Raw genomic sequence first — 226,872 nt, 5'->3', positions numbered from 1 at the left:
CGTAGAAGATCTACAGATCGGCGACACGGCGGTCACCGCCTCCGGCCGGCACCGCCCGATCACGTGGATCGGCCAGCGCCAGCTCGGCAGCGACAGCCGGCCGATGCCCGCCGATCAGGCACCCGTCCAGATCCGGGCCGGTGCGTTCGGACCCGGCCTGCCCGCGCGCGACCTCTTCCTCTCGCCCGGTCATCCGGTGCTCGTGGGAGCCGATGCCGACGGCCAGGGCGGCGTACTCGTGCCGGTCATGTGTCTGATCAACGGCACCTCCATCGCCCGCACCGATGCGACGAGCGTCGTCTACTGGCACGTCGAACTGGATGCGCACGACATCCTGCTCGCCGAGGGCCTTCACGCCGAAAGCTTCCTCGACTTCGGCTGCCGGCCGTTTTTCGAGGGTGCCTCCGACCACGCCCTGCACAACCCGGACTTCGTACCTCCCGGCCTCGCAGGCCGCTGCCGGCCCGTCGCCGTCGACGGCCCCCTCGTCAAGGCCGAGCGCGCCCGCCTCGACGCCCTCTTCGTCCAGGCGCTGACCGATCATTGCGCTTGGGCCGAGGGCGTCATCCCGACCGCCGCTTAGAACCGACGACAGCTCAAAGGCCACCGAGCTCCTGGAACCGGTCCGCTTCCAAGTGTGCGTCGATCCTTCCTCCGTATCGACGCAAGACGGCATCGACTGAATCAACCGATAAACGGGGCAAACTATGGCATCGACACCTGCACCGACCCAATCTTTCTCCCGACTCTATTCTTTGAGTTCGACGTCCGGTGGCTCCGGTGCCGATCAGATCGCCTCCGCAAGCCCCTCTGGAGGAACTTCAGGCACATTCACCCTGACGGATCTGCCGGCAGCAAGCGGATCCGACAGCCTCAATGTGCTCGGCGACACTCCGAACGACAACATGCAGGTCGTTCAAGACATAAACGGCAGGCAAACGACTTTTACCAATAGGGAATATGTCGGGCAGATTGCGGATGGCAGCGGCGTCGTGGCGCGGGCCTTCTCGACAGCCAGGGGCGAATACATATACTTTATGTATTCCGATGAGTCTTATGAGCCCGATACACCGATTACATACTCAACTGAGGCCTTCGCTCTCTGCTTCGTATCGAGTACACGCATCCTGACGACGCGCGGGGCGATCGCCGTAGAAGATCTGCAGATCGGCGACACAGCGGTCACCGCCTCCGGCCGGCACCGTCCGATCACGTGGATCGGCCAGCGCCAGCTCGGCAGCGACAGCCGGCCGATGCCCGCCGATCAGGCGCCCGTCCAGATCCGGGCCGGTGCGTTCGGACCCGGCCTGCCCGCGCGCGACCTCTTCCTCTCGCCCGGTCATCCGGTGCTCGTGGGAGCCGATGCCGACGGCCAGGGCGGCGTACTCGTGCCGGTCATGTGTCTGATCAACGGCACCTCCATCGCCCGCACCGATGCGACGAGCGTCGTCTACTGGCACGTCGAACTGGATGCGCACGACATCCTGCTCGCCGAGGGCCTTCCCGCCGAGAGTTTCCTCGACTTCGGCTGCCGGCCGTTTTTCGAGGGTGCCTCCGACCACGCCCTGCACAACCCGGACTTCGTACCTCCCGGCCTCGCAGGCCGCTGCCGGCCCGTCGCCGTCGACGGCCCCCTCGTCAAGGCCGAGCGCGCCCGCCTCGACGCCCTCTTCGTCCAGGCGCTGACCGATCATTGCGCTTGGGCCGAGGGAGCCGAGAACAACAGCTTCGCCTGAGCACGCGGGAGTAAGGCCCCGCGTTCGAGCCGGCGCGCGTCGCCGGCTTCCATCGATGTGATCACCGCCCCCCCAGCGCATCGCCCCGGATTTCGGATCGGGGGCGATGCGCTGGGGGCTCGTTTTCGGGACGCTGCTCCGAGCACGCCGCGCGGCACGATGTCGATGATCGCTCCCGCCTCGCCGGTTCGACAAGGGGCGTAGGCATTCCGACCTTTCATCCGCGCGATCCGAAAAAACGAGTCGATGCCGTGTCAGTTTGCCGGCCTCGTTGCACAGAGCCTTCGAAACCCGACGGTCACCGCAACGAAGGTGGAAGCGCGATGACAGCAACGAAAGACTTGCAAAGGTCGATGTCAATTCCGGGTCTCGGATGGCGTTTAGCTCGGACCGTGGCGGCGGGGATCCTCCTCGGCGCCCTCGCCGTCTCAGCGCCCGCTGCGGCGCAAGAGGCACAGCCGGCGCCGCCCGCGGCCACCGCGACCGGACCTGCTGAACCCGTCACCGATTCCACCCCGGTCGCTGCGGCGCCTGCGGAGATTCCGGCCGCCCCCCGGAAGCCGGTTGTCTCGCACGACCTTTCGCCGATGGGCATGTTCCTGAACGCCGATCCCGTCGTGCAGGCCGTGATGATCGTCCTCGCCGCCGCTTCGGTGGTGACCTGGACCATCTTGCTGGGGAAGATCTTGAGTCTCGCCATGGCCAAGCGGGGAATGCGGGCCAACCTCAAGGAGATCCGGGCGTCCGCTACCCTGGCGGAAGCCGGACAGAGGGTTCGCCGCGGCGTCGGCGCCCTCCTCCTGGTCGAGGCCGAGGAGGAACTCACCCTGTCCCGGGGGCTGCCGAGCGACGGCGTGAAGGAGCGCGCGGCGATCGCGCTGGGCCGGATCGAGGCGATGGTCAGCAAGCGCATGGCCTCTGGCACCGGCATCCTGGCCACCATCGGCTCGATCGGCCCCTTCGTCGGCCTGTTCGGCACGGTCTGGGGCATCATGGGCAGCTTCATCGGCATCGCCAACTCCAACACCACCAACCTCGCCGTCGTGGCACCGGGCATCGCCGAGGCGCTGCTGGCCACCGGAATCGGTCTCGTCGCGGCGATCCCCGCCGTCGTGATCTACAACGCGCTGACCCGCTCCATCACCGGCTACCGTGCCATGACGGGCGACGCTGTCGCCCTGATCATGCGCCACCTCTCGCGCGACCTCGACCGCCGCGAGATCGCCACTTACGGCGCCAAGTCCGGCATTCGCGTCGCGGCGGAGTAGGCGCATGGCGGTCAATCTCGGATCCAACGACGGCGGCGATCTGACGGAGAACGCCGACATCAACATCACGCCGTTCATCGACGTGATCCTGGTGCTGCTGATCATCTTCATGGTGGCTGCCCCCCTCTCGACCGTCGACGTGCCGGTCGAGTTGCCGGTCTCCGCCGCGCCGCAGCAGCCGCGCCCCGAGAAGCCGATCTTCGTCAGCGTGAAAGCCGATCTCGGCGTCGCGCTGGGTGAGGACGCCGTGGCGCGTCCGGCCCTGGGCGCCGCCCTCGACGCGGCCACCAAGGGCAATAAGGACGAGCGCATCTTCCTGCGCGCCGACAAGGGCGTGCCCTACGGCGAGCTGATGGCGGTGATGAACCTGTTGCGCGCCGCCGGCTACCTCAAGGTCGGCCTCGTCGGCCTCGAAGACGTCTCCGGCGGAGGTCAGCCATGATCCATCCGCCGCCCGAAGCCTTCGTGCGGGCCACCGAGTTGGAACGTACGCATCTGGAGAGCCGTGAATCCTCGCCGGCGCTCCGGATCCTGGCCTGGGCGGCGGCGGGCCTGCTGACGCTGGGCGTCCATGTCGGCCTCTACCTCGCCCTGACTCGTCAGGCCGAGGTACCGCCCACACCATCGGAACTGCCGGCGGCGGTGATGATCGACATGTCGCCCGAGCCCACCGTGGCGAAGTCCGAGACGGACAACGCGGCGGAGGGACCGCCGGCCGCGGATTCCGAAGCAACGCCCGAGTCGGAACCGGTCGAAGAAGCCCCGCCGCCGCCGGACGTGGAGCCGGTCGTCGAAGCGCCGCCTCCGCCTCCCGAGGTGAAGCCGCAGGCCGTGCTGCCGCCGACTCCGCCCAAGCCGGACAAGAAGCCCAATCCGAAGCCGCCCGAGAAGAAGCTGGAAAAGAAGCCGGTCGAGAAGAAGCCCGAGAAAACCGTCGAGAAGAAGGAACAGTCGAAGCCAGCCTTCCGCAGAGGCGGCGGCCCACGCTCAGACCAGCAGAACGCGGACCGGACCGCCGCTTCCGCCGCCGGTTCGGCGGTCAGTCAGGCCTCGCGGGCAACCTGGCAGAACGACATGCGGGCCCGCATCGTGCGCGCCAAGCGGTTCCCGCCCGGAGCGATGAGGGCAACCGGCGTGGCGGTCGTCAGCGCGACGTTCACGGGCACCGGCAGCGTGACGGGCGTACGCCTCGTCGTCTCATCCGGCAACGCGGCCCTCGATAGCGAGGCGGTCGCGGTGGTCTACCGCGCCGCGCCCTACCCTCCGCCGCCCGGCGGCCAAGCGCTGATGCAGACGATCCCGGTGGACTTCAACCGACGCTGAGACGACGAAGGCCTCCCGGTGCCGGGAGGCCGCAACTGGCAAGAAACCGAGACCGATGCTTCCGAATTCGTCCCCCTCCTCGAGCGCGCGCGCGGCCTCCGTGGCGGCCGTGCCCGCCTCGGCCTTCCGGCTCGACAACGGGATGCAGGTTGTCGTCATCCCGGACCGCCGCAGCCCGATCGTCACGCACATGGTCTGGTACCGCAACGGTTCGGCCGACGATCCGCCGGGCAAGTCGGGCATCGCCCACTTCCTCGAACACCTGATGTTCAAGGGCACCGAAGCGCATCCGGCCGGTACGTTCAGCACCCTGCTGGCCTCCGTGGGCGGCGAGGAGAATGCGTTCACGGGCTGGGACTTCACCGCCTACCATCAGCGCGTGCCCCGGGAGCACCTGCCCACCTGCATGGCGTACGAGGCTGACCGGATGCGCGGCCTCGTGCTCGATGAGGCCGTGGTGGCGACCGAGCGTGCCGTTGTGCTGGAAGAGCGCTCCATGGTCGCCGACGCCAACCCGGCCGGGCTCCTCGGAGAGGCCCTGGCGGCCGCCGCGATCCCCTCTCACCCGGCCGGACGGCCCATCATCGGCTGGCGCCACGAGATCGAGGGACTGACCCGAGCGGACGCCCTCGCCTATTATCGGCGCTTCTACACGCCCGAGAACGCCCTCCTCCTCGTCGCCGGCGATGCCGAGCCGCAGGCGGTGCTGGAACTTGCCGCGAAGATCTACGGGTCGATCCCCGCCTCGGGTTCGCCCCTCGCGCGGAGCCATCCCCAGGATCCGCCGACCCGTGCCCACCGCCAGGTGACGCTGGCGGACGCGACCGTGAGCGAGCCGCAACTGATGCGGCTCCACACCGTGCCCTCGCCCCGCACGGCGGCGGCCGGCGAGGCCGAGGCGCTGGAACTGCTCGCCTTCCTGCTCGGCGGCGACGATACGTCGTTCCTGCATACGCGGCTCGTCGTCGAGCGCGCGTGCGCCACCCGCATGCAGGCGGCCTATTGGAGTCCCTACTTCGCCGGCCGCTCGCGCTTCTACATCCACGGCCTGCCCGTTCCCGGCACCACGCCCGAGTATCTCGACCGCGCGGTCGATGCGGCGCTGGGCGAGCTGCGCCGGACCGGCTTCGAGGCCGGGGCCATCGAGCGCGCCAAGACGCAGCTCGTGGCCGAGGCGCTCTACACCCGGGACAGCCAAGTCAGTCTCGCCAACTGGTACGGCATGGCCCTGTGCTGCGGCCTGAGTCTCGACCATCTGGCGACATGGCAGGCCCGCATCGAAGCCGTCACGCCCGAGGCGCTGACCGCGGCCCTGTCCCTGCTGGATCGGCCGGGCGGCGTCTCCGGTCATCTCGTCCGCCCCGAAGCGGCCTGAAAGGAGGCGCCCGCCATGACGATCCACGTCGCCCCTCCCTCCGTTGCCTTCGCCGATCGGGTGCAGCGCCTGCGCAGCCCCGGCGGCATCGAGGCTTGGCTGATCGAGGACCACGCGCTGCCGATCCTGTCGGCGCAGTTCGGGTTCCGCGGCGGTCCCGTCCTCGATCCGGCGGATCGGGCCGGCGCGGCGCGGATGCTCGCCGACCTGCTGAGCGAAGGCGCCGGCCCGCTGGAGGGTGGCGCCTTCCGGCGTGCGCTCGGCGATCGGGCGATCCGGCTGTCCTTCTCGATCTGGAGCGACAGCCTTCGCGGTGAACTCAAGACCCTGTCGCGCAACGCCGAGCAGGCCTTCGACCTCCTTGGTCACGCGGTGCAGGCCCCGCTCCTGTCGCCGGATAACGTAGCCCGCATCCGGGGAGCGATCGCCTCCGAGCTGCGCGCCGGCCTCAGCCGGCCGGAGATCGTGGCGGGCCGGGCCTTCGCCGCCCGCGGCTTTTCCGGGCATCCCTATGCCCGCCCACCCAACGGCGACCTCGCCAGCCTCGAACGCATCGGACGCGAGGATCTCGTCGCGCTGCAGGCGCGTATGCTGAGCCGCGGCAACCTTCGCGTCGCCGTCGTCGGCGCGATCGGGCCGGAGGCGCTTGGTGCCGCCCTCGACCGCGCCTTCGCAGCACTTCCGGCCGAGGCCGTGGCACCGACGCCCCCCACGGTCCTCGGCGGCCTCGGCGAGCGGGTGGTGACGCGGCTCGACCTGCCGCAATCCACGATCCGGTTCGGACGGCCCGGCATCGCCCGCACGGACCGGGACTTCGCCCCCGCGATGGTGGTGAACCAGTGCCTCGGCGGCAGCGACCTCTCCTCGCGCCTGTTCCGCGAGGTCCGGGAGAAGCGGGGTCTCTGCTATGCCGTCCGCTCGACGCTCCAACTGGCGGACGGTGCCTGTACCCTGGTTGGCACCACCGCGACGGGCAACGACCGCGCCGCCGAGGCGCTGGGCGTGATCGAGGACGAGATCCGCCGGGTCTCCCGCGAGGGCCTCGGTGCGGACGAGGTCGATCGGGCCAAGGGCTACCTGCTCGGATCGCACAAGCTGCGCCTCGACACCTCTCCGGCGCTCGCCGCCCTGCTGCTCGGGCTGCAACTCGACGGTCGCGATCCGGGCTGGTTCGACGAGCGCAACCGGCGGATCGCGGCGGTGACGCCGGAAGACGCCGCGCGCGCGGCCGAGCGCCTGCTCGGCGACGGCCGGCTGCTCGTCGCGGCGGCCGGCGATCCGGCGGGACTGTGAGGCGAAGACAAGGTGACGGGATCGATCCCGCGCACCGCGCGGCACAGGGTCGGCCCTGGCGCGAACGAGAACACCGGAGGGATCAGAGCATGAGACCGATCGTCGTGATGAGCCTGGGACTGATCCTTGCCTTGCCGGGCGCCGCCCTGGCGCAACCCGCATCGCAGGGAGCGGGCTCGACCGCCGCGCCCGGCTTGCCCGCGGAGGGTGCGAACTCGCGGCGAGCGTCGGAGGGCGGGGCGTCGGCGGAGGCGCGCGGCGCCCTCCTGGGGGCCGGAGCGGCTCCCTCCGCCGGTGTCACTCCACCGGCCGAGCGGCCCCCGCGGCCGGCGAAGGCGATCGGACCGGATATCGCCTCCGCCATCTTCGCGCCGATCGGCGTGATCGTCGCTCCGATCACCGAGGGGCTGCACGCCTTCGACGCCGCCATTGCCCCGATCAACGAAGCGCTCCAACCCCTCACCGGGCCCTACGGTGCCGCGCTGGTGGTGGGGCCGGACGGCGCGCCGCTCGCTCCCGAGGGCGCGGCGGCCGCTCCCGTGACGGCCCCACCCGAACCGGCCCCGGTCGAGTCGCCGCGGACCGTGCGCGGTCCGCGCAAGTAAGCGTCCCTCACGAAACGTCCCTCCGCACGTCCCTCGCCGGAGCGAGGACGGCTCGCGACCGGGTGTTTCGTGAGCGCTCACCGTCGTCCCCGACAACTCATCGCCGTCAGCTCGGATACCGCACGCCCCGACTGAGGGACCGGCCGACGATCGTTCCGCCCCGCCGCGATCCGGCGCAGGCCCGCAAAAGGTTCACGCTGATGTCCCATTCGGAACTGCTGGTCGGTGACCCGGCGCCGGCGATCGAGGTCGAGACCTTCCTGAAGGGCGAGCCGATCGCCGCCTTCGCTCCGGGCACGGTCCACGTCATCGAGTTCTGGGCGACGTGGTGCGGCCCCTGCAAGGCCAGCATCCCGCACCTCACGGACCTCCAGAATCGCCACCGAGCGGTTCCGATCATCGGCGTCGCGGTGGGATGGACGGATCTCGACGAGGTGCGGGCCTTCGTCCACGAGCGGGACGAGGCAATCAGCTACCGGATCGCCGTCGATCGGGCGCCGGCCGAGGGCACGCGGCGGACCTGGATGCGCGCCGCGTGGTGCGATGCCGCCTACGAGCAGGGCGTACCGACCGCCTTCATCGTCGACGGCGAGAACCGGATTGCCTGGATCGGCCACCCGATGGAAATCGACGAGCCGCTCGCAGCGGTGGTCGAGGGGCGCTGGGACCTGCCTGCCATGGCCGAAGCGCACCGCCGGCAACTCGTGCAGAACAAGGTTCGCGAAGCCAGAGCCCTGGAGAGGGCGGTCAAAGCCTGTTTCGACGCGGGCGACCGGGAGGGGATGATCCGGGCCTACGACGCGGCCTTCGCGGCCGAACCCGCCCTCGAACGGACCCATGGCTTCGGCAAGTTCAAGCAGCTCGCGCCCGAGAGCGACGCGGCGCTGGACTACGGACTGCACTTGATCACGCAGGCTGCGTCCGACGACCTCAACACGCTGTTCAAGCTAGGGACGAGCCTGATGGATCGAATCGGGACCCTGGAAGGCTCCCCGCGGCGGCGCACCGCGGCTCTGAGCGTCGAGGCGCTGGAGCGGGTACGGCTGCTGATCGGCCCTGAGGCGAGTCCCGGCCTCGTCATGCGCGTCTCGCACAGTCTTGCGGGGGCCCTGCTTGCCTCGGGTCGATCGAGCGCGGCGGCGTTCCGCGCCGCCGAGGCACGGCAGGCCGGCCTCGAAGCCGGGGCAACTCCGGAGGCGTTGGCCGAGATCGACGCCCTGATGGATCGCTGCGTGACCGCCGCCCCGCCGCTGCCTCTGCCTCCGACGGTGATCTGTGAGGGCGATAGCTGCCGCCTCGCCGACGCGTGAGGGCCCGCGCAACTTAAAAATGTTATCTTCCGCGCTTTTTGAAAAAAATGCGCGGAAGGCGTGTGAATTCCGGCATCTCGTCCCACAGAAGGGCGAGATCGCAGCGCCGGCGGGCGAGACCCGGCCCCCGGCGATCCGTTGTCAACGCGGGGATGCCGTCCCGCGGTGAGCCCCGCTCCGGCCCGATCCGAATTTCCTCAGATGACCGTCCACACCTGGCTCGCCTTCGTGGCGACCTCCTGCATCGTGCTCGCGATGCCGGGGCCGACATCCTTTCTCATCCTGCGCTACGCGACCCAGCGCGCCCCGGGCACGCTTCCGCGCGTCGTCGCGGGTGCGGTGCTGGGTGACGCCGTCGCCCTCGCCATCTGCAATTTCGGCCTCGGCGCGCTGCTCGCGGCTTCCGCGGGCCTGCTGCTGATCCTCAAGACCGCGGCAGCGATCTATCTGATCGGGCTCGGCCTCACGGCCCTGTTCGGCCGGGCCTCGGCCTCGCAAGCCCCAGGGCAGGCCTGCGGCGGGCGGCCCTTCGTCGGCGTCTTCCTCGTGACCGCGCTCAACCCGAAGGGCATCGCCTTCTTCTGCGCGCTGCTGCCCCAGTTCGTCGACGAGGCGGAGCCCATCCTGCCCCAACTCGCCCTCCTCCAGGCCACGTTCTGCGTCCTCTCCCTGGTTTCGGCGATGACCTGGGCCCTGGCCGGCACACTTCTGCGCCGCACCGGCGGACGCCTGTTCCGGCGTGCCACGGGCCTTCTCCTCATCGGTGCCGGGGTCGCGCAGGCGACCGGGAGGCTCGCGTGACCGGTCATTCCGACCCGAAGGATACCGCGCGGGCGCGCCGCTGGATTACCGAGGCGGTCGAGACAATCGAGGCCGACTTCAACCGCTCGGCCGACACCCACCTCCTGCGGGTGCCGCTGCCGGCCCATCTCGGCATCGACCTCTACCTCAAGGACGAATCGACCCATCCCACCGGCAGCCTCAAGCATCGGCTGGCGCGCTCGCTGTTCCTCTACGGCCTGTGCAGCGGGCGGATCGGGCCGGATACCACGGTGGTCGAGGCTTCGAGCGGCTCCACTGCGGTGAGCGAGGCCTACTTCGCGCAGCTTCTGGGTCTGCCCTTCGTCGCGGTGATGCCGCGGGCGACCTCCGCCGAGAAGGTCGTGCAGATCACCCGCTACGGCGGGCGCTGCCACTTCGTCGAGACGCCGTGCGCGGTCTATGCCGAGGCCGAGCGGCTCGCGGCCACCCTCGGCGGCCATTACATGGACCAGTTCACCTTCGCCGAGCGAGCGACGGACTGGCGCGGCAACAACAACATCGCCGAGTCGACCTTCGCGCAGATGGCCCGCGAGGCGCACCCGGTCCCCGCCTGGGTCGTCGTCGGTGCCGGAACCGGCGGCACCTCCGCCACGATCGGCCGCTTCATCCGCTACCAGCGGCTGACGACGCGGCTCTGCCTCGCCGATCCGCAGGCCTCGGTCTTCCACCGCCACTTGGCCGACCGCTCGGTGCGCACCGCCGACGGGCAGTCCTCGATCATCGAGGGGATCGGCCGTGGGCGCTGCGAGCCGTCCTTCCTGCCCGAACTGATCGACCGGGCTGAGGCGGTGCCGGACATGGCCAGCCTCGCCGCGGCACGGGTGCTGTCGGAGCGGCTCGGACGATCCTGCGGCGGGTCGACCGGCACCAATCTCTGGGCCGCCGCCCGGATCATCGCCGGGATGGCTGCGGCCGGAGACACCGGGTCGGTGGTGACGCTGCTGTGCGATTCCGGCGAGCGTTACCGCAGCACCCATCTCGATCCGCACTGGCTGGCCGAGCGCGGCCTCGTGCTCGATCCCTACATCGCGGCCATGGAAGCCTTCTTCGAGAGCGGCGTCTTGCCCGACGCGCGTCTCGCGGCCTGACCCGTCCGTCAGCCGCCCCCATCGCGCTCCGAATCCGGATCGCCGCCGGATCCGGAGCGCGGCTTCATGGCGGCGTCTGCCCCGCACAACGATCGTCGGAGCGCGGCCAGGCGCGGCGTCCGTCTTTTTTCAAGCTCGACCGTGGGGATTTGGCGGCCGGCTCAGACAAGGAGGGGAGAGCCAGATTCAAGAGGCCGCGATGTTCAGAGTTTGGGGGCAATCAGCTGGTATGGCCGGACTTCCGGTCATCGTAGCTTTGGTGGCAAGCGTCGGCCCGGCACAAGCCGGCCTCGATACGCAGATCGACTTCAACATGCCCGCCGGAGACCTTGCCCGTACGCTGGTCGCCATCTCGCGGCAGGGCGGCATCATGATCTCCTTCCCGCCCGAGATCGCTGCGGGACGCCGAGCCATCGCCGTTCAAGGTCGCCTGACGGTGCGCGAGGCGCTGGCCGTCGTCCTGGCTGGCACGGGTCTGCGCATGGTGCCGGGCTCGGGTGGCGGCGTCACCGTCATTGCCGATACCGGCACCTCCCCCTCCGCCGCAGCGGCAGGTCTCGGCGACATCGCCGCCATCGACGTGACCGACGAGGGCACGCTGTCCCGCTTCGGCGATACCGGGTTTCAGGCGGGCACCGCGGGCGACACGGTGCGCTTGGCGGGCGCCGAGGCCAAGGAAATTCCAATCAAGATCGATGCGGTGACCTCGAACGTTATCCGCTCGCAGGTTGTAACAAGCACGCTGGATGCGGCGCAGAACATCTCGGGCGTTACGCTCGGCGCATCGGATCCGACCAACCCAACTTTCACCATTCGTGGCTTCCAAGGCGGCGCCGTGACCGTCAACGGAATGGGCGCGGCCGGATACGGCAATACGGGCACCGCTGCCGTGCCGATCGACGATGTCGAGCGTGTGGAGGTTTTGAAAGGCCCGACTTCCATTCTGACCGGGGCGACAGCGAACGGCGGCGTCATCAACATCGCAGCCAAGCAGCCAACGAGCCGCGAGATACGCGATGTGGTGGTCCGATACGGCTCTTTCAACTTCAAGACGCTTGCCGTCGATCTCGGCGGGCCGCTCGCAGGTACGGAAGGGCTGACGTATCGCTTCAACCTTGCCGGCACTCATGCCGACTCGAACTATGCCGGCTATCGTGATCGCTACGAAACCTTGATTTCTCCTGTCGTCCGCTGGGAGGGCGCTGATACTTCGATCCTGGCAGGGCTGCGCCACGTCGAACTCAGACGGCTGACGCCCCAGTTTACGTTCTTAGACTTCGCCGGCAGCCCCCTCCGGCCTGCCGTACGAATCCCGAGAGGCACGCCATATATAAATCGAGATTTGGGCGCTCGGAACACAAATACAACAGTTTATTCAGATTTCACCCATCGCTTTGGCGATATTCTGGGCTTTGACACAACGATAAACAACAAATTTAACTACGATGTATTTTCTGATGATGTAAACACATTCACATGGCTAAGACGTCGGGAACCCACCGGATCCCGAACAAATTACGCAGCTAGACAGATTTTCAATAGCTTTGCAGGAACGCGCCTCATCAATAGATCTGACATAACATTGACCTATGATGCCGGTTTTGCCAAGCAAACCTCAACATTTGGACTCGACTATCAATCAACTGAATTCAAATCATCAAACAACGTGAGTCCAATCATCGGGATAAACCCAAATAACGGACTTCCCCAGCAAGGCTTGTTTAGAGAATATCCGCTCTCTCCAGGAAATTACACAAACAACGAATCAAAACAAGTTGGATATTACTATCTTGAGAAATTCGATACACTCGACAATCGACTTCATATCTTTGGACAAGTGCGTTACGATCAAGCTCGGTACGATTCCTGGTTTGGTCTTTCAGGCCGCAGGGACGTCGATGTCAGTCGTATCGAAGGCCTGTCGTGGGTATCCGGTGCTGCATTCGACGTCACCCCCTACTTCACCGTTTGGGGAAACCGCTCGAACGGGTTCCGGCCGCAACTTGGTCAACTTGGCACGACCGGGCAAGCGGCCCCTCCTGAGGACCGCGATCAGTGGGAAGTCGGCGGACGATTCTTTCTGTTTGATAAGAAGCTGAGCGTCACAACTTCATATTCTGACATCGCCGCGACAAATGTCGCGCGCTGCGATCCCGTGCGGGGGTGTAATTTTGTCGAACTCATCAGTGGGCAAAATTCACGAGCATTTGAGCTGGATGTTCAGGGCGAGATATTTCCTGGCCTCAACTTGATAGGCTCGTTTTCGTCGGTCATTTCCAAATCTCCAAACAATTCCGGGTTCTTGATTCAGCTGGATGGAGTCCCTCAATACACCGGAAGCGTCTGGGGAACCTACGCTTTCCAAGGCGGGCTATTTCAGGGCCTGACAGTCGGCCTCGGTGGACGCGGGAATTCGAACAGCCTCGTCTATCTCTCGGGGATCGGCGGCCCGTCGTTCGAGGTTCCGGGATACGTCACAGCGAATGCGCTGATCGGATATGACTTCGATCGCTGGTCCGTTCAACTTCGCGCCAACAACATATTCGACAAATACCATTATCTTACGAGCTATTCCGCCAACTTTGTTGGCATCGGAGAAGGCAGAACGTTCACTCTCCAAGCTAGATACTCATTCGAATGAAAGTCCCTCAATTCAGCAACCGTCTATGACCGCGTTCCGGCCATAAATCGTTCCGGCTGAACTTGCCGTTCCGCCACCATTGGACCGCAATGGCAGCTGGTCAGATCATGGCCGACCATCACATCAACGCCCGCCTTTTCCGCCGCATCGCGCGGCTGACATGGCCGTTCTGGCGCCGGCCGCAATCGTGGCCGGCGTGGATCGGGCTCGCGGTGCTGCTGAGCCAGGGCGTGCTGCTGTCCTATCTGGTCGTGCGCTCGGCGGCCCTGCTGAAGGACGCCACGAATGCCCTGCTGGGCCGTGACGGCGCCGCGTTCGAGGCGGCGCTGACCGCCTACCTGCTGGTCTATGCCGCCAAGATGCTGGTGCCGCAGGCACGCTTCATCGTCGATGCCTTCGTCGAGGCGGCGTGGTGCCGGTGGCTGAGCCGGCACGTGATCGATCAGTATCTGGCCCGGCGCGCCTACTACGACGTCAGTCTTCAGGGCGGCCTCGACAATCCCGACCAGCGCATCGCCGACAGTGTCCGCCCCTTCATCGAGCACTTGATCCAGATGCTGCAATGGACGGTCGGCGTCATCGCCCGGCTCGGCGGGGCGATCGCCGTATTCATCTCCATCGACCCGCGCTTCCTCGTCGTGGTCCCCCTGCTCGGGCTCGTGCAGGTCGGCGCCACCGCCCTCACCATCCCGCCGATCGTCCGGCGCCAAGTCGCCGTGCAGGTGGCGGAGGGCGACCTGCGCCGAGACCTCGTCCATATCCGCGACCATGCCGAGGCGATCGCCTTCTACGGCGGCGAGGCGGTGGAGAAGCGGGCGGTGATGGACCGCACCGGGGCAGCGGCCGACCGGCGCTTCCGGCTCGACCGGTTCCAGGCGCTCGTGTTCCTGACGGTGCACGCCGCCCTCGTCTTCGCCTGGATGGCCCTGCCCTACCTCGTCCTCGGCGGACGGGTGGCGGGCGGCGAGATGAGCTACGGCGATCTCGCCCAGGCCACGGCGATCACCCTGATGATGCGCGGCGTCATCGACACGCTGTCGCTGATCGTGTCCTCGTGCGGCGAACTCGCCGTCCGGGTCGCCCGGCTCGCACCGCTCCAGGAACGGTTCGACGCGATGGCCCGCGAGCGGGCGCAGTCCGGCGTGCCGCGGATCGCGATGCGCCGCGACAGTGACCGGGTAGCGGTCGAGAACCTCTCGCTGGAGACGCCCGACGGGGTGCGCCGCCTCGTGCAGAGCCTGAACCTCACGGTCGGGCGGGGGGAAAGCCTCGTGATCGTCGGTGAGACGGGGGTCGGCAAGAGTTCGCTCCTGCGCGCCATGGCGGGCCTGTGGAGCCGGGGCCGGGGCGACATCGCCATGCCGCCGGCCGGCGATACCCTGTTCCTGCCCCAGCGCCCCTACTTCACCGGCGGGACGCTGCGTGCGCAACTGCTCTACCCGCACGGGGGCGAGATGTCCGACGACGCGCTGCTCGACATCCTCGAAGCGGTGCGCCTGCCCAACCTCGCCGCGACCCATGGCGGCCTCTCGGCGGTGCGGGACTGGTCCCAGACCCTTTCGGGGGGCGAGCAGCAGCGGGTTGCCTTCGCCCGCGCCCTGGTCGCCCGGCCCGGCTTCGTCTTCCTCGACGAGGCCACGAGCGCCCTCGATCCGGCGACGGAGGAGCAGCTCTACGCACTGATGGCACGGAGCGGGGCGAGCTACATCAGCGTCGGACACCGGCTCGGCATCGTCGCACACCACACCCACATCCTCACGCTCAAGCCCGGTGGGCACTGGACGCTGTCGCCGGTGGCGGTGCGTTCGGCCGAGCCGGCGGAGGCGCCATGAGCGAGGACACTCCGCACTTCGACCCATCGGTGTCGTCCTCCGCCCGGAAGGCGGACCTTGGGATCGACCTCCTGCTCCTGCGGCGCATCGCACGCTTCTTCGTGCCGTTCTGGACGCGCCGGGACGCCTGGCCCTACTGGATCGGCATGGCCGCGATCCTCGGCCAGACGGCGCTGGTCACGGCGCTGAGCCTGGGCTCGTCCTATGTCCTGAAGGACATGACCAACGCGCTGACGGGCCGCGACTGGGACACGTTCCGGTGGAAGTTTCTCGTCTACGCGGCGTTCTTCCTCGGCGAGATCCTGGTAGCCGGGCTCGCGATGATCGTCACCGCCTGGATCACCAAGGGCTGGCGGATCTGGCTGACCGATTGGATCGCGGGGCGCTACCTTGCGGGGCGCGTCTACTACGACATCGCCCAGCGCGGTGGGCTCGACAACCCGGACCAGCGCATCCAGGAGAGTCTCGCGACGGTCGTGTTCCTGTTCTTCGGCCTTCCCATGCAGGTCGTCGGCTCGGTCGGCGCTCTGGTCGCGGGCAGCGCGGTGCTCGGCTCGATCGACGGCCGACTGGCGCTGGTCGTCGTCGCGGTCAGCCTGGCGCAGAGCGTGGCGACCTATCTCGGCTACGTGCCCCTCGTGCGCCTGCGCTACGCGGCGGCGATGGCCGCCGGCAACCTCCGCTACGGCCTCGCCCATGTTCACGCCAATGCCGAGGCGATCGCCTTCTACGAGGGCGAGCCGGCCGAGAGGGGCCGGCTGCACGGGCAGGTGGATGCCGTGGTGCGCCGGGAGATCATCGTTACGCTGTTCCGGCGGGCGGTGACCGATATGGCGCCGCTGTTGTTCGGTATCGTCTGGGTGGCGATCCCCTACCTCGTCCTGGCGCCCCGGCTGTTCGCCGGCGAGATCGACTTCGGCACCTTGACACAGGGCATCGCGGTCTCGACCTCGGTCGCCGCCACGGCGGTCGCGCTGCTCGGCATCCTCGCGCCCCTCTCCGGGGTCGCCCCGCACGCTGTACGAATCGCGCAGATCGTCGAGCGCTTCGACGCGGTCGAGGCGGAGCAGGCGGCGGGCGCGGGCCGGCGGATCGTGATCGAGCGTCGCGCCGACACCGTCGCACTCGACGATGTCAGCCTCGAAACGCCGGGGGGCGAGCAACGGCTCGTGCAGGCCCTGAACCTGACGATGACGCCGGGCGAGAACCTCGTCATCGTCGGGCGGACCGGGGTCGGGAAGAGTTCGCTGCTGCGCGTCATGGCGGGGCTGTGGACCCGGGGCGCCGGTCGCGTGGTGATGCCGCCCGCCGCAGATTGCCTATTTTTGCCGCAACGGCCCTACGTGACGCTGGCGGACCTACGGACGCAACTGCTCTACCCGCACGGGGGCGACGTGCCCGATGCCGTGCTGCTCGAGGCGCTGACGGCCGTGCGCCTGCCCGATCTTGCGGCAATCCATGGCGGCCTCTCGACGGTCAAGGATTGGGGGCAGATCCTGTCGCTGGGCGAGCAGCAGCGGCTCGCCTTCGCGCGCGTGCTGATCGCAAGGCCGCGTTTCGTCCTCCTCGACGAGGCCACGAGCGCGGTGGACGGCGCGACCGAGGCGCATCTCTACGCCACCCTGGCCGCGACGGGCGCACGCTTCGTGAGCGTCGGGCACCGCGCAGGCATCCTGAAGCACCATGCCCGGATGCTGACCCTGAAGCCCGGCGGCGATTGGGCGCTGACGCCGGTGCCGACCGCGTCCCGCCAGCGATAAGTCCGGCACCGACCCGGCTGCAAGGGCGGCTGCAGCCCCTCCTGCCGATGCCTGCCCGATCTAAGATCGGGAGGCGTCGCCGGTTTTGCGTGCGACGGCAACTTAGTCTTCAGGTGCAGCCCGAGTAATTCCCTTCGGCGCAGGCCGCGTTGTTTCGCCAACGCGGCCTCATCTGCGATCGGCCGACATGTTCGGACAAAAATGCCTTGGATTTCTCCGGCATCGATTGTGAAAAATGACAATCATGTCATATGTTGGCACGCGGGCTGCATGGAGCCTGGGGAAGCATCTCATCATGCAGTCGGGATGCCAGGAAGGGGTGATCGTCTGTGCTGGCGCCAATCGCAGAAAGGAAAGCCTATGCGAGCGGTGTTCTTTGGCAAGTTTAAACGTGAAATAAAGTATAAATCCGAACCGAGCTGACTCACGAACCAAGAACCAATCTGCTTCCGCATAGCGCATGCGGGCAGCTTAAAACAGAATGTCGGTTCGCCTTCGCCCTTGCGGCGCGGGACGGACTTCAAGCGCGGGGGCGTTGGATGGCAAGCGTTGCTGTTGGTCGGGACTCCAAACTGATCGAGACCTTGTTTCGGGAGCATTCTTCCTGGCTCGGATCTTGGTTGTCGCGCCAGCCCTGGACGGTCCATGCCCCTGAAGATATCGTCTCGGACGTCTTCCTGTCGCTTTTGACGCTGCCGAACGTGGCCAGTGTGCGCGAACCCCGCGCCATGATGACCACGATCGCCAAGCGGATCATTTTCGATGCCCGCCGTCGCAAGAAGCTTCAGAATGCCTACGAGGATGCGCTCATGGCGATCCCGGAGGCCGTGGATGTCTCCCCGGAGGATCGCCTCATCATCATTCAGGCGCTTCAGAAGATCGATCTGGTGCTCGCCAAGCTGTCGCCCCGCGCACGGTCCGCGTTCCTGATGAGCCAGATCGATGGTATGGCGAACAAGGACATCGCCCGGGAACTCAATGTTTCGCTCAGCGCCGTGAGCAAGTACATGACCCAGGGATTTTCCGCCGTCTATTTGGCAAAAATGGAAAGCTGACGGAATGGCGAAAGCCAGGCGGCAGGACGACATCGACGATCCCCGGATCGACGATAGCGGGCGCTCGGCCATCAAGTGGATGGTCGCCGTGAGTTCCGGACACATGACCGAGCGTCAGCTTCGCGAATTCGACCGCTGGCGCAATGCCAGTCCCGCCAACGCCGAAGCCTGGAACCGCATGTCGGGCGGCCTTCAGCCCTTCGACATCCTGGCCCGCTCGGGGCTTCCCCGCGGCACGGTCTCCCAGATCCATGGCCAGACGGCACAGCGCGACCGCAGGTCGGTCCTGGGCGGTTTGGTCGGCCTCATCGCGGCAGGTGGCATCGGCGCGGCTTCGCTGCAACGTTTCGTACCGCTGCAGGATCTCTTCAGCGATCGATACACCCGCACGGCGGAGCACGACCGCTTCGAACTCGCCGACGGCAGCAAGGTCGTGTTGGCACCGCGCTCCTCGATCAACGTCGCACTGTCGCCGGAGGAGCGGCGGCTCGAATTCTTCAACGGCCGGATGATGCTCGATGTGTCCGAGCGCGACAGCCGCCCGTTCGTGGTCGATCTGGGCGCGTTCCACCTCGATGCGTCGGCCGGCAGCTTCGTTCTCGACCGGCGCGACGGGCGCTTGGCCGTCACCGGCCTGAAAGGCAGCGGCACCCTCCAGGGGGAAGGGCAGCGGCTCAAGATCTGGACGAGCGAGCGCCTCACCCTCGATGGCGCCGGGCTTTCCCGCAGCAAGGTCGATGCCGAGGCGGAAGCTTCGTGGACGACCGGACTCGCCGTCATCGACGACGAGTCCGTCGCCAACATCGTCGAACAGATCCGTCCCTACTACGCCGGCTTCATCAGGCTGAGTCCGGAGGTGAGGGACCGGCGCGCGACCGGCGTGTTCAATTTCTTCGACCCCGTCGCCGCCCTGGACACGCTGGCTCGCTCGATCGGTTCGAAGATGACGCAGACCGCCGGCATCTGGATAACGATCGAGTCCTCGACCTGAGAAGGACGGCCTTCGACGAAGGTCGATCGAAGCGCTGCCGGCCGGCTCTCCCGAACGCAGGTCTCGAACCCATGCCGCGGGCGGCCCGGAGGAGGCCCACCGGATCGATCACGCGTCCGCCGCCCATCGAAAGACGCCGGCCGGGACTGCCAACTTTTCCGTCTCGTCACACAGAAGGAGCACGAACCTCGACTGCGGCTGGGCGTCGGGGCGTTCTAGAAAAGGGCCGGGGCTGCGATGGCGACGCTGACGGACGAGCAACGGACAGCTGTGACTTACCTCGCGGGTGTCGATGAGAATGGGGCCATCGCCTCGTTCGCCTGGCGGAATTGGCGTCGGAACGATCCGCCGACCTATTGGACCGACCGCAGCTTCGTCAACAAATGGAACAACGACTCCGACGGCAACACCCTCAGCGCCAGCAGCAAGGCGGGGACGCCCGGCGGTGTCGTCACCTACTCGTTCGAGCCGGGCGTGTCTGCCTCGGCCCAGGCAGCCTATCGCGACGGACTCAATCTCTGGGCCGATATCGCTGACATCAGCTTCAAGGAAGTCCCGCTTTCATCCAACACCAATCTGGTGCTGGATACCGATGCGGCCAGAGGCGCTGTCACCACATCTCCGGGCTCGCTGCGGACGACCCCGGGCACGACCGACATTCCCTCGGTCCTCACCCCGGCCACGAACCAGTTGGGCTATTCGGCGAACGTCAACATTCCGAACGACAACCAGGGCTTCGGTGTTCTCGGTGACTTCACGACGCGCGGCGTCAGCACGGTCACGCATGAACTCGGCCATATGCTGGGATTGGGCCATGCGGGCCCCTACAATGCGGGCGTAGAAGCGGCCAATCAACTCAATGCCTTCGACAGCCAGCAATGGTCTGTCATGTCATACTTCACCGCCGACAACACCAGCACGCCTTTTTATTCGCAAAACCCCGTCACGGGCAGCAACTGGAGCGAAGCTCAAACGCCGATGATGCTGGATATCGCGGCGATGCAGCGGCTCTACGGCGCATCCAAGACGTCGACCTTTTCCGGAGGCCAAACATATGGCTTCAATACGAATATCACCGGAACATCAAAGGACTATTACGATTTTTCCTACAACACCACGCCCTTCGTTACGATTTACAATGCGGGGGCCGGAAATACTTTAGATCTTTCCGGGTATGGGTCCGATTCGACGATCAACCTCAACGCCGGAACCTTCAGTTCCGCAGGCGGCTTCGTCAACAACATCGGCATCGCCCACAACACGCAGATCGATACGGCGATCGGCGGCGCGGGCAACGACACCATCTACAGCAACGCCAACAGCAACCGGATCGACGGCGGCGGCGGCACCAACACGGTCGTCTTTGCCGGGGCCGAGACCGACTACACCGTCGTCCGGACGACGGCGAACGCCGCAATCGTCACGGATCGGGTGACAGGTGCCGTCGATACCCTAACGAACGTTCAGAACATCGCGTTCGCCACCCCCGTCTGCTTCACGACCGGGACGCGGTTCCGCGTGGTTCGTGACGCCCACGAGCTGGAGGTTCCGGTCGAGGCGCTGCGGGTCGGCGAAGTGGCGGTGACGGCGACGGGCGGGCGCCGCCCGATCCGTTGGATCGGCCGGCGAGAGATCGTGCCGGCCGAATGCGCCGCGCCGTCGGAGCAGTGGCCGGTGCGCATACGGGCCGGCGCCTTCGGCCCTGGCCGTGGCGGGCGCTCCCTGCCCGTGCGCGACCTGACGCTCTCACCGGGCCATCCGGTGCTGATCGGGGCGGACGGTGACCATTGCGGCGGCGTGCTCGTCCCGGTGATGTGCCTGATCAATGGCACGTCGATCACCCGCGTTCCGACCGAACGGATCACCTACTGGCACGTCGAACTCGACGCTCACGACATCCTCCTCGCCGAAGGTCTGCCGGCCGAAAGCTACATCGATCTCGGGACGCGCCCCTGGTTCTCGGGCGAGGATTCTGCGCTGCTCGATCCGGATTTCAACACGCCGGAAATGAAGGGCCGCTGCCGCCCGGTGATGGTGGGCGGCCCGGCCGTCGAAGCGGAGCGGTTGCGCCTCGCGGCCGTCTTCGCCAGCAGCTTGAACACCCAGTGCGGTTGGGATGAGGCATACCCCTGGATCGCCATGTAAGAGCCCCGTGCCAGTCCGCTTCGAGCAGTCGCACAGCATCGCCGGCTGAGCTGCAGCACGCCGGCCAGGATCGCGCGCACCACAGCGAGGATACTGAGGACGGACAGGAGGACGAAGCCGGCCTCCTTGTCCGGGCCGGGCTGTGTGCGGCGGGCGCGCGGGGACGGACACCCTGGGTTCATCGCCGATTGCCGAGAGCGATGACGAGCGGATCCCCGCGCCGCGGGTCACGGGGGCGAAGTCGCTCCGGATCTCGACGAGGCCGGGCACCAAAGGAAGAGCTCGCAACGAGCCCGTTCTGACAGAGGGTCGCGTTCAAGCTAAGCGACGTGAAGGCCTTCCCGGTTGCGACGGGCAAGCCGCCGCACCGGGGAAGGCCAGAATCGGTTCCGGCCGGAAGCAACGCCCCTTACTTGCCGCATAGCGGACATCCGGACGGGTTTCGTGGCGCGTGCGGGGGGACCGATGACGGCACATACCGATGGAGAACCATCACATCTCAATGCCCGATGAGGCGGCGGCATTCGACACGCTCGCGCGCCCCGTACAGACGCGGTTCGATGCAGCCCTCGCGGCGGGCGACGGCCGTACCGCATCCGCTCCTGCCGTCTCGCCCACAAGAGACGTCCTGGCCGGAGTGCCGCTGGTTTCACGAAGTGCGAGCGGTCGTCCCCGGTCTGCGAAGCGGATGCCGCGTCACCCTACGGCGCGAGCAGCCTGTCGTAGAGAGCGATCAGATCCTCACCTTGATCCGCGGCCGTCCGGGACGGGTGCGCCGGTTGCGGTGGGCTCGCACGGAACCGCTCGGGATCGGCATCGATCCGCTGGAACACCGCGCGCAGCCCGTCCGGAGATCCGACATCGACCCGGAAGCCGTTGACGCCTTCGTCGATATCCTCGCCGATCGCGCCCAGATCGCTTGCCACGACCCACAGCCCCGCGGCCCGCGCCTCCCGCGTCACCAGCCCGAAACTCTCGGGCCAGAGTGAAGGAGCGAGCAGCACATCCATGTCGGCATAGAGTTCGCCGATCTGCTCCTGCGGCACCTTGCCGACGATCCGGACGGAGGTCACGCCCCAGGTCTCCTCGCTGACGTAGTCGGTCGCCAGGGCGTGATCGACGAGGGTCAGGCTGAGGTTCTCGAACCGGCCCGACCGCAAGATCGCCTCGATCAGGATCGCGCCCTTATGCGCGGTGCGGCCACCGATATGACCGAGGCGCACGCGGCCCGACGAGTTCTCGCGCCGTGCGCTCGGCGTCAACGGCGAGACGCCGTTCGGGATCGCGATCGTCTGGGGGAAGCCGGCCTTGCGATAGATGTCGGCAAAGGATTCCGACACCGCGGCGATGGCCGCCGCCGCGTCGAGCACCCGCGCCAGCCCGCGGCGGCGCGCGATGGAGCCGGTCGGGGTGACGGAGCGGCTCGTCGCATCGGCGAGAAGGTCGGGCGACGGCATCTGCACCAGCCCGTCCTCGTCGATGAGGAACTGGAAGTCGGAGATCCACCACGCGTCGTGGACGGTGACGACGTAAGGAATTCCTCTGGCGCGCACCGCCTCGACCACGCTGGCGGTCAATTGCTGCACGCAGTGGACATGGACGAGATCGGGCTCGAAGCGGTCGAGCAATGCCTCGAATTCCAGGCGGACGCTCGGGTTGAACGGGCGCCAGTCCATGTTCCGCTCGCGCGGCGTGGCGATGCGGAAGACGGGGATGCCGCGGTAGGCATCGATGCGGGTCCGGTAGGGAGGCTCGACTTCCATATCAGAGGCCGCCACCGCGAGTTCGAACCGGTCCGCGGCATGATCGAGGATGTGGTCGATGTTGTCGCGCACGACCCGGGTGGCGCCCCCGACGGTCTGAGGCGGGAAGAAGACGTTGACCACTAGGATGCGCGGCCGTCCCTCGCGGCGCTTTCGCATCACGGATCGCGCAGCGGCAGCCGACGGACCCGCATCCCCGGCAGCAAGATCAGCCCATGCCTCGGCGGAGGTTTCGCGGGCATCCGACGCCGTATCGGCCGACCGTCGAACCCTCTGAGGTGGAGCAGGGAGGATTCCTCCGAGGACCTCGGCGGCTGCATCGAGGCCATAGGACGCCAACGCCTTGTCTCGCGCCCGATCCCCGATCTTTCGGCGCAAGGCCGGATCGTCGATCAGCGTGGCGAGCGCTTTCGTCCAATCCTGAACCGTTTCGGCCAGAAGGACGTCCTGCCGATCGATCAGGATCTCCCGGTAGGTGCGCGTCGCGCTGACGATCGAGGGGATGCCGCACATGGCGGCCTCCAGCCACTTGATCTCGCTCTTGGCATCCGCAAACGGGCCGGGCGCGAGAACCGCGAGGTTGATATCCGCCCCCGAGAGCGCCTCCCAATAGGCAGAAACGTCGTCGGTGAAGCCGAGCTGTCGCACACGATGAGCGAACCGCCGGAAGCCCGGACCAAGGCGCAGATAGCCGGCGATCACGAGCCGGACATGCGGATGCCGCTCCATCATGGCGAGAAGCGCAGGCGCGGCGAAGTCGTTGAAATCCTTGTTATGCGCCCGCGTGCCCGATCCGTAGAAGATCGTCAGCGCCGCGGTCGAAACGGGCGCGTGGGGGCGCCGCAGGAAGGGAAGGTTTCGCGTGTCGAGGCCGTTGCGCAGGACGTGGCAGACCCCTGAGCGGACGAGCGGGCGCATCCGCTCGGCCAGCGCCGGCGTGGAGGCGAGGCCGATGTCGCAGGCCTGCATGGCGTAGCGGAACAGCGGCACGCCGTATTGCAGATCGACATATTGCTTGGGCGTGATCTGCCCCTCGAAGCTCTCCAGGGGATCCGGGAACAGGGCCGCATCGAAGACGATGTCGTCGATCTCATAGATCGTCGGCAGGCCGAGGCCGCGCGCGTAGAGGATCGCGTGCAGGACGCCGGGAAAGGCTGCCACGCGGTAGAAGATTACCGCCGATGCCCTGTCGAGGGCCGGCCGACAATCGGCGGCCTCATCCTGTTTGAAGACCTCGACCGTCCAGCCGCCATGCTCGAGCTGCTGGATCTTCTGCACGACGCGATAATGATCGCATTGCGGAAGGTCGCGGTTGGCGACGATGACGATATGTCCGTTCGCCGGAACGGCAAGCGGTGCCGGCAGCGGATCGACCGCCGCGATCAGGCTCTCGATCTGGTCGAGGCAGGCTGTGAGGCGATCGTCCGCTTCCTTCCGCCGGCCGGCGGCGTAGTCGGCCCTCGCCTCCTCGCTGACGCGGGCGAAGGATGCCACCATGGCGCGGTGCGCGGCAGCGCGCCAATGCGGATTGGCATGCCAATCCGCGGCCGAGCGCCGGACGCGGTCGAGCGCCTCCGGTACGTTGTCCGGCCGCGCGAGCAGGCCGTCGATGGCGTGGATGTGGCTCCACACGACGGCGCCCGGCACGTCCGCCGCATTCACGAAGGCGCGCGCAGCATCGGTGGTGCGGTTGAGCCTGAGAAGCGTGTCGCCGCGCCGATGATGGAGGCGGCCGGAGACGAGGCCGGCCTTGAGCGCCCGATCGAACGCCTCTTTGGCCGCGATCGCGTTGCCACGGGAAAGATGGTACTCGCCGATCCGCTCGAGCAGTTGGGCCGAGCAGGCTTGCCGCACGGCTTCCAGCTCCCAGAGCTGAAAGCCCGTATCGATGAAATGCCGCAGGGCATTCAGCCGCCCGGCCGGCGGCGGCGCAACCCCCTCGGTCAACAGAGAGCGGTAGGCCGTCTCGTCGAAGCTCTCGGGAAAGCGTTCCTCCCCGATGAGCTGGACCAGCGCCGCGGCCTCGCTCGCAGGCTCGCCCTTCCGGATACCCTTGCCGAGCCAGTGACGGTAAAGATCTGCATCGCTGGTGCCGGTCGAAGCATCCGGGTTGTTCGAGCGGTAGAAATTGGGATCGAAGCGCAGGCGCATCGAAATCGGGACGAGCCGCTCCACCCCCTCCGTGAGGAAGGCGACCAGCCCTTCCATGCGGGAGGCGGGCGGGTGCGTCAGCCACCCCTCGTTCAGCAAGGCGAATTCATGGAGCACGAAGAGGTCGAGCCACGCTCCCGGCAAAACCCGGGCGGCGACCAGAAGATGGACGAAGCTTTCGGCGGGGCGGCGCCCGTTCAAGGCCGTGCCGGCAGCGAGCATGCGCTCGTATTCCTGCTCGAAGGCCGATAGATCGGCCCCGTGAGCACGCCCCTCGAACCGTCCGAAGCGTAGATAATGCTCGCTGAGCTGCCACGGTTCGGTCAGGCCGGCCAGATCGTCGTAGAGTGCACGGTAATGCTCGGGGACGAAATCGCCCGGTAACGCTCCCCATTCGGCTTCGAGAGCGGCGACCAGAGCGGCGGCGTTCGGGGAGCGGCCTTCGGCCCGACCATGCTTGAGGTAGTGCTGCTTGAGAACTTTGCTCTCATCCCCGAGGATCGCGAGGTCGGGATAGTACCGGCGGTAGAAGACGTGATCGAAGCCTCCTCCCTTCCCTGCCTCGGACATCCGTAGGTCGAATTGCCGGGAAATCGCCCTGGCTCCGACCTGCTTCGAGAGCATTTGCAAGCTACGCTTGAACAATGTCAGCAACCTCGTGCACGGCTCAGTCGGAACGTCTCGGGTGATCGTGGACGGATCCTCCGTCTCAGGCACAGCCTCAGCATCTGCGGGCCGGCATCAATTCAATCGCCCAAGACGGAATGGCGATTCGGCTGCAAAACCGGCCTCTGGCAGTGCAGCGGCGCAGAGGCAAAAACCTGGCGATCAGATCGATTGCGGCGTCATTCGAGACTGCAGGCAAGGATGCAGGGCCGCCCACCGGAGAGGAGTTCGGCGCTTGGCCCATACCGCTCTGCATGACGTCCACGTCGGATTGCCGGGCCCCGCATGCTGCCTCACGCACTGCACCAAACGCAGCAGTAGCCGGAGGGTCGAGCATGAGCAATCCTCTCCTCGCATCCCAGGTCCGCCACCCGGTACCGACGGATACGGCGTGGACAGCCCCCCCTTGTTTCCACCGATGAGGCAGGCTGCCGAAACCCGCAGCAACTCTATCTTGCCTCGAGCGGCTCGCGTAGATCTTCAACCGCGCGCACGGCCTGCCACCGGGAGACGAGATTGGGCATCCAGGCTCGCGATGCCCTTCATCAAATGATTGCACATGCGTCGGCGTGGCGGGTAACGTCGGGCCGTTCCATCGATTGAAAGGCGAGGCGTCCACGGCATGCATTCCGGTTCCCTGTCGCTGGACGCGTTCCTAAGCCATCGTTCCATGGACCGGCGCCTCGCCCGCCTCACGCACGACGTTCCGCTGCCCGAGGCACGGGGCATCGAGTTCGGACCGGCGAACAATCCGACGGCGCTCCCCACGGGCATCCGCGTCGCGTACGTCGATCACGCCACCGACGCCCAGGCCGAGCTGCCGGATGCCGTTCCGATCGACTATGCCTGGGCAGGCTCGGGCTCACTGGTAGAAGCAATCGGGCAGGAGGGGCTCGACTTCGCCATCGCCGCGCAGGTCGCGCAGTACGTACCGAACCTGCTCGGGTGGTTTCGTGGCATCCACGCCGTTTTGAGGCCGGGCGGGGTTCTCAACCTTTCCCTGCCCGATCGGCGCTTCATGTTCGATGCAGGCCGCGCCAACAGCACTGTCGCCGAGCTGATTGAGGCGGATCTGCTGGGCTACATACGGCCGAGTCTTCGCCAAATCTTCGCCCACACCTACGAGGCACGCGCCGTCGAACCCGGCGAAATCTGGGCGGGCGAGGACCCGACGCGGGCGTCGCGGCTGTGCGGCGAAGCTGCGCTGGCGTTGGCCTACAAGCAGGCCGGCGAAGCCCTTGCGTCAGGCCGCTATCAGACGTGTCATTGCTGGGTGTTCACGCCCTTCTCCTTCCTCGACGCCATCGAGGCGGCAGCGCGCCTCGGTCTGTTCCCCTTTGTGCTGAATCAGATCGCCGCGACGGAGCCGGGCGGGTTCGAATTCTACGTCTCGATGCGCCGCGATGCCGAGTCGGATCCGGAGAGGTTACGCGGCATGCAGGAGGGCGCCATCGCTCATCTGCGCGGAGTCCTGAGGCGACAGCAGCGCACGGCAAGGCTGCTCGCAACCACCTGAACGCCTTATCGCCGACCCATCGCGCCTGGGACAGGCATCAGCGCGATCACCAAGCCGGTCGTGCGGCGAACGCTGCACCGGAACACTCCCGGCGATCGATTGGGGTCACAGCACCAGCGGCCGGCCTCTCACGCGGGAGGAGGCTCGCCTCGGGGGCATGGGCCAGCCCCCCCCCAATGCGGCTGCCACAGCCAAAAGAAAGCCGAGTGTCTCGGCCTGGATCAATCCAAGACGGAACACTCGGCGCTGATTCTAAGGTCGCTCGCCATCGAGGAACTCGACGGCCGCGTTCGGGCAGTCCCTACTTCCGAATCGTGGCAAGACGTGCCGCGGCAGCGTGCAGGGCCGGGTTGTCGTGCGATCCGCTCAGGGCGTAGGCCGTGCCGCCGGTCCGCCAGTAGGCGGTCGTTCCGTCGCTCGAGCGTGCAACCGGCTCCGTCCCTTCGGATAGGGGCGCTCCGCTGCTGTGCTTGGCGAACAGGGCGAGTTCGCCGATCTCGGCCGACTGGATCGAGACCTCGATTCCGGTCCCGTTCCGGCTCGGGAAGATCTGCACGTCACGAACGGTCCAGCCTTTCGGCAGGGGCGGCAGGTCGACACCGGTCGCAGCTTCGAGGTCGGCCGGGTCGTAGGCCGAGACCATGGGCTGGCTGGTCGTGCGGGCGCGGATCTGCACGGCCTCGCGGGCCTGCTTCGCCTCTTCGGCCAGGGACGGATCGATCGGCGAGGCGAAGGAGCCGGGAACGCCGAAGCTGCCGCTCTCGGTATGGGCGAGCCAGCCCGCACCGACCAGGACCACGACCGCCGCCGCCCGGCGCAGGCGGGAACGAACCCGCTGCCACGCGAAGGCGCGGTCGATCCGGCGAGCGCTGGAGCGCAGCCGCTCCGGCGGCAAGCTCGGCACCGGCAGGAAGGCTTCGCGCAGGGCGTCGCGGTCGCGCAGGTCGGCCATGACCTGCAGCGCATCCTGGGGATTGCGCGCGAGATGTGCCTCGACCTCGACGCGACGCATCGGCTCGAGTTCGCCATCGACATACGCGATGAGTTCGGCTTCCGTAACCGGATCAACCATCAGCCCACTCCGACTGCCCTGCTTGCCCACCGTCGAACCTCTTCGTTTCCCGGTGTCGTTGTTGTTAACGGCTCAACAGGGTCATCAATTCCCACCGACGACGCGCAGATGTGCGCGTCCACGGTCTGGGCCATCGTCGGAGGAGCCGGCGGTGGCCTTGCCCTTGCGGCCGCCTTCCTCGAAGGCGCGCAGGGCTGCTCGGCCGCGGCCGAGCCGCGACATCAGGGTGCCGATCGGGATACCGAGCACGGCTGCTGCGTCGGCGTAGGCCATGCCTTCGAGGGTCACGAGATGGAGCGCGGCGCGCTGCTCTTCGGGAAGTCCCTCGAACGCCTTGCGGATCTGCATGAGTCGCACCTGCCCCTCTTGGGCCGGCGGGGCCACGTCGTCGGAGAGCTGCACCAGCACATCGGCGTGGCGGGCCTCGACGCGCTTGCGGCGCTGCTCGTCGATGAAGACGTTGTGCAGCACCGTCATCATCCAGGTGCGCAGGTTGGTATCCGGTCTCAAGTTCGCGCGCGATTCGAGGGCGCGAACCATGGTATCGTGGACGAGGTCATCCGCCTTCAGCGAATCCCGCGTGAGCGACCGGGCGTAGCGCCGCAAGGGCACCAGCAGGTCGACGATTTCGGAGCGTTTCGAGCGCATTCTGTCGGCCACCATAACCTGCTGACGACTGGCGCACGCCTTTAATCCGGCGCGTCGTTCTTTTTTTGAAAAATTTCGCGCGACCTGGAAGCCGGGTGGTTTTCGGGGCACGGAGCCTCGCGGCGAGAGCTCCACCCGCCGCCTCGAAACGCGAACAGCCCGGACCGGATGCGAGATCCGGTCCGGGCTGTTCGCGTTCGCTCACACCAAATCCGGTTGATCCCTTCGGGATAGCGGATTTGGACGTCGCACAGGCGCCGCGCGGGCTTGCTGACACGGCCCCCACTTGAATCAAGCGGAAACCGTATCAGAAATCGAGTTGAACGAGCGGAGGCTCAGTTCTCCTCGTCGCCCGGCTCGTACACCTCGGGCCGGGTCGAGGCGGCGCTGGCAACCGGCGTCGGTGCCTCGATGGTGGAGGGCACATTCACGCCGTCACGCTTGTAGATGTCGTCGCGGAACTGCACCGTGCCGTCCGGGGTCGCCCAGGCGGTGATGTATGTCCAGTAGACCGGCACGGGCTGAGTCAGCGTCGCATCGATGCGCTGGCCGCTTTCCACCGCCTGCTCGACGCGGGTCCGGTCCCAGCCGGGCGTGTCCTTCAAGAGCCACGTGATGTACTCGCGCACGTTCTGCACGCGCACGCAGCCCGAGGAGATGAAACGGAAGTCGTCGCCGAACACGCCACGGGAATTGGTGTCGTGCATGAACACGCCGTGCGCGTTCGGAATGTTGATGCGCACCACGCCCATGGAGTTGAAGTCGGCGCCGGAATCCTGGCGGTAGGTGTAGCGGGTGCCCTCGTCCGAGTTCCAGTTCACGGAGCGCGGCGAGATCTCCTGCCCCCCCGAGAGGATGCGGATCTTGTTGTCCGTGAGGTAGTTCGGATCCTTCTGCATCTTCGGGATCAGGTCCTTCCTCACGATTGAGGCCGGGACCGTCCAGGTCGGGTTGAAATTGATCTGCGTCGCCTTGGTGTTCATGATCGGCGACTGGCGGTCGATCTTGCCGACGCCGGCGGCGTGCAGCGTCACGACCTGGCCGTTCTCCACCGTCTGCACCAGGGCGGCGGGGATGTTGGTGATGACGAAGCGCCGGCCGAGATCGCCCGAATAGGAGCGCAGGCGGATCACGTTGGTCTCGAGCTGGCGCAGGCGCACCTCGGCGGGCACGTTCATCGCGGCCTGGGTCGCCGGGCTCATCTGGCCGGTCTGCGACAGGCCGTGCCGGGCCTGGAAACGCTTCACGCCGGCCGCGACGTAGGAATCGTAGACGCCTGCACCGCCGGCCGTGGCGTCGAGGTCGCCGGTGACGATCAGGCGCTGGCGCACCGCCGCCACCGCCGGCCCCCGGGAGCCGACGCGAAGACCGGCCGCGCCGGTCACGTTCTGCCAGCTGCCGCGGGAGACGATGGCGCGGTACTTCTCGGCCATCGCCTCGGTCGCCGCGATGGTGTCGGGCGAGAGGATCGGCGTCGAGGACCGATGCACCTGCATGGTCGTGGGCGAGGAATAGTCCTGCGCCCACTCGGCCTGGGCGAAGCCGCCCTCGCGGGCGAGCGCCGGGCCGGCGAGCACCGTTGCCGCCACGAGGGCGGCAGCGAGGGGGCGGGAGTGGGGGTGGCGCGCGCTCTGCAGCATCGATCCGGGCTCTGGATGAAGGTGCGGTCGGTGGATCCGGCCGGGAGTCAGGGTTCGAACGCGAGGCGTCGAAGAACCAAGTCTCGGCCAAGTCCTCGTGCCGCGGTTGTTGCGGTCTCGTGGTTAAGAAGCCATGCCGTTCCGGGCCATATTGTGGCGTCCGGGTGTGAGGGCGCACGCAGTGCGTCCAGCGCCGCTCGCCGGGCGGCCTCGCCGGGGCGCGGCGGCATGGCGCCGACCCGGCCCCTACCGGAGCGGCGCGAAGCGGCGTAAGGCTCGTGCCCATGCCGAGCCCACGCCGCGACCGGACCGGAGGAGCGCCGCGCGTCCTGCGCGGGCTGACCGCCGTGGCCGCCCTCTACGCGCTGGTGCTCCAGGCCCTGCTCGGCGGCATCGCGGCCCTTCCCGTCGCGGGGGCCCCCGCCGTCCTCTGCCAACCGATCGCGGACGGAACCGTCTCCGCCGAGGCGGCGAAGGACGGGCTTCCGGCCCCGGATTCGCGCTACGCCGGCTGCTGCACCGCCGCGCATCACGCGCCGGCCGCCACGCTCCCGCCTCCCGTCTCCGCCGAGGCCGCGCGGCCCGAGCGGGACGCTGCCCGCGCAGGCTGGTCCGGGGTCCAGCGCCGGGCCGCCCGTCCGCCGCCCTTCACCCTCGCCCACGCCCGAGCCCCGCCGGCTGCCTGACCCGCCCGATCCCCGCGATCCTTCGATGTCAGACAATCGGAACCGTCCCATGCCCCGCTTCTGCCTCAGCGCCCCTCTTCGCGCCGCCCTGCCGCTCGTCCTGATCGGCCCAGGCGCCGTCCTTGGCCTCGTCTCGCCCGCCTCGGCCCACGCCGTGCTGGAGCGCAAGGAGGCCACGCCCAACGCCGCCTATCGCGGTGTCGTCCAGATCATGCACGGCTGCGACGGCCGGCCGACCACCCGCGTCAGCGTCACCATCCCCGAGGGTGTGACCGGGGCCAAGCCGATGCCGAAGCCCGGCTGGACGATCGAAACCGTCAAGTCGGCCTATGCCCGGTCCTACCCGTCCTTCCACGGGCAGGTCTCGGAGGGCGTGACCCGGATCACGTGGAGCGGCGGCAGCCTGCCGGACGAGCAGATCGACGAGTTCACGTTCTTTGCCCGGATTTCCGACGCCTTCGCCCCGGGTGCGACGATCACCTTCCCCGTCGAGCAGGACTGCACCGAGGGCAGCTACCGCTGGAGCGAGGTCCCGGCCGAGAACGGGAGCGCGCAAGCCCTCAAGGCACCGGCCCCGACGGTGCGGATCGTCGCTGCCCGAGGCACGGCGGCCCAGGGAACGGCCGCCCAGGCAACGGCGGCGCAGGCTCCGGCTACCGCCGCCGCGAAGGCCGGAGCGATCGCGATCGAGACCCCTTGGCTGCGGGCAACGCCGGGCGGCGCGCGGGTCGCCGGCGGCTACGTGACCCTGCGCAACACCGGCACCGAGCCCGACCGGCTGACCGGCGCCGCCATCCCCCAGGCGGGCCGGGCGGAGATCCACTCGATGACGACGGAGGGCGGCGTGATGAAGATGGCCCCCGTCGAGGGCGGCCTCGCCCTCGCACCGGGGGCCGGCGTCGCGCTCAAGCCCGGCGGCTACCACCTGATGTTCCTCGACCTGAAGGACGGGCTGAAGGCGGGTGAGACCGTCGCGGGCACGCTGACCTTCGAACGGGCCGGGACGGTGCCGGTTACCTTCACCGTGGCACCGATCGGCGCGCAAGGACCAGGCGCGCAAGGACCCGGCGGCGCCGCACCCGAGGCCGACGGCCACAAGCACCACCACTGACCGGCGACACCGCCGCGCGGGCAAGAGCCTTACGGGAGAATCGCCGCCACATGCGGCGTTCGAGGCTCGAGGCCCGCGCCCTCCCCCTTTCCGCTCCGAACGGAGACACGATCATGCGCCTTCACGCTGTCCCGGCCGCCCTCCTTGCTCTCGGCCTCGCTGCAACGAACCCGGTCCACGCCCACGACTACAAAGCCGGCCCGCTCAAGATCGGCCATCCCTGGTCACGGGCGACGCCCGGCGGCGCGCGGGTCGCGGCCGGCTATCTCACGGTCACGAATACCGGCACCGAGCCCGACCGGCTCACCGGCGGCGCGGTCGAGACGGCCGGGCGCGGGGAGCTGCACACGATGTCGATGGAGGGCGGTGTGATGAAGATGGCGCCGCTCGCCGACGGCTTGGCGATCCCGCCCGGCCAGACGGTGACGCTCGCCCCCAGCGGCCATCACCTGATGTTCCTCGACCTGAAGACGCCGCTGAAGAAGGGCGAGCGTGTGAAGGGGACCCTGCGCTTCGAGCGGGCCGGCAGCGTTCCGGTCGAGTTCGCCGTGGAGAGCCTTGCTGCCAAGGCGCCAGAGAAAGGATCCGAGAAGGGGCCCGAGGCGCACGACCACGCGGGACATGACCATGGCCACTGAACCCCGGCCCAAGCCCCGCACGGCTTCCCCCGCCTCGCAGCGGGGGAGCACACTGATCCTCGCCGCCTTCGCGCTCGCCCTCGTCGGCATCGTGGGGGCGACGGTGGCCTTCCTGCCGCGGGGGGACAGGCCCTCCGCCCTGTCGGTGGTCGGCGGCCCGTTCCGGCTCGAATCCTCGAAGGGCGGCACCGTCGATTCGCAGGCGCTGAAGGGCAAGCCCTTCCTCGTCTTCTTCGGCTTCACCCAATGCCCGAACGTCTGCCCGACGACGCTGGCCGACCTCGGCACGCTACTCGACGCGTTCGGCGCCCAGGGCGGTGACATCCAGGCCTATTACATCACCCTCGACCCCGAGCGGGACACGCAGGCGGTGATGCGCGAATACATGGCCTCTTTCACCGACCGGATCACGGGATTGACCGGCACGCCGCAGCAGATCGAGCGGGTGGCGCGCGACTACCGGGCCTCCATGAAGCGGGTGCCGCTGCCGGGGGGCGACTACACCCTGGAGCACACGCTGATGGTCTACATGATGGACCGCGACGGGGGCTTTGCCGGACCGCTCGATCTGAACGCGGGGCACGCCCTCGCCCTCAAGCAGTTGCGAAAGCTGGTCTCCGACGGCCGCGACACCTGAGTATTTCGACTGGCGGGGGCCGATCTTCCGTTCTGCGGCCGCCGCAGCAGAAAACAGGGCTCTCCCGATCGCGCCTCCGTTGACGTCCGGGTAAGCTTGGCCATAGCTGGCGCCATGCGAGGGCGCTTGCCGGGATGGTCCGTGTGCCGCGCGGTCATCGCCGTGGCCGCGCTCTACGCGTTCGCCCTGCAGGTCGTCTTGGGCGGAGCCGCGCTTGCCGGCAGCCTCGCCCCGCAGAACGGTTTCGTCCACATCCTCTGCGCCCCCGATGCAGGCGAGGCTGACGGCCCCGTGAAGTCGCATCCGGGGCACGGGCACCTGCCCTGCTGCCAAGCCGCACACACCCTGCCGAGCCTCGACGCGCCGCAACCCGCCCACGCCGTCGTCGCGTGGCCGCGGGAGCGGATCGCCCCGGTCGCGTGGGGCCCCGAGATCGTCGCCCTCCCCCGCGCGCCGCCCGGCACGCGCCCGAGCGCCCGCGCCCCGCCCGTCGTCTGACCGATCGCCTCTTCCGATCCTTCAGACAACGGACGTTTCCTCATGCCTTCCCGTCAACGGGCCGTGCCGCGTGCCGCCCTGTCATCGACCCTGCTCGCCTCCGGCCTCGCGCTTGCCGCTCCGGCCCTCGCCGAAGCCCCGGCCGCGACCGAGGGGGCGGCCACCCTCTCCGAGATCAGCGTCTCCGGCACCGGCACGGCGGCCGGCTCGCTCACCGTGCCGAGCGTCGCCGCGCAACGCGCGGCGGTGAACGCCACCGTCGGCTCGGTCGCCTTCGTCGATGCCGCCACGTTCCAGAACCGCTACGCCAACACCGTGCGCGACGTCTTGAAAGACGTGCCGGGCGTGTTCGTGCAGGAGCGCTACGGCCAGGAGATGCGCCTCTCGATCCGCGGCTCCGGCATCGCCCGCGGCTTCCATGTCCGCGGCATCGAGCTGTTGCAGGACGGGATCCCGCTCAACCTCGCCGACGGCAGCGGCGACTTCTACCAGATCGATCCACTGAGCCTGCGCTCGGTCGAGGTCTACAAGGGCGGCAACGCGCTGACCTTCGGCGCGACCACGCTCGGCGGGGCGGTGAACTTCGTGACGCCGACCGCCTACACGGCGCTCGCACCGAACATCGCCCGAATCGACGGCGGCAGCTTCAACACCCTCCGCGAGCATTTTCAGGTCTCGCGGATCTCAGGGCCGGCCGATGTCCTGATCTCCGGCACCGCGACCAATTCCGACGGCTTCCGCGATCACGAGACCCAGCGCACCCGCAACGTGAACGCCAATGTTGGCTACCAGCTCGCGCCGGGCGTCGAGACGCGGTTCTTCCTCGGCTTCTACGATACCGACCAGAAGCTGCCCGGCTCGCTCTCGCTGTTCAATGCCCTCAACAATCCCCGCATCGCCAACCCGGCGGCGATCACCGGCAACCAATCGCGAAAGGTGACGACGGAGCGCATCGCCAACCGCACCTCGTTCGAACTCGAAGTCGGGCGCCTCGACATCGATTCCTGGGCGATTCACAAGAACCTCTATCACCCGATCTTCCAAGTGATCGACCAGGATGGCTGGACCTACGGCGTGGCGCCGCGCTGGGCCGGCACGTTCGATCTCGGCGGCTTCCGCAACGACCTGATCCTCGGCCTGCGGGCGTTCGCCGGCATCAACGAGGCCCGGCAGTTCGTGAACGTGGCGGGGTTCCGCGGCGCCCAGACGCTCAATGCCCGCCAGAGCGCCTCGAACTACGAGGCCTATGCCGAGAACCGGTTCTGGTTCCGGCCCGACATGGCGCTGATGACCGGTGCCAAGCTGTTCTCCTCGAACCGCACCTTCAGCGACAAGGGCGGCCTGCCGACCAACCCCACCGCGCGCTTTGCCAACATCACCTACGAGGGCGTCAACCCGAAGCTCGGCCTGATGTGGCAGCCGCTGCCGGACATCCAGGTCTTTGCCGACATCACCCGCTCGCGCGACGTGCCGGACTTCTCCGACCTCGTGCAGATGAACGCGTTGCGCACCACCTTCGTGCCGCTGGAGGCTCAGCGCGCCTGGACCTACGAGGCGGGCTCGCGCGGCCGGATCGACCGGCTGGCCTGGGACGTGACGCTCTACCGGGCGGAGCTGCGCGACGCGCTCATCAACTTCACGCCCAACCCCGGCCTCAACATTCCGGCGGCGACCTTCAACGCCCCGCGCACCCGCCACCAAGGCGTCGAGGCCGCCGTGACCCTCGACCTCGCCACGGATCTGACCGGCATCGGCGACCGGCTCGCCGTGACGCAGATCTGGACCCACAACGACTTCCGCTTCGTCGGCGATCCGGTCTTCGGCAATAACCGCATCGCCGGCGTGCCGGTGAACGTGCTGCGCACGGTGCTCGGCTACCGGCACCCGAGCGGATTCCACCTCGCCCCCACCCTCGACTGGGTGCCGCAGGGCGCGTTTGCCGACCACGCCAACACCCTCAAGGTGCCGGGCTACGCCCTGCTCGGCCTCCAGACCGGCATCGACTTTGCCAACGGCGTCTCGCTGTTCGTGGATGCCCGCAACCTTTTGGACGAACGCTACGTCTCCGACATTTCGGTGGTAACCAACGCCGCGACGGTGGCGGGCGGGCCGGTGGCGTTCTTTCCGGGCAACGGCCGCAGCGTGTTCGGAGGCGTGCGGGCCTCGTTCTGAGGGCGACCGTTCGACGCCAGCGCTAGGGGCGGCCGGCACGAAACCCGGCCGTCCCCTCAATACTGAACCGTCGCGCGCAAGCCCAATACGGCGGCGTTGCGCACCCGGCGGCCTTCCGGGTCGCGTGGATTGGCGATGCCGCCGCCGGGATGCAGGATCAGTTGCGCGTCCGGCTGGACGGTGAAGCCCGGCACCACCACCGCCTGATAGGTCGCCTCGATCACCGTCTCGGCCCGCCGCCGCGGCATCGCCGTGCCGGTCAAGACGATGGTGTCGATGTCGGACCGGCGCGCGTCGTCGGAGAGGCGGGCATGCGCGAGGCTGAGGCCCACCGTGTCGTCGTCGCGGCCCGGCAACAGGCCCTTATAGGCGAGGCCGGTGTCGAGATAGGCGGAGACGAGGCTGGAGCGGGTCGGCGACCACGCCGCGCGCACGAAGAAGCCGAGGCCTTCGTCGTCCTTGCCGGATTCCCGGTAGAGAGTCTGGTCCCAGATCGCATAGATCCCGGCATTGCCGCGCAAGGGGCGGCCGATACCGGTGGAGTTCGGGTCGGCGAGCGGCAGGCCGGTCTGGTCGAAGCGCAGGCTCTCGAAGCGCCCGAAATGCTGCCAGCCCCCGAGGGTGATGTCGCCGGGCAGTTCCTTCGAACCTTCCTGCGTGTTGAAGGCGTAGGTCGCCTCCGCCACGACGAGGGCGGGGTCGCGGGTACGAAAATTGGTGCCGGTGCGGTCGAGGCGCTGCCCCTCGGGGTCGTCGCCGGGGCGGCTGGCGCCGGCCGGATCGCCGTCGTAGAGCCCGGCCTGGAGCGAGAAGCCGTTGCCCGGCACGTATTTGGCCCGGATCGCGGGCGACGCGAGCGGGTAGGCCGGGCCGCCGCTCGGCAGGTTGAGCCCCGTGATCGCCGGCCAGCCGAAAGTCGAATTCACGAACAGGGTCGCGGTCTGGCTGACGAAGAATTCGGTGTCGGCCGCCTGCTGGCCGACCCGGATGCCGAGCCTCCCGTCGAAGAGCTGCTGGTCGAGCCACAGCACGTAGAGGCGGGAGGCCGGCAGCGCCTCGATCACGCTCGCCGGGATCAGGTTGCCGACGTAGTAGCGCGACAGGCCGGTGCCGTGGATGAAGTAGGCGTTGGCGTGCATCGTGGCGCCGTCCCAGCCGGCGAGCCGCTGCAGGTCGAGGTTGAGCCGCAGGTTCAGCCGGTCCTCGACGATCGCCCCCTGGCGGATGCCGCCGACGGGATTGCCGAGGGTCTCGGCGATGTAGGTGAGGCTGTACTCGATGCCCCGCTCCTTCAGCAGGGGCCGCAGGCCGAGCGGATCACCGAAGGGCCCGAGCGAGGGCTCGATCGAGCGCACATAGCCGCCGGACGCCTGGCTCGTCGATTCCGGCTGGGACACCGAGATCCGCGGATCGCCGCCCGCGCCCTCGTAGACCGGCCGCCCGGTGGGCTGCGCCAGGGCGGGCGATCCGGCGAGAATCGTCAGGGCCAGCGCGGCGGGAAGGGCGCCTGGAAAGGGGCGGCGGGACACGAAGAACCTCCACGGCGAACCGCGAAGCTTGAACTTACGGCCTCCGCTCCGGCCCGACCAGAGCACTGGACGCGTGCGACCCTTCGGGGCGCTCACGCCGCGCTGTGATCCAGCGCCCGCAGGTTCGCCACTAGTTCCGAAAACCCGTCGCCCTGAATCAGCACGTGGCGGCGGAGCTGATCGGCCGCCGCGGCGCCATCGCTGGCGAGGATCGCGGCGACGACCGCCTCGTGCTCGGTGAGCGACTGCGCCACCCGGTGGCGGGTGCGCAGCTGCAGCCGCCGGTAGGGCGAGAGGCGGCGGTGCAGCGCCAGCGCCTGCCCGCACAGGAAGTCGTTGCGGCAGGCGCGGTAGATCACCGTGTGGAAGACGTAGTTCTCCCCGTAATAGGCTTCCGGATCGCCCGCGGCGGCCGCCCGTGCGCAAGCTGCGAGCGCGCCGGTCAACTCCGCCTCCAGCTCCGGCGTGAGGCGGCGCGCGGCGAGCCGCCCGCAGGCCGCCTCCAGCTCCGCCATCGTCTCGAACATTTCCAGGAGATGGCCCGGCTCGGGCGCGCTCACGACCATGCCGCGGCGCGGCTTGGTCTCGACGAGGCCGGTGGCGGCCAGTTGCAGCAGCGCCTCGCGGATCGGGGTGCGCGAGACGCCGAAGCGCTCGGCGAGCTGCGTCTCATCGAGGCGCGCGCCGAGGGCGAGACGCCCTTCGACGATCTCGTCCTCGATCGTCTGCCTGAGGCGCTGAGTTTGGTTCATGGGTCGAGTCATCGGCGATTTCCTGCCGATCCATATTCACGAGCGTTGACAAAATATGCAAGATGACGCGATCTTGCATTAAATGCTGCGCTGAAACGTATATTTTGCGCTGCACAAAAGTCCGCACGAACGGACGGGCAGGATTCCGCGAAAGCGGTATTGGGAAGGAAACGCCATGACGCTGAACCGCCGCCACCTTCTCGCGGCCGGGCTTGCTGCGCCCGCGCTGCTCAAGCTCGGGAGCGGCCCGGCCCGGGCCGCCACGACCCTGAAGCTCTCGCACCAGTTCCCCGGCGGCACGGTCGACGAGGGCGACTTCCGCGATCGGATGTGCCGGAAGTTCGCCGCCGCCATCAAGGAGCGCTCGAAGGGCGCAATGGAGGTCCAGGTCTATCCCGGCTCCTCCTTGATGAAGACCAACGCTCAGTTCAGCGCCATGCGCAAAGGCGCGCTCGATCTCTCGCTCTACCCCTCGCCCTACGCGGGCGGCGAGGTGCCGGAGATGAATATCGGCCTGATGCCGGCCCTGGTCTCCTCCTATGCCCAGGCGCTCGCCTGGAAGGACGCGCCCGTCGGCCGCAAACTCACCGAAATCCTGGATGCCAAGGGTATCGTGCTCGTCTCCTGGGTCTGGCAGGCCGGCGGCATCGCGAGCCGTGAGCGCCCCCTGCTGACGCCCGACGACGCCAAGGGCATGAAGGTCCGCGGCGGCTCGCGCGAGATGGACCTGATGATGAAGCAGGCCGGCGCGGCCACGCTCTCGCTGCCGTCGAACGAATCCTATGCCGCGATGCAGACCGGCGCCTGCGACGCGGTGCTGACCTCCTCCACCAGCCTGATCTCGTTCCGCCTGGAAGAGATCTCGAAGGCGCTGACCTCGGGCCGCGAGCGCTCCTACTGGTTCATGCTCGAGCCGATCATGATGTCGAAGATCGTGTTCTCGGGCCTGCCCAAGGACCAACAGGATCTCGTCATGGCGGTCGGCGCCGAGCTCGAAAGCTTCGGCCAGGAGGGCGCCAAGGCCGACGACACCCGCGTCGAGGAGGTGTTCGGCAAGGCTGGCGCCAAGGTGGTGCAGCTCGACGAGGCGAATCTCGGCAAGTGGCGCGACATCGCCCGCGACACCGCCTGGAAGGACTTCGCCAACAAGAACGCGAGCTGCGCCGAGTTGCTCAAGCTGGCGGAGAAGGTCGGATGAGCCACGCCTTCGACGCGGCCTCGGCGGCTGCCGAGACACACAAGGCTGCGGAGGTCCGGGTTCCGGGCCTGCTCGGCGTCATCGACCGGACCACGCGCCGGCTCAACCACGTCATCCTGGTCTGCGGCGGGCTGGCACTCGTCGCCGCCTGCCTCGTGCTCAGCTACTCCGTCCTCACCCGCTACGTCTTCCACGAGCCGACCGAGTGGCAGGACGAGACCGCCGTGTTCCTCATCGTCGGCGCCACCTTCCTGTCGGCGGCGGGCGTTCAGGCCAAGCGCGGGCACGTCGCCATCGAGGCGCTCACCGGCCTGCTGCCGCCGGGCGTCAACCGGGTACGGCTGATCTTCGTCGACATCGTCGGGTTGGCCTTCGTCACCTTCTTCGCCTGGAAGAGCTGGAGCTTGTTCCACGAGGCCTGGGAAGACGGCCAGATCTCGCAATCGACCTGGGGACCGCCGCTCTGGATCCCCTACCTGCTGATGTCGGCCGGCATGAGCCTGCTCGCCTTCCAGTTCGTCCTGCAGATCGCGGAAGCGGTCCTCTACGGTCCCCGCGCCGCCGGCTGGGCCAAGCCGAAGATCGGCATGGGCGCCGATCTCAACCGCGACATGCACGACCGCCCGGACGTGACGCCCGAAGGGCCGGACCCCATGGGCCAGACGACGCGCAACCCGGCCCCGGTCCGGCCGATCAAGACGACGGGAGGCAAGGCATGAGCACCGCCGCGATCGGCTTCCTCTATGCCGGGGCAACGCTGGGGGCGATGCTCTCAGGGATTCCCATCGCCTTCGCGCTCGGCTTCGTAGCGCTGGCCTTCATGTACGCGTTCATGCCCGCCGCCTCGCTCGATACGGTGGCGCAGAACGTCTACGAGGAGATGGCCTCGATCACGCTGCTCTCGATCCCGCTCTTCATCCTGAAGGGTGCGGCGATCGGGCGGAGCAAGGCGGGTCAGGATCTCTACTCGGCGATGCACGCCTGGATGCACCGCATCCCCGGCGGGCTCGGCATCGCCAACGTGTTCGCCTGCGCGCTGTTTGCGGCGATGGCCGGCTCCTCGCCCGCCACCTGCTCGGCGATCGGCTCGGCGGGCATTCCGGAGATGCGCCGCCGCGGCTACTCGCCGGGCTTTGCTGCCGGGATCATCGCCGCGGGCGGCACGCTCGGCATCCTGCTGCCGCCCTCGATCACCATGATCCTCTACGCGGTCGCCGCCGAGCAGTCGCTGGGGCGCCTGTTCCTGGCCGGCATCGGGCCGGGCTTCCTGCTGGTCGTGCTGTTCGCGAGCTGGTCGGTGTTCCGCTTCCGCTCCGAGTTCGCGGCGGCCAAGCTCGCCTACGAGCGGACGGGTGCGCAGCATCCGATCCTCAAGGAGGACAGCTACAGCATGCGCGAGCGTTTCTCGACGCTACCGCGGGTGCTGCCCTTCGTGGTGCTGCTCACCGGCGTCATGGTCGCGCTGTACGGCGGCTACGCCACGCCCTCCGAGACCGCCGGCCTCGGCGGCCTGCTGGCGCTGGCGCTGATCGCGGTGATCTACGGCGTGTGGCGCTTCCGCGATCTCGACCCGATCCTCACGGCGACGCTGCGGGAATCGACCATGCTGATGCTCATCATCGGCATGTCGCTCCTCTACGCCTACGTGATGAGCTATCTCCACATCTCTCAGGCGGCGGCTCAGGCCATCGTCGCGATGCAGCTCTCGCCCTGGCTCCTGCTCGCGACCATCCTGGCGCTCGTCATCGCGCTCGGCTTCTTCCTGCCGCCGGTCTCGATCATCCTGATGACGGCGCCGATCATCCTGCCGCCGCTCAAGACCGCCGGGTTCGACCTCGTCTGGTTCGGCGTGGTGATGACGATCACCATGGAGATGGGGCTGATCCACCCGCCGGTGGGTCTCAACATCTTCGTCATCAAGAACATCGCCCCCGACATTCCGCTCAAGGACATTATCTGGGGCACCCTGCCCTTCGTGATCCTGATGGGTATCGCGATCGTCCTGCTCTGCCTCATGCCGGGCATTGCCCTCTGGTTGCCGGACCTGCTCCTGCCCACGACCCGGTAAGAACGGCAGCCGCACTCGGAGCGATGCTTTCGAGGAAGAAGAACCCTCCGTGCCCCGGCACGGAGGGTTAATCGTTTCTTGGTCGCCGCAGTAAAACTCGCCTTAACTTTCCAGCGCGCAGGATCGCCGCCTCACAGCCGCTTCCGGCACCGGACGGGAGACGATCCGTGACGAAGCCCATCGCCGACACGAAACGCGCAGAGGATGCCACGGCCGCGCCGCCGCTGAGCCCGAGCGTGCGCCGCCACCTCGGCAAGAGCCTGCGCAGTCACTACGCCGACAGCCTCACCGAACCGGTCGGCGAACGCCTCGAAGCACTCATCGGCCGCCTGGACACAGCGCAGGACCGGGCGACGCGCGGCTGACGCTCGAAAAACGGACCCGACGAGCCGAAAACCCCGGCCGCGACGGAGCGACCTGGGTTCGTGAACGGTGTGATGCGGGTTTGCGCGGGAGCGCGGTGGTCAAAAGCGCCTTCACGAAACGCCCGGTCGCCGACCGTGCGCCTCCGCCCACGACGACACTGCGGGCGTTGTCTCGGGAGGCCTTCAGTCGAGGGCGACGGCGACCAGGGAAAACAGGCCCGCCAGCAGCAGGTTGCAGGCGATGAGGGCGACGACCGTCATGGATTGGATTCGCGGCTGAGAGGAAACGGGGAAGGCATCGAAGGCGGTGGCTGGAACCGCCGCGAGAGGAACGTCTAGCGGGAGAAGCTTGACGGAGTGCTCATCCTGCGGGATTGCGGCGCCGAAGCGGCTCGGTTCGCCAAAACCGGTGCAGGAAGATCACAGTCCTTGACCTGCGACCACACTGCACCGTCGCGCTTGAACCGGACCTGAACCGAAAGCGCGGGATGGTCGCCCAAAGCGGTCATGCCGGTGCCGTCCAAGCCTCCATCGCCGGAGCCGGCCTCCGCGCTTGCCCCGGATCGAAATTCTGAAAAGCAGGCTCCGCGCGGCGCTCCTCTGCAAGGCGACGGCGATAAACGGGGCTTCGAGCTGCACCCCACACGCGCGGCGTGATTCGCTTCCGCCCTGCCCGCAGCGCTCAGGAGCGATGAAGGCCGACACGCTGTTTTCGGGCTCTCCTCGTCAATATTGCTAAGATTTCGTTAACCGATTAGGCTAGTGGCGTCCCGTTTTCGAGACAGGAGCCGGCCATGATCTCCCTGAACGAGACCTTCCTCACGGCAGCCGGCCTTTTCGGGCTCGGCGCATCCGCGGCAGCGGCCGGAAACCCGGCGGAGCCACAGGACTTCCGGGACTTCGACCGGAGCGAGACCGCGCCCCACGACGAGGGAAGAACGCTGTCGCAGGACGACGCCGAGGCAGATGATCCCTTCTTTACTGCGGTCGCCGACGCCTTGCGGGAGGCCGGCTACCTGGATTCCTGAAAGTCGGCTGATTAAGCCTGCCTGATCCGCCGCCCCGCGCGGGCGCTCAGGAAGGCCGCCGCACCGCATGTCCGCATCCTCCACCGTCTCGCCCGACGTGCTCGCCGCGATCGGCGGCACGCCCCTGATCCGGCTGCGCCGCGCGTCCGAAGAGACCGGCTGCACTATCCTCGGCAAAGCCGAATTCCTCAACCCCGGCCTCTCGGTGAAGGACCGGGCGGCGCTCTCGATCGTGCGGGATGCGGAGGCGCGCGGCCTGATCCGGCCCGGCGGCACCATCGTCGAGGGCACGGCGGGCAATACCGGGATCGGGCTGGCGCTGGTGGCGTCCGTGCGCGGCTACCGCACCGTGATCGTGATTCCGGAGACGCAATCGGCAGAGAAGAAGGAGACGCTGCGGCTCGCCGGCGCCCGGCTCGTCGAGGTGCCCGCCGTCCCCTTCGCTAACCCGAACAACTACGTCCACGCCGCCCGCCGTCTCGCCGAGCGGCTGGCGGAGACGGAAGAGGCCGGCGCCTTCTTCGCCGACCAGTTCGACAACACCGCCAACCGCCGCGCCCATATCGAGGCGACCGGCCCCGAGATCTTCGCGCAGACCGGCGGCGCGGTCGATGGCTTCGTCTGCGCGGCGGGGACCGGTGGCACGCTGGCGGGCGTGGCCGAGGCGCTGCGGGCGGCCAAGCCGGGCGTGAAGATCGCCCTGTCCGACCCGGAGGGCTCGGCGCTGCACGCCTATTACAGCACCGGCACGCTCAAGGCCGAAGGCTCGTCGATCACCGAAGGCATCGGCCAGGGCCGGGTGACGAAGAACCTCGAAGGCTTCACGCCCGATCACGCGTTCCGGATTCCGGATGCGGAAGCGCTCGGCATCATCTTCGCCCTGATGCGCGAGGAGGGCCTATCGCTCGGCGGCTCGTCGGGCATCAACGTGGCGGGCGCGATCCGGCTCGCCCACGAACTCGGGCCCGGCCACACCATCGTGACGATCCTCTGCGACGGGGCGGCGCGCTACGCCTCGAAGCTGTTCAACCCCGCCTTCCTGGGCGAGCGCGGCCTGCCGGTGCCCGCGTGGCTTGCAGAGACCGGGGGCGCCCTGCCGGACTGGCGGGCCTGACGCCCCAACGTCCCTCGGGATAAGTTGCGAGCCGGCTGAACGAAATCGCGTGCACAAGCGTTGCTGTTGGCGCTCAGGCAAAGGGGTCTGGGCGGACCAACGAGGCTTCCGCCGATGACCATCACCACCATCCTCCTGATCCTGCTGATCCTGCTGCTGTTCGGCGGCGGCAACTTCTACGGCGGCGGGCGCTTCCGCGGCCCCGGATTCGGCCTCGGCGGCCTCCTGATCATCATCCTGATCGTGCTGCTCGTCACGCACCGGATCTAGAGCATCATCCCGAAAGCGGGTTGCCGGCTTTCGGAAAAGGCGATGCTCTAAGGCCAGGCGCCGCCCTCACCGCGCGCAGGTGATGGCAACGACGGCATCGAGAGCGGGCGCCGCCGCCCCGCCCAGCGTGGTCGCGGCGCCCTTCGCGGGATCCTTCGCCGCGTCCTTGCCCGCTCCGGCGGTCAGGCCGCTCTCGCTCAGGAAGGCTGCCACGGCCTTCCCCGGCACGACGGCATAGCGCGTCGGCGGCATCACCCCGGCGATCAGGCGGGGTGCGGTGGGAAAGCGGGCGACGAGTCCGACGAGCCGGCCCGATCGGTCGAGCACCGGCGCACCGCCGGCGCCGGGCTGAAGCGGGGCGTCGACGCCTTCGACGGCAGCGGTGGCGGGGGCGACGCTCGGGCGGCCCTTGGTTTGAGCGCCGAGCACGAGCAGGGCCTCGCCCTCGCTCACCGGCTCGGCGCGGAGCGGCGGCGACGCACCGCCCGCGAGCCCCTCGGCGGACAGAAGCGCGAGGCTGCCCGCCGCGTCGCGCCGCTCGATCCGGGCCGCCGCACCGCCGATGCGCGGCGCGGTGCACGCTTCAAGGGCGGAGGCTGCCGTCAGCACCCGCCCGCCGCCCAGCAGCAGGCCGGTCGCGGCAGGACGCGCCTCGGCCTGCGCACCGGGCAGCGGCGGTGCTGCGGGCGCGGCCGCCAAGCCGGAGGCAGGCCCGCGAGGGGCCGGGCCGGTGGCCGCCGTCGGAGCGGTGGGAGGCGGCGCGTCCTCGGGAAACGGTGCGAAATTGTTGGCCACCGCGATGACGAGACGGTCGACCGTGTCCGCCAGCGCCCTGTCGTAGCCGAGGGTGAAGCCGCGGATGCCCTGGGGGCCTTCGGCGTAGCGGATATAGGAGCGCCCGCCCGCGGTCTCGGCGGTGATGACGATGAAATCCGGCTTCTTCAGTTTGTAGGTCACCTTGCGGCCGGGCATCGCGGCGACGGCGCGCTCGAACAGGGCGTCGAGGCTGGTCTCCCCTTGCGGGAACGACTTGGTGTCGAGGGTCACCCGCCCGTCGGCGCTCTGCCAGCGGGTGCCGCCGGGGATCGCGCTCTTCTTCGGCAGCAGCGCCTCCGGCACGCCGACCACCACGCCGCTCGCCGGATCGGGCTGAACCTTGAAGCGCGCCGCCCGCCGGGCCTCCTCCGCCTCGCGCTTGAGCGCCGCGCGCTCCGGCGGGGTGAGCAGGCCGGTCGGGGCGGCGCCCGTGCGGGTCTGGTAGGTCTGGATGCCGTCGAAGCTGCGCTTGCCGAAGGCCCCGGTCGTCACGCCATTATAGTCGCCGGTCCAGACGAGCGAGTCTTGCAGCCCCCGCCGCTCCGTCTCGGGCAGCGCCTCGAAGCCCGCCCGCGCCGCCTCGAAGGCGGGATCGGGGGCGGCCGGAGCCGGGGTGGCGGGTTTCGGCCGGGCCGGCGCGGCCGGTGGAGCAAGCCCTTGCGCGAGCGCCCCCGTTGCGAGTCCGGCAGCGAGCAGGGCCGGCAGGCCGGTGCGAAAAGCTCTCATCCGTCCCGTCATCACCACCGCTCGATTCGAAGTGCGGACGATGATGCCAGCCGGAGCGTGCCCGCCACAAGTCGCTGCGGGGCTCCGTCATCAGGGCCATCGCTCGAAGCCGCATCGGCGGCTTCGCGGCGCGGGCTTTTCAGGACGTCCGTCTTGAAAAGCGTCGAGCGGAGCGAAAGCCTAAGCCCGCGGAGGCGGGCGCCGGCGACTGAGGTCAAACGACAAACCAGGGAAATCGCTTCGAGCGATTGCCCTGGCACCGGCATGCGGGATCGTGATCGTGCCCCGGTGGACGGAGCGGCCCCGGGCGACAGCTTTGGCACGAGAGTTCGAGACAGGCGGAAGGGCGCGGCTTTGCTGCAGATCGGATTGTACGGTGCGGCGGCGCTCGCGGGCGTCGCCTTCGTGGTCCAGCAGGCGGTCAATGCCGGGCTGAGGGGCGAACTCGGCTCCGGTCTCTGGGCCGGATTCGTCAACTTCACGGTCGGCGGCCTCGCCGTCGGCCTCCTGGCGCTGACCTTGCGCGAGCCGTTGCCCTCGCTCGCCGCGGCCGCCCGTGCGCCCTGGTACGCCTGGACCGGCGGACTGCTCGGCGCGATCTACGTCGTCGGGGCGATCTTCCTGATCCCGCGCATCGGCGCCGCCGCGGTCGTCGCCCTCCTCATCGTCGGGCAGATGCTGATGTCGCTCGCCCTCGACCATTTCGGGCTGCTCGGCGTGCCGGTGCACGAAGCGAACCTTCCGCGGCTTGGCGGCGCGCTGCTTCTCCTGGCCGGCGTTGCCCTGATCTGCCTCTACTGAGGTCCCTCGTCGCCGATGGCTCGGCGCAAGCGTTGCGGCCGGCGCGGCAAGTGATAGCGTGCCGGCCGCGGGCGCCCCTGCTTCGGGCGCACCGGTCGGAGGAGACGCGCGCATGTCCCAAGGCAACCGTCTCGGGCACCTCGGAGCAGCCTTCATCGGCGCGATGTGGCTCGGTGTCCCGGCCCTGGCCCAGACGCTGCGCCCGGCCGCCCCCCCAGCCGCACCGCCGAGATCGGCGACCGCCCCTGTTGCGAAAACCTTCGTGCGCGAGGGGCTTGCGAGTGCGGGCGTCCGGCTGGAGACCGCGCTCAAGAGCGAGGCGCCCCCCGGCGCCAAAACGGCGGCACAGTGGCGCCGCGAGGCGGAGACCGCCGCACGGACCGAAGGGGCCGAGCCGGATGCCGAGCTGAACGCCTACGCCGCCGCAGTCGCCGCCGACCCGAACGATGTCCGCAACTGGCTCGACTACGCCAACGCGGCCATTGCCGCCGGCAACGACGAGGAGCGCGCCGACTATTCCGCCCGGTTCAAGCTGAAGGGCCGGGCGAGCGCCGCCGCCTACCAGGGCTATCTCCGCGCAAGGAACCCGGCGGACGAGGCCCGCGCCCTGTCCCGGCTCGGCGAGATCCAGGCGGCCCAGTCCGAGTGGCGGCCCGCGCTGGAAGCCTACCGGGCGAGCCTCGCAATCCGGGACGAGGCGCAGACCCGCGCCGCCTACGAGAAGCTGCGCGCGGATCACGGCTTCCGCATCCTCGACTACAAGGTCGATTCGGATGCCGCCGCACCGCGGGTTTGCTTCACCTTCTCGGAAAGCCTCGTCCCGAAGACCGACTACGCGCCCTACATCGCGGTCTCGGGCGCGACCAACGCCGCCGTCACGGCGGAAGGCTCGCAGGTCTGCGTCGATGGGCTCAAGCATTCCGAGCGCTACGCCTTCGTGGTGCGCCAGGGCCTGCCCTCTTCGGTCGGCGAAAATCTGCTGAAATCGGCCGATTACGAGGTCTACGTTCGCGACCGCTCGCCCCAGGTGCGCTTCACCGGCCGCAACTACGTTCTGCCCCGCACCGGTCAGGCCGGCGTGCCGCTGGTCTCGGTCAACGCGGACAAGCTCGATGTCGAGGTGCTGCGCATCGGCGACCGCGGCCTGTTGCCCGCACTCCGCTCCGAGGACTTCTTGAGCCAACTCAGCGGCTCGACAGCCAAAACCATCGCCGACCAGAAGGGCCAGCGCGTCTGGAAGGGCACGCTCGATACGGCCAAGGCCGAGACCAACCGCGAGGCGGTGACCGCCTTCCCCGTGCTCCAGGCGGTCGGCAAGCTGGAGCCCGGCCTCTACCTGATGCTGGCCAAGCCCACCGGCACCACGGATTCATCCGACGATGAGTATGGCGGCTACGAGACCCAGGCGACGCAGTGGTTCGTCGTCTCCGATCTCGGGCTCACCGCCTTCAAGGGCCGCGACGGCGTGCATGTCTTCGCCCGCTCGCTCGCCAGCGCCAAGACCGTGTCGGGCGCCGAGATCCGGCTCGTCGCCCGCAACAACGACGTGCTCGCGACCGCCAAGACCGACGGCCAGGGCCATGCCGCCTTCCCCGCCGGCCTGGCCCGCGGCGAGGGCGGGCTGGCGCCGGGCCTCGTGGTGGCGCAGGTCGGCGACGATTACGGCTTCCTCGATCTGGCGCTCGGCGCCTTCGATCTCTCCGACCGCGGGGTGAAGGGCCGCCCGGCGCCGGGCGGGGCCGAAGCCTACGTCTTCCCCGAGCGCGGGGTCTACCGCTCCGGCGAGACGGTGCAGCTCACCGCCATCTTGCGCGATCCGCAGGGGGCGGCGGTGGCCGGCCTGCCGCTGACGCTGGTGGTGAAGCGGCCCGACGGCGTCGAGTACCGCCGGGCGGCGGTGGCCGACGAGGGGCTCGGCGGGCGCTCCCTGGCCCTGCCGCTGATGGCCGGCGCCATGCACGGCACGTGGCGGGTCTCCGCCTATACCGATCCGAAGGCGCCGCCCGTCGGCGAGGCGAGCTGGCTCGTCGAGGATTACGTCCCCGAGCGGCTGGAGGTGAGCCTTACCCCGAAGACGCCGAGCCTCACCCGCGGCGAGCCGGCGGTCATCGATGTCGCCGCGCGCTACCTCTACGGCGCGCCGGGCTCGGGGCTCGAGGTCTCGGGCTCGGTCGCGGTGCAGGCCGCCGCCAATCCCGGCATCAAGGGCCTCGACGGCTTCTCCATCGGCCTCGACGACGAGGCGGTGGAGGCGACGACCGCCGAGATCGACGCCAAGGCCACCACCGACGCGCAGGGCAAGACCAGCATCACGGTGCCGGTGCAGGAGGTGGCGGCCCCCCGCGCGCTGGAGGCGAAGATCACCCTCGCCGTCGGCGAGCCGGGCGGCCGGGCGCTGAGCCGCAGCGTCACCCTGCCGATCCTGCCGGGCCAGCCCGTGCTGGCCATTCGGAAAAACTTCGGCGGCGATCTCGCCGAGAACGCGACCGCGACCTTCGACGTCGTCATGGCCGCCCCCGACGGGCGGCGCCTGACGCAGGACGGCGTGACTTGGACGCTCTCGAAGGTCGAGCGGACCTATCAATGGTACCGGGCCGACGGGCGCTGGAGCTTCGAGCCGGTCAAATCCAGCCGTCGCGTCGCCGACGGGCGCGTGGCGATTGCCGCCGACGCACCCGCGCGCATCGCCGTGCCGGTGGGCTTCGGCCAGTACCGTCTGGAAGCGAGCGTTCCCGGCCAGCCGCAGGCAGGGGTCAGCGTCTCCTTCACCGTCGGCTGGGGCGGCTCGGAGACCGCTGACGTGCCCGACCTCCTCGACCTCACCCTCGACAAGCCGGCCTACGCGGCCGGCGAACGGCTGCGCGCCCGGCTCGCGCCGAAATTCGCCGGCACCGCGACGCTCGCTGTCGTCAGCGACCGGGTTCACGAGATCCGCGACGTGACGGTCGCGGAGGGCGGCACCACCGTCGACATCCCGGTCAAGGCGGAATGGGGCGCGGGCGCCTACCTCGTCGCCACCGCCTACCGGCCGCTCGACCAAGCGGCCAAGCGCATGCCGGGCCGGGCGCTCGGGGTGGCATGGTTCTCCGTCGACAAGGAAAAGCGCGGCCTCTCCGTCTCGATCGAGGCGCCGGAGAAGGTGCGCCCCCGCGGCACGCTGACCGTGCCCGTGAAACTCGCCGGCCTCGCTCCCGGCGAGGAGGCGCGGGTGACGCTGGCGGCGGTCGATGTCGGCATCCTCAACCTGACCCGCTACGAGGCGCCGAACCCGTTTGCCTACTTCTTCGGCCAGAAGGCGCTGGGCCCCGAGATCCGCGACCTCTGGGGTTACCTGATCGACGGCATGCAGGGCACGCTCGGCGCGATCCGCTCCGGCGGCGACGGCGGGGCGACCGAACTCGCCGACGCACCGCCGACACAAGCCCCGCTCGCGCTCTATTCCGGCGTCGTCACGGTGGGCGCCGACGGCACGGCCAAGATCCCGCTGGAGTTGCCGGCCTTCAACGGTACCGCTCGGCTGATGGCGACCGCCTGGACCAAGACGAGGGTCGGCCAGGCCCAGGCCGACGTGATCGTCCGCGATCCGGTGGTCCTCACCGGCACCCTGCCGCGCTTCCTCAATGTCGGCGACCGATCGCGCTTCTTCGTCGCCCTCGACAACGTCGAGGGGGCGGCCGGCGACTACACCGTCGACCTCGACCTCACCGGCCCCGTCGTGGTGGCGGGCGAGGCGGTGCGCTCCACCCTGCGCCTGGAGGCCGGCGCCAAGGGGCAACTGGTGATCCCGATCACCGCCGCCGGCCCCGGCACGGCCCGGCTCGACCTGAGCCTCACCGGGCCCGGCATCCAGGGCAGCGCCGGCCAATCCTTCACGCTCGGGATCAATCCCGGCACCGGCGCCCTCGTGCGCCGCAGCGTGCGCCCGCTGGAGCCCGGCGCCGGGCTCGACCTGACACCGGATCTGCTTGCCGACATCCTGCCGGGCACCGGGGCGGTCTCGGTCTCGGCCAACCGCTTGGGGGGCATCGACGTCGCCGCCCTGCTGCAATCGCTCGACCGATACCCCTACGGCTGCTCGGAGCAGATCGTCAGCCGAGCGATGCCGCTGCTCTACGTCAACGCGCTCGCGGCGGGCGAGAAGCTCGGCCTCGACGGGAAACTCGACGAGCGGGTGCGCGGGGCGATCGAGCGGGTGCTGGCGCGCCAGGATTCGAGCGGCGCCTTCGGCGCGTGGTCCACGGAGAATGCCGGCGATACGTGGCTGACCGCCTACGCCACCGACTTCCTCACCCGCGCCCGCGAGCGGGGCTTCGCCGTGCCGCAAACCGCCTTCAACAGCGCGCTCGACCGCCTGCGCAACACGGTGGCCAACACCACCACGATCGAGAACGGCGGCATGGACATCGCCTATGCCGCCTACGTGCTCGCCCGCAACGGCCGCCCGGTGATGGGCGATCTGCGCTACCTCGCCGACACCAAGCTCACCGACTTCGCCACGCCCTTGGGTCGCGGGCAGCTTGCCGCCGCGCTGGCCCTCCTCGGTGATCGCGGCCGGGCGCAAAAGGGCTTCGAGGCGGCGGTGCAGGCCCTCCAGGCCGAGCGCGATCGGGGCACCTACCGCGCCGATTACGGCTCGCGCCTGCGCGACGGCGCCGCCCTGCTGGCGCTCTCCGGCGAGGCCGGGTTCACTCAGGCGACGCTGCAGCCGGTCGCCGCCGTGCTCGGCCAGGAGCGGGCGGACGGCCGCTCCACCAGCACCCAGGAGAACGCATGGATGGTGCTGGCCGCGCAAAGCCTCGCCAAGGATTCCGACAGCCTCGCGCTGACCGTCGACGGCAAGACCGAGACCGGACCGCTCTCGCGGCTCTATCGGGCGCCCGCTCTGGAGGCGCGCCCGGTGCGGATCGTCAATGCCGGCCGCGAGGCGGTGCCGGTCGCGATCGGCGTCCAGGGCAACCCGATCGCCCCGGAGCCGGCGGCCTCCCAGGGCTTCACGGTGGAGCGCAGCGTCTACCGGCTCGACGGCAGCCCGGTGGATCTCGGAAAGCCCCTGCGCCAGAACGACCGCCTCGTCGTGGTGCTGAAGGTGACCGAGGCCAAGGCCAGCGCCGGGCGCCTGCTGCTGGTCGATCGCCTGCCCGCGGGGCTGGAGATCGACAACCCGAAGCTCCTCGATGCCGACGCGCTCTCGGGCCTCAGCTTCGCCAAGTCGGACGTGGCTCCGGTCCACACCGAGTTCCGCGACGACCGCTTCGTGGCCGCCTACGACCGCACCCCGGAGCAATCCGCCTTCTTCTCGGCGGCCTACACCGTGCGCGTGGTCTCGCCCGGCACCTACGTGCATCCGGGCGCGAGCGTCGAGGACATGTACCGCCCCGAACGGTTCGGACGCACCGCGTTCGGATCGGTCGAGGTCACTTCCGCGAAGTAGAGGCATGGCCGCCGACGCAGATCCCCTCTCCCCGCGCGCGGGGAGAGGGCCGAGCCCCCCTCGTCGGGGGCTCGGCAAGGCGGCAGCCGGGGGTGAGGGGGCGGCGCCGCAAGAAGCTCCTCCTGAGGCTCCTCCTCACCGCCGCTCCGGCTCCGCCTCCGCTTCCTGTCTGCACGACAAGGTGCAGACAGGCCTCTCCCCGCGCGCGGGGAGAGGGAGACGGGTCGGCGCTGCTCTCGCTTTCTCCGTTGTCCTCGTCGCTCTGATGACAGGCGCCCTCTGGCGCTACGCCGCCACGCTCCCGCCCCTCGACCTGACCCAGGCGAGCTTGCGCTCCACCGTCATCCTCGACCGGAAGGGCCAGTTGCTGCGCCCCTTCGCCACCGCCGACGGGCGCTGGCGCCTGCCCGTCACCGCGGACGCGATCGATTCGCGGTACCTGGCCATGCTCAAGGCCTACGAGGACCGCCGCTTCGACAGCCATCCCGGCATCGACCCGGCGGCGACGGCTCGCGCTGCGTGGCAATGGCTCGCGCATAGGAAAATCGTGTCGGGCGGCTCGACGCTGTCGATGCAGGTCGCCCGCCTCGTCGAGCCACGCGCGGAGCGCTCGCTGCTGGCCAAGCTCCGGCAGATGGTCCGCGCGGTCGAGCTGGAGCGGACGCTCGGCAAATCCGGCGTGCTCGACCTCTACCTCGCGCTCGCCCCCTATGGCGGCCCGGTCGAGGGGGTGCGGGCGGCAAGCCTTGCCTATTTCGGCCGCGAGCCGGCCCGGCTGTCGTTTGCCGAGAGCGCGCTCCTCGTCGCCCTGCCGCAGGCGCCGGAGGCGCGCCGGCCCGACCGCTTCGCCGCCAACGCCCGGCGCGCCCGCGACCGGGTGCTCGACATCGCCGCCGAGCGCGGCGTGCTGACCGCCGACGAAGCGCAGGCCGCCAAGGCCGAGCCGGTGCCGGCACTCCGCAAACAATTCCCGATGCTCGCGGCCCATGCCGCCGAGCAGGCGCATGCCGCCGACGGGTCAGCGCGGGTGCAGCATCTGACGCTCGACGCGCGCCTTCAGGCGAGCCTCGAGGCACTGGCGACCGAGCGCGCGACTGCCGCCGGCCCGGCGCTCTCCGCCGCGATCCTCGCCCTCGACAACCGCACCGGCGCGGTGCTCGCCCATGTCGGCAGCGCCGGCTACCTCAACGCTGCCCGCGCGGGTGCCGTCGATGCCACGCAGGCAGTGCGCTCGCCGGGCTCGGCCTTGAAGCCGTTCATCTACGCGCTCGCCTTCGAGGACGGGCTCGCCCACCCGGAAACGCTGCTCGACGACCGCCCGGCGCGCTTTGCCGCGAGCTACGCCCCGGAAAACTTCGACATGGGGTATCGCGGCACGGTGACGGCGCGGGTCGCACTCCAGCAATCGCTGAACCTGCCCGCGGTCGAGCTTCTGGAGGCGGTCGGCGCCGCCCGCTTCATCGCGCGGCTGCGGGGCGCCGGCGCGACGATCCTGCTACCGCGCGACACGGCGCCGGGCCTGCCCGTGGCGCTCGGCGGCCTCGGCATCACGCTCACCGACCTCGCCCGGCTCTATGCGGGGCTCGCCCGAGGGGGCAGCGTGCCGGCGCTGGTCCGGCGCCTCGACGGTCCCGCCGCCGCGCCCGAGCCGGAGCGGCGCATCGCCGACCCGGTGGCGGCCTGGTACGTCGCCGACACCCTGCGCGGCGCTCCGCCCCCGGAGAACGCCCTGCCCGGCCGGATCAGCTTCAAGACCGGCACCTCCTACGGCTACCGCGACGCCTGGGCGGTGGGGTTCGATGCCCGCGTGACGATCGCCGTCTGGATCGGCCGCCCGGACGGCGCCTCGGTGCCGGGGCTCGTCGGGCGTGCCCAAGCCGCGCCGATCCTGTTCGATGCCTTCGCCCGGTTCGGCGGCGAGCCGGAGGCCCTCCCCCGGCCCCGCGACGCGCTGGTCGTCGCGACCATGGCCCTGCCCCCGCCCCTGCGCCACATCCGCCGGGATGCCCCAAAAACTTTCGCCGCGACGCTCGGCGTGCCCCTCAAGATCGCCTACCCGCCGGACGGCGCCCGGGTCGATCTTGGTTTGAGTGAGGGCGCGCAGGCCCGCCTCGCCCTCAAAGCCCTGGGCGGCCAGCCGCCGCTGACCTGGATGGTCGATGGCCTGCCGGTCGCGGAGGCGATGCGCCGGCAGTCGGAATGGAGCCCGGAGGGGGCAGGCTTCGCCCGGATTTCGGTGATGGATGCGGCGGGCGCCAGCGACAGCGTGGTGGTACGGCTGGAATAGCGACTGGCGTTTTTTTGGTGCGGCCTCACACGTGACTCTTCCAGCCTCCGCTTTAGGTGAAGCGTCTGCGAGGCAACGTCCTCCCCCATCCAGGGGCCCAAGTCCGGGACGGCCCGGCTCATGCGCCCCATGAGGTTGCCGTGGCCTGGATCGTTCTTGTCGTTGCCGGTTTGCTGGAGGTCGTCTGGGCCTTCTCGATGAAGCAGTCGGAGGGGTTCTCGCGCCTCTGGCCCAGCGTCATCACCCTCGTGACCATGGCCTTGAGCTTCGGTTGCCTCGCCTGGGCGATGCGCAGCCTGCCGCTCGGCACCGCCTACACGATCTGGACAGGCATCGGTGCCGTCGGCGCCTTCATCGTCGGCATCGCCTTTCTCGGCGAGGCGATGAACGCCACCCGCATCGTGGCGGCGCTGCTGATCGTCGGCGGCCTCGTGCTGATGAAGCTATCGAGCACGGCCTGACGCTTCAGGCCGCTCCCTCCCCGCACCCCGGAAACACCGCGAACACATCCTCGCGCACCCGGTCGAGGATGCGCCGGTAGGCCGGCTCGCAGGCCATCCCGGTGGTGATGCGCCCGTACTGCGCACCCTCCGCCAGCGCCCCGCGCTCCGGCACCAGGGCGAGCGGGGCCGCGGCCGGGGTGAGCTGGGTGCCGCGGCCGGAGAACAGGGTCGTCAGGATGCCGAACATCTCGCCCTGGATCGTCGGGCGTCCGAGCACGGCGAGGCGGTACTGCCCCTGGAAGTTGGTGACGAGGTAGATCTGGCCCGATTGGTTCGGCACCGAGACGGTGCCGGATTGCGCGAACGGCGCGTCGAGCCGCTCGGCCTCGCGGAAGACGAGCCGGGCGCTGTCGGCGTCCCAAGCGATCTCGGTGCGGTAGGCGAAGATCGCCCCCGCCTGCCCGAAGGAGGGGCGCAGCGTCAGGTAGCGCCCGGTCAGGAAGGCCACCGCCTCGCGGGTGTAGGAGCCGAACTCCTCCGGCGCGTGGCGCGCCTTCTCCGCAATCGCGAGGGGCAGCACGGTGGTTTGCACCCTTAGGGGAAGGCCCAGCGCCTCCTCCAGGCGCAGCGTGGTCGCCAGGGTGAAGGGCCGGCGGCCCGACAGCGCCTTCTCGAGGGTCGAGATGCTGATGCGGGCCGCGTCCGCGAGCGCCTGCCGGGACATGCGGCGGCGGGCCAGCGCCTCACGCACGGCGTCCGCGATGGCGCGGCTCTGCCCGTCGGGCAGTTCGGTCTCGGGGTGATCGGCCTCGATCAGCGACATGGCGTGCGGTTCCGGACGGATCCGCACAGAACCGCACAGGTGAGGGAGGCGTCAAGGCTCGGTGACCGCATCCGCCTCCACCAGCAAGCGCTCCGGCCCCGGCGTCACCGCGTCGAGCGGCCAGCAGGTGGCGAGCACGAGGCGGCGGCCCGGCGCGGCCGGATCGAGGCCGGATGCGTCCCAGCGCACGACCCGTTTCCCGGTGACGCGGAAGCGGACGCTGACGCGATCGCGGCGCACCACTTCGATGAGATCACCGATGGAGAGCCGTCCGAGACTACGGAACTGGGTGTCGCGGTGGGCGGCATAGACCGCCGTTCCCGGTTCGCCCGCCTCCGGCGTGCTCTCGACATGGCCGGGCCCGAAGGCCAGCGCCTGCCCGCTCGAACCGGCGAGCACCACGTAATGCTCGCCGAGCCGCGGGAAGCCGATGCGGGCGACCGGCACCGTATCGGCCCAGGGCCAGGGAGGGACGGCCACGCCCTCGGCCAGGGTGCGGGCGAAGGCGCGCTCCAGCAGCACCTGCGCCAGGGCGGCCTTGGCCGGAATCCAGGCCGCCTGCGCCAGCAGAACCAAGCCGGCCGCGACGAGCAGGAAGGCCGGAAGGGCGGCGAGGCCCCTCCGGCCCGAGCACCACGGTGCGGCGCCCTGTTGTGCGCACCCGCTCACGCTGCGAGCCGGCGGCGGGAGAGGAGGAGACCGAGCGCCAGCAGCAGCGCCCCGAGCCATGCGCGGATCTCGAAATCCGTGGCGGTCTGCGGCAGCGCCACCGCCTGCGCGGCGGCCATCTGCGTGGCCGAGGCCGCGGCGCGGCGCTGGCGCGGCGGCGGGGGAAGCTGCGGAGCCTCGTCCTGCGTGCCGAACACCGTCTCGAAGTCCCAGCCGGCCGGCAGGTTAAGCGGCAGTTCGGTGCTGGCAAGGCGCATCCCGGCCGGCCGGCGCGGGGTAGCGTCCACCGCCACGAGCGAGGTCAGGCGGGTCGTCAGCCCGTGGTCGAGAGCCAGCCGCAGGATCGCCGCGTCGGCCGCCTCCGGCGAGAGCCCGCCGGTCAGCCGCGCGGTCTCGGCCTCGGCGATCTTCGCACGCGCCCAGAGCTTGCCGATGCCGGTTCCCTCCTGCGCCGCATCGAGGTGCAGAAGCGTCTGCCAGGGTTGGCCGCCGATCCGGCCGGTGAGGGTCAGGGTGCCGCGGGCCTGCCCCATCCGGGCCGAGAGGGTGAGCGGCTCGCCCCGGTACAGGTCGGGCAGGCGGGCCGGCGTCACGTCGATGCCGGGCTCGGAGAAGGTCGCGGTCAGGTCGGTGACGGCGGGACTCTCCAGCTTCACCAACAGGGCGCGCATCCGCTCGGTCACCTGATCGGGCGTGTCGATCTGGGTGAAGCTGCCCTGCCCGAGTTCGGCGGCGTGGCGCATCAGGTAGCCGTTCGGGGCCGAGCCGATGCCGACCATGAACAGCCGCGAGCGCCCGCGCTCCGTCGCGATGGCCGAGAAGATCTGCGCCTCGTTGCCGATGGCGCCGTCGGTGAGGAACACGACCTGGCGCAGGCGCGCCGTCTCCTCCGGCGTCGCGTCCCGCAAGGCGGCCTGGAGCGGCGCCAGCATCTCCGTGCCGCCGCTCGCCTGGAGTCCCGCCACGAAGCTTTTGGCGCGCGCCAGATGGTGCGCGTCGGCGGCCACCAGATCCGGGAACAGCGTGTCGAAGCTGTGATCGAAGCGGATCACGTTGAAGCGGTCATTTGCGCCCAGCCGGTCGAGGCCGATCAGCAGGCCCGCCTTGGCCTGGCGCATCGAGGCGCCGCCCATGGAGCCGGAATTATCGATGACGAACACCACGTCGCGAGGGACGGTTGCGGCCGGGCTCGCGGTCTCCGGCGGGGTCACCACGGCGAGCACCGCCTCAGCCCCCGCGACCCGCTCGCGGAACAGGCCGACCGAGGGCGCCTCGCCGGGGGCGGCGGTCCAGGTCAGCTCGAAATCGCGGTCGGTGGCGGTGGCGCCGTCGGCGAGCGTGATGCGGCGCTCGTTTCCGGACACTTCCTCGACGCGGATTGCGTGGGTCGCGCTGCGCACTTGGCCCAGGGCAAAGCCGGCCTTGAGAGCGATGGTGAGCGTCAGCGGGTTGATCGGCGCGTGGCGGGCCGGGTCGAGCACCGGGGCCGCGATCGTTTCGCGATCCGGAACGGGATCGGCGGCGGGGGCCCGCTCGACGACGGAGGTCACCGCCGGGGGCGCGGGGCTGTAGCGCGGGGCGACGACGGTCGGCAGGCGCAGGGCGTAGGTGCCGGCGGAGGACCGCACCGGCTGCTGGTACTCGATCTGCACCAGCACGGTCTCGCCGGGGCCGATATTGGCGACCGCATTGGTGAATAGGTTGGGACGCTGCTGCTCGGTGAGCGCGGCGGCCTTGCCCTCGGCCTTCGCTGCCTCGTAGACGCGCCGCGCCGCCTCGCGCTCGCGGATGTCGGCGACGATGACCCGGTCGCCGACCACGAGCTTCATCGTATCAACCGCCGCATCCTCCGGCAGCGGGAACAGGTAGGTGCCCTCGACCCATTCAGTGGTCGTGTTGCGGAAGGCCTGGGTGATCGTCGCCCGCGCCGTCGGGCCGCTTACGGTGATCGCGGCATCCGCCTTCAGGCGGGGCGCCTCGACGGGCGCCCCGCCCTCGAAGCGCAGCAACAGCGTGCCGCTGCCGTCCTGTGCCCTCGAATCCTGTGCCCTTGCCGGCGCAATGCCGGCAACGAGCGCGAGCAACAGGGCGATCAGCGGCCCGAGCAGCAGGTTGCGCGTCAGGCCGGGAGCCGGGTGCGCGAGCGGCGAGTGTGGCAGCGGGGAGTGGGGAAGCGAGAGCATGGAAGCCTCCATCGGCGGATGCCGGCGCGGCGGCCGGTTCCTGCCAAGGCTCCTCCAGTGGGTGCCGCGCTGCCACGGGACGCTTCGCCCACCTTCGGCCCCGCTCCGCACCCGGGCGGCGCGCGATGTCCGGAAAGCGGCGCCATTCGCCGCTTACTGTGACGCTTCGTCCGGATCGGTGCGGAAGATCGGGCGCGGCGTCACGGCCGCTTCCCGCGGCGCGGGATCCGCCTACATCGGGGCGATGTCCCGCTCGACCCCGCCCTCCGCCACCCGCATCGTCTGCATCCGCCACGGCGAATCGACCTTCAACGCGCATCACGAGGCGACGGGGCGCGACCCCGGCCACATCGATGCGCGCCTGTCCGAGCGCGGCCACGCGCAGGTTGCCGCGGCCCGGATGGCGCTGCGCGGTATCCCCTTCGAACTCGTCGTCACCTCGCCGCTGACCCGGGCGCTCCAGACCACTGCCGGGATCTTCTCCGATCACCCGGCCGGGCCCGACGTGCTGGTGGAGGTGCTCCACCGCGAATGCCAGGAGAGCAGTTGCGACATCGGCCGGGCGGCCTCGGTGCTGGCGCAGGAATTTCCGGCCTTCCAAGTCGGCCATCTTCCCGAGACGTGGTGGTACGCGGACGGCGAGGCCGGGCCCGAGGGCTGGCACGTCGAGCCGCGGATGCTGTTCGACCAGCGCGTCTCTGGGTTTCGCGACTGGCTGCGGGCGCGGCCGGAGCGGACCATCGCGGTCGTCGGCCACTGCACCTTCTTCTACCACCTGACCGGGCGCTGGCTCGCCAACTGCGAGGCGCTCGACGTCGACCTCACGGCGGAGCCGCGCCCGCGCGCCTACGGCTGAACGCTGGCCCGCGCCGCTTCCAGACGCGCATGCGCGGACATCAGGTCGATTTCCGGCGCCTGCCGGCCGATCCGAAGCGCCGCGTCGAGGAGGCCGAGCGCGGCCCGCCACGTCCCCTCCGCGAAGGGGGCCGCCCCCTCCGCCACCTCGGCGGCGCTGCGCGGGTCGTCGAAGGCGCGCAACGCCGCCGTGGCGGTGCGCGACACGGCGGAGGCGCGCGCACCCACGATCCAGGCGTGGCGGCCGGCGGCGGCGTAAGACAGCGCACCGCCCTGCATCTCGGCGGTGCGGAGCACGACCATGGCCGCCCCCGCATCGGAGGCCGTCTCGCAGCGTGCGGCGAGCGCCGGCAATCCGGCTGCATCAAGGAGCGGCGGCAGGATGCGGCGGGCGCTCTCGAGCGCCAGGAAGGTGGTGCGGGCAGCCTCGACCGCAGGCGCATCCGCCGAGCCGGAGAGCCGCAGCACGAACGCCATCAGCCCCTGCCGCGCGGCCTCCGGCATGGCGTCGTTGAGACCGAGCGCGTAGGCCGCAAGCGGGCGCGAGAAGCACGGCGGACACTGGTCGCTCGCGGTGATCGCCCGGTAGGGCAGCCCCGCCGCGACCATCGCCGCCTCGTTGATGCAGGTGCCCCCGTCCGGTCCGGGGAAGGCGTGCGAGCCCTTCAGGAGCCGCCAGTTGAGGAGGGGCGCGAAGACGTCGAGGGCGTGGTGTTCGCTCAAGCAGGGCTCCTCCCGATCCGGGAGAAGCTTGCACGGCTGCGTGGGCCTTGGCGAGAGGGCTGTCAAAAGCATCGTCTTTTCCCGAAAGCCGGCGGCCACCTTTCGGGACGATGCTTTAGCCACCCAGGCCGGAGGCTACACCCGACAGCATGGCGAGCCCGAGCACCAGCACAAAAGCCCCGGCCAGCAATTCGAGCCCGCCGACCGCCAGCGCGCCAGCCTGCCCACGCCCGCCCGCAAGCCGCAGCGCCAGGGCCTTGGCGAACACCGCAAGGCTTGCGAGCGCTCCGGTGGTGAGCGCGGTGCCGAACGCCATGGCGAAGGTCGCGGCGATGCCGGCGGCGAGCAGGCCTTGCGCAGCGCAGAACACGAGGATCAGCACCGCCCCGGCGCAGGGGCGCGAGCCCGCGGCGAGCACCACGCCGGCCCGTTCGCGCCAGCCGCCGAGCCGGTCGAGGGCGGCGGCATCGGTCAGGTGGGTATGGCCGCAGCCGGGGCCGCACGCCTCGGGCGGCGCATCGGTGGCGAGGCCGGCGAGCCGCCCGGCCTTACGCCACGTCACCGCGGCGCCGAGCGCCGCCACGAGGGCAAAGCTCACGGTCTCGATCAGGGTGCCGGCCCGCGTCATCCCGGCAGCGGTCGTGTTGAGGACGAGGACGCCGACGAGCACGATGGCGATGGCGACACAAGCCTGGAGCAGGGCTGCGGCAGCGCTCAGGGCGAAGCCGCGCCGCAGCGTGCGCTCGCCCGCCACGATGTAGCCGGCGATCACCGCCTTGCCGTGGCCTGGCCCGGCGGCGTGGAACACGCCGTAGGCAAAGCCCATCACGATCAGCGGCATCCAGGGGCCGCCGGCCTTCAGCGCCGTCACGGCCGCGCGAAGGTTGCTGGAGAAATTGGACTGCACCGCGAGCAGCCAGCCGCCGAGCCCGGTCGTCGCGGGCGCGGCTTCGCGGAAGCCGATGCCGAAGGGCGAGCGCGGCGGCGGCGCGGCGACGGGGCCGAGCGCCCAGGCGATACCGGCGAGGAGAGCGCCAGCCGCCACGACCGCCCCGGCAGCGAGTGCCAGCCGCAGCGGCCACCGCCCGCCCGCCAGACCCGCGGGGCGCAGGGCGGCGGTCAGGGACATGCGACGATGGCCCGGTTGGCGAACTGCTCGCCGTAATTCGAGGCGGCGGTCAGTGCCTCGAACATCGCCTCGGTCATCGACTGGCCGGCGGAGGCCACCGTCGGTTCGGTGTTCTTCGCCCGCGTCACGGTCATGCTGCAGCCGGGGGCGGCACCGGCGAGGCGCATCGCGTCGGCCCCGTCGGCGAGGCTGAAGGCGATGAAGTAGGTCGGATCGTAGACCTCGACCGCCGCGACGCCCTTGCCCTGCACGGCGGGAGTCTTCAGCGGCAGCAGGAAGCTCAGGGTGAGCCGGCCGCCCTCCATCGCCATGCGCGCCTCCTGCGGCTCGGCGAAGCCTTGCTCCTTGCCGGCCACCTTGAGCTTCGTGAAGTAGGCGAACTCGGCGAGGTTGCCTGCATGCTCCGTGGCCGAGCCCTGAAGCTCCTCGGGCGAGACCTTGCCATCGCCGTTGGCGTCCAGCCCCTGCGTCAGGAAGGCGGTGTATTCGGGATCGAAGGTCCAGGCATGACGGATGCCGGTGACGCGGCCCGCCTCGTAGGAGAGTTCGGCCTTGGCCGTGATCCAGACATGGGGGTGGGCCCAGGCCGAGCTCACGGTCGCGAGGCTGGCGACGAGGCCGAGCGCGGCGGCGAGGGCGCGATATCGGAGAGAGGCGGCGATCGGCATGGCGCTCGGGGGAGGCTCGCGGCAGGTCGGCGGTGACGACGATGGGCCGGATCCTGCCCGCCCGATCGGGCGAAAGCAGGGCGCCGGGGCGCCTCTGCCGACCCCCTTGCGCTTACGGCCGCTTGAGCAGCGCCTCGACCTCGGCTTCCTCCGCCTTGGACAGACCCGCTACCCGTGTCGGCGGGCGGCGGCGCGACAGACGCCAGATACCGAAGGCGCCGAGACCCACCGCGAGCAGCGGGCTCAGCCACAGCAGCAGCGTATGCCAACCGAAGACGGGGCGCAGCAGCACGAACTCGCCGTAGCGGGCCACGACGTAATCGATGACCTGACCGTTGCTGTCGCCCTCCTTGAGCCGCTCGCGCACCAGCACGCGCAGATCCTTGGCGAGCGGCGCGTCGGAATCGTCGATCGACTGGTTCTGGCAGACGAGGCAGCGCAGGCCCTCCGAGATGTGCCGCGCCCGCGCCTCCATGGCGGGATCCTTCAGCACCTCGTTCGGCTGCACCGCGAGGGCAGGGAGCGCGGCGAGGCTCAAGCCGAGCGCGGCGATCGTGGAGCGGAGGTGGGTCATTCGGCGGGCACCGCGGCGGGCGGCAGCTTGGCGCGCGCCTTGACGGGGGCGCCGACGCGCATGCGCCGGTCGGTGAGCGAGAGGCCGCCGCCGGCCGCCATGATGAGCGAACCGATCCAGATCAGCAGCACCAGCGGCTTGTAGTAGAGACGCATGCCGATCGAGCCGTCGGGCATCACCTCGCCGAGGCTGGCGTAGATCTGGCTGACGCCGACCGTCTTCAGGCCGGATTCGGTCACCGTCATCCGGCGGGACGGGTAGAAGCGCTTTCCGGTCTCGGTCGTGCCCACGTAGTCGCCCGCGCGGTTGCGCAGCGTCAGGAAGGCGGTGGTCTCCTCGTAGTTCTCGCCCTTGGTCGGGCCGACACGGTCGAGGGTGGCGACGTAGGGGCCGGAGGCGACCTGGCCGCCCGGCCGGATCGTGGCCAGCCCCTCCGTCGCCCAACCCTGCCCGGCGATGCCGAGCACGACGACGCCGACGCCGGCATGGGCCAGAGCCGTGCCCCAGGCCGAGCGCGGCAGGCCGATCGCCCGGCGCCAAGTGGTGCCAAGATCGCGCGTCCGGTTGTGGCCATAGCCGCGAGCGCGCGCCCAGATCTCAAGGACCGACCCGATGATGAGGTAGGCGCCGAAGCCCAGGCCGACCGGTGCCATGACCGGGCCGCCCCAGGCCAGAGCCGCCGCGCCGAGCGCGACGACGAGGGCCACCGCGAAGGCGGCGAGCAGGCGCTGCGCGGCGGCGGCGGCATCCCCCCGCTTCCATGCCAGCGCCTGCCCGAACGGCACGATCACGAGGAGCGGCAGCGCTAGCGGGATGAAGGTCCAGTTGAAGAAGGGCGGGCCGACCGAGATCTTCTCGCCCGTCAGCATCTCCAGCAGCAGCGGGTAGAGCGTGCCGACGAACACCGTGGCGCAGGCGGCGACGAGGAACAGGTTGTTCATCACCAGAGCGCCCTCGCGGGAGATCGGCGCGAACAGGCCGCCCTGGCGCAAGCTCGGCGCCCGCCACGCGAACAGGGTCAGCGCGCCGCCGATGAACAGCGCGAGGATCGCGAGGATGAACACGCCGCGGCTCGGATCGGAAGCGAAGCTGTGCACCGAGGTGAGCAGCCCCGAGCGGACGATGAAGGTGCCGACCAGCGAGAGCGAGAAGGTGAGGATGGCGAGCAGGACCGTCCAGACCTTGAGCGCGTCGCGCTTTTCCATGACGACGATGGAGTGCAACAGCGCCGTGCCGGCGATCCAGGGCATCAGCGAGGCGTTCTCGACCGGATCCCAGAACCACCAGCCGCCCCAGCCGAGTTCGTAATAGGCCCAGTACGAGCCCATGGCGATGCCAAGCGTCAGGAAGCTCCAGGCGATCAGGGCCCAGGGCCGCACCGCCCGCGCCCAGACGGCATCGATGCGCCCCTCGATCAAGGCGGCGACGGCGAAGGCGAAGGTCACCGAGAAGCCGACATAGCCGAGATAGAGCAGCGGCGGATGGATCGCGAGGCCGAAATCCTGCAGCAGCGGGTTGAGGTCGTTGCCCTCCAGCGGCGCCGGCGCGACGCGGGCGAAGGGATTCGAGGTCGTGATGATGAACAGCACGAACACGAAGGTAATGCTCGCCTGAACCATCAGCGCGTTGGTGCGCAGCACCGGTGGCACGGAGGTCTTGGCGGTGGCGACCCAGGCGCCGAACAAAGCGAGGATCAGCACCCAGAGGAGCATCGAGCCCTCGTGGTTCCCCCAGACGCCGGAGATCTTGTAGATCAAGGGCTTGGCGGTGTGCGAGTTCTCGACGACGTTCTGGACCGAGAAGTCCGACGTCACGTGCGCGTAGGTCAGCGCGCAGAAGGCGAACAGGATGCAGGCGAAGGTGCCGAGCGCGGCGGGCCCCGCCACCTCGCGCAACGCCCCGTCGCCCGAGCGGGCGGCCCAAGCGGGCATCACCGCCTGCACCAGGGAGAGCGCCAGCGCGAGCGCCAGCGCGTAATGGCCGATTTCGACGATCACCGGCAGTTCCCTCGCGCGGTTTCGGTCCGGACGGTCATGGAATCTTTCACCGCTCGCTGCGCTGGCCCAGGGTGGCGTCGGCCGTCTCGGGCTTCGCCGCGTCCTTGGGGGCTTCCTTGCCCCCGCCTTCCTGCCAGCGTCCCTGCGCCTTCAGGGCGTCGGCGACCTCGCGGGGCATGTAATTCTCGTCGTGCTTGGCCAGCACCGTGTCGGCCCGGAACACGCCGCCGACATCGAGCGTGCCCTCGGCGACGATGCCCTGGCCCTCGCGGAACAGGTCCGGCAGCAGGCCGCGATACTGTACGGGAACCGTGGCGTTGGTGTCCGTCACCGCGAATTCGACGTTCTGATCGGGCCCGCGCTTCACCGAGCCGTCCTTGACGAGGCCGCCGAGGCGGAAGCGGGTGCCCGGCGCCACACCCTGCGCCGCCACATCGGCGGGGGAGCGGAAGAACACGATCGAGCCGCTCATCGCCGACAGGATCAGCCCGAGCGCCAGGGCCAGCACGGCGCCGCAGGCGGCGATGAGGATCAGGCGGCGGCTCTTGCGGGTCACGACGGTTCCGTCCCGGTTCGTCGGCTTCTTCTCGTTCCTTCAGGCTTGAAGGCCTGATGGTGGTCCGACGTCTGCTGAGGATCAAGAGACCGGTTTCGGCCCGCCCGCCCGCGGGGTCAAGGTTGAACGGGCGGGACCGATTGTCAGGGGCGGCCTTCCGCTACGGTTGAGCCGGTGTCAGACCGAGTTCCTTGCCGAGCGCATCGAGGCGTTCCACGGCGTTCGGGTTGGCGGCGAGCGCCATCCTGGCCCGGTCGAGGGCCCGGGCTGCGGCGGCCCGATCGCCGATCACGCCGTAGGAGCGCACGAGCCGCATCCACTCGTCGGCGCTGCCGCCCTTGGCGGCGAGCCGCCGGTCGAGGCTCGCGACCATACCGCGGATCGCCGCCTCGCGCTCGGCCGGCGGCATCGCTCGGATCGCGGTGGCGGCGTCGGGCTCCGCCGCATTCTTCTCGCCGGACTTTTCGCCGTTCTCTGCCTTCGGCGGGGGTGCCCCGGCCCCGGCGAGGCCGAGTTCGTGGGCCTGCGCATCGAAACGCGCCTGCGCCTCCTTATCGTCGGGAAACGCCTTGCGCCCGCGCTCCAGCGCATCGAGCGCCTTGTCGCGCTCGCCGAGCACCGCGTGGGAGCGCACGAGGCGCAGCCACTCGTCGGCGCTGCCGCCCTGCTTGGCCAAGCGCCGCTCCAGCCCCTCGACCATGCCGCGAATCGCGTCGATCCGCTCCGAGGGGGGCAGAGCCTGGATGTTGCCGCCCGGCCCGGCCACCGGCGCCTCGGACATCGCGCCTTCCTTGGCGGCGTCCTTGACGCCCTCCCCGGCTTCTCCTCCGGCCTTCGGCGCGGCCATGGTCTCACCCTTCAGCCGGGCGAGGTTCTCGCGCACCGTCGGCAGCCAGGGTGCGTCCGCGGGGGCGGAGGCCGCCATCGCTTCCAGCCGCCGCACGGCGCCGGCTACGTCGCCGGACTGCTCGTCGCCGCGGGCGAGATAGAACTGGGGCTTGGCCGCCTTCGGGTCGGCGGCGAGCGCCCGGCCCAGCACCTTGCGCGCCTCCGGCGAGACCGTGCCGTCGGCGGCCGCGACCAGGGCCTCGCCCCAATCGGACAGAGCCTGGGCGTCCTCGCCCTTGAGGCGGACCAGCGCCGCGTAGGCGCGGGCCGCGTCGTCGAACCGACCCAGCCGCATGTAGACGGGGCCGAGCACGCTCCAGCCGCGGACGTCGTCCGGGTGGTTGGCGAGCCGTGCCTCGATCTGGCCGATGGCGGTCATCAGATCCTGCGCGCCGGCCCGCGTCGCCTTGCGGTCGGCGTCGGTCTGCGAGGGGAGGTTCGGCGAGCCGTAGAGGCCGTAGACGACGAGCGCGACGAGGGGGATCGTCGAGAGCGCGAAGGCGGAGGCCGCCCGGCGCTGGCGCAGATGCGGCTCGGCGATCGGCGCAGGCCCCGACCCGTCCGCCTGCTCCTCGCGGCTCGCTCGCAGCAACCGGCGTGCGGCCTCGGCGCGCGCTGCCTCGGCCTCCGCCGGGGCGATGAGGCCGCGGCCGAGATCGCGCTCGATCTCGGCGAGTTGATCCTCGTAGAAGCCGGTCTCGGTGGCGAGCCCGTTGCCGCCCTCCGCCTCCGGCCCGACCCCGTGCCGGCGGCGGCGCGACATCGGCCAAAGCAGCGCGAACACGGCTGCGCCGGTCATGGCCGCCAGGATGAACCAGATCGCCGTCATCAGACCCAAAGTTTTTAAGCTCGGCCCCGTGTAGAGCCCGAGCGGGGCCCGCACGACATCGCCCCGAAGTGACACGTCGTCACGCGCGAGCGAAGCAGGGCCATAGCACAGACGTGCCGATGCGTAACCTTCGCGAAGGCCGCCACCACTCAGCGTTGTCCGCCCCCCGCGGGGGCGTCGCCCGGCACCTCGATCACCGCGCGCAGGCCGCCGAGGGAAGCCGCCTCGAGGCGAAAGCGGCCGCGGTAGAGCGTGGCGAGATCCGCCACGATCGACAGGCCGAGGCCGGAGCCCGGCTTGGTCTCGTCGAGGCGGCGGCCGCGCTTGAGCACCGCCGCGCGATCCTCCTCCGGCAAGCCCGGCCCGTCATCCTCCACCGCCACGAGGAGGTGGGGATAGTCGTGCTCGGCCGTCGGCGCGGCGGAGATCGAGACCCGGCCCGTGGCCCATTTCGAGGCGTTGTCGACGAGGTTGCCGATCATCTCCTCGAAATCCTGCTTCTCGCCGCGGAAGCGCAGGCCCGGCGGGACGTGGACCTCGTAGGCGATGTCCTTGTCGCGGTAGATCTTGCCGAAGGTGCGGACCAAGCCGGCCAGCGCCGGCTCGACCTCCGTCGAGGTGCCGAGGGTGCCGGCGAGCGCGGCGGCCCGCGCCCGGTCGAGGTGGTAGTTCACCTGATCGCGCATCACCGCCGCCTGCTCGCGGATCTTTTCCGACAGCTCCGGCGGGGCCTCGCTGCCGCCGGCCTCGTTGACGATGATCGAGAGCGGGGTCTTCAGCGCGTGGGCGAGGTTGCCGACCTGAGTGCGGGCGCGCTCCAGGATCTCGCGGTTGGTCTCGATGAGCAGGTTGATCTCACCCGCCAGCGGGGCGATGTCGCGCGGATACTCGCCGTCGATCCGGTCGGCCTCGCCCCGGCGGATCGAGCCGAGCGCCGTGCGCAGCTTGCGCAACGGCGCGAGGCCGAAGCGGATCTGCAGCAGCGCGGTGGCCGCAAGCGAGAAGCCGAGCAGGCCGAAGGTCATGAACAGCGAGAAGCGGAAGCGCTCGACGTCGTTGACGATCTCATCCGCCGGCCCGGCCACCCGCACGGTGTAGCGCCCGTCGGCGCCGACATCGACGTCGCGCTCGACGATGCGCAGGCTGCGGTCGTCCTGGCCCCGGCCGTAGCCCTGGCGGATCTGCCCGATGGTCGCGGTGCCGGCCTGATCGGGCCCTTTCAGCGGCACGCCGACGAGCGAGCGCGAGGTGCGCAGATCCCGCGGCTTCGCGTCGGGCCGCCCGACCTGCCAGTACCAGCCGGACAGCGGCAGGTCGAAGCGCGGATCGCCGAGCGAGAAGGAGCGTGTCTCGGGGTCACTCGGCGAGACGAGATCGGTGGCGAGGTTGTTGGCGAAGACGAGCAGGCGGCTGTCGAAGGCGCGCTCGGTGTTCTCGCGGTAGAGCGTGGTGAGGATGAAGGCCGCGATGACGAGGATCGCGGTGCTCGACAGGAACGAGGAGACCGCGAGCCGCACCGCAATGGAGCGGCGGCGCAAGGGGAGCCAAGCGAGGCGATCGGTCATGAGTGCTGGCTCGAAGCGCGTCTCGCATGCTGGGACGCGGGCATGGACATCATGCGCGTCGGCTTTCTACACAGAGATGAAGCGAGTTGCCCATGGCCCTGCATATCCGCGACGCGGAGACGGACCGCCTCGTCCGCCTTCTGGCCGAGCGGAAGGGCGTTCCGCTCACCGAGGCCATCAAGGTCGCCGTGCGTAACGAGTTGGAGCGGGACGAGGCCCGGCCTGGCCTATGGGAACGGTTGAGGCCTCTGCACGAACGGGTGACCGCGCGGCCGTCCACGGGCCTTGATGCCGACAAGGCTTTTTCCGACGGATTGAACGACGAATGATGTTCGTCGACGCCTCCGCTCTCATCGCCATCATCACGGAGGAGCCGGAGGGACGCGCCCTCGCCGCTCGCCTCGAAAGGGCGGGACCCACCATCACCTCGCCGATTGCCGTCTACGAGGCAGTCCTCGGCATCGCCCGCAAGAAGCAGGGCGGGCTCAAGGCGGCCCGAGCCGATATCGAGATGCTGCTCGACCTCGCCCGGATCGGTCTTGTCCCGATCACGGCAGAGGATGCGGACCGGGCCCTCGATGCCTTCGAGCGGTACGGCAAGGGAACGGGACATCCGGCCCACGTCAACATGGGCGACTGCTTCGCCTACGCGGTGGCCCGGAGTCACAGAGTGCCTCTCCTCTACAAAGGCGAGGATTTCGCGCTCACCGATCTTGGCAGCCAATGAGGCCTCACCCCCGCGCGGGCGGCTGGTTCGGATCGATCAGGTAGCCCAACCCCCGCACCGTCTGGATCAGGTCCACGGCGAGCTTCTTGCGCAGGCGCCCGACGAACACTTCGATGGTGTTGGAATCGCGGTCGAAATCCTGATCGTAGAGGTGCTCGGTCAGCTCGGCGCGGGAGACGACACGGCCGGTGTGATGCATCAGGTAGGAGAGCAACCGGTACTCGTGGCTCGTCAGCTTGATCGGGGCGCCGTCCACGAAGACGCGGCCCGAGCGGGTGTCGAGGGTGACGGGGCCGCACGCGATCTGGCTGCTGGCGTGACCCGCCGCGCGTCGAAGGATCGCGCGCACCCGGGCCATCAGCTCCTCCATGTGGAAGGGCTTGGTGACGTAGTCGTCGGCACCCGCGTCGAAGCCGTCCACCTTGTCGGACCAGCGGTCGCGGGCGGTGAGGATGATGACGGGGGTCTTCACCCCGGCCCGGCGCCAGTTCTGGAGCACGGTGACGCCATCGGCCTTGGGCAGGCCCATGTCGAGAATGATGGCGTCGTAGGGCTCGTTCTCGCCGAGATAGCCGCCCTCCTCGCCATCGAAAGCCTTGTCGGCGACGTAGCCGGCCTCTTCCAACGCGGCGACGACCTGCCGGTTGATGTCACGGTCATCCTCGACCACGAGCAGACGCACGGTCGGTCACTCCTCATCCCGGCGGCGCACCGCCACGCTTACCACTGCCCGCTCACCTGTCCCGATTGGGCATCGACCATGACGTGCATGAAATGCCCGTCGCGACGCAAGGCCGTCAGCAGATAGACGAGACCCGCTTCGTGCCGGCACAGGCTGGCGCGCTGGATTTCGGCCCGTGGAACGATCTGGCGCGCCGCGCGGATCGCGGCGATGGGCGGCACGACGCGCTTCTCGGCCACCGCCTCCCGCAGGTCCGCGGGCGACAGGCAATCGTCGCCGCGGTTCAGCGGCTCCCTCTGCGCCGGAACGGGCGCGAGGGCCCCGGTCTCCTCGGCGAGAGGGCCGACCGCCCCCGCCGCGAGGACCGCGGCGGTCGAGACGACGATCAACAGGGCGAAAGCTTGGCGCATCGAGAATGACTGTCGCGCCAGCGCACTGAATGCGCCCTGAATGTTTGCGAGCGCAGGCGCACCCGAGGGGGATGCTGCCGTCGTAGATGTCTTGCGGTCGAGGGCCATGTCCGGGTCGGCGATGTTGCCGGGGACAAGGCGGAATCGCCGACGCGGTTCCCTGGGCAGGACTGCGCAGGGCCGGCCGCCTTCACGCCGTCCCCTCCCTACTGGCGTGAAGGCGACGCTCACCACACACGCGCATGGCCAGGCTTGCCAGATCACCGCTGTCGACCGCGTCGAGGGCGGCCCGGCGCAGCGTGATCAGTGATCGCTCGAAACCGTGGCGCGCCGCCTCCAGGCGGCCGGCGGCGGCACGGGACCGGCTTCGGCGGGAGGCCCGCGACTTGGCTCCCTCCGAGCCGGCGGCGCAAGCATGAGCGGAGGAGCGACGGCCGAGCATGGAAGACTCCGTATCGCGTGTCAGAGATTCGGCCGGTGCTGCAACTCGCCGATGCGCCGCAGGAGGTCCTCGAACCGTTCCCGGGCGCGCTCGTCGCTACGCGCGACCGCCCGAGCGGTCTCGCCCGTGAGCCGGACCAGATCCTCCAGCACGCGGGTGCGGCTCTCCAGGGCGGCGGCCACCGCCGCGTTGGTCTGCGAAGCGCGCTCCAGTGCCGCGGCGGTGGCGCCCGTCTCGGCGATGCGCGCTTCCAGCACGCGCAGGCCGTCCCGGTAGAGGTGGAGGCAGGCCAGCCCCAGCAGCACAGCGACGATCCAGCCCGTGCCCCCATCGGCGAAGAGGAGACGCGCGGCTTCGGCTGCGATCTTGTCCATTGCACCGCCTCCCGGATCATCGGCTCCGGTCTTGCGCGATACCGGACGATCAGACGGCCTTGCGGCTCCCCCGCGCGGTCCCTTGCCCCAGGGCGCGTTCCAGAGCGGGTTCGAGGGTGTTGCCGGCGGTCGCCGCCGCCTCCAGGGGCAGGGACCGGAACACCTTCTCCGCGACGCCCTCGCCGCCGCCCGCCGCCCGGATCAGCCAGGCCGGCGCCTGATCGAGCGCCCGCTGCACGGCCCGCGCGATCACCGCCGAGCCGACGGAGACGGTCAGCCTGCGCCCGCGGACGGCGCCGGCCACGGCGTTCAGGGCGTAGTCGGTGGCGTTGCGCACGAGGCGCTCGACCAGCGCGTCGGTGACGAGGAGCCGCAAGGGACCGCCGAAGCGCGCGAGCACCGCCGCGAGCCCGGCGACGAGCATCGGCGTCAGCAGCGCGGACAATCCCTGGACGAGCGCCACGACGGCGTCGCCCCAGGGCAAGACCAGCGTTGCCGCGTCGATGACGGGGAGCGGGGTCGCGTGCGCGGGCGCGCAGCAACAGCCGAGCAGGAGGAGCGGCGGCAGGACGGGTCTGACGAGGAAAACCCGTGCCATTGTTCGGGCAAAGCTTCGAACGAGGACCTTGTTGGATGTCACCTTGGTCGGCGTCATGGGAACGATCCTTTCGGGGCGAAAGAAGGGGTCAGCGGCCGGCGCGCAGCCAGTCCCGCAGGCGCGCGCCCCAGCCGGGCCGAGCGCCGGGCGGTGAGGGCGGGGCTGCGGCGGGAGCGGAGACAGGCCCCGCATCGCCGCGCCGGGCGCGCGGCAGGGCGGTCTCGTAGGGCGTGCGGAACTGGTCGAACTCGCCCTGTCGGCGGGGGATGATCACGGCGGGGCGGTTCCACATCAGGATCGCTTCGCCCGCGCCCGCCCGGTCGCCGGCCCGCAGGCGCCGCAGCACCGTGGAGCGCAGGAAAGCCGCCGGGCCGATGTTGAAGCAGAGCGAGACCAGCGCATCGAAGGCGTGCTGCGGCAGCGGCTCGGGGATCGCCTCGGCGACGGTGCGGACGAAGGCCGCGACGTCGCGGGTGAAGATCGCGTCCGCCTCCCCGGCGCCGATGCGCAGGCCCGCCCGCGGCACGGGCGGCCCGGCGGCGGCGGTGTGGCCGATGCCGATGGTCCAGACACCCACGCTGTCGCGGTAGGCCTGCAGCCGCCGCCCCTCCCGGGCGATCAGCACGGCGCGGCCGACGGCACTGAGGTCCATCGTCAATCTCCGGTTTTGAGGGGATGGGTCGAACGTCAACCTCGGCGGCCGGCGGCCTATTCAAGGCCCTCGAACAGCAGCGAGAACAGGATGTTGGTCGTGGACTGCGCCCCGCTGCTCGCCACGATCTTGAGGCACCAGCGGTCCGCCGCCTCGAAGACCGCGCTGTTGACGAGGTCGGCCGCTTGGTTGGAGCCGGCCCCGGCGATCGTGCAGGTCAGGGCCGTGCCGGTGAACAGGTTCTGGAGCGTGAAGGTCCAGCTCTCGCCGGCGCCGGGCGCGCCCTGCGTCACGACCCGCAGATCCCGGAATCGCCCCCGCCGCCCGGCGGCGGCGTAGACCTCGCTCTGGTGGCCGCCGACGAGGGCGTTGGTGAAGTACCGTGTCCCCCCGGCCGGAAAGGAGCCCGGCCCGCTATTGCCGGCGATCACCTGCGCCGTCAGCACCGGTACGTCCGCAACGGTGATCCGGCCGGGAAAGGCGACCCGGCCCGTCGCGCGCGCGATCCGCAGCGCATCGAACCAGTCGCCACCATTCGGGGAGACTTTTACGCGAAGGTCGTCGTCGCCGGTCAGGCCGATCTCGGCGCGGGCGGAGAACCCGGTCTGCATCAGCAGGGAGAGGGTGTTGCCGGCCGCCTGCTTGTTGAGGGTGTAGCGCAGATCGCCGCTGCCGCCCTCGGCGATCGGCAAAGCGGTCCAGAGCGCCTTGTTGAGCTTGGCCGCGAAGGGATTGTCCGCATCCGCCCCGGTGCCGAGCCCGAGGCGGGTCAGGTTGTGCAAGGCGGAGATGGTCGCGCGGAACGGCATCCAGGCCGAGCCGGTGAAGGTGTAGAGTTCGACCTCGTCGGCGACGTAGGCCGTCCAACCCGCAAGCGGCTTGAGGGACAGCCACGCACCGTCTTGGAAGCGGGCGATGCGCCCGGCCCAGCCGGTCCAGGCCCCGCTCGGGTTGCCCGAGACGATCAGGTAGCGGTCGCCCTCGGCCGGGCTCGCGGGTGGCGCGGCCCGATCCTTGTCGAGGACGGCGAGCTGCACCAGCGCGTCGAGCAACGCCAGGGCCTCGTTGTGGGTGACATGCTTCTGCGCCTGCCCTCCCGCGATCAGCGGCAGGGCGAGGCTCGGGGTCGTATCGGCCATGGGCCACTCCGTCAGCGTGAGATGTCAGACGGTCCGCAGGCTCACCCGTGTCCGGCGGGTGGGGCCGGGGCCTGCGAGCCGATCGATCGACACCAATGCGGCGTCGATCTCGGTGCGGCGCACGCCGAAATCGGCGATCTCGTCGGCGGTGGCGTAGAGCGCGCTCGTCGTGTCGCTGCTCAGGCTGCGCAGAATCCGCCCGTCCTCGGCGAGGATGTCGAGGCGGTAGGCCTCGGTCCCCGCGCCCGGTGGTACGTCGGCCGGCTCCCAGGCATCGGCATCGCGCCGCGCCCGCCGGATCCACTGGAAGCGGATGCCGCCGGCCTCGCGCCGGGCGCGCAGGTGAACCGGGCTCAAGGGAACGAAGGCGGTCAGGTCGGCTGTGGCCGCGAAGCCGACGAAGGCGGGGTCGGCCGGATCGCGCTCCGCCGGGCCGACCCGGTAGAGGAAGCGGCGGCCGACCTCGTCGAGCCGATCCACGAGGGGCCGTACGGCGCCTTCATCGAGGCGCACGATGGAGCTGCCCGCGCTCGCAGATCGGCCGGCGGCGGCCTCGCTACCGGCCAGCCCCCGCAGCAGTCCCGAGAGCCGCCACGTCTCTGCCCCGACCAGTTCGGCTTTCGCCGCGGACAGGATCTCGACCGCCCCGTCCGCGCCGATCACCGCGAACAGGTTTCCGCCGGCCAGCGCGGCGGCCTCGCCGATGGCGCTCAACCCCTCCGCGTGGCGTAGGGTGACGTCGAGGCGGGCGTTGCGGTCGAAGCGCCAGAGCGGGCTCGGGGGCAGCGGGGTCAGCGTGCGACCGAGGCAGGCCGGATGGTCGAGGGTGCGGTGGAACGCGAACGGCGCCCCCTCCCCGGCCGAGCGCCAGACCGCGACGGCGCCGGGCCAGGGATCGGCCGAGACCGCGAGATAGACGAGCGGCACCGGGTCGCCACGTTCCACCGGCAGGACCAGCGGCAGGGCGAAGACCGGCCCCGGCATGGCCGGCGGCCTCCGGCCTGTTCTCGGGGCCGGCGCGGTGAGCGCGGGATCGGGCCGGGGCAGCGGCACCGCGCGGGTCTCGATCCGGCGGCCCGTCGGCGCGTCGTCGATCCGCACGATCCGGTGAAGCGTCCCGCCCCTCTCGTCCGGGAGCGCGACCACATCGCCCGGCTCCAGATCGATCCGGCGCGGGCTCACCCCGAAGGCCGCCGTGTCCCGACCCGCGAGCGCCGCATCGAGGACGGTCTCCGCCAGCGTCTGCACGGCGTCGCGCCGTGTGACGACCGCCGCCTCGACGCGTACTTCCTGCCGCCGCGCTCCGGCCGGGCGTGCGGCCGATACGGTAGCGCGGCGGTAATCCGGGCTCTCGCCGTCGGAAAAACCGATCGCGACGGAGCGCGGCAGCTCGCTCTCCTGCGCCCGCACCCGGCGCAAGGGGGCCGCCTCGCCCTCGCCGAGAACGAGGTCGCCCGCGTCGAGCATGGCGGGCGCGCTCCTGCGCCCATCGCGAACCCGTAGGGTGCCTGCGGAGACCGAGACGTCCAGGTTAAACAGCCGGGTGAGCGGTTCCAGCGCCTCGCGCGCGGAGAGTGGCCTGTCGAGCACGGCGCCGTCGAGGAAGCCGGCGGCATGGATGTCGAGGGGCGCATCGATGCCGAGATCGGCCAGGATCGCCGCGATCAGCCGGTCGAGTTCCACCCCCTCGATCCGGCCGGTGATCCAGTGACCGAGGGCCCAGTTGGCGGCGTCCGACCACACGGTGGTGAAATCGGGGAAGGCCGGAAACGGCCGGGCATCCCAGGCCCAGACGTAGATGTCCTCGGCCGGGATCATCCAGCCGCCATAGAGCGGCGAGACCGGATTGTGAGCCGGCTCAAAACCGTCCGCCTCGGCATCGAAACGCGCCAGGATCGCGTCGAGGCCGCGGGTCTGGATCAGGTCGTCGCGGGTGCCGCGGGAGAAGGGCGGAACCGCGTTCTCGGACGATTTCGGATCGGGAAAGACGTTGGGTCCGTTGGTGCCGCGGTCGACCGCCGGGATGCCGATCTCGGTGAGCCAGATCGGCTTGGCTCCCGGCACCCAGGCCGTCGGCCCGGTCTCGACGCCGCCGCTCCGCTCGACATGCGGGTTCGACCACCACGCGACGAGATCCTTGGCCCGGTAGATCCACGGCTTGTTGTGGGCGCCGTCGGTGATCGGCGTGCGGTGTTGCGCGGCGCGATCCTCGGGGCTGGCATAGTACCAGTCGAACGCCTCGCCCGCGCCGAGGCGGTTCTTGAGATAGGCGCGGTCGTAGAAGCTCGCCGCCTCCGCCGCGTCGCGATGATCAGGCCCGTCACGCCAATCCGAGATCGGCGGGTAGTAGTCGATGCCGACGGCATTGATGGACGGATCGGCAAACAGCGGATCGAGGGGGAAGCGCACGGAGGCGCCGCCTTCGCGGACATGGGCGCCGTACTCGGTCCAGTCGGCGGCGTAGACGAGGCTCACATCGCGGCCGAGGCGGGCGCGGACCTCCGTGGCGAGGCGCCGGAGCCCCTCGACCGCCGGATAGGCGCCGGCCGGCCCGCGCACCCGCGTCAGGCCGACGAACTCGCTGCCGAGGATGAAACCGGCAAGCGGCGACCCGGCCGCCGCCCAACCGGCGGCGAGGCCGGCATAGTGCAGAATCATCGCCCGGTAGCCCTGCGGCCCGTCGAAGAACGCCGCGACCTGATCGGCCGCACCGCCGGTTCCGTCCGGGCTTCCAGCTCGGTCGGGAGCAGGATCGCAGGTGATGCGCCCACGCCAAGGGTAAGCCGGCTGCGTTTCACCGGGCCGGTACGGGTCTGGAAGGGCGTTGCCTGCCGGCACGTCCATCATCACGAAGGGATAGAGCACCACGGCAAGGCCGCGGCGGGTGAGGTCTGCCACCAACCGCCCAAGCCCGGCATCGGACGGCGTACCGCCATAGGCGGCGGTGCCGCCGGAGCGGGAAACGGCCCGCGCCGCGGCGCGGCTCAGCCCGGCGACGGACCAGGGCTCGCCCGTCGTCGCCTTCGCCGTCGCATCGACCCGCGGCGTCACGGTGCAGTGCCCGGCGCGTAAATCGTCGCCGAACCAGCTCGTTACGACCGAAACCCGCTTGAGCCGCGGGCATAAAGCCTGGAGCGCATCAAGGGAGGCGACGACATCGCTCGCGCCCTGGAACTGAAAACGGTTTGCCGGCTTCGTAGAACCGAATCCCGCATCCTCGCTGACGGCGAGCGGATCGAGACCGAACTCGGTAGAGCCGGGAATCAGGCAGACTGCGCGGATCTTGCCCGCCAGCCCGGCGACGGGGCGGATCACTTCGAGAGCGAATTGCGGGATGCGGTTGCCGAAGGCGGCGAGCGGCAGACGCTCGAACACGACGTAGGCGAGGCCGCGATAGGCCGGCGCGTTGTCCGCCCCTTCCTTGGCGACGATGAGGGGGTCGGGCGCCTGCGTCGCCGAGCCGGGATGGACGCGCCAATTGAGCGTCGTCAGGTCGAGTTCGCTGCCATCCGCCCAGATCCGGCGAACCAGGGCGATCTCGCCCGCGCAGAGCCCGACGGCGAGACTGATGAAAGTGCTGTAGGCGGTGCGCACGGTCTTCTGCCCACCCGCCCCGCCCTTCGAGCCGGAGGAGGACCGCTCCACCGTGGTGTTGGCGATCTCGAGCGGGCGCGTCGCCCAGATCAAAGTGCCGCCGACGCGCGCCCGGCCGTAGACGCGGGGCACCGGCGCGCCCTCGGTGGAGGCGAGGCCGCCGAGTTCGGTCAGCCGCGGCCCGTCCACGAAGCGCGGGCTCGTGCCGGCGCCGAACAGCGCGTCGTCGAGCGCCGCGCCCCCGGCCGCACCGGCCACGCGCCCGATCATCCCGCCGATGGGGCCGCCGAGCGCATTGCCGACCGCCTCGCCGGCGGTTTGCAGGACGAGCGTCGTCATGGCGGTGCCTCCGGCAGACGGGTGGTTCAGAGCGGATCGGGAAAGCGGAAGGCGTGGGCGAGGTGGCGCCGCCACCACGGCGTGAGGGCAACCTCGGTCACCGCCGCGCCGTCATGGGCGTGGATCATCGCCGCCGGGCCGGTCGCGATCGCACAGTGTTTTGCCGGCAAATATGCGCGAAACGCGAAGAGCAGGACGTCGCCTGCCTGGGGCTGGTAGGTGCTCAGCGGCCCAGCGATCGGCACGAGATGCCGGCGCGCGGCAGCGAGCAGCGGGTCGCTGCCGGCCGGTGCCGATTCGGCCCAGGTGGCAGCGTAGGGCGGCGCCTCCTCCGGCTCGGGTCCGAGCACCGCCCGCCAAACCCCACGGAGCAGGCCGAGACAGTCGCAACCGACGCGCTTCAGCGAGGCTTGATGCCGGTAGGGCGTTCCGGCCCAGGCGCGGGCCTCCGCCACGATCCGCTCAGGCAGCGGCGACGCATCGACATCCATGGTGGCCTCATCGGAACAGGCTGGAGCCGTCGAGGCGTGCTCCGGCCTCGGGCCCTGCGCGCAGCACGAAGTCGTTGCCGGGCATATGGGGAAAACCCTGGAAGTTGAGGGTGTTGGCGAACTTTTCGCGGCAGGCGGCGAGGCTCTTGTAGCAGCCGGCGACGAGAGTGAAGGCATCGCCGGTCGCGGCCGGACGCGGCGGTGGATCCCACAGGTCGAGGATCGCCGCCGCGCCGTCACGGCGATGGCCGCGCAGATCCGCGGCATGTCCGGCATTGGCGCCCGTATCCCAGGTCAGGCGCCCGCCGGAGAACCATCCCGCGGCGAAGCTCCCCGCCAGCGCGACGCTGAGCCGGCCGGGCTCGGGCGCGGCCCGTACGGTTCCGGTCGCGCGGAAGCGCGGATCGCTCAGATCGACGCGGCAGCGGGCGTCGCCGAGTTCCGCGTCGCAGGCAGCGCGGAAGCTGCGCCCGACGGTGACGTCGAGGCGATGCATCAGCCCGCGCAGTTCGGCGACGAAGGCGCCCCCCTCCCGGCGGATCTCGCCAAGGGTCGCCACATCGAGGAGCAGGCGCGCCTCGGGCTCGGCCCAATCGACCAACCAGGTCTCGACCCCCGCCCCGTCATAGAGCCCTGCCGCGACGTCGGCTTCCGTGAGCCCGGCCGAGGTCAGTGCGCCCGCCACCTCGCCCCCGCCGACGGCAAAGCCCAGTTCCGCACTGGCCTCGGCCGCCTCCAGCCCGCTGCGGGCGGCGTAGGTCACGCCATTGAGGATGAGATCGCGGTCGTGGTCGGTGAAGCCGAGGACGAGGCCGTCGCGGCGGCGCAGGGACCAGCAGCGGCAAAGCGTGGTCGCACCGCCCTCCAAGCGGGTGGCGAGACGGGGCGGAACGGCGCGCATCGGCTTCCCCTCAGGGCAGGATCTCGATCAGCGGGATGTGCGGCACCTCGCCGGCGGTGAAGGCAGCGAGATCGACGGTGAGTTCGTCGGTATCAAAGCGGACCGGCACGTCGAACTCGAAGCCCGCGGTGACGGCGGCACCCACGGGCGGCACCGCGTCGGCGGCGAAGACGACTTGGCCCGTGGCCGGATCGACGGAGAGCTTCGGGGCTGCCACCTCAGCACCGTTCACCGCCACGCGCACGCTGCCGGCCACCGGCTTGGCGATGGTGCGGCGGTAGGCCTCCGGCCCGCTCCCGTAGCTCTTGGCGAGGGCGAAGACGCGGGTCGTGCCGTCGCCGGTGCCGATCCGCTGATCGGTCGGCGCGGGCGCCCGCGAGGGCGGGCCGGAGCGGTGATCGACCCGGTCGCGGTAGCGGAAGCCGTAGAGCCGTCCGCGCCGCTCCTCGAAGAAGCCGAGCACCGCGTGCAGGGCATCGAGGGTGCGGATGCCGAGCCCGGCATCGTAGCGGCGGCGCGAATCCGCCCAGCGGCTGTTGCGATGTTCACGGCCCGACGCCAGCGTGACGATCTCGGTGCGCCGCACCGGGCCGCCGCTGCCGCGCAAGGCGACATCGAGGGGAAAGCGGACCTCGTGGAAGTCTGACGGCATCGCGGTGCTCCTCACAACGCCCTGCGCCCACGGGCGACCGCGCGGGCGAGGCGGGCGGCGACCTGGGCCTCGGAGCGGCGGAAGCCCTCGATGTCAGGTGTGGCGATGTTGACGGTGACCGCGACCGGCCGCTCGGCTCCCCCCGCGGCGACGCCGAGGCGGCCGTCGCTGCCCCGCCTGAGCGGAAGGATCGCCTCCGGCCCGGCCTCGCCCATCAGGCCGGTGCCGCCCTCAGGTCCGGAAAGCGGAAAATAGGTCGGCGCCGCCACGACGCCCCCGGCCGCGAAGGGGCGCACCCGTCCCCCGCCGAGAACGCCGCCGAGGCGGAATGGCACGATCCGCCCATCGGCGACGACGCCCCCCTTGGCGAGCGCCGTGGTGCCGCTGCCTTCGGACGCTGCGCTCAGCAGGCTGTTGACGAGACTCGTCACGCCCGCTTTGACCGGAGCCAGCGCCGCCTTGCCCGCGACGTTGGAGAGCTTGCTCGCCAGCGAGGCCAGCACGCCGTCGAGCTGGCGCCCGGCATTGAGATTGCGGTCGAAGGCGGAGGACAGGCTGTTGCCGAAGCGCTGGGCCAATCGGTCGAGGGTTTCGAGCTGCCTGGCGCGCTCGGCATTGCTGCGGTCGCTGTCGGTCATCACAGGGCTCCCGGATCGGGATGGGCGGCGAGCAGCCGGTCGAGGTCCGCCCGGCTCGGCGCATCGGGCGCCGGGCGGATCAAGCCGGCTGCTGCGGCGAGTTCGCGGGGCGTGGCGGCCCAAAGGTCGCGCGGGCGCCAGCGCAGGGTCGCCAGACCGAGCGCCAGCACCGCATCCCACGGGAAGGCGGAGACGGGCGTCTCCGGCGCGTGTCTTCCCGCAGGGGTCAAGGGTCCGCGAGAGGGGCCTCGCCGAAGGCCGCGACCAGCGCCTCGCCGAGCGCCGCGGTCACGGCCGCCAGCCCACCGGAGAGCGGCAGGCGGGCGACCGCCTCGTCGTCGAGGGCGTGGCCGCCGCCGCGCAAAGCCGCGCCGAGCAGTGCGATCAAGTCCCGCGCGGCGAGCCGCCCGCCGGCAAAGCGCTCGGCAAGGCCGGCGAGGTCGCCCGCACCGAGCGCGTCTTCCAGTTCGGCGAGCGCGCCGAGGGTAAGGCAGAGCGTGTAGCGCTCGGATCCCAAGGTCAGCGGCACCTCGCCGCGTCGGCGGTTGGCCATCGTCATGCCCCCGCGAAGCTCAAGGGGCCGGCGGAATCGAGGGCCATGTCGAAAGTCACTTCGCCCGCATGCTCGCCGCGATATTCGAGGCTCGTAATCTGGAACAGACCCTCGATCGTGCCGAAATCCGGCACCACGATCTGGAACAGGCCGATCACGCCATCGAAGAACATCTGGCGCAGGCGTGCGTCGGAGGCCTCGTCGCGAAACACGCCCGAGCCCGCGACCGCGGCGCGGCGCACGCCCGCCCCCGCCAGCAACTCGCGCCAGCGCCCGGCCGAATCGGCGTTGGTGACGTCCACTGTCTCGGCGTTGAAGGCGAGTTGGCGGGCACGCAGGCCCGCCACCGCGACGAAGCCGCCGGACCCGTTGCTGACTCGGACCAGGAGGTCCCTGCCCCTCTGTGCGCTCATGCTCGCGGCTCCGGCGTTCTCGAGGAATGATCAGGCGGTGACTTCAGTCACCGCTTCGAAGGAAAGGGTCGCGCGCGCCTCGCCTGTGCGCTCGTCGCGGAGAGTGGCGAGGCTCTTGAGGCGCAGGAGGACGACGGTGTGGCCGCTCACAGCGAGGTCGGCCTCGTCGAGGCGGGCGGCGATACGCTCGGCCACGTCCAGGGCCGAGCGGACCGAGCCCGGCTTGGCGAAGACCACCACCGCGAAGGCGTGGCGGTGGCGCTGCGCACCATCGACGGAATCGTCGCTCACTTCGGTCGATCCGAACAGCGCGTAGACCGGGGCGGCGCCCTGCGGCGGCTCGTCGTAGAGCCGCAGGCGGCCGCCCATCAGCGCGGCGAGCGGAGCGTCCCCGGCAAGGTGAGCGAGAAGGCCGGCGCGCAGGGCCAGCAGGGGGCTCGATCGCGTCACGGGGAAGCCTCCTCGATCACCTCTTCCACCTCGCAGACGAGGTCGCGGCGGCGCCCGTCCGGGTCGTCGGCGGCGCGGATCGCGAAGCGGCGGGGTCCGTCGGCGAGGCGCATCGCCGGGGTGACGCCGGGGCGGTAGCGCAGGCCGACGCGGTAGAGGCCGGGCCGGTCGGTGCGCCCGCCACGTGTGGCGGCGCTGCCGAGCGATTCCAGCGAGCCCCACAGCACGGGTCCGGCGACGTAGCGGCGGAGCCGGCCTCCGAACCCGTCGAGCTCGTCCACCGGCAGTTCGAGCACGAGGCGCCGCCGCCGCGCGCCGAGCGGCCTGTGTGTCATGGTTGGTCTCCGTGAATCGGAATCAGAGCCGCATCCGGCGGCAGGCGGCGGCGAGCCCCGCCGCCTCGGGCGGCAGCGGCCGGGGCGCACCCTCGCGGCCCGCATCACCGCGGTTCTCGAACCAGTCGGCGATCGTCAGGCGCAGCGCCTGGACCAGCGGCTCGGGGACAGGCGGCCCCTCGCCGCCGCAGCCGGCAGCGACCTCGACCAGAGCCGAGGCCGTGCCGAGCCGCGGCAGGTCCGGCCCGAACAGGAGGCAGGGCGCCTCCCAGGGATCGGGACCGACGCGGATCGGGCCCGGCTCGATCTCGGTGAGGGTGCCGCGCCCATCGACGAGCCCGGTGCGGAGCACGGCAACGAGCGGGCTCAGCGGCAGCGGCATCAGCCCCAGCCGGGGCCAAGCCGCCAGCACCACCCGGAAGCGGGCGGGCCGCAGCAGCCGGCGCGCGGCCGCCTCGACCGCCGCCCGCGCCGCCGGGATCAGGCGACCGATCAAGGCGTCGTCGGCGGTCTCGTCGGAGGACAGCCGGAGATAGCCTCGCATCTCGGCCACGCTCACCGGCTCGACGCCGGTCTCCTCGACGCGTATCGGGGTCATACCAGCCTCTCCTGAAAGCGTTTTTCGTCACCGATGCGCGCGCCGAACCCATCCGCCGCCCATGCGGAGCGCCGTGCTCTCCGGGCCTCAGCACTCGCGGTCTTGCTTGCCGCATCCCCGGCCCTGGCCATCGTCGGCGGCCGGGAGGGCGCGGCGGTGCCGGGCGCGGCCTCGGCGGTGATGGTGCTGACCTCCGGCGGCGGGGTCTGTTCAGGGATCGTCGTCGCGCCGGATGCGGTGCTCACTGCCGGCCATTGCGTGGCGGGCGTGAGCGAGAACCGCATCCATTACCGTGACGAAGCAGGCCGCCCCGTGCTGGCCGAGACGGCCGCCCGTAGCCTGCATCCGGCCTATGACGGCGATGCCATCCGCGGGCGCACCCGCTCCATCGACCTCGCGCTGCTGCGCACCCGCCAGCCCCTGCCGGCGCGGTTCATGCCGGCCATGTTGAGCACCGCGATGCCGCGGGCGGGCCAGAACCTGACACTCGCCGGGTACGGCGCCACGCGGGGCGGCGACCGACGCTCGATCGGCCGCTATCGCGGCGCAACGCTGGCCGTGGTCGAGCCCTACGGCCCAAGTCGCATCTTGGTTTGGCTGAAGGCGCCGGAGGCGGGCGGCTGCCAGGGCGATTCCGGCGGGCCGATCCTTGAGGGCGCGGCAGTGGTCGCAATCGCCGCATGGGTGAAGGACGCCTGCGGCGGCCTGACCCAAGGCATCCTGCTCGGGCCGCAGCGCGACTGGATCGACCGGACGCTGTCCGGCTGGGGTGCCTTCGCGCGCTGGTAACGTCCTTAACCGATCGTGATCCGCGCGCCGCAGCCGATCAGGAACCGGACCTTGGCCGCCGAATTGCCTTCAGATACGCTTCAACCGGCTCGGGATTCGTTCATGGAATCCGGCGCACCGCGCCCGGGCCCTGGGAGAACAGAAAAGATGGTCGCGAGCCCCCTTCGCGCGTGCCTGCTCGGTGCCTTGCTGGGTCTTGTCCCCCTCTCGGCGCACGCCGTGGTCGAGGGTCGCACCTCTCGCGATCCCGGCGGACTTCGCGCCTCGGTGGTACGCATTGAAAGCACGCAGGGCGAGATCTGCTCGGGCACCCTGATCGCGCAGGACATCGTGCTGACGGCGGCCCACTGCGTGATGCACAAGGCCGGCTACAACGTCGTCGTGGTCGATCCGAACTTCCGCCAGCGCCGCCTGCGGGCGGTCGCCGTCTCGATGCATCCTGAATTCGTCCCCGGCACGACGCCGGAGGAACAGCCCGGCATCGACCTCGCCCTGATCAAGCTGGAACAACCGGTCGGCGCAGGCTTCCGCCCGCTCGATCCGCGTGGCGGTTCGATCACCACCGGCGACAACGTGGACATCGCGGGCTTCGGCGTGCTCGCCGAGAACCGCCGCAACACGGCGCGGACGCTGCGCACGGCGCATCTCGTGTCGATCGGCTCATTGCAAGTCGCCAACCGCGTCACGGTCGTGACCGATTCGCGGCGCATGGCCGAAACCGCCGGCGCCGGTGCTTGCCTGGGTGATTCCGGTGGCCCGATCCTGCGCGGCGGCCAGATGGTCGGTGTGGTGAGCTGGTCGAGCGGTGCCATGCGCCAGGACCGGCGCGCCCGCACCGCCTGCGGCGGCTTCACCGCCGTCACCCCCACCGGCGAGCACGCGAGTTGGATTTCCTCGCGCACCGCCGAGATGGAAGCGATGACCGCCGACATGGCGGCGGCTCAGGCCGGGCGCACCGAGTGGATGGCCCGGCCCGCCCGGCGGCGGATGTATTGAGAACGATCAGGCGGCGAACCGGAGCAGCTTGATCGCGGCGAAATCCTGTACCCCGCCGCCGACACGCTTGGTGGTGTAGAACAGGACGTAGGGCTTGGCGGAGTAGGGATCGCGCAAGGTCCGCAGGCCGACACGGTCCACGACGAGGTAACCGCGCTTGAAGTCGCCGAAGGCGATCGAATGGTTGCCGGCGGCGATGTCGGGCATCGCCTCGGCTTCGACCAGCGGAAAGCCCATCAGCGTCGCGGCCCGGTCGGCGGCGAGCGGCGGTTGCCAGAGGTAGTTGCCGTCCGCGTCCTTGAATTTGCGGATCGCGCTCTGCACCCGCCGGTTCATCACGAAGCTGGCGCCCTGGCGATAGCCGGCGCGGAGCGCGTAGATCAGATCGAACAGCACGTCGCTCGGGTTGCTCGCCGGGAAGGCGCCGGCCGCCCCGGTCGCAACGAAGCCGAGCTTGCCCGACGCCCAGTTCGCATTGGCCACAGTGTCGTAGCTGAGAAAGCCCTTCGGCCGGCCGACGCCGTTGCCGGTGACGAAGGCGACGCTCTCCTGTTCGGCGAACGCCGTCTCGACCTCCTCCGCGAGCCACGCATCGATATCGAGCACCGCGTCGTCGAGCAGTGTCTGGGTCGCCGCCGGCATGGCGTAGAGTTCCATTGCCGGGAAGCTCAACTCGGACAGGCTCGGCGCGTCGGTCTGCGGCCGAGGCGCGGTCTCGGCAACCCAGCCCGCAGCGGGACCGTTGACCGAAACCGCACGCTTGTATTGCCCCCCGGAGACAGCCCGCACCGTGGCGATCGCGCGAATCGGCGAGATCTCGGCGAGCCGACGCAGCACCTCGCGCTCGATCGTCGGCGGCACTAGGTAGCCGCCGTCGGGCCCGGACCCGGCGGAGAGTGCCTTCTCCTCCAGCCGCTTGAGGCCGGCGCTCTCGCCGGCCCGGACATAGAGGTCGAAGGCCGCCTTGTGCTCGGTGGTGGAGGCGTCGCGCGCCGGCTCCGTCCCGCCGAGCGGCGGCCGGGCACGGTCAAGGCTGATCCGGTCGAGGCGGTTCTTCGTCTGATCGAGAGCGGCGTCGATGCGGATGAGCTTCTCCTCCGTCACCACATCCGCTGTGAGCCGTGTCTCGATCTCGGAGAGGCGGACGTCGTTGGCCTCCTTGAATGCCTCGAAGGCGCGGGCGAACTCGTCGAGCACCGCTTCCGCGCCGAAGGTCGCCGCCTTGTTCTCGGGCAGGCAGGTGGGGGCCTTGGTTTCGAAACGCATCTCGGTCATGGCATCCTCGTTGGTGAAGGAAGACGGAGGGCTCAGGCGCGCGCCGCGAGCGGCGGGGCCGCAAGGCGCAGGCGTGGCGGGACGAAGGGGCGGGGTGCTGCGGCGCGGATCACCCGCGCGTCGGGCTGAAGCGGGAAGGTCACCAGCGACACCTCCCAGAGATCGACGGCGAGCAGCCGACGTCCGCCGCGCTCAGGGGACGCTCGCACGACGCGAAAGCCGATGGAGAGGCCATCGAGGGCGCCCTCGCGCATCAGCGCGTCGATCTCGCGGGCGCGCTGAACCGCAAGGTTGAGCCGACCGGCGACGTGCAGGCCCCGTCCATCCTCCTTGAGGGAGAGCCAGGAGCCGATCGGCTCGGCCGGATCGTGCTGCCACAGCATCCGCACCCCGCGCGCGCCCCGCCGGGCGAGGCTCGTGGCAAACGCCCCCGGCGCGACGGTGTCGCGGCCGAGATCGGGCACGCCGAACAGGCTGGCGTAGCCGGTGAAATGGCCATCCATCGAAAGACCTCGAAAAGAGGGGTGAAGAACGGGCTCGCCCCGAATCCCGCCGGGGCCTTAGGCCGAAGAGCCGGTGCCTTGCCCCGCGTCCTGCGCGGGGTAACCGACGGCCTCACGCTTCTCGTCCACCGACAGGAAGTCTGCGCCCTGCACGCGGCGCCAGAGCGACTCGCGCTCGGTCGCGAGAGCCTCGACCGCGTCGAGATCCGGCTCCAACCGCGCCGGGCCGAAGGCCGGTTCCAGCCAGCGGGCGAGCGAATCGGCGGTGCGGCGCACCAGCGGGATCACCGTCTGGCGATAGAAGGCGCGGTTGGCCTCGGCGTAGTTCGCGTGGGTGTTGTCTCCGGGAAGACCGAGCAGCAGCGGCGGGACGCCAAAGGCGAGCGCGATCTCGCGGGCAGCCGCCGCCTTCGCCTCGACGAAGTCCATCTCCTTCGGTGAGAGCGAGAGCGGACGCCAATCGAGCCCACCGTCGAGAAGGAGCGGACGGCCGGCATTGGCGCTGCCCTGATAGCTCGTCTCCAGCTCGGCCTTGAGCCGGGTGAACTGGGTGTCGCTCAACGCCGCACCAGTCGAGGGTGCGAAGACCAAGGCGCCGGAGGGGCGCGCCGCGTTGTCGAGCAGCGCCTTGTTCCAGGCGCCGGCCGCGTTGTGGATGTCGAGCGGCACCGCCGCCGCCTCCATCGGCGAGAGACCGTAATGGTCGTCGAGCGGATTGAACAACGTCAGGTGCAGGATCGGCGGCACGGCGCCGGCCTGCTCGTAACGGATGCGCGGGCCGCCGACGGCGTACTCGTAAGCCGCGGGCCAGCCGTCGGCGCCGGCTACGACCTGCATCCTGTCCGGGCGCAGGGAGAACAGTTCTCGGGGCCGGCCATCGATCTCGACCGCCTCGATATACGCATTCCCGGATACCAAGAGATGTCCGTAGATCCCGTCGAGAAAGCGCATCCCGCCTTCGCGGGGGTTGGGCCGGGCGAGCAAATCGAGCAACGGATGCGCGTCCTCGGCGCCGGCCAGCGTCAGCGGCAGTGAGGCCGCGGCCTCGGCGACGAGCCGGACCGAGCGGTGGACGACGGCGTTGCGCTGGAATCCCTCGCGAGCCAAAGCCGCGTAATCTCGCGCCGTCCAGACCGCTCGGCCTTCGCCGTAGAGGGCAAATGCCGCGCTCGCCTTCGTGCTGGGGACGAATCCAGCCGCCTTGGCGAGCCGCGCGATGAATCCAGGCATGGCACGCCTCCCGCTGGCGATGTTTCACGTGAAATTAACCGGGGCCTTCAGAGCCGGCGGATGCGCGGCTCGACCGATGGCGCGAGCATCAGGTGGGTGAGCGCCCAGACCAGCGCGTCGAGCCGATCCGGCGAGCTGCCGCCGGGCAGACCGCCGGGACCGAAGGCGCACATCTCGTCCTCCAGTGCTGGAAGCGGGCCGACATGGCGGACGCGCCCCTGGGCGTAGAGTAACGAGACCGGCTCGGCCCGCAGCAGCTTGCCGCGAGTCGCCCGCACCGTCGCCACGGGCACGCTCGGGTCGGCTTCCGCCAGCACCGCGACGACCATCTCGCCGCCCTGGTTGACCTCGGCCACCAGCACGTCGGCTGCCAAGCGGTGGTACAGGGCCAACGCAGCCCGCGCCCACACCGCAGGTGCAGCCTGTTCCAGGGTCGCATCGGCCAGCACGTAGGCGGTTCCGTCGGCAGCAAACCCGGCCGCGACGATACCGCAGGCATCGGCGCCAACACGGGAGGAGGCCGGCGGATCGACGGCGACGGCGATGCGCTGCAGCAGCGGCGCCTCGGAGACGCGCCCCCGCTCGATGGAAGCACGGGTCCAGAGCGCGTCGGGCCGATCCTCGATCAGTTCTCCGTCGAGTTCCTGCCGCCCAAGCCGGGTGCCGGCATAGCGGCCGACCACCTCCTCCAAAAAACTCGGCGCAAGGTTCTGCGCGTTGTCGGCGGTGCGCGAGCGCGTCACCACCGTGCGCGGGTCCGTGAGCAGCCGTCGGATCAGCGGCATCGGACGCGGCGTCGTGGTAACGAGACCGCGCGGATGCGTTCCGAGCCGCAGGCCGAACTGAATCATGTCGTAGGTGGCCTCAGCCTCACGCCACTTGGCCACCTCGTCGGACCACACGGCGCCGAATTGCGGGCCGCGCAGGGAATCCGGCTCCTCGGCCGAGAAGGCCAGCGCCACCGCGCCGTTTTCGAACACCACCCGCCGCCGCGATGGCTGCCAGACCGGCGGCGCGCCGCCGAGACGCGGCAGGGCGAGAAGCCCGGACGGGCCTTCGATCATCACGTCGCGCACATCGGCGAAGGTCTCGCCGACAAGCGCGATCCGCTCCACCGGCTCCGGCGAGAAAACAGGATCGCTGAGGGCAAGGCCGCGCACCCATTCGGCGCCGGTCCGGGTCTTGCCGGAGCCGCGCCCGCCGATCACCGCCCAGGTCGTCCAGCTTCCCGCCGGCGGAAGCTGGTCGTGCCGCGCAATGTGAAGCCAATCGGCCTCAAGCAGGCGCAGATGGTCCGGTGAGAGACGGGTCAAGAAGGCCGTCGTCCGGCTCCGTCGCCGCGAATGCAGCATAGCGGCGCGCGATATCCGCGCGCATCGCCACGAGGTCGGAGGCGCGCAGGGGTGGTCGGCCGGCCGCACCATCCGCCCCTCCCTGCCGCGCGGCCCGGTCGGCCGCCTTCATGTCGTCGAGCATGTTCTTCAGGCCGCCGAGATCGCGCAGCACTTTCCCGGAATCGAACCCGGCGGGCGACACTTCGGCATCGAGCGCAGCATCGAAGCGTGCGATCTGCCGCTCGATATGCGCGCGCAATTGCGCCCGCAGCCGCCGGGCATCCGGCGCACGCTTGCGGGCTGACTTGGGACTTGGCTTCGAAGGGACACCCGGCGCGGGCTCACCGCGTGGCTCGGAGGGTTCCGGCATCGCGGTGTCTCCATCCACACTTCTCGAGCGTGCCCTTTACCTACACGAGGAGCGTCGCGCTGTCAATCTATAAATTCCTATTTTTAACGCAAGAGAGGAATTTGGTCTGAAACGGACGACCCTACGGTGTGCGACTGCCATCATTCCGGACAGGGTCTGATATGAATTTTTCCATAGACCAGGAACGCCAACCGAGCCTCATCCGTAGATAAGCTAAGGAGTGCGCATCACCGCCTCCATACCAAGGGAGACAGCACCATGCTTAAAGGTGGACTTCTCTGGCTGATCGGCATCCCGCTACCGATCATTCTTCTGCTGTGGTTCTTCAACGTGTTCTAGAGCCTGGGCCGCGCTGGCATCGAAGGCTCGAATCTTCGGAGCCTCGCATCCCTCGATTGAAGGAACACGCTGCGGAGGTGTCCGCGTCAGAGCGTGACGCTCCGCGGCGTGTAGACGAAGGGCAGGCGCCCGTCCCGCTCGATCAGCCGCGTCGTGGCTGCGCCGATGATGACCATGGTCGCCATGTCGGCCGGCGCGGTGCAGGCCTCGTCCAGCGTCAGCACCCGCAGCGCTTCGTCGGGCCGGGTCACGGCGCGGGCGAAGATGACCGGCGTCGTGGCAGGCAGGATTTCGGCGGCGAGCGCCAGCGCCCGGCCGAGCTGCCATGGCCGCGCCAACGAGATCGGATTGTAGAGGGCGACGCTGAGCCCTGCCCGCAACACCGCCTCCAGCCGGGCGGTCACGACCTCCCAGGGCTTGAGGTTGTCCGACAGCGAAATCGCGCAGAAATCGCCGCCGAGCGGTGCGCCGAGGCGGGCGGCGGCGGCGAGCATCGCGGTGATGCCGGGCTCGACCTGAATATCGAGATCGCGCCAATGCGCCGGTCCGTGCTCGACCGCCTCGAACACGGCGGCTGCCATGGCGAACACGCCGGGATCGCCGCCCGAGACCACCGCGACATGCCGGCCGGCCACGGCGAGTTCCAGAGCATGCCGGGCGCGGTCCACCTCGACCCGGTTGTCGCTGGCGTGACGGATCAGACCCTCGCGCTCCGGCACGCGGGCGACGTAGGGGATGTAGCCGATCAGGTCCTGCGCCCGGTCGAGGGCGTCGCGGGCCGATTCGGTGAGCAGCCGCGGATCGCCCGGCCCGAGGCCGATGATCGTGACGCTCCCCTCACCCTTTACCGGCGCGCTCACGGGCGGCGGCCCTCGCCGGGCACCAGCACCATCGAGAAGTAGGGCGCGACGTCGTCCGCCTTCTCGGCCAGCGGCACCACCCGCTCGCCGGCCATGGTGCCGCGCTCGACATAGACCGCGCGGGCGAGAAAGCCGGTCTCGGCCAGCACGCCGCGCACCTTCGGCAGGTGGCGGCCGAGCTTCATGATGACGGCGGCATCCGTACCCCTCAGCCGCTCCACCAGGGCCTCGCGCGGCAGCGTCGCCGGCAGGATGGTGAGCACGTCGTCGCCCCAGGTGATCGGGGTGCCGGCCCGCGTCCAGCAGCCGGACATGCCGGTGACGCCGGGGATCACCTCGACGGGGAAGCGGTCCTTCAGCCGCCGCCACAGATGCATGAACGAGCCGTAGAAGAAGGGATCGCCCTCCGACAGGATCGCCACATCACGGCCCGCGCCGAGATGGTCGGCGAGCCGTCCCGCCGCTTCGTCGTAGAAGCCGGCCAGGGCCGAGACGTATTCCGGGTGATCGGGGTGAAGCTCGGTGGTGTAGGGATAGGCCAGCGGAAACTCGCGGGTCGGATCACGCATCACCGCGTCGGCGATGGTGCGGGCGTTGCCGCGCTTGCCCCGCTTGCAGAAGTGAACGAGCACGGGGGCGTGCTCCAACACCCGCATCGCCTTCACGGTGAGGAAATCGGGATCGCCCGGCCCCATGCCGACGCCGTAGAGCGTACCGGTTCTGGCCGCGGCGGGGGTCTCGCCCGCGCCCTCCGTGGTCTCGCCCGGCGCGTCGATGCGCACGCTCCCCTCCATCACTCGATCTCATTCGCGAGGGCGTTGACGGCGGCCGCTGTCATTGCGCTGCCGCCGCGGCGGCCGTGGACCACGACGAAGGGCACGCGCCCGTCGCGCGCCAGCGCCTCCTTGGATTCCGCCGCGCCGACGAAGCCGACGGGGATGCCGATCACCGCCGCCGGGGGTGCGACACCCTCGTCCAAGAGTTCGAGCAGGCGGAACAGGGCGGTTGGCGCGTTGCCGACGGCAACGATGCTGCCGGGCAGCTTTTCCCGCCACAGCTCCATCGCCGCGGCCGAGCGGGTGGTGGCCATCTCCGCCGCCAGCCCCGGCACGCGCGGATCGCCGAGCGTGCAGACCACCTCGTTCTTCGCCGGCAGCCGGGTGCGGGTCACGCCGTCGGCGACCATGCGCACGTCGCACAGGATCGGCGCGCCGGCCTTCAAAGCCGCCTCGCCGGCCGCGGCGAAATCGTCCGACATCTCCACGTCGCGCGGCAGGTCGGTCATGCCGCAGGCATGGATCATCCGCACCACCACGCGCTCGGCCGCGCCGGACCAGCGGACGAGATCGGATTCGGCGCGGATCATCGCGAAGGAGCGCGCGTAGATCGCGCCGCCGTCGCGGATGTAGTCGTGGCGGGCACTCATCTCACGTCGTCCTAAAACACGGGGTCCAGCGCCGGAAGCCCGGCGTCTGCGGCCTTCCTTATCCGGTCCAGCGCCGCCTCGAAAGCGAGACGCGTTGCCGGCTCGGCAGAGGGGGGCCCGGCGAGCACCACGTCGTAGGCGCCGTCGCGGCCCACCAGGGTGAGGTCGGCGGGGCCGGGATGGGCGCAGCCCTTGGCGCAGCCCGAGACATGAGCGGTGAGCCCGGCCAGCGGTGCCAGCGCCTGCGCCAGCCGGGCGGCGTGGTCGGGCACCGGCGTCGTGCCGGAGCGGCAGGCCGGAGCGCCGGGGCAGGCGGCGACCCTGCGGCGCGGATCGTCCGGTGTCACGATGAAGCCGGCTCGCGCCAACTCGGCTTGGAGAGCGGCGGGGCGAAGCGTGACGAGGGCGAGGCCGCGCTCGGCGCTCAGCCGCACGTCCTCCGCTCCCGCAAGCACGGCGACCCGCTCCAGCCGGTCGGCGGTGCAGCGCCCGAACGGCGCCTGGACGAGAAGTGCTGCTCTGTCCGCGCTCAAGGCGGCGAGCCCCGGCGCGGCGGGCGCAGGAGCGGGTGCGAGCGGCGTCAGTTCGAACGGGAAGAAACCGGCTGCCGCGGCGATCACGGCCCGCTCGTGGGTGTCGAGGTCGCGTATCCGGCGTCCACCGATCTCGGCGAAGGCGGCGAGCGCAAGGCCGATGGCGCCCGCCGCCCGGCGCTCGGGCAGCACGCCGCAGCGCAAGGGGCCGTCTTCAGTCGCAAGGCCGAAGGCCACTTGCCCCGGCCCTTCGGCAAACAGAAAGAAGTCCGCCTCGACCGTACCGAGGCCGTGGGCGCCGCCGCCGTCGATCGCCACCAGCGTCTTAGGAGGCAGACCTGGCACCGCGAGCCCCGCCGCCTCCACCGCGCGGGCGAGCGCCGACACGTCGATCCGTTCCGTGGGATCGAGGCCGGCGAGCGGCGCCGTCAGCGTCAGGCGCTGCGGGCCGCCATCGTCACGGGTATCGCCGAGGCCGGCTTGCGCCAGGGCGCAGGCGAGCCCTGGCGCGCTCGCCTCGCTGACGCCGCGGATCTGGAGGTTGCCGCGGGCCGTCACGTCGATATGGCCGTTACCGTGGGCGCGCGCGCCCTCCGCAACCGCGCGCAACTGCGTCGGCGTCAGGCGCCCGAGCGGCGGGTGGATGCGGGCGAGCAATCCGTCGCCGGTCGGCATCGGCCGGGCGAGCGAGGGGCACCAGCCGCGGCGGGCGCCCTCCGGCAGCATGCGGCGCGCGCTCATTCGGCGGCCATCATTTCGTCGGCAGGCGCCGCGTTGCGCCGGCTCTGCCACAGGCCGCGGGCGCGCAAGTCGTCGAAGCGCTCGAGGATGGCGCGAACCGCCTCCGGGTTGGCCGCCTTCAGGGCGTCGAACGTCTCCGGATCGGCGATCCAGGCGCCGTAGAGCTGGTCGAGGTCGGCGCTCGACACCGCATCGGTCGCGGCGGCGAGCACGAACACCGCCTCGATCCCTTGCGCGAATTCCTGCGCGCCGCGGTAGCCGTGGCGGAGCTGCGCCGCGATCCAGCGCGGGTGGCCGAGCCGGCCGCGGATCAGCCGGGCGATGTCCTCGCGGGCGGTGCGGGTGCGCGGCGCCTCCGGATTCGAGACATCGAGGCTGTAGAGCGCGGGCGCCCGCCCCTCGCCGGACGCGGCGGCAAAGAACCCACCCATGGCGTCCGCCGCCGCGTCGCCGTCGAGCAGGTCGCGCTCGGCGACATCGAAGGCGTGGACATACGCGTCCGCCGCCGCGACGCGGACGGCGAAATCCGCGTCCGGCGCCTCCGCATCACCGTAGGCGTGGGTGGTGGCGGCGAGATAGGCGGTGCCGAGGTCGCTCCGCCCCTCCCAGGCACCGTCGAGGGCGGTCTCGGCCGTGCCCGCCCCGTAGCGGCCGGGGGCCGCGCCGTAGATGCGGGCGGCGGACTCGCCCCGGCGGCGGGCGGCGGCGAGCGGGTTCTCCTCGTCCTCCTCCTCGCGGGCGGCGACGGCGCGGGCGGCGCGGTCGAGCAGCGCCAGGGTCTCGGGAAAGGTATCGCGGAACGCGCCGGAGACGCGGCAGGTCACGTCGATGCGCGGCCGGTCGAGAAGGGCCAGCGGCAGCACCTCGAAGCCGGTGACGCGGGTAGAGGCATGGTCCCAGACCGGGCGCACGCCCATCAGGGCGAGGGCATGCGCCACGTCCTCGCCGCCGGTGCGGAGCGTCGGCGAGGCCCAGAGATCCATGACGATGCGGGCCGGGTACTCGCCCTCGTCCTGAAGGTAGCGCCGCACCACGGCGTCGGCCGCCTTAGCACCGAGCATCGTCGCGGCGCGGGTCGGCAGGGCGCGCGGGTCGAGCGTCGTCAGGTTGCGGCCGGTCGGCATCACGTCGAGGCGCCCGCGCGAGGGCGAGCCGGCGGGGCCCGGCGCGACGAAGCGGCCGTCCAGCGCCGTGACCAGCGCGGCACGCTCCGCCTCGGCACTGGCGCGAACCGGCTCGGAGGCGTCGGCGGGGGCGCGGCCGAACACGTGCAGGCCATCGCGGAACGGGGTCTCCCCGAGGTCGCACAGATGCGCATCGAGCGCGGTGAGTGCATCCGCCATCGGCGTGTCGCCATCGACGCCGGCCCCTTCGAGCAGGCCGGCGGAGGCCGCCTCGTCGAGGATCGCCGTGGCGATCAGCCCGGCCCGGCGCGGATCGAGCACGCTCGCGGCGGAATACTCTTCGACGAGTTCGCGCAGCGCCGCAGCCTCGGGGGTGAGCCCGGCGGCGTCGATCGTCGGGGTGAGGTGCCCGAGGGCGATGCCGCCGAGCCGGCGCTTCAGCGGCGCGGCCTCGCCGGGATCATCGACGATGAAGGGATAGACCACCGGCAACGCCCCGACGGCGAGCGCCGGCCAGCATGTGCCTGAGAGCGCCACCGCCTTGCCGGGCAGCCACTCGGTGGTGCCGTGGGTGCCGAGATGGATCAACGCGTCGAAGTTTTTGCGCAGGCCGAGATAGAAAGCGAGGTAGGCGTGGGTCGGTGGCTCGTCGGGGTCGTGATAGCCAGCCTTGCGGTCGGTGCTCCGGCCGCGATCGGGCTGGAGGAAGAGAGTCAGTTCTCCGCGCTCGGCTTCACGCGCATCCCCTCTCCCCGCACGCGGGGAGAGGGCTTCGGCAACCCCGTCGTCGCCGAAGCGAGGCGGCAGCCGAGGATGAGGGGGCGGCTCAGAAGGAGGCTCTACTGTAATCGCCCCCTCACCCCCGCTACCGCTCGTCGCGCCGACGACGAGGTCGTCGCGACCCTCTCCCCGCGTGCGGGGAGAGGGGGTGCCGGTTGCGGCAGCACGCACCATCCGGAACCGGAAGGCCCCGTCGGGGCAGACCGGATCGTCCTCCGGCGCGCCCCAGCGCTCGGTGAGTTCCGCCCGGCGCTCATCCGGCAAGCCTTCGAACCACGCTGCGTAATCGGCGAGCGGTACGGCGAAACCCGGCTCATCGGCGGTGAGCGCGTCCATCAGCGCGCCCGCCCCCGGCAATTCGCCCGCGGCAAAGCCCGCTGCGGCGAGGTCGGCGGCGATGGCGCGGGCGCTGTCCGGCGTGTCGAGGCCGACCGCGTAGCCGGCCCGCCCCCCGCGGGCGGGATAATCGGACAGCACCATCGCCAGCCGACGCTGGTCGCGCGGCGTGCGACGCAGGCGGATCCAGGCAGCGGCGCGCTCGGCAAGCGCGGCGATGCCGGCGGGATCGGGCACCGCACGGCGCTCCGAAAAGCCCTCGACCGCCTCCGCTTCCTCCTTGAACGAGACCGGGAAGCCCGAGAGCCGTCCGTCGAATTCCGGCAAAGCCACCTGCATGGCGAGGTCGGAGGCGTTCATGCCGCGGCCGGAGGCGGCCCAGGCCGTGCGCGGGGCGCCGATCGTGTAGGCCTGGAGCACGGGGCAATCGGCGGCGTCGAGCACGAAGCCGGCATCGTCGCGGGCCGAGAAGGCGGTGGCCGCGAGCACGATGTCGGGCCGGCGCAGGGCCAGGGCCGCGCGAAGGACGGCGACGGCCTCCGGGTCCTTCAGGCTCGACACGGCGAGCGTGACGCTGCCGATGCCGCGCTCGGTCAGCGCGGCGGCGAGCCCCACGGCCGGCGCCGTCTCGCCGGAGAGGATCGCCGAGCGATAGACCAGCAGCAGCGCCAGGGGCCCCGGCCCGGCGGCTTGCATCGCCGTCTCGAGGGAGAGCGGCCCGCAGCCGGGGCACCACGCGAAGCCGCGCGGCAGCGCCTGCGGCGGTGCGGCCTCGAAGGCGGCGCCGGCCTCCGCCGCGAGGGTGCGCAGCAGGTTCTTCAGGTTCTCCGGGCCGCCCGCACGAAAGTAGGCGTCGAGACGGATGCAGGTCTCCGGCGGCAGGGTCGAGAAGGCGTCGAGGCGCGGGTCCGGCCGGTCGTCGCCGGGCAAAACCGCGAGCCCCACACCCTGCGCCCGTGCCGCCGCCGCAACGCGCTCGATGCCGTAGCGCCAATAATCGAGCCCGCCGAGGCACCGGATGACGCAGACCTTCGCGCGGGCGATCACCGCATCGACGTAGAGATCGACCGACATCGGGTGGCGCAGTTGCGCCATCTTGGCGAGCCGCAGCGACGGCAGGCCGGGCTCGGCTGCGTGTGCACGGGCGACGGCCGCGAGGTCCGTATCGGTAAATGACAAAAAGACGATCTCGCCGGGGCTCTGGCCGAGATCGACCGCCGCCTCGCCCTCGTCGAGGGAGACCGTATCGAGGCGGATCAGGTGCATGGCGCGAGCGCCCTCACGGCTCCAACGGGACGCGAGCCGGATGGGCCCGCTTGCGCCGGATGCGCCAGACCAGCCGGAGGAGCAAGGCGGCAAAAAGGACAACCGGCAGCCAGGGCAGGCTGGCGACGGTGAAGCGGAGGGCAGAGGCCGCGCTCTCGCCGAGGATCGGGCCGCTGCGGGCCCAGACCTCCTGCACCGGAGCGAAGGCGCCGGCCCGCGCCCGGCTGGTGCGGAAGTCCACCGTGACGATCTCGGTGTCCACGCGCTCGTCGAGCCCGCGGCGCGTCCCTTCCGACTCCTCGATCTGGCTCTGGACCTGCGCCAGCTCGCCGGCGATCTTGATCAGATCCTCGGCCCGGTTGTCCGGCTTCTCGGCGAGCGCGGTCAGGCGGGTGCGGTAGTCGTTGAGCTGGGTCAGCCGCCGGCCGGTATCGGCAATCGAGGCCGTCAGATCCTCGGCGCGGGTCGCCTGCTCGATCAGCACGACGTCGCCCGCCGCCTCGCCCGGCAGCGGACCGGTGACGAAGGCGACGTAGGCGGCGACCGCGGCGTGCGGCAGCCGCACCTCGATCTGCGCCTGCGGCGGGCTCGCGCCGTTGCCGTCCCGGATCGAGGAATTCAGCAGCGTGCAGGTCGCGGTCTCGTCGAGGCAGCGGTCGCGGGCGGCGGCGAAGTGCGGGGCCACCCGGTCCGGCCCGAGGCCGACGGTGAGGTCGTGGCGATAGGCGAGCTTGGCCGCGCTTCCCTCACGCGCGGCGGAGACGAAGGGCGCGGGCGCAGGGGCCTGGGCCATCCGCATCTCCGCGTCCGCCTCGCGCCGGCTGTTGGAGCAGCCGGCGAGAAGGGCGAGGACGGGGACCGCGAGCCAAAGCCCGCGCGGCAGTCGGCCTGCGGCCGCGCCCCGGCTCATCCGCGCAGGGCGGCGGCGACCGCAGCCTGATCGAAGCCTTTGAGGCCGATGACGACGAGGCGTCCGTCGCGCGGCTCCGAACCCTTCCACGGGCGGTCGTAATGAGAGGCGACGCGCCGGCCGACGCCCTGCACCACGAGGCGCATCGGCTTGCCCTTCACCTCGGCAAAGCCCTTGATCCGCAACACGCCCTCGGTCTCGGCGGCCTTCTCCACGCGGGCGGAGAGATCTTCCGGGCTGCCGGCGATGCCGACCGGGATCGCGACGGATTCGAAATCGTCGTGGTCGTGATCCTCGCCCTCGCCGTGATGCGAGGGCCGGGCGTCGAGGTCGTTCTCGGCCGCCGCTGCGATGCCGAGCAGGACCCGCGGGTCGAGCCGGCCGTGCTCGGTCGCGACGATCTCGACGGCGCGCGGCAGATGCGCCTCGATCTCGGCGCGGACTTGTCGGAGGCCGGCCTCGTCGAGCAGGTCGGCCTTGTTGAGCACCACGAGGTCGGCGCAGAGGATCTGGTCCTCGAACACCTCCTCCAGCGGGTTGTCGTGATCGACCGATTGGTCGGCCGCGCGCTGGTTGGCAAGCGCCTCGGGGTCCTCGGCGAACATCCCCGCGGCGACCGCCGGGCCGTCCACCACCGCGACCACGCCGTCCACGGTGACCCGCGAGCGGATCGCCGGCCACTGGAACGCCTGAACCAGGGGCTTGGGCAGGGCGAGGCCGGAGGTCTCGATCAGGATATGCTCCGGCGGCTCGGGCCGGTCGAGAAGCTTGGTCAGCGCCGGCACGAAGTCGTCGGCGACCGTGCAGCAGATGCAGCCGTTGGGCAGCTCCACCACCGAATCCTCGTTGCAGCCCTCGATGCCGCAGGCGGCGAGGAACGAGCCGTCGAAGCCGAGATCGCCGAACTCGTTGACGATGATCGCGAGCCGGCGCCCGCGGGCGTTCTCGACGGTGTGGCGCACGAGCGTCGTCTTGCCAGCCCCGAGGAAGCCGGTGACGATGGTGCAGGGAATCTTTTCGACGAGGCTCATGATGGGGTCTCCCCTCGGGCCGCCTTGAGCGGCGGGATGCGGGCCACGACGCCCTTGCGAAACGCCTCCGGCCGCTCGCGCCAGGGCACGACGCCGTCGGGGGTTTCGAGGTAGCGGCGCAGACCCGCCAGGATGGTACGGGCGGCGGTATCGGGGTCTTCGAGCGCGTCGAAGTCGCCGTAGACGTAGGTCCAGCGGTTCGGTGAGGCGACCGCCACGGTGCAGGGCCGCTTGCAGACCGAGAGGCACTCGGCCCCCTCGATCGTCAGGCCCGGCACGGGCGCGCGCCCGGCCTCCGCATGCAAAGCGGCCAGCAACTTGGCCCCGGCGCGTGGCTCGGAGGCATCGCCCGCCGCGCGGCAGGTGGTGCAGACCGACAGGATGGCGGTGTCCGAATCAGGCATTCGCGCGGGCACCCGCCTCGCGGCCGAACAGGCCCCAGGCCCAGCCATAGGCCAGCCCGATCACCGCCCAGAACACGAAGCCGATGGCGAGCGAGCGCGCGGCGAACTGCGCGGCCGTGGCCGGCGGCACCTGCGAGCCCACGGTGTCGATCGATTGCGGCGCGCCCGCGAGATGCGGCGCGACGATGAGGACGAGGCCGCCCAGGATCGTCAGCGGCACCCGCCGCACGGCGATCAGGTAGAGGCCGAGCCCGGTCGCCACCACCGTCATCAGCCACCACGCCTGGCGCAGCACGAGCGGCGCGGCGCCCATGCCCGGCAGTTCCGGCGGCAGGCCGATGGCGGGTGCCAGCGCCACCGCAAGGAAGCCGGCGATGCCGACGACGAGGCCGCCCTGCGGGGTCGGCTCGCGGCGAAGCGCCAGCATCACCGCCGCCAGAAGCAGCGCGTAGCCGACGCCGCCGACCAGCGTTGCGAGACCGGTGAAGGCCATGCGCTGCAGGCCCGGTGCGGGCTGCCACTCGTCGGCCTTGCCGTGGTCGTGCCCGCCCTCGCCGTGACTGTGCTGGGACGGCGCGTGGGCCGGTACGATCAAGGCGGCGAAGGGGGCGTCGGTTGTCGGTGTGAGGGCGGCATGCGCCCCCTCGCCCTCATAGGTCTCCGCTTGAAGGATCAGCGGGGAGGTCAGCGCGAGCTGAAGGCCCGTCGCGACGACGGACGCGAGGAAGCCGGCGACGAGCGCCGCCGACAGCAATCGGGTGATCATGGAACTGCTTGAAGCCGCTGGAACGCGGATCAGTGGCAGGGGAAGTTCTGCGCGTGGCGGAAATCGTGCGCCGCGTTGTGCAGCACGGTCGCCGGAGCGAAGCCCGCCACGAAGACGAGACCGAGGCCGAGGAAGGCGGCGACGAGAAGCGCGCGGGCGCCCTCGGCGGAGCGGGTGGTGGCCTGGGTCTGAAGGGTCGCAGTCGTCATCGGGTCACGGGCTCCGGCCGCCCCACCGGCGGCGTTCGAGAACAAAACTTCGCGGGACGGCAGGTCTCCTGGCTCGCGGCTGGTGTCGTGCCTGCCGCCTTCCCGGATCACCCGGTGGCTCGTGGCAGGAACTCGCCGCTTACAGTTGCGGGGGCAGCCGCGGAATCGAGGTTCTTGGAGAAACCTCTCACCGCATTCCCTTTTCACCCCGTTGCCGGGGCACCGTCACGGGCCGCTTGTAACGCGGAGCGGCCAGCCTTGCAAAGCGCCATTGCGTGAACGGACGCCCCCGGTGCAAACCGGCGGTCATGACGGAGGCTGCACCCGACCGGATGACCCTGGTGCTCGGCGGCGCGCGCTCGGGCAAGAGCGCCTATGCCGAGCGGCTGATCGAGGCCTGTCCGGCTCCTTGGCTCTACATCGCCACGGCGCAGGCCTGGGACGAGGAGATGCGCGTCCGCATCCATGAGCACCGGGCGCGGCGCTCGGGCTCCTGGCAGACCCTCGACGTGCCGACGGCCCTGCCGGAGGCGGTGGCCGCCGCGACCGGGCCGGTACTGGTCGATTGCCTGACGCTCTGGCTCACCAACCTGCTGCTGGCCGAGGCCGATCTCGAAGCGGCCACCGACGCCCTGGCACGGGCCTGCGCCGCGGCGCCGGGCCCGCTGGTGCTCGTGGCCAACGAAGTCGGCCTCGGCATCGTGCCGGACAACGCGCTCGCCCGCCGCTTCCGCGATGCGGCCGGGCGGCTGCACCAGCGGTTGGCGCGCGACGCCGACCGGGTCGTGCTCACCGTCGCCGGCCTGCCGCTGACGGTCAAACCCTCACGCGAGAATCCTTGATGACCGAAGACGATACCCGCCACCGCGAAAAGATGGCCAAGCGCAAGGCGGTGCAGGACGCCGAGGTCGCCTCGAAGAAGATCGAGAAGGGCCTGCTCATCGTCCATACCGGCCCCGGCAAGGGCAAGACGACCGCCGCGCTCGGCCTCGTGCTGCGCATGCTCGGGCGCGGCCACCGGGTCGGCGTGGTGCAGTTCATCAAGGGCGCCTGGGACACCGGCGAGGCCCGCGCGCTGAAAAACTTCGGCGATCAAATCGCGTGGCACGCGCTGGGCGAGGGCTTCACCTGGGAGACGCAGGACAAGGCCCGCGACATCGCCGCCTGCGCCAACGCCTGGGACACGGCCAAGACGCTGATGGCGGATTCCAGCATCCGCCTGCTCGTCCTCGACGAGTTGAACATCGCCCTGCGCTACGACTACCTCGACCTTGAGGCGGTGCTCGCGGACCTGGCCGCCCGGCGCCCCGACCTCCACGTCGTCGTGACCGGCCGCAACGCCAAGCCGGCGCTCATCGAGGCCGCCGACCTCGTCACCGAGATGGGCAGCGTGAAGCACCATTTTTCCGCAGGCGTGAAGGCGCAGGAGGGGATCGAGTTTTGAGTTCGCGCGTCGTCGCGCGATTCTGGATTCCAAACCCAATCTGATTGACGCGGCAAAGGGCTGCTCAGGGCGGAAAGCAGATGTTGATGCCATGACTGCGAGCGGACACGTCGCATTCATTGCATCGGAAGCGCACGAAACCAACATCGGTCAATTGACCTGGCCGACGGCGTCCGCCTCATGGATCCATGACGCAAGTTTCTGAGCCGTGGATCGGCCGCGAATGTGGGATGTCCGCCTACATCCGTGACCATGACTGGAGCGCGACGCCGCTCGGCCCGGTCGGGCGGTGGACGGAGCGTTTCAAGCTCATGGTCGAGCAAGTGCTCGCCAGCCCCCTCATATCGGGCCTCACCTGCGGACCCGAGCGCATCCTCGTCTATAACGAGGCGGCCGCGCGGCTGTTCGGGGACCGACACCCCGGCGCACTCGGCCGTCCCATGTCCGAAGCGTTCCCCGACACGTGGCCGGTCGTCGCCCCCCTCTACGAGCGTGTGTTCCTAGGGGAGAGCGTGCATGTGCCGGCTCAACCGTTCGACCTGGGCGGGAGCGAGGTGTTCGACACCTACCTGACGCCCATGCGGGACGAAGCCGGCGCGGTGATTGCGGCACACATGGTCGGCTTCGAGATCGGCGGCCGGTTGCGCACCGAGGCGGCGTTGCGGGTGAGCGAGGAGCGGCTCGCGCGCGCATTGGAGGCGGGCGATGTCGGCGTGTGGGAGATCGACCTCGCCACGCTGGACGCTTGGCGCTCACCGCAGCACGACCGCATCTTCGGGTACGAAGCACTCCTGCCCACGTGGACCTACGACACGTTCCTCAATCATATTACGCCGGAGGATCGGGACTCAGTCGACGCCTGCTTCCGAGACGCCATCGCCGCGGGCGGGCAGTGGAACTTCGAGTGTCGAATCCGGCGCGCGGACGGCAAACTCCGGTGGATTGGGGCGCAGGGTCGGATCGATCCCGGCGCGGGACGACACCTCCGGCGCATGAAGGGGACGGTGCGCGACATCACGGAGCGCAAGAGTTCCGAGGCGGCTCTGCGCGAAAGCGAGGAACGGTTCCGCGGGCTCGTCGAGGGCTTCGGCCAGTTCAGCTGGGAGGCGCACCCAGACGGGTCCATCGTCGCCGACAGCCCAGGCTGGCGCGCCTTCACCGGCCAGCGGCTGGACAAGTGGCAAGGCTACGGCTGGCTGGATGCGATCCATGTCGATGACCGGGCAGCGACCGAACAGAAGTGGCGCGCGGCGGTCGCCGCGGGGAGCGCGGTCGATGCCGAGTATCGCTTGTGGCACGCGTCCAGCGCGTCGTGGCGGTGGTCGAACGTTCGCGTCGTGCCGATTACGCGCCCCGACGGCACAATCCGTAAATGGGCGGGAGTCAACATCGACGTCAACGATCGGTGCATGCTGCAGGCACGCCTGGAGGTTCTGGTCAACGAGTTGCAGCACAGGGCGCGCAACCTGCTGGGTGTCGTCGCCGCTATCGCCGACAGGACGGTCAAGCGCGGCGGGTCGGTCGAAGCGTTCGAGGAACGGCTCCAGGCGCTCAGCCGGGCACAGGGCCTGCTCAGCCGAAGCGGCAGCGATACCGTCGAGGTCGGTGCGCTGGTGCGGGCGGAACTCGCTGCACACGTGGACGAGTCATCGGACCGGATTGAGGTCGGCGGGCCGCCGGTGCTCCTGACCGCGCGGCAGGTGCAGAACTTCGCGCTGGCCCTACACGAGATGGCCACCAACGCCGTCAAATACGGCGCACTGAGAAACGATACCGGCCGTCTCGCCGTCACTTGGGATGTGACACGGGATCAGCGCGGACGGCCTCGGTTGGTTTTAAGCTGGATCGAGACCGGTATCCGCGTCGATCCGGGGCAGACCACGCGTCGCGGCTACGGCACCGAGCTCATCCAGCAGGCCCTGCCCTACGCGCTCCAGGCGAGCGTCGGTTATACGCTGGGCGAGAATGGCGTGCGCTGCCAGATCGACATGCCGATCACTTGCCCTGTGTAAGCGACAACACCCTTACGAGGATGGAGGATCGCGGATCGAGCGCTTCCAGAGCCTGCAATGCCCGACCTTGCCCAGCCTCTTGCCGGCCGCTTCATTCTGGTGGTCGAGGACGAGTATCTGATCGCCATGCACCTGAAGCGCTGGCTCGAGGAAGCCGGCGCGACCGTGATCGGACCTGTGCCGAGCGTGGATCGGGCGCTGGACCTGATCGAGGATGTCACCCTCGATGCGGCGGTGCTGGACGTGAATCTCGGCGACGGGGATACGGTGTACCCGGTGGCCGAGACGCTGACGGGTATCGCCGTGCCGTACCTATTCGCCACGGGGCAAACGGAGCGGTCTCATGCGAACAACCGTTGGGAGCAGCCATCTCTGGCGAAGCCCTTCTCGAAGGACGAGTTACTGCGCACACTGACCGGGCTAATGACATCCCCACGACAATCCTCCTGAGGCGCTCTCCGTCGTTTGCCCGGGGGGATGTGGTCCATGATCGGCTGAGATCTTGATGGACTGCTGTGGGTCGAAAGCGGCGACCTCTCATGGTCAAGCGAATTGAGTTCGAACTCGGGAACTTGCCATGGACGTCCGCCCGATCCGCACGGACGCCGACCTGACCGAGGCCTTGCAGGAAATCGACCGGCTCTGGGGCGCCCCTTTGGGAACGCCGGAGAGCGATCCCGTGGAAACCCTTCACTTCGCCATCGGCGAGATGGGGCGCTCGGTGGAAACTGCCGATCGACGCCCTGGCGAGACCGTATCGCTTCGAGCGGGACGCGGCCTGAGCCGCGCCCCTCATCCGCAAAAACTCAGTACTCGACGATGTCTTCCAGCGCGTAGTGCTTCACCGTCTTGCGGTTGGCGATCAGCTCGTCGATCGTCGGCTCGCCCTTCATGGCGCGGGCGATGGCGAGCTTCGTCGCCTCGTAGTTGGTGCGGTAGAGATCCTTGCGGTCGAGATTCTCGTCCTTGCCGCAGCGCTCGTCGAGCCAGATCGTGATGATCATGCACAATTCGTCGAGGCCGTCCTTCGGCAGGATGCCCTCGATCACGCAATCGACGATCGCGTCACCCGTGGCCGCCTGAACCACGCCGCCGAGAAGCTCGGCATACTCGGCGGTGTGGATCGTAACCTTGGTGGTCATGATCGTGGAGGGGCGCACGAGCTGGTTGAGGTCGCGCACCACGAACATGCGGGTATGGCCCTGCACCTGCCCCAGCATGCTCGCGAAGCCGTGGCCCACGGGGCCGCGGGTGGAGCCGATCAGCACCTCCGGCATCGCGTCGGTGAACTGCCCTTCGGCCGCGAGCACGGTCGCCTCGCCGGTGCGGAACCAGATCTCGGACATGTCGGTCATCCCTTGGATTGTCGTACGGCGTCGCGCCCGGCGGGCGTTCGGCGCGCAGACATCATCCCCGGCCCGCCGCGTCAATCGTCTTCGCCGGGGCCCTCTCCGAGCCGCGCCCCTGGTCCGGGCCGGAGAAAGCCTCCATGTGGGGTTCGGCAAGGATCGGAAGGATCGATTCGATGAGCGAGCCCGGGAAGGGCAGTGGGTCAGGCAGCGAGCGTGGCTGGAGCCTGTCCGCCAGGGCGGAGGGCGAGGTCGTTCGCCTGGAACTGGGCCTGCCCGATCTCGGCGGACGCCCCGTCACCGCGATCCTCAGCCTTGACCGGACGGAGGCGCGGGCCTTCGCCCGGGCGCTGCTCGCCGCGGCGGGCGACGCGACCGAGCGGACCTTCGTCGGCCCTCAGGAACCCTGAGCGCGCGCCCGATCAGCGCTGGTTGCGCCGTCCGGGCAACCGCGGAACCGCCGTGCCGCGCGGCTCCACCGGGGCGTCGCAGGCGTAGGCGAACTCGGTTTGCAGATCGCTGAACACCGTCTCGCCAGTGATCTTGCAATCCTCGCGCACGGTCTCGTCGAGATAGGTACGCGCCGCCGTGCGGAAACGCGCGGCCCGAGACTCGGCGGGGGGACGCCCGTCGCCGATCCGGCCCACATCGCAGCCGGTCACCTCGCGCAGGGCGTTCGAGACCACCAGAACCCGGCGGCGCTGGCGATTGTCGTAGACCTCGTAGGGCTCGTTGCAGCCGATCGTGACGACCTGCGGCACCTGGGTGACGTAGGTCTGCGAGATGTAGCCGAAGCCGGTGCAGCCCGAGACGGCGAGGCTGCCGCCCAGCACGAGCGGAAGCGCGAGCCACCGAACCGTCGTCGCCATCTGCCGCCTCATACGGTGCCATCTCTCCCGCGACCGGCAGGAATGGACGCATTGAAACGGTCCAGCTTGCCCGGTCAAGCCGGCCGCGTTCCGGATCGCTCCGACGAGGCCACTCGGTACGGGCTCGTGACGGCTCGCTGCGGAACGGACCGGCGGGGCCGCCGCGTTGCCCGCCGACAGCGGGCGGCGGGACAGGAAGAGGGACGGCAGGGCATGGTGGAAATCCGGCACGACACGGTGACGGCGAACGGCGTACAGTTGCACATCGCCCGGGCGGGAACCGGTAGCCCCCTGCTGCTGCTGCACGGCTGGCCGGAATTCTGGCTGACCTGGGAGCCGGTGATGGCCCGGCTCGCCGACCGCTTCAGCCTGATCGCACCGGACCTGCGCGGCTTCGGTGCCAGCGAGAAGCCCGATCCCGGCCCCTCGGACAAGGCCGGACCGGAGGTCCACGCCGCCGACATCGTCGGCCTTCTCGATGCTCTGGGGCTCGCACGTGCGGGAGTCGTCGGGCACGATGTCGGCGCCTATGTCGGGCAGGCCCTCGGGCGGTCGCATCCGGACCGGCTCACCGGGCTGTTCTTCTTCGATTGCCCCTATCCCGGCATCGGCCCGCGGCTGGCCCGACCGGAGATGCTGGCCGAGATCTGGTACCAGTCCTTCCATCTCAAGCCGTTCGCGGCGGATGTGGTCGGCGCCAGCCGCGAGAGCTGCCGCGCCTATATCGGCCATTTTCTGCGCCACTGGGCCGGCGGGAATCCAGCTGCCTTCGACGCGGTGCTCGACGCCTTCACCGACAACTTCCTGGCGCCCGGCAACCTTCAGGGCGGCTTCAACTGGTATCTGAGCCAGCAGGCGGGGCGGCTCGCCATGCTGCGGGGCGAGACCCCGGCCCTGCCGCCGATCGATGTGCCGACCTGTATCCGATGGGGCACGCAGGACCCGCTCTTCCCCTACGCCTGGACCGACCGGCTCGGCGAGACCTTCTCCGATCTCGACCTCGCCCCGTTCGAGGGCGCAGGACATTTCCCGCACCGGGAACGGCCTGAGGCAGCCGCGGAAGCGATCGCGGGATTCTTCGCGCGGCTGGAGGCTTGAGCGCAACGCGCCCAGGTTTCGAAGAAGCGATGCCCGTCAGCGATGCCCGTCGCCGCGTTCTCGGCCTACCGGGCGCGAGCAGAGCCGGGAATTCCGGGGCCGCCGCTGCACGAGCAAAACGCGCGGTGTATTCCAAAGATTGCTGCGAGAAGGACAACAATGATCGAAACCGGGAGAGGTCCCCGGTCAACCGATCATTCACAAATGTCATTGCTTAGTTGTTCCAACGCCACGTGGCGACAATTCCAAAAAAAGCTGGGGGGCCGATGCGCGTCCGGAGTCTCTTCGTCTCTTGCATCGCCACGCTCAGCCTCGTGACGGCGGGTTCGAGTTCCTTCATCGCCTGGCAGGAATGGCAGCGCTGGTCGCAGGCGGACGAGGCACGTCATCTCGTCGGGGTTCTGGGCGAGATGGCCCGCTTCAACGAGCGCCTCGCGCTCGAGCGCGGCTCCTACAACCAGCTCCTGCTCCTCGATACCGCCGACCAGGCGCCGATCCGGCCCTCGGCCGAAGCGAACCGCAAGGCGACCGAGGCCGTCATCGGGCGGGTCATGGGTGCCGTCGCGACCATGCCGTCCGACAAGCGGACCGTGATCGAGCGCGCACTGCAGCCGGCGATCCGCCAGCTCGAGGACGCGCGCGCGGCGGCCGACAGTGAGATCGCCAAACCGCTCAAGCAGCGCGACGAGCAGGCGGCGAAGAGCTTCCAAAAAGCCATCATCGCAGTCGTCACGCAGAATGCGAAGACGCTCGGGACGGTCGAGATCGATGTGATGCGCAAGAACCCGGACATCGCCCGCGCGGTGCCGGTGATCAGCCTCGCGATGGAGTTGCGCGACGTCGGCGGCAGCCGCTCCGCCTGGTTCAGTCAGTACGCGGGGAGCAAGCAGCGCTTCCCGCCGGCCCTGGTCGTCCAGGTTCACGAGATGGACGGCCGGATCGATCAGGCTTGGCAGCGGCTGCAGCGCAGCGTGCTTCAGGTCGAAACGGAAGGCCCGATCGTCGAGGCGCTCAGGCTGGCAGAGCGCAGCTTCATCGCAGATCCGGGTAAGGTGATGGCCGCGATGTTCGCGGCCGCCCGGGATGGGACCGAGCCGCCGATGGGCCTCCCGGAGTGGCGCCCCTATACCGTCAACGCACTCCAGTCGATCCTGACCATCAGGGATGCCGCCCTGACATCGGCGCTCGCCACGGCCGACGAGACGATCGCCTCGGCGCTGCCGCGCCTCGCCGTAGCGGGTGCGACCCTGCTCTTCGTCATCCTCTGCACCTTCGGCATCGTGGTCTTCTTCACGCGCCGCGTCGTGCAGCCGCTGGCCTCGCTGGCGCGGACCATCACGCAGCTCGTGGAAGGCGCGCGCGACGTCGTGGTGCCCGGCACGGAGCGCCGCGACGAGATCGGCGAGATCGCCCGCGCGGTGGACGTCCTGAAGGCGCACGGCGCCGAGGCGGAGCGGCTGCGGGGCGAGCGCGAGGGCCTGCGGCAATCCGCCGAGGTGGAGCGGCGCCAGAGCCTGGAGCGGACGGCGGACCAGTTCGGAAACTCGGTCGGCGGCATCGTGGGCCAAGTCGCGACGGCGGCGGGTTCGTTCGAGGCCCAGGCCACGACCCTGGCCGGCACCGCCCGGGAGGCCGACCTGCGTTCGGCGGAAGCCGCCCGGCTCTCCCGCTCGGCCTCGCAGAACATCGAGGCCGTGGCCGCGGCCGCGGAGGAGCTGTCCGCTTCGATCGATCAGATCCGCGGGCAGGCGCGGGGGTCGTCCGCGGCCGCATCGGAAGCGGCTCAGCAAGCCTCCGAGACGGAAGCCAAGGTCGCCGACCTCGGCGGCGCCGCCGCGCGGATCAGCGAGGTGCTCGGCCTCATCCGCGGCGTGGCGGAGCAGACGAACCTGCTGGCGCTCAACGCCACGATCGAGGCGGCACGCGCCGGCGCGGCCGGCAAGGGCTTCGCCGTCGTCGCCGCCGAGGTGAAGGCGCTGGCCGGTCAGTCGGCCCGGGCGACCGACGAGATCGCGGCGCATATCGGTTCGGTCCGCGTGGCCACGGAGCAGACGGTGCAGGCCATGGGCAACATCACGCAGGCGATCCGGCGCGCCAACGGCATGGCGGACGCGATCGCCCACGCCATCGACGAGCAATCGACGGCGACCCAGGAGATCGCCCACAACATCTCGGCCGCCTCGCACGGCATGCGCTTGGCCACCGGCGAGATCGAATCCGTCATCGGCGCCTCCAGCGCCACGGGGCGGGCAGCGGACATGGTGCTGCAGGACGCCATCGCGCTGAACGGGCAGTCCGCCCAGCTCCAGAACTCCGTCCAGCACTTCGTCGGCTCGATCCGGGCCTGACGGGGCGGGACTGACGCGGCGGCCGGGTCCGACCCCGGCCTTATCCCCGCGCGATGATCTCGCGGATGCGCAGGCCCAGGGTCTCGACCACGAACGGCTTGGTCAGCACCGCCATGCCGGGCTCCAGATGGCCGTTGCCCACCGCCGCGTTCTCCGCGTAGCCGGTGATGAACAGCACCTTGAGGCCGGGGCGCGAGATGCGGCCCGCATCGGCCATCTGGCGACCGTTCATGCCGCCCGGCAGTCCGACATCCGAGATCAGCAGGTCGATGCGCACGTCCGATTGCAGGACCTTGAGGCCGCTGGCGCTGTCGGCGGCCTCGATCGCGGTGTAGCCGAGATCCTCCAGCACCTCCGTCACCAGCATCCGCACCGTCGGCTCGTCATCGACCACGAGCACCGTCTCGCCCCGCCGAGCCCGGGGCGCATCGACCAGGGGACCGAGCGAATCGGGCTCCTCCGCGTCGCCATGGAAGCGCGGCAGGTAGATGCAGACCGTCGTGCCCTCGCCGACCTCCGAATAGATCCGTACCTGCCCGCCGGTCTGCTTGGCGAAGCCGTAGATCATCGACAGCCCGAGCCCCGTGCCCTGTCCGGTGGGCTTGGTCGTGAAGAAAGGGTCGAACGCCTTGGCCCGCACGTCCGGCGTCATGCCGGTGCCGGTATCGGTCACACAGAGCGAAAGGTACTGGCCGGGCGGAACGTCGTGCTGGTGCGCGGCGTGGGCATCGAGCCACTTGTTGGCGGTCTCGATGGTGATGCGCCCGCCCTCGGGCATCGCGTCGCGGGCGTTGATGCAGAGGTTGAGCAGCGCGTTCTCGAGCTGCGGGGGATCGACGAGGGAGGGCCAGAGCCCGGCCGCCCCCACCACCTCGATGGTGATGGTGGGACCGACCGTGCGCCGGATCAGATCCTCCATCCCCATCACCAGCCGGTTCACGTCGGTGGGCCGCGGGTCGAGAGTCTGACGGCGGGAGAAGGCGAGCAGGCGGTGCGTCAGCGCGGCGGCGCGCTTGGCCGCGCCTTGGGCGGCGCCCATGTAGCGGTCGACATCCTTGAGCCGGCCTTGGGCTATGCGAGTCTGCATCAGCTCCAGGCTGCCGGAGATGCCGGCGAGCAGATTGTTGAAGTCGTGGGCGAGGCCGCCGGTGAGCTGGCCCACCGCCTCCATCTTCTGCGCCTGGCGCAGAGCCTCCTCGGCCTCGGTGAGCGCGCGGGCCTGCGCCTTGATCGCGGTGACGTCGCGCACCGAGGCGTAGATGAGGCCCTGGCGCGGCACGGTGTTCCAGGAGAACCAGCGGTAGCCGCCGTCGCGGGCGCGGTAGCGGTTCTCGAAGCCCAGCTGCATCTCGCCGCGGGCGAGGGCGGCGGCGGCCTCACGCGTCCGCTCCCGGTCGTCGGGGTGGATGAAATCGAGGAAGGGAACGGCCTTCATCTCGGCCTCGCTCCAGCCCAGCGTGGCGCTCCAGGCCGGGTTGAGGCTGACGAAGCGGCCCTCGAAATCGGCCACGGCCAGAAGGTCGCTGGAGGCCTGCCAGATCTGGTCGCGCTCGGCGGTGCGCGCGGCGACCTGCTCCTCCAGCGTCTCGTTGAGCCGGCGCAGAAGCACGATGGCCCGGTCGCGCTCGGCGGCGACGGCGCGGCGCTCCTCCACGTCGATGAGCACGCCGGGGAAGCTGAGCGGCGTGCCGTCGGGCGCGTGATCGACCCGACCGTTGGCCTCGATCCAGTAATAGCACCCGTCCGCCCGCCGCACCCGGTATTGGTGGGCGTAGGCGCCGCCGCGGGCGACGGCCTCGCTGATCGCCTGCGCCAGATCGGCCTTGTCGTCGGGATGCACCGTCTCGACCACCTGGGCGAGGCTCAAGCCCTCGCGGCCGAGCGCCGGATCGAGGCCGAAGGCGCGGGCGAAGGCCTCGTCCACGGTGAAGCGGTCCGTGGGCAGATCCCAGAACCACGTGCCGACAATCGCGCCGGCCGAGAGCGCGAGCTGGACCCGCTCGGCGTTGATACGGGCGAGCACCTCGCTCTCCCGCAGCCGCCGCTCGACCTCGATCCGTTCGGTCACGTCGAGTTCGGCCACCACGCCGCCGACGATGGTGCCCGCCCCGTCACGGATCGGCGCGGCGTTGTTGAGGAACAGCCGCCGCCCGCCGCCGTCGAAACGTTCGATCTCCACGAGTTCGCCGCGCACGGTCTCGCCGTTCAGCAGGGCGCGGGCCATGCCCCATTCCTCGGCGCGCAGGCGTTCGCCCGTCTCGGGCCAGAAGCCGACCCAATCGCCGTAGCCCTCCCAACTCGTGGTTTCCGGCGGGATGCCCCAGATATCGCGGTTGGCGGCGTTGTCGCGCACGATCCGCCCTTCCGCGTCGGCGATGATGACGCCGACCGGCAGCCCCTCCAGGATCGCTGTCAGGAAGGCCTCGCTGCGGCGCAGGGCCGCCTCGCTCTCCCGCTGGAGCGTCTCCGTGCGGATGCGCTTCGTCGTCTCGTTGGTGAAGATGAACAGGCCGGCGATGCGGCCCTCCCCGTCGAGCACCCGCGAGTAGGAGAAGCTCCACCACGTCTGCGCGTCGCCCCGGTCGGTGGCCAGCGTCCAGGGCAGATCCTCGAAGCGGCGGCTTTTCCCCGCGAAGGCGTCGTCGATGATCGGCTTGGCCTGATCCCAGCCGTCGGCCCAGACCCGGTCGAAGCGCTCGCCCATGGCCCAAGACAGACGAGGTCCCAGCAGCGGGAAGTAGGTGTCGTTGAAAAAGAAATGCAGGTCCGGCCCCCAGGCCAGGATCATGCTTTCGGGCGAATTCACGACGAGGCTGAGCGCCGTGCGTAGCGATTCCGGCCAGGTCTGCGGGGGGCCGAGGGGATGATCCGACCAGTCGCGCTCGGCGATCATGCGGGCGGCCTCGCCGCCGCCGGCCAGGAACGGAGGTAAGTCGGTCATGTCCGAACCGACTTACACAGGTCAAGCTCGTTCGGACAGGGCCCTATGTCGGACCGACGTATCGCATGCGCGGTTGCCAAGCGAAGTCCCCGGAAATTTCTTCTTCGACGCTTTTTTCCGCAACAGCGTTACGTTAGCATTATCGGATTAGAGCGATTCGGATCGAAACATAAATAATGATCGAAGGTAAGTATTAATTTTAGATCCTGCGAGCTAAATTTTGATAAAGCTCCCACTCCAGAGCATATGAAGGTTTATTTATAAAATGAAATTGGATAGAGATTTGTATAAATGCACTATCGAGCACATTGTGCTAAAGGGAGATACAGATCTTTTTCCCTATCCATTCGAGATGAATTTTTTAAAAGATGAAAATATCGCCATATGCGACGCCCTCTCGGCACTCGATCTGTCTAATTACCATCCTATTAGCCTTGTAGAGTCTCTAATTCCAAAATCCAAATTCGGATTTCGTGTAGCCCATCAGCCATATTTAATAGATACCATAATATATACCGCCCTTGTTGCAAGTATTTACGATAAAGTCGAGCAAGGCCGCGACTCGATTGCCAATAATCGAGCATTTGCTTATCGAAAAGCGCCCGGCCTAGGTTCCGATTTTTTCATACCTGACCGGCGATTTAGAGAGTGGCTTGATCATATTAGTAATTATGCTTTCGAAGATAATTACGTTTACGCAATTAGAACCGATATATCGGATTTTTATCATCGAATATACCGCCATAGATTAGAAAATATATTAGATAGTCTTTCAGGAGAGACGAAGACGGTCAAAAAGATCGAGAAAATAATCAGCGACTGGAGAAGCAATCAATCATTCGGACTTCCAGTCGGAAGTAGCGCTTCGAGACTTCTGGCAGAAGCTGCCTTAAACGATACTGATATGGCCCTGATTTCGGAGGGATATCAGTTCACCCGCTACGTAGATGACATAATTATTTTTATAAAAAGAGATCAAGATCCGTATGCTGCGCTTGCATTCCTAGCACAGCATTTATCAGCCAACGAAGGACTTTCCCTCAATAACCAGAAGACCAAAATACTAGAGTGGAAAGAATTTATCCAGTCCGTCAGCCAACATGGCGCAGATGACGATTCGTCCAAGGAAGATTTTGCTACAGAAAAATTATTTTGGGCTGCGTACGATCATGGTGGCGAAGATGAAGACGCCCTCAAATCATTGATGATGAAAGACCTTAGCAAAGAGCTAGAAGAGCTTTTATCTGATGCATACTGGGACATTGGCACGATAAAGATCGTCCTACATGCGATGCGGATGGTGAAAAGCCCTGATGTTGCATGGTATATTAGAGAAAATCTTGCGAAATTAATCCCTTTTGCTAAAGATGTTTCACTTCTCATCAAAGAATTTGCCGACGCTGGCATAAGCGGATTTGAAAACATGGGAGACGAACTAGTAGAAATTATACTTTCTTCCAGGATGCGGCCTTTAGATTGCGCGAGAGCTTGGTTTCTTGAGCTTGGCATTCAAAAGGTGGTGAATTTTGATGCATCTGCTATTAGAAAATTAGACACCTTAACAGGAACCCTTGATGTGCGTCAGATTCATCTACTTAGATGGAGAAACAATGATCAAAATTTCTTTAGATCTAGGAAGACTAAGGTAAATGAACTAAATTCTTGGTCGCAGCCAAGCTTTATATTTGGAGCCCGATGCTTGCCAAGAGATGAATACTCGCATTGGATTAGAGGAATAAAGAGTCGCCTTCAATTTCCGCTATCCAAAGAATTCTCGGATTGGTGCCTAAAGACGCATGGCAATGATCTGTTTTAGATTAGACCCCAGATAAGGTCGCACAACCTACACAACGTAGCTATATGAACTTTCCGCGCCGTCCCTCGACCAGCCACATCGCCAGCACGGCGGCGGCGAGCGCCACCAAGGCCCAGAGGCCGATGCCGAGGGGATAGACCTCGACGCCGCGCACCGTGGCGCTGTCGCTCGGGCGGAAGCCGATCCAGTCGGCGCCGCCGAGCCGGCCGCCGCGGGTGATCTGGAGGCGGGGCACCTCGATGCCGCCGCCGGCCGCCGCCACCCGGCGCACCGTGCCGCCGGACCCGTCCGTGACGCCCTTCAGACGCTCGGTGTCGCTGAACACGTCGGCGAGTTCGCGCGGGTTGGCCGGGCCGACGCTGACGAAGGCGACGAGGTTGCCCGAGCGGATGGTGTGGAGGCCGAGGCTCTCCGCCTCGAAGGTCGCGGTGAACAGGCCGGTCTCGGCCTTCGACAGGCCCAACTCGCGCTCCTTGCCGGTCGGCCCGGTGATCGTGACGGGGCCCGCCTCCTCGGCCATGGTCTGGCGCTCGACGCGGACCTCGCGGCCCCGGCCCGTGGTCTGGGCGCGCAGGGCCTCCTCTTCGAGGGCGGGCTCCTTCATCAGCCAGTGGGCGAGGCGCCGCAGCAGATCGAGATAGGGGCCGCCCTGCTGGTAACCGCGGGCCCAGAGCCAAGCCTGATCGGACAGCATCAGGGCGACGCGGCCCTTGTCTTCGCGGGAAAGGGCCAGGAGCGGCAGTCCGTTGGCGCCCGACAGGATCGGCTGCACGCCCGGACGGGTCTGCGCCGACACGATACGAAGCCAATCGCCCCAGGCCGGCGGGTTCGATTCAGAGCCCGGCAGAGCCCGGGTGACGGGGTGGCGGTGGCCGGTCTCGGTGAGCGTCGCCTTGAACGGCTGCTCGACCACCTTCATCGAGGGGTCGCCCGGCAGGATCGAGGCGAGCCGGGTGCGGGCAAGGCTCGCCGGACCGGCGAATTCCGGCCCGGCGGCGATGAGCAGCGCCCCACCCTCGCGGACATAGCGGGCGATGTTGTCGAAATAGGCGGACGGCAGCACGCTCTGGTTGGCGTAGCGGTCGAAGATGATGAGGTCGAAATCCTTGATCTTCTGGACGAACAGCTCGCGGGTCGGGAAGGCGATCAGCGAGAGTTCGGAGATCGGGGTGCCGTCCTGCTTCTCCGGCGGCCGGAGAATCGTGAAGTGGACGAGATCGACGGAGGCGTCCGACTTCAGGAGGTTGCGCCAGGTGCGCTCGCCCTGGTGCGGCTCACCGGAGACGAGCAGCACCCGCAGTTTTTCGCGAATGCCTTCGATCGGGAGCACGGCGCGGTTGTTCACCGTGGTCAGCTCGCCGGGCAGCGGCTCGACCTCGATCTCGACGACGTTCGGGCCGCCATGCTCGATATGCGTGGTGAGCGAGAACGGCACGCCGGTGGCGATGCTCTGCCGGTCGATCTCCTCGCCGTCGCGGCGCACGGTGACGATGGCCGTGCCGGTGCCGCCGCGCTCCATCACCTCGCCGCGCAGGGTCACGTCCCGGCCGACGATGCCGAAGCGGGGCGCTTCCAGCATCTTGATCTGACGGTCGCGCTCGTCCGGGCGTCCGGTGACGAGAACGTGCAGCGGCGCCTTCAGCCCGAGCGCTTCGAGCGAGGCGGGGATGTCGTGTACCACGCCGTCGGTGAGCATCACCACGCCGGCGATCCGCTCCGGCGGCACGTCGGCGAGCGCCTGGGTCAGCGCCGTGAACAGCTTGGTGCCGTCGTCGCCCTCCCCGCCCTGCGCGTCGCCGACCTCGATGAAGCGGGGCTCGATGTTGGCCAGCGCGCCGAAGCGGCGTTCCAGCTCGGCCTTGACCGCGTCGGTCATGGCGGGGCGGTCGCCCAGGCTTTGCGAGCCGGAACGATCGACGACGATGGCCGCCACGTCCTTCACCGGGTCGCGGTCCTCGCGCACGAGCGAGGGGTTGGCGAGCGCGGCGAGGACGAGGCCGAGCGCCACCGCCCGCAACAGCGCCGTGCGCCCGCGGGCAAGGACGGCGACAACGGCGAGGATCACGGCGAAGACGCCGAAGGCCGCGAGCACCGGCCAGGGGACGAGGGGGGTGAAGCTGAGGCTCAGCATGGGCTAGGGCCTCCTGTAGCAATCGCGGAAAACTCCTCTCCCCGCGTGCGGGGAGAGGGGACGCACGGGCGGATCGGCTGGTTAGTTTGATATGTCGCCGAAGCAGAATGAGCGGCCATCACTGTCCCAACCGCTCCAGCAACGCCGGCACATGGACCTGATCGGCCTTGTAGTTCCCGGTCAGGGTGTAGATCACGATATTGATGCCACCGCGGAACGCCATCTCGCGCTGGCGCTGGTCGCCGCCGGTGACGGGGTAGAGCGGCTCGCCGTTGCGGCCGACCGCCCAGGCGGCGGCGAGGTCGTTGCCGGTGATGATGAGCGGGGTGACGCCGTCGCCGGCCCGGGCCGGACGGCGCTCGCCGCCCTCGCCCGCGGGCGGAATCGTCTCGACCCAGGTCTGTCCGGTACTGAGCCGGCCGGGGAAGGAATCCACGAGGTAGAACGCCTTGGTGAGCACGTGGTCGGCCGGCACCGGCTCCAACTCCGGCACTTCGAGGGTGGCGAGCATCTTGCGCAGATACGCCGCCTCAGGGCTCGGCGGGCCGCCGGGGCGGGCGGTCTGGGCATCGCGGGTGTCGAAGATCACCGTGCCGCCGTTGCGCATGAAGGCGTCGATCTTGCGGATCGCCGCCTCGCTCGGCTGCGGACGGCCGGCGACGATGGGCCAGTAGATCAGCGGGTAGAAGGCGAGTTCGTCCTTTTCCGGATTCAGGCCCGCGGGCTCGCCGGGCTCCAGGGCGGTGCGGGCGGCGAGCATCTGGCTCAGACCCGACAGGCCCGCCCGGCTCGCGGTATCGGTCGCGGCGTCGCCCGTGACGATGAAGGCGAGGCGGGTGGCCAGCGCCGACTCGATGCCGGACGGCCGGTTGGCGGGTGGTTCCTGCGCCCGCACCGGGAGCGGGGAGCAGGCCAGCGCAAGGCCGACCAGCGCCGGCAGAAGCAAGGCGGCCGGCGCCGCCTTCCCGTGTGAACCGCGACCGAAACCGCGAAGAAAGCCGCCGAGCCAGAGGCCCGCCAGGGTGTCGAGGGCCAGCAGGGCCAGCGCGAGAGTGAACAGAAGCGCGCGCAGATCCAGCGTCTCGGCGCCCGCAAGCGACCCCGTGCGGGCGCCCTTGAGGCCGGCGAGGTCGAGGGGTTGGAGCCGGTCGCCGGGGGCCAGCGCGTTGACGGCGATGCCGCCCTCCGCCGTGCCGTAGAAGCCGGGCGGGTGTTCGGGGCCGGCGCGGTCGGCGAAGTCGGCCGGCACCGCGGTGGCGCCGGCCGGCGGCGAGCCCAGCGCACCGAAACCGTCGAGGGTCAGGCGCGGCGCCAGCAGCGCGGCCTTCGCCCCCCGCCCGTCGCCCTCGCCGAGCTTGGTGGACGGGCCGGCGAGCCCGACGACCCGGCGCAGCATGTCCACGAACAGGCCCGATAGCGGCAGGTTCGACCACGTCGTGTCGGCGGTCACGTGAAACAGTACCACGAGCCCCTGCCCCCGCTTGCTCGCCGTGACGATCGGCGTGCCGTCCTGAAGCGCCGCCCAGGTCTTGCCCGGCAGGTCGCCGTCGGGCTCGGCGAGGATCTGGCGGCGCACGCCGATATCGGCGGGCGGGTTCAGCCCGGCGAAGGGGCTCTCGGGGGCGAACGCTGCGAGCGTGCGCGGCCGGTCCCAGGAGAGGGTGCCGCCGAGCGAGCGACCGCCCCGGCGCAGACGCACCGGCACGAGCGGGTCGTTGCCGGCTGCGAGCCGGGGGCCGGCAAAGCGCAGCAACAGCCCGCCCTCGTCCACGAACTGCTCGACCCGCGCGAGCGTGCGCTCGTCCAGCGCGCCGACATCGGCGAGCGCCAGCACCGAGACCTGATTGTCGAGCATCTGGCCGATGGATTCCGCCGTGCCCTGGCCGCCGCGGGGCTGCTGCACATCGGCAAAGGGGTTCAACGCCTTGGCGAGGTAGTAGGTCGGCGCGAGCAGCGGCTGGGCCTGATCGAGCGTGCCGCCGAAGACGAGGCCGACCCGGCGGCGCTTGCCGCGCTCGTCCATCAGCACCACGGCGCCGGCCGAGCGCTCGCCCTCGATCTCGAGGCGGGCGATGGCGTTGCGCAGCTCCACCGGCAGGTCGAAGCTGACGCGGGTTTCGCGCGCCTCCGGCTCCAGGGTGAAGCGGCTCTCGGCGAGCGGCAGGCCCTTCTGGTCGAGTGCCCGCACCAGCCCGGCATCGCGGCCGTTGCCTTCCGCACGCAGGACCTGGGCCGAGAGCTTTTCGCCGGGCTGCACGGGGGAGCCTTCGAGCGCCAGCGCCGGGGATCGCTCGGCCTTCAGCACGGTCACGGCGCTGCCGTGGCGGCCCGCCATCTCGCCGAGGGATGCCGCGAAATCGGCCTCGCCGACGCCGCGCACGCCGTCGCTGATCCAGACGATCGAGGCGCGGGGCACCCGCTCCAGGAAGGTGCCGATCGAGGCCAGATGCGTCCCGCGGTCACCGAGATGCGGGCGCGGCTGGATCGCGCGCAAGCGCTCCAAGGCAGCGGCCGGGGCCTTCGCCTCGAACGGCGCGGGGGGCTCGGCGCTGGCGACCAGCGCCACCGGGCGGCCGTCACGGGCGGCGGCCTCGATCTCGTCGGTCGCCGCGCGCAGGCGGTCGCGCCAATCGTGGGCGGCGACGACCCCGTTGTCGAGGATGAGGAGCAGGGGTTCTCGCCCCGCAGCGGCGCCGATACCGCCGGGATTCCACACCGGCCCGGCCACCGCGAGGATGAGGCAGGCGGCGGCCAGAATCCGCAGCATCAGGAGCCAGGGCGGTGTGCGGGCCGGCGTCTCGCGCTTGGGCAGCAGGTCCGCCATCAGCGCCAGCGGCGGGAAGTGGATGCGCTGGGGGCGCGGCGGCGTGACCCGCAGCAGGATCCACAGGGCCGGCAGCGCAACGAGGGCGGCCAGCGCGAGGGGGGCGGCGAAGGTGAGCGGAACTCCGAACAATGCGCTTCGCCTTTCAGCCGAGGCCGCGCGCGGCGGCGACGAGGGTCAGCAGCCGCAGGGCCGCTTCGCTCGCGGGCCGGTCGGTCCGGTGGATCGTCAGCGTCCAGCCCCGCTGCCGGGCGATCTCGGACAGGCCGTCGCGGTGGGCCGCGATGCGGGTGCGATAGGCCTCGCCCCAGGCCGACGCCTCGCCGATATCGAGGCTGAGACCGCCCTCGGGATCGTGCAGCACCGCTTGCCCCGTGAAGGGGAAGGTTTCCTCCACCGGATCGGCCACCAGCACGAGGTGGCCGTGGGTGCCGCGCGCCGAGATCGTCTGCACGGCGCCGCGCACCCGATCCAGCGGCGTGAGGAAATCGCTGATCAGGACCACTTCGTCGAACCGGCCGGGCGTGGCGGCCGGCGGCAGATCCTGGGTCAGGCCGGAGCGGTCGTTGACGAGCGCCTGGGCGAGGCGCTCGACGATGCCGCGCGCAGCGCTGGAACGGGTGAGCCCGAGCAGGCCGACGCGCTCGCCGCCCTCGACGAAGGTGTCGGCCAGCGCCAACCCCAGCACCAGCGCCCGCTCGATCTTCGATGTCTGGGCGAGATCCGAGGCGAAGCCCATGGAGGCGGAGCGGTCGATCCAGATCCAGATGTTGTGGGCGGCCTCCCACTCGCGCTCGCGCACGTAGAGCCGGTCGTCGCGGGCGGAGCGGCGCCAATCGACGCGCGCCGCCGCCTCGCCGGGCACGAAGGGGCGGAACTGCCAGAAGCTCTCGCCCGGCCCGGCGCGGCGGCGCCCGTGCAGGCCGTGCGCCAGGGTGCCGGAGACGCGCCGCGATTCGAGCACGAGCCGCGGCATCACCTCGGCGAGCGCCAGGGCGCTGCCGGCCTCGGGGCCGCCGGGGCGGCGGCTCTCGGCCTCGACAAGCCGGGTGGAGGCCATCCGCGGCGGGCTCAGAGCTTCGCGGCGAGCTGGCCGATCAGGCCGGTCACCGTCTCGCCGTCGGCGCGTGCCGCGAAGGTCACCGCCATGCGGTGCTTGAGCACCGGCTCGGCCAAAGCCTTCACGTCGGCGACGGAGGGAGCGACCCGGCCTTCGATCAGCGCGCGGGCGCGCACGGCCAGCGTCAGCGCCTGGCTCGCACGCGGGCCCGGCCCCCACAGCAGCTTCTTGCCAACCGCCGGATCACCGCCCTCGGGACGGGCCGAGCGCACGAGGTCGAGAATGGCATCGACCACGGCGTCCCCCACCGGCAGGCGCCGCACGAGGCGTTGCGCCGTGAGCAACTGCTCGGTGGTCATCACGGTCTTGGCCCGCGCGTCCTCGACGCCGGTGGTCTCGATCAGGATACGGCGTTCGGCGGCGCGGTCGGGGTAGCCGACATCGATCTCCAGCAGGAAGCGGTCGAGCTGCGCCTCGGGCAGCGGGTAGGTGCCCTCCTGCTCGATCGGGTTCTGCGTCGCCAGAACGTGGAAGGGGCGCGGCAGGTCGTGGCGCTCGCCCGCCACCGAGACGAAATGCTCCTGCATCGCCTGGAGCAGGGCCGATTGCGTGCGCGGGCTGGCGCGGTTGATCTCGTCGGCCATCAGGAGCTGGGTGAAGACCGGCCCCTTCACGAAGCGGAAGGAGCGGCGGCGCTCGGCATCCTCGTCGAGGATTTCGGTACCGAGGATGTCGGAGGGCATCAGGTCCGGCGTGAACTGCACGCGGCGGGCATCCAGCCCGAGCACGGTGCCCAGCGTCTCGACCAGCTTGGTCTTGGCCAGACCCGGCAGGCCGACGAGGAGACCGTGGCCGCCGGCGAGGATCGTGACCAGCGCCAGATCGACGATCTTCTCCTGCCCGAAGATGACCCCGTGGATCGCCTCCCGCGCCTGCTCGATCGCCGCGAGGCAGGTCTCGGCGGTGGCGACGATCCCGTCGTCGAGGCTCGTCGTGCTGGCCGATCCGGCGCCCTGTGCCATGAAGTGAACCTTGCGATGGCCGGGCGCGGAGGCCCGGAAAGTGCGGAGTCTGGCGCCGAACGCGGGCCGAACGCAAGCGCGGCGCTGCCGCGCGGCAGATCGGCACTATATGGGCGCTCCAGAACCGGCGGGCAGGACGCCCGCGACATCGTGCATCGCGGGCGGACAGCGCCCGCCCCGAGGAAGGCGAGACCGGATGACGGACGAGGAGCGCGCGGCCTTTCCCGAGGGGTGGGAGGCTTTCACCGATCCGGGCTTCATCGCCCATGTCGGGCCGGTCTATCACCGGACGGCCGAGGGCACGAAGGCGTTCGCCTTTCAAACCGACGAGCGGCACGGCAACCTCGTCGGCATCGTCCATGGCGGCATGCTGCTCACCTTCGCCGACCGGGCCCTCAGCATCGCGGTGCGCGACGCCTGCGACGGGGCGCGCGCCGTGACCATCGAGATGCAGAGCCAGTTCGTCGGCGCGGCGCAGATCGGCGACCTGATCGAGACGGTGCCGGAGATCGTGCGCAAGACCTCGTCCCTCGTCTTCGTGCGCGGTACTCTCACCAGCGGCGGTCGCCCGCTGGCGGCGGTGACGGGAATCTGGAAGGTTCTGCGGGACAAGCCCGGCGACAAGTCATGACCCAGAGCACACCCGACGATCCGGCTCTCGCCCGCCTCGGCGCCGCCCTCGGCGAAATCGGCCAACGCGGCCTCCCGCCGGTGGAACGCTGGAATCCGGAGCATTGCGGCACGATCGACATCCGCATCGCCGCCGACGGGACGTGGTTCCACGACGGCTCGGCGATCCGGCGCCCGAAGCTGGTCAAGCTCTTCGCCTCGATCCTGCGCAAGGAGCCCGACGGCTCGACCGTGCTCGTCACACCGGCCGAGCGGGTCCGCATCACCGTCGACGACGCGGCGTTCGCGGCCGTGGAGATGGCGGTGGAGGGCGAGGGCGAAGGCCGCCGCATCGCCTTCCGCACCAACGTGGACGACCTCGTGCCGGCCGATGCCGAGCATCGCCTGCGCTTCGAGGACGGGGCGGAGGGCCTCAAGCCCTATCTCCACGTGCGGCGCGATCTCTGGGCTCGGGTGAGCCGCCCCCTAACCTACGATCTCGTCGCGATGGGCGAGGAGCGCGAGATCGACGGGCAGCGGTGGTTCGGGCTCTGGGCCGGCGGCCATTTCCACCACATCGCCCCGGCAGAGGCGGCGTGAGGCTGCCCGAGGTAGCGGCCGGCTCCGCGCCTGCGGAGGATTTCGGTCTCGACGCCTTCCTCGCTCGGGCGGAAACCCGCCTGAGCCCCATGCCGCCGGGGCCGGGCGTGCCGTTGTCGAACCCGCGCGGCGACCACGACCTCCAGCCGGAGGGCTTCGCCCTCGCACCGGCCACGCCGCACCGGCCCGCCGCCGTGCTGGTGCCGGTGATCGACCGGCCGGACGGCGTCACGCTGCTGTTCACGCAGCGGGCGGCACATCTGCGCGATCATTCGGGGCAGGTCGCCTTCCCCGGCGGCAAGGTCGATCCGGAGGACACCTCGCCGGTCGACACGGCTTTGCGCGAGGCCTGGGAGGAGATCGGCCTGGAGAGCGACGCCGTGCGCCCGCTCGGCTATCTCGATCCCTATCTCTCCGGCACTGGCTTCCTCGTGGTGCCCGTGGTCGGCCTCGTGGCGCGCGAGGCCGTGCTGCGGCCGAACCCGGCGGAGGTGGCGGCCGTGTTCGAAGCGCCGCTCGCCTTCCTCATGGACCCGGCGCGGCATCTCGTCCGTTCGGCGGAATGGAAGGGCCGGACGCGCTACTTCTACGCCATCCCCTTCGCCGAGCACCTGATCTGGGGCGTCACGGCGGGGATCGTGCACAACCTCCAAGAACATCTCTATCCCTGACCGTCTTGATCCCTGATCGCCTCGACGCTTGACGGGTGCCCCACGGCCCCTCGCAGATTGCGCCCTCCATGCTCCGCCTCGTCCTTCAGGAAATCCTCCTGTTCTCCCTGCCCTTCCTGGCCTTCGCGGGCTGGCTGCTGTTCGCCCGGCGCTCGCCGCTCGACCATGCCGAGTGGAAGCCGCACTGGACACGGCTGATCCTGGCCGGGCTGTTCATCGTCATCGCCTCCCTCGTCACGGTCGGGCTGACCGGACAGGACATGAAGGACGGCTACGAGCTGCCGCGCCTTGAGAACGGCCGTTTGGTGCCAGGCCATTTCCGGTGATCGCCGGCACGCTGCCCCCGCCGCTCGCCGCCGACGGCCCCGCCCGCCTCCTGGCGCGGCCGGGCGTGCAAGCCTGCCTCGCGGCCCTCGATGCACCGGACGAGGAAACGCGCCTCGTCGGCGGCTGCGTGCGCGACGCGCTGCTGGGCGCCATCGTCGCCGACATCGACCTTGCCACCACGCTCCGGCCCGAGGCCGTGATGGCCTGCGCCCGCGCCGCCGGGATCAAGGCGGTGCCGATGGGGATCGAACACGGTACGGTCACCCTCATCGTCGGCGGCGAGCCGCACGAGGTGACGACCCTGCGCGAGGACGTGGAGACCGACGGGCGCCACGCGGTGGTGCGCTTCGGCCGCGACTTCGTTCGCGATGCCGAGCGGCGCGACTTCACCATCAACGCACTCTCGCTCGATGCGGCGGGACGCCTGCACGACACGACCGGGGGGATCGCCGACCTCGCCGCCGGACGGGTGCGCTTCATCGGCGACGCCGCGACCCGCCTGCGCGAGGACGCCTTGCGGCTCCTGCGCTTCTTCCGCTTTCACGCCCGCTACGGCAGCGGTGCGCCGGATGCGGAAGGGCTCGCTGCCGCCATCGCGGCGCGCGACAGCCTCGACCGGCTCTCACGGGAGCGGGTGCGCGCCGAATTCCTGAAGCTGCTGCTGGCGCCCCGCGCCGTCGTGGCCGTGGCGATCTTGAGCGAGACCGGTCTGCTCCCCCGTATCCTCGGCGGCGTCGGCGAACTCGGCCGCCTCACCCGCAGCGTGGCGGCCGAGCCGCGCCTCGACGCCACAGCCCGCTTCGCCGCGCTCGCCGTGCGCACGAGCGAGGACGCGGACCGGCTCCAGGCAAGCCTTCGCCTGTCGCGGGCCGAGCATGCGCGCCTCTCCGCCTACGCCGCGGCCCTCGCGCCCCTGCACGACCGGCCGGGAATCGAGGCCGATGCGGTGCCGGCTCTCGTCGCCACCCACGGCGCCGGGCCCTTACGTGAACTGCTGATCGCCCTCGACGGCGAGCCGCGCCCGCGTGTGACGCAGGAGGCGCGCGCCGTGCTCGACCGGATGGACGCCGCCGGCACGCGCCCCGTCCTCCCGGTGACGGGCGCCGACCTCGTGGCACGCGGCGTAGCACCGGGCCGGGCGGTCGGCGCGGGGTTGCGGGCGGCCCGGGACCTCTGGCTCGCCAGCGGCTGCCCGGACGATGCCGAGGCACGCGAGCGATTGATCGCTCGGGCGCTGGAGGCGGCGGCCGCTCGGTAGACCGCTCACTCGGCAGCGTCCGCGCACGCAAACCCGCGCAAAAACAAAAAAGGCGCCGGTTTCCCAGCGCCTTCCGAAAGCCGAAGCTCTGACGAAAATCAGCGGTTCAGCGTGTTCTTGGCTTCCTGCATCTGAACGATCTGGGCGTTCAGCGCCTCGCGCTTGTCGTAATCCTGGGTCGCGTCGCGGACCAGTTCCGCCGCCTCGATCTCCTTGTCGATCATGGCGGGGGTGACCTCCTCGATCGGCGCGGCGCGCTCGGCGAGCACCGTCACGCTCTTCGGGCCGATATCGGCGAAGCCGCCCTGCACGTAGATGCGCTTGCCACTGCCGGTCGTCTCCGTGACGGTGATGACGCCGACCTTGAGGGTGGTCAGCACCGGGGCGTGGCCCGGCAGCACGGTCATTTCGCCCTCGGCGCCGGGAAGCTGCACGGCCTCGACTTCGCCGGAATACAGCGTCCGCTCGGGGCCGACGAAATCGAAGTGGAAGGTGGCCATCGTCAATCAGGTCCCGAGGTTTGATGTCAGCGCCGGCTGCGGTCGGCGACGAAGCCTGCTCCGAAGCCGACGACGGCGCCGATCAGGGCGAACAGCCCGACATGCTGGAGCTGGCCGGTGGTCAGCTCCCCGCCGCGGGCGCCCACCGCCGAGTCCTTGTCCTGGATCTCGACGCTGAGCGGGCCGAGCTTGAGCTCGGCGGCCTGCGGCCGGGTCAGGTAGCCGACGAGGCCCCCGACCACGATGCCGACGAGAAGGAGAACGACCTTGGCGTTCATGACCGTTCCCTCGCTCGGGCCTTAGGCGGCCGCGAGTTTCTTGGCCTTTTCCTGGGCGTCCTCGATCGTGCCGACCATGTAGAACGCCGCCTCGGGCAGATCGTCGTACTTGCCTTCGACGAGGCCCTTGAAGCCCTTGATGGTGTCTTCCAGCGGCACCTGGATGCCCGGCGAGCCGGTGAAGATCTCGGCCACCGAGAAGGGCTGCGAGAAGAAGCGCTCGATCTTGCGGGCGCGGGCCACCGTCAGCTTGTCCTCTTCCGACAGCTCGTCCATCCCGAGGATGGCGATGATGTCCTGAAGCGACTTGTAGCGCTGCAGCGTCTGCTGGACCTTACGGGCGACTTCGTAATGCTCTTCGCCGAGGATGGCGGGCGACAGCATGCGCGAGGTCGAGTCGAGCGGATCGACGGCCGGGTAGATGCCCTTCTCGGCGATCGAGCGCGACAGCGTCGTGGTCGCGTCCAAGTGGGCGAAGGAGGCGGCAGGCGCCGGGTCGGTCAGGTCGTCGGCCGGCACGTAGATCGCCTGCACCGAGGTGATCGAGCCCTTGGTCGTGGTGGTGATGCGCTCCTGCAGCGCGCCCATGTCGGTGGAGAGCGTCGGCTGATAGCCCACCGCCGAGGGGATGCGGCCGAGCAGAGCCGAGACCTCGGAACCGGCCTGGGTGAAGCGGAAGATGTTGTCCACGAAGAACAGCACGTCCTGGCCCTGGTCGCGGAAGTCCTCGGCGATGGTGAGGCCGGTGAGCGCGACGCGCGAGCGGGCGCCGGGGGACTCGTTCATCTGGCCGTAGACCAGCGCGCACTTGGAGCCCTCGGCCGAGCCGCCGTTCTCCTTGGGGTTCTTGTTGACGTTGGACTCGATCATCTCGTGGTAGAGATCGTTGCCCTCACGGGTGCGCTCGCCGACGCCGGCGAAGACCGAGTAGCCCGAGTGCACCTTGGCGATGTTGTTGATCAGCTCCATGATCAGCACGGTCTTGCCGACGCCGGCGCCGCCGAACAGGCCGATCTTGCCGCCCTTGGCGTAGGGGGCGAGCAGGTCCACGACCTTGATGCCGGTCACCAGGATCTGCGACTCGGTCGACTGATCGGTGTAGGGCGGGGCGGACTGGTGGATGGCGCGCAGGGTGTCCGACTGGATCGGGCCGGCCTCGTCGATCGGCTCGCCGATGACGTTCATGATGCGGCCGAGGGTGTTGTGGCCGACCGGCACCTTGATCGGCGAGCCGGTGTCGCGGACTTCCTGGCCGCGGACGAGACCCTCGGAGGTGTCCATCGCGATGCAGCGGACGGTGTTCTCACCGAGCTGCTGAGCGACTTCGAGAACGAGGCGGCTGCCCTGGTTCCGGGTCTCGAGCGCGTTCAGGATTTCCGGCAGGTGGTCTTCGAACTGCACGTCCACGACGGGGCCGATGACCTGGGTGATCTTGCCCTTGGCGCCGGTCGTCTGCAGGGGGGAAGCGGTGTTCGCCATTGCGATGATTCCTTTATGCGGCGGTCAGAGCGCTTCCGCGCCCGAAATGATCTCGATGAGTTCCTTGGTGATCATGGCCTGACGCGTCCGGTTGTAGATCAGCGTCTGCTTCTTGATCATCTCGCCCGCGTTGCGGGTCGCCGAATCCATGGCGCTCATGCGTGCGCCCTGCTCGGAGGCGGCGTTCTCGAGCAGCGCCCGGAAGATCTGGACGGTGAGGTTCTTCGGGAGCAGCGTCTCGAGGATCGTCTCCTCGTTCGGCTCGAACTCCATTGCGGCGTCGGAGCCGGGGCCCTTGGCCGCCGCGTCGGTCTGCGGCAGCTCGGCCGGGATGAGCTTCTGCGCCGTCGGGATCTGCGAGATCACCGAACGGAACTCCGAGTAGAACAACGTCGCGACGTCGAACTCGCCAGCCTCGAAGCGGGCGAGGATGTCGTCGGCGATCTCGGCGGCGAAGGGGTAATCGACCGGCTTGTTGCCGCGGATGTCGCGCGAGGCGACGATCTGGTCGCGGAACTGCCGGCGCAGGACGTCGAGGCCCTTCTTGCCGATCGTCATGATCTTGACGGTCTTGCCCTCGGCCATCAGCCGGTTGGCGTGGTCGCGGGCCAGACGGGCGATCGAGGAGTTGAAGGCGCCGGCCAAGCCGCGGTCGCCGGTGCAGACGACGAGCAGGTGCACCCGGTCCTGGCCCGTGCCGGAGAGCAGGCGCGGGGCGCCGACGCCGCCGATCAGGTTGCCGGCGAGGTTGCCGAGCACCTGGGCCATCTTCTCGGCGTAGGGACGCCCGTTCTCGGCAGCATTCTGGGCGCGCCGCAGCTTTGCGGCGGCGACCATCTGCATCGCCTTGGTGATCTTCTGCGTCGCCTTCACCGAGGTGATGCGGTTCCGCAGATCCTTCAAGCTAGCCATCGGTGGGCGTCCGGGTCCGTTCGGAAGGGCCTCTCCTCACCCTGCGGGGAGGAGCCGGAGGTGGGGTGGCTCAAGCGGCGCCGGGCGCTTCGCCCGGCACCGCCCGACCCCTGTCCCCTCCCGCATGCGGGAGGGGGTGTGCGTTCGTCGGGCGAACGGCGTTTATCAGGCGAAGGACTTGGCGGTGGCCTCGACCACGCCCTTGAGCGTGTTGGCGTTGGCGTCCGACAGATCCTTGGAGTCGCGCACCGCGTTCAGCCAATCCTGGTGCTTCGAGCGCAGGGTGCCGAGGAGCTGCTCCTCGAAGGCGCGGACCTTACCCACCGGCAGCTTGTCGAGGTAGCCGTTGACGCCGGCGTAGATCACCGCGACCTGCTCTTCCATCTTCAGCGGCGAGAATTGCGGCTGCTTCAGGAGCTCGGTGAGGCGCGCGCCGCGGTTGAGCAGACGCTGGGTCGAGACGTCGAGATCCGAACCGAACTGCGCGAAGGCCGCCATCTCGCGGTACTGCGCCAGCTCGCCCTTGATCTTGCCGGCGACCTTTTTCATCGCCTTGGTCTGGGCCGAGGAGCCCACGCGCGAGACCGAGAGGCCGACGTTCACCGCCGGGCGGACGCCCTGGTAGAACAGGTCGGTCTCGAGGAAGATCTGGCCGTCGGTGATCGAGATCACGTTGGTCGGGATGTAGGCCGAGACGTCGTTGGCCTGGGTCTCGATCACCGGGAGCGCGGTGAGCGAGCCGTTGCCGGCGGCGTCGCCCATCTTGGCGGCGCGCTCGAGCAGGCGCGAGTGGAGGTAGAACACGTCGCCCGGGTAAGCCTCGCGGCCCGGCGGGCGGCGCAGCAGCAGCGACATCTGGCGGTAGGCCACGGCCTGCTTGGACAGGTCGTCATAGACGATCACGGCGTGCATGCCGTTGTCGCGGAAATACTCGCCCATGGCGCAGCCGGCGAACGGCGCGATGAACTGCATCGGCGCGGCGTCGGAGGCGGTGGCGGCGATGACGATGGAGTATTCCAGGGCGCCCTGGTCCTCCAGCACCTTCACGAACTGGGCCACCGTCGAGCGCTTCTGGCCGATGGCGACGTAGACGCAGTAGAGCTTGGCGTTCTCGTCCGCGCCGGCATGAGCCGACTTCTGGTTGAGGATGGTGTCGAGCGCGATGGCGGTCTTGCCGGTCTGGCGGTCGCCGATGATCAGCTCGCGCTGGCCGCGGCCGACCGGGATCAGGGCGTCGATCGCCTTGAGGCCGGTGGACATCGGCTCGTGCACCGACTTGCGCGGGATGATGCCCGGCGCCTTCACGTCGACGCGGCGGCGCTCGGTCGACTGGATCGGGCCCTTGCCGTCGATCGGGTTGCCGAGGCCGTCGACCACGCGGCCGAGCAGGCCCTTGCCGACCGGCACGTCCACGATGGAGCCGGTGCGCTTGACGGTCTGGCCTTCCTTGATCTCACGGTCGGAGCCGAAGATCACGACGCCGACATTGTCCTGCTCGAGGTTGAGGGCCATGCCGCGCACGCCCGACTCGAACTCGACCATCTCACCGGCCTGGACGTTGTCGAGGCCGTAGACGCGGGCGATGCCGTCGCCGACCGCGAGCACCTGCCCGACTTCCGTGACCTCGGCCTCCTGGCCGAAGTTCTTGATCTGCTCTTTCAGGATCGCGGAGATCTCGGCGGCGCGGATGTCCATCGTCGGGCCTCTTTAAAAGTCTGGGGCTGTCTGTTCGGCTGTCGGGAGGTTCGCGAGGGTCTTGTCAGACCGCTCAGCGGGCTTCCCGCATGGCGAGGCGGATGCTGTTGAGCTTGGTCCGGAGCGAGGCGTCGACCATGCGCGAGCCCATCTTGACGACGATGCCGCCGATCAGGCTCGGGTCGATGTGGAGATCGAGATCGATCTCGCTCTTGGCGACGTCGCGCAGCGAGGCCTTGATGTCCTCGATCACGGCATCGGAGGGTTTCTCGGCGACGCGGACCTCGGCGCGGATGATGCCCTTGGACTCACGCACCTTCTCGCGATAGGCGCGGATCATGCCCGGCAGGGCGAAGAGGCGGCGGTTGGCGGCCGCGAGCTTGATGAAGTTGGCGGCCAGACCCGAGATTTCCGCCCGATCGAGCAGGGCGCCCATGGCAGCCGTCTGCTCCGCTGCCGAGTAGGCCGGGCTCCGCACGAGGCGGCGCAGGTCGTCGCTCTCGCGATAGAGCGCGTCGAACGCATCGAGGTTCTTCGCGACGTCATCGACCTGACCCTGATCGTGAGCCAGTTCGTACAGGGCCAACGCGTAGCGGCCCGCCACACCGGCCAACAGGGGACCCTCGGAACCGTTCTGCGCCACCCGTCGCTCTCTCTTGTCCTTGCCCGCCGGCCCCTCATGCTCGAACTCGCCTTGACGGCGAGAGCGTGAGACCCGTGGGGATTGGAATTGCACCGGGCTCGGAAGGCCTTGATCGGTCTCCCCGCGGCGCGGCTGTCGCCTAGCATGCGTTCCGAGGGGGCGCAAGGCAACGTTAGGGCCATGGTTGAGCGCGTCAGCGGCATGGCGAACCGCCGCGCCGGATCACGACGGACCCTGCGCGGCGTTCGTCGCGCCCGGTCAGATCCAGCCCTGCAATTCCCGGCGCACTACGTTCTCGATCACCCGCATGCCGAGGTCGGAGTCGTTGAGGCAGGGAATGAAGGCGTATTTCTCGCCGCCGTTCTCCTCGAAATAGTGGCGGTTCTCGCCGTCGAGTTCCTCCAGCGTCTCCAGGCAGTCGGCGGTGAAGCCCGGCGCCACGATCGCCATGCGCTTCACGCCGGACTTGGCCAGCGCCTGCACGGTCTCGTCGGTATAGGGCTTGAGCCATTCCTCGTTGCCGAAGCGCGACTGGAAGGTCACCCGCATCCGCTCGGGCGAATAGCCCATCGCTTCCCGGATCAGCCGGCCGGTCTTGAGGCACTGGCAATGGTAGGGGTCGCCCTTGAGCAGGTAGCTCTTGGGCACGCCGTGGAACGAGGTGAGGATCACCTCCGGCTCGAAATCGAGCTTGGCCAGCCCCTCGCGGATCGATTGGGCCATGGCTTCGATATAGACCGGATCGTCGTGGTAGGGCGGGGAGACCCGTACGGTCGGCTGCCAGCGCATTTGCATCAGCGCCTTGAAGGCCTGATCGCAGGCGGTCGCCGAGGTCGCCGCTGCGTATTGCGGATAGAGCGGCACCAGCAGGATGCGGTCGCAGCCCTGGTCGAGCAGCGCCTGGATGCGCAGGGACACCTCCGGCTTGCCGTAGCGCATCGCCCAATCGACCACGACGGAATCGCCCATCGCCGCCTGGAGCTTCTCGCACTGGCCGCGGGTGATCGTCTTGAGCGGACCCTCGTCGCGCTCGTTGTTCCAGATGCTGGCGTAGTCGCGCCCCTTCGGCCCCGGCCGCTTGGTCAGGATGATGAGATTGAGCAACGGCCACCAGATCAGCCGCGGCACCTCGATCACCCGGCGGTCGGAGAGGAACTCCTTGAGATAGCGGCGCATCGGCCAGTAGCTCGTGCCCTCGGGAGTGCCGAGATTCATCAAGAGCACGCCGACGCGGCCGGTCCGCACCGCCGGGTGGTCGGGCGGCAGGGCGGTGGGCGCAACCGGCACGGGATCGCGCAAGAGGGTTTGAGGTTCGACGCGTTCGTTCATCGGGTTTCCGGTCACGGGCTCCCCGCCTCCCTCAATGCGGCAAGCGATCCGGTTGTGCGGACCGGCCGTTCGATCTAGAGCAGGCGGCTTTTCAAGGCCAAGACTCTCCGGAAAGAGAAGTCTCTCGCCGAAGAGCTTGGTCCGTATCTTGGCAAACCCTTTGCCCGAAATCGCTCCGGAGGCCAGCGCGACATGCCGTCCCCCCGCTACTTCCTGAAGCACTTCGTGCCGTTCACCGGCTATCCCTACGAGGGGGCGCCGGCCGCGTGCAACCTGTGCGGATGCCGCGACGCCGTCACCGTGGCCGAGACCGACCGGCGGCTCAAGACGCTGCGCTCGATCGCCTGCACGCAATGCGGCCTGATCCGCACCGACCCGATGCCGACGCCGGACGAGCTGGCCGAATATTATTCGACCGCCTACCGCGCTGATTACCAGCTCGCCTTCGCGGGCGGGCCGCCGCGTCACCACCTGAACCGCTCGGCCCGCGAGGCGACGTTCCGCGCCGACCTGCTGGCGCCGAAGCTTAAAGCCGGCGCGCAGCTGCTCGATTTCGGCTCAGGCTCGGGCGAGTTCCTGGCGGAGGCCAAACGGCGCGGCTGCGAGGTGATCGGCGTCGAGCCCGGCCGCGACTACGCGACCTTTGCCCGGACGCATCACGGCGTCGAGGTGCTCGACGAGGCCGAGGACCCGAACCGCTTCCCCACCGGCCATTTCGACGTGATCTCCACGCACCACGTGCTCGAGCACCTGCGCAACCCGGCCGAGACGATGGAGCGGCTGGCCGGCTGGCTGAAGCCCGACGGTATCCTCTACGCGGCGGTGCCGAACATGGCCGCCACCGGCAAGCCGCCGCACGAGCGCTTCCACTTCGCCCACGTCCACGGCTACGTGCGCGAGACCTTCGATCTCCTGGCCCGCCGCGCCGGCCTCGTGCCGCATACCGAGTACTGGCGCGAGGACACCACGGTGGTCTACCGCAAGACCGATGCGCCCGCCGTGCCGCTGACGAATCCCGGCCTCGCCGACCGGCTCGCTGTTGATCTGAAGCCGATGTCGGCGGGGCTCTACTTCGCCTCGGGTGCCTGGATCTGGCCGGCGCTGCGGCGCAACGCCAAGGCGGTGCGGGACGGGATGGCCAAGGACGGGCTCACCAAGCGCTGAGCCGGTGATGCGCCCGAGCCGCCGCGAGACCGTCGCCGGGCTCGGCGCCGGTCTCCTCGCAGCCGGCACCGGTGCAGCGCTCGCCGGCACGCCGACCTTCACCCTGCTCCTCGTCAACGACATCTACGCGATGGACGAGGCGGAGGGGCGCGGCGGCTTTGCCCGGCTCAACGCGGTGGTGAAGGCCGAGCGCGCCCGCGGCGTGCCGCTGCTCTACGCCCATGCCGGCGACAGCTTCTCGCCTTCGCTGATGTCCGGCTTCGACCGGGGCGCGCATATCGTCGAACTTCTGAACTTGGCGCCGCCCGACGTGTTCGTGCCGGGCAACCACGAGTTCGATTTCGGCCCCGCGGTGTTCGCCGAGCGCCGGAGGGAGGCCCGCTTCCCGTTCCTGGCCGCCAACCTGCGCGGGTCCGAGGGCGAAAAGCTGCCCGGCATCGAGGATACGCGGCTGATCGAACTCGGCGGCGTCCGCCTCGGCCTCGTCGGCATCGCCCTGCAGGCGACGCCGGAAAAGTCGCAATCCGGCAACCTGCGCTTCGGCCCCGAGATCGAGACCCTGGCGCGCGAGGCGGACGCCCTGCGCAAGGCGGGTGCTCAGATGATCGTCGGGATCGCCCACACCGCGCGAGTGACCGACGACGCGATCGTGCGGGCGCGCCTCGTCGATATCCTGCTTTCGGGCCACGACCACGACCTCGTCGTGCGCGACGACGGGCAGGCGGTGATGGTCGAGTCGAGCCACGACGCGCATTACGTCACCGCGGTCGATGTCTTCGTCACGGGGACAGGCGACGGGCCCGTGCGCTGGCGTGCCGCCTTCCGCATCCACGACACCGCCGATGTGACGCCCGATCCGGAAACGCTCGCCGTCGTGCGCCGGCTCGGGGGCGAGCTATCGCGGGAACTCGACGTCGTGATCGGCACGACGCAGGGCGCGCTCGACAGCCGGATCGCCTCGGTGCGGGTGCGGGAGGCGAGCTTCGGCGATCTCGTCGCCGACGCGGTGCGGGCGGGCACCGGCGCCGAGATCGGCCTGATGAACGGCGGCGGCATCCGCGGCGACCGGCTCTACCCGGCCGGCACGGTGCTCACCCGGCGCGACATCCTCAGCGAACTCCCCTTCGGCAACACCACCGTGCTCGTGGCGATCGACGGGGCGACCCTGCGCGAGGCCCTGGAGAACGGGTTTCGCGATCTCGGCCGCGCCTCGGGCCGGTTCCTGCAACTCTCCGGAATGGTGGTGACGCTCGACCCGAATGCGCCGCCCGGCCGACGCGTCGTGGCCGCGATGGTCGACGGCGCACCCCTCGACGACGCCCGCACCTACCGCGTGGCGGCCAACGACTTCATGCTGCGCGGCGGCAACGATTACGGGATGCTGGCCAAGGGCCGCGTCCTGATCGGCGGCACCGACGGCAGGCTCCTCGCCAACGAGGTGATGGCCTATATCCGCGCCCGCGCGCCGCTGCCGGCCGAAACCGGCGGGCGGATTCGGGTGCTCTGAACCCGATCGCCCGGCCCTGCCCGCCCGCTCGTCGTCATCGCGGGGCGAGCCGAAGCGATCGAGGATCGCGGTTCGTCCGGAACGGTCGCGCCGCTGGATGGCTTCGGCTGAAGCCTTTCCCTAACGATGAGCGGAATTTTCCATGGCCGACCTCTTCACGGCAAACGGGATGACCGAAGCTCGCGTGACCGGGCCCGTCGAAGCGGCGCTCGAAGCGTTCCGCGCCAGCGGCTCCCCCTGGCTCGACCTGCCCTTCTTCAAGGAAGGCGCGGCGGACCGGGTCGCGCAAAAGGTCGATGCGCGCGTCGCGGCCGGGGCGACGGTGTTGCCGGAACCCGCCGCGATCTTCCGGGCCCTGACGCTGACGCCCCTTCCCGCGGTGAAGGCGGTGATCCTCGGCCAGGACCCTTATCCGACACCGGGCGACGCCAACGGGCTCGCCTTCTCCTATGTCGGCGGACGCCGCCTGCCGGCCTCGCTCAAGGTGATCCTGGCGGAACTCGCCCCCGAGGGCGCCAAGCCCGACCTCTCCACCGGCGACCTGACACCCTGGGCGGAGCGCGGCGTGCTGCTCCTCAACTCGGCGCTCACCGTGGAAGCGGGCAAGTCCGGTGCGCATCTGCGGCTCGGTTGGGCGCAGCTCACCGACGAGGCGGTGAAAGCCGTCTCGGCCCGCGACGCGCCGGCGGTGTTCCTGCTCTGGGGCGCCCAGGCCCGCGCCCGCGAGGCGCTGATCGACACGCGCCACCACGGCATCATCGCCTCGGGCCACCCCTCCCCGCTCAACCGCGCCCGCGACTTTCCGGGCTCGCGGCCGTTCGACCGGGCGAATGCGTGGCTCGAAGCGCAGGGCCGCGCGCCGATCGACTGGCGGCTGGGTGGGAATTGATATGACTGCGGTCCCCGGCCCCGTCAGGCGTCCGGTCCATGCCTGCGAACCGGTCTGAGGATCCGAGGCGAAGCCCGATCTTCGGAAGGGGCCGCGAGGTTCCTGCAGTCGGCGATCGTCGCCTTCGCCGTGTCGATGGCGATCGAGACCGCGGCCATCGTCCGGTCGTTCGGCTCCCGTTCCCGGGCATAGCGCACCGCCTCCGTGGCGAGCCGGTCGACCTCGACATTGAGCGCCTCGATGGCGGCCGGATCGGTCAGCGCGCGTGCCTGCTCGGTCACCTCCAGCAAGCGGTCGATGATCTCGTCGATCCGCTCGCGGCGCAGGCTGGACAGGCGCTGGCGCAGCCAGGCCAGTGCCGAGAACAGGCCGCCGGCCAGGGCGCCCAGCAGATAGAGCGTGTCGCCGTAGCGATCGACGAAGCCGTGCTGCTCGCGCTCGTAGTAGTCGATCGCGCCGGGATGGATCGGAATGCGTGCGCTCGTCGCTGCCGCCGTCGTGTCGTAGGCCGGTGCCTGCACGTACTCTGCGGCATCCGTCTTCACGGCTGCGGCGGTGCGCTTCTCGAACAGCTGCTGTGTGACATCGGCCGCGATGACACGACCGAGGGAAGCGCGCGCCATCAGCCGGTAGGAGGCCCCCACGGTCTTCACGTCATCGGACGGCAGCTTCGGGTCACCCGCGAACAGGCCGCCGGGGATCGTCACCGCCTGGAGCCGCGGGAAGCGCTCGAGGATCGCCCCGTCATCCTCGACCGCCACGAACTCGACCTTGCCGTTGCGGGCGACCGAGCGCACGGCGCCGACCAGGGCCAGCGCCTTCGGGGCCGAGGACGCGATGATGCTGACGAAGGCGTCGATGCGCTTGTCCCTGAAGGCAGCGGCGACGGCGTCCTGGTCGATCCGGACGAGATGGACCGTGCCCTCGCGCACCGGCCCGCCGGCTGGCTGCGTGTCGAGGGCAAGGCCGTGATAGCCGAGGATGTTGTTCAGGAGGGAGAAGTCGGCATCGCGGTGTGCGGCGATACCGAGCCGCTTTCCGGCGAGCTTCGGGAAGCTCTTGATACCGGATTGGGAGGGCGAGGCGATGATCATCGCCTGGTCCCGCAGGATGGCGAGCGTCAGCCCGTTGGTCGGCAAGAGCACGTCGGGCCGGACCACCGCGAGATCGGCTCGCCCGTCCTGCAAGGCGGCGGCGCTCTCGCGCACATCATCGAACGACACGATCTTCAGGCGGATGTTCTCGTGGCCCGTATCGAGAGCGTCGGCGTAGGCCTTGATGAGTTCCGGCTCGGTGCCGTCACGGGGCGCGACCGCGATTGTGAGCACAGTCGCTTGCAGCAGGTACCAAGCGATACCGAGGCTGGCCCCGATCGCCAGGGTCGCGGCCAGGAGCAGCGTCTCACGGCGCATCAGCCAAGCTGGAACGGCAGGCATGGACGTCGCGCCTTGCGGAAGGAAACGAAAAGCTGCGCCGTCAATTCTCGAGACCGCGAGAAGTGCCACTACGGCGCACCCCAGAGGCAAAAGTCTGGAAGACCGGACGTCCGATCCGCATGCCGGTCGCTCGAAGCCCGACGTGGCGAGAAGAAAATGCGATCACGCGGCCCCTCGGGCGAGCCGGCAAGACGATCGATCAGGGGGGTAGGTCGCCCAAAAAGAAACCGCCCCCGGCCGGACGGCGCGGGGGCGGTTCTGATCGTCCGGAGTGGAAACGCTATCAGGCGGCGATCTTGGTCGCGGTGACAGCGATGTTCTCGTTGGCCAGCCTGACAGCGGCAGCCGGAGTGCGGCCGGGGGCCCGGAGGCTGGTCATTTCGCCGGCGGAGGCATGCGCGCCGCCCTCGGAACCGAAACGCTCGGCCAGCATCACGACGAAGATCACGTTGGCGATGGCAGCGGCGAGAACGACGAGGGCGATCATGGCGGGCAGGTCCGTTGCTGCGTTGCGATAAAGCCTATATCGCACCGCATTCTGGATTCTGGTATACCAGATACCTAAGCTCCGACATGCGGCCGACGCATAACTGCACGCCGGCCTGCTGCTCCTCATGCCCTCAGGGCTTTTTGGTTTCACCCCCGGCAGGAGCGGCGCTGCTGCCGGCGCGCTCGACCTTGGCCGCCTCGCGCAGCTTCACGATCGTGTCCTGCTGCGCCTTGCGGGTGAGGTACTGGTCGATCTGCTCCTTCATCTCGTCGAAGGTCGGCACCGGCTTCGTCCGCTTCTCCTCGACGCGCAGCACATGCCAGCCGAACTGGGTCTTCACCGGATCGGAGATCTGGCCCGGCGTCATCTTGAAAGCGGCGTCGGCAAACGGCTTCACCATCCGCTCCTGGGTGAACCAGCCGAGATCGCCGCCCTCGGTCTTGGAGCCGGGGTCCTTCGAGACCTCGCCCGCGATCTTGGCGAAATCCTCGCCGCCCTTGATGCGCGCGGCGATCTTCTTCGCCTCGTCCTCGCTCTCGACGAGGATGTGGCGGGCCCGCACCTCCTCCTCGGGCTTCATCGACTTCACGGTCTGTTCGTAGAGCGCCTTGGCGGCCTCGGGCGTCACCGCCTTCTTGGCCTCGCGCTCGAGGTAGTCGTCGAGCAGGAGCTTGTCGCGGAAGTAGGCGAGCTTGCGCTTGAACTCCGGCGATTCGCCGACCTTGGCGGCTTCGGCCGCCTGCGCGCCGACCTTGAGATCGACCATGTAATCGACGAGCAGGTTCTGCTTGGCCCCCTCATCGACGCCCGGCAGCGACAGCGCCGGATCCTCGCCCGCGATCGCGAGGTCGGCCGCCGTGACCGGCTGGCCGTTGACCCGCGCCACCACCGTCTCCGGCGGGACCGCCGCCGAGACGGGAGCGGGCGCGCTGGGCGTCTTCTGGCCCGCAGGCGCTGGCTGGGCCGCCGGCGCTTGCGCGAGGGCGGCGCCCGGCAGGGTGAGCATCAGCGCGAGGGCGCTCGCGCGCCGGAGGGAGAACGGAATCGGCATCGGAAGCGTCGTTCCTTGGGCGTCGTCCCCGCCGGGCCGGTCTGTACGCCGTCCGGCTTCGTCCCGCGGGGCTCGTCGGGAATGCGGCAGGTGCCGCGAAGCGCGACACAGGTGGAACCTCTTCCGGGCAAAGGCAAGCGTGGCCGTGATCGTCGCGAGGTCTCGTGACCGCGGGTCGATGAGGCTGTCGCACGAAGAGCGATGGCACCGCCTGTCGGGGGCGAAAAGTACCGCGCGGAGCGGGCTTTTCAGAAATTTGGATCCTGAGCGGAGCGAGAGCTTGAGCCCGCGGCGGCGGGCGCCGACGATGAAGGCCGGCCAAAAAGCCGGACCGGGCGACCTCTTGACTGTCCGGTCCGGCACTACCGGATGCGCCTGCGGATATTTACCTCTATAAGCCCGCCCAACGCAGGCCGGCGGCGCGAAAAATGCCGCTCGCGACGACCTCACGACCGCAGGTTCACGATGCTCGGTGCCCTCGCCAAGAAGATTTTCGGCTCGTCCAACGACCGCCGCGTCAAGGGTTTTCGCCCACGCGTCGCGGCCATCAACGCGCTCGAACCGGAAATCAGCGTTCTCTCCGACGAGCAGCTGCGCGCCCGCACGCAGGAGTTCCGTGACCAGCTCGCCGCCGGCACCCGCCTCGACGACCTCTTGGTGCCCGCCTTCGCCACCGTGCGCGAGGCGGCCAAGCGCGTGCTCGGCCAGCGCCACTTCGACGTGCAGATGATCGGCGGCATGGTGCTGCACGAGTCCGGCATCTCGGAGATGAAGACCGGCGAGGGCAAGACCCTGGTGGCGACGCTGCCGGTCTACCTCAACGCGCTCGAGGGCAAGGGCGTCCACGTCATCACCGTCAACGACTACCTCGCCTCGCGCGACGCGGAGTGGATGGGCCGGGTCTACCGCTTCCTCGGGCTCACCGTCGGCACCATCGTGCACGGGCTCGACGACGGGCAGCGCAAGGAAGCGTATACCTGCGACATCACCTACGGCACCAACAACGAGTTCGGCTTCGACTATCTTCGCGACAACATGAAGTACGAGCTCTCGCAGATGACGCAGCGGGGGCACCACTTCGCCATCGTCGACGAGGTCGATTCGATCCTCATCGACGAGGCGCGCACGCCGCTCATCATCTCCGGCCCGGTGGACGACCGCTCGGAACTCTACGTCGCCGTTGATACGGTGATGCCGCGCCTGACGCCTGAGCATTACGACCTCGACGAGAAGCAGCGGCAGGTCTCGCTCACCGAGGCCGGCAACGAGTTCATCGAGGAGGAGCTGCGCGCCGAGGGCATCCTCAAGGAGGGCGACCTCTACGACGCGCACAACGTCACCATCGTCCACCACGTGAACCAGGCGTTGCGCGCCCACACCCTGTTCACCCTGGACAAGGACTACATCGTCAAGAACGACGAGGTCGTCATCATCGACGAGTTCACCGGCCGCATGATGCAGGGCCGGCGCTACTCGGAAGGCCTGCACCAGGCGCTGGAAGCCAAGGAGCGGGTGACGATCCAGCCCGAGAACCAGACGCTCGCCTCGATCACCTTTCAGAACTACTTCCGCCTCTACAAGAAGCTCGCCGGCATGACCGGCACCGCCTCGACCGAGGCCGACGAGTTCGCCGAGATCTACAAGCTCGACGTGGTCGACATCCCGACCAACAAGGAGGTCGAGCGCGTCGACGAGGACGACGAGGTCTACCGCACCGTCGAGGAGAAGTACGAGGCGATCATCAAGGAGATCGACAAGGCGCATGCCCGCCACCAGCCGATCCTGGTCGGCACCGGCTCGATCGAGAAATCGGAGCTGATCGGCGAACTGCTGAAGAAGGCCGGCTACACCCTGCTCGACTATTCCGACCCGAACGCTCTGACCGACGTCTACAAGGCCGCCCGCGAGAACCGGGTGACCAAGCGCTTCGCCGTGCTCAACGCCCGCTTCCACGAGCAGGAAGCCTACATCGTGGCCGAGGCCGGCGTGCCGGGCGCGATCACCATCGCCACCAACATGGCCGGTCGCGGCACCGACATCAAACTCGGCGGCAACCTCGAGATGCGCATCGAGAAGGAGCTCGGCGGCATGGCGGAGGGGCCTGAGCGCGACGCGGCGATCGCAGCGCTGAAGGCCGAGATCGCCGAGAACCGCACCAAGGTGCTGGCGTCGGGCGAGAAGGCTGACCCGGAAGCGGGCCGGAAGAAGGATCTGCCGGGCGGGCTCTACATCATCGGCACCGAGCGCCACGAATCCCGGCGCATCGACAACCAGCTGCGCGGCCGCTCCGGCCGCCAGGGCGATCCGGGCCGCTCGAAATTCTACCTGTCCCTCAAGGACGACCTGATGCGGATCTTCGGCTCCGACCGCATGGACGGGATGCTGCAGCGGCTCGGCCTGGAGCAGGGCGAGGCGATCATCCACCCCTGGATCAACAAGGCGATCGAGAAGGCGCAGCAGAAGGTCGAAGCGCGCAACTTCGACATGCGCAAGAACGTGCTCAAGTACGACAACGTGATGAACGACCAGCGCAAGGTCGTGTTCGAGCAGCGCCGCGACCTGATGGGCCAGGACAGCGTGCGCGAGACCGTGGACGAGATGCGCCACGGCGTGATCGACGACTTCGTCGCCGTGCACATCCCCGAGAACGCCTATGCCGAGCAGTGGGACGCGGAGGGGCTGAAGCACCGCGCCCTCGACGTGCTCGGCCTCGACCTGCCGGTGGAGGAGTGGGTCCGGGAAGAGGGCATCGCCGACGAGGAGATCCGCGAGCGCCTGCGCAAGGCTTCCGACGAATCCTACGCCGCCCGCGTCGAGCGCAACGGCGTGGAGGTGATGACCTATGTCGAGAAGCAGGTGGTGCTGCAGGTGCTCGACCACCTCTGGCGCGAGCACCTCGTCACCCTCGACCACCTGCGGCAGGTGATCGGCTGGCGCGGCTTCGCTCAGCGCGACCCGCTCAACGAGTACAAGTCCGAGGCGTTCGAGCTGTTCAACGGCCTCGTCACGGCCCTGCGCGAGCAGGTGACCGCCCAGCTCTCGCATGTCGAGATCATGCAGCAGCAGCCGGAGGGCTTCACCGACGGCGGGTTCGAGAGCGCTGGCTTCAGCGAACCGCAATTGCCGCCGATGTTCCCCGAGCACCGCGACCCGGTGACCGGCGAGAACGAGTTCGCCTTCGCCGGCTCGGGCAGCGACGGCGGGGCGGGCGGCGCCTACGGCTTTGCCGCACGCGAACTCTCGACGGACGCCGCCGTGCTGGAGCGCAAGCCCGACGACGCCTCCACCTGGGGCCGGGTCGGCCGCAACGAACCCTGCCCCTGCGGCTCGGGCAAGAAGTACAAGCACTGCCACGGCCGCTTCGCTACCGAGGCGTGAGCCTGCGGTGAGCGGCGCGCTCGTCTACGGGCTGGAGCCGGATCTCGACGCGGAGACCTTTTGGGGTGTCCTCGTCGAATCCGGGCTCGAGCCCTGGCGACCGGACGAAGATCTCGAACGACTCCGGCGGATTCTGAAGGGTTCCGACCTGATCGTCACCGCCCGGCTCGGCGGGCGCCTCGTCGGCGTGGCGCGCACGCTGACCGATTTCGCCTTCTGCGCCTATCTCGCCACCCTCGCGGTTGCCCGCGACTGCCAGGGCCTCGGCATCGGCCGCCGGCTGATTGCGGAAACGCGGGCGGCGGCCGGCCCCGAGGTCTCGCTGCTGCTCACGGCCGCGCCGGGGATCGAGGGCTATTACGAGGCCCTCGGCATGCCGCGCGTGCCGCACGCCTTCCGCACCGACCGGGAGCGGTGACGGGTCAGGGCGCCTCGGCCGCCAACGCCTCCAGTACCGCGTGGGCTGCTGCGATGCGCGCTCGTATGGGAAACGCGCGGTTGGCTAGCATGACGAGGCCGATGCGTTTGGCCGGTACGAAGGCGACGTAGGCGCCAAAACCGTTGGTCGAGCCGGTCTTGTTGAACAGCGTCGCCCCCGTCGGCACCTGTGGCGGATCGAGCGGCGCGGCAGGTTGCGCCTCGAACCGCACCGGATCGGCGTTGCCGGCCTGAAGGCGCTCCAGCGGGATCGGAAAGGGCAACTGCTCCCAGCCGAGCCCCTGCACCATCGCATCGGTCCGGACATAGCCGACATGGGTGCCTTGAACCGCCTGCCGCATCGGCGGGTCGAGGCGGCCGGGATCGATGTTGGCCTCGACGAAGCGGATCATGTCGGCGGCGCTGGATTTGACGCCGTAGGCCTCCCCGTCGAGGACGCCCGGATTGACCCGGATCGGCGTGCCGTCCCGGCCGTAACCCCAGGCGTAGTGCTCGCTCTTGGCGGCGGGCACGCGGATGAAGCTGTGCGTCAGGCCGAGCCCCGGAAACAGCCGGGTTTCCACCAGGCCGGCGAAGTCGCCACCCATGGAAGCGGCGGCGGCGGCTCCGAACAGGCCGAGACTGGGATTGGAATAGAGCCTCTGCGTTCCGGGCGGCGCGGAGGGTTGCCACCGGCGAAAGTAGGCGATCATCGCCGCCTCGTCGGTGACGCTGTCGGGAAATTGCAGCGGCAGGCCGCCCGCGCTGTAGGTGCCGAGGTCGAGCAGGCTGATCCGGTCGAGCGCGCTGCCCCGCAGCGACGGCAGGAACCGGCTCGGCGCATCGTCGAGCGAGAGCCGGCCGAGCCCCTGCGCGTAGGAAACGAGCGTCGCCGTGAAGGTCTTGCTGACCGAGCCGATCTCGAACAGCGTGTCGCGCGTCACCGGCCGCTGCCGCTCCCGGTCGGCGAGCCCGAAGGTGAAGACGGTGGAATGCCCCTCGCGGGTGACGGCGACGGCGAGGCCGGGCACGTCGTACGCCTTCAGGAGCGGGCGATAGGCCTGCTCGACCGCGGCGGCGACCCGCGCGGACGGATCGTCGGCCAGGGCAGATGTCGGGAGATGCGATAAGCAGCTCAGGACGAGGGCGGCCAGCGCGCGCTTTCGCATTGCGGAGATGGCGCATTTCCTTCTTGGCGAGAGCATCATCCCGAAAGGTGGTTGCCGGCTTTCGGAAAAAGATGATGCAAGAACAAGAGCCTAGAGCATCGTCCTGGGTCCGGTTCCAGGACGACGCGAAGGCGAGCGAGGCGAATGGCGGTTATGACGTGTGAGGAAAGCGCCGAAAGCGCGGCAGGTGCGGAGGCCGCCGTCCCGCTGGTGCGGAGCCTGCGCCTCACGCTCGATGCGCCTCGGACCGGCGTGACGCAGGCCGTTCTGGCGCTCGCGAGCGCGCCGCTCGATTGGCTCGACGCTCATCGCGGCGGCTTCCTTCACCCGGACGAAGCCGCGCTGCTCACCGACCGGCTCCATGCCCGCCGCCGCCACGGTCTCTTGATCGGGCGCTACGCGGCGAAATGCGCCCTCGCCGCGCTCAAGCCCGACCTCGACCCGCGGGATCTGGCGATCCGGCCCGGCGTGCTGGAGCAGCCGGTTCTGTCCGGCGCCGGGGTCGAAAACCTCGGCATCAGCCTGTCCCATGCCGGCCCGGTCGCCGTGGCGGTGGTGTTTCCCGAGGCCTGCCCGATGGGGATCGATCTGGAGCGGATTCAGCCGGCCAACGTCGCGCTGCTGACGCGCCAGACCACGGCGGTCGAGCGCCGCCACCTCGCCGCCCGGCTCGACGCGCCGGAGGCCGAGCGGTTGACCCGGCTGTGGTGCCTGAAGGAGGCACTGTCCAAGGCACTGCGCTGCGGTCTCACCGTGCCGCTCGAACTCCTCGCCGTCGGCAGCGTCGTGGCGGAGCCGCCGGGGCTCGGCGTCACCTTCGCCAATTTCGCGCAGTACCGGGGCCTGAGCCTCGGGGCGGGGGATCTCGCCGCCGCCCTCGTTCTGCCGCGCCCTCCGGCGGTGGCGCTTGCGGTCGAAGCGGCGGCCTGGGAGGATCTGCGGGCGGGTTTGGCTGAAGCCGCGACGCGGTGGCGGGCCGAAGAGCGCGCGGCCGAGGCTGAGGACGCCGCAAAGACCCCGCGCGGCGATCGCGAAAGGACCGGAGACCGATGACATCTTGGCGCCCACCGCAAGCGATCCGCGTCAAGGTGATCGGTCTGGCGTGGCGAGGGGACGCGCTGCTGGCGGTCGAAGTCCTCGACGATCGCGGCCGGATCAAGGGCCTGCGCCCGCCCGGCGGCAGCGTCGCCTTCGGCGAGACCCGCGAACAGGCCCTGGACCGGGAATTTCGGGAGGAGCTGGGCTGCGGCGTGGCGATCACGAGCCCCTGGACGGTGTTCGAGAACATCTACCGCCACGAAGGTGCGCTCGGCCACGAGATCGTGTTTTCCGCCGACATCCGCCTTCACGATGCAGCCCTCTACGACCGCGACGTGATCCGCTTCAGCGAGGATGACGGCACGGCCTGCACCGCGCGCTGGTGCCGGCCGGATGCCCTTCCGGACGGCGCCGCCCTCTTCCCCGACGGCCTTGCGGCCGCGCTGGAGCACCGTCGCGAACGGTGAGGACCGGTGTTCGGGACGATGCTCCGGCCTTTCTGTGATGCTTACCCTCGCCCGCCCGTCAGGTTGTGGCTGAGGAAGAAGTCGAGCATCGCGCGGGAGGCGTCCGGCCCGTTCGGGTCGGTGTAGCTGCCTGCCGAACTGCCGCCGCACCACGCGTGGCCCGCGCCCTGCACCGACCATGCCTCGACCTGCACCCGGCCGGCCTCGTCGGCGTAGCGGGTGCGGGTGTAGCTGTGACGGCCGTTGCTGCCTCCCTCCTGCCGCGGCGTCAGGGCGTCGATGCCGGCCTGCGCCAGCACCGCGTCGGCGTTGCGCGGATGGACGGTGCCGTCACCCTCGCCGTGGAAGACGATGGTCGGCACCCGCAGGTTCTGCGTCACCGCGCCGGCGCCGAAGCCGGCCGCACCGCCGGGCTCGGCCGCACCGGGCGCGCCGACGCGCATCGCCGAGAGCGCCGAGGGCAGGTCGCGGGCGCAGCCCGCGGCAAGGCCCGAATGCACGCCGAGGCCCGCGAACAGGTCGGGATAGGCCCGGGCGATGTTGGCCGCCGCCGCCCCGCCCGCCGAGAGCCCGGCGATGTAGATGCGGGAGCGATCGATCGAATGCTCGGCGCAAATCGCGCGGACGAGGCCCGCAACGATGCCGGCCTCGCCCATCTCCCGGCCCTGATCGCCGGGCTCGAACCAGTTCCAGCACTTCTGCGCGTTGGCCCGGCTCGTCTGGCGGGGATAGGCGACGTAGACCCCCTCCTCCTCGGCGAGCGTGTTCATGCGCGTTCCCGCCGCGAAATCCTCCGGCGACTGGCTGCAGCCGTGCAGCATCACGAGCAGCGGACGGGGTCCGTTCCGCGGGCTCGGGATGAACAGCTTGTAGTCCCGCGCCCCGGCGGCATTGGAGAAGCTGCGCTCGACGAACTGGCCGCCCTCCGACGCGACCCCGGCGGGTTCGGTACCGTTGGGTCTGGGCGCCTCCTGGCCACCGCCCGTCAGCCCATTCAGCGACGGCACCAGCGAGCGCAGGCCCTGCATCACATGGTCGATGTTCTCGCGAAGCCGTTCGGGGATCAGCGTCGCGTGATCCGTAGGCTGAGCCGCACCCACCTCCGGATCGAGCCGGGTCGCCGACCCTTCGAGCCGCGGCGTCCCGTTCGGGGCGGGCGACGCATCGGTCGGCCGCACCCCCTCGGCGGAGAGGTTCGCACCGCCGAGGCTGCGCTGGATGAGGGCGGTCGCCTCACCGAGCCGTCCGGCCTGGGTCAGGCGGGTGGCCTCGGCGATATCCGTGAAGAAGGCGTTGTGACGTTCGGTCATGCGGGTCTCGCTTTCCGGGTCGGCGACGAGCGCGCGCGAGCGCAGCGGGTCACGAGGGGGATTTTCCGAGGGTCAGGGCAGGCGGTCGGCCAGCACCCGCTTCACGGCGGGGCTCGCCTGGAGGCTGCCGAGCACTTCGATCGATGCGATCGCGGCGCTGGCGAGGTCGGCGGGAACGTCGTCGGCGATGACGGCGAGGCCGAGGACGCGGATGTCGAGCCGGGTCCCCGCCGCCTGCGCCGCTTCCAGTTCGGCCCGGCCGTAGCGGCGCAGACCGACTTCGATCGGTTTGCGGGCCACCGATTGGCGGGTGATGTCGGCGTGCCGCTCGATCTGGTTGCGGACCGCCGTGCGGATGAAGTCGCTGCGGTTGGCGTAGACGCCCTCCGACACGAGGAGATCGACATGCCCGAGATCGACGAAGCCGAGATTGACCGTGATCTTCTCATGGTCGCCGGGTTTGGCCCCGAGTCTCACGGCGATCGGGGCATCCGGCCGCCGCTCCTGAATCACGTCCATCATCGCGCGACATCCCTGCGCCAGCCACCAGGATGGTATGGAAAGGCTTATGCTGCACCGCAAGATGAAGTTTTTTGCATTGCAGCAAGATGGGACGAGGGGATGGGAGAGGCGCCACTTGCGCCTAGCCGGTCGAAGGACGGGCCATTCGACACCAAAGACTGCGCGCCGAGAAAGACTTAACGGATCGTTGCCTGTGCGGTCACCGCTGCGGGCAACGGCTCACGGCTCCATGTATTCCCGCCAGACGGCGTTTGTTCCGAGGCTCTCGACAAAGCTGTCATGCCTCAGGCGCTCACCCTCGGTGAGCCGGCTGCGGATCGGCCGCGGCCCGACCGGACCCGAATCGGTCAGGGCACCGAGCGCCACGGTCTCGGCCGGTTCGGCGATGCTGAGACCTAGGGTGGTCTGCTTGCCGCCGAGCAACTCGACATAGACCTCGGCCAGGATCTGCGCGTCGAGCAGCGCGCCGTGCTTGACCCGGCGGGTGGTGTCCACCCCGTAGCGGTTGCACAGGGCATCGAGGTTGTTGGCCGCGCCCGGATGCTTGCGGCGGGCGAGCAGCAGGGTATCGACCACGTCCTCCAGCACAATCGGCTTCGGCGCGGCGGGCCCGAGCCGGGCGAATTCCATATTGAGGAAGCCGACGTCGAAGGGCGCGTTGTGGATCACCAGCCGCGAATCGCAGCAGAAGGCGACGAAGGCGTCGACCACCTCGGCGAAGACCGGCTTGTCGGCCAGCATCGCATCCGAGATGCCGTGGACCCCGAACGCCCCCTCGGACACCGCGCGCTGCGGGTTGATGAGCCGGTGGAAGGTCTCGCCGGTCTGGACGTGGTTGATGAGTTCGACGCAGCCGATCTCGATCAGCCGGTCGCCGTTTCGAGCCTCCGTGCCAGTGGTCTCGGTATCGAGGACGATCTCGCGCAGCATTTTTTCCGATCCGATGCAGGAACACAGCCTGCGCGCGGCTGGCGAAGGATGCGTTAACCGGCGACGTCCCTCAGCGGCTTCGGTTGGCCAGCTCCTCGGCGATCCGCTTCACCTCGCCTTCGGCGTGTTCGAACCCGCGGCTCGTGTCGATCACGTAATCCGCCCGCGCCCGCTTCTCGGCATCCGGCATCTGCTTGGCACGGATCGCGTCGAACGCATCCTCGGTCATGCCGGGGCGGGCGAGCACGCGGGCGCGCTGCACCTCCGGCGGAGCGGTGACGACGAGGACGGCGTCGCAGCGGGCGTCGGCCCCGGTCTCGAACAGGAGCGGGATGTCGAGGACGACGAGCGGCGCCCCCGCGTTGCGGGCGAGGAAGGCGCGGCTCTCGTCGCGAACCAGCGGATGCACGATCGCCTCCAGCCGGGCGAGTTTTTCGGCATTGCCGAGCACCGCCGTGCGCAGGGCCGGGCGATCGACCCCGCCCTCCGGCGTCAGGGCGCCGGGAAAGGCGTCCCCGATCGCCCGCGCCGCGGCGCCGCCCGGCCCGTAGAGGGCGTGGACCGCCGCGTCCGAATCATGGACCGGGACGCCGCGGGCGGAAAACATCGCGGCGGTGGCCGACTTTCCCATGCCGATCGAGCCGGTGAGGCCGAGCACCACGGGAGGGCGGGGTTGTTCGGAAGCGCTCATTTCGCGACGAGATCCGCGACGATTCTTTGGCGCAGGGCCGGCGTCACCTCGGGGCGCAGGCCGAACCATGCGGCGAAGCCCGGCACGGCCTGGTGCAGCAGCATGCCGAGCCCATCCACCGCCGCAAGCCCCCGCGCCCGCGCCGCGGCCAGGAGCGGCGTCTCCAGCGGCACGTAGACGATGTCGGCCACCGCCGCGCGGTCCGAGAGCGGGACGAGGTCGAGAGCGAGCGGCGGGTGCCCGGCCATGCCGAGCGAGGTGGTGTTGACGAGAAGCCCGGTGTCGGAAAGTGCGTCCGGCACGGCCTCCCAGGCCAGCGCCTCGACGTGTTCGGGGTCGAGTTCGGCCAGCACACGCGCCCGCTCGGGGCTGCGGTTGGCGACGCGGACCGAGAGCCCCCGCTCCACCAGCCCGACGACGATGGCCCGCGCCGCGCCGCCCGCGCCGAGCACCAGGGCGGACCTGCCGGTCCGCTCGGGCCAGCCCTGCCCGAGGCTGTGGTCGAGATGGGCGATGAAGCCCGGCGCATCGGTGTTGTCGCCGCGCACGCAGCCGTCCTCGACGATCAGCGTGTTCACGGCGCCGATCGTCTTCGCTCGCTCCGTCAGGGAATCGGCCAGCCGAAAGGCCGCCTCCTTGTGCGGGATGGTGACGTTGCCGCCGGCAAAGCCCGAGGCGGGAAGCCCGCGGACGAAGGCCTCGAACGCGTCGGGCGCCACATCGATGCGCTCGTAGCTGCCATCCAACCCGTGCTCGGCGAGCCAGTGCCCGTGGATCAGCGGCGAGCGGGAATGGCGGATCGGATGGCCGACGACGAAGGCCCTGGCTGTCATGGAATCCTGCTTGCGAAGGTCGAGAGACATCACGCGACGCACGCCGCCGGCAGCGTGCAGGCGGTCTGCCCCTCGATCTCGATCTGGAGGGTGGCGTGATGGATGCCGAAGCGCGCCCGCAGTTCGTCCGCCGTCTCCTTGAGGAAGAGCCGGCCGGGCGCTTCGTCGGCGACCACGAGATGGGCGGTGAGGGCGACTTCGGTGGTGCTCATCGGCCAGATGTGGAGGTCGTGCAGCCCGCGCACGCCGGGGCGGGCCGCGAGAGTGGCGCGAACCGCCTCCGGATCGATGCCGGGCGGCACCGCGGCAAGCGACATCGCCACGCTGTCGCGCAGGAGCCCCCAGGTCGCGACGATGATGAGCGCGGCGATGGCGAGGCTCACCAGCGGGTCGATCCAGTCGAAACCAGTGGCGAGGATGACGAGGCCCGCCAGCACCACGCCGGCCGAGACCGCCGCGTCGGCCACCATGTGCAAGTAGGCGCCGCGGATGTTGATGTCGTCCTTGGAACCCGAGGCGAACAGCCACGCGGTAAAGCCGTTGATGAGGATGCCGATGCCGGCCACCACCATCACCGTGGTGCCGGCGACCGGGGCCGGCTCGAGGAAGCGCTGCACCGCCTCGACGATGATGCCGCCGGTAGCCACCAGAAGCACCACCGCGTTGAACAAAGCGGCCAGGATCGAGGAGCCGCGCAGGCCGTAGGTGAAGCGCGCCGACGGCGCCCGCTTCACCAGCACCGCGGCGAGCCAGGCGGCGACGAGGCCGAGCACGTCGGAGAGATTGTGGCCGGCATCGGCCACCAGCGCCATGGAGTTCGAGAGCCAGCCATAGGCCGCCTCGACGCCGACGAAGCCGAGATTCAGCGCGATGCCGATGGCGAAGGCCGGTCCGAAATTCTTCGGGGCGTGGACGTGACCATGGCCCCCGTGACCGTGGGCATGACTGTGCCCGTGCCCGGCATGATCGTGGCCGTGATCCGGATGGGCGTGGTCGTGTCGATGACTCTGCCGATGATCCTGCCCGTGGTCGTCCATCGTCCCTCGCCGTGTCAGAACGCCAGCAGGCCCAGGCCCCGCAGCCGCGCGAGAAGGGGCGTGAGCGGCAGGCCGAGGACCGTCGAGTGGTCGCCCTCGACCCGCTCGAACAGGTGGATGCCGAGGCCTTCGAGTTGGTAGGCGCCGACCGAGGTCGTGACCGCTACTCCCGCGAGCCGCAGATAGGCGTCGATGGCCCCCGCATCGAGGGGGCGCAAAGTCAGCCGCGCGGTTTCGACGAAATCCTCGGCGTGGCCGCCGCGTACGATTGCGACCGCCGAATGAAGCTGGTGGGTCCGGCCCTGGAGCCGGGCAAGATGGGCGTGCGCCGCTGCGAGGTCGGCGGGCTTGTGGAAGATCCGGCCCTCGCATTCGAGCACTTGGTCGGCGCCGATCACGACGCGGCCGGGATGGCGGGCCGCCACCTCCTCCGCCTTGGCCCGAGCCAGCCGCCGCGCCAGTTCGATCGGAGCCAGGGCACTGCCCTCGGCCTCCAAGGCGCGCTCTTCGATCCGCGCGGGCGCCGTCTCCACCGGCAGGCCGGCGCCCGTCAGGAGATCGCGCCGGGTGGCGCTCGCCGAGGCGAGAAGGAGGGGCGCGGGGGCGAGCCAGAGGGCAGAAGCGTTCACGTCGAAAATGATTCCGTCAGCGCAGGCCGCGCCAGTCGAGCCAGTCGAACAGAAAGTCGATATCCTCGGTCGCCACGGAGAAGAACCCCTCCTCCGAGCGCTCCGAGCCGATCACGTAGCCGCTGGCATGGCCCAGCGTATGGTCGATCGAGCTTTGCAGGAAGCCGAGTTCGAGCCCGTTGTCGCGGAGCGCCACCACGGTGGTGCCGGGGGGTGCGAACAGCGAACCGTGCAGCCCCGAACCGTACTCGCCGATGATCGTACCGGCCGAGCGGAACAGGGCGATCTGTTCGGGCACGCTCAGCCGCTCGGGCCGGACGGGGGTGAAGCCGCGGGCCACCGCCGCAGCCTCGAACGCCGCCCGTTCCGCCAGGGTGCGCCGGTTGCGCGTGTCGGCGTTGTCCGAGCGGGAGATCAGGAGTTTTTCGCTCCCCGGTTTCTCGCGCCGACGGCCGGGCGGCCAAGGGAGCCGCCAGCGAGAGCCGGGCGCGGCGCGCTCAAGGAGGAAGCGGCGAGCTTGGCGTATCAGCGGCGAGGCGCGACTGATGAAGCGGAGCGCCGTCGGCACGAGGAGCGAGCGGCAGACGACGAGATCGCCGGTGCGGTCGTAGACGATGAGTCGGTCCTCCCCGATGCCGAGGAGGCCGAGCCAATCTCGCGCGAAACGCGGCGTGTCGGCGGGCAGGAGGTAGCGCAGCCGCGTGATGTCGTGGCCGGCCCGGTCGAGCAGGAACAGCTTCGGCAGGAAATCGACCAGCCAGTGGCCGTACATCTGGTGGCCCATGCCGGTCAGCAGCACGACCGGCTCCTCGACGGTGACCCGCCGCAGGCTCGGAAGCCGCGCGGCGATGGCGCGGAAATGCCCCTCGAAGTTGACGGAGAAGATGTTGAGCTGGGCGGCGTACTGGAACACGCCGTCGAGGAGCACGACGCCCTCCTCCGTTACTTCCGCCCCCGGCAACTCGTAGAGGCTCGTTCCGAGCACGGTGGTCTGCTCGTGATAGACGCGCAGCAGCTTGGGCGTCACCGCGCCGACCAGCAGTTCGGGCGGGGGCGCCCAGTCCCGGTAGGACAGGCTGAGATCGGTGCAGCGCCCGCGCCCGGCCCCAACGGTCTCGCGCAGATCGGCCGCGGGAGGGCCCGCGTCTTCCATCTCCCTGCCTTCAGGTCGCGATGAACTTGAGGCGGTGCTCGCGGTAGAGGTCGAGGATCGCGGCGGCCGTCTCCTCGATCGAGCGGCGGGTCACGTCGATGGTCGGCCAGCGGTACTTGGCGCAGAGCCGGCGCGAGGCGGCGATCTCGTCGGAGACCGATTGCCGATCGACGTAGGAGGAATTGTCGTCGGCCTTGAGACTCAGCAGGCGGTTCTGGCGGATCTGCACGATCCGCTCGGGGCTGGCGATCAGCCCGACGATCAGCGCCTTCTTGACCCGCTCGAAGCTCGGCGGCAGCGGCATCGAGGGGACGAGCGGCAGGTTCGCGGTCTTGAGCCCGCGGTTGGCGAGATAGATCGAGGTCGGCGTCTTCGAGGTGCGGCTGACGCCGACCAGCACCACGTCGGCCTCGTCGAGGTCGGCCGGCAGGTTGCCGTCGTCGTGGGCGAGCGTGAAGTTCATGGCGTCGATGCGCTTGAAGTACTCGGCGTTCAGCATGTGCTGGGCGCCCGGCCGCTCGGTCGAGGTCGCGCCGAGATAGGAGCGCAGCAGCGCGTGCACCGGCTGGAGCACGTTGAGCGTCGGCGAGCCGGTCTCGCGGCAGGCCTCCTCCAGACGCTCGATCAGTTCGTGACCGACCAGCGTATAGAGCACGAGGCCCGGCGCCGCCTTGATCTCGGAGATCACCCGTTCGAGCTGCGCGCCCGAGCGCACCAGCGGGTAGACGTGCTCGATCGCCGAGATGCCCTCGTACTGCACCGCCGCCGCGCGCCCGACATTGATCAGGGTCTCGCCGGTGGAATCCGAGACGAGATGAAGGTGGAAGTAGCTGCGGCTCATCGTCGGCCCGTCTCTGCCGTGACGCTCGGTCCGGGGCGACATACCCGCCCCGAGGGGATGCTTAGAGCATTTTCTCGGGCAAGCGCGATGCCGAATTGCCGTCGTCCGTGGGGGACACCGGCTGCCGTGCGGCCGGACGGTCCGTCATCGCGGCGGCCGGAGCGCGTCGCCCACCCTCGCGGATGACGCCGGGGGCCGGCCCGCGCTGGCATGGAACGACGGAGCCGAACCGTTCCGGCAGGGCGGCGCAGTGGCCGGTACCGCCACCAGCTCGGCAATATTCGATTGTTCTGTCAGTGATTTAGCGTCCCACTACCGCCACGCTGTCCCCAGAGCGCGTCCGGGGAGTCGATAAGTGGGGAAAACCAGGCCCATTTGGAGCGCGACGGCGGGTTGCCCCAAGATCCATCGACTCCGCCCTCAACACCCCGACCCTGCGCACACGGTGGAGTCGCCCGGATGGGAGAATCCGGGACCGAGGCGGCAGTCAGGGCATACCGGCCCACGCAAGCCACTGCTGAGCTTGGCCTATCGTGGACATTAGATCCAATCCGTTAAGAGGCGATTAACGCCGTGGCCGTGGGGAGGGCCTGTGGACGCGCTTGCGGCATCACGATCCAACGTCCAAGAGAAAAAACAGAGATTCTAGAATCTCTCTTTCTTTGAGTAGGGCCGGGGTGGGGATGGCGCGGTCGCGATCCCTTCGGTCTCCCTCGAATGGCAATCAGGCAGGATGCGGACTTCAGGCATGGCGGAGGCAAAGACGGCGGATAGACCGGTGCTGCGGGTGCTGTCGGGAGAGGCGATCTCCCCGCCCCCGGCCTGGATGATGCGCCAAGCCGGCCGCTACCTGCCGGAATACCGGGCGACCCGGGCCGAGGCCGGCTCCTTCCTCGATCTCTGCTACAACCCGGCCTTCGCCACCGAGGTCACGCTCCAGCCGATCCGCCGCTTCGGCTTCGAGGCGTCGATCCTGTTCTCCGACATCCTCGTCATCCCCCACGCGCTCGGCCAGGACGTGCGCTTCGTCGAGGGCGAGGGCCCGCGCCTCGATGCGCTCGAAGGCCGCGCCCAGTTCGACCGCCTGCGCGAGGCGGGCGACCCGGCGATCTTTTCGCACCTCTCACCGGTCTTCGAGGCGGTCGAGCGCATCCGCGGGGCGCTTCCCCACGAGACCACGCTGCTGGGCTTCTGCGGCGCGCCCTGGACCGTGGCGAGCTACATGATCGGTGGCCGCGGCACGGTGGACCTCGCCCCGGCCCGGTCGCTGGCGGCGGCCGACCCCGCGCTGCTCGACGCGCTGCTCGACCGGCTCGTCGCCGTGCAGACCGAATATCTCGTGCGCCAGCTCCGGGCCGGCGCCGACGCGGTGCAGATCTTCGAGTCGCATGCCGGCGTGCTGCCCGAGTCGAGCGACGGCGATGCCCTCAAGCGCTTCTCGCTCGGGCCGATCACGCGGATGGTCCAGGGCGTCCGGGCGCAGGTGCCGGATGCGAAGATCATCGTGTTCGCCAAGGGATCGGGGCTGGAGGGCCATGCCCGTGTCGTGCCCGAGACCGGCGCGAGTGCCGTCGGCGTCGATTGGGGTGTCGATCTCGCGGCCCTGCGAGCCCGTGTGCCGGCCTCGACGGTCACCCAGGGCAACCTCCACCCCGAGACCCTGATCGAGGGCGGGCGGGCCCTGGACGCGGCCGTGGATGCCATCCTGGCGGCGACCGAGGGCCTGCCGCACATCTTCAACCTCGGCCACGGCATCACCCCGCAGACGCCGATCGCCCATGTCGAGCAGATGCTGGCCCGGCTCAGAGGCGGCCGGTGACGCGTATCCGCGTCGCAGCCTTGGCTCTGACGCGCTGGGACGAGACGGGCGAAGCGTTGCTGCTGGTGCGCAAGCGCGGCAGCCTCCGCTTCATGCTCCCAGGCGGCAAGTTCGAGGCGGATGAGACCGACGCCGCCTGTCTTGCCCGCGAACTCCGGGAGGAACTCGCTCTCGCTTTCGACCCCCGCACGGCTGTGCGGCTGGGTCGGTTCGAGGCGCAAGCCGCCAACGAGCCCGGCCACATCGTCGAGGCGACCGTCTATCGGCAGGTCGCAACACCCGGCCTGAACCCTGTCTGCGGTGCCGAGATCGAAGAGATCCGCTGGCTCTCGCTCACCGGCGGAACGGACGAGGCCGCTTGGCCGCTCGCGCCGCTTCTGACCGGCCAATTCCTGGCGCCTGCGCGCCGCATCCCCCACACGGAGTGCCTCACCCGGTGCTTGAGACCCTGTACCCCTGGATCAAGGCCTTCCACGTCATCGCGGTGATCGCCTGGATGGCGGCGATGCTCTACCTGCCGCGCCTGTTCGTCTATCACGCCGCCTTGCCGGCCGGGTCGCGGGTGCAGTCCGAGACCTTCAAGGTCATGGAGCGGCGCCTGCTCAAGGCGATCATGACGCCGGCCCTGATCGTCACTTGGATCCTCGGCCTCTGGCTCGCGTGGCAGAGCGGCTACTACGCCTCGCCCTGGCTGCAGGCGAAGTTCGCCCTGGTGCTGGCGATGAGCGGCGTGCACGGCTTCCTCGCCCGCACGGTCAAGGACTTCGCCGCCGACCGCAACACCCGCAGCCAGGGCTTCTACCGGGTCATCAACGAGGTGCCGACGCTCCTGATGATCGGCATCGTCATCCTGGCGATCGTGAAGCCCTGGGGCTGATTCTTTTGCGACGGGTCCGGCACCGCCGGGCCGGCTCGTGTGTTGGATGGGCAAGCGTGGCCGTTCGCCGCGATGGAGTTTGTCCGATGCGGACCCTGTTCCTTGCCCTCGCCGTGAGCCTCGCCGCGGCCTCGCCCGCGGCGGCGGCGAGTTTTCCCTGCTCCAAGGCCGAGACGCCGGACGAGAAGACGATCTGCGACACCCGCAGCCTCAACGACCTCGATGTCGAGATGGCGGTGCGCTTCGACATCCTCAAAGACCTGCTGCCGATGGGCAACCGCACCAAGATGCAGGACGATCAGGAGGCCTGGCTCAAGGACCGCCGCGCCTGCGGCACCGAGGTCGCCTGCCTGACGGCCGCCTACGAGGGCCGGCTCAAGGTGCTGCGGGGCGTGCTGTCGGAGTTCGCCAAGCAGGGCGGGCAGTAGGGGCACCAGCCGCCCTTCCCACCCATCCCCTCATCCTGAGGCTCCGCTTTGCTCGGTATCAGGTTGATCATTTTGGGATGTGCGGATTACCCCTCTCCCCGCACGCGGGGAGAGGGCTTCGTGCCCCCTTGTCGGGGCATGAAGCAAGGCGGCAGCCGAGGGTGAGGGGGCGCTTCAGGATGAGCCTCTCCCCGCGTGCGGGGAGAGAGGGGAACCCTTGGCGTCCTAAGTCATCAAAAACCGCCGCTCACAGCCGCGCCAGCAGCCGCTCCGCCAGCGGGTTCTCCGCCGCGAAGGCATAGTCGATCCGCCGCACGGTGACGGACCGCGCCCCGGCCTGCACCAGGGCGTCGGAGAGGTCGAACACCGCGTCCACGGGGCACCGCATCACGATCTCGCCGTCCGCGCCCCGCGGGGCGCCGTAGGGCAACTCGGCCTCGTGCAGGCCGGCGATGGTGGCGAGATCGATCGCGCCGGTCTCGGGAAGCGCGGCGCGTACCTCGCGGCTGGTGCGGGCGCGCTCCTCCGCCGCGATGCGGCCGAGCACGGTGCGAAGGCTCGCCCGCGCCGTCTCGCCCCAAGGGGCTTTCAGCGAGGCGACGAGGTTGGCCTCCGAGCGCAGCATGACTCCGTCGTCGAGGATCTTCAGCGCGTTGGCCGCGAGCGTTGTGCCGGTGGTGGTGATGTCGACGATGATCTCCGCCGAGCCTGCCGCCGGGGCGCCCTCGGTGGCCCCCAGGCTCTCGACGATGCGGTAATCGGCGATGCCGGCCTCGGCGAAGAAGCGACGGGTCAGGTTCACGTATTTCGTGGCGATGCGCATCCGCCGGCCCTGGCGCAGTCGCATCTCGCTGGCCACCTCGTCGAGGTCGCTCATGGCGCGCACGTCGATCCAGGCCTGCGGCACCGCGACCACCACGCTGGCATGGCCGAAGCCGAGCGGGGTCAGCAATTCGACGCTGCCGGCGGGGTCGGGCAGCATCTCGCGGATCAGATCCTCGCCGGTCACGCCGAGATGGGCGGCACCGCTGGCGAGCTGGCCGGCGATCTCCGAGGCCGAGAGATAGCGCACCTCGACGCCGGGAAGGCCGGCGAGCGTACCGCGATACTCGCGCGCGCCCGCCTTCTGCACGAGCTTCAAGCCCGCGCGGGAGAAGAAGGCGCTGGCATTCTCCTGAAGCCGGCCCTTCGAGGGGACGGCAAGAACGAGGGGACCATCGGTCACGCGACAACTCCTTCAGCGCTTCCGTCGGTGCAGCGCGACAGCCAGAACGCGCAGCCCACCGCCGGCAGCGGCACCGGGCTGCCGAGCTGCTGCAGGAGCCCGTCGTAGCGCCCGCCGCCGACCAGGGTCGGGCCACCCTGAGGGCCCGTCACCTCGAAGATGAAGCCGGTGTAATAGTCGAGGTTGCGCGCGAACCCGCCGTTGAACCGGAAGCGCTCGACCGGCAGACCCCGCGCCGCCATGAAGCCGGTGCGCTCCTCGAACAGGGCGAGCGCCGCCTCCAGCCCTTCGTGGGTCAGGCCCGCCTCGCGCGCCAGCGCCCGCACCGCGGCCACCGCCGCATCGGGATCGCCGGAGATGGCGCAGTAGCGCTCGATCAGTTCGCGGTTCGCCGTGTTGAGGCCTGCACCCCCATGCGCCTGCGCCGAGGCCTTGGCGAGGAAGCGCTCGGCGATGGCCCCGGCGCTGCGTCCACCCACCTGCGAGATGCCGGCGATCGACAGCACGTCCTCGACGAAGGCGCGCACGGCGCCCGCATCCTGGCCCTGGATCGCGGCGAGCAAGCCGGCATGGCGGTCCTCGGCCTGGACGCTGTTGGCGACCTCGTCGAGGGAGCGCCCGGCGGCGATGGCCCGCAGGGTCCGGCGCTTGGCCACCGGCGGCACGTGAAGCGCGTCGAGGAAGGCGTGGGTGAGGCCCATATCGCCGAGCCGCACCGTGACGTCGGCGCGCCCGAGCAGGGCGAGCCCCTCGAGGGCGAGCCCCAGCACCTCGGCATCCGCCGCCGGGGTATCGGTGCGCCCGATCGACTCGATGCCGCCCTGGACGAATTCGTCGGGCTCGCCCGCCACGAGGCGGAAGACCGGGCCGAGATAGCTGTAATCGGCGCTCTCGCCCGGCTGCGTCGCCTGATGCAGGCGGCAGACGGGAATCGTGAATTCCGGCCGCAGGCACAGCTCGGCCCCGGTCGCGTCCTGCGTCACGAAGATGCGCCGCCGGATGTCCTCGCCCGACAATTCGAGGAACGGCTCCACCGGCTGCAGCACGGGGGGCGACGCGGGCACGTATCCGCAAGCGGAAAAATGCGCCGACAGCCGCACATGGCGCACCGCCTCCGCGCCGCTCGGGCCGCCTGCCTCCGGTCTCGTCATCGTCTCGGATCCAGCTTGATTTTGGCCCCCATAGCAATCGCGCTCCCGATTGGCGACCGGGCCGGGGTATTTCCGCGCGGATCGGACTGCGTAAGAGTCATCGAATTGGCAGGGAGGGGGGCCGGCTTTCCGCTGACCTCCTCGATCACCAGACCAGCCGCTCGATCACCGCGTCGGGCTTCACCTCCTGGCGGCTGAGCCACTCGGCGATGTCGCCGAGGCTGTGGTGCTCGGCCGCGACCCCGAGTTCCTCCGCGTGGATGCCGCGTGCCACCAGGATCGAGGGGATGCCGTAGCCGGCGGCCCCGGCGATGTCGGTGCGGATCGCGTCGCCGACCGCCACGGTGCGGCGCACGTCCGGCGGAGGCAGGCCGTCGAGTTCGCCAGCCATGGCCAAAGCCGTCTCGTAGACCGGCCGGTAGGGCTTGCCCGCATAGACGACCGCGCCGCCGATCGCCTCGTAGGCCTGGGCGATCAGGCCGGCGCAGGGGATCAGCTTCTTGTCGCGCTCGACCACGAGATCGGGGTTGGCGCAGATCATCGGCACGTTGCGCTGGCGGAATTCGGCCAGCGCCTCGCGGTAATCCTCCGCCGTCTCGGTATAGTCATCGAACAGGCCGGTGCAGACGATGCGCTGCGCCTCCTCTGCCGGCACGAGGGTGAGGTCGAGTCCATCGAAGACCGGCGCGTCGCGCTCCGGCCCCAAGTGATACACCCGCTCGCCCGGATGCTCGGCGATCAGCCGCCGGGTCAGGTCGCCGGAGGTGAGGATCGCGTCGTAGGCCTCCCGCGGCACGCCGTAGCCGTCGAGGATTTTTTGGACGCCTTGCCAGGGACGGGGCGCATTCGAGACGAGAATCACGCGACGCGGCCGGGGTCCGGGGAGCCCCCGGAAGCGGATCAACGCCTCGCCGGCGGCGGTGTGGCCGCGCGTGCCGTCATGCAGCACGCCCCAGACGTCGCACAGGATCAGGTCGTAGCGCTCGGCCACTTCCGCGAAGTGGCGCAGCGTCGGGACGGAAGGGTGAGTCATCGAAGGATCCGGTCGGGCGGTGTTGCGGGCTCTATACCCGTCTTCGCGTCTCACTGAAGACCGCCGGCCGATCCCGGTCGCGCACCGCCCTCCCCGCGGGGGGAAAAACCCAAAAATCACCCCAGGAACCGCCCCACCAGCAGCCGGGCGAGATCCCGCGGCGGGTCGGGGGTGAGCACGGCGAGCTTGCGCGAGGTCGAGAGTGAGGCGAGCCCGTGCAGGGCGGCCCAGAGGGCGGCCACCGCCCGGCGGCGCTCGTCGGTATCGGCGATCAGCGGCGCCAGCACCGTATCGACGAGCGCGACCGGCTCGGCCAGGGCCGCGGCGTACCAGTCCGGAAACGGCTGGTCGGGGGCGACGAGATGCTCGAACAGCAGGCTCCAGACCCGCGGGTCGGCGGCGACGAAGACGAGATAGGCGTCGGCCAGGGCCAGTGCGTTGCTCCGCGGTGCCCGATCCGGGTCGATCTCCGCGCTCAGTGCCGTGTGCAGCCGGGCGAGCGTGCGGGCATTGACCCGCAGAACCACCTGATCGAGGTCGCCCACCGCGTTGTAGATCGAGTTCGGCGCGTAGCCGATGGCCGCCGCCAGCCGCCGCATGCCGAGCGCACGGTAGCCCTCGTTGCGCACGAGGCTCTCCGCCGCGCCCGCGACCAGGGCGATGAAGCCCTCGCGGTCGTGCTCGCCCCGCGGTCCGCTCCCCCTTGCCTTGGGCGCCGAGTCCCTTGCCAAATCCGTCTCCGTGCCCGCTTGCCGCCGGTGCTCGTGCCGGTTCGCACGCGGCCTCAGCGTTAGATTGCACGCCGTGCAATATCAAGCTTGCGGCCGGTTCGAACCGCGTTCACTTTGAACATCGTGCAAAACGCGGATTTGACGCCTACGCCGTCGGCAGGCAGTCATGCCCTGAGCCGGGAGAGACCACGATGTTCCGCACACTGATGACGACGCGACGCTTCGCGCCGCTGTTCTGGTGCCAATTCTTCTCCGCCTTCAACGACAATTTCCTCAAGAACGCGCTCGCCCTGCTGATCCTGTTCCAGGTGAGCGCGCGGGGCGAGAGTTCGGGCGGGGTTCTCGTGACGCTGGCGAGCGCCGTGTTCATCGGCCCGTTCTTCATCCTGTCGGGCCTCGGCGGGCAGATGGCCGACCGCTACGACAAGGCGGTTTTGGCCAAGCGGCTGAAATTCGCGGAGATCTTCGCCGCCCTGCTCTCGGTGCTCGGCTTCTGGCTGCACTCGGTGCCGCTGCTGTTCGCGGCGCTGGGCCTGTTCGGGATCATCGCGGCGCTGTTCGGGCCGATCAAGTACGGCATCCTGCCCGATCACCTGAAGCGCGAGGAACTCACCGCCGGCAACGCTCTGGTCGAGGCCGCGACCTTCCTCGCCATCCTGCTCGGCACCATCACCGCGGGTCTCGCCATGGCGATGGGCGGCCATGCGCTGGGCTTAAGCGCCGGGCTGATGGGCATGGCGGTCCTGTGCTGGCTCGCCGCCCGGATGATCCCGGCCACCGGCGAGGGCGCGCCGGATCTCCACGTCGACCGCAACATCGCCCGCTCCACCGCCGAACTCCTGCGCGACCTGTGGTCCGACACGCGGCTGTGGCGCGGCTCGGTGATCGTGAGCTGGTTCTGGCTCGTCGGCGTGGTCATCCTCTCGCTGCTGCCCGTGCTGGTGCGCCAGACCCTCAACGGCACCGAGATCGTCGCCACCACCCTGCTCGCGATCTTCTCCGTCGGCATCGCGGTCGGCTCCGGCCTCGCCTCGTGGCTCGCGAGCGGGCGCATCGTCTTGCTGCCGACGCCGGTCGGCGCGGTGCTGATGGGCCTGTTCGGGCTCGACCTCGCCTGGACGGTTTCTCAGGTGAGCCCTGCCACGGCCGAACCGGTCGGCGCCTGGGACTTCCTCACCGGCGGCTCGGGCCTGCGCATCGCCTGCGACTTCTTCGGCCTGGCCGTCGCGGGCGGGCTCTACGTCGTGCCCTCGTTCGCCGCGGTGCAGGCCTGGACCGAGAAGGCCAAGCGCGCCCGCGTCATCGGTGCGGTCAACGTGCTGACGGCCGCCTTCATGGTCGGCGGGACGCTCGCGCTCGCGGTGCTTCAGGGCGCGGGCCTGTCCACGGCCCAGCTTCTCGGCCTCGTGGCCGTGCTGAACCTGATCGCCGGCGCGGTGATCCTCGTGACCCTGCCCACGAACCCCCTGCGTGATGCCCTGTCGATCCTGTTCCGCGCCTTCTACCGCCTGGAGGTGAAGGGCTTGGAGAACGTGGAGAAGGCGGGCCCGAACGCGATCGTCGCCCTCAACCACGTCTCCTTCCTCGATGCGCCGCTGGCGCTCTCGCTACTCGACCAGGAGCCCGTCTTCGCCATCGACCACGGCATCGCCCAGCGCTGGTGGGTGAAGCCGTTCCTCAAGGTGACGAAGGCGATGCCGCTCGACCCGACGCGCCCGCTCGCCACCCGCACGCTCATCAACGCGGTCAAGAGCGGCGAGACGCTGATCATCTTCCCCGAGGGCCGGCTCACCGTCACGGGCAGCCTGATGAAGGTCTATGACGGCGCGGGCCTGATCGCCGACAAGTCCGGCGCCATGGTCGTGCCGGTGAAGATCGACGGGCCGGAGCGCACGATCTTCTCGCGCCTGAAGCGCGATCAGGTGCGTCGCGCATGGTGGCCGAAGGTCACGGTGACGATCATGCCGCCGGTCCGGCTCCACGTCGATCCCGAGCTCAAGGGCAAGAACCGCCGTCGCGCGGCGGGCGCAGCGCTCTACGACATCATGTCGGACCTCGTCTTCGAGACCGCCGACATCGACCGCGGCGTCTTCTCCGCGCTGGTCGAGGCGGGCCAACTCCACGGCTGGCGGCGCACGGCGCTCGAAGACCCGGTCTCGGGCACGATGAGCTATGCCCGCCTCGTGATGGGCGCCAACATCCTCGGCCGGAAGCTTCAGGCGCTCCTGCCCGACGCGAAAAAGCCGGTCGGGTTGATGCTGCCCAACGCCAACGGCGCCGCGGTGACGTTCTTCGCGCTGGCCAGCGCGGGGCGCGTGCCGGCGATGATCAACTTCTCCGCCGGCCCCACCGCGGTGCTCTCGGCCTGCAAGGCGGCGCAAGTCGACACCATCCTCACCTCGCGCGCCTTCATCGAGAAGGGGCGCCTCGGCACCCTGATCGAGGGCATCCAGGGCAGCGTGCGTCTGATCTATCTCGAGGACGTGCGGGCGGGCGTGACCACGGGCGACAAGATCCGCGGGTTCCTGAGCCCCCGTCGTCCGCTGGTCGCGCGCAAGGGTAGCGATCCGGTCGCGATCCTGTTCACCTCGGGTTCGGAGGGCACGCCGAAGGGCGTGATGCTCGCCAACCGGGCGATGCTCGCCAACACCGCGCAGGTCGCCGCGCGCATCGATTTCGGGCCGCGCGACAAGGTGTTCAACGTGCTGCCCGTCTTCCACGCCTTCGGGCTGACGGCCGGGCTGGTGCTGCCGCTGATCTCGGGCGTGCCGGTCTACCTCTATCCTTCCCCGCTGCACTACCGGATCGTGCCCGAACTGATCTACGGCACGAATGCCACGGTCCTGTTCGGCACCGACACCTTCCTCACCGGCTACGCGAAGATGGCGCATTCCTACGACCTGCGCTCCTTGCGCTACGTCGTGGCCGGAGCGGAGGCCGTGAAGCAATCCACCCGCAAGACCTGGGCGGAGAAGTTCGGCCTGCGCATCCTGGAGGGTTACGGCGTCACCGAGTGCGGGCCTGTGCTCGCGCTCAACACGCCGATGTTCAACCGCTTCGGCACCGTCGGCCGGCTGCTGCCGGGCATCGAATCGCGCCTCGAACCGGTGCCCGGCATCGACGAGGGCGGACGCCTCATGGTGCGCGGCCCCAACATCATGCTCGGCTACCTGCGGGCGGAGAATCCCGGCGTGCTGGAGCCGCCCGCGGACGGCTGGTACGACACCGGCGACATCGTCGCCTTCGATGCCGACGGCTTCGTCACGATCAAGGGCCGGGCCAAGCGCTTCGCCAAGATCGCGGGCGAGATGGTGTCGCTGGCCAGCGTCGAGGCGCTCGCCGCCGAACTCTGGCCCGACGCCCCGAGCGCGGTGGCCGCCGTGCCCGACGCCCGCAAGGGCGAGCGCCTGATCCTGTTCACGCAGGCCAAGGGCGCGACGCGAGCCGCCTACCAGACCCACGCCAAGAGCCGGGGCGCGGCCGACGTCGCCATTCCCGCCGAGGTGGTCGTCGTGGAGGGCCTGCCGATGCTCGGCACCGGCAAGGTCGATCAGGTCAGCGTCACGAAGCTCGCAAGGGAGCGGGCGGCGACGGCGGAAGCGGCGTGAGGATTTTCGGCTTTCGGGCGATCTGGTTCGGAAGCCGTTTTCCGCTGATCATGTCGTATACTGGTTATGCGCGTTCCAGATCGGTCCGTGCAAAAGCCTCACCGACATAAAGCAGACGGCAACCTCTCTCCTTCGCCAGAGCGTAAGCAAAGCAGTCGCCGAAATTCAGGGAAGCGGAATGGGCGCCTTTGCCCCATGTCTCGTAGGCTTGAACGACATTCTGCACGGTGGCAGCTGTCACGCCGATGGTCTCGATGCCGAGGCCGGCGATAAGCTTTTTCATCTCGTCCCCCCGATTCCGTCGCAAAGCAACGATCAAGGCCTCGGCCATCGTGCCGGCCGAGATGAGGATCTTATCCTCGGCTTCCAGAACGTCGGCGCATCGGTCCGCCTCCGCTTCACCGAGGAGGATTGCCATCAAGGCCGAGGTATCGACCACGATCACTCGGGTAACCCATCCTCGCCATAGAGGAAGTCCTGACTCCGCTCCGCACGTGGCCCTGGCGATGGCTTGGCCGCTGCGGACTTCCTGACGGCGTTCAGGACAGCCCGTCGTGCCTGTCGATCCGGCGCCATCCTGACGGGCACGAGGCGAACAGCGGCATGGCCGTGCCGCGTCAGGATGATTTCCTCTCCTGCTTCTGCGCGTCGTACCAAGTCGGTCAACTGTCCCTTGGCGTCTGTCACTGAGACGTGCATCGGCCCATTTCCTCTTCCGACGAGATGGATTCGAATTTGGACTACTCGATAGTCCAATACAAGGTCTCGTGCCGACCACCGGATCGAACCGTCCCGGCCGTCCTGCAGGAAGTCGAACTTAAACCATTCTTGGCCCTATCCTCGGCGGCGTCCCACTGTCCGGTCCGTTGCTGATGCCCCTCTCCCGCCGCCGCTTCCTCGCCTCCTCGCTCGGCCTCGCGATCGCCGGCCCCGCCGCCGCGCAGAGCTATGGCCAGACCTTCAAGGTCGAGAACGACGAGGGCCGGCCGGTGGCCAACATGCGGCTGCCCGGCGAGATCACCGGGCAGATCCAGGAGTTGCGCGGCGTCACCTATGTCGGGCCGCGCGAGGCCGAGGTGACCCTCTACGAGTTCTTCGACTACAACTGCCCCTGGTGCCGCAAGGCCGCCGCCGACGTCACCGCGCTCGCCGCCAGCGACCCGGGCCTCCGCATCGGCCTCGTCCACAACCCGATCCTCTCGCCGATGTCGGCCCAGGCCGCCAAGGTCTCGCTCGCGGTCCAGCGCAAGCTTGGCTCGGCCGCGGCTTTCGCCTTCTACGGCCAGCTTCTCGCCACCAGGGGCCAGATCGACGGACTCAAGGCGCTCGAGATCGGTGCCAAGGCCGGGGTGCCGCGTGCCGAACTCGAAGGGATCGCCGACAGCGACGAGGTGCGCGAGGCGATGCGCGCGCACATGAACGTCGCCGCCAATCTCGGCCTCACCGCGACGCCCTCCTACGTCCTCGGCAACACGGGCGTGCTCGGCCATCCCGGCGTGAAATCGCTGGCGAAGATGATCGGGGCGATGCGGCGCTGCGATCAGATCGCCTGCGGCTAGAGCATCGTCCTGAACATCGGATCCAAGAGGATGCTCTAGCTCATTGCTTTTGCATCATCTTTTTCCAAAAGCCGGAGGCCACCTTTCGGGATGATGCTCGAGCGCTTCAAGCGCCGCCGATGAGGATGCCCGTCGCCAGCACGAGGGCGCCGCCGAGCACGATCTGGAAGGCGGCGCGCAGGAACGGCGTCTCCATGTAGCGGTTCTGGATCCAGACGATGGCCCAGAGTTCGACGAAGACCACGGCGAAGGCGATGCTCGTCGCCAGCCAGAAGTTCGGGATCAGGTAGGGCAGCGCGTGGCCGAGGCCGCCGAGCGCGGTCATCACGCCGGAGGCAAGGCCGCGCTTGAGCGGCGAGCCGCGCCCGGAGATCTTGCCGTCGTCGTGCGCGGCTTCCGTGAAGCCCATCGAGATGCCCGCGCCGATCGAGGCCGAGAGGCCGACGAGGAAGGTCGTCCACGGGTTCTGCGTGGCAAACGCGGTGGCGAAGATCGGGGCGAGCGTCGAGACCGACCCGTCCATGAGTCCGGCAAGCCCCGGCTGGACCCAGGTCAGGATGAACTGGCGATGCGCGGCCGCGTCCTCATCGTCGCGGACGGTCCCGCCGAGATGCGCGTCTCTCAGTGCCTCGGCCGTGCGCTCGTGCGCGCTCTCCGCCGCGGCGAGGTCGCCGAGCAGGGCCCGCGTGTCGGCGTCGGTCGAGCGCCGGGCGGCGGCGAGGTAGAAGTCACGCGCCTGCCGCTCCATCGCGGCGGCCTCCTCGCGGACGCGGTCGAGCCCGAGATGGCGTATCAGCCAGACCGGCTTGCGGGCATAATAGCCGGCGATGTGCTCGCGCCGGATCGGGATGATGAAATCGCCGAAGCGCTCCTTGTAGCGTGCGATCAGCCGGCGCCGGTGCTCGTCCTCGGCCTCCGCCATCGCGTCGAACAGGGCGGCGGAATGGGGATAGTCGGCGCGCAGGCGTGCCGCATAGGCGCGGTAGATCTGGCCGTCCTCCTCCTCGGAGCCGATCGCCAGCGCCAGGATCTCCTGCTCGCCGAGATCGTCGAACCGCTTCCGGCCGCCGAGCGTGAGCATCGAGAGTCGGCTCATCATCGCTGCGTCGATCTCCGGGGATGGCGTGCGGCGGAGCGGATGAGGGCTGCGGGCAGCCTCACCCCTCCTGCTCCTGCAGCAGCCGGTACTCGCGCCCGTGCCGGCAATAGCCCTCGACGATGTGGCTCATCATCGCGCGCTTCGCCGGGTCGAGGGCGCCGAGGATGCGGGCCGGGCGCCCGCCCCAGAGATGGCCGCCCTCCAGCAACTGGCCCGGATCGGTGGTCGAGCCGCCGGCTAGCATCACGTCGTCGGCCACCACCGTGCCCGGCGCCAGCACCGAGCCGATGCCGATGAGGCTGCGGGCGCCGATTCGGCAATCGGCCATGCGCACGTTGTGGCCGATCGTGGTGTCGCGCCCGATCACCACGCCCTCGCCGCGGCTGCGGATCACGGTGTTGTCCTGGATGTTGGTGTCGGCGCCGACCACGATCGGGCCCACTTCCGCGGCGAGTTCGCAGGAGAACAGCACCGTCGATCCGGCGCCGAGCGCGATGCGGCCGGAGAGACGGGCGGTGCGGGCCACGAACACGCTGGCTTCGGTCTCCAGCGGCTCGGCCGGCACGGGCGGGCTCGACGCCTCGCCCGAAGCCTCGCGCAGGCGTTCGGCCCGCTCAGCCAGTTCCTCCGGCGTCACCGGGCGCAGGCGCTTGGCCGGGTTGCCGCCATAGGCGAAGCCGCTCTCGAGCTTCGAGCGGGGGAAGATCGTGGCGCCCGCCTCGATCAGCACGTTGTCGCCGACGGTCGCGCCGTCGAGGATGATCGCGTCGTCCTCGATCACCACATCCGAGCCGACGGTGCAGGCATGCACCACCGCGTTGCGGCCGACCGTGACCCGGTCACCGATCTGCGTCGGCAGCGATTCGGTGGCGATGTGGACGGTGGAGCGGGCGCCGAGCCAGAAGCGCTCGCCCGCGGTGATCGGCTGGCCGTCGCTGCGGATCACGCTGTCGTCGCCGAGCCAAGCCTGGGCCCCGAGGGTGGCGGCGCCGATCACGGTGCTGGCGCGCCCGCACCAGACGGGGCGGCTGGCGAAGACGGGCAGGATGCCGTCATGGGGCAGGATCAGGTCGGGCGTCACGTCGCGGCTCGCTGTTCGTCGAAACGGCGCCGGTGGCGCGGTCCTATTCTTGAGCCATATAGGCTCACGGGCAAACGGGGTAACGGGGCTTTGCGAAAACGCCGGGCCTAACCTGTCGGCGCCGCGTACGCGTTCCCGAAATGTGGGTTACCAGTGGGTCATGACGGTCAGCATCCAGTCCGAGCCCTTCGACACCGCCGCCGAGATCGCCCGGATCGAGGCGGACCTCGCCGGGCGGGCGGGGGCGGTGGTGACCTTCTCCGGCCTGTGCCGCGATGAGGCGGGCCGGCTCGCCGCGCTGGAGCTGGAGCACTACCCCGGCATGGCCGAGGCCGAGATCGCCCGCGTGGTGGAGGAGGCGCAGGCCCGCTGGCCGGTTCAGGCCCTCCGGGTGATCCACCGCCACGGGCTGGTGCGGCCGGGCGAGGGCATCGTCCTCGTCGTCAGCGCCTCGCCCCACCGCAAGGCCGCCTTCGCCGCGGCCGACTTCCTGATGGACTACCTCAAGACCCGCGCCCCGTTCTGGAAGCGCGAACACCTCGCCGACGGCACCATCGGCGGCTGGGTCGCGGCGACGGAAGCCGACGCCGCCGCCGCCCAAGCCTGGGCGTGATACACATTTGATTGTACCGGGGTCCCCTGCGGCCCCGCATGAACTGCGAACGGATCCCCCGAACCATGACGGCTCCCCCTTTCAGCCCGCCGGCCAACCCGCCGGGCGCGCGACGCCTCGCGGCCGCGGGCATCGCGGTCGTAGCCTTTGCCGCCGCCCTCTGGCTCGCCTGGACCGCGGCGGCGACGCTGCTGCTGATCTTTTCCGGCATCCTGTTCGCCGTCTTCCTCGACGGGCTGACGCGGGGCCTCGGCTACGTGCTGCCGATCGGGCGCGGCTGGCGCCTCACGCTCGTCTGCCTCGTCCTCGCCGCCCTCGCCGTCGGCCTCTCGGCCTTCGGCGGCGCCACCGTGGCGAGCCAGGCGCGCGACCTTGGGGCCACGGTGCGCCAGCAATCGGAGACCGTGCGCGACTGGCTGAAGGAGCGCGGCGTCGAGATCGACCTGTCGCAGGGGGCGCCGGCCGGCGCCGGTCAGGGCGGAGAGGGCAAGGACAAGAACGGGAAGGAGGGTGGCCTCGCCGGCCTCGCCTCCGGCGCCCTCAAGAGCCCCGGCTCGCTGCTGTCGGATGCCGGCAGCGTGCTCGGGCCGGCGGCGAGCGTGGTCCTGGCGCTGTTTAACGCCCTCGGCAACGTCCTCGTCATCGTCTTCCTCGGCGTCGCCATCGCTGCCGATCCGGGGAGCTACCGCAACGGCGCCCTGCGGCTCGTGCCCCCGCGCCATCGCGAGACCGGCGCGCGCGTCCTCGACGGGTCGGGCGAGACCCTGCGGCACTGGCTGTTCGGGCAGCTCGTGACCATGGCAGCGATCTTCGTGCTGACCTGGGCGGGCCTGAGCTTCCTCGGGATCGGCGGCGCGCTGATCCTGGGACTCCAGGCGGGCCTGCTCGCCTTCGTGCCGACCGTCGGGCCCCTGATCGCGGGTCTGGTGATCGTGCTGAGCAGCCTCGCCTCGGGGCTGAACGGCCTGCTCGGGGCGCTCGGCGTCTACCTCGCGGTGCAGGCGGCGGAGAGCTACGGGCTCACGCCCTTCATCCAGCGCCGCGCCCTCGACCTGCCGGCGGCGACGATCTTCGCCGGCCAGCTCCTGCTCGGCGTGCTGTTCGGCCTCTGGGGCGTGGCACTCGCGCTGCCGCTGGTCGCCGTGATCAAGGTGCTGCTGGAGGAACTCTACATCGAGGACGGGGCCGAAGCGGAGGCCTGATCCTCCGCTCCGGCCCCGATCGTCTTACGGCGCCATGTCGGGGACCGGCTTGACGGTCCCCATCTCGGCTGCGGGCAGCGGCTGGGCCGGAGCCCCGATCTGCGGCGGCGGGGTGAGCTGCAGGTGCTCGCTGGTATAGGCGAGTTCCTGGTAGACCCGCTGCGGATCGTCGTTCAGCTTGGTCCCGTAGCTCGGCACGATCTGGCGGATCTTCGCCTGCCATTCGGGGCTGGCGACCTTCTTCGCGAAGACCTTCTCCAGCACCGTCAGCATGATCGGCGCGGCGGTGGAGGCGCCCGGCGAGGCGCCGAGCAGGGCGGCGATGCTGCCGTCCTTGGCCGCGACCACCTCGGTGCCGAGCTTCAAGACGCCGCCCTTCTCCGGGTCGCGCTTGATGATCTGCACGCGCTGCCCGGCCTGGACGAGGCGCCACTCGTCCTTCTTCGCGTCGGGGAAGTACTCGCGCAGGGCTTGGTAGCGGTCCTCGTCGGAGAGCATCACCTGGCCGGCGAGGTACTCGATCAGCGGGTACTGCTCGACGCCGACGCGAACCATCGGCCAGACGTTGCTGGTGGTGGTCGAGGTCAAGAGGTCGAAGTAGGAGCCCTCCTTCAGGAACTTGGTCGAGAAGGTCGCGAATGGTCCGAACAGGATCACGCGCTTGCCGTCGAGCATCCGCGTGTCGAGATGCGGCACCGACATCGGCGGCGAGCCGACCGAGGCCTTGCCGTAGGCCTTGGCGAGGTGGCGCAGAGCCACGTCCTGATTCTCGGTGACGAGGAACGAGCCGCCGACGGGGAAGCCGCCGTAATCGTCGGCTTCCGGGATGCCGGAGGCCTGCAGCAGGTGAAGGGCACCGCCGCCGGCGCCGATGAACACGAACCGGGCATCGACCGTGTGGCGGCTGCCGTCCTTCAGGTTCTTCGACGTGACGCGCCAGGTGCCGTCCCCGTTACGCTCGAAGCTCTCGACCTCGGTCGAGAGGCGCAGGTCGAACTTCGGCCCGCTCTTCAGCGAGGCGATGTACTGGCGGGTGACCTCGCCCCACTCGCAATCGGTGCCGAGCGGCGACCACGTGGCGGCGACCTTCTGCTTCGGGTCGCGCCCCTCCATCATCACGGGGACCCACTTCTTGAGCTGCTCGGGGTCGGTCGAGAACTCCATCCCGGCAAACAGCGGGCTCGCCTTCAGCGCCTCGTAGCGCTTGCGCAGGAAGGTGATGTTGTCGTCGCCCCAGACGAAGCTCATGTGGGGCGTGGAGTTGATGAAGGAGCGGGGGTTCTTCAGCACGCCCTTTTGGACCTGCCAAGCCATGAACTGGCGCGTGACCTGGAAGGCCTCGTTGATCTCGACGGCCTTGTTGATCTGGACGTTCCCCTTGGAATCCTCCGGCGTGTAGTTCAGCTCGGCCAGGGCCGAGTGGCCGGTGCCGGCATTGTTCCAGCCGTTGGAGCTTTCCAGCGCCACGCCGTCGAGCCGCTCGACCATCTCTAGCGACCAGTCGGGTTCGAGCTCCCGCAGCCAGACACCGAGCGTCGCGCTCATGATGCCGCCGCCGATCAGCAGGACATCGACCTTGCGGGGCTCGCCCGCGGCGAGCAGGGGCGAAGCCGGCAGGGCGGTGGCCGCAAGACCCGCCAGCGCGCCGCCGAGAACGTGACGCCGGTTCATCGGCATCAGACTATGTTGCAGATTGGCGGAACGAATGTGCAGTTTATCGTCAGAATTCATTTTATTTTTCGTGCCGCTCAAAAATTTATTGGCCCGACCGGTCCGCTACAACACGCTCGGGCGAGCGACAACCCGCCGATTACATGGCTGCCATGCCCTGAAACCTTGAACACGCGCAGCCGATTGTCAGGCCAACCCCAGGTCGCCGATCCGTCCGCGTGACCGGCCCATGGACAAGCCTTCAGCGCGCCGCCGAGCGCTCCACCCGGCGGACGCTCCCCAGCACGGCGCGGGCGGCCTCATAGCGCACCGCGCCGGTCTCGCAGGTCTTGCAGATCGCTCCGAGATAACGGCCGTCGATCACGGTCTCGGCGAACAGCCCTGACTTGAACCGCGGCGCCGCCTCGGTCTCGACGGCGATCCAATCGCGCGGCCCGAATCGCTCGGGCCCGAGCGGGCGGCGGATCGAGGCGCCCAGGCTCGTGCTCTTCAGGACCGCGCGCAGGCGGACGTAGCGGGAGAGCGGCGACGTGTAGAGCCCGGCAAGACGGGCCGCGTCGTCCGCCCCCTCGACCGGCGCGGTTCGCAGGCGCAGGGTGCAGGCCTCCTTGGTGCGGGCGCAGGCGGGTGTCTCGCACACGATCCGCACCACGCGCCGGCCGGAGGCGTCGCCGGGATCTTCGTCGGCCTCCTCCAGCACCCAGCCCGGCGGCAGGTCGAGCGTGAAACCTTGATCGAGGCGCAGCGTCGTCGGGCCCGGCAGGGAATCGGCCCCGTCCGTGCTCGCATCGGGTGCCGGCTCCTCGGTGGAGTCCGGCGCCTCCTCGGCCAGGGCCGGGGTGATCGCGAGCAGGTATGGCAGCAGGCAGGCGGCGAGAAGGGCCGTGTGCAGTCGGGGACGGGCGGACGCGTCGGTCATCGGGCGCGGATCTCCTTCGGAACGTGGCGTTCGGCCAGCGCCTCGAAGCGGGCGCGCGCCTCAGGCTCGAAGATCCGCAGCGGCACGGGCAGCATCTCGTCCCAGCGCATCGGCAGGATCATCAGGTCGCCGACCCGCTCGCGTCGGCGAAACAGCGGCCAGCCGAGATGGGCGTGGGCGCCGTCCTTCGCGGTGGTGATGCCGGCCTCGTCGATCACGATCTCGGCCTCGGCGGGGGACTCCTCGGCGTCGAGCTGTGCGGCGAGATCCCGCGCGAGCCAGCGGCGCGCGAAAGGATGGGCCGCGAGGAACAGGGCAATCACCCCCGCGACGGCGGCGGCGGGCTTCCAGAACGCGTTCGCGACCATTTCGACGAAGAGCGGTAGCGCGTCGGAGAACGGCACCCGGTAGGGATCGACCGCCCAGAGCATCGTCAGCAGGACGGGGTAGAGCAGGGTCAGGCCCACGAGCCACGCGGCGGCGCCGGTGAGCCGGGCGCGGCGGGCTAAAGGATTCTCCAGCGCGCGCAGGATGATCGGCACCCGCTCCCCCGGCGTCAGACGCATCGTGGCGCGCACGGCCTCGGGCCTGGTGGCCGGTTCGGCCGGCGGCGCCGTCGGGGCGGTCCGGCCGGCGCAGGCCTGCATCCAGCGCCGGATGCCGGCGATGGTCTCCGTGCTCAGCGACGCCTTGGGCAGCACGACCGGAACGTCGCCGATCTCCGTCAGCAGGAAGAGATGGTGCCGGTCCTCCGCGAGGTCGCGGATGCGCGGCCAGGGCACGAAGCTCACGAGATCCGGCGCGGTCTGGGTCAGCCCGGCGCCGTCGAGCCGGTAGCGCACCGGCACGGGACTCGGATCGCGGTCTTCACCGCCCGGCGGCCCCATCAGGGCCCGCACCTTGCGGCGGGCGAACCAGGGGTGGAGCGCGTAATGGGCGAGCAGGGCGAGCGCGATCAGGACGAGTGTGGCGGCGAGCGGCAGCGGATCGAAGCTCGGCAGGTCGCGCCAGAGCGCCGAAAGGCTGCGTCGCCCGCCCGACGTCGCCCAGGCCGAGACCGCGCCGAGCAGGGTCAGGAACCACAGCACCGGCAGGCCGAGCGTGAGGATGCGCCGCCGCTGCGCCGCGAGCGGCGCCCTCTGGGCGTAGAGGCTCCCGGTGACCCGATGCTCGAAGGTGAGGGGAGCCTCGAAGGTGAGCGGCGCCTCCGGAACGGGCGGGCGGCCGGAGAGGGAGGGGACGACGGGCAGGAGGAGGCTCCCGGATCAGGGTTTCGGGGACGGCGGCGGCTCAGCCGTCTTGGGCGGCCGGGACCGCGGCAATGCCGGCGCCCGCGGCCCAGGCGTTGAGATCCTGCTTGCGGATCGCTGCCGCCATCATGTCGGGGAAGAGGTCGGGCGTGCAGGCGAAGGCGGGCACGCCGAGTGCGGCGAGCCGCGCGGCCAGCCCGCGGTCGTAGGCCGGCGCGCCCTCGTCGGAGAGGGCGAGCAGCGCCACCACCTGCACGCCGGCCCCGACGAGGCGCTGCGCCTGGGCGAGCAAGCCGGCCTCGACCCCGCCCTCGTAGAGATCGGAGATCAGGACCAGCACCGTGTCCTCGGGCCGGGTGATGCGGGAGGCGCAGTAGCCGACCGCCCGGTTGATGTCGGTGCCGCCACCGAGCTGGACCGAGAACAGCACCTCGACCGGATCGTCCATGGCGTCGGAGAGATCGACCACCTCGGTGTCGAACACCACGAGCCGGGTCGAGACCGCGGGCAGCGAGGCCATCACCGCCCCGAAGATGCTGGAATAGACCACGGAATTGGCCATCGAACCGGATTGATCGATGCACAGGATCACGTCTTTGAGCGATCCGCGGCTTTTGCGCCCGTGGCCGAGGCGGGTCTCGGGGATGATGGTGCGGTACTCCGCCTGATAGTGGCGCAGGTTCGCCCGGATGGTGCGGTTCCAGTCGATCTCGGCGTGGCGCGGGCGGCGGTTGAGGCTGGCGCGGTCGATCGCCCCGCTCACGGCTTGGCGCAGGGGCTCCTCCAGCCGCTTCATCAGTGCGTCCACGACCTTGCGCACCACGAGGCGGGCCGTCTCCTTGGTGCGCCCGCCGAGCAGGCCGCGCATCGAGATCAGGGTCGAGACGAGGGAGACGTCGGGCTGGACCGCCTCCAGCATCTCCGGCTCGGTCAGCATCCGCTTGAGATCGAGCCGCTCGAAGGCGTCGCGCTGCATCACCTGCACCACGGAGGCCGGGAAGTAGTCGCGGATGTCGCCGAGCCAGCGCGGCACGGAAGGGGCGGAGGCGCCCAGCCCCCCCTTGCGGTCGGAATCGTAGAGGGCGCCCATCGCCCGGTCGAGGCGCCCGTCGCGCTCGCTCAAGGTGCAGCCTGTGCCCTCGGCCGCCCCGCCGCCGAGCACGAGGCGCCAGCGGCGCAGGCGTTCCGCGTCGCGCGCGCTCATGCGGCGTCTCCCGTGGCTTCGTCGGCGGTTCGGGCGGGTTCGGGGCCGAGCAGCAGGCGCAGGATCGGCAGCACCTTCGCCGCACGCGCCGCGTCGAAGCCCTGAGCGCCCTCCGCCTCACCGGGGGCCGTGCCGCCCGGCCGGGCCAGCGCCTCGCCCACCGCCCGGCGCTCGGCCGGCGCCAGCGTCGCGAAGGTGCGGCGCACCAGCGGCAGCAGCTCGATGAACAGGGCATCGTCGAGGCCGCAGAGCCAGTCATCGACCACCGCGAGCAGTTCGCGCCCGTGGATCAGCACGGTGCCGCTGTCCTCCAGAAACCCCTCGATCCAGGCGGCGGCCGGGACGGCGCCCGAGGCCCGCGACAGGGCAAGCCGCAGGCGCTCGCCGGCCTCCGCCGCCGCGATGGCGCGGTCATCGAACAGCAGGCGAACGGCGCGGCCGACGACGCGACCGTGGACGTGCTCCTGATCGGCCAGCGCCCGCAGCGCCTCTCCCCACACCGCCTTCAGCTCCGGCTCCTCGATCAGCGCGACCGCGCCGGAGACGGCGACGATGCGCGTCTTCGCGGCGCTCGCGGCATCGTCGTCGAGGCTCTGGCAGGCGGCGACCAGCCCGGCGGCGGCCCTCGGCACGAGGCCTCGCACCACGGCCAGCACCGGTTCGGTGTCGGAGGAGCGCACCGAGCCGTAGCGGGCGAGTTCGGCGAGCGGGGGCAGCGCGTCCATCAGGTCGAACACGTCGGCCGAGACCGCGGCGCGGTCGTTGAGCGCACGGATCACCTCCGCCGTGGCATCGGCGAGGTCGGCGTCGAGCAGGGTGCCGATCAGGCCGGAGAGGTCGGCGACGCGGGTCGCCTCGTGGGCGCGGACCCGCACCCGGCTGGCGGCCGCCTCGGCGATCGTGCCGCCCTCGGCGGAGGCCGCCACCAGCTCCACCACCCATTCCGGCTCCCAGGCGAGGAACCAGCCCTCCTTGAACGTGCCGCGCCCGCGCGCCTCGCGCCGCTCACCCCACGGGATGCCGATCAACTTCAGCCGGTTGAGGAAATGGCTGCGCGCGAGATCGGTCTCCTTGCGCAGGTCGAGGGTGATCTCGCCGGCCGAAGCGCCGGGCTTGAGGCGCAGGCGCTTGCACTGGGCCGCGAAATCCGTCTCGACCGGCGTGCCGGGGCTGTCCGGCGGGGTGGCGCCGAGGCGTTCGCCGATGACGAGTTTGCGCCGGATCAGCCCCATCGGCGCCGGGTCGGCAAAGCAGAGCGTGGCCTGCGCCGCCTCGTCGAGGTCGTCGAGGGAGGGCCGCGACCGGCCGCGGAAGCCCGCCAGCGCCTCGGCGAGCCGGGCCGCCTCGATCACCGAGGCCGGCGAGGCGTCGAGATCGTTCTCGCGCAGCAGCGCGGCGGCCCGCGCGAGCCAGCGGGCGGCGACGCGGCCCTCGTGGTGCCACAGGGTGTCGTACCATTCCGGCGAGAGCACCCCGGCGCGGTAGCCGGAGGCGAAGGCCAGCCGCTCGTAGGACCAGGGCGCCCAGGCGGCGGCGACCTTGGTCTTGGGCAGGTTCTTCAGGGTTGTCGTGTCGGCGGTGGCCTGGCCCTTGGCGTCGTGGCGGGCGAGCGCCGGCACGTGCCACGCGCCGCAGACCACGGCGATGCGCGCGAACCCCTCCTTGGCCGCCTTACGAATCGCCGCGCGCATATGCGCCTCGCGCGTCTCCTCGCGAAACGCGTCGTCGGGGTCGGGCTCGGCGCCCTCGCGCAGCGCCCCCATCGCCTCGCCGATTGCGGCGAACACGTCGCCATCGGCGCCCGCGCGGCTCTCGACCAGCGCGTCCCACCAGCGCTCGCCGTCCGGGTAACCGGCGAGGGCAGCGAGTTCGCCGAGGGGATCACGCCGGATCGCGGCTTTTGCCGGATCGGGCGCGGATGGGGTTTCGGCCGCCTCTGCCACCGGCTCCCCGTCGATCGGCGCGGCCTCAGGCGGGGCTTCCGGCGCGCCGAAGCCGTCGGCGAGTTGGATCGCGTGCGGCAGGTCGATGAAGCGCAGGGTTGCCCCGGCCGCGATTCCATGGCGCATCGCCACCCATTCCGGCGAGAAGGCCGCGAAGGGGAAGAAGGCGCAATCGCGCGGCCGGTCGGGCCGGTAGACGAGGAGCGCGACGGGCGGCGCCATCGCCTCGTGGAGGCTGAGCGGGATCAGTGCATCGGCGTCCGGCGGGCCCTCGATCAGCAGGCAGTCGGGCGCAAAGCCGTCGAGCGCGGCCTTGAGCGAGCGGGCCGAGCCGGGGCCGTGGTGGCGGATGCCGAAAAGGCGGATGTCGGGCATCGCTGGGGTCACGCGCTCGCGCGGGCGGCCTTGTAGAAGTCCTTCCAGTCGGCGCGCTCCTTGACCACCGTCTCGAGGTACTCGCGCCAGACGATGGCGTCCTGCACCGGGTCCTTCACCACGGCCCCACTGATCCCCGAGACGAGGTCGTGCGCCGAGAGGCGGCCGTCGCCGAAATGCGCGGCAAGCGCCAGCCCGCTGCCGACGACGCTGATGGCTTCGGCCGTCGAGAGCGTGCCGGAGGGCTGCTTCACCTTGCTCTTGCCATCCGCCGTCACCCCCTCGCGCAGCTCGCGGAAGATCGTGACGACGCGGCGGATCTGCTCGGCGCCCGGCGGCTCGGCCGGGATCTCGAAGGCGCGGCCGAGCGCGGCGACGCGGGTCTCGACGATGGCGATCTCCGCCTCGATCGTGGCCGGCGGCGGCAGCACCACGGTGTTGAAGCGGCGCTTGAGCGCGCTCGACAATTCGTTGACGCCGCGATCCCGGTTGTTGGCCGTGGCGATGAGGTTGAAGCCTTTCTGCGCCGCCACCTCCTCGTTCAGCTCGGGGATCGGCAGGGTCTTTTCCGAGAGGACGGTGATGAAGCTGTCCTGCGTCTCGGAAGGAATGCGAGTCAGCTCCTCGACGCGGGCGATGCGGCCCTCGTTCATCGCCCGCATGATCGGCGAGGCCACCACCGCCTCGCGGCTCGGGCCCTTGGCCAGCAGCAGCGCGTAGTTCCAGCCGTAGCGGATCGCCTCCTCGCTGGTGCCGGCGGTGCCCTGCACGATCAGGCGCGAGGTGCCGCAGATCGCCGCCGCCAGATGCTCGCTGACCCAGCTCTTGGCGGTGCCCGGCACGCCGAGCAGCAGCAGTGCCCGGTCGGTGGCGAGCGTCGACACCGCGACCTCCATCAGGCGCCGGTCGCCGATATACTTTGGCGTGACCTCGAAGCCGGAGGCGAGCCGGCCGCCGAGCAGGTAGGTGACGACGGCCTGCGGCGACATCTGCCAGTTCGGCGGGCGCGGCCGGTCGTCGGAGTCGCGTAGCGCCGCGATCTCCTCGGCGAAGGCATCCTCGGCGGCCTGGCGCAGCTGCGCGGTCTTGACGGCGTGGGTCGATGTCATCCTTGAGCCGTTCCCCCTGTGGTGGTCTCCGGTCGGAAGTCGCGCCGGATCGCGGCGCGCAATTCCAGCACGCTCGTCAATCCCGTGAGCTGCGTGTGCAGGCGATCGCCCTCCCCCTCCGGCAGGCGCGCCAGGATGGCGGCGGCGGAGGCCGCAGCGTCGTCGCTCGGCCAGAGCCGGTCGCCGAGGCGGGCGATCACCCACGGCTTGGCCAGATCGCGCCGCAGGGCGTCCGACCCGCGGGTGACGAGGGCGAGCCAGTCGAGCAGGGCGGCGCTGAAGGCTTCCGAGAAATGCTCTGGCCCCGAGCCCAGCACGGCCAGCACCACCTCGATCTTGCGGGCGCGGATCAGCGCCGCGACGCGGGCCTCCCACGCGGCGTCGGGCAGGAGGTCGAGCGCCTCCGCCCACATCCCAAGCACCTCGTTGGTGCGGCGGACGCCGGTAACCTTGCCCTCGTAGGCGTCCGCCGTGATGTCGGCCATCGCCTCCGCCCAGGCCGGGTCGAGGGTGCGCTTGGCCGCCGAGAACAGCCCGTGGAAGACCGGGTCGGCCCACTCGCTGCGCAAAGCGAGTTCGATCCAGAGCCGCGGCGGATGCTCGGCGAAGGCGTGGAGTGGGCTGCGCGCCAGGATCGCCCGCAGCAGGCCGGCGCGGGTACCGCCGCCGCGCCGCTCCCAGGCGTTCGCCTCGACGCCGTCGCGGGCGAGGTCCGGGCTCTCCTCCGGCAAGGTGACGACGAGGCTGTGCGTGGTGCCGCCCAGCAGCCTGCGCTTGCTCTCGACGTTCAACGCGGCGCGGGCGCGTGCCGCCATGCGCTGCGCGTAGCGCGAGTCGGGAAGCCCCGGCAGCAGGTGCTGTGCGGCCAGCCGCACGCCGTTAGCCCGGTCGTCGAGGCAGGCCTCGAGGAAGGGCTCGTCGGCCGCCGACAGGCCGGTCGCCAGGGCGTGGACCAGGGCCTCGCGCGCCTCGGCTTTCTCCTTGCGGAAGACCGGTTCCAGGGTGGTGCGCGCGCCTTCCGGATCGCGGGCGCGGAAGGCGGTGAAGGCGGCGCGGCGCTCGGCCACCGTGCCCTCGGTCCAGTCCGAAGCGGGCGCCGCGTCCGCATCTTGGGCCGGGGTCTCGCCGCAGGCGCGGGCGAGCCAGTCGAGTTCGGCACCGATGACGGCAGAGGCACTCGCCGGCAGGCTGTCGCGCTGCTGCATCAGCACTTGGAACAGCCAGACGGGCGGGCGTGCGCCCGTCGCGGCGGCAAGCGCGAACCATTCCTCGACGCGGGTGCGCGCGCGGGTGCCCTCGGTGAGGAGGCCGTAGAGCCGCGTCGCGGCCGCGGGCGGGCATTCGGGTCCGAAGGCGTCGCGCGGCTCGATCGGCGCCAGCGCCTCCGGCCCGATTTCCGTTCCGGCCAGATGGTGGACGCCCTCCGCCGCGAGCCGCGCCAGCAGGGCGGCACCGGGATCGCTCTCCGCGACGAGTGCGGCCAGCGGACCGGGAGCGACCGGCGGGGCGCGCTCGGCCCCGAGGAGCGCGGCGGCGAGCGTCGGCTCCCAGCCATCGGGTGTGTGCTCGGCCGTCTCCATCAGGCGACCTGCAGCAGGACCGGCTGCGCACCCTGCGCCGGCATCGCATAGAGGCGGCCTTGCGCGACGAGGGCGAGCGGATGGAGGCCGGTGCCGTCGTAGAGGCCGAACAGATCGACCGGCCGGCCCGCCGCCACCGCGAGCAGGCTCGGCAGGCGCGGATCGGCCGCGAGCGCGAGGCTGCCGGTCTCGTCGCCTGCCGCGAAGGCAACCTTGCCCCCGGTCGCGGCGGCGAGACGGCCGAGCCGCACATTCGCGAGCCGCACCGGCCAGCGCTCACACCAGGGCGCGCGGGCCAGCACCTCGGTAAAGGTGTCCCGCGCCGCCGCGACGCTGGCCGCGCCGGGCAGCACCGCTTGCGCCGCCCGGCCGGAGCGGCCCTCGCGGAAGACGGCGCGCAGGGGCGGGTCGCCGGGCTGGAAGGCGAGGCTCCCGCAAAAATCCTGGCCGGCGGCGGGGGCCGGCGGCAGGGGCGAACCGGCCGTGCCGTAATCGATCACCTGAGCCAGGGCGCCGCTGGTACGGCCGACGAGCCAGACCGAGCGGGCGGTGAGGCGATCCTCCTCCTCGACCGCGTGGGCCAGCACCGCCCAGGTGTCGGTCTGGTCCGGCTGGGCCGCCATCTCCTCGGCGGTGACGGGGTAGCCGAGCGCGGCGCGCACGCCCGCCGCCTGCTCGGGCGCGAGCGCGTCGAGGCGGCGCGCGGCCCGGAGCAACAGGGCGAGCCGGCCGAGGCCGAGCCCGAGCGCGGCTTCCGGCCGGGGGGCGCCCGCTTGTGGTGCCGCCGCGATCAGCCCCGGCAGGGCCCGCACCCGGCGGGCGAGGCCGGGGGCCTGCCCGTCCACGAGGCGGCCGGCCATGCGGTCCCAGAAGGCGTAGGGTTCGCCCCGCGCGGCGCCGAGCCCGCGCCGCATCAGGTCGCGCAGCCAGAGATCGAGTTCGTCGAGCGAGGCCGCGACCCGGTCCTCGCGGGCCTGCCGGCGCTTGGCCTGCGCCCGCTCGTCGACCGGCTTGGCGGGTTCCTTCGCCCGGGTCTCGGCCGCGGCGGCGCGGCTGTCGCGCCCCTTCATCCAGGCGGCGGCCCAATCCGGCGGCTCACCTTCCGTGATCGGAGCGCTCGCATCGACCAGCATCAGGCCGAGGGCATGCTTGCAGGGGAACTTCCGGCTCGGGCAGGTGCATTTCGAGGCGGGGCCGGCGAGATCCGCCACCGTGCGGTAGGGGGCGGCCCCGCTGCCCTTGATCTCGCCCCAGATCACCGTGCCCGCCCGGCCGAGACCGGCCCATTTCTGCGGTTTTCCCTGATCCTGCCCGGCCTTGCGGCTCGACGCGTCGGGGGCGAGATCGAGGATCTGGGCAGTCGTCAGGCTCATGCGGCGGGCGGTGTGATATCCGTCAATCGAATCGGCTGATAAGGCTCAGTCTAGACAGATCGGATCGACGGGCAAGTTTGGCGCGGAATTTTCTCCTGTTCGGCTAAGCCGGCAACCGTCTCGCCGACGAATTATCTGAGACTGAGTTGAGAATTATTCCAGCATATCCGCGGACAGGTCGCCGATAGCTGCATCGAAGCCGCGGCCGGCGCGGCTTCGCTTTCAGCCGCGATCGCGATTGCCTCGCTTAGCCTTCAAGGACTCGCGCTTTTTCCGTCGGGCGCTCAGCCCTGCTCGTCGGTGTTGCGCCATTCCCGCTCGAAGGGCAGGCGCCAGGCCTGCGGTGCCACGAGCTGGTGGATCGATTTCGGGCCCCAGGAGCCCGGCGCGTAGAGCCGCACCGGTGGGGGCGCCTCGAGCAGCGGCGTCGAGACCTCCCACAGCCGCTCGATGCCCTCCGCCGTGGTGAACAGGGTGTGGTCGCCGCGCATGGCGTCGAGGATCAGCCGCTCGTAGGCCTCCAGCACCTCGCCCATCAGGCCGGTGTCCTTCATGTTGAACTGGAGCGAGAGCTTGTCGAGCCGCATCCCCGGCCCCGGCCGCTTGCCGTAGAACGACAGCGACATCTTCGAGGCGTCGGCGAGATCGAAGGTGAGATGGTCGGGCCCCTGCGCGCCGACGCCCGAATTGACCGGGAACATGCTCTTGGGCGGTTCGCGGAAGGCGATCGAGATGATGCGCTGGCCCTCCGCCATCCGCTTGCCGGTGCGCAGGAAGAACGGCACCCCCGCCCAGCGCCAGTTGTCGATGCGGCACTTGAGGGCGATGAAGGTCTCGGTATCCGATTGCGGATCGACGCCGGGCTCGTCGCGGTAGCCGGCATATTGCCCGCGCACCACCTCCCGCGGGTCGAGCGGGAGCATGGAGCGGAACACCTTGTTCTTCTCTTCCGAGATCGGACCCGGTTCGAGCGAGGTCGGCGGCTCCATCGCCATGAAGCCGAGAATCTGGAACAGGTGGGTCACCACCATGTCGCGGTAGGCGCCGGTCGCCTCGTAGAAGGCGGCGCGGGTGCCGAGGCCGAGGGTCTCCGGCACGTCGATCTGCACGTGGTCGATGAAGGTGCGGTTCCAGATCGGCTCGAACAGGCCGTTGGCGAAGCGGAAGGCCAGGATGTTCTGCGCCGGCTCCTTGCCGAGGAAGTGGTCGATGCGGAAGATCTGCTCCTCGGAAAACACCTCGTGCAGCCGGTCGTTGAGCGCCACCGCGCTCTCCAGATCGGTGCCGAACGGCTTCTCCATGACGATGCGCGAGCCCGCCGCCAGATCCGCCTCGGCAAGCAGGCGCACGACGGTGAGCGCGGCGGCGGGCGGCACGCTGAGATAGTGCAGGCGCCGGCTCTCCTGGCCGAAGCTCGCCTCGGCGCGGGCGACCGCCGCGGCGAGCGCCTCGGCACCGGCCGAGAGCGACACGTAATCGAGCCGTCCGGCGAAGGCGGCCCATTCCCCGTCCCCGGCCTGCCGGGTGAAGAACTGGTCGATCGCCTTGTGCGCGCGCTCTCGGAACGCCTCGACGCCGATGTCGTCCAGCGACACGCCGACGATGCGCAGGTCGGGCAGGAAGCCGGCGCTGAACAGGTGGAACAGGCCGGGCAGGAGTTTCCGCTGCGCGAGGTCGCCGGTGGCGCCGACGAGGACGACGACCTGCGGCGTTTTCGGGCCGACGCCCGCTCCCAGCCGTGACGCGCGCGATCCTGCCAAGCCGGCCTCCCTCGGCGCGCCGGAGATGCGCGCACAAGGTGAGGTAGGGCCCCTGCGATTCGTGCCAAGCTTGCGCGGGCGCGACGGGCCGGGCGCGGTGCCGCATCGCGCCGCCGGATGATCCATCCCATCTGCGAGGCGATGTCTGCCCACCCTGATGCCTTCGAGACCACCGCCGCCCGCCTGCGTGCCTGCCGGATCTGCCGCGACGCGCCCCGCCACGGCGCGCCCCTGCCGCACGAGCCACGGCCCGTGGTCCAGGGCTCGGCCACCGCGCGGCTGCTGATCGCGAGTCAGGCGCCGGGCAACCGGGCGCATCGCAGCGGCATTCCGTTCAGCGACCCGTCGGGCCGGCGCCTGCGGGCGTGGCTCGGGCTCGACGAGGCGGCGTTCTACGATTCCAGGCGGGTGGCGATCCTGCCGATGGGTGCCTGCTTCCCCGGCCTCGACGCCAAGGGCGGCGACCGGCCGCCGCGGCGGGAATGCGCGCCGGCCTGGCGGGCCGACCTCCTCGCCGGGCTGCCGCAGCTCGATCTGATCCTGGTGATCGGCCAGTATGCGCAAGCCTGGCATCTCGGACCGCGGACGGGCGGCCTCACCGAGACGGTCGCGGGCTGGCGCGAGATCCTGGCGGCCTCGGCGCGACCGCGGGTGCTGCCCCTGCCCCACCCCTCCTGGCGCAACAACGGCTGGCTCCGCACCAACCCGTGGTTCGAGGCGGAGCTCCTGCCGGTGCTGCGCGCCGAGGTGGCGGCGGCGATGGCGGGGGAAGGCGGCGGGTAAGCCGCCGCCCCGCGCTCCGCTCAGAAGAAGAACGTCGTCGTCATGTAGCCGTAGATCGTGTCGCCGGTGTTCGGCGCATTGGGCGCATTGCGCAGGACGTCGCCCTTGAGGAGGTAGGCGACGCCGCTGTCGAGCACGATCGAGCGCGGCACCAGCCAGTAGCGCACCCGCCCCTCGATCTGGTGGCCGGCGAAGGTGCCGGAGCGGCCCGTCCGGTCGCGCACGCCGGTGGCGGCGAAGCTGTCGGTCGGGTTTTCGAGCCAGAGGGTGCGGTAGTCGATGAAGGCGTCCCAGTCGGGGTCCGGTGCGATCTCGAACCGGACGCCGGGCGAGATCAGGTTCGCCCGCTGCACGGCGCCGTACAGGCTCGTCGGGCCGTAATCGAAGCGCCGCGCGCCGTAGAGCGTGTCGAAGCGGGTGTAGCTGTTCGGGTTGGCGCTGTCGCCGCTGGCATGGTCGTAGTGGAGCGAGATCCGGGGCGTCCACGCGGTGTCGAAGGTGTAGCCGGCTTCGGCGTGCACGAAGTAGGCCGAGACGGGTACGTCGGTCACGTCGGTGACGGCGGCGGTGTTGCGCGCGACGCCGACCTGACCGATCACTTCGAGTTCGTGATCGAACTGCCCGGCCTTAGGCACGCGGTAGAGCCGGAAGCCCGGCGTGAACAGGCGCCGGTCCCGGGTCTGGATGCCTTCGAGCTGCGAGCCGGAATCCCGTTCGAGCAGCCCGAAGCCGTAGGCCTCCATGATGCCGCCGAACACGCCCGCCTTGGTGAAGATGCCGCCGAAGAGCTGGGTGTCGAAGCCCTCGTGATCCCACACGATGCTGTTGCTGAGGATGCCCGCGCGATCATCCGGCAGGCGGTAATGCGGCAGGGTGTAGAACAGGCGCAGCCGGTCCTTGGCCGCATTCTCCCAATCGTAGGCGATGCCGGTGAAGGCGTTGATGGTGTTGCGGAACTGGTTGCGGGCAACGAGACGGCGCGAGCCGACGTTCTGGGTGAAGCGCCCGACGGTGAGCGTGCTCACCGTGCCGTCGCCCACGGCATCCGCCATGTCGAAGCCGAGATAGGCCTGCCCGAGTTCGAGCGCGTTGACCTCCGTGGTGCCGATGGAGCTGGAGCCGCGGCGCTGGAAGTAGGCCCGGCTGTCGAAAATCTCGCCGCCGAACCGCACTGGGCCGGTGTCGTACTCGGCAAACAGCGTGGTCTGCATCGAGAGAAGATCGTTGGTGGCCGGCGCGGGGGCGGGGCGGAACTGGCCGCCGAGCCCTTCGACTCGCGGCCGGAAGGTGCCGTAGATTTTCCAGTTCTCGGGTTTGCCGAGCGCCTCGTAGAGAGCGAAGTACGGCTTCTGCTGCAGGGCTTGGCCGGGCGCGACCTGCGCCGAGGCCGCCGCCGGAACGAGGGCGGCAAGAATGACCGCAAGGGGAGGCGCAAGACCCGCCGGCCGCGTCACGCGCCGGGATAGCGACATGCGCCCCGGCCGGACCGCGCGCCCACGTCTTGCGAAGACACCGGATCTGCAAGCCCGCCTCAGGCTGGCCTCGAACACACTGAACACAGGAACCTCTCGACACCGAATTTCAGGATTATGTTCGCAAGAGCTTGGCGTTAAAACAGAAAAGTGTACCAATTTTCCGGTGTTCGAGAGGAATCCTTCGCGCGTGAAGGCGGCATGGACGGGAACAATCTCTCACCCTCGCTGCACGAGAGGGAGTAGCATTTAATCCACAACATCGGAGGAATTTGACGATGGAAGCATCGCGCGGCGATTGCCTCGATGCGAGAGGCCTGCGGCTTCCACCCGCCCCTGGATGCCGCACCCGTCCAGCCGCCCTGGACGCGGCCGTGGTTCGAGGCGGAGCTTGCTTTTATCGGAGCCGAAGTTGCGGTGGCGATGGCGCGCGAGGGCCGTCGCCGTCTCACCCGTTCACGGCTGCACGGCCTGCGATGAACAGCTCGGCATGCTCGGTCACGAAGTCGCGACTCGCGCGCGGATACGTGGTCGACCCGAAATCGTAGGACCGGGCCACGTCATCGTTGAGGTCCGAGTAGCGGAAGATCTGGACGATGCGGCTATGGGTCGGCGTCGTGTTGGGAATCGAACTGTGCGACAGGAGGCTGTCGAAGATCCCGAAATCCCCCTGGTTCCAAGAATAGTCATACACCTCGTAGTCGGCGAGCTTGGACTCCCAATCGTGCACCTCGAACGATCCGTTCTCGTTCTTATGGCAGGGAAGAATTCCGAGTTCGTGCGACTTCTCCCAGATACGCAGGCCGCCGACTCCATCATGGTACTTCGAGATACCAAAATACATCGTGATCTGCCGCGGTGACTGCATCAGGTACTGATAATCCTGATGAGGCGGCAGATTGTATCGGTGAAAAATCTCGCCGGGTGGAAAGAAATGCAGCGTATCCCCGGCCTGAGGCGTTGCCAGCAAGGCCTCCGGACCCCAGACGCGCTTGAGGAACGTCTCTACGTAATCGGCGTATTTCACCTTGTTGAAACTGAAGAATTTGTTGTGCTGCGTACCCAACCCGGTGATGACCTTCCCGAGCATCGGCTGCAGGGACGCCAGCAGGGTCAGCTTCTCGCCGATCTCGAGATCCCGAGACTGACGATCGAGCTTGCGCGCGATGAGTTCGTCGAACAGGCCTTCGATTTCCGAGATGTATTTCCTGTAATTCGTGTCCGAATTCAACAATCCGGGGAAAATGACGACGCCGAACGTGTTGTAAGCGTCCGTGATCGGTCCGAGATTGGCGAGGAATTTCTCGATATCGTAATTGGGGAAGATGTACGGTCTCATCGTCACAGCTCGCAGAAGGCACAATAGGTCTGCAGGGGGTGGCGCTGCAGCCGCAGGTTCCGGATGCCCAAGACGTCCTGGACGGCCTGGGTCTCGCCTGGGAAGAACGGGCAATTGAATTCATCGAAGACCAGGATGGCACCCCTGGGCATCCGGTCGAGAATCCGCTCCAGCGTGATCTTCGTGGGCGCGTAGAGATCCATGTCGAAGATCGCGAGCGCGATCGCGGCATGCGGATTCTCCTCCAACCAGACCGGCACCGTCTCCACCACATCGCCCTGGACGAGGCTGTGCTTCCGGACCTCGGGGAAGGGCGCAATCGACTCGTGATAGGCCAGGATCTCGGCGAGGCTGCTCGCGAAGTCCGCCCGCGAGGCATAGTCGCCCGCGCGCGCCTCGCCGTCCCGCGCATCCGCGCCTGCGAATCCCTCGAACGTGTCGAAGCCCACGATGTGGCGGGAATGATTGTAGGGTTCGAGGAGGCTGCGCAGGTTGAGCAGCGTGGACAGGCCTGCCCCCCAATGGACGCCGAACTCGCAGATGACGCCCGGCACGGACAGGCATTTCTGGTAGAGATCGTGATAATAGAGGACGCGGGCGATCGTGTTGCGCTTCATCACCGACAGGGTGTGGATCGACCAGTTCGGCCCGCTGTCATCGAGGACGCCCAGGGCAATGTCCTTGAACCGCCGGTCCCGCTCGCGTTGAGCATCGGTGCGGTATCCGGTGAACTCGCCCGTTCTGCTCTTTTCCATCAATGACCGATCTCGCGCGGCGGCCCTCGATGCTCGCGAGATCGTCGGGCGATCAGGACGACACGGGACAAGCATGCCACGGGCTCGGCATGGCCGCAACGCACGATGCCGCCGCGAAGGCGGGAGCCCAGCCTGCGATCCGGCAGCTCCGGCGTTGACAGGCGACCCTCCTTGGGAGGATCGCTGCCGGCGCTTCAATCCACGAACGAGAGCCCGATGCCGGAGAGTGCCGACCCTCGCGACCGCTTGATCGTCGCCCTCGACCTGCCCGACGTGGCGGCGGCGGAGCGGCTCGTCGCGCGCATCGGCGACGCGGCGACCTTCTACAAGATCGGCTACCGGCTGGCCTATGCGGGCGGGCTCGATTTCGCCGCGCGGCTGGCGAAGAGCGGCAAGAAGACCTTCCTCGATCTCAAGCTCCACGACATCGGCAACACCGTCGAGGAGGGGGTGCGCTCGGCCTCCGCCCTGGGCGCGACCTTCCTCACCGTGCACGCCTATCCGCAGACCATGCGCGCGGCCGTGCGCGGACGGGGCCTGGGCCTGAAAATCCTCGCCGTCACCGTGCTGACCTCCTACGATGACGCCGACGCGGCGGAAGCCTGCTACACGCTCCCCGTCGCCGACCTCGTGGCGCGCCGTGCGGAGCAGGCGGCGCAGATCGGCATCGACGGGATCGTCTGCTCGGCAGTGGAAGCCGCGGCGGTGCGCGGAAAAATCGGCCCGTCGGGGCTGATCGTGACGCCCGGCATCCGCCCGGCCGGCGCGGAGGCGGGTGACCAGAAGCGGGTGATGACGCCGGGGCAGGCGCGGGCTGCGGGCATCGACCATGTCGTGGTCGGACGCCCGATCACCGGAGCCGACGACCCCCGCGCGGTCGCGCAGAGAATCGTTGCTGAGATGGAGGACGCTTAGACATGGCCAAGGGCTTCTGGATCGTGCGGGTCGATGTGAGCGACGCGGAGGCCTACAAGGCCTATGCGACCGCCAACGGCGCCGCCTTCGCCCGGTTCGGCGGGCGCTTCCTCGTGCGCGGCGGCACCTTCGAAGTGGTGGCGGGGCAGGCGCGGGCGCGCAACGTCATCGTCGAGTTCCCGAGCTACGACGATGCCCTCGCCTGCTGGAACTCCGACCTCTACCAATCCGCCCGTGCCCTGCAGAAGGGGGGTGCCGAGGCCGACATCCTGGTGATCGAAGGGTATGACGGCCCGCAGCCCGTCGTCTCTGAGCCGTCGCCGACGCCGGGCACCGCTTCGGAGTGAATCCTCGCGTCGGGCGGCTTCAGCCGCCCGGCCGCAGGGCGCCGAGCAGGAAGGCGATCATCACCGGCAGCGGCGGTTCGATCGTGTTGGGCTGGCGGCCCACCAGCATCGGGTGGCAGTAGCGGGTGATCCCGGCCTGGAGGCAGGCTGCCGCGCTCCTCGGATCGGCGACGGTGAAGGCGCCTTCGCGCGCTCCGTCAGCCACCACCCGCGCCAGCACCGCGCCGATGCGATCCACATGCGCTTGGCAGACGCCCCAGCTCTCGCTCATCGCGGCCTCGACCATTTCGTGGAGGCGCGGATGCGCCTCGAAGCGGCGGCGGCAATCGTCGTGGAGCGCGGTCACGATCCGGGTCAGCCGCTCGGGCGCGTCGAGCTTCGGCGCGTCGGCGATCACTGCGATCATTGCCTCGATCTCGCCCGTCAGTTGCTCGACCACCGCCTCGTTGATCGCCTTCTTCGATTCGAAGAAGCGGTAGACGTTGGCTGGACTCATCTTGAGGGTGCGGGCGATGTCGGCGACCGTGGTTTTCTGATAGCCGATGTCTTGGAACGAGCGGGCCGCCGCCTCCACGATCCGGTCACGCGTCGTCGGCGGGGCTTCGCCGGACGACGGAAGAATCTGGGCCGTGGCGGCGGGCATCGTCGTCAGTACCTGAGCTTCGACTCCGGCTGCTTCGAAAGCTTGCGAGTCCGGTCATCCGGTCCTCAAAGCGGAACTGTGCGAGCCGTTCCACACACAAGCTCTTAGTCGGTGAAAGAACGCTGAAAACAAGGACAGGCCGCGCGCGAGATGCCCACCCGCGCCGATTCTGACGCAAGTCCGGATGCCCGGCCGAACGCTTTCAGACCCTGGAATGAGCCGTCAGGAGCCGAATTGCGAGCCGAGCTGTTCGAGATACTCCGCAAGGTCGAGGCCGCCGACGCGCCGGCCGTACTCGAAGCGCATCCCGCGCCGGATATCGACCTGGGTCGATCGGGTGTTGAGGGTGAAGGGTTTCACACAGATCCAGGCGCCGTCGGTGCGGTGCTCGAAGAAACCGAGGATGTCGTGGGGGGCGGCCATGGTTCGTCTCGCAGGTGGATGCGGAGAACCAACGGGATGCGGACAAAAGAGTTCAATCGTTCCGGTGTCGTTTCTCTCGCACAAGCTTGTCCGGCCGATGGGTTGAGCTTCGAATGGCCAAGCTTGTACTGAAATTCACCGAAAATCCTCGCCGGTGTGGGTTCCGGTGATTGCGCCGGCCCTCAGCGCCGGCCCGTCGAGCCGAAGCCGCCCTGTCCCCTGGCCCCTTGCTCGCTGCTCCCCTGCTTGTTCGCCTCCGGCGCGTCGTCGCAGATCTCGAAATCCGGCCGCAGGACGCGGGTGAAGACGAGCTGCGCGATGCGATCCCCCGGCTCGATCCGGATCGCCGCGCCGCTGCCCGGCGGGTTGCGGTTCCAGGCTGAGATCAGGAGCGGCCCCTCGTAATCGGCATCAATCACGCCGGTGCCGTTGCCGAGCACCAAGCCCTCACGGTGCCCGAGGCCGGAGCGGGCGAACACCAAGCCGCACCAGTCGGATTCGCCGATCCGCAGCGAGAAGCCGGCCGGGATCAGCGCCGGCGGCGCCTGCGGCTCCAGCACCAGGGGAGCATCAAGGCAGGCATGCAGATCGAGCCCTGCGGCGGCCGCACTTCCCCAGAGGGGGAAGCCCCACCCGGTGAGCCGCGGATCGAGAATGTGAAGGCCGACCTTCGAAGGGGATTGTGACAAAGGGTTCTTCTCGACGGCCGCGCAGGACTGCGGAAAGACCTTTCTCCGAAGCGGTGGCGTGGGGCAATCGGGGTGAGGCGATGACGCGCTGGGTGGCGGGGCTGGATGGGTGCCGGGGGGCCTGGGCGGGCGTCCTGCTCGACCTCGACGATCCGGCGCGCTGGCGCTGCGCCCGCTTCCCGCGGGTGATCGACCTGCTCGACGGGCCGGAGGCGCCGGTCTGCGTCGGCATCGACGTGCCGATCGGCCTGCCCGATCGGGTGAGCGGCGGAGGACGCTCCGCCGACCGGGCGGCGCGGGCCTTTCTCGGGGCGGGGCGTTCCAGCGTCTTTCCGGTGCCGGCCCGCGCGGCGGTCTATGCCGGGAGCTACGACGAGGCCAAGGCCCTGTCGCGGGTGCATTCGGAGCCGCCCTTCGCCCCCTCGATCCAGTGCTGGAACATCCTGCGCTATGTGCGGGAGGCCGACGAACTCCTGCGCGCGCGGCCCGATCTCGTAACGCGCCTGCACGAGGTGCATCCGGAGGTCGCCTTCTTCCGCCTCAACGGCGAGCGGCGTCTCGGGGCCGGCAAGAAGGGCCCGGCCCGTGCCGAGGGTCTTGCCGCGCGCCGGGCCCTCCTGACCGCCGCCGGGCTGTCCGAGGCGATGGTCGGTTCCCCGTCGCCCCCAGGGGTCGGCGCCGACGACCATCTCGACGCCATGGCCGCCGTCGTCGTCGCCCGCGACATCGCCGAAGACCGCGCCGAACCGCTTCCCAACGCGATCGAGCGCGACAGCTATGGCCTGCCGATCGTGATCTGGGCGCCCGCGCCCCTGCCCATGAGGAATTGAGCCCCGTGACCGACCACCCCGACGCGGATCCGCCGGGGCGCGACATCGCCCGCGCCCTGGTCTTCGATCCTTCGAACCGCCTCCTCCTGATCGAGTACGAGGCGGTACGCCCGATCGATCCGGCCAACCCCGAGGACCGCGGCTTCTGGTTCATGCCCGGCGGCGGGCTGGAGCCGGGCGAGAGCCACGAGGAGGCGTGCCGACGCGAACTCTCGGAGGAGATCGGCGTCGCGGACGTGGACCTCGGACCCTGCGTCGCCGTCTGCGACGGGCCGTTCCACCTGTTCCGCAACGCCCGCTTTGCCCGCGAGCGTTACTTCGTGGTCCGGCTCGCGAGCGATGCCGTCGATACGAGCCAGCTCGCCGAGACCGAGGACAATCCCGTGCGCGGCACCCGCTGGTGGGTGCTGGAGGAACTCGCGGCCTCGGCCGAGCGCGTCGAACCCGCGGGATTGGCCGCGCTGGCGCAACAAATCGCCGCCGGCGACGTTCCGGACCAGCCCGTCCGCCTCAACTGGCGGGACGCCTGAGCCGCCGCCCACGGCATGCCGGTCGCACCCTGCGCCGAGCGTGCCGACGCGCGGGGGCCGCGCGCACCCGTCCGGCGACGGCACGGATCGGCTCCCATCCAATTTTCCCGGCTTTTACGCGCGCCATGTGCGCAAGCGCAGCCGCCGGAGGGGATGGATTCGGCGGGTCAGATCGTTTGGTAAGCGCGTCACCACAACAGCAACGATGAAAGGACAACCGCCCATGTTTCCTCAGGTTCTGACCGACGGTTACCGCAGCTTCCTCGGCGAGCGGCTGCCGAACGAGCGGCGCAAGTACGAGACGCTCGGCAAGGAAGGCCAGGAGCCCGAGGTGCTGCTGATCGGCTGCTGCGACAGCCGCGTCGCCCCGGAGGTGATCTTCGATACCGGTCCCGGCCAGATCTTCACGATCCGCAACGTGGCCAACATCGTGCCGCCCGCCGAGCGGGACGGCGGCTACCACGGCACCTCCTCGGCGATCGAGTTCGCGGTGCAGGCGCTGAAGGTGAAGCACATCGTCGTGCTCGGCCATGCGACCTGCGGCGGCATCAAGGCGGCCGGCCTTGGCGCCGATCCGCTCTCCTCGGGTAACTTCATCGGCCGCTGGGTCTCGCTGGTTCAGCCGGCGACGAAGACGCTTGCCGACGCTGGCGACAGCAAGGACAAGGAGGGCTACCTCACCCGCCTCGAATACACGATGATCGGGCAGAGCCTCGAAAACCTGATGACCTTCGACTTTATCCGCGAGGCGGTCGAGGCGGGCAAGCTGCAGCTGCACGGCGCGCATTTCGGCATCGAGACGGGTGAGCTGCGCATCCGCGACCCGAAGACCGGCGAATTCGAATCCGTGGTCTCCCGCGACGGCCAGACGCTCGCGGCCTCCGCCCTGATCGGCTGCACCGCGGCTTAAACAGCCCGTCTTTCCGAAGTCTTGGATCCAGCAAACACACGGCGCCTCCGATCACTGATCGGGGGCGCCGTTTTCATGTCGGATCGTTACCGAACCCGGTCGATCCGCTTCGAGACGGGTTCCGGTTGATCGCTCCGGTTTCACTTTCGTCCGTCGTTGCGTGGCGGAGCCGAAGCGATCCAGGGCGCGATCGCCCCGGATCGTACGGGGCTCGGATTGCCGCGGCTTCGCTTCGCAATGGCGAAGACGCCACCGAAGTCTCGGGTGGAAAACCGTATCGGTTGGCCGGCGCGGCGCTTGAGCAGAGATACCCATCGCGGCCCAATTCCGCGATCTCGAAGGGTTCAGCCTGGATTTGGCATGCGTGCGGATCCGGACTTCAGCGGTCCCGCCGTGCCGGCACGATGGGGCGTCTTCTCGGGCGCCCGCGCGATGCGCTGTCTCGTGCGATCGAGCGGGCCCCGTATCGCCCGCTGCCCGCGACCGGCCCACAACGAAAAGAAGCGGCGGACCCGAAGGTCCGCCGCTTCTCGCGATTCGCATCAGGCTGGGGTGCGATGGGCCGCCTTAGCGAGCGCCGGGAAGACGCTGAGCGTGGGCGTAGTGCTGCTGGAACACCGGCAGGGCCTGCTGGGCGTAGTTGCGCAGGGCCGGGTTCGGGCCGGACTGGGCGTAGGACTGCGCCATGCTGATCGACATCTGGTGCGTCATCACCTGCTGCTGGCCGTAGAGCCGGTCGAAGCGGGCGCCGGGCGGGGTGGCGTTCAGCTCGGCCAGAATCTGCTGCTGCTGCGGGTTCGGCTGAACCACGGTGGTGCCCGCGGTAGTGTCGACGTCGAAGGCCCGTGCGCCGGCGGCGGCACCACGGCTCAGGCCGGTACCCGCGCCCTCGATCGCGCCGACCGGGCCGCCCTGCAGGGTGCCGCCGACCACGCCGGTCGCCACGCCCGTGGCCGCGCCGACCGCACCGCCGGCGATGGCGAGCGGAGCCTCGACCAAGCCGCCAACGAGACCGCCGGGGCCGGCCTGACGGGCGGCCATGTAGTTGCGCTCGCCGCCGGCCAGGGCGACGTTGGCGGCCTGATGGTCACGCAGCGCTTCGCGGGCATAGGCCCGCACCGACGGGTTACGGCTCTTCTGAAGCGCGATCTGGGCGGACTGGATCTCGAAAGCATTTGCCTGCATGGCGTCGAGGCGGAAATCGCCCCCGACCTGGGCGAAGGCGGGGGTCGCCATGGCGACGACGAGAGCGGACGCAGCAGCGTATTTCTTCAGCATACTAAACCTCAAATATCGGATTTTCGACATACGAACTGGCCTCAGAAACCGGTTGGACCGATCAAGGCCGTGAAGATCACTTCGACGCGACAACGACGACCTTCCACGCTGGTTCCCGAAATTTGAATAAGCTTTTTCATCCCGATCCCATCCGGGGAAAACTGGTCCTCGTGCAGGGGCTGCGTGCCCTGGCGGCGCTGATGGTGGTCGTTCACCACGCGCAGAACGAGGCTGCGGCCCTGGCCGGGCGCATGGGAATTGACTTCGTCCCGCGCCACGGACTGCCCTGGCCAGCGGGCGTCGACATCTTCTTCGTTATCTCCGGCTTCATCATCGTCCATGCGGCGGCACCGCTCTACGGACGCCCCGGAGCGCGGAGCCGCTTTGCCGCCCACCGCATCGCCCGCCTCGTCCCGCTCTACTGGGGGGTGACCGGGCTCTACCTCGCTCTGGGTCTCGCGGCGCCGACCCTGCTCAGCGGCGAGGGCGGTCCCCCGGACCTCGCCCGCACCCTCGCCTCGTTCCTGTTCTGGCCGATGGCCCGGTCCGACGGGGCGGTGCTGCCGCTCTACGGCCTGGGCTGGACCCTGAACTACGAAATGGCCTTCTACGCCCTCTTCGCCCTCGGCCTCGGCTTCTCGCGGCGCGGGGCGGTGGCGTGGCTCGTCGGCGCCCTGGTGCTTCTCGTTCTCGTCGGGCGGGTGGTGCCCGCGCCGCCGGTCCCCCTCGCCTTCTGGTCCGATCCGATCGTGCTCGAATTCGCCCTCGGTGCCGGGCTCGCGCTCCTGCGGGCCGAGGGGGTGCGCCTGGGTTCAGGGGTTCGGATCGCGCTCGCCGCGGCGGGGCTGTTCGGGCTTGCCGCGGCGCCGGTCGAGCCGGTGCTGCGCTTGCTCGCCTGGGGCCTGCCCGCCGCTTTCCTCGTGGCGGCGGCGGTCCTCGGCCGGGACCGGCCCGAGGCCGTGCGTGGCGGGATCGCCGACTGGTTTCTCGTCGCGGCCGAACGGTTGGGGGACGCCTCCTACGCCCTCTACCTGATCCACCCGTTCGTTCTGCGGGCGGCCCGCGAGGGGCTGCTGCGCACCGGCCTCGCACCCTTGCTTGCCCCCTTGCTCGGACCCTGGCCGAGCCTCGTCGTGATGGTCGCGCTGACCCTGCCGGCCGCGCTCCTCGTCCACCGGCTGGTGGAGCGGCCCCTGACCCGCCTGGTCCGCCGCGGGCTCGACCCCGCACCTTCCGCCGAAGCTTCGAAAAGCGCCGCGACGCCCGAGCGATGAGGCGGGGACGACGGCGGGGATGACGGTGTCATGGGCGGTTTTCCCAAACCCCGTTTCGCACTAGCCTCCGGCCGTCACGTCCCTCGTGTCCCCTCGTCCCTCGCACGCCTCGGAGGCCGGCCATGAAGACCCTGCTCGTTCCGGTCACCCTCCACGACGCCCTGCCCTCCGTCTTCGCCACGGCGGTGCTGGTGGCGCGCCGCTTCGGCAGCTTGATCGAGGGCGTGGCCCTGCGCCCGGCGCTCGCCGAATACGTGCCCGTGGACATGGTCGGCGGCATGACGTGGCTGCGCGACGAGGAGGCCGACCAAGCCGAGGCGCAGGATGCGGGCCAGCGCTTCGTGGCGGCGATGGAGGCGGCCGGCCTGCCACGGCGCGAGCCCGGCGCCTCCTGCGCCCCGGATGCGGCGGCCAATGCCGGACCGCGCTACCGCTGGCAGCCCGACGTGCCGCCGGGCGACGCCTTCCTCGGCCAGTACGCGCGGCTGTTCTCGGCGACCGTCGTCGGGCGCCCCGGTGCCGATGACGGGTCGCCGCGCATGACCACCTTCGAGACCGCCCTGTTCGAGAGCGGGCGCCCGATCCTGCTGGCACCGCCGGTCGCGCCGGCCTGCCTGGGTGAGGCGGTCCTGATCGCCTGGAACGGCTCGACCGAGACGGCGAGGGCCGTCGCCTTCGCCATGCCCTTCCTGCGCCGCGCCCGGCGGGTGCTCGTGCTCAGCGCCGAGGGGGGCATGGTGCCGGGCCCGAGCGCGGAGGACGTGGCGCGCTCGCTCGCCTGCGAAGGCATCGAGGCCGCCCACAAGGCGCTGCCCGCCGGCCGCCGCACCCCCGGCGAACTCTACCTCGACACCGCCGAATCGTTCGGCTGCGACCTTCTGATCAAGGGCGCCTACACCCAGAGCCGCCTGCGCCAGATGATCTTCGGCGGCCCGACCAGCCACATCCTGTCGCACGCGACCGTGCCGGTGCTGATGGCGCATTGAGCCGCGCGGCCCGCGGCGCCGACCCGGCACGGCGGAATTTCCCGTTGTCGGCGAAGGCGTTCGCTCAAGCATGTCCCGGCGGATGACGATCCTGCGGCGCGTCGAGGACGGCCGCGACGAAGGCTCGCGCCGCATTCAATCGTGCCCGTTAGGAGTTGCCAGGGTCCGGATCGGCCGCTAAACTGCTGAAAAGCTTGAAGTTTTCAATCATTCTAATCTGCGTCTGCCTCAAATCGGCCGGTTTCCGGTGGCCTTGAGCGGCGCGAATGATCGGAGGCTTCGGGCTGCGCGGCTCTCGCGGGCCGGGCTCCCCGACAGGCACGACAGGTTGCGATCCCGCATGATTGTCTGCTCTTGCAACGTCCTCTCCGACGGACAGGTGCGCGCGTGCCTGCAGCCGGGTCCGGGCTGTCCCCGTACCCCGGCCCAGGTCTATGGCTGTCTCGGCTGCAGTCCGAAATGCGGACGCTGCGCCCGCACCATCCGTTCGATCCTGCGCAACGCCATCGACGAGGCGCAGGCGCACAGCGCCGCGCATGGCGGTGCACATGCCTGCTCGACGGCCTGCGAAGCGTCTTGCAGTTTGGGATCATTCCAAACTACAAGGGAGCCCGAGGGCGTCGCAGCCTGAGACGATCATTCGTCCCGACGCCTCACGAGGAGAGAGGTGTATGAAGGGCGACGCTAAGGTCATCGAGTATCTCAACCGCGGCCTGCGCAGCGAGCTCACGGCGGTCAGCCAGTACTGGCTGCACTTCCGCCTGCTGAACGATTGGGGCTACGTCGATCTCGCCAAGTTCTGGCGCAAGGAATCCATCGAGGAGATGAACCACGCGGATCGGTTCATCGACCGGATCCTGTTCCTCGACGGCTTTCCGAACCTGCAGGAGCTCGACCCGCTGCGGATCGGCCAGAACGTTCAGGAGATCATCGAGTGCGACCTCGCCGCCGAGAACGAGGCGCGTTCGCTCTATCTCGAAGCCGCCAAGTACTGCGACTCGATCAATGACCGTGTCTCCAAGCGGCTGTTCGAGGATCTGGCCGAGGACGAGGAAGGCCATATCGACTTCCTCGAGACCCAGCTCGACCTGATCGGCCAGATCGGCCTGCCGCTCTACGCCCAGCGCCATGTCGGCGGCCTGGAGCAGATCGCGCCCGAGAAGGAGTGATCCTCTTTCCCCTCCCCCCTCGCGGGGAGGGGAGAGTTCCCCTTTACGCCGGCGGACGGCCCACCAGCACCGGCTGTCCGTTCGCCCGCTCGGGGAACAACGCCTTCAGATCCCGCAGCTTCGGCGCGTCGTTGACGGCGATGTAGCTATTGGTCGGATGAAGCGTCATGTAGTCCTGGTGGTAGCCTTCTGCCGGGTAGAAGGCGCCGGACTCGATTCTCGTGGCGATGGGTTTCGAGAACACCTTCGCCCCGTCGAGCTGGGCGATGTAGGCCCCTGCGACCTTGGCCTGCTCCGCATCCGCGGGGAACAGCGCCGAGCGGTATTGCGGGCCGTTGTCGGGGCCCTGCCGGTTCACCTCGGTCGGGTCCAGCGCCACCGAGAAGAAGATCTGCAAGAGCTCGTCGTAGCGGACCACCGCCGGATCGTAGGTGACCTGCACCGCCTCCGCATGCCCGGTGCGGCCGGTGCCGACCTCGTCGTAGCGGGCGCTTGCGCGGGTGCCGCCGGCATAGCCCGAGACCGCGTTCTTCACGCCCTTCACGTGCTGGAACACGCCCTGCACGCCCCAGAAGCAGCCGCCCGCGAAGGTCGCCGTGCGCAGGCCCGAGCCGTCCTTCGCCGTCTTCTCGACCGTCTCCCGGGCCGTCATCGCCGCCTCGGGCAGGCGCTGCCCGCCCTCCTCCGCCGCAGCCGGCGCCAGGGGCAGGGCCGCACCGGCGAGCAGGGTGAGACCGGCCAAGCCGCCGATGAGGGCGGATGAGCGGGGACGGAAGCGTTCGCGCGTCATGGTGCTGATCCTTCTCGATCCGTGTGCTCGATCCATGTGTCAGGCCGGGCCGTCGGCAGCGGGTTCGAAGCGCAGGGACACGCCGTTCATGCAGTAGCGCAGGCCGGTCGGCTTCGGGCCGTCCTCGAACACGTGGCCGAGATGGCCGCCGCAGCGGCGGCAATGCACCTCCGTGCGGCGCATGCCGTAGGCGCCGTCGACCTGCGTGCCGACCGCGCCGGGCAGGGTTTCGAAGAAGCTCGGCCAACCGGTGCCGCTCTCGAACTTGGTCTTCGACGAGAACAGCGGCAGGTCGCAGCCGGCGCAGGCGAAGCGGCCCGGACGCTTCTCGCCGTTGAGCGGGCTCGTATAGGCCCGTTCGGTGCCGTGCTCGCGCAGCACCCGGTAGGCGGCGGGTGAGAGCAAAGCGCGCCACTCGGCCTCGGACTTCTCGACCTCGAAGGCCGCGGCGGAGGCGGGGCCGGCCATCACGGCCGGGAGGCGGGAGGCGGCGAGCAGGCCCAGCAGCGAGGCTCCGGCACGCAAGGTCTGGCGGCGGTTCATGCGCGAGGACTCCGATGGGCTGCGGTCCGCCGGCTCGCGAGGGAGACGGGCTCCCCCGGTTCCGGCGACGGGACAGGGATGATCAATCGCGCGCAATCGATAGCACGGAACCGGCAGCGGCGCCGCGAAGACGAACCGCCGCAGGCCGTCCCGGCCGCAGCCCTGCTGGCGTGGCCCGCACGTCTCCCCGCCCGGTTGCCCCGGATCTGCCCGGCGCGCCGCGTTGACGCTCGGGGATGCGCACATTACCTCGTGTGGTCAGCCGGCCAAGACAGGCTCCTGAGATACGCTCGCGGGTGCATCCTATCCGCCCTTGCGACCGGCGGGACAGTCGGTGCCGGGCCGCTCGGGACCGGTTCCAGGGCCGGCACCCGGGACAAGCCATGGATTCCACCCTCACCCCGAACGCCGAGCGCGCCGCCGAGACCCTTCAGCGGGAGGACGCGCGCCGGGAGGTCTACGAGGCCTCGCCGGCTTCCGACCCGCGCAGCCCGGTGATGCTGTTTTCCGCCGACGAGCCGCTCGCGATGGATTCCGGCGCGCGGCTCGGGCCGTTCCAGGTCGCCTACCAGACCGCCGGCACCCTCAACGCCGAGCGCTCGAACGCGGTGCTGATCTGCCACGCGCTCACCGGCGACCAGCATTTCGCCCACCGCCATCCCGTGACGGGCAAGCCCGGCTGGTGGGAGACGCTGGTGGGACCGGGCAAGCCGGTCGATACCAACCGTTACTTCGTCGTCTGCTCGAACGTCATCGGCTCGTGCATGGGCTCGACCGGGCCCGCCTCGCTCAACCCGGAGACGGGGCGCCCCTACGGACTCGACTTCCCGCTGGTGACGATCCGCGACATGGTCCGCGCCCAGGCGATGCTGCTCGACCGGCTCGGCATCCCGGACCTGTTCCTCTGCATCGGCGGCTCGATGGGCGGGATGCAGGTGCTGCAATGGGCCTCGCTTTTCCCCGAGCGGGTGTTTGCCGCCATGCCCATCGCCACCGGCGCGCGGCACTCGGCCCAGAACATCGCCTTCCACGAGGTCGGGCGCCAAGCGATCATGGCCGACCCGGCCTGGGAGGAGGGCCGCTATCTCGAGGCCGGCACGAGGCCGTCCAAGGGCCTCGGCGTCGCGCGGATGGGCGCGCACATCACCTACCTGTCCGAGCCGGCCCTGCACCGCAAGTTCGGCCGCCGCCTGCAGAACCGGGCGGCGCCGACCTTCTCCTTCAACGCCGACTTCCAGATCGAGAGCTACCTGCGCCACCAGGGTCTCAGCTTCGTCGAGCGGTTCGACGCCAACGCCTACCTCTATCTCACGCGGGCGATGGACTATTTCGACCTCGCCGAGGACCATGGCGGCGTGCTCGGCCATGCCTTCCGCGGCTCGAAGACCCGCTTCTGCGTGATGTCCTTCACCTCGGACTGGCTGTTCCCCACCGCCGATTCCCGCGCCATCGTCCACGCGCTGAATGCGGTGGCGGCACCCGTCGCCTTCGTCGAAGTCGAGAGCGACAAGGGCCATGACGCCTTCCTGCTCGACGAACCGGCGATGTTCTCCGCCGCCAGGGGCTTCATCGACGCCGCGGCCCGCGCCAGAGGTCTTTGAGAACGGGACTGTGAGACGATGAGCGAGAGCTTCACCGACGCCGCCTCGGGCGTTCCCTGGGAGGCCGCCGAGGCGCTGCCCCGCGGCGAGGGCACGGCGCGCGTCGATCATATCGTCGTGCTCGGCCTCGTGCCGCCGGGCGCGCGCGTCCTCGACATCGGCTGCGGCGACGGCTCGCTGCTGGCGCTCCTGCGCGACCGTCGCGGCGTCGATGGCCGCGGCATCGAGTTGTCGCGCGAAGGCGTCAACGCCTGCCTCGCCCGCGGCCTGCCGGTGATCCAGGGCGACGCCGACACCGATCTCGCCAACTACCCCGACGATGCCTTCGACGTCGTGGTCCTGTCCCAGACCATCCAGGCGACCCGCAACCCGCGCATCGTGCTGGAGCACCTGCTGCGGATCGGGCGGCAGGTCATCATCTCGTTCCCGAATTTCGGCCATTGGCGGGTGCGGGCCGAACTCGCCTTCCGCGGCCGGATGCCGGTCACCGAGATCATGCCGGAGACGTGGTACGAGACCCCCAACATCCACCACTGCACGATCCGCGATTTCGTCGGCCTGTGCCGGGATGTCGGCGCCCGCATCGAGAAGGCCACCGCCCTCGACGCGCGGGGACGGCCGATGCGCTTCTCGATGCCGTGGTGGTTCTGGAACCTGATCGGCGCGCAGGGCGTGTTCCTGCTGCGACGCGGTGGGGGGCGGGGGTGATACGGTTTCCGCTCGATCCGAGCGGGGAGCGTATCGGCAAGCCCGCGCGGCGCTTGAGCGAAGTCGAACCCGCCATCCCGAAGGGATCAATCGGATCTGGGACGAGGCCTCCGCCCCGGCGAGTGGTGATCCTCGGGCCGCCGGGCAGCGGGAAATCGACCCTGGCCCGCGATCTCGGCGCCCGGCACGGTCTGCCGGTGTTCCACCTCGACCGCGCCTATTGGCACCCCGGCTGGGTCGAGGCCGAGCCCGCGGCCTTCCGCGCCGAAGTCGAGCGGATCGCCGCCCTCCCCGCCTGGGTCGTCGACGGCAACTACATCGACACGATCGCGCCCCGGTTCGCCGCAGCCGACACGGTGATCTATCTCGACATGCCGGCGTGGCGCTGCACGGCGCGGATGCTGCGGCGGACCTTGTCGAGCTTCGGGCAGGTGCGGCCTGACGGGCCCGAGGGCTGTCCGGAGCAGCTCACGTTCGAGTTTCTCAGCTACACCGCGAACTGGAACCGCATTCGCCGGACGCGCAGCCTCGCGCTTGTCGAAAGCTTTTCCGGCCGCCGGGTCGTTCTGCGCGGGCCCTCCGCCGTCCGCCGTTTCGCGGCCGTCTGATGTTCACAGCGTCCCGGATGGATCCGGCGCGGGCGTCGAGCCGCCCATCGCCACGGCGACCGGGTGGCCGTGGCGGGCGAGGTCGTCCCGGCCCTCCGCCAGCAGCGCGTCGGAGGCCGTCTCGATGCGGGTCTGCAGCTCCTTGAGGAAGGCGGGACGCGGCAACCCCGGCGGGATGACCGGCAGGAACTCGATCACCGTCGTGCCCGGCATCCGGCGAAAGCCGCGGCGGCGCCAATAGAGGCCGGTGTTCAGCGCAACGGGCAGGCAGGGCACGTTCAGCGCCGCGTAGAGGTGGGAGGCGCCCTGCTTGTACGCGGGCGGGGCGCCGGCCGGGCGGCGGGTGCCCTCGGGGAAGATGATGAGCTGGCGCCCGTCGCGGATGGCCTGCGCCGCCGCCTTGTTCATCGCCGCCATCGCCCGCGTGCCCTTCGAGCGATCGATCGGCACCATGCCGCCCCGGGCGAAGTACCAGCCGACCACCGGAATCCACATCAGCTCGCGCTTGAGGACGTAGCCGAAATCCTCGAACGGAATCGTGAGTGCCAGCGTCTCCAGCGCGGATTGATGCTTGGCGGCCACCAGCAGCGGGCCCTTCGGGATGTTCTCCAGGCCGCGGAACTCCACGCGTGTCCCGCCGATCACGCGCAGCAGGAACACCACCGTGCGGCCCCAGAACTGCGCCACCCGGATCACGCCCTTGCGTGTGATGAACGCGGGCAGTCCCCCGATCGCGATCACGGCCGTCGCGACGTAGAAGGAGAGGTTGAAGGCAAGCGAGCGGAAGAGGAGCATCGGTGGTCCGCGTGAGGCTGGCGCTCCTTTACCGTGTGCGCCTGCGCTTGCCCACCGCGGAAACCCGCCGGGTCCGCCGCAAGAGCCCGGATTTCGAAAAGGCTCGCCTTTTCGCAGGCCCAGGGCAGAGCCCTGGTCGCGGCAGTCGGAGAGGGCTCGCTAAGGCCCCTCGGCCAGCGTGCCCCGCTGGCGCGGATCGGAGGCGCCGGCGAGCAGGCCGTCCTCGGCCATCACCGAATTGGCCGAGCCCGAGGTCGCGCCGACCTTCACGGTGTGGCCCTTGGTCCGCAGCAAGGCGAGCGTATCGGGCGAGACGCCCTCCTCGGCCATCAGCACATCGGGCTGCCACTGGTGGTGGATGCGCGGCGCGGCGACGGCCTGGGCGAGGTTCATCCGGAAATCGAGCACGTTCACGATGACCTGAAGCGTGGTCGTGATGATGCGGCTGCCGCCGGGACTGCCGGTGACGAGGAACAGCCGACCGTCCCGGAACACGAAGGTGGGCGTCATTGAGGAGAGCGGGCGCGCGCCCGGCGCTACGGCGTTGGCCTCGCCGCCGACGAGGCCGTAGGCGTTGCGCGCCCCGGTCTTGGCGGAGAAGTCGTCCATCTCGTTGTTGAGCAGCACGCCCGTTCCTTCGGCGACCAGTCCGATCCCGTAGGAAAAGTTCAGCGTGTAGGTGTTGGAGACGGCGTTCCCCTCCGCGTCCACCACCGAGAAGTGCGTGGTCTGGTCGGATTCGTAAGGCAGCGGATTGCCGGCGCTGACCTCCGCGGCGGACTTGGCCCGCTCCGGGTCGATCTTTTCGCGCAAGGTGGCGGCGTAGGGTTTGGCGATGAGCCCCGCGACCGGAACCTTGGTTCGCGACGGGTCGCCGAGCCAAGTGGCCCGGTCGGCATAAGCGGGCTTCATCGCCTCGGCGAGGGTGTGAAGCGCGCCCGCGCTGCCTGCGCCCATGCCAGCGAGATCGTAGCCCTCGAGGATGTTGAGGATCTCGATGAGATGCACCCCGCCGGAACTCGGCGGCGGCATCGAGACGACCTCGTAGCCGCGATAGGTGCCGCGCACCGGCGTGCGGACCTCCGGCCGGTAGGCGGCAAGATCGGCCGCGGTCATGATTCCCCCCGCGCCCTGGACGGAGGCGGCGATCTTGTCGGCGATCGGCCCCTGGTAGAAGGCGTCCGGCCCCCGCTCGGCGATCGCCTTCAGGGTGTCGGCCAGATCGGTCTGGCGCAAGGTCGCGCCGCGGGGGAGCACATGGTCGCCCTCGAAGAACACCGCCCGGCTCGACGGCCATTGCCCGAGCAGGCCGGACGCCCGCGGCAGGGAATCGGCCAGCCCCGATTCGACCGGGATGCCATCACGAGCGAGCCTTTCCGCCGGAGCGATGAGGTCGGCCAGCGTGAGCTTGCCCGAACCGTAGCGCTTGTGGGCCTCGGCGAGGCCGCGCACCGTGCCGGGCACGCCCACCGCCTTGCCGGTGCGGGTGGAGGCGGCGCGGTCGGGCTCCCCCTGCGGGTTCAGGAACATGTCGGCGGTGGACGCGGCCGGGGCGGTCTCGCGGTAATCGATCGCGATGGTTTTCGCAGCGGTTTCCTTGGCCGCGGCGCGGTGCACCATCATGAAGCCGCCGCCGCCGAGATTGCCCGCCCGCGGCAGGGTGACGGCGAGCGCGAAGCCGACCGCCACCGCCGCATCGACGGCGTTGCCGCCCCGCCTCAGGATCTCGACGCCGACGCGGGTGGCGAGCGCGTCCTGCGACGAGACCATGCCGCGGCGGGCGAGAACCGGCAGGAGGCGGGCCTCGTCCGACTGGATCGGCGGCGGTTCGGGCGCGGGCGGAACCGCCTGCGCCTGGGCCGGAAACGGCACCGCCAGAGAGGCGACGAGGAGAAGCGCGAGGGCGGGGCGAACGGGCGAAGTCGGGCTCATGGACCGAACTTATCGCAAATGCGGGGCGCGGCCACGCGTGCCGCGAGCGATCACTCGTCCTTCGGCGCACCCCGCTCGGGACGAGGCGCGCCTCATTCGGGCATCGTTGCATCCGATGCCCGCCATCGTCTGACGCGGGGAGGCTCTATCGCCCGCTCAACGAAGGACCGCCCGCCGTGCCGCCGGTGCCGGGCGGTCCGCTGGTGGGCGTGCCGCCGATCACGGCGCCCGGCGTGCCGCCGACGACGGCCGGCTTGTTCGGGGTGCCGGCCGGAGGGCCGGCCGTGCTCGGGCCGGGCACCGGCTGCGAGCCCGTGGCCGAAGCTTTCGGGCTCGGCGGCGAGGGCGGCGCGCCCGCGCCGGCCTGAGCCATGGCGGCCGCCGGGAGACTCAGTGTCAGAGCCAGCGCGATTGTCGTGAGCCGCATGAGGGGTCCTGTCCGAGGGAAATGGTATCCCTCAACCCCGCGGACCCTGGAAAGTTCGCACTGGCTGATCGCGAGACGTCTTCGGTTCAGGCCGGATGGACAACCTCTTGCAGGCACACCCTGGGAGAATCGTCCCGGATCTCGAATCCGGGACGATTCTCCAGGCACTTGTCCTTGCATCGTCCTTTACCGGAAGCCGGTGGCCGCCTTTCGGGACGGTGCTTAGCGATTGCCGAGCCGGTAGCGGGGGGCAGCCCATGCCGGGTCGCGCATGTGCGGCTCCGTGCGCCGCATACGGCGGATCCGGTGCTCGGCTTCCGTCGGCTGGTGGTAGCGCAGCGACTCCTGATGCGCGTGGAAGTGATGATCCCAGTGGCTGGTGCTGGGATGCCAATCCACGGTTTGGGCCGGGTTGCCGGCGATGACACCCGGCTGGGGCAGAGCCGGAGCGGCGGAGGCCGCCGTGGCGCCGATGGTGCCGAGCACGAGGCCGGCTGCGAGGATGGGGACGATCCGCATCTTGTTATGTCTCCTCCACGCACGATGATCGCGCGTTCCAATATGTCATAAAACGTTCACAAACCGATTTTTCGTCCCGTGCAATCGGACGAGGCCCTGACAAAAATCTCTGAAATGATCGGGATTTGGCGGGCGGCGTGCCGTGCCGCACCGGCGCAAGCCATCCGTCGCGCGCGACCGGATGATTCGCGCGCTGCGTGTCCCGCCGTATCGGCGCGCAAGGCGTGTCGGGGTTCGATGCCGCGGGGGCCTTGGCCGAGCGCCCTTCCGCCGTCGCTCAGCGGCTCGGAGGCAGACGTCATGATGCCGGCGTCCGGCCCTCGAACATATGAGGGCGTGGCGCCGGCATCGGCCGTAATGGCGTGGGGGCTTTGACGGCTGGCGCCGGGCTCGGACCTTCAGCCAGCCGTCGGGGCGGGTTAGGCGTCGGCGTCGTCGCCGTCGAGGATCGTTTCCAGATCGCCCGTGAGTGCATCGAGTTGATCGGCGGTCGCGCGGATCTTGAATTTCGTCCCGTCCTCGGCTTCCACCGCGATCTCGATGTGGTCCTCGACCTTGGCGGCGAGCGCCTGCTTGAGCGTGTAGGTGGTCACGTCCTTGGCCATGCGGCTTCCTGTCGGCGATGTGTCGTTGGAAGGTGGGAAGCGCCGTGAGGCGGAGTCGTTCCTTCGCGTGTCCCGTGCGACCGTCCCGTCATCGGTGCCTGTGGCCGGCGGCCCGTTAAGTCGGCCTTGATGGCTTCGGGGGCATCTCGCCGCCATGAACGCGATGAACGCGCCACGGCTTCTCCTTGCCCTGTTCGTGATCGGCGGCAGCCTGGGCGCCGACGCCGCGGCGGCGCGCACGCGCGATCTCGAGGATCTCGAAGCGGCCTGGCATGACTGCGTCCGCGAGGCCTATGGCCGGCAACCGCCGGGCCAGAGCCGGGCCGGGGCGCAGCGCAACGTCCTCGATGAGTGCCGGGCGCACGAGGACCAGTTGGTGGCCGCCACCATGCTCGAACACACCCGCGAGGACGAGGCCGCGCGAAGGGCCGGCCTTCCCCTGACGGCTCGGGCGGGCGCCTGGGCCGCCTCGGTCGCGGCCTACGTCGTCGATCCCGTCACGTCCTGGCTGCAGGGGTGGCGCTAGAACATCGTCCTGGATATCGGATCCAGAACGATGCTCTAGGCACTTGTTTTTGCATCGTCTTTTCCGAAAGCCGGGGGCCACCTTTCGGGACGAGGCTCTAGCGCCATTCCGACGAAGCGGTTCCCGGTTCGTCGAAAGAATGTGCGTCACAACAAAAACGGAGAGACGCTGGCCTGATGCCGGCCTTTCGTATCCGGCTTCGGGCGGCCCCGTTGCGCTCCGGCGATCCGCAGTGCGATCTTCGGAGGCCCCTGCTCGCGGGCCGGGCCGAGACCGGCCGTCGTTCAGAAGCGGTAGCCGATACCCGCACCGATGATCAGCATGTCGAGCCGCACCGTCGCGCTGCCGGTACCAATCCGGGAGACCTGCGGCGGCAGGAAGATTTTCTTGATCTCCATGTTCGCGTACCAGTCGCCGCCGAGGTGATAGTCGAAGCCGGCTTGAAGCATTGGCCCCAGTTGCGGATCGGCCTCCATCTTGGTGATGAGCGGCTTTGCCGGCTCGTAGGCGATCGGGTGGGTGTAGCCCGCGCCCGCGCCGATATAGGGGTTGAAGACCCCGTGCGGGAGGAAGTGGAACTGGACCGCGCCGGTCATGGCGAGGCTCCAGGTCGAGCCGATCGGCAGGTCGCCGATCAACGAGTTGCGGATCGAGGTCCGGGTCGACACCACGCCGACCTGGCCGGCCAGCGCGAAATGATCGGACAGGAAATACGTCACGTCGAGATCCGGCAGGGCGCGCGCCGGGGTGATGATGCGGCCGCCGATCGGCTCGACCCGGGAGAACTGGCCGACCGGGATGGAGCCGACGACGCGGCCGCGGACGAGGAGGCTCCCCGCGGTCAGCCCGCCGGAGACCGGATTCGCCGCCGGCTCGGCGGCCTCACAGGGGGCGGAAGCCCCAAGCATGCCGACCCCGATGACGCCGAGCACGGCCGCGAGCAGGCCCGGTCGCGACGCTTTGCTCCGGACCGATCCCGACCTGTGTGACGCGCAGGCAAGACGCCGGTCCTGCCCGGAGGGCGGAAGGGACGCGGCAGGATGGTCGAACATGAGTTCTGTTTTTCAGATCTCGAGGAAAGTCGTTTCGGCCCGCCTCACGACATGCCTGCCAGCGGACCGTTTCTCCGGGGGCGTGGACGTGCGACGGGCGTTCCGTGCGTGACGCTCAGGCTGGCTCGGATCGCGGCTGGCCGACGACCTGGATGGCCTCCATGGCTTCGCGAAGCCCGGAGGACGGCTCCGTTCGGGTGGCGCGGGTGTCCGGCTGAGGCGGCGCCGGTTCGAAGCACACGCGATTGCGGCCGCCTCTCTTGGCGGCGTAGAGGGCCGCGTCCGCCCGGGACAGGGCGGCGTCGATTCGCTCCTCGCCGGCCGCCACGACCGCAACCCCGATGCTGGCGGTCACGGTCACGGGCGCTCCGTTCACGGTGAAGGGCTGCCTGGCGGCGGACCTTCGCAGGCTTTCGGCGACGGTGGCGGCCATGGTGGCATCGGCTTGGTCGAGCACGACCAGAAATTCTTCGCCGCCCCAGCGGGCGACGAGGTCGTTCTTGCGCATCACGCCGCGCAATCGCTCGGCAAAGCCGACCAGGGCGGCGTCGCCGCCGTCGTGGCCGTAGGTGTCGTTGATCGCCTTGAAGTGGTCGATGTCGGCTAGCAGGATCGCGCATCGCGGCTGGGAGGGGGACAGGCCGGCCCGCTGGCTCATCGCCGCGAACAATCCGCGCCGGTTCGCCAGCCCGGTGAGCGGGTCGGTGTCGGCCAGGCGACTGAGCTTCACGTGCGCACGCTCGCTCACCATGGCCAGATAGCCGACCTGAATGAAGACGCCGCACCACAGGTCGAACAGCAGCGAGTAGATACCGCTCTCGGGCGCGGCGAGGCGCTCGCTCGCGAAATGAACCACGCCGATCGAAAGCAGGAAGACGCAGAAGTATCCGCCGAAGCCCGCCAGGACGATGTACTGCGTCCACAGGCGCATCGGAGCGGGCGTTCTCAGGATTTCCCAAATGCACAGGGCTGTGCAGAGCGTGATGCAGCCGAACACGGCGCTCAGGCTCCACGACATCGACGCCCCGGCCTGGAGCAGGAGGCCGTAGGACAGGCCGCTGAAGAGCGCGAGCCCGAGGGCCGGGAGGGGGACGGGCGTGCGCTCGTGGAAGAGACGCAAGCCGACCCAGGACACGGCAAGGCTCGACCCGTACAGGATGTAGACGACGCTTCCTTTGACGGCATTCAGCGGCACGCTCGGTGGATCTCCGAGCATCAGAAATGAGGCTATCAGCGAGAAACTGAGCGCGCCGGCCCAGATTCCGAAATAAATCTCACGTGGGTGCCGCAGTAGGGTGACGAGAAATACCACAAAGAAAGCAAGGCGGCTGCTGATACCGGCGACCTGAAGGGTGTTGAAGTCGAGCATGACCTTTATGGAAGACCCGCGCGTGTGATCGCTCCAGCCTCGGAGCGGATTGCCGGTTCGGCGAAAGGCACCCCGGAACAGCGGTCCGGATCCGATCCCGGTTGCCCCGTTCGCGGGGGCTGGGCGGTACGGCGCATCACGGGACCGCGTGGTCCAAGAACTTCGTTCGGCGTCCGGCCTTGCCCGATCGCAGCCTGTGCGACTGCTCTCTCAAGAGCGCTGTCGCGGCCTCGCCCGTCACGGGTCGGCTGAACAGGAAGCCCTGCAACTCCGTCGCGCCGATCTCGCGAAGCATCCGGGCTTCGTCCTCGGTCTCGATCCCCTCGGCGGTCACCGCCATCCCGAAATGACGGGCGATGTCGTGCATCGTCCGGACCAGGAACCAGCTCTCACGCGCCTCACCGAGGCCTGTGATGAAGGTGCGGTCGATCTTGAGCCGGTCGAAGGTGAAGCGCTGCAGGTAGCCGAGCGACGAGAAGCCGGTTCCGAAATCATCGAGGGCAATGCTGACGCCGAGGGCACGGATGGCCGCGACGCCCTCGAGCGCGACGGCGACGTCACCCATCGGGACCCCTTCGGTCAGCTCCAGTTCGAGCCGGCATGCCGCCAGTCCGGTTGCCAGCAACGTGGCGACGACCCGGTCCGCGAAGTCCGGATCCTGCAATTGAACCGGGGAGACGTTCACCGAGACCCGGCAGAATTCCGGCCATGCCGCCGCCTGTCGGCAGGCGGTCTCGAGAACCCAGGCTCCGATCGGGCCGATCGCCCCCGTCCTTTCGGCCAGGGGGATGAAATCAGCGGGTGAGATCGGCCCCAGGGACGGGTGCTGCCAACGCAGCAGCCCCTCGCAACTGGTGATCGCCCCCGTCGCCGCCGACACGATCGGCTGGTAGGCGAGCGAAAACTCTCCCCCAGCCAGGGCCGACCGGAGATCCGCGGCCCCAAGATCCTCGATGCGAGCCGGGACCTGCGGGACGCCCGCGCTGCCGTTTGCGGAACGCTCCGGGCCGAGACGCTGTGCGGTCGAACCGGCCACGGCCGAGCGATGAACCGGACCGATGTATTGCCCGGCCTCCGCACGATGCAGGCGCTGCGACGAAACCGGGGGCTCGCTTCTCATGGAAGGAGCCTCCTTGAGAAGGCTGCAAGCATCGTGGTTGGAGCGCCCTCACGCTTTCCCAAGTCATCGGCTATCGGACGTTCAAGCCAACAAAGGATAAATCGCAGAGCCTAATGAAGAGTTATCGTATGTTTATCTAATTCCCGCCGCGAGTGATCCCTAACAAATCCTAAAGCATAAAAATGGGTTTGGAGGTGTTCGCTCCAAGCAGAGTAGGGGGCGGCCCCAGGGTTTCTTCTCAGGCCTGTCAGGTTTCTTTTTTCCGCATGGGGAGGACCTGCGTTATCGCCCTCCAGGCCGGTGCCAGGACTTTGCCGGCGATCGGGATCAGCGCGAAGCCTGCGAGCAGTCCGATCACGCCCGCGCCGCCCGCCGTCACCAGCCACGCGATCACGCCGCCGAGTGCCGGCACGGCCCCGCTCGCGGCCACGGCCGCCTCGTGGATCACGTGCTCGGGGCCGGCGAAACCGTAGCCCGCGAGGCTGTGAACGATGATGCCGCCGCCGACCCAGACCATGGCCGCCGTGCCGACGAGGGCCAGCGCCTTGAGGAAGACGGGCATGCCGCGCACCAGCCCGCGGCCGATCGCGGCCAGCACGCCGCTGCCTCGCCGGGCGAGCGCCAGACCGATGTCGTCGGCCTTCACGATCAACGCGACGGCGCCGTAGACCGCGACCGTGATGCCGATCGCGACGAGCGCCATCACGATGGCGCGCGACCAGACCGTGCCATCGCCCAAGCCCGACAGGGTGATGGCCATGATCTCGGCCGAGAGGATGAAGTCGGTCTTGATCGCGCCCGAGACCCGCTGGTCTTCCAGAACCTGCGCATTCGGTGCGGCCGCCCTCGCCTTCGCTTCGGCCGTGTGATCGTGGGCCGCGTGCGGCACGATCATTTCGTAGACTTTTTCGGCACCCTCATAGGCGAGGTACAGGCCGCCGAGCAGCAGGAGCGGCGTGATCGCCCAGGGCGCGAAGGCGCTGAGCAGCAGCGCGGCCGGCAGCAGGAACACCAACTTGTTGATGAGCGAGCCGCGGGCGATACGCCAGACGATCGGCAATTCGCGATCCGGCGAGAAGCCCACGACGTAGCGCGGCGTGACCGCGGCGTCGTCGATCACGACGCCGGCCGCCTTGGTCCCGGCTTTGGCGGCCTGGGCCGCCACGTCGTCCAGCGAAGCGGCCGCAACCTTTGTCAGGGCGACCACGTCATCCAAGAGGGCTAGCAGTCCGACGCTCACAGTCGCTTCATCCCGTTCTCTACTCGGCGAGCATATGGCGCAGCGTAGCGGTTAAGCGAGGATGCGTCTCATGAGGCAGGGCGCGGATCGCACTGACGCCAAAAAACCGCGCACCCCGTCCCGGATACGGTGCGCGCGGCGTTTCGTGGGGAGGCGTCCAGTGCGCGGGGTCGAGAAGATTGTGCTCATCGCCAGGAAACCCGCCGGGCCGGGTCGGGCGGGGCACGCTCATCACGGCACGCCGAAGGGGAAATGGGACGGCAGGCGGTGGCGGGCAGGATCGGCCCCGGAAAAGAGTCGCTAGCGCGCAACACTTCGTCTTTTCTTGCGAAACAGAGCCCTGGCCTCTCCAAATCCGTCAAGGTTTGGCTATCAGCCTGATCCGGTCACCTCGTGATTGATCGCCGCCATGCTGTCCGTCCCCCGCGCCGTCGTTTCGAAGCACCGTGAGATTTCCGCGCTGCTCGCGACCTATGCCATGTTCCTCAGCGGCGTATTGATTTTGGCCTGGGCGGCATAAGTCCTCTGATCGAACGCAGCCTGCCGCCCCGGCGCAGGCGTCGCGGCTGCCACCCGACTCAGATCGCCGCCGTTCCTCGGTCGCGATGCGCTCCGGTGGTGCCAGAAGCCCGTACGAGGGCTCCTGCGAGCGGCGGCGGAGCCGTTCCCTGGGAAGGCGTCGGGCGGCTCGTTCCGCCCCCTGTGCCTGATCGAGGATCGCTGAGGCGTCGAGGTCGTGAGCCGGGACGAGGCTGCCGCCCTTCGATGCGCTCACCCTGCGGGCTGCCTCGGCATCGGCCTTCTGCACGACACCTGACCCTGAATCCAGCGCTCACTTCGAACTCGGACCACCGCGTGGGGCCGATCGGCGTCGGCGGCGGAGCCGTCTGGGCTGCGTCCGCCCAGGGCTCAGCTTCCGCGATAGGTGCTGTAGCCATAGGGGGAGATCAGGAGCGGCACGTGGAGATGAGGGGGGACGTCCGGGCCCTCCTGCGCGATCCGGAAGCGCACGGGTACGATGTCGAGGAAGGACGGCGGTTCGCCGCCGGCGGCGGTGCGGGCGAAGTAGGCGCCGACCTCGAAGGCGATCTCGTAGGTGCCGGGCTCCATCGCCTCGCCCGAGAGGAGGGGCGCGTCGCAGCGGCCGTCGGCATTGGTCGCCACCGTCTTGAGGAGCGTGCGGGAGGCACCCTCGATGCGCAGAAGCTGAAGGGCCAGTCCCGCCGCCGGGCGGCCGGTGGACGTGTCGAGCACGTGGGTCGTGAGCCGCCGGGCGTCCGGTGGTGCGGCGGGGTTTGCGACGGCCATGGGATGCGGTTCCTCCTCCGGAGTCGCCGGGCGATCCGCGGCTGCCCGAGGGCCGCGCTTTGCCGACACCGCAACCTTGCAGATCGGGTCCCATGCACCAACCCGGATTTTCGGGAGCAGCTTTCGAAAAGTCCGACAGATCAGGAATCCGCGCGGCGCTATCGTTGCATCTTCGCAACCTTCCGAAGCGAGTCGGAACGATCCGCGCGCCTGCGCGGCAGACCCGGGGTCATCGATGCACACCTCCCGCGACCTGATCGGATACGGCCGCAACGTTCCGCAGGCGGATTGGCCCGGCGGCGCCCGGATCGCCGTGCAGATCGTGCTCAACTACGAGGAGGGGGCTGAGAACTGCATCCTGCACGGGGATGCGGCCTCCGAGGCGTTCCTGTCCGAGATCGTCGGCGCCGCGCCCTGGCCGGGCATGCGCCACATGAACATGGAGTCGATCTACGAGTACGGCGCCCGCGCCGGCTTCTGGCGGCTGTGGCAGCTGTTCACGCAACGCGGCGTGCCGGTGACCGTGTTCGGCGTCGCCACCGCGCTCGCGCGCAACCCGGACGTCGTGGCCGCGATGCGGGAGGCGGCGTGGGAGATCGCCAGCCACGGCCTGAAGTGGATCGATTACCGCGACATGCCACGCGCGGAGGAGGCGGCGCAGATGGATGCGGCGATCCGCCTGCACGCGGAAGTGACGGGCGAGCGCCCCCTCGGCTGGTATACCGGCCGCTCCTCCGTCAACACGCTGGAACTCGGCCTGGAACGGGGCTTTGCCTATCTCGCCGATTCCTACGCCGACGACCTGCCCTACTGGCTGTACGGGCGGGCCGGCACCGGCCTCGTGGTGCCCTACACCCTCGATGCGAACGACATGCGCTTCGCCACCGCGCAGGGCTTCAACACCGGCGAGCACTTCTTCACCTACCTGCGCGACACCTTCGACGCGCTCTACGCGGAGGGCGCCGCCGCACCGAAGATGATGTCGGTGGGGCTGCACTGCCGTCTGGTCGGCCGGCCCGGCCGCATCGCCGCGATCGCGCGCTTCCTCGACCACGTCGCCGCCCATGACGGCGTCTGGCTGGCGCGCCGCATCGACATCGCCCGGCACTGGACGGCGCGGCACCCGGCCGACGCCTTACGCCCGAGCACCATGAGCGCGGCGCAGTTCCTCACCCGGTTCGGCGACATCTTCGAGGATACGCCGGAGATCGCGCTCCGGGCGTGGCAGGCCGGCCTCACCGCCCGCGAAGACAGCGCGGAGGGGCTTCATGCCGCCCTCGTCGGCGCCCTGCGCGGCCTGCCCGCCGAGCGGCAGCGCGCCCTCATCCGCGCCCATCCCGAACTCGCCGGCCGGCTCGCCCTGGCCGGGCAGTTGACGCAAGCCTCCACCGCCGAGCAGGGCAGTGCGGGCCTCGGCGCGCTCTCGCCCGAGGAGTTGGCGCGGTTCGAGCGGCTGAACGCAGCCTACCGCGCGCGCTTCGACCTGCCCTTCGTCATGGCCATCAAGGGCAGCGGCCGCGAGGCGATCCTGACGGCGTTCGAGGAGCGGCTGCGCAACGATCCCGAGCAGGAATTCCAGGAGGCGTTGCGCCAGATCGAGCGGATCGCGTGGCTCCGCCTGAAGGACCGGCTGCCCTCGGAGGGTTGATCCCACGCGAGCCGCCTCCCGGCACCGGTCCCTACCGCGCCCGGCGCCGGCCGATCAGGTCGAGCCCGGCGCCGACATGGGCGCGCAGGGCCTCGGTCGTCATCTCGACGAAGGTCTTGGCGCGGGCGGGCAGCATCTTGCGCGACAGGTAGACGACGCCGAGGGTCACCGGTGTCGGCGGCGTGCCCGGTAGGACCGGCACGAGGCGGCCGTCGGCAAGGTAGGGCGCCACCTCGAAGACGGGCTTGAGGACGATGCCCTGCCCCTGGAGCGCCCATTCGGTCAGCACGTCGCCGTCATCCGCGTCGATGGGCCCGGAGACCGGCAGCGTCACGACCTCGTCGCCGTCGCGCAAGCTCCAGCGGAACTGCTCGGATCCGGGAAACCGCAGCAGCAGGCAGTCATGATCGATGAGCCCGGCCGGACTCTCGGGGGCGGGATGCTCGGCGAGATAGGCCGGTGACGCACACAGGATCCGCTCGATATCTGCGACCTTGCGCAGGGTGAAGGTCGAGTCGCGCAACTGCGCGAGACGGACCGCCACGTCGACCGCCTCCTGCACGAGGTCGAGCAGATGATCGGAGAGCCGAAGGTGGACGTCCGCCTCCGGGTGGCGCTCGCGGAAGGCGGGGATCAGCGGCGCCACGACGCGCCGGCCCAGGGTCAGTGGGGCGGTGACCTTCAGTGTCCCGCGCGGCGCGGCGCCCTCGGTCTCGACGCTCTTCTCCGCGCGCTCCACGGAGGCCGCGATGTCGAGGCAGCGGTCGTAGAAGACGCGGCCGGCCTCCGTCAGGTTCATCCGCCGCGTCGTGCGGGTGAGCAGTAGGCAGCCGAGATGCTGCTCCAGCGTCTGGATGCGGTAGCTGATCACCGAGGGCGACAGGCGCAGTGAGCGGCCGGCGGCGGAGAAGCTGCCGGTCTCCGCCGCGCGCATGAAGATGCGGATACTCTCCAGGGACAGCATCCGTCCTCCGAGCCCCTTCCGAGCCTTGCCCCCGATTGAGCGAAAAATTCGAAAACTGGCAAGGAATTTGATGGGCATACAGGCCTGCCGACAGCGGTAGAATTGCAGCCGGATACGGGAGGGAGAGGCCGTGGAAAGCTTCGTCTGGGAATGGGGAAGCCTGCTGCTGCGCTGGCTCCACATCGTCGCGGCGATGGCCTGGATCGGCTCGTCGTTCTTCTTCATGCATCTCGACGCCTCGCTGAAGCGGACGCCGGACATCCCGGCCGGCGAAGGCGCCGCGGCCTGGCAGGTGCATGGCGGCGGCTTCTACGAGATGCGCAAGTATTTCGTCGCGCCGGAGCATCTCTCCCCGGACCTCACCTGGCACAAGTGGCAGGCCTACACGACGTGGCTGTCGGGCTTCGTGCTGCTGGCCTGGATCTACTACGCGCAGTCGCGGCTCTATCTCGTCGATCCGGCGGTGATGGACCTGTCGGCCCCCGTCGCGGCGGCGCTCGGCGTCGGGGCGCTGGCGCTCGGCTGGCTGGTCTACGACCGCATCTGCCGCTCGAAGCTCGGCGAGAGCGAGACCGGCCTCGCGGCGGTCGGCCTGCTCGCCATCACGCTCGCCGCCTTCGGCTTCTCGCAAGTGTTCAGCGGCCGCGGCGCCCTGATCCATACCGGCGCCCTGATGGCGACCTGGATGGCCGGCAACGTCTTTTTCATCATCATCCCGAACCAGCGCAAGGTCGTCGCCGCACTGCTGAAGGGGGAGAGGCCGGACCCAAGTCTTGGCAAGCAGGCCAAGCAGCGCTCGGCGCAGAACAACTACCTGACCCTACCGGTCGTCCTCATGATGATCGCCAACCACTACCCGATGCTGTTCGCCTCGAAGGCGACGATCCCGCTCATCGTCGCCCTGGTCACCGCCTCGGGCGCGGTGATCCGCTTCTTCTACAACGTGCGCCATGCCGACCACGCCCGCTCGCCCTGGTGGGCCTGGGCCGTGGCCTCGGCGGGGCTGGCCGCCGCCTTCGTCCTCGCCGTCGCCGGCAGCGCCGGGGGCCGTTCGGTGCTGGGCCTGCCGCCGCAGGCCGAAGGCCCGCCGGCCACCGCCCTGGCCTCGGCCGGTCACGGGCGCGCCGTGCCGCCGGACCCCATCGTCGAACTCGTCGCGGGGCGCTGCGGCATGTGCCACGCGGCCGAGCCGGTCTGGGACGGGATCGCAGTGGCGCCGAAGGGCGTTCGTCTCGACACCGCCGAGGCCATCGGCCGCCAGGCCGAGGCGATCCGCCTGCAGGTCGTGCTGACGCACAACATGCCGCCCAACAACGTCACCGAGATGACCGATGCGGAGCGCGGCGTGATCGCGGCCTGGCTCGCGGACGCCGCGCGCTGAGATCTCCGCCCCGACTTCGCCATTCGCGACAACGGAACGCCTCCGAATGACCGCTTCTCCCTACAATCCGCCCTGCGGCGGCCTGCCTCCCCAGACGGCGCTGATGACGGGCCGGGCCGTGTTGACCGAGGCCTACGCCGTCATTCCGAAGGGGGTGATGCGCGACATCGTCACGAGCGTGCTGCCGTTCTGGACGGGAACGCGGGCCTGGATGCTGGCGCGGCCCCTGTCGGGCTTCTCCGAGACCTTCGCCCAGTACCTGATGGAGGTGGCGCCCGGCGGCGGCAGCGAGCGGCCGGAGCCCGATGCCCGCGCCGAGGGCGTGCTGTTCGTGGTTGGCGGCCGCCTCCGCCTCGTCCTCGAAGGCCAAGCGCACGCCCTGCGCCCCGGCAGCTACGTCTATCTGCCGCCGGGGGCGGCCTGGAGCCTGCACGGCGAGGGGGCCGAGCCGGCGCGCTTCCACTGGATCCGCAAGGCCTACGAGCGCGTCGAGGGACTCGCCTGTCCGCCGGCCCTCATCACCCACGAATCCGAGATCGCCCCGGCGGCGATGCCGGGCACCGACGGCGCCTGGGCCACCACCCGCTTCGTCTCGCCCGAGGATGTGCGCCACGACATGCACGTCAACATCGTCACGCTCCAGCCCGGCGCCTCGATCCCGTTCGAGGAGACGCATGTGATGGAGCACGGCCTGTTCGTGCTGGAGGGCAAGGCGGTCTATCGGCTCAACCGCGACTGGGTCGAGGTCGAGGCCGGCGACTTCCTGTGGCTGCGCGCCTTCTGCCCGCAGGCCTGCTACGCGGGCGGCCCCGGCCCCTTCCGCTACCTGCTCTACAAGGACGTGAACCGGCACGCGGCGCTCGCGCCGTTCGGCGCCTCCCGATGAGCGAACGGCGGATCCCGGTCGAGCCGCTGACGCGGGAGGCCTTCGCCCCGTTCGGCACGGTGATCGACAGGGCGGACGTCGCCCCGCGGCCGATGAACGCCGGCAAGGCCCGCCGCTTCCACGACCTTGCGCGGGTGGCTGTCGCGGGTGCGGACGGGGGTGTGGTGATCGGCTTCGTCGAGGCCGATCCCTATACGCTGCCGCTCCGCCTGAGCCTCGTCGAGCGCCACCCGCTCGGAGCCCAGGCCTTCATCCCCCTGAACGCCGCGCCGTTCCTCGTCGTCGTCTGCCCGGACGAGGGCGGCCGGCCCGGCCGGCCGCGGGCCTTCGTCTCCGCCCCCGGCCAGGGCGTCTGCTACGCGCTCGGCACGTGGCACGGCGTCCTCACGCCGCTCGACCGGCCCCAGGATTTCTGGGTGATCGACCGGGGCGGCCCCGGGGTGAACCTGGAGGAGCATTCCTTCGACGAGCCCTGGATCATCACACGCGGGTGAGAGCCATCGACCGGCCTCGTCGTGCGGGGGGACCGGCGCGAAGGCGGCACGGCTCGCGGCGTCGCCGATTGGTCGCGCGCGCGGGATCGGATACGTGATCCGGAGGCCGCGCGAGGGGCGGTGACGGATCGGGAGACTCTGGCGTGGTCGGAAGCGAGATCGGGGCCCCCGCGCGCCGACAGCGACGCGACGGCGCCCTGCGACGGGAAGCCGTGCTCGATGCCGGGCTGGAGATCTTCTCGACCGTCGGCCTGCACGGCGCCAGCCTCGACCAGATCGCCCTGCGCGCCGGGCTCTCGAAGACGAACCTGCTCTACTACTTCCGCACCAAGGAAGACCTCTACGTCGCCGTGCTGCGGCGCGTGCTCGATGTCTGGCTCGACCCGCTCCAGGCGCTCGATGCGGAATCCGAGCCGGCCGAGGCGCTCAAGCGCTACATCCGCTCGAAGATCACCCTGTCGCGGGATGCGCCGCGGGCCTCGCGGCTGTTCTGCCTGGAGATCGTGCAGGGCGCGCCGCTGCTGCGCGCCGAACTCGAAGGCCCCCTTCGGGACTTGGTCGAGGCCAAGGCCGCGGTGCTGCGCGGCTGGATCGCGGAGGGGCGCATCGCCCCGCACGATCCCCGCCACCTCGTCTTCGCGATCTGGGCGGTCACCCAGCACTATGCCGACTTCGCGGTGCAGGTGGAGGCCATCACCGGGCGCGACCTCGGCGACGAGGCCTTCTTCGAGCAGACGGTGGAGAGCACCCAGAGGCTGATCCTGGCGAGCCTCGGACTGAGCTGATTCGCCCCGGCCCCGTGCCAAGACCGAAGAGAACCGGATGAAACCGCATCGGCCGTAAGCAGAAGCGGCCCGCCGCGCGGGCATCGCGCGGAGAGTTTGTGCAAACGGTCAAATAACGGCTCTCAGAGTTTGACCAAATGGTCCGACTCGCTACCGTCCAAACCTGTCGCCGGCCCTTCAGGGCGCCGGCCGGACGAGCGAGCGAGGGTTTGTCATGACCCAGGCCAACAATCAGTCCAAAGATCACGCCATGAATGTCGGCGTCTTCATCCCGATTGGAAACAACGGCTGGCTTCTGTCGGAGAATGCTCCGCAGTACATGCCGAGTTTCGAGCTCAACAAGCAGATCACGCTCAAGGCGGAGCATTACGGGCTCGACTTCGCGCTCTCGATGATCAAGCTGCGCGGCTTCGGCGGCAAGACCGAGTTCTGGGACCACAACCTCGAATCCTTCACGCTGATGGCCGGGCTCGCCGCGGTCACGAGCCGGATCAAGCTCTACGCCACCGCCCCGACCCTGTGCCTGCCGCCGGCGATCGTCGCGCGCATGGCCTCCACCATCGACTCGATCGCGAACGGCCGCTTCGGCATCAATCTCGTCACCGGCTGGCAGCGGCCGGAATACGCGCAGATGGGCCTGTGGCCCGGCGATGAGTATTTCGGCCGGCGCTACGAGTATCTCTCCGAATACGCGCAGGTCCTGCGCGAGCTGTGGGAGACCGGCCGCAGTGACCTCAAGGGCGAATTCTTCCAGATGGAGGATTGCCGCCTGAGCCCGCGCCCTCAGACTGAGATGAAGATCATCTGCGCCGGGCAGAGCGCCGCCGGCATGGCCTTCACCGCGACCTACGCGGACTACAATTTCTGCTTCGGCAAGGGGGTCAACACGCCGACCGCCTTCGCCCCCACCGTGGAGCGGCTGGAGGAGGCCAAGGCGAAGACCGGCCGCGACGTGTCCTCCTACGTCCTGTTCATGGTCATCAGCGACGAGACCGACGCGGCCGCCCGCGCCAAGTGGGAGCACTACAAGGCCGGCGCCGACGCGGAGGCGATTGCTTGGCTCGGCCTCCAGGGCGCGGCCGACACCAAGTCCGGCGCCGACACCAACATCCGCCAGATGGCCGACCCGACCTCGGCGGTGAACATCAACATGGGCACCCTGGTGGGCTCCCACGCCACCGTCGCCGCCCTGCTCGACGAGGTGGTGACGGTGCCGGGCACCGGCGGCGTGCTGCTGGTTTTCGACGACTTCCTGAAGGGCCTCGACGATTTCGGCACGAAGATCCAGCCGCTGATGCGCTCGCGCCGGCACGTCACGGGCGGAATGCTGGCGGAGGTGGCGTGATGGCGGCCGATGCCCCCGCGGGCTACCGCGACCCGTCCGGCCGCCACGGCGCGGTCACGCTGCCGGCGCGGCCCGAGCCGATCGCCTTCGACGCGGACACGACCGCGCTGATCGTCGTCGACATGCAGAACGCCTACGCGACCAAAGGGGGCTATCTCAATCTCGCCGGCTTCGACGTCTCGGCGACCGGGCCGGTGATCGAGCGGATCGCCCGGGCCGTGGCGGCGGCCCGCGCGGCCGGCATCCGTGTGATCTGGTTCCAGAACGGCTGGGACCCGGACTACGTCGAGGCCGGGGGACCGGGCTCGCCGAACTGGCACAAGTCGAACGCGCTCAAGACCATGCGCCGCCGGCCGGAGATGAACGAGCGGCTGCTCGCCAAGGGCACGTGGGACTACGCCCTCGTCGATGCGCTGACGCCCGAGCCCGGCGACATCGTCCTGGGCAAGCCCCGCTACAGCGGCTTCTACAACACGCCGCTCGATAGCATGCTGCGGGCGCGCGGCATCCGCACCCTTGTCTTCACCGGCATCGCCACGAATGTCTGCGTGGAATCGACCCTGCGCGACGGCTACCACCGCGAGTATTTCGGGATCGTGCTCGCCGACGCCACCCATCAGGCCGGCCCGCCCGCCCTGCAGGAGGGCGCGCTCCGCAACATCGAGACCTTCTTCGGCTGGGTGTCGGACGTCGCCGCCTTCGAGGCGGCGCTCAGCTCCGACGAGGCCCGCCGCATCCCCGCCTGACCGGAGACCCCCATGCCCAAGACCGTCGTGATCCCGCCCGGCACCGGCAAGCCGCTCGCGCCCTACGTGCCCGGCACGCTCGCCGACGGCGTACTCTACGTCTCCGGCACCCTGCCGCTCGATGCGGAGGCGAACGTCGTCCACGAGGGTGATGCCGGCGCGCAGACCCGGCACGTGCTGGAAACGATCAAGGGCGTCGTCGAGGCCGCGGGCGGCACGATGGACGACATCACCTTCAATCACATCTTCCTCAAGGACTGGGCCGATTACGGCGCGATCAACGCCGTCTATGCCACGTACTTCCCCGGCGAGAAGCCGGCGCGCTACTGCATCCAGTGCGGGCTGGTGAAGCCGGCCGCACGCGTCGAGATCGCCTCGGTCGCCCATATCGGCAAGCCGGCCTGAGCCGATGGCCGCGCCCGTCCATCACGAACTACATGGGCCGGAGGGCGGGCGCAGCGTGCTGCTCTCGCCCGGGCTCGGCGGCTCGGCCCATTACTTCGCACCGCAAGTGCCGGTGCTGGCCGAGCGCTTCCGGGTGGTCACCTACGATCACCGCGGCACCGGGCGCTCCCCCGGTCCGCTCGAACCGGGCCACGACATCGCGGCCATGGCCCGCGACGTCCTCACCCTGCTCGACCATCTCGGCATCGGCACGGCCGACATCGTCGGCCACGCGCTCGGCGGCCTCATCGCCCTGCAACTCGCCCTCACCCATCCCGAGCGGGTCGGGCGGATCGTGGTCATCAACGGCTGGGCGGCGATGGACCCGGCCACCTGCCGCTGCTTTGCCGCCCGCAAGGCGCTGCTGACGCAATCCGGCCCCGAGGCCTTCGTGCGTGCGCAAGGCATCTTTCTCTACCCGGCGCCGTGGCTGTCCGAGAACGCCGCGCGGGTCGCGGCCGACGAGGCGCTGGCGTTGGCGCATTTTCCGGGCACGGAGACGGTGCTGGCACGAATCGCCGCCCTGGAGGCGTTCGATGCGACCGGGGCCCTCCCCCGCATCCCGCACGAGACCCTGCTGATGGCCGCGCGCGACGACGTGCTCGTGCCCTTCACCGCCTCGGAAGTCCTCGCGGCCGGGCTCCCCAACGCCCGCCTCGACCTCGCGCCCGAGGGCGGCCACGCGCACAGCGTCACCCGCCCCGCCCTCTTCAACCGCACGCTCCTCGACTTCCTCGCAAGTCCCTGAAGCGACCCGATCTCACGAAAGGCCGCCGCCGATGACCGAATTCGAGACCGAGTCCGAGAGCGTCGCAGCCATCCCCGTCGATGCGGCCGCCTACCGCGAAGCGATGTCCCGGCTCGCGAGCGCGGTGCATCTGATCACCACCGACGGTCCGGGCGGGCGGGCCGGCTTCACCGCCTCGGCCGTGTGCAGCGTCAGCGACGCGCCGCCGACGCTGCTCGTCTGCGTCAACCGCGCCTCCTCCGCCTACGCCGCCCTCACCCACAACGGAACGCTGTGCGTGAACACCCTCGGCGAGGGCCACGAGACGGTGGCGGCCCTGTTCGGGGGCCGCACCCCGATGGACGAGCGCTTCGCGGCTGGGACGTGGCAGCAGTTGCGCAGCGGGGCGCCCGCACTGGCCGACGCCCTCGTCAGCTTCGATTGCCGCATCGTCGGGCGCCACGCCGTCGGCAGCCACGACGTGTTCTACTGCGCGGTCGAAGCCCTCGCCGCTTCGGGGCAGGCCGACGCGCTGCTCTACAGCGAGCGCCGCTACCGCACGCTTCCCCGCGCGCCGCGGAGCGGATCCGCCCCGCCCGAGCCGGCGCGCGCGGTCGGAGCCCGGCCCGCCGAAGGGCCGAGGCTGGCCCTGAGGAGCGCCTGAGCCGGGACCAGCCCATCGAATCCCCGCCGCCGGACGCCTTCGCGCCGTTCGGCACGGACGGCACGGAAAATGCTCGATCCGGTGCTGCGAAGAGGTCCGGCGGCGGGCCCGCCCTTCCCTCGGCCCGCCACCGGTTCCCGGACGACCGATCGCGCGCCGACCCGCAACCCACGGAACGAAAGCCTGCCATGTCGCGTGCCGGCGCCCTCGCCCTCAAACAGCCGCCCGAGTTCGAGCAACCGGCGCCCCGCGCGGTGCCGGTGGCCCCCGTCATCGCCGCGCGCGGGCTGTCTCTCACCTACACCACCGCCGACGGGCCGGTTCACGCGCTTGCCGACGTCGATCTCGCGGTGGCGCCGGGCGAATTCGTCTCCTTCATCGGCCCGTCCGGCTGCGGCAAGACCACGCTGCTGCGCTGCGTCGCCGACCTCGAACAGCCGACCGGCGGCGAACTGACCGTCAACGGGGTCGGCGCCGAGGCGGCGCGGCTGCGGCGCGACTACGGCTTCGTGTTCCAGGCGCCCGCGCTCTATCCCTGGCGGACCATCGCGAGGAACGTCGCCCTGCCGCTCGAGATCTTCGGCGTGCCGCGCGCCGAGCGGCGGGAGCGCGTGGCGCATCACCTCGACCTCGTCCAGCTCACAGGCTTTGCCAACAAGTACCCCTGGCAGCTCTCCGGCGGCATGCAGCAGCGGGCCTCGATCGCCCGCGCCCTCTGCTTCGATCCGAAGCTGCTCTTGATGGACGAGCCCTTTGGGGCGCTGGACGAGATCGTCCGCGATCACCTCAACGCCGAGCTGCTCGCGCTGTGGCGCAAGACCGCCAAGACGGTCCTGTTCGTCACCCACTCGATCCCCGAGGCGGTCTACCTCTCGACCCGCGTCGTGGTGATGTCGCCGCGCCCGGGGCGGATCATCGACATCGTCGATTGCACCGCGCTCGGGCGGGAGCGTCCGCTGGAGATCCGCGAGACGCCCGAGTTCCTGCGTCTCGGCCAGCGGGTGCGCGAGGGTCTGCGCGCCGGTCACGCCTATGACGCGTAAGGCGGCGTCCTTTCCCCGCGGCCGGGCGCTGCCGGTGGCCGGCGTCGTGCTGGCGCTTCTCGTTGGGTGGTATCTCGCCGCCCTGCTCGGCAACTGGAACGGCGCCGCGGATACGCTCGTGCGGGCCGGCGCGGCGCCCGACGCCATGAGCATCGCGGCGGCGACGATGGCGCAGGAACGGCCCGTCGTTCCGGCACCGCATCAGGTGGCCTCGGAACTGTCGCGCAGCGTCCTCGGCGTGCCGCTGAGTTCGAAGCGCAGCCTCGTCTACCACGCCTGGGTCACCCTCTCGGCGACGCTGACGGGCTTCGCCCTCGGCTCGCTGCTCGGCATCGCGCTGGCGGTCGCGGTCGTGCACCTGCGCAGCGTCGATGCGAGCCTGATGCCGTGGATCATCGCCTCACAGACCGTGCCGATCCTGGCGGTGGCGCCGATCATCATCGTGGCCCTGGGGGCGGCCGGCCTGACCGGCCTGCTGCCGAAGGCGGTAATCGCGGCCTATCTCTGCTTCTTCCCCGTCACGGTCGGCATGGTGAAGGGGCTGAACGCCCCCGACCGGATCCACCGCGACCTGATGCGGACCTATTCGGCCTCGCGCGGCCAGATCCTGGCGCGGCTGCGCTGGCCGGCCGCCCTGCCCTACCTGTTCGCGAGCCTGAAGATCGCGGTGGCGGCGAGCCTCGTCGGCACCATCGTCGCCGAACTGCCGACCGGGGCGCAGGCCGGGCTCGGGGCGCGGCTTCTCGCCGGCTCCTATTACGGCCAGACGATCCAGATCTGGGCGGCCCTGTTCGCGGCGGCGGCGCTCTCGTCGCTCCTCGTCCAGGGGATCGGCCTTGCGGAAAGTGCGACCGCCCGCGCCCTCGGCGCCCGGCCCGCGGGGGGCTCCCGATGACGCATCGCGCCGCACGGATCGGCCTGCTCACGCCCGCCGCACTGATCGGCGGGGCAGCACTCGCCATCGCCGCCCACCGGCCCGGTCTGGCCGGCGCAGCGGGGCCGGGCTTCTGGCTCGCTGCATTCCTGGTCTGGCTCGCCGCCACGCTGGCCGCGCGCGACCTCGCCGCCCTGGAGCCGGGCCATCCGGCCGTCCGTCGCCTCGTGCGGCTCGCCGTGCCGCTGCTGTTCGGTGCCCTCGTGCTGGTGCTGTGGGAGGTCGTCGTCGTGGGCGCGGGAGTGCCCGCCGTCCTGATGCCGCCGCCCTCGGCGATCGCCATGCGCTTCGCCACGGCGCTGCCGGTCCTCGGGGCGGATTTCGTCCAGACCTGCCTGAAATCAGCCCTGCCGGGCTACGTCATCGGCTGCCTGTCGGGCCTCGGCGTCGCGATCCTGGCCGACCGGCTGCCCGTCCTCGGGCGCGGGCTCCTGCCGGTGGCGAACGTCGCCTCGGCGCTGCCGATCGTCGGCATCGCCCCGATCATGGTGATGTGGTTCGGCTTCGATTGGCCGTCGAAGGCCGCGGTCGTCGCCGTGATGACCTTCTTCCCGATGCTGGTGCAGGCCGGCGCCGGTCTTGCCGCCACGGGCGGAATCGAGCGCGACCTGATGCGCACCTACGCGGCGGGCTACTCGCGCACGCTCCTGAGCCTGCGCCTGCCCATGGCCCTGCCCTTCCTGTTCACCGCCCTGAAGGTCAACGCGACGCTGGCGCTGATCGGGGCGCTCGTGGCCGAGTTCTTCGGTACGCCGATCGTCGGCATGGGCTTCCGCATCTCGATCGAGGCGGCGCGGCTCTCCCTCGACATGGTCTGGGCCGAGATCGTGCTGGCGGCCCTGGCGGGGTCGGCCTTCTACGGCCTCATCGCCCTGGCCGAGCGCGCCGCGACCGGCTGGCACCCGTCGGTGCGCGCCGGCTGACGGGCAGGGTCCGCTCGCATCCGTTCGAACAACCACGGCCCGGCGGTCACAGGGGAAGGCCGCAGGGGAAAGTCCCGAAGGGGACAGGCTGAAGGAGGCTGAGATGGCGGGGAAAACGGCGAGGGAAACGGTAAGAGCGCTCCTCTGCGCCGGAGCGGCGCTGGTCGGGCTCGCCGCGGGCGGCGCGCGGGCGGCGGAGCGGGTGACGCTCCAGCTCAAATGGGTGCCCCAGGCGCAGTTTGCCGGCTACTATGTCGCGCAGGCCAAGGGCTTCTACAGCCAAGCCGGGCTCGAGGTTACGATCAAGCCGGGCGGGCCCGACGTGGCCCCGCCCCAGGTCATCGCGGGCGGCGGCGCCGATGTCGTCGTCGATTGGATGCCCTCGGCGCTCGCCTCGCGCGAGAAGGGCGTGCCCCTCGTCAACATCGCGCAGCCCTTCAAGAAGTCGGGCCTGATGCTGACCTGCCGGGCGGATACCGGCATCAAGTCGCCCGCCGACCTGAAGGGCCGGACGCTCGGGGTCTGGTACGCGGGCAACGAGTACCCGTTCCTGGCCTGGATGGCCAAGCTCGGCCTCAAGACCGACGGCTCGCCCGGCGGCGTGACGGTGCTGAAGCAGGGCTTCAACGTCGACCCCCTGATCCAGAAACAGGCCGATTGCGTCTCGACCATGAGCTACAACGAGTACTGGCAGGTGATCGATGCCGGCTTCAAGCCGGAGCAGCTCGTCGTGTTCCGCTACGAGGATCAGGGCGTCGCCGCGCTGGAGGACGGGCTCTACGCCCTCGAACCCAAGCTGAAGGACAAGGCCTTCGTCGCCCGGCTGGCGAAGTTCGTGGCCGCCTCCGAGAAGGGCTGGGCCTATGCCGCCGCGCATCCGGACGAGGCGGCGGAGATCGTGCTGGAGAACGACGCCAGCGGCGCCCAGACCGAGACGCACCAGAAGCGGATGATGCGCGCGGTCGCCAAGCTGCTCGACACGTCCGGCGGCCGGCTCGACCCCGCCGATTACGAGCGCACCGTCGCCATCCTGCTCGCCGGCGGCACCGACCAGCCCGTCATCACCCGCAAGCCCGAGGGGGCCTGGACGCATGCGGTGACCGCGACCGTGGGGCAGTAGGCCCGGCGCAGTGGTTGCCGATGGATCCCCTCTCCCCGCCTGCGGGGAGAGGGGATCCATCGGACCCGGAAACGACCATCCGGAAACCGTGTAAGCTCCGGCGCCCGCCGTTGGATAGGAACTTGCGAGCCGGCCTCCGATGGATCTCGACACGATCACCGCCGTCCTGAGACCGGCGCGCCTCGATGAGCTGCCCCCCTGGCGCAAGGGCGATGCCTGGCTCGCGGGCGGGACGTGGCTGTTCTCCGAGCCGCAGCCGGCGCTCGCCCGGCTGATCGACCTGTCCGCCCTCGGATGGCCGGCGGCCGAGCTGTCCGAGGCGGGCCTTCGCCTGTCGGCGACCGGCACCATCGCCGAACTCGACCGGCTCGCCCTGCCGCTGGACTGGATCGCGGCGCCCCTCGTCGGGCAATGCTGCCGGGCGCTGCTCGGCTCGTTCAAGATCTGGAACCGGGCGAGCGTCGGCGGCAACCTCTGCACGGCCCTGCCCGCCGGGCCGATGATCGCGCTCACCGCGGCGCTCGACGGCACCTGCCTGCTGACCCGGCCCGGCGGCGGCGAGCGGCGGCTGCCCGTCACGGAGTTCATCCTCGGGCCGCAGCGCACGGCGCTTTCCCCCGGAGAGATCCTGCGCGGCATCGACCTGCCCGCCACCGCGTTGCGGCGGCGCACGGCCTTCCGGCGCATCGCCCTCTCCCCCGAGGGCCGCTCCGGGGCCCTGGTGATCGGAACGCGCGACCGGGCCGGCGCCTTCGCGATCACCGTGACGGCCTCGACGCCGCGGCCGATCCAGCTCCGCTTCGATGCGCTTCCGGCGGCGGCCGTGCTGCAGGAGGCGATCGCGACGGCGATCCCCGAGGACGGCTGGTACGACGACGTCCACGGCGCGCCGGATTGGCGCCGGCACGTCACCGGGCTGCTTGCCGAAGAGATCCGGGAGGAACTCGCCCGATGAGGCTCACCGTCAACGGGCAGGTCCAGAAAGCCGCGCCGCGTCCCGGCCAGTGCCTGCGCACGCTGCTGCGGGATCTCGGCTGGTTCGGGGTCAAGAAGGGCTGCGATGCGGGCGATTGCGGGGCCTGCACCGTCCATCTCGACGGCGAGCCGGTCCATTCCTGCCTTCTGCCCGCCTTCCAGGCGGAGGGGCGTGGCATCACCACGATCGAAGGCCTCGCCGGCCCCTGCGCGCCGGGCGACGGGCCGCCCGAGCACCTCCACCCGATGCAGGACGCGTTCTGCGATGCACAGGGCTTCCAGTGCGGCTTCTGCACGCCGGGCATGATCATGACGGCGGCTGCCCTCGACCAGGGCCAGCGGCAGGATCTCGGCACCGCGCTCAAGGGCAATCTCTGCCGCTGCACCGGCTACCGGGCGATCCGTGACGCCGTGGCCGGCCTCGCGCATGTCGATGCGGGCAGCGCGGTCGGCCCGGTCGGCCGCTCCCTTCCGGCTCCGGTGAGCCGCGCCCTCGTCTCCGGCCGGGCCGCCTACACCTTCGACACCGCCGTGCCGGGCCTGCTGCACCTGAAGGTGCTGCGCGCCCCCCACGCCCATGCCCGTATCCGC

Annotated in this window: 212 protein-coding genes and 1 riboswitch (2 of these 213 cut by a window edge); of the genes, 99 read left to right on the top strand and 113 right to left on the bottom strand. The window is 69.8% G+C overall.

Annotated features, from left to right (window positions below):
- From J2W78_RS21835 to J2W78_RS21755, 17 genes are all read left to right on the top strand, one after another.
- Positions 1-583 carry the 3' portion of a Hint domain-containing protein gene (locus J2W78_RS21835; protein WP_253373685.1) on the top strand. It extends 386 nt beyond the left edge of the window, so the window shows 583 of its 969 coding nt (coding positions 387-969); the start codon falls outside the window, past its left edge; it ends in the stop codon at positions 581-583.
- Between the two features lie 172 nt (positions 584-755).
- Positions 756-1,736, top strand: coding sequence for a Hint domain-containing protein (locus J2W78_RS21830; RefSeq protein WP_253373684.1), 981 nt, complete (start codon positions 756-758; stop codon positions 1,734-1,736).
- 587 nt (positions 1,737-2,323) lie between these two features.
- Positions 2,324-3,004, top strand: a complete 681-nt coding sequence (gene exbB, locus J2W78_RS21825; RefSeq protein ID WP_367399385.1) for a tonB-system energizer ExbB — start codon at positions 2,324-2,326, stop codon at positions 3,002-3,004.
- Positions 3,005-3,008: 4 nt separating this feature from the next.
- Positions 3,009-3,446 (top strand): TonB system transport protein ExbD, encoded by a 438-nt coding sequence (exbD, locus tag J2W78_RS21820; RefSeq protein WP_253373682.1) that lies wholly within the window; start codon positions 3,009-3,011, stop codon positions 3,444-3,446.
- Positions 3,443-4,327 carry an energy transducer TonB family protein gene (locus tag J2W78_RS21815; protein ID WP_253373681.1) on the top strand — a complete coding sequence of 295 codons (885 nt, stop codon included), beginning with the start codon at positions 3,443-3,445 and terminating at the stop codon, positions 4,325-4,327. The genes exbD and J2W78_RS21815 overlap by 4 nt, the downstream gene beginning before the upstream one ends.
- 55 nt (positions 4,328-4,382) lie before the next feature.
- Positions 4,383-5,702, top strand: coding sequence for a M16 family metallopeptidase (locus tag J2W78_RS21810; RefSeq protein WP_253373680.1), 1,320 nt, complete (start codon positions 4,383-4,385; stop codon positions 5,700-5,702).
- Between the two features lie 15 nt (positions 5,703-5,717).
- Positions 5,718-6,995 carry a M16 family metallopeptidase gene (locus tag J2W78_RS21805; protein ID WP_253373679.1) on the top strand — a complete coding sequence of 426 codons (1,278 nt, stop codon included), beginning with the start codon at positions 5,718-5,720 and terminating at the stop codon, positions 6,993-6,995.
- Positions 6,996-7,084: 89 nt separating this feature from the next.
- Positions 7,085-7,600 carry a hypothetical protein gene (locus tag J2W78_RS21800; RefSeq protein WP_253373678.1) on the top strand — a complete coding sequence of 172 codons (516 nt, stop codon included), beginning with the start codon at positions 7,085-7,087 and terminating at the stop codon, positions 7,598-7,600.
- A 200-nt stretch (positions 7,601-7,800) separates the two neighbouring features.
- Entirely contained in the window at positions 7,801-8,910 is a 1,110-nt protein-coding gene (locus J2W78_RS21795; RefSeq protein ID WP_253373677.1) for a TlpA family protein disulfide reductase, read from the top strand.
- 201 nt (positions 8,911-9,111) lie between these two features.
- Positions 9,112-9,711, top strand: a complete 600-nt coding sequence (locus J2W78_RS21790) for a LysE family translocator (RefSeq protein ID WP_253373676.1) — start codon at positions 9,112-9,114, stop codon at positions 9,709-9,711.
- Positions 9,708-10,820: a PLP-dependent cysteine synthase family protein gene (locus tag J2W78_RS21785; RefSeq protein WP_367399386.1), complete on the top strand. Its 1,113-nt coding sequence runs from the start codon at positions 9,708-9,710 to the stop codon at positions 10,818-10,820. Before J2W78_RS21790 ends, J2W78_RS21785 begins: the two co-directional genes overlap by 4 nt.
- Positions 10,821-11,049: 229 nt before the next feature.
- A complete protein-coding gene (locus tag J2W78_RS21780) occupies positions 11,050-13,461 on the top strand; it encodes a TonB-dependent siderophore receptor (RefSeq protein WP_253373675.1) in 2,412 nt (803 codons plus the stop codon).
- Positions 13,462-13,550: 89 nt separating this feature from the next.
- Positions 13,551-15,293, top strand: a complete 1,743-nt coding sequence (locus J2W78_RS21775; RefSeq protein ID WP_253373674.1) for an ABC transporter ATP-binding protein/permease — start codon at positions 13,551-13,553, stop codon at positions 15,291-15,293.
- Positions 15,290-17,053: an ABC transporter ATP-binding protein/permease gene (locus tag J2W78_RS21770; protein WP_253373673.1), complete on the top strand. Its 1,764-nt coding sequence runs from the start codon at positions 15,290-15,292 to the stop codon at positions 17,051-17,053. Before J2W78_RS21775 ends, J2W78_RS21770 begins: the two co-directional genes overlap by 4 nt.
- Positions 17,054-17,592: 539 nt before the next feature.
- The gene (locus tag J2W78_RS21765) at positions 17,593-18,108 is read left to right on the top strand and encodes a sigma-70 family RNA polymerase sigma factor (protein WP_253373672.1); all 516 of its coding nucleotides are present in this window, start codon (positions 17,593-17,595) and stop codon (positions 18,106-18,108) included.
- A gap of 4 nt (positions 18,109-18,112) precedes the next feature.
- Positions 18,113-19,099, top strand: a complete 987-nt coding sequence (locus tag J2W78_RS21760) for a FecR family protein (protein WP_253373671.1) — start codon at positions 18,113-18,115, stop codon at positions 19,097-19,099.
- 237 nt (positions 19,100-19,336) lie between these two features.
- Positions 19,337-21,244 (top strand): Hint domain-containing protein, encoded by a 1,908-nt coding sequence (locus J2W78_RS21755; RefSeq protein ID WP_253373670.1) that lies wholly within the window; start codon positions 19,337-19,339, stop codon positions 21,242-21,244.
- Between the two features lie 701 nt (positions 21,245-21,945).
- On the opposite strand, the gene J2W78_RS21750 is transcribed toward J2W78_RS21755, so the two are convergent.
- Positions 21,946-25,782: a glycosyltransferase gene (locus J2W78_RS21750; RefSeq protein WP_253373669.1), complete on the bottom strand. Its 3,837-nt coding sequence runs from the start codon at positions 25,780-25,782 to the stop codon at positions 21,946-21,948.
- Between the two features lie 664 nt (positions 25,783-26,446).
- On the opposite strand from J2W78_RS21750, the gene J2W78_RS21745 reads away from it, so the two are divergent.
- On the top strand, positions 26,447-27,340 hold the full coding sequence (locus tag J2W78_RS21745) for a class I SAM-dependent methyltransferase (protein WP_253373668.1): 894 nt from the start codon (positions 26,447-26,449) through the stop codon (positions 27,338-27,340).
- A 301-nt stretch (positions 27,341-27,641) separates the two neighbouring features.
- Here J2W78_RS21745 and J2W78_RS21740 read toward each other — a convergent pair whose 3' ends face one another.
- The 3 genes from J2W78_RS21740 to J2W78_RS21730 all read right to left on the bottom strand — a co-directional run bounded on the left by J2W78_RS21740 (position 27,642) and on the right by J2W78_RS21730 (position 30,700).
- On the bottom strand, positions 27,642-28,412 hold the full coding sequence (locus J2W78_RS21740; RefSeq protein ID WP_253373667.1) for an anti-sigma factor family protein: 771 nt from the start codon (positions 28,410-28,412) through the stop codon (positions 27,642-27,644).
- Positions 28,413-28,496: 84 nt separating this feature from the next.
- Entirely contained in the window at positions 28,497-29,060 is a 564-nt protein-coding gene (locus J2W78_RS21735) for a sigma-70 family RNA polymerase sigma factor (RefSeq protein ID WP_012752434.1), read from the bottom strand.
- A gap of 335 nt (positions 29,061-29,395) precedes the next feature.
- On the bottom strand, positions 29,396-30,700 hold the full coding sequence (locus J2W78_RS21730) for a L,D-transpeptidase family protein (protein ID WP_253373666.1): 1,305 nt from the start codon (positions 30,698-30,700) through the stop codon (positions 29,396-29,398).
- 284 nt (positions 30,701-30,984) lie between these two features.
- Between J2W78_RS21730 and J2W78_RS21725 the strand changes: the two genes are divergently transcribed.
- From J2W78_RS21725 to J2W78_RS21700, 6 genes are all read left to right on the top strand, one after another.
- Positions 30,985-31,386, top strand: coding sequence for a hypothetical protein (locus J2W78_RS21725; protein WP_253373665.1), 402 nt, complete (start codon positions 30,985-30,987; stop codon positions 31,384-31,386).
- A gap of 49 nt (positions 31,387-31,435) precedes the next feature.
- Positions 31,436-32,497 (top strand): DUF1775 domain-containing protein, encoded by a 1,062-nt coding sequence (locus tag J2W78_RS21720; RefSeq protein ID WP_253373664.1) that lies wholly within the window; start codon positions 31,436-31,438, stop codon positions 32,495-32,497.
- A gap of 113 nt (positions 32,498-32,610) precedes the next feature.
- Positions 32,611-33,135 (top strand): copper chaperone PCu(A)C, encoded by a 525-nt coding sequence (locus J2W78_RS21715; RefSeq protein WP_253373663.1) that lies wholly within the window; start codon positions 32,611-32,613, stop codon positions 33,133-33,135.
- On the top strand, positions 33,125-33,772 hold the full coding sequence (locus J2W78_RS21710) for an SCO family protein (protein ID WP_253373662.1): 648 nt from the start codon (positions 33,125-33,127) through the stop codon (positions 33,770-33,772). The genes J2W78_RS21715 and J2W78_RS21710 overlap by 11 nt, the downstream gene beginning before the upstream one ends.
- A 141-nt stretch (positions 33,773-33,913) precedes the next feature.
- Positions 33,914-34,270, top strand: a complete 357-nt coding sequence (locus tag J2W78_RS21705; RefSeq protein WP_253373661.1) for a hypothetical protein — start codon at positions 33,914-33,916, stop codon at positions 34,268-34,270.
- A gap of 42 nt (positions 34,271-34,312) precedes the next feature.
- A complete protein-coding gene (locus J2W78_RS21700) occupies positions 34,313-36,442 on the top strand; it encodes a TonB-dependent receptor family protein (RefSeq protein ID WP_253373660.1) in 2,130 nt (709 codons plus the stop codon).
- A gap of 56 nt (positions 36,443-36,498) precedes the next feature.
- Here J2W78_RS21700 and J2W78_RS21695 read toward each other — a convergent pair whose 3' ends face one another.
- Positions 36,499-37,971 (bottom strand): carbohydrate porin, encoded by a 1,473-nt coding sequence (locus J2W78_RS21695; protein WP_253373659.1) that lies wholly within the window; start codon positions 37,969-37,971, stop codon positions 36,499-36,501.
- A gap of 92 nt (positions 37,972-38,063) precedes the next feature.
- A complete protein-coding gene (locus tag J2W78_RS21690; protein WP_253373658.1) occupies positions 38,064-38,723 on the bottom strand; it encodes a GntR family transcriptional regulator in 660 nt (219 codons plus the stop codon).
- 175 nt (positions 38,724-38,898) lie between these two features.
- Here J2W78_RS21690 and dctP point away from each other — a divergent pair, with 175 nt between their 5' ends.
- From dctP to J2W78_RS21655, 7 genes are all read left to right on the top strand, one after another.
- Positions 38,899-39,921 carry a TRAP transporter substrate-binding protein DctP gene (gene dctP, locus J2W78_RS21685; RefSeq protein WP_253373657.1) on the top strand — a complete coding sequence of 341 codons (1,023 nt, stop codon included), beginning with the start codon at positions 38,899-38,901 and terminating at the stop codon, positions 39,919-39,921.
- Entirely contained in the window at positions 39,918-40,640 is a 723-nt protein-coding gene (locus J2W78_RS21680) for a TRAP transporter small permease (protein WP_253373656.1), read from the top strand. Before dctP ends, J2W78_RS21680 begins: the two co-directional genes overlap by 4 nt.
- Positions 40,637-41,989 carry a TRAP transporter large permease gene (locus J2W78_RS21675; protein WP_253373655.1) on the top strand — a complete coding sequence of 451 codons (1,353 nt, stop codon included), beginning with the start codon at positions 40,637-40,639 and terminating at the stop codon, positions 41,987-41,989. Before J2W78_RS21680 ends, J2W78_RS21675 begins: the two co-directional genes overlap by 4 nt.
- A gap of 167 nt (positions 41,990-42,156) precedes the next feature.
- Positions 42,157-42,354 carry a hypothetical protein gene (locus J2W78_RS21670; RefSeq protein ID WP_253373654.1) on the top strand — a complete coding sequence of 66 codons (198 nt, stop codon included), beginning with the start codon at positions 42,157-42,159 and terminating at the stop codon, positions 42,352-42,354.
- Between the two features lie 794 nt (positions 42,355-43,148).
- Complete coding sequence (locus J2W78_RS21665) at positions 43,149-43,382, top strand: hypothetical protein (protein WP_253373653.1); 234 nt, start codon at positions 43,149-43,151, stop codon at positions 43,380-43,382.
- Positions 43,383-43,449: 67 nt separating this feature from the next.
- Positions 43,450-44,496, top strand: a complete 1,047-nt coding sequence (locus J2W78_RS21660) for a cysteine synthase A (protein WP_253373652.1) — start codon at positions 43,450-43,452, stop codon at positions 44,494-44,496.
- A gap of 114 nt (positions 44,497-44,610) precedes the next feature.
- On the top strand, positions 44,611-44,766 hold the full coding sequence (locus J2W78_RS21655) for a DUF3309 family protein (RefSeq protein ID WP_156635778.1): 156 nt from the start codon (positions 44,611-44,613) through the stop codon (positions 44,764-44,766).
- Positions 44,767-44,832: 66 nt separating this feature from the next.
- On the opposite strand, the gene J2W78_RS21650 is transcribed toward J2W78_RS21655, so the two are convergent.
- Positions 44,833-46,308, bottom strand: coding sequence for a serine protease (locus tag J2W78_RS21650; protein WP_253373651.1), 1,476 nt, complete (start codon positions 46,306-46,308; stop codon positions 44,833-44,835).
- A gap of 354 nt (positions 46,309-46,662) precedes the next feature.
- Between J2W78_RS21650 and J2W78_RS21645 the strand changes: the two genes are divergently transcribed.
- The 4 genes from J2W78_RS21645 (at position 46,663) to sugE (ending at position 55,288) form a co-directional block, all read left to right on the top strand.
- Complete coding sequence (locus tag J2W78_RS21645) at positions 46,663-47,109, top strand: DMT family transporter (protein WP_253373650.1); 447 nt, start codon at positions 46,663-46,665, stop codon at positions 47,107-47,109.
- Between the two features lie 112 nt (positions 47,110-47,221).
- Positions 47,222-52,540, top strand: coding sequence for an alpha-2-macroglobulin family protein (locus tag J2W78_RS21640; RefSeq protein WP_253373649.1), 5,319 nt, complete (start codon positions 47,222-47,224; stop codon positions 52,538-52,540).
- A 265-nt stretch (positions 52,541-52,805) separates the two neighbouring features.
- On the top strand, positions 52,806-54,827 hold the full coding sequence (gene pbpC, locus J2W78_RS21635) for a penicillin-binding protein 1C (protein ID WP_253373648.1): 2,022 nt from the start codon (positions 52,806-52,808) through the stop codon (positions 54,825-54,827).
- Between the two features lie 140 nt (positions 54,828-54,967).
- Positions 54,968-55,288 carry a quaternary ammonium compound efflux SMR transporter SugE gene (gene sugE, locus J2W78_RS21630; protein WP_253373647.1) on the top strand — a complete coding sequence of 107 codons (321 nt, stop codon included), beginning with the start codon at positions 54,968-54,970 and terminating at the stop codon, positions 55,286-55,288.
- Between the two features lie 4 nt (positions 55,289-55,292).
- Here sugE and J2W78_RS21625 read toward each other — a convergent pair whose 3' ends face one another.
- The 3 genes from J2W78_RS21625 to J2W78_RS21615 are packed head-to-tail and all read right to left on the bottom strand — an operon-like array spanning position 55,293 to position 58,945.
- The gene (locus J2W78_RS21625; protein WP_253373646.1) at positions 55,293-56,093 is read right to left on the bottom strand and encodes a helix-turn-helix domain-containing protein; all 801 of its coding nucleotides are present in this window, start codon (positions 56,091-56,093) and stop codon (positions 55,293-55,295) included.
- Between the two features lie 51 nt (positions 56,094-56,144).
- Positions 56,145-56,762, bottom strand: a complete 618-nt coding sequence (locus tag J2W78_RS21620) for a class GN sortase (protein WP_253373645.1) — start codon at positions 56,760-56,762, stop codon at positions 56,145-56,147.
- Positions 56,759-58,945 carry a marine proteobacterial sortase target protein gene (locus J2W78_RS21615; RefSeq protein WP_253373644.1) on the bottom strand — a complete coding sequence of 729 codons (2,187 nt, stop codon included), beginning with the start codon at positions 58,943-58,945 and terminating at the stop codon, positions 56,759-56,761. The genes J2W78_RS21620 and J2W78_RS21615 overlap by 4 nt, the downstream gene beginning before the upstream one ends.
- 244 nt (positions 58,946-59,189) lie before the next feature.
- Here J2W78_RS21615 and J2W78_RS21610 point away from each other — a divergent pair, with 244 nt between their 5' ends.
- Positions 59,190-59,801: a histidine phosphatase family protein gene (locus J2W78_RS21610; RefSeq protein ID WP_253374115.1), complete on the top strand. Its 612-nt coding sequence runs from the start codon at positions 59,190-59,192 to the stop codon at positions 59,799-59,801.
- Here J2W78_RS21610 and J2W78_RS21605 read toward each other — a convergent pair.
- The 8 genes from J2W78_RS21605 to J2W78_RS21570 all read right to left on the bottom strand — a co-directional run bounded on the left by J2W78_RS21605 (position 59,792) and on the right by J2W78_RS21570 (position 68,729).
- Positions 59,792-60,523 carry a hypothetical protein gene (locus J2W78_RS21605; protein WP_253373643.1) on the bottom strand — a complete coding sequence of 244 codons (732 nt, stop codon included), beginning with the start codon at positions 60,521-60,523 and terminating at the stop codon, positions 59,792-59,794. The genes J2W78_RS21610 and J2W78_RS21605 overlap by 10 nt on opposite strands.
- A gap of 115 nt (positions 60,524-60,638) precedes the next feature.
- Positions 60,639-61,652, bottom strand: a complete 1,014-nt coding sequence (locus J2W78_RS21600; protein ID WP_253373642.1) for a nickel/cobalt transporter — start codon at positions 61,650-61,652, stop codon at positions 60,639-60,641.
- The gene (locus J2W78_RS21595) at positions 61,643-62,320 is read right to left on the bottom strand and encodes a DUF1007 family protein (protein WP_253373641.1); all 678 of its coding nucleotides are present in this window, start codon (positions 62,318-62,320) and stop codon (positions 61,643-61,645) included. The genes J2W78_RS21600 and J2W78_RS21595 overlap by 10 nt, the downstream gene beginning before the upstream one ends.
- 112 nt (positions 62,321-62,432) lie before the next feature.
- Positions 62,433-62,894: a cytochrome c-type biogenesis protein gene (locus tag J2W78_RS21590; RefSeq protein ID WP_253373640.1), complete on the bottom strand. Its 462-nt coding sequence runs from the start codon at positions 62,892-62,894 to the stop codon at positions 62,433-62,435.
- Positions 62,891-64,891 (bottom strand): heme lyase CcmF/NrfE family subunit, encoded by a 2,001-nt coding sequence (locus J2W78_RS21585; RefSeq protein ID WP_253373639.1) that lies wholly within the window; start codon positions 64,889-64,891, stop codon positions 62,891-62,893. Before J2W78_RS21585 ends, J2W78_RS21590 begins: the two co-directional genes overlap by 4 nt.
- 46 nt (positions 64,892-64,937) lie before the next feature.
- Complete coding sequence (gene ccmE / locus J2W78_RS21580) at positions 64,938-65,447, bottom strand: cytochrome c maturation protein CcmE (protein ID WP_253373638.1); 510 nt, start codon at positions 65,445-65,447, stop codon at positions 64,938-64,940.
- 160 nt (positions 65,448-65,607) lie between these two features.
- Positions 65,608-67,164 carry a c-type cytochrome biogenesis protein CcmI gene (gene ccmI / locus J2W78_RS21575; RefSeq protein ID WP_253374114.1) on the bottom strand — a complete coding sequence of 519 codons (1,557 nt, stop codon included), beginning with the start codon at positions 67,162-67,164 and terminating at the stop codon, positions 65,608-65,610.
- 149 nt (positions 67,165-67,313) lie between these two features.
- Positions 67,314-68,729, bottom strand: a complete 1,416-nt coding sequence (locus J2W78_RS21570; protein ID WP_253373637.1) for an ATP-binding protein — start codon at positions 68,727-68,729, stop codon at positions 67,314-67,316.
- A 92-nt stretch (positions 68,730-68,821) separates the two neighbouring features.
- Here J2W78_RS21570 and J2W78_RS21565 point away from each other — a divergent pair, with 92 nt between their 5' ends.
- Both J2W78_RS21565 and J2W78_RS21560 read left to right on the top strand, forming a co-directional pair.
- Complete coding sequence (locus J2W78_RS21565; RefSeq protein WP_253373636.1) at positions 68,822-69,058, top strand: type II toxin-antitoxin system VapB family antitoxin; 237 nt, start codon at positions 68,822-68,824, stop codon at positions 69,056-69,058.
- Positions 69,058-69,456, top strand: coding sequence for a type II toxin-antitoxin system VapC family toxin (locus tag J2W78_RS21560; protein WP_253374113.1), 399 nt, complete (start codon positions 69,058-69,060; stop codon positions 69,454-69,456). The genes J2W78_RS21565 and J2W78_RS21560 overlap by 1 nt, the downstream gene beginning before the upstream one ends.
- A gap of 4 nt (positions 69,457-69,460) precedes the next feature.
- On the opposite strand, the gene J2W78_RS21555 is transcribed toward J2W78_RS21560, so the two are convergent.
- From J2W78_RS21555 to J2W78_RS21475, 17 genes are all read right to left on the bottom strand, one after another.
- Positions 69,461-70,138: a response regulator transcription factor gene (locus tag J2W78_RS21555; RefSeq protein ID WP_253373635.1), complete on the bottom strand. Its 678-nt coding sequence runs from the start codon at positions 70,136-70,138 to the stop codon at positions 69,461-69,463.
- Positions 70,139-70,176: 38 nt separating this feature from the next.
- Positions 70,177-70,548: a PepSY domain-containing protein gene (locus tag J2W78_RS21550; RefSeq protein ID WP_253373634.1), complete on the bottom strand. Its 372-nt coding sequence runs from the start codon at positions 70,546-70,548 to the stop codon at positions 70,177-70,179.
- 462 nt (positions 70,549-71,010) lie between these two features.
- Positions 71,011-71,364, bottom strand: coding sequence for a hypothetical protein (locus J2W78_RS21545; protein ID WP_253373633.1), 354 nt, complete (start codon positions 71,362-71,364; stop codon positions 71,011-71,013).
- Positions 71,365-71,413: 49 nt separating this feature from the next.
- Entirely contained in the window at positions 71,414-72,019 is a 606-nt protein-coding gene (locus J2W78_RS21540) for a hypothetical protein (protein WP_253373632.1), read from the bottom strand.
- Between the two features lie 31 nt (positions 72,020-72,050).
- Positions 72,051-72,614, bottom strand: a complete 564-nt coding sequence (locus tag J2W78_RS21535; protein ID WP_253373631.1) for a lysozyme — start codon at positions 72,612-72,614, stop codon at positions 72,051-72,053.
- 56 nt (positions 72,615-72,670) lie between these two features.
- On the bottom strand, positions 72,671-73,753 hold the full coding sequence (locus J2W78_RS21530; RefSeq protein ID WP_253373630.1) for a DUF2793 domain-containing protein: 1,083 nt from the start codon (positions 73,751-73,753) through the stop codon (positions 72,671-72,673).
- Positions 73,754-73,777: 24 nt separating this feature from the next.
- Positions 73,778-77,686, bottom strand: a complete 3,909-nt coding sequence (locus J2W78_RS21525; protein ID WP_253373629.1) for a baseplate multidomain protein megatron — start codon at positions 77,684-77,686, stop codon at positions 73,778-73,780.
- Positions 77,687-77,712: 26 nt separating this feature from the next.
- Positions 77,713-78,177, bottom strand: coding sequence for an NlpC/P60 family protein (locus J2W78_RS21520; protein ID WP_253373628.1), 465 nt, complete (start codon positions 78,175-78,177; stop codon positions 77,713-77,715).
- 7 nt (positions 78,178-78,184) lie between these two features.
- The gene (locus J2W78_RS21515) at positions 78,185-79,078 is read right to left on the bottom strand and encodes a DUF2163 domain-containing protein (protein ID WP_253373627.1); all 894 of its coding nucleotides are present in this window, start codon (positions 79,076-79,078) and stop codon (positions 78,185-78,187) included.
- Between the two features lie 10 nt (positions 79,079-79,088).
- The gene (locus tag J2W78_RS21510; RefSeq protein WP_253373626.1) at positions 79,089-79,730 is read right to left on the bottom strand and encodes a DUF2460 domain-containing protein; all 642 of its coding nucleotides are present in this window, start codon (positions 79,728-79,730) and stop codon (positions 79,089-79,091) included.
- Positions 79,731-79,741: 11 nt separating this feature from the next.
- On the bottom strand, positions 79,742-80,368 hold the full coding sequence (locus J2W78_RS21505) for a phage tail tape measure protein (protein WP_253373625.1): 627 nt from the start codon (positions 80,366-80,368) through the stop codon (positions 79,742-79,744).
- Positions 80,368-80,598 carry a phage tail assembly chaperone gene (locus J2W78_RS21500; RefSeq protein WP_253373624.1) on the bottom strand — a complete coding sequence of 77 codons (231 nt, stop codon included), beginning with the start codon at positions 80,596-80,598 and terminating at the stop codon, positions 80,368-80,370. The genes J2W78_RS21505 and J2W78_RS21500 overlap by 1 nt, the downstream gene beginning before the upstream one ends.
- The gene (locus J2W78_RS21495; RefSeq protein ID WP_253374112.1) at positions 80,595-80,921 is read right to left on the bottom strand and encodes a gene transfer agent family protein; all 327 of its coding nucleotides are present in this window, start codon (positions 80,919-80,921) and stop codon (positions 80,595-80,597) included. Before J2W78_RS21495 ends, J2W78_RS21500 begins: the two co-directional genes overlap by 4 nt.
- 2 nt (positions 80,922-80,923) lie before the next feature.
- Positions 80,924-81,334, bottom strand: a complete 411-nt coding sequence (locus tag J2W78_RS21490; protein WP_041357588.1) for a phage major tail protein, TP901-1 family — start codon at positions 81,332-81,334, stop codon at positions 80,924-80,926.
- Positions 81,335-81,364: 30 nt separating this feature from the next.
- Positions 81,365-81,784 carry a DUF3168 domain-containing protein gene (locus tag J2W78_RS21485; RefSeq protein ID WP_253373623.1) on the bottom strand — a complete coding sequence of 140 codons (420 nt, stop codon included), beginning with the start codon at positions 81,782-81,784 and terminating at the stop codon, positions 81,365-81,367.
- Entirely contained in the window at positions 81,781-82,119 is a 339-nt protein-coding gene (locus J2W78_RS21480; RefSeq protein WP_253373622.1) for a head-tail adaptor protein, read from the bottom strand. The genes J2W78_RS21485 and J2W78_RS21480 overlap by 4 nt, the downstream gene beginning before the upstream one ends.
- A gap of 22 nt (positions 82,120-82,141) precedes the next feature.
- Positions 82,142-82,717 (bottom strand): head-tail connector protein, encoded by a 576-nt coding sequence (locus J2W78_RS21475; protein ID WP_253373621.1) that lies wholly within the window; start codon positions 82,715-82,717, stop codon positions 82,142-82,144.
- A gap of 33 nt (positions 82,718-82,750) precedes the next feature.
- On the opposite strand from J2W78_RS21475, the gene J2W78_RS21470 reads away from it, so the two are divergent.
- Entirely contained in the window at positions 82,751-83,506 is a 756-nt protein-coding gene (locus J2W78_RS21470; RefSeq protein ID WP_253373620.1) for a trypsin-like serine protease, read from the top strand.
- 147 nt (positions 83,507-83,653) lie between these two features.
- Positions 83,654-84,502, top strand: coding sequence for a S1 family peptidase (locus J2W78_RS21465; protein ID WP_253373619.1), 849 nt, complete (start codon positions 83,654-83,656; stop codon positions 84,500-84,502).
- Between the two features lie 6 nt (positions 84,503-84,508).
- On the opposite strand, the gene J2W78_RS21460 is transcribed toward J2W78_RS21465, so the two are convergent.
- The 15 genes from J2W78_RS21460 to J2W78_RS21390 form a co-directional block, all read right to left on the bottom strand.
- Positions 84,509-85,777, bottom strand: coding sequence for a phage major capsid protein (locus J2W78_RS21460; protein ID WP_253373618.1), 1,269 nt, complete (start codon positions 85,775-85,777; stop codon positions 84,509-84,511).
- A 32-nt stretch (positions 85,778-85,809) separates the two neighbouring features.
- On the bottom strand, positions 85,810-86,280 hold the full coding sequence (locus J2W78_RS21455; RefSeq protein ID WP_253373617.1) for an HK97 family phage prohead protease: 471 nt from the start codon (positions 86,278-86,280) through the stop codon (positions 85,810-85,812).
- A 57-nt stretch (positions 86,281-86,337) separates the two neighbouring features.
- Complete coding sequence (locus J2W78_RS21450; RefSeq protein ID WP_253373616.1) at positions 86,338-87,510, bottom strand: phage portal protein; 1,173 nt, start codon at positions 87,508-87,510, stop codon at positions 86,338-86,340.
- 47 nt (positions 87,511-87,557) lie between these two features.
- Positions 87,558-88,823 carry a DNA-packaging protein gene (locus J2W78_RS21445; protein ID WP_253373615.1) on the bottom strand — a complete coding sequence of 422 codons (1,266 nt, stop codon included), beginning with the start codon at positions 88,821-88,823 and terminating at the stop codon, positions 87,558-87,560.
- Complete coding sequence (locus J2W78_RS21440; protein ID WP_253373614.1) at positions 88,786-89,214, bottom strand: hypothetical protein; 429 nt, start codon at positions 89,212-89,214, stop codon at positions 88,786-88,788. The genes J2W78_RS21445 and J2W78_RS21440 overlap by 38 nt, the downstream gene beginning before the upstream one ends.
- A gap of 425 nt (positions 89,215-89,639) precedes the next feature.
- Entirely contained in the window at positions 89,640-90,413 is a 774-nt protein-coding gene (cobJ, locus tag J2W78_RS21435) for a precorrin-3B C(17)-methyltransferase (protein ID WP_253373613.1), read from the bottom strand.
- Positions 90,410-91,207 carry a precorrin-2 C(20)-methyltransferase gene (locus J2W78_RS21430; protein WP_253373612.1) on the bottom strand — a complete coding sequence of 266 codons (798 nt, stop codon included), beginning with the start codon at positions 91,205-91,207 and terminating at the stop codon, positions 90,410-90,412. The genes cobJ and J2W78_RS21430 overlap by 4 nt, the downstream gene beginning before the upstream one ends.
- On the bottom strand, positions 91,207-91,839 hold the full coding sequence (locus tag J2W78_RS21425) for a precorrin-8X methylmutase (RefSeq protein ID WP_253373611.1): 633 nt from the start codon (positions 91,837-91,839) through the stop codon (positions 91,207-91,209). Before J2W78_RS21425 ends, J2W78_RS21430 begins: the two co-directional genes overlap by 1 nt.
- An 11-nt stretch (positions 91,840-91,850) precedes the next feature.
- Positions 91,851-93,113: a precorrin-3B synthase gene (gene cobG, locus J2W78_RS21420; protein WP_253373610.1), complete on the bottom strand. Its 1,263-nt coding sequence runs from the start codon at positions 93,111-93,113 to the stop codon at positions 91,851-91,853.
- A complete protein-coding gene (cobN, locus tag J2W78_RS21415; protein ID WP_253373609.1) occupies positions 93,110-96,619 on the bottom strand; it encodes a cobaltochelatase subunit CobN in 3,510 nt (1,169 codons plus the stop codon). Before cobN ends, cobG begins: the two co-directional genes overlap by 4 nt.
- 13 nt (positions 96,620-96,632) lie before the next feature.
- On the bottom strand, positions 96,633-97,529 hold the full coding sequence (locus tag J2W78_RS21410) for a DUF4349 domain-containing protein (RefSeq protein ID WP_367399388.1): 897 nt from the start codon (positions 97,527-97,529) through the stop codon (positions 96,633-96,635).
- Positions 97,526-98,560, bottom strand: a complete 1,035-nt coding sequence (gene cobW, locus J2W78_RS21405) for a cobalamin biosynthesis protein CobW (protein ID WP_253373607.1) — start codon at positions 98,558-98,560, stop codon at positions 97,526-97,528. The genes J2W78_RS21410 and cobW overlap by 4 nt, the downstream gene beginning before the upstream one ends.
- Positions 98,557-98,964 carry a DUF1636 family protein gene (locus J2W78_RS21400; RefSeq protein WP_253373606.1) on the bottom strand — a complete coding sequence of 136 codons (408 nt, stop codon included), beginning with the start codon at positions 98,962-98,964 and terminating at the stop codon, positions 98,557-98,559. Before J2W78_RS21400 ends, cobW begins: the two co-directional genes overlap by 4 nt.
- A complete protein-coding gene (locus J2W78_RS21395; protein ID WP_253373605.1) occupies positions 98,957-99,730 on the bottom strand; it encodes a CbtA family protein in 774 nt (257 codons plus the stop codon). The genes J2W78_RS21400 and J2W78_RS21395 overlap by 8 nt, the downstream gene beginning before the upstream one ends.
- A gap of 29 nt (positions 99,731-99,759) precedes the next feature.
- Positions 99,760-99,939, bottom strand: a complete 180-nt coding sequence (locus tag J2W78_RS21390) for a CbtB domain-containing protein (RefSeq protein WP_253373604.1) — start codon at positions 99,937-99,939, stop codon at positions 99,760-99,762.
- Positions 99,940-99,980: 41 nt separating this feature from the next.
- Positions 99,981-100,181: riboswitch (cobalamin riboswitch) on the bottom strand.
- Between the two features lie 66 nt (positions 100,182-100,247).
- Between J2W78_RS21390 and cobU the strand changes: the two genes are divergently transcribed.
- The 4 genes from cobU (at position 100,248) to J2W78_RS21370 (ending at position 103,845) form a co-directional block, all read left to right on the top strand.
- A complete protein-coding gene (cobU, locus tag J2W78_RS21385; RefSeq protein WP_253373603.1) occupies positions 100,248-100,781 on the top strand; it encodes a bifunctional adenosylcobinamide kinase/adenosylcobinamide-phosphate guanylyltransferase in 534 nt (177 codons plus the stop codon).
- On the top strand, positions 100,781-101,383 hold the full coding sequence (gene cobO / locus J2W78_RS21380) for a cob(I)yrinic acid a,c-diamide adenosyltransferase (protein WP_253373602.1): 603 nt from the start codon (positions 100,781-100,783) through the stop codon (positions 101,381-101,383). The genes cobU and cobO overlap by 1 nt, the downstream gene beginning before the upstream one ends.
- Before the next feature lie 230 nt (positions 101,384-101,613).
- Complete coding sequence (locus tag J2W78_RS21375) at positions 101,614-103,395, top strand: PAS domain-containing sensor histidine kinase (protein WP_253373601.1); 1,782 nt, start codon at positions 101,614-101,616, stop codon at positions 103,393-103,395.
- A gap of 57 nt (positions 103,396-103,452) precedes the next feature.
- The gene (locus J2W78_RS21370; RefSeq protein ID WP_253373600.1) at positions 103,453-103,845 is read left to right on the top strand and encodes a response regulator; all 393 of its coding nucleotides are present in this window, start codon (positions 103,453-103,455) and stop codon (positions 103,843-103,845) included.
- 356 nt (positions 103,846-104,201) lie between these two features.
- Here the strand turns inward: J2W78_RS21370 and fae are convergent, their stop codons facing one another.
- Positions 104,202-104,741, bottom strand: a complete 540-nt coding sequence (fae, locus tag J2W78_RS21365) for a formaldehyde-activating enzyme (protein WP_253374111.1) — start codon at positions 104,739-104,741, stop codon at positions 104,202-104,204.
- Positions 104,742-104,920: 179 nt separating this feature from the next.
- On the opposite strand from fae, the gene J2W78_RS21360 reads away from it, so the two are divergent.
- Positions 104,921-105,154, top strand: a complete 234-nt coding sequence (locus tag J2W78_RS21360; protein WP_253373599.1) for a hypothetical protein — start codon at positions 104,921-104,923, stop codon at positions 105,152-105,154.
- A gap of 12 nt (positions 105,155-105,166) precedes the next feature.
- Here J2W78_RS21360 and J2W78_RS21355 read toward each other — a convergent pair whose 3' ends face one another.
- On the bottom strand, positions 105,167-105,613 hold the full coding sequence (locus J2W78_RS21355) for a hypothetical protein (RefSeq protein ID WP_253373598.1): 447 nt from the start codon (positions 105,611-105,613) through the stop codon (positions 105,167-105,169).
- Positions 105,614-105,826: 213 nt separating this feature from the next.
- On the opposite strand from J2W78_RS21355, the gene J2W78_RS21350 reads away from it, so the two are divergent.
- Positions 105,827-106,711 carry an alpha/beta fold hydrolase gene (locus tag J2W78_RS21350; RefSeq protein WP_253373597.1) on the top strand — a complete coding sequence of 295 codons (885 nt, stop codon included), beginning with the start codon at positions 105,827-105,829 and terminating at the stop codon, positions 106,709-106,711.
- 266 nt (positions 106,712-106,977) lie between these two features.
- Positions 106,978-109,059 (top strand): methyl-accepting chemotaxis protein, encoded by a 2,082-nt coding sequence (locus J2W78_RS21345; protein WP_253373596.1) that lies wholly within the window; start codon positions 106,978-106,980, stop codon positions 109,057-109,059.
- Between the two features lie 40 nt (positions 109,060-109,099).
- Here the strand turns inward: J2W78_RS21345 and J2W78_RS21340 are convergent, their stop codons facing one another.
- The gene (locus tag J2W78_RS21340) at positions 109,100-112,000 is read right to left on the bottom strand and encodes a PAS domain S-box protein (protein WP_253373595.1); all 2,901 of its coding nucleotides are present in this window, start codon (positions 111,998-112,000) and stop codon (positions 109,100-109,102) included.
- Between the two features lie 265 nt (positions 112,001-112,265).
- On the opposite strand from J2W78_RS21340, the gene J2W78_RS21335 reads away from it, so the two are divergent.
- Positions 112,266-113,816: an RNA-directed DNA polymerase gene (locus J2W78_RS21335; protein ID WP_253373594.1), complete on the top strand. Its 1,551-nt coding sequence runs from the start codon at positions 112,266-112,268 to the stop codon at positions 113,814-113,816.
- A gap of 40 nt (positions 113,817-113,856) precedes the next feature.
- Here J2W78_RS21335 and J2W78_RS21330 read toward each other — a convergent pair whose 3' ends face one another.
- The 4 genes from J2W78_RS21330 to J2W78_RS21315 form a co-directional block, all read right to left on the bottom strand.
- Positions 113,857-115,947 carry a hypothetical protein gene (locus tag J2W78_RS21330; RefSeq protein WP_253373593.1) on the bottom strand — a complete coding sequence of 697 codons (2,091 nt, stop codon included), beginning with the start codon at positions 115,945-115,947 and terminating at the stop codon, positions 113,857-113,859.
- Between the two features lie 118 nt (positions 115,948-116,065).
- On the bottom strand, positions 116,066-118,903 hold the full coding sequence (locus J2W78_RS21325; RefSeq protein WP_253373592.1) for a DUF4159 domain-containing protein: 2,838 nt from the start codon (positions 118,901-118,903) through the stop codon (positions 116,066-116,068).
- A gap of 13 nt (positions 118,904-118,916) precedes the next feature.
- The gene (locus tag J2W78_RS21320) at positions 118,917-119,831 is read right to left on the bottom strand and encodes a DUF58 domain-containing protein (protein WP_253373591.1); all 915 of its coding nucleotides are present in this window, start codon (positions 119,829-119,831) and stop codon (positions 118,917-118,919) included.
- Positions 119,832-119,842: 11 nt separating this feature from the next.
- Positions 119,843-120,853, bottom strand: coding sequence for an AAA family ATPase (locus J2W78_RS21315; RefSeq protein ID WP_253373590.1), 1,011 nt, complete (start codon positions 120,851-120,853; stop codon positions 119,843-119,845).
- Between the two features lie 196 nt (positions 120,854-121,049).
- Between J2W78_RS21315 and J2W78_RS21310 the strand changes: the two genes are divergently transcribed.
- The 5 genes from J2W78_RS21310 to J2W78_RS21290 all read left to right on the top strand — a co-directional run bounded on the left by J2W78_RS21310 (position 121,050) and on the right by J2W78_RS21290 (position 124,318).
- Positions 121,050-121,484 (top strand): PaaI family thioesterase, encoded by a 435-nt coding sequence (locus J2W78_RS21310; RefSeq protein WP_253373589.1) that lies wholly within the window; start codon positions 121,050-121,052, stop codon positions 121,482-121,484.
- The gene (locus tag J2W78_RS21305; RefSeq protein ID WP_253373588.1) at positions 121,481-122,062 is read left to right on the top strand and encodes a DUF1285 domain-containing protein; all 582 of its coding nucleotides are present in this window, start codon (positions 121,481-121,483) and stop codon (positions 122,060-122,062) included. Before J2W78_RS21310 ends, J2W78_RS21305 begins: the two co-directional genes overlap by 4 nt.
- The gene (locus J2W78_RS21300) at positions 122,059-122,733 is read left to right on the top strand and encodes a CoA pyrophosphatase (protein WP_437178530.1); all 675 of its coding nucleotides are present in this window, start codon (positions 122,059-122,061) and stop codon (positions 122,731-122,733) included. Before J2W78_RS21305 ends, J2W78_RS21300 begins: the two co-directional genes overlap by 4 nt.
- A 68-nt stretch (positions 122,734-122,801) precedes the next feature.
- Positions 122,802-123,059, top strand: a complete 258-nt coding sequence (locus J2W78_RS21295; RefSeq protein ID WP_253373587.1) for a DUF6111 family protein — start codon at positions 122,802-122,804, stop codon at positions 123,057-123,059.
- Positions 123,056-124,318, top strand: a complete 1,263-nt coding sequence (locus tag J2W78_RS21290) for a CCA tRNA nucleotidyltransferase (RefSeq protein ID WP_253373586.1) — start codon at positions 123,056-123,058, stop codon at positions 124,316-124,318. The genes J2W78_RS21295 and J2W78_RS21290 overlap by 4 nt, the downstream gene beginning before the upstream one ends.
- 98 nt (positions 124,319-124,416) lie before the next feature.
- Here the strand turns inward: J2W78_RS21290 and J2W78_RS21285 are convergent, their stop codons facing one another.
- The 7 genes from J2W78_RS21285 to hemH all read right to left on the bottom strand — a co-directional run bounded on the left by J2W78_RS21285 (position 124,417) and on the right by hemH (position 131,154).
- Positions 124,417-124,818: a F0F1 ATP synthase subunit epsilon gene (locus tag J2W78_RS21285; protein WP_253373585.1), complete on the bottom strand. Its 402-nt coding sequence runs from the start codon at positions 124,816-124,818 to the stop codon at positions 124,417-124,419.
- 26 nt (positions 124,819-124,844) lie between these two features.
- On the bottom strand, positions 124,845-125,096 hold the full coding sequence (locus J2W78_RS21280; protein WP_253373584.1) for a hypothetical protein: 252 nt from the start codon (positions 125,094-125,096) through the stop codon (positions 124,845-124,847).
- A gap of 21 nt (positions 125,097-125,117) precedes the next feature.
- Positions 125,118-126,575 (bottom strand): F0F1 ATP synthase subunit beta, encoded by a 1,458-nt coding sequence (atpD, locus tag J2W78_RS21275; RefSeq protein ID WP_253373583.1) that lies wholly within the window; start codon positions 126,573-126,575, stop codon positions 125,118-125,120.
- A 24-nt stretch (positions 126,576-126,599) separates the two neighbouring features.
- A complete protein-coding gene (locus J2W78_RS21270; protein ID WP_253373582.1) occupies positions 126,600-127,487 on the bottom strand; it encodes a F0F1 ATP synthase subunit gamma in 888 nt (295 codons plus the stop codon).
- A 165-nt stretch (positions 127,488-127,652) separates the two neighbouring features.
- Positions 127,653-129,182, bottom strand: coding sequence for a F0F1 ATP synthase subunit alpha (gene atpA, locus J2W78_RS21265; protein WP_003597667.1), 1,530 nt, complete (start codon positions 129,180-129,182; stop codon positions 127,653-127,655).
- Positions 129,183-129,255: 73 nt separating this feature from the next.
- Positions 129,256-129,825: a F0F1 ATP synthase subunit delta gene (locus J2W78_RS21260; RefSeq protein WP_253373581.1), complete on the bottom strand. Its 570-nt coding sequence runs from the start codon at positions 129,823-129,825 to the stop codon at positions 129,256-129,258.
- 258 nt (positions 129,826-130,083) lie between these two features.
- Positions 130,084-131,154, bottom strand: a complete 1,071-nt coding sequence (gene hemH, locus J2W78_RS21255) for a ferrochelatase (RefSeq protein WP_253373580.1) — start codon at positions 131,152-131,154, stop codon at positions 130,084-130,086.
- Between the two features lie 192 nt (positions 131,155-131,346).
- Here hemH and J2W78_RS21250 point away from each other — a divergent pair, with 192 nt between their 5' ends.
- From J2W78_RS21250 to J2W78_RS21240, 3 genes are all read left to right on the top strand, one after another.
- On the top strand, positions 131,347-132,318 hold the full coding sequence (locus J2W78_RS21250) for a class I SAM-dependent methyltransferase (RefSeq protein WP_253373579.1): 972 nt from the start codon (positions 131,347-131,349) through the stop codon (positions 132,316-132,318).
- A gap of 7 nt (positions 132,319-132,325) precedes the next feature.
- Entirely contained in the window at positions 132,326-133,825 is a 1,500-nt protein-coding gene (locus tag J2W78_RS21245; RefSeq protein ID WP_253373578.1) for a bifunctional metallophosphatase/5'-nucleotidase, read from the top strand.
- A gap of 184 nt (positions 133,826-134,009) precedes the next feature.
- Positions 134,010-134,714, top strand: a complete 705-nt coding sequence (locus J2W78_RS21240; RefSeq protein ID WP_253374109.1) for a uracil-DNA glycosylase — start codon at positions 134,010-134,012, stop codon at positions 134,712-134,714.
- Between the two features lie 23 nt (positions 134,715-134,737).
- On the opposite strand, the gene J2W78_RS21235 is transcribed toward J2W78_RS21240, so the two are convergent.
- From J2W78_RS21235 to J2W78_RS21225, 3 genes are all read right to left on the bottom strand, one after another.
- Positions 134,738-136,150, bottom strand: a complete 1,413-nt coding sequence (locus J2W78_RS21235) for a TAXI family TRAP transporter solute-binding subunit (RefSeq protein WP_253373577.1) — start codon at positions 136,148-136,150, stop codon at positions 134,738-134,740.
- A gap of 283 nt (positions 136,151-136,433) precedes the next feature.
- Positions 136,434-136,637 carry a hypothetical protein gene (locus J2W78_RS21230; protein ID WP_253373576.1) on the bottom strand — a complete coding sequence of 68 codons (204 nt, stop codon included), beginning with the start codon at positions 136,635-136,637 and terminating at the stop codon, positions 136,434-136,436.
- Between the two features lie 133 nt (positions 136,638-136,770).
- Positions 136,771-137,691: a peptidylprolyl isomerase gene (locus tag J2W78_RS21225; RefSeq protein ID WP_253373575.1), complete on the bottom strand. Its 921-nt coding sequence runs from the start codon at positions 137,689-137,691 to the stop codon at positions 136,771-136,773.
- Positions 137,692-138,156: 465 nt separating this feature from the next.
- Between J2W78_RS21225 and secA the strand changes: the two genes are divergently transcribed.
- Together secA and J2W78_RS21215 are read left to right on the top strand one after the other, a co-directional pair.
- Positions 138,157-141,069 carry a preprotein translocase subunit SecA gene (gene secA, locus J2W78_RS21220; RefSeq protein WP_253373574.1) on the top strand — a complete coding sequence of 971 codons (2,913 nt, stop codon included), beginning with the start codon at positions 138,157-138,159 and terminating at the stop codon, positions 141,067-141,069.
- 7 nt (positions 141,070-141,076) lie between these two features.
- Positions 141,077-141,487, top strand: a complete 411-nt coding sequence (locus J2W78_RS21215) for a GNAT family N-acetyltransferase (protein WP_253373573.1) — start codon at positions 141,077-141,079, stop codon at positions 141,485-141,487.
- A 4-nt stretch (positions 141,488-141,491) separates the two neighbouring features.
- On the opposite strand, the gene ampC is transcribed toward J2W78_RS21215, so the two are convergent.
- Positions 141,492-142,655, bottom strand: coding sequence for a class C beta-lactamase (gene ampC, locus J2W78_RS21210; RefSeq protein WP_253373572.1), 1,164 nt, complete (start codon positions 142,653-142,655; stop codon positions 141,492-141,494).
- Between the two features lie 153 nt (positions 142,656-142,808).
- On the opposite strand from ampC, the gene J2W78_RS21205 reads away from it, so the two are divergent.
- Entirely contained in the window at positions 142,809-143,708 is a 900-nt protein-coding gene (locus J2W78_RS21205; RefSeq protein WP_253373571.1) for a 4'-phosphopantetheinyl transferase family protein, read from the top strand.
- Positions 143,705-144,160 (top strand): NUDIX hydrolase, encoded by a 456-nt coding sequence (locus tag J2W78_RS21200; RefSeq protein WP_253373570.1) that lies wholly within the window; start codon positions 143,705-143,707, stop codon positions 144,158-144,160. Before J2W78_RS21205 ends, J2W78_RS21200 begins: the two co-directional genes overlap by 4 nt.
- 41 nt (positions 144,161-144,201) lie before the next feature.
- On the opposite strand, the gene J2W78_RS21195 is transcribed toward J2W78_RS21200, so the two are convergent.
- The 9 genes from J2W78_RS21195 to J2W78_RS21155 all read right to left on the bottom strand — a co-directional run bounded on the left by J2W78_RS21195 (position 144,202) and on the right by J2W78_RS21155 (position 152,106).
- Positions 144,202-145,470 carry an extracellular catalytic domain type 1 short-chain-length polyhydroxyalkanoate depolymerase gene (locus tag J2W78_RS21195; RefSeq protein WP_253373569.1) on the bottom strand — a complete coding sequence of 423 codons (1,269 nt, stop codon included), beginning with the start codon at positions 145,468-145,470 and terminating at the stop codon, positions 144,202-144,204.
- Between the two features lie 72 nt (positions 145,471-145,542).
- Positions 145,543-145,992, bottom strand: a complete 450-nt coding sequence (locus J2W78_RS21190; RefSeq protein WP_253373568.1) for a CopG family transcriptional regulator — start codon at positions 145,990-145,992, stop codon at positions 145,543-145,545.
- Positions 145,993-146,211: 219 nt separating this feature from the next.
- Positions 146,212-146,922 carry a DNA polymerase III subunit epsilon gene (gene dnaQ, locus J2W78_RS21185; protein ID WP_253373567.1) on the bottom strand — a complete coding sequence of 237 codons (711 nt, stop codon included), beginning with the start codon at positions 146,920-146,922 and terminating at the stop codon, positions 146,212-146,214.
- A 70-nt stretch (positions 146,923-146,992) separates the two neighbouring features.
- Positions 146,993-147,613, bottom strand: coding sequence for a dephospho-CoA kinase (coaE, locus tag J2W78_RS21180; RefSeq protein ID WP_253373566.1), 621 nt, complete (start codon positions 147,611-147,613; stop codon positions 146,993-146,995).
- Positions 147,610-148,446 (bottom strand): shikimate dehydrogenase, encoded by an 837-nt coding sequence (locus J2W78_RS21175; RefSeq protein WP_253373565.1) that lies wholly within the window; start codon positions 148,444-148,446, stop codon positions 147,610-147,612. The genes coaE and J2W78_RS21175 overlap by 4 nt, the downstream gene beginning before the upstream one ends.
- Before the next feature lie 29 nt (positions 148,447-148,475).
- A complete protein-coding gene (locus tag J2W78_RS21170) occupies positions 148,476-149,483 on the bottom strand; it encodes a cation diffusion facilitator family transporter (RefSeq protein ID WP_253373564.1) in 1,008 nt (335 codons plus the stop codon).
- Between the two features lie 14 nt (positions 149,484-149,497).
- Positions 149,498-150,112, bottom strand: coding sequence for a Maf family protein (locus J2W78_RS21165; protein ID WP_253373563.1), 615 nt, complete (start codon positions 150,110-150,112; stop codon positions 149,498-149,500).
- A gap of 16 nt (positions 150,113-150,128) precedes the next feature.
- Positions 150,129-151,265, bottom strand: a complete 1,137-nt coding sequence (locus J2W78_RS21160) for a glycosyltransferase family 61 protein (protein ID WP_253373562.1) — start codon at positions 151,263-151,265, stop codon at positions 150,129-150,131.
- A 10-nt stretch (positions 151,266-151,275) separates the two neighbouring features.
- Positions 151,276-152,106, bottom strand: a complete 831-nt coding sequence (locus J2W78_RS21155; RefSeq protein WP_003597705.1) for a pyruvate, water dikinase regulatory protein — start codon at positions 152,104-152,106, stop codon at positions 151,276-151,278.
- A gap of 748 nt (positions 152,107-152,854) precedes the next feature.
- On the opposite strand from J2W78_RS21155, the gene hemE reads away from it, so the two are divergent.
- From hemE to J2W78_RS21135, 4 genes are all read left to right on the top strand, one after another.
- Positions 152,855-153,925, top strand: a complete 1,071-nt coding sequence (gene hemE / locus J2W78_RS21150; protein WP_253373561.1) for a uroporphyrinogen decarboxylase — start codon at positions 152,855-152,857, stop codon at positions 153,923-153,925.
- Positions 153,922-154,413 (top strand): NUDIX hydrolase, encoded by a 492-nt coding sequence (locus tag J2W78_RS21145; protein ID WP_253373560.1) that lies wholly within the window; start codon positions 153,922-153,924, stop codon positions 154,411-154,413. The genes hemE and J2W78_RS21145 overlap by 4 nt, the downstream gene beginning before the upstream one ends.
- The gene (gene hemJ, locus J2W78_RS21140; RefSeq protein ID WP_253373559.1) at positions 154,362-154,802 is read left to right on the top strand and encodes a protoporphyrinogen oxidase HemJ; all 441 of its coding nucleotides are present in this window, start codon (positions 154,362-154,364) and stop codon (positions 154,800-154,802) included. The genes J2W78_RS21145 and hemJ overlap by 52 nt, the downstream gene beginning before the upstream one ends.
- A gap of 86 nt (positions 154,803-154,888) precedes the next feature.
- The gene (locus tag J2W78_RS21135) at positions 154,889-155,230 is read left to right on the top strand and encodes a lysozyme inhibitor LprI family protein (protein WP_253373558.1); all 342 of its coding nucleotides are present in this window, start codon (positions 154,889-154,891) and stop codon (positions 155,228-155,230) included.
- Between the two features lie 247 nt (positions 155,231-155,477).
- On the opposite strand, the gene hisG is transcribed toward J2W78_RS21135, so the two are convergent.
- The 4 genes from hisG to J2W78_RS21115 form a co-directional block, all read right to left on the bottom strand.
- Positions 155,478-156,455, bottom strand: coding sequence for an ATP phosphoribosyltransferase (gene hisG, locus J2W78_RS21130; protein WP_253373557.1), 978 nt, complete (start codon positions 156,453-156,455; stop codon positions 155,478-155,480).
- On the bottom strand, positions 156,452-157,606 hold the full coding sequence (locus J2W78_RS21125) for an ATP phosphoribosyltransferase regulatory subunit (RefSeq protein WP_253373556.1): 1,155 nt from the start codon (positions 157,604-157,606) through the stop codon (positions 156,452-156,454). Before J2W78_RS21125 ends, hisG begins: the two co-directional genes overlap by 4 nt.
- Positions 157,607-157,751: 145 nt before the next feature.
- The gene (locus J2W78_RS21120; protein ID WP_253373555.1) at positions 157,752-158,639 is read right to left on the bottom strand and encodes a TIGR01459 family HAD-type hydrolase; all 888 of its coding nucleotides are present in this window, start codon (positions 158,637-158,639) and stop codon (positions 157,752-157,754) included.
- 116 nt (positions 158,640-158,755) lie between these two features.
- Positions 158,756-159,268, bottom strand: coding sequence for a TetR/AcrR family transcriptional regulator (locus J2W78_RS21115; RefSeq protein WP_253374108.1), 513 nt, complete (start codon positions 159,266-159,268; stop codon positions 158,756-158,758).
- Between the two features lie 293 nt (positions 159,269-159,561).
- On the opposite strand from J2W78_RS21115, the gene J2W78_RS21110 reads away from it, so the two are divergent.
- On the top strand, positions 159,562-162,978 hold the full coding sequence (locus tag J2W78_RS21110; protein ID WP_253373554.1) for an acyl-[ACP]--phospholipid O-acyltransferase: 3,417 nt from the start codon (positions 159,562-159,564) through the stop codon (positions 162,976-162,978).
- Between the two features lie 64 nt (positions 162,979-163,042).
- Here the strand turns inward: J2W78_RS21110 and J2W78_RS21105 are convergent, their stop codons facing one another.
- A complete protein-coding gene (locus J2W78_RS21105; RefSeq protein WP_253373553.1) occupies positions 163,043-163,423 on the bottom strand; it encodes a type II toxin-antitoxin system VapC family toxin in 381 nt (126 codons plus the stop codon).
- On the bottom strand, positions 163,420-163,677 hold the full coding sequence (locus J2W78_RS21100) for a type II toxin-antitoxin system Phd/YefM family antitoxin (RefSeq protein WP_253373552.1): 258 nt from the start codon (positions 163,675-163,677) through the stop codon (positions 163,420-163,422). Before J2W78_RS21100 ends, J2W78_RS21105 begins: the two co-directional genes overlap by 4 nt.
- Before the next feature lie 173 nt (positions 163,678-163,850).
- On the opposite strand from J2W78_RS21100, the gene J2W78_RS21095 reads away from it, so the two are divergent.
- Positions 163,851-164,537 carry a DsbA family protein gene (locus J2W78_RS21095; RefSeq protein WP_253373551.1) on the top strand — a complete coding sequence of 229 codons (687 nt, stop codon included), beginning with the start codon at positions 163,851-163,853 and terminating at the stop codon, positions 164,535-164,537.
- A 106-nt stretch (positions 164,538-164,643) separates the two neighbouring features.
- On the opposite strand, the gene mbfA is transcribed toward J2W78_RS21095, so the two are convergent.
- Positions 164,644-165,636, bottom strand: a complete 993-nt coding sequence (gene mbfA / locus J2W78_RS21090; protein ID WP_253373550.1) for an iron exporter MbfA — start codon at positions 165,634-165,636, stop codon at positions 164,644-164,646.
- A gap of 58 nt (positions 165,637-165,694) precedes the next feature.
- Positions 165,695-166,717 carry a gamma carbonic anhydrase family protein gene (locus J2W78_RS21085; protein WP_253373549.1) on the bottom strand — a complete coding sequence of 341 codons (1,023 nt, stop codon included), beginning with the start codon at positions 166,715-166,717 and terminating at the stop codon, positions 165,695-165,697.
- A 160-nt stretch (positions 166,718-166,877) separates the two neighbouring features.
- Here J2W78_RS21085 and J2W78_RS21080 point away from each other — a divergent pair, with 160 nt between their 5' ends.
- Positions 166,878-167,330 (top strand): molybdenum cofactor biosynthesis protein MoaE, encoded by a 453-nt coding sequence (locus J2W78_RS21080; protein WP_253373548.1) that lies wholly within the window; start codon positions 166,878-166,880, stop codon positions 167,328-167,330.
- 65 nt (positions 167,331-167,395) lie between these two features.
- Positions 167,396-168,532 (top strand): AI-2E family transporter, encoded by a 1,137-nt coding sequence (locus J2W78_RS21075; RefSeq protein WP_253373547.1) that lies wholly within the window; start codon positions 167,396-167,398, stop codon positions 168,530-168,532.
- 24 nt (positions 168,533-168,556) lie between these two features.
- Here J2W78_RS21075 and mqo read toward each other — a convergent pair whose 3' ends face one another.
- From mqo to zwf, 9 genes are all read right to left on the bottom strand, one after another.
- Positions 168,557-170,209 carry a malate dehydrogenase (quinone) gene (mqo, locus tag J2W78_RS21070; protein ID WP_253374107.1) on the bottom strand — a complete coding sequence of 551 codons (1,653 nt, stop codon included), beginning with the start codon at positions 170,207-170,209 and terminating at the stop codon, positions 168,557-168,559.
- Between the two features lie 235 nt (positions 170,210-170,444).
- Entirely contained in the window at positions 170,445-171,122 is a 678-nt protein-coding gene (locus tag J2W78_RS21065; protein ID WP_253373546.1) for a hypothetical protein, read from the bottom strand.
- On the bottom strand, positions 171,119-172,210 hold the full coding sequence (locus tag J2W78_RS21060; RefSeq protein WP_253373545.1) for a YcxB family protein: 1,092 nt from the start codon (positions 172,208-172,210) through the stop codon (positions 171,119-171,121). Before J2W78_RS21060 ends, J2W78_RS21065 begins: the two co-directional genes overlap by 4 nt.
- Before the next feature lie 202 nt (positions 172,211-172,412).
- Positions 172,413-173,576 (bottom strand): VWA domain-containing protein, encoded by a 1,164-nt coding sequence (locus J2W78_RS21055; protein WP_253373544.1) that lies wholly within the window; start codon positions 173,574-173,576, stop codon positions 172,413-172,415.
- On the bottom strand, positions 173,573-175,894 hold the full coding sequence (locus tag J2W78_RS21050) for a DUF5682 family protein (RefSeq protein WP_253374106.1): 2,322 nt from the start codon (positions 175,892-175,894) through the stop codon (positions 173,573-173,575). Before J2W78_RS21050 ends, J2W78_RS21055 begins: the two co-directional genes overlap by 4 nt.
- Before the next feature lie 8 nt (positions 175,895-175,902).
- The gene (locus J2W78_RS21045) at positions 175,903-177,003 is read right to left on the bottom strand and encodes an ATP-binding protein (RefSeq protein WP_253373543.1); all 1,101 of its coding nucleotides are present in this window, start codon (positions 177,001-177,003) and stop codon (positions 175,903-175,905) included.
- Positions 177,000-178,583 carry a DUF5691 domain-containing protein gene (locus tag J2W78_RS21040; protein WP_253373542.1) on the bottom strand — a complete coding sequence of 528 codons (1,584 nt, stop codon included), beginning with the start codon at positions 178,581-178,583 and terminating at the stop codon, positions 177,000-177,002. The genes J2W78_RS21045 and J2W78_RS21040 overlap by 4 nt, the downstream gene beginning before the upstream one ends.
- Positions 178,583-179,956 carry an SWIM zinc finger family protein gene (locus J2W78_RS21035; RefSeq protein ID WP_253373541.1) on the bottom strand — a complete coding sequence of 458 codons (1,374 nt, stop codon included), beginning with the start codon at positions 179,954-179,956 and terminating at the stop codon, positions 178,583-178,585. Before J2W78_RS21035 ends, J2W78_RS21040 begins: the two co-directional genes overlap by 1 nt.
- Before the next feature lie 284 nt (positions 179,957-180,240).
- Entirely contained in the window at positions 180,241-181,716 is a 1,476-nt protein-coding gene (gene zwf / locus J2W78_RS21030; protein ID WP_253373540.1) for a glucose-6-phosphate dehydrogenase, read from the bottom strand.
- A 141-nt stretch (positions 181,717-181,857) separates the two neighbouring features.
- On the opposite strand from zwf, the gene J2W78_RS21025 reads away from it, so the two are divergent.
- Positions 181,858-182,499, top strand: a complete 642-nt coding sequence (locus J2W78_RS21025; protein ID WP_253373539.1) for a uracil-DNA glycosylase family protein — start codon at positions 181,858-181,860, stop codon at positions 182,497-182,499.
- Positions 182,500-182,519: 20 nt separating this feature from the next.
- Here the strand turns inward: J2W78_RS21025 and J2W78_RS21020 are convergent, their stop codons facing one another.
- From J2W78_RS21020 to J2W78_RS21010, 3 genes are all read right to left on the bottom strand, one after another.
- Positions 182,520-183,971 (bottom strand): alginate export family protein, encoded by a 1,452-nt coding sequence (locus J2W78_RS21020; RefSeq protein WP_301288625.1) that lies wholly within the window; start codon positions 183,969-183,971, stop codon positions 182,520-182,522.
- A gap of 448 nt (positions 183,972-184,419) precedes the next feature.
- Positions 184,420-185,310 (bottom strand): phytanoyl-CoA dioxygenase family protein, encoded by an 891-nt coding sequence (locus J2W78_RS21015; protein ID WP_253373537.1) that lies wholly within the window; start codon positions 185,308-185,310, stop codon positions 184,420-184,422.
- Positions 185,311-185,312: 2 nt separating this feature from the next.
- On the bottom strand, positions 185,313-186,065 hold the full coding sequence (locus J2W78_RS21010; protein ID WP_253373536.1) for a TylF/MycF family methyltransferase: 753 nt from the start codon (positions 186,063-186,065) through the stop codon (positions 185,313-185,315).
- A gap of 216 nt (positions 186,066-186,281) precedes the next feature.
- Here J2W78_RS21010 and pyrF point away from each other — a divergent pair, with 216 nt between their 5' ends.
- Positions 186,282-186,980 (top strand): orotidine-5'-phosphate decarboxylase, encoded by a 699-nt coding sequence (gene pyrF / locus J2W78_RS21005; RefSeq protein ID WP_253373535.1) that lies wholly within the window; start codon positions 186,282-186,284, stop codon positions 186,978-186,980.
- A 2-nt stretch (positions 186,981-186,982) separates the two neighbouring features.
- A complete protein-coding gene (locus J2W78_RS21000; protein ID WP_253373534.1) occupies positions 186,983-187,327 on the top strand; it encodes a DUF1330 domain-containing protein in 345 nt (114 codons plus the stop codon).
- Positions 187,328-187,346: 19 nt separating this feature from the next.
- Here J2W78_RS21000 and J2W78_RS20995 read toward each other — a convergent pair whose 3' ends face one another.
- The 3 genes from J2W78_RS20995 to dut all read right to left on the bottom strand — a co-directional run bounded on the left by J2W78_RS20995 (position 187,347) and on the right by dut (position 189,082).
- A complete protein-coding gene (locus J2W78_RS20995) occupies positions 187,347-187,970 on the bottom strand; it encodes a TetR/AcrR family transcriptional regulator (RefSeq protein ID WP_253373533.1) in 624 nt (207 codons plus the stop codon).
- Positions 187,971-188,192: 222 nt separating this feature from the next.
- Positions 188,193-188,393, bottom strand: a complete 201-nt coding sequence (locus J2W78_RS20990; protein ID WP_003605412.1) for a hypothetical protein — start codon at positions 188,391-188,393, stop codon at positions 188,193-188,195.
- A 182-nt stretch (positions 188,394-188,575) separates the two neighbouring features.
- Entirely contained in the window at positions 188,576-189,082 is a 507-nt protein-coding gene (gene dut, locus J2W78_RS20985) for a dUTP diphosphatase (protein WP_253373532.1), read from the bottom strand.
- 80 nt (positions 189,083-189,162) lie between these two features.
- Between dut and J2W78_RS20980 the strand changes: the two genes are divergently transcribed.
- From J2W78_RS20980 to J2W78_RS20970, 3 genes are all read left to right on the top strand, one after another.
- Positions 189,163-189,912, top strand: coding sequence for a DUF429 domain-containing protein (locus J2W78_RS20980; RefSeq protein ID WP_253374105.1), 750 nt, complete (start codon positions 189,163-189,165; stop codon positions 189,910-189,912).
- Positions 189,909-190,442 (top strand): NUDIX hydrolase, encoded by a 534-nt coding sequence (locus tag J2W78_RS20975; protein WP_253373531.1) that lies wholly within the window; start codon positions 189,909-189,911, stop codon positions 190,440-190,442. The genes J2W78_RS20980 and J2W78_RS20975 overlap by 4 nt, the downstream gene beginning before the upstream one ends.
- A 223-nt stretch (positions 190,443-190,665) precedes the next feature.
- On the top strand, positions 190,666-191,352 hold the full coding sequence (locus J2W78_RS20970) for a carbonic anhydrase (RefSeq protein WP_253373530.1): 687 nt from the start codon (positions 190,666-190,668) through the stop codon (positions 191,350-191,352).
- A gap of 567 nt (positions 191,353-191,919) precedes the next feature.
- Here J2W78_RS20970 and J2W78_RS20965 read toward each other — a convergent pair.
- Positions 191,920-192,630: a DUF4142 domain-containing protein gene (locus J2W78_RS20965; protein WP_253373529.1), complete on the bottom strand. Its 711-nt coding sequence runs from the start codon at positions 192,628-192,630 to the stop codon at positions 191,920-191,922.
- A gap of 170 nt (positions 192,631-192,800) precedes the next feature.
- Here J2W78_RS20965 and J2W78_RS20960 point away from each other — a divergent pair, with 170 nt between their 5' ends.
- The 4 genes from J2W78_RS20960 to bfr all read left to right on the top strand — a co-directional run bounded on the left by J2W78_RS20960 (position 192,801) and on the right by bfr (position 196,059).
- On the top strand, positions 192,801-193,904 hold the full coding sequence (locus J2W78_RS20960; protein WP_253373528.1) for an acyltransferase family protein: 1,104 nt from the start codon (positions 192,801-192,803) through the stop codon (positions 193,902-193,904).
- 122 nt (positions 193,905-194,026) lie between these two features.
- Complete coding sequence (locus J2W78_RS20955; RefSeq protein ID WP_253373527.1) at positions 194,027-194,890, top strand: universal stress protein; 864 nt, start codon at positions 194,027-194,029, stop codon at positions 194,888-194,890.
- Positions 194,891-195,230: 340 nt separating this feature from the next.
- Entirely contained in the window at positions 195,231-195,521 is a 291-nt protein-coding gene (locus J2W78_RS20950; protein ID WP_253373526.1) for a (2Fe-2S)-binding protein, read from the top strand.
- A 40-nt stretch (positions 195,522-195,561) separates the two neighbouring features.
- Entirely contained in the window at positions 195,562-196,059 is a 498-nt protein-coding gene (gene bfr, locus J2W78_RS20945; protein ID WP_003604433.1) for a bacterioferritin, read from the top strand.
- Between the two features lie 43 nt (positions 196,060-196,102).
- Here bfr and msrA read toward each other — a convergent pair whose 3' ends face one another.
- Both msrA and msrB read right to left on the bottom strand, forming a co-directional pair.
- Positions 196,103-196,849, bottom strand: coding sequence for a peptide-methionine (S)-S-oxide reductase MsrA (gene msrA, locus J2W78_RS20940; RefSeq protein ID WP_253373525.1), 747 nt, complete (start codon positions 196,847-196,849; stop codon positions 196,103-196,105).
- A 39-nt stretch (positions 196,850-196,888) separates the two neighbouring features.
- Entirely contained in the window at positions 196,889-197,392 is a 504-nt protein-coding gene (gene msrB, locus J2W78_RS20935; protein WP_253373524.1) for a peptide-methionine (R)-S-oxide reductase MsrB, read from the bottom strand.
- A gap of 383 nt (positions 197,393-197,775) precedes the next feature.
- Between msrB and metX the strand changes: the two genes are divergently transcribed.
- The 3 genes from metX to J2W78_RS20920 all read left to right on the top strand — a co-directional run bounded on the left by metX (position 197,776) and on the right by J2W78_RS20920 (position 200,309).
- Positions 197,776-198,993: a homoserine O-acetyltransferase MetX gene (gene metX, locus J2W78_RS20930; RefSeq protein ID WP_253373523.1), complete on the top strand. Its 1,218-nt coding sequence runs from the start codon at positions 197,776-197,778 to the stop codon at positions 198,991-198,993.
- Positions 198,994-199,011: 18 nt separating this feature from the next.
- Positions 199,012-199,701, top strand: a complete 690-nt coding sequence (gene metW / locus J2W78_RS20925; protein ID WP_253373522.1) for a methionine biosynthesis protein MetW — start codon at positions 199,012-199,014, stop codon at positions 199,699-199,701.
- 125 nt (positions 199,702-199,826) lie between these two features.
- On the top strand, positions 199,827-200,309 hold the full coding sequence (locus tag J2W78_RS20920; RefSeq protein ID WP_253373521.1) for a hypothetical protein: 483 nt from the start codon (positions 199,827-199,829) through the stop codon (positions 200,307-200,309).
- Positions 200,310-200,312: 3 nt separating this feature from the next.
- Here the strand turns inward: J2W78_RS20920 and J2W78_RS20915 are convergent, their stop codons facing one another.
- Complete coding sequence (locus J2W78_RS20915; protein ID WP_253373520.1) at positions 200,313-201,104, bottom strand: lysophospholipid acyltransferase family protein; 792 nt, start codon at positions 201,102-201,104, stop codon at positions 200,313-200,315.
- Positions 201,105-201,263: 159 nt separating this feature from the next.
- On the bottom strand, positions 201,264-203,036 hold the full coding sequence (gene ggt / locus J2W78_RS20910; protein ID WP_253373519.1) for a gamma-glutamyltransferase: 1,773 nt from the start codon (positions 203,034-203,036) through the stop codon (positions 201,264-201,266).
- 176 nt (positions 203,037-203,212) lie between these two features.
- On the opposite strand from ggt, the gene J2W78_RS20905 reads away from it, so the two are divergent.
- Entirely contained in the window at positions 203,213-203,404 is a 192-nt protein-coding gene (locus J2W78_RS20905) for a hypothetical protein (RefSeq protein ID WP_253373518.1), read from the top strand.
- Between the two features lie 281 nt (positions 203,405-203,685).
- On the opposite strand, the gene J2W78_RS20900 is transcribed toward J2W78_RS20905, so the two are convergent.
- Both J2W78_RS20900 and J2W78_RS20895 read right to left on the bottom strand, forming a co-directional pair.
- On the bottom strand, positions 203,686-203,982 hold the full coding sequence (locus tag J2W78_RS20900; protein ID WP_253373517.1) for a hypothetical protein: 297 nt from the start codon (positions 203,980-203,982) through the stop codon (positions 203,686-203,688).
- Positions 203,983-204,401: 419 nt separating this feature from the next.
- On the bottom strand, positions 204,402-204,587 hold the full coding sequence (locus J2W78_RS20895; protein ID WP_253373516.1) for a hypothetical protein: 186 nt from the start codon (positions 204,585-204,587) through the stop codon (positions 204,402-204,404).
- 163 nt (positions 204,588-204,750) lie between these two features.
- Here J2W78_RS20895 and J2W78_RS20890 point away from each other — a divergent pair, with 163 nt between their 5' ends.
- Entirely contained in the window at positions 204,751-205,113 is a 363-nt protein-coding gene (locus J2W78_RS20890; protein WP_367399413.1) for a hypothetical protein, read from the top strand.
- A 284-nt stretch (positions 205,114-205,397) separates the two neighbouring features.
- Here J2W78_RS20890 and J2W78_RS20885 read toward each other — a convergent pair whose 3' ends face one another.
- The 5 genes from J2W78_RS20885 to uraH all read right to left on the bottom strand — a co-directional run bounded on the left by J2W78_RS20885 (position 205,398) and on the right by uraH (position 211,202).
- Positions 205,398-206,021 (bottom strand): OmpW/AlkL family protein, encoded by a 624-nt coding sequence (locus tag J2W78_RS20885; protein WP_253373514.1) that lies wholly within the window; start codon positions 206,019-206,021, stop codon positions 205,398-205,400.
- A 259-nt stretch (positions 206,022-206,280) separates the two neighbouring features.
- The gene (locus tag J2W78_RS20880; protein ID WP_253373513.1) at positions 206,281-207,534 is read right to left on the bottom strand and encodes a GGDEF domain-containing protein; all 1,254 of its coding nucleotides are present in this window, start codon (positions 207,532-207,534) and stop codon (positions 206,281-206,283) included.
- Between the two features lie 136 nt (positions 207,535-207,670).
- Positions 207,671-208,654 carry a putative bifunctional diguanylate cyclase/phosphodiesterase gene (locus J2W78_RS20875; RefSeq protein WP_253373512.1) on the bottom strand — a complete coding sequence of 328 codons (984 nt, stop codon included), beginning with the start codon at positions 208,652-208,654 and terminating at the stop codon, positions 207,671-207,673.
- A 247-nt stretch (positions 208,655-208,901) separates the two neighbouring features.
- On the bottom strand, positions 208,902-209,894 hold the full coding sequence (locus tag J2W78_RS20870) for a DUF808 domain-containing protein (RefSeq protein WP_253373511.1): 993 nt from the start codon (positions 209,892-209,894) through the stop codon (positions 208,902-208,904).
- A 909-nt stretch (positions 209,895-210,803) separates the two neighbouring features.
- Positions 210,804-211,202, bottom strand: a complete 399-nt coding sequence (gene uraH, locus J2W78_RS20865; RefSeq protein WP_253373510.1) for a hydroxyisourate hydrolase — start codon at positions 211,200-211,202, stop codon at positions 210,804-210,806.
- 235 nt (positions 211,203-211,437) lie between these two features.
- Between uraH and puuE the strand changes: the two genes are divergently transcribed.
- The gene (puuE, locus tag J2W78_RS20860) at positions 211,438-212,850 is read left to right on the top strand and encodes an allantoinase PuuE (RefSeq protein ID WP_253373509.1); all 1,413 of its coding nucleotides are present in this window, start codon (positions 211,438-211,440) and stop codon (positions 212,848-212,850) included.
- A gap of 31 nt (positions 212,851-212,881) precedes the next feature.
- On the opposite strand, the gene J2W78_RS20855 is transcribed toward puuE, so the two are convergent.
- Positions 212,882-213,814 (bottom strand): LysR family transcriptional regulator, encoded by a 933-nt coding sequence (locus tag J2W78_RS20855; RefSeq protein WP_253373508.1) that lies wholly within the window; start codon positions 213,812-213,814, stop codon positions 212,882-212,884.
- Between the two features lie 130 nt (positions 213,815-213,944).
- Here J2W78_RS20855 and J2W78_RS20850 point away from each other — a divergent pair, with 130 nt between their 5' ends.
- The 15 genes from J2W78_RS20850 to J2W78_RS20780 all read left to right on the top strand — a co-directional run.
- Positions 213,945-215,195 carry a urate hydroxylase PuuD gene (locus J2W78_RS20850; protein WP_253373507.1) on the top strand — a complete coding sequence of 417 codons (1,251 nt, stop codon included), beginning with the start codon at positions 213,945-213,947 and terminating at the stop codon, positions 215,193-215,195.
- A 46-nt stretch (positions 215,196-215,241) separates the two neighbouring features.
- A complete protein-coding gene (locus tag J2W78_RS20845; RefSeq protein ID WP_253373506.1) occupies positions 215,242-216,081 on the top strand; it encodes a bifunctional allantoicase/(S)-ureidoglycine aminohydrolase in 840 nt (279 codons plus the stop codon).
- The gene (locus tag J2W78_RS20840; RefSeq protein ID WP_253373505.1) at positions 216,078-216,575 is read left to right on the top strand and encodes an ureidoglycolate lyase; all 498 of its coding nucleotides are present in this window, start codon (positions 216,078-216,080) and stop codon (positions 216,573-216,575) included. Before J2W78_RS20845 ends, J2W78_RS20840 begins: the two co-directional genes overlap by 4 nt.
- A 143-nt stretch (positions 216,576-216,718) precedes the next feature.
- A complete protein-coding gene (gene rutR, locus J2W78_RS20835) occupies positions 216,719-217,360 on the top strand; it encodes an HTH-type transcriptional regulator RutR (RefSeq protein WP_253373504.1) in 642 nt (213 codons plus the stop codon).
- 250 nt (positions 217,361-217,610) lie between these two features.
- Positions 217,611-218,705: a pyrimidine utilization protein A gene (gene rutA, locus J2W78_RS20830; protein WP_253374104.1), complete on the top strand. Its 1,095-nt coding sequence runs from the start codon at positions 217,611-217,613 to the stop codon at positions 218,703-218,705.
- The gene (rutB, locus tag J2W78_RS20825) at positions 218,705-219,451 is read left to right on the top strand and encodes a pyrimidine utilization protein B (protein WP_253373503.1); all 747 of its coding nucleotides are present in this window, start codon (positions 218,705-218,707) and stop codon (positions 219,449-219,451) included. Before rutA ends, rutB begins: the two co-directional genes overlap by 1 nt.
- A 12-nt stretch (positions 219,452-219,463) precedes the next feature.
- Entirely contained in the window at positions 219,464-219,856 is a 393-nt protein-coding gene (rutC, locus tag J2W78_RS20820) for a pyrimidine utilization protein C (protein WP_253373502.1), read from the top strand.
- Positions 219,857-219,860: 4 nt separating this feature from the next.
- The gene (gene rutD, locus J2W78_RS20815) at positions 219,861-220,643 is read left to right on the top strand and encodes a pyrimidine utilization protein D (RefSeq protein ID WP_253373501.1); all 783 of its coding nucleotides are present in this window, start codon (positions 219,861-219,863) and stop codon (positions 220,641-220,643) included.
- A 31-nt stretch (positions 220,644-220,674) separates the two neighbouring features.
- Positions 220,675-221,286, top strand: coding sequence for an NADH-dependent FMN reductase RutF (gene rutF, locus J2W78_RS20810; protein ID WP_253373500.1), 612 nt, complete (start codon positions 220,675-220,677; stop codon positions 221,284-221,286).
- A gap of 188 nt (positions 221,287-221,474) precedes the next feature.
- Positions 221,475-222,329 carry an ABC transporter ATP-binding protein gene (locus J2W78_RS20805; protein ID WP_253373499.1) on the top strand — a complete coding sequence of 285 codons (855 nt, stop codon included), beginning with the start codon at positions 221,475-221,477 and terminating at the stop codon, positions 222,327-222,329.
- On the top strand, positions 222,319-223,224 hold the full coding sequence (locus tag J2W78_RS20800) for an ABC transporter permease (protein ID WP_253373498.1): 906 nt from the start codon (positions 222,319-222,321) through the stop codon (positions 223,222-223,224). The genes J2W78_RS20805 and J2W78_RS20800 overlap by 11 nt, the downstream gene beginning before the upstream one ends.
- Positions 223,221-224,186 (top strand): ABC transporter permease, encoded by a 966-nt coding sequence (locus J2W78_RS20795; protein WP_253373497.1) that lies wholly within the window; start codon positions 223,221-223,223, stop codon positions 224,184-224,186. The genes J2W78_RS20800 and J2W78_RS20795 overlap by 4 nt, the downstream gene beginning before the upstream one ends.
- Before the next feature lie 103 nt (positions 224,187-224,289).
- Positions 224,290-225,306: an ABC transporter substrate-binding protein gene (locus J2W78_RS20790; RefSeq protein WP_253373496.1), complete on the top strand. Its 1,017-nt coding sequence runs from the start codon at positions 224,290-224,292 to the stop codon at positions 225,304-225,306.
- 139 nt (positions 225,307-225,445) lie between these two features.
- Entirely contained in the window at positions 225,446-226,261 is an 816-nt protein-coding gene (locus tag J2W78_RS20785) for an FAD binding domain-containing protein (protein WP_253373495.1), read from the top strand.
- On the top strand, positions 226,258-226,872 hold the 5' portion of the coding sequence (locus J2W78_RS20780; RefSeq protein WP_253373494.1) for a molybdopterin-dependent oxidoreductase. 2,160 nt of this gene lie beyond the right edge of the window; 615 of the gene's 2,775 nt are visible here — the first part of the coding sequence; its start codon is at positions 226,258-226,260; its stop codon lies beyond the right edge, outside the window. The genes J2W78_RS20785 and J2W78_RS20780 overlap by 4 nt, the downstream gene beginning before the upstream one ends.

It is taken from the genome of Methylorubrum extorquens (assembly GCF_024169925.1).
Lineage (GTDB): Bacteria > Pseudomonadota > Alphaproteobacteria > Rhizobiales > Beijerinckiaceae > Methylobacterium > Methylobacterium extorquens_A.
The sequence above is the reverse complement of the archived record's forward strand: the minus strand, read 5'-3'. Positions and strand labels throughout refer to the sequence as shown.

Coding starts and splice junctions, on each gene's coding strand:
- J2W78_RS21160 (WP_253373562.1), bottom strand. CDS start 151,265: ATGGAAGACGCGGGCCCTCCCGCGGCCGATCTGCGCGAGACCGTTGGG.
- atpD (WP_253373583.1), bottom strand. CDS start 126,575: ATGGCGAACACCGCTTCCCCCCTGCAGACGACCGGCGCCAAGGGCAAG.
- J2W78_RS21540 (WP_253373632.1), bottom strand. CDS start 72,019: ATGACGCCGACCAAGGTGACATCCAACAAGGTCCTCGTTCGAAGCTTT.
- J2W78_RS21430 (WP_253373612.1), bottom strand. CDS start 91,207: ATGGAGGGGAGCGTGCGCATCGACGCGCCGGGCGAGACCACGGAGGGC.
- cobW (WP_253373607.1), bottom strand. CDS start 98,560: ATGAGCCTCGTCGAAAAGATTCCCTGCACCATCGTCACCGGCTTCCTC.
- J2W78_RS21550 (WP_253373634.1), bottom strand. CDS start 70,548: ATGCGCCAAGCTTTCGCCCTGTTGATCGTCGTCTCGACCGCCGCGGTC.
- mbfA (WP_253373550.1), bottom strand. CDS start 165,636: ATGATGAGCCGACTCTCGATGCTCACGCTCGGCGGCCGGAAGCGGTTC.
- J2W78_RS20800 (WP_253373498.1), top strand. CDS start 222,319: ATGACGCGTAAGGCGGCGTCCTTTCCCCGCGGCCGGGCGCTGCCGGTG.
- J2W78_RS21285 (WP_253373585.1), bottom strand. CDS start 124,818: ATGGCCACCTTCCACTTCGATTTCGTCGGCCCCGAGCGGACGCTGTAT.
- J2W78_RS21505 (WP_253373625.1), bottom strand. CDS start 80,368: ATGACCGACAGCGACCGCAGCAATGCCGAGCGCGCCAGGCAGCTCGAA.
- J2W78_RS21560 (WP_253374113.1), top strand. CDS start 69,058: ATGTTCGTCGACGCCTCCGCTCTCATCGCCATCATCACGGAGGAGCCG.
- J2W78_RS20980 (WP_253374105.1), top strand. CDS start 189,163: ATGACGCGCTGGGTGGCGGGGCTGGATGGGTGCCGGGGGGCCTGGGCG.
- J2W78_RS20915 (WP_253373520.1), bottom strand. CDS start 201,104: ATGCTCCTCTTCCGCTCGCTTGCCTTCAACCTCTCCTTCTACGTCGCG.
- J2W78_RS20990 (WP_003605412.1), bottom strand. CDS start 188,393: ATGGCCGCCCCCCACGACATCCTCGGTTTCTTCGAGCACCGCACCGAC.
- msrB (WP_253373524.1), bottom strand. CDS start 197,392: ATGAACCGCCGCCAGACCTTGCGTGCCGGAGCCTCGCTGCTGGGCCTG.
- J2W78_RS21345 (WP_253373596.1), top strand. CDS start 106,978: ATGCGCGTCCGGAGTCTCTTCGTCTCTTGCATCGCCACGCTCAGCCTC.
- J2W78_RS21270 (WP_253373582.1), bottom strand. CDS start 127,487: ATGGCTAGCTTGAAGGATCTGCGGAACCGCATCACCTCGGTGAAGGCG.
- ggt (WP_253373519.1), bottom strand. CDS start 203,036: ATGAGCCCGACTTCGCCCGTTCGCCCCGCCCTCGCGCTTCTCCTCGTC.
- J2W78_RS21195 (WP_253373569.1), bottom strand. CDS start 145,470: ATGACCGAACGTCACAACGCCTTCTTCACGGATATCGCCGAGGCCACC.
- J2W78_RS21205 (WP_253373571.1), top strand. CDS start 142,809: ATGACGTGTGAGGAAAGCGCCGAAAGCGCGGCAGGTGCGGAGGCCGCC.
- ccmI (WP_253374114.1), bottom strand. CDS start 67,164: ATGACGGCGATCTGGTTCATCCTGGCGGCCATGACCGGCGCAGCCGTG.
- mqo (WP_253374107.1), bottom strand. CDS start 170,209: ATGCCGATGAACCGGCGTCACGTTCTCGGCGGCGCGCTGGCGGGTCTT.
- J2W78_RS21190 (WP_253373568.1), bottom strand. CDS start 145,992: ATGATGGACGTGATTCAGGAGCGGCGGCCGGATGCCCCGATCGCCGTG.
- J2W78_RS21025 (WP_253373539.1), top strand. CDS start 181,858: ATGTCTGCCCACCCTGATGCCTTCGAGACCACCGCCGCCCGCCTGCGT.
- J2W78_RS21360 (WP_253373599.1), top strand. CDS start 104,921: ATGAGCGAGCCCGGGAAGGGCAGTGGGTCAGGCAGCGAGCGTGGCTGG.
- exbD (WP_253373682.1), top strand. CDS start 3,009: ATGGCGGTCAATCTCGGATCCAACGACGGCGGCGATCTGACGGAGAAC.
- J2W78_RS21390 (WP_253373604.1), bottom strand. CDS start 99,939: ATGACGACTGCGACCCTTCAGACCCAGGCCACCACCCGCTCCGCCGAG.
- J2W78_RS21730 (WP_253373666.1), bottom strand. CDS start 30,700: ATGCTGCAGAGCGCGCGCCACCCCCACTCCCGCCCCCTCGCTGCCGCC.
- J2W78_RS21745 (WP_253373668.1), top strand. CDS start 26,447: ATGCATTCCGGTTCCCTGTCGCTGGACGCGTTCCTAAGCCATCGTTCC.
- J2W78_RS21120 (WP_253373555.1), bottom strand. CDS start 158,639: ATGACTCACCCTTCCGTCCCGACGCTGCGCCACTTCGCGGAAGTGGCC.
- J2W78_RS21530 (WP_253373630.1), bottom strand. CDS start 73,753: ATGGCCGATACGACCCCGAGCCTCGCCCTGCCGCTGATCGCGGGAGGG.
- J2W78_RS21015 (WP_253373537.1), bottom strand. CDS start 185,310: ATGAGACCGTACATCTTCCCCAATTACGATATCGAGAAATTCCTCGCC.
- J2W78_RS21690 (WP_253373658.1), bottom strand. CDS start 38,723: ATGAACCAAACTCAGCGCCTCAGGCAGACGATCGAGGACGAGATCGTC.
- J2W78_RS21175 (WP_253373565.1), bottom strand. CDS start 148,446: ATGACAGCCAGGGCCTTCGTCGTCGGCCATCCGATCCGCCATTCCCGC.
- J2W78_RS20995 (WP_253373533.1), bottom strand. CDS start 187,970: ATGCCCGCCGCCACGGCCCAGATTCTTCCGTCGTCCGGCGAAGCCCCG.
- exbB (WP_367399385.1), top strand. CDS start 2,324: ATGGGCATGTTCCTGAACGCCGATCCCGTCGTGCAGGCCGTGATGATC.
- J2W78_RS21770 (WP_253373673.1), top strand. CDS start 15,290: ATGAGCGAGGACACTCCGCACTTCGACCCATCGGTGTCGTCCTCCGCC.
- J2W78_RS21065 (WP_253373546.1), bottom strand. CDS start 171,122: ATGACCGACGCGTCCGCCCGTCCCCGACTGCACACGGCCCTTCTCGCC.
- J2W78_RS21110 (WP_253373554.1), top strand. CDS start 159,562: ATGTTCCGCACACTGATGACGACGCGACGCTTCGCGCCGCTGTTCTGG.
- J2W78_RS20900 (WP_253373517.1), bottom strand. CDS start 203,982: ATGCGGATCGTCCCCATCCTCGCAGCCGGCCTCGTGCTCGGCACCATC.
- J2W78_RS21000 (WP_253373534.1), top strand. CDS start 186,983: ATGGCCAAGGGCTTCTGGATCGTGCGGGTCGATGTGAGCGACGCGGAG.
- dnaQ (WP_253373567.1), bottom strand. CDS start 146,922: ATGCTGCGCGAGATCGTCCTCGATACCGAGACCACTGGCACGGAGGCT.
- J2W78_RS21490 (WP_041357588.1), bottom strand. CDS start 81,334: ATGAGCGCACAGAGGGGCAGGGACCTCCTGGTCCGAGTCAGCAACGGG.
- J2W78_RS20885 (WP_253373514.1), bottom strand. CDS start 206,021: ATGCTTGGGGCTTCCGCCCCCTGTGAGGCCGCCGAGCCGGCGGCGAAT.
- J2W78_RS21615 (WP_253373644.1), bottom strand. CDS start 58,945: ATGCTCTCGCTTCCCCACTCCCCGCTGCCACACTCGCCGCTCGCGCAC.
- J2W78_RS21460 (WP_253373618.1), bottom strand. CDS start 85,777: ATGACCGAGATGCGTTTCGAAACCAAGGCCCCCACCTGCCTGCCCGAG.
- J2W78_RS21625 (WP_253373646.1), bottom strand. CDS start 56,093: ATGTCGCTGATCGAGGCCGATCACCCCGAGACCGAACTGCCCGACGGG.
- J2W78_RS21035 (WP_253373541.1), bottom strand. CDS start 179,956: ATGAGCCTGACGACTGCCCAGATCCTCGATCTCGCCCCCGACGCGTCG.
- hemE (WP_253373561.1), top strand. CDS start 152,855: ATGGCGGAGGCAAAGACGGCGGATAGACCGGTGCTGCGGGTGCTGTCG.
- fae (WP_253374111.1), bottom strand. CDS start 104,741: ATGTCCGAGATCTGGTTCCGCACCGGCGAGGCGACCGTGCTCGCGGCC.
- J2W78_RS21720 (WP_253373664.1), top strand. CDS start 31,436: ATGCCCCGCTTCTGCCTCAGCGCCCCTCTTCGCGCCGCCCTGCCGCTC.
- J2W78_RS21675 (WP_253373655.1), top strand. CDS start 40,637: ATGAGCACCGCCGCGATCGGCTTCCTCTATGCCGGGGCAACGCTGGGG.
- J2W78_RS21665 (WP_253373653.1), top strand. CDS start 43,149: ATGATCTCCCTGAACGAGACCTTCCTCACGGCAGCCGGCCTTTTCGGG.
- J2W78_RS20895 (WP_253373516.1), bottom strand. CDS start 204,587: ATGGCCAAGGACGTGACCACCTACACGCTCAAGCAGGCGCTCGCCGCC.
- J2W78_RS21250 (WP_253373579.1), top strand. CDS start 131,347: ATGCCGTCCCCCCGCTACTTCCTGAAGCACTTCGTGCCGTTCACCGGC.
- J2W78_RS21305 (WP_253373588.1), top strand. CDS start 121,481: ATGACCCAGAGCACACCCGACGATCCGGCTCTCGCCCGCCTCGGCGCC.
- J2W78_RS21095 (WP_253373551.1), top strand. CDS start 163,851: ATGCCCCTCTCCCGCCGCCGCTTCCTCGCCTCCTCGCTCGGCCTCGCG.
- J2W78_RS20845 (WP_253373506.1), top strand. CDS start 215,242: ATGACCGCTTCTCCCTACAATCCGCCCTGCGGCGGCCTGCCTCCCCAG.
- J2W78_RS21245 (WP_253373578.1), top strand. CDS start 132,326: ATGCGCCCGAGCCGCCGCGAGACCGTCGCCGGGCTCGGCGCCGGTCTC.
- metX (WP_253373523.1), top strand. CDS start 197,776: ATGGATTCCACCCTCACCCCGAACGCCGAGCGCGCCGCCGAGACCCTT.
- J2W78_RS21815 (WP_253373681.1), top strand. CDS start 3,443: ATGATCCATCCGCCGCCCGAAGCCTTCGTGCGGGCCACCGAGTTGGAA.
- J2W78_RS21655 (WP_156635778.1), top strand. CDS start 44,611: ATGACCATCACCACCATCCTCCTGATCCTGCTGATCCTGCTGCTGTTC.
- J2W78_RS21790 (WP_253373676.1), top strand. CDS start 9,112: ATGACCGTCCACACCTGGCTCGCCTTCGTGGCGACCTCCTGCATCGTG.
- J2W78_RS21740 (WP_253373667.1), bottom strand. CDS start 28,412: ATGGTTGATCCGGTTACGGAAGCCGAACTCATCGCGTATGTCGATGGC.
- J2W78_RS21045 (WP_253373543.1), bottom strand. CDS start 177,003: ATGACATCGACCCACGCCGTCAAGACCGCGCAGCTGCGCCAGGCCGCC.
- J2W78_RS20785 (WP_253373495.1), top strand. CDS start 225,446: ATGGATCTCGACACGATCACCGCCGTCCTGAGACCGGCGCGCCTCGAT.
- J2W78_RS21340 (WP_253373595.1), bottom strand. CDS start 112,000: ATGACCGACTTACCTCCGTTCCTGGCCGGCGGCGGCGAGGCCGCCCGC.
- cobU (WP_253373603.1), top strand. CDS start 100,248: ATGACGGAGGCTGCACCCGACCGGATGACCCTGGTGCTCGGCGGCGCG.
- J2W78_RS20890 (WP_367399413.1), top strand. CDS start 204,751: ATGAACGCGCCACGGCTTCTCCTTGCCCTGTTCGTGATCGGCGGCAGC.
- J2W78_RS21750 (WP_253373669.1), bottom strand. CDS start 25,782: ATGCTCTCGAAGCAGGTCGGAGCCAGGGCGATTTCCCGGCAATTCGAC.
- J2W78_RS21700 (WP_253373660.1), top strand. CDS start 34,313: ATGCCTTCCCGTCAACGGGCCGTGCCGCGTGCCGCCCTGTCATCGACC.
- J2W78_RS20970 (WP_253373530.1), top strand. CDS start 190,666: ATGTTTCCTCAGGTTCTGACCGACGGTTACCGCAGCTTCCTCGGCGAG.
- J2W78_RS21320 (WP_253373591.1), bottom strand. CDS start 119,831: ATGGCCTCCACCCGGCTTGTCGAGGCCGAGAGCCGCCGCCCCGGCGGC.
- ampC (WP_253373572.1), bottom strand. CDS start 142,655: ATGCGAAAGCGCGCGCTGGCCGCCCTCGTCCTGAGCTGCTTATCGCAT.
- J2W78_RS21595 (WP_253373641.1), bottom strand. CDS start 62,320: ATGCCGATCGCCGCCTCTCTCCGATATCGCGCCCTCGCCGCCGCGCTC.
- J2W78_RS20855 (WP_253373508.1), bottom strand. CDS start 213,814: ATGCTGTCCCTGGAGAGTATCCGCATCTTCATGCGCGCGGCGGAGACC.
- J2W78_RS21680 (WP_253373656.1), top strand. CDS start 39,918: ATGAGCCACGCCTTCGACGCGGCCTCGGCGGCTGCCGAGACACACAAG.
- J2W78_RS21455 (WP_253373617.1), bottom strand. CDS start 86,280: ATGGATGGCCATTTCACCGGCTACGCCAGCCTGTTCGGCGTGCCCGAT.
- J2W78_RS21155 (WP_003597705.1), bottom strand. CDS start 152,106: ATGAGCCGCAGCTACTTCCACCTTCATCTCGTCTCGGATTCCACCGGC.
- rutC (WP_253373502.1), top strand. CDS start 219,464: ATGCCCAAGACCGTCGTGATCCCGCCCGGCACCGGCAAGCCGCTCGCG.
- J2W78_RS21755 (WP_253373670.1), top strand. CDS start 19,337: ATGGCGACGCTGACGGACGAGCAACGGACAGCTGTGACTTACCTCGCG.
- J2W78_RS21330 (WP_253373593.1), bottom strand. CDS start 115,947: ATGCTGAGCCTCAGCTTCACCCCCCTCGTCCCCTGGCCGGTGCTCGCG.
- J2W78_RS21735 (WP_012752434.1), bottom strand. CDS start 29,060: ATGCGCTCGAAACGCTCCGAAATCGTCGACCTGCTGGTGCCCTTGCGG.
- cobO (WP_253373602.1), top strand. CDS start 100,781: ATGACCGAAGACGATACCCGCCACCGCGAAAAGATGGCCAAGCGCAAG.
- J2W78_RS21370 (WP_253373600.1), top strand. CDS start 103,453: ATGCCCGACCTTGCCCAGCCTCTTGCCGGCCGCTTCATTCTGGTGGTC.
- uraH (WP_253373510.1), bottom strand. CDS start 211,202: ATGGCCGTCGCAAACCCCGCCGCACCACCGGACGCCCGGCGGCTCACG.
- J2W78_RS20795 (WP_253373497.1), top strand. CDS start 223,221: ATGACGCATCGCGCCGCACGGATCGGCCTGCTCACGCCCGCCGCACTG.
- J2W78_RS20950 (WP_253373526.1), top strand. CDS start 195,231: ATGATTGTCTGCTCTTGCAACGTCCTCTCCGACGGACAGGTGCGCGCG.
- cobN (WP_253373609.1), bottom strand. CDS start 96,619: ATGCACCTGATCCGCCTCGATACGGTCTCCCTCGACGAGGGCGAGGCG.
- J2W78_RS21075 (WP_253373547.1), top strand. CDS start 167,396: ATGACGGCTCCCCCTTTCAGCCCGCCGGCCAACCCGCCGGGCGCGCGA.
- J2W78_RS21640 (WP_253373649.1), top strand. CDS start 47,222: ATGTCCCAAGGCAACCGTCTCGGGCACCTCGGAGCAGCCTTCATCGGC.
- atpA (WP_003597667.1), bottom strand. CDS start 129,182: ATGGACATCCGCGCCGCCGAGATCTCCGCGATCCTGAAAGAGCAGATC.
- J2W78_RS21800 (WP_253373678.1), top strand. CDS start 7,085: ATGAGACCGATCGTCGTGATGAGCCTGGGACTGATCCTTGCCTTGCCG.
- J2W78_RS21410 (WP_367399388.1), bottom strand. CDS start 97,529: ATGAGCCGGGGCGCGGCCGCAGGCCGACTGCCGCGCGGGCTTTGGCTC.
- J2W78_RS21350 (WP_253373597.1), top strand. CDS start 105,827: ATGGTGGAAATCCGGCACGACACGGTGACGGCGAACGGCGTACAGTTG.
- J2W78_RS21590 (WP_253373640.1), bottom strand. CDS start 62,894: ATGACCCACCTCCGCTCCACGATCGCCGCGCTCGGCTTGAGCCTCGCC.
- J2W78_RS21520 (WP_253373628.1), bottom strand. CDS start 78,177: ATGGATGTCGATGCGTCGCCGCTGCCTGAGCGGATCGTGGCGGAGGCC.
- secA (WP_253373574.1), top strand. CDS start 138,157: ATGCTCGGTGCCCTCGCCAAGAAGATTTTCGGCTCGTCCAACGACCGC.
- J2W78_RS21780 (WP_253373675.1), top strand. CDS start 11,050: ATGGCCGGACTTCCGGTCATCGTAGCTTTGGTGGCAAGCGTCGGCCCG.
- J2W78_RS21400 (WP_253373606.1), bottom strand. CDS start 98,964: ATGCCTGATTCGGACACCGCCATCCTGTCGGTCTGCACCACCTGCCGC.
- J2W78_RS21710 (WP_253373662.1), top strand. CDS start 33,125: ATGGCCACTGAACCCCGGCCCAAGCCCCGCACGGCTTCCCCCGCCTCG.
- J2W78_RS21355 (WP_253373598.1), bottom strand. CDS start 105,613: ATGGCGACGACGGTTCGGTGGCTCGCGCTTCCGCTCGTGCTGGGCGGC.
- J2W78_RS21425 (WP_253373611.1), bottom strand. CDS start 91,839: ATGAGTGCCCGCCACGACTACATCCGCGACGGCGGCGCGATCTACGCG.
- J2W78_RS21040 (WP_253373542.1), bottom strand. CDS start 178,583: ATGGAGACGGCCGAGCACACACCCGATGGCTGGGAGCCGACGCTCGCC.
- J2W78_RS20880 (WP_253373513.1), bottom strand. CDS start 207,534: ATGCTCGACTTCAACACCCTTCAGGTCGCCGGTATCAGCAGCCGCCTT.
- rutA (WP_253374104.1), top strand. CDS start 217,611: ATGAATGTCGGCGTCTTCATCCCGATTGGAAACAACGGCTGGCTTCTG.
- J2W78_RS20965 (WP_253373529.1), bottom strand. CDS start 192,630: ATGCTGAAGAAATACGCTGCTGCGTCCGCTCTCGTCGTCGCCATGGCG.
- puuE (WP_253373509.1), top strand. CDS start 211,438: ATGCACACCTCCCGCGACCTGATCGGATACGGCCGCAACGTTCCGCAG.
- hemH (WP_253373580.1), bottom strand. CDS start 131,154: ATGAACGAACGCGTCGAACCTCAAACCCTCTTGCGCGATCCCGTGCCG.
- J2W78_RS21760 (WP_253373671.1), top strand. CDS start 18,113: ATGGCGAAAGCCAGGCGGCAGGACGACATCGACGATCCCCGGATCGAC.
- J2W78_RS21280 (WP_253373584.1), bottom strand. CDS start 125,096: ATGAACGCCAAGGTCGTTCTCCTTCTCGTCGGCATCGTGGTCGGGGGC.
- J2W78_RS21795 (WP_253373677.1), top strand. CDS start 7,801: ATGTCCCATTCGGAACTGCTGGTCGGTGACCCGGCGCCGGCGATCGAG.
- J2W78_RS21010 (WP_253373536.1), bottom strand. CDS start 186,065: ATGGAAAAGAGCAGAACGGGCGAGTTCACCGGATACCGCACCGATGCT.
- J2W78_RS21515 (WP_253373627.1), bottom strand. CDS start 79,078: ATGCGCGCCGTTCCGCCCCGTCTCGCCACCCGCTTGGAGGGCGGTGCG.
- J2W78_RS21535 (WP_253373631.1), bottom strand. CDS start 72,614: ATGGACCTCAGTGCCGTCGGCCGCGCCGTGCTGATCGCCCGGGAGGGG.
- J2W78_RS21055 (WP_253373544.1), bottom strand. CDS start 173,576: ATGAGCGCGCGCGACGCGGAACGCCTGCGCCGCTGGCGCCTCGTGCTC.
- J2W78_RS21650 (WP_253373651.1), bottom strand. CDS start 46,308: ATGAGAGCTTTTCGCACCGGCCTGCCGGCCCTGCTCGCTGCCGGACTC.
- J2W78_RS21475 (WP_253373621.1), bottom strand. CDS start 82,717: ATGACCCCGATACGCGTCGAGGAGACCGGCGTCGAGCCGGTGAGCGTG.
- J2W78_RS21610 (WP_253374115.1), top strand. CDS start 59,190: ATGTCCCGCTCGACCCCGCCCTCCGCCACCCGCATCGTCTGCATCCGC.
- J2W78_RS21375 (WP_253373601.1), top strand. CDS start 101,614: ATGTCCGCCTACATCCGTGACCATGACTGGAGCGCGACGCCGCTCGGC.
- J2W78_RS21100 (WP_253373552.1), bottom strand. CDS start 163,677: ATGCACGTCTCAGTGACAGACGCCAAGGGACAGTTGACCGACTTGGTA.
- J2W78_RS21225 (WP_253373575.1), bottom strand. CDS start 137,691: ATGCCGATTCCGTTCTCCCTCCGGCGCGCGAGCGCCCTCGCGCTGATG.
- J2W78_RS21315 (WP_253373590.1), bottom strand. CDS start 120,853: ATGGCACAGGGCGCCGGATCGGCCAGCACGACGAGCCTCGACGACGGG.
- J2W78_RS21495 (WP_253374112.1), bottom strand. CDS start 80,921: ATGGCCAACCGCCGACGCGGCGAGGTGCCGCTGACCTTGGGATCCGAG.
- pyrF (WP_253373535.1), top strand. CDS start 186,282: ATGCCGGAGAGTGCCGACCCTCGCGACCGCTTGATCGTCGCCCTCGAC.
- pbpC (WP_253373648.1), top strand. CDS start 52,806: ATGACAGGCGCCCTCTGGCGCTACGCCGCCACGCTCCCGCCCCTCGAC.
- J2W78_RS21310 (WP_253373589.1), top strand. CDS start 121,050: ATGACGGACGAGGAGCGCGCGGCCTTTCCCGAGGGGTGGGAGGCTTTC.
- cobG (WP_253373610.1), bottom strand. CDS start 93,113: ATGAGCGCGCGCCGCATGCTGCCGGAGGGCGCCCGCCGCGGCTGGTGC.
- metW (WP_253373522.1), top strand. CDS start 199,012: ATGAGCGAGAGCTTCACCGACGCCGCCTCGGGCGTTCCCTGGGAGGCC.
- J2W78_RS21230 (WP_253373576.1), bottom strand. CDS start 136,637: ATGATCGCCCTCGTCGTTCTCGCCGCTGCCATCGCCAACGTGATCTTC.
- dctP (WP_253373657.1), top strand. CDS start 38,899: ATGACGCTGAACCGCCGCCACCTTCTCGCGGCCGGGCTTGCTGCGCCC.
- J2W78_RS21765 (WP_253373672.1), top strand. CDS start 17,593: ATGGCAAGCGTTGCTGTTGGTCGGGACTCCAAACTGATCGAGACCTTG.
- J2W78_RS21200 (WP_253373570.1), top strand. CDS start 143,705: ATGACATCTTGGCGCCCACCGCAAGCGATCCGCGTCAAGGTGATCGGT.
- J2W78_RS21170 (WP_253373564.1), bottom strand. CDS start 149,483: ATGGACGACCACGGGCAGGATCATCGGCAGAGTCATCGACACGACCAC.
- J2W78_RS21020 (WP_301288625.1), bottom strand. CDS start 183,971: ATGTCGCTATCCCGGCGCGTGACGCGGCCGGCGGGTCTTGCGCCTCCC.
- rutB (WP_253373503.1), top strand. CDS start 218,705: ATGGCGGCCGATGCCCCCGCGGGCTACCGCGACCCGTCCGGCCGCCAC.
- coaE (WP_253373566.1), bottom strand. CDS start 147,613: ATGAGCGCTTCCGAACAACCCCGCCCTCCCGTGGTGCTCGGCCTCACC.
- J2W78_RS21600 (WP_253373642.1), bottom strand. CDS start 61,652: ATGTCCCTGACCGCCGCCCTGCGCCCCGCGGGTCTGGCGGGCGGGCGG.
- J2W78_RS21810 (WP_253373680.1), top strand. CDS start 4,383: ATGCTTCCGAATTCGTCCCCCTCCTCGAGCGCGCGCGCGGCCTCCGTG.
- J2W78_RS21050 (WP_253374106.1), bottom strand. CDS start 175,894: ATGCCCGACATCCGCCTTTTCGGCATCCGCCACCACGGCCCCGGCTCG.
- J2W78_RS20840 (WP_253373505.1), top strand. CDS start 216,078: ATGAGCGAACGGCGGATCCCGGTCGAGCCGCTGACGCGGGAGGCCTTC.
- J2W78_RS20875 (WP_253373512.1), bottom strand. CDS start 208,654: ATGAGAAGCGAGCCCCCGGTTTCGTCGCAGCGCCTGCATCGTGCGGAG.
- J2W78_RS21125 (WP_253373556.1), bottom strand. CDS start 157,606: ATGACGAGACCGGAGGCAGGCGGCCCGAGCGGCGCGGAGGCGGTGCGC.
- J2W78_RS21080 (WP_253373548.1), top strand. CDS start 166,878: ATGACGGTCAGCATCCAGTCCGAGCCCTTCGACACCGCCGCCGAGATC.
- J2W78_RS21470 (WP_253373620.1), top strand. CDS start 82,751: ATGCGCGCGCCGAACCCATCCGCCGCCCATGCGGAGCGCCGTGCTCTC.
- J2W78_RS21465 (WP_253373619.1), top strand. CDS start 83,654: ATGGTCGCGAGCCCCCTTCGCGCGTGCCTGCTCGGTGCCTTGCTGGGT.
- bfr (WP_003604433.1), top strand. CDS start 195,562: ATGAAGGGCGACGCTAAGGTCATCGAGTATCTCAACCGCGGCCTGCGC.
- msrA (WP_253373525.1), bottom strand. CDS start 196,849: ATGACGCGCGAACGCTTCCGTCCCCGCTCATCCGCCCTCATCGGCGGC.
- J2W78_RS21510 (WP_253373626.1), bottom strand. CDS start 79,730: ATGCCGTCAGACTTCCACGAGGTCCGCTTTCCCCTCGATGTCGCCTTG.
- J2W78_RS21660 (WP_253373652.1), top strand. CDS start 43,450: ATGTCCGCATCCTCCACCGTCTCGCCCGACGTGCTCGCCGCGATCGGC.
- J2W78_RS21235 (WP_253373577.1), bottom strand. CDS start 136,150: ATGCCTGCCGTTCCAGCTTGGCTGATGCGCCGTGAGACGCTGCTCCTG.
- J2W78_RS21525 (WP_253373629.1), bottom strand. CDS start 77,686: ATGACGACGCTCGTCCTGCAAACCGCCGGCGAGGCGGTCGGCAATGCG.
- J2W78_RS20805 (WP_253373499.1), top strand. CDS start 221,475: ATGTCGCGTGCCGGCGCCCTCGCCCTCAAACAGCCGCCCGAGTTCGAG.
- J2W78_RS20955 (WP_253373527.1), top strand. CDS start 194,027: ATGAAGACCCTGCTCGTTCCGGTCACCCTCCACGACGCCCTGCCCTCC.
- rutF (WP_253373500.1), top strand. CDS start 220,675: ATGACCGAATTCGAGACCGAGTCCGAGAGCGTCGCAGCCATCCCCGTC.
- J2W78_RS21725 (WP_253373665.1), top strand. CDS start 30,985: ATGCCGAGCCCACGCCGCGACCGGACCGGAGGAGCGCCGCGCGTCCTG.
- J2W78_RS21775 (WP_253373674.1), top strand. CDS start 13,551: ATGGCAGCTGGTCAGATCATGGCCGACCATCACATCAACGCCCGCCTT.
- J2W78_RS21450 (WP_253373616.1), bottom strand. CDS start 87,510: ATGCCTGGATTCATCGCGCGGCTCGCCAAGGCGGCTGGATTCGTCCCC.
- J2W78_RS21805 (WP_253373679.1), top strand. CDS start 5,718: ATGACGATCCACGTCGCCCCTCCCTCCGTTGCCTTCGCCGATCGGGTG.
- J2W78_RS20790 (WP_253373496.1), top strand. CDS start 224,290: ATGGCGGGGAAAACGGCGAGGGAAACGGTAAGAGCGCTCCTCTGCGCC.
- J2W78_RS21335 (WP_253373594.1), top strand. CDS start 112,266: ATGAAATTGGATAGAGATTTGTATAAATGCACTATCGAGCACATTGTG.
- rutD (WP_253373501.1), top strand. CDS start 219,861: ATGGCCGCGCCCGTCCATCACGAACTACATGGGCCGGAGGGCGGGCGC.
- J2W78_RS21440 (WP_253373614.1), bottom strand. CDS start 89,214: ATGCCGGAACCCTCCGAGCCACGCGGTGAGCCCGCGCCGGGTGTCCCT.
- J2W78_RS21570 (WP_253373637.1), bottom strand. CDS start 68,729: ATGACCGATCGCCTCGCTTGGCTCCCCTTGCGCCGCCGCTCCATTGCG.
- J2W78_RS21135 (WP_253373558.1), top strand. CDS start 154,889: ATGCGGACCCTGTTCCTTGCCCTCGCCGTGAGCCTCGCCGCGGCCTCG.
- J2W78_RS21715 (WP_253373663.1), top strand. CDS start 32,611: ATGCGCCTTCACGCTGTCCCGGCCGCCCTCCTTGCTCTCGGCCTCGCT.
- J2W78_RS21565 (WP_253373636.1), top strand. CDS start 68,822: ATGGCCCTGCATATCCGCGACGCGGAGACGGACCGCCTCGTCCGCCTT.
- J2W78_RS21480 (WP_253373622.1), bottom strand. CDS start 82,119: ATGACACACAGGCCGCTCGGCGCGCGGCGGCGGCGCCTCGTGCTCGAA.
- J2W78_RS21295 (WP_253373587.1), top strand. CDS start 122,802: ATGCTCCGCCTCGTCCTTCAGGAAATCCTCCTGTTCTCCCTGCCCTTC.
- J2W78_RS21395 (WP_253373605.1), bottom strand. CDS start 99,730: ATGATCACCCGATTGCTGTCGGCGGCGCTCGTCGCCGGCTTCCTCGCG.
- J2W78_RS21545 (WP_253373633.1), bottom strand. CDS start 71,364: ATGGACAAGATCGCAGCCGAAGCCGCGCGTCTCCTCTTCGCCGATGGG.